At 36.7% G+C, this 230,686-nt stretch carries 213 protein-coding genes, 22 tRNA genes, 3 rRNA genes, 6 pseudogenes, 3 riboswitches and 1 other annotated feature (2 of these 248 running past the window's edge); of the genes and pseudogenes, 42 read left to right on the top strand and 202 right to left on the bottom strand.

The window, feature by feature from the left end; all coding sequences use genetic code 11:
* From LB888_RS08640 to LB888_RS08590, 10 genes and pseudogenes are all read right to left on the bottom strand, one after another.
* Positions 1 to 277, bottom strand: partial view of a DUF3644 domain-containing protein gene (locus LB888_RS08640; protein WP_293557477.1) — the beginning only. It extends 674 nt beyond the left edge of the window; the window shows 277 of its 951 coding nt (coding positions 1-277); its start codon is at positions 275 to 277; its stop codon lies off the left edge, out of view.
* A gap of 47 nt (positions 278 to 324) precedes the next feature.
* A complete protein-coding gene (locus LB888_RS08635) occupies positions 325 to 1,926 on the bottom strand; it encodes a restriction endonuclease subunit S (RefSeq protein ID WP_318752619.1) in 1,602 nt (533 codons plus the stop codon).
* A complete protein-coding gene (locus tag LB888_RS08630; protein WP_318752618.1) occupies positions 1,913 to 3,895 on the bottom strand; it encodes a class I SAM-dependent DNA methyltransferase in 1,983 nt (660 codons plus the stop codon). Before LB888_RS08630 ends, LB888_RS08635 begins: the two co-directional genes overlap by 14 nt.
* Positions 3,892 to 4,107, bottom strand: a complete 216-nt coding sequence (locus LB888_RS08625; RefSeq protein WP_318752617.1) for a helix-turn-helix transcriptional regulator — start codon at positions 4,105 to 4,107, stop codon at positions 3,892 to 3,894. The genes LB888_RS08630 and LB888_RS08625 overlap by 4 nt, the downstream gene beginning before the upstream one ends.
* A gap of 118 nt (positions 4,108 to 4,225) precedes the next feature.
* Positions 4,226 to 4,561: a plasmid mobilization protein gene (locus LB888_RS08620; protein WP_318752616.1), complete on the bottom strand. Its 336-nt coding sequence runs from the start codon at positions 4,559 to 4,561 to the stop codon at positions 4,226 to 4,228.
* A 344-nt stretch (positions 4,562 to 4,905) separates the two neighbouring features.
* Entirely contained in the window at positions 4,906 to 6,351 is a 1,446-nt protein-coding gene (locus LB888_RS08615) for a VapE domain-containing protein (RefSeq protein ID WP_318752615.1), read from the bottom strand.
* The gene (locus LB888_RS08610; protein WP_318752614.1) at positions 6,338 to 7,279 is read right to left on the bottom strand and encodes a hypothetical protein; all 942 of its coding nucleotides are present in this window, start codon (positions 7,277 to 7,279) and stop codon (positions 6,338 to 6,340) included. The genes LB888_RS08615 and LB888_RS08610 overlap by 14 nt, the downstream gene beginning before the upstream one ends.
* An 81-nt stretch (positions 7,280 to 7,360) precedes the next feature.
* On the bottom strand, positions 7,361 to 7,729 hold the full coding sequence (locus tag LB888_RS08605; protein WP_318752613.1) for a plasmid mobilization protein: 369 nt from the start codon (positions 7,727 to 7,729) through the stop codon (positions 7,361 to 7,363).
* A pseudogene (locus LB888_RS12210) lies at positions 7,722 to 8,845 on the bottom strand (tyrosine-type recombinase/integrase). The gene LB888_RS08605 and the pseudogene LB888_RS12210 overlap by 8 nt, the downstream one beginning before the upstream one ends.
* Position 8,846: 1 nt before the next feature.
* A complete protein-coding gene (locus LB888_RS08590) occupies positions 8,847 to 9,041 on the bottom strand; it encodes a DNA-binding protein (RefSeq protein ID WP_318752611.1) in 195 nt (64 codons plus the stop codon).
* 266 nt (positions 9,042 to 9,307) lie between these two features.
* On the opposite strand from LB888_RS08590, the gene LB888_RS08585 reads away from it, so the two are divergent.
* Positions 9,308 to 9,739 carry a helix-turn-helix transcriptional regulator gene (locus LB888_RS08585; protein ID WP_318752610.1) on the top strand — a complete coding sequence of 144 codons (432 nt, stop codon included), beginning with the start codon at positions 9,308 to 9,310 and terminating at the stop codon, positions 9,737 to 9,739.
* 180 nt (positions 9,740 to 9,919) lie between these two features.
* Here LB888_RS08585 and guaA read toward each other — a convergent pair whose 3' ends face one another.
* Both guaA and coaA read right to left on the bottom strand, forming a co-directional pair.
* Positions 9,920 to 11,461: a glutamine-hydrolyzing GMP synthase gene (gene guaA, locus LB888_RS08580; protein ID WP_318753971.1), complete on the bottom strand. Its 1,542-nt coding sequence runs from the start codon at positions 11,459 to 11,461 to the stop codon at positions 9,920 to 9,922.
* Positions 11,462 to 11,492: 31 nt separating this feature from the next.
* The gene (gene coaA, locus LB888_RS08575) at positions 11,493 to 12,425 is read right to left on the bottom strand and encodes a type I pantothenate kinase (protein ID WP_318752609.1); all 933 of its coding nucleotides are present in this window, start codon (positions 12,423 to 12,425) and stop codon (positions 11,493 to 11,495) included.
* 351 nt (positions 12,426 to 12,776) lie between these two features.
* Between coaA and mvk the strand changes: the two genes are divergently transcribed.
* The 4 genes and pseudogenes from mvk (at position 12,777) to fni (ending at position 17,145) form a co-directional block, all read left to right on the top strand.
* Positions 12,777 to 13,781 carry a mevalonate kinase gene (gene mvk / locus LB888_RS08570; protein ID WP_318752608.1) on the top strand — a complete coding sequence of 335 codons (1,005 nt, stop codon included), beginning with the start codon at positions 12,777 to 12,779 and terminating at the stop codon, positions 13,779 to 13,781.
* An 83-nt stretch (positions 13,782 to 13,864) separates the two neighbouring features.
* Positions 13,865 to 14,856: pseudogene (mvaD, locus tag LB888_RS08565) on the top strand (diphosphomevalonate decarboxylase).
* An 11-nt stretch (positions 14,857 to 14,867) separates the two neighbouring features.
* On the top strand, positions 14,868 to 16,031 hold the full coding sequence (locus LB888_RS08555; RefSeq protein ID WP_318752605.1) for a phosphomevalonate kinase: 1,164 nt from the start codon (positions 14,868 to 14,870) through the stop codon (positions 16,029 to 16,031).
* Positions 16,032 to 16,065: 34 nt separating this feature from the next.
* Positions 16,066 to 17,145, top strand: a complete 1,080-nt coding sequence (gene fni / locus LB888_RS08550) for a type 2 isopentenyl-diphosphate Delta-isomerase (protein ID WP_318752604.1) — start codon at positions 16,066 to 16,068, stop codon at positions 17,143 to 17,145.
* A gap of 382 nt (positions 17,146 to 17,527) precedes the next feature.
* On the opposite strand, the pseudogene LB888_RS08545 reads toward fni, so the two are convergent.
* From LB888_RS08545 to LB888_RS08535, 3 genes and pseudogenes are all read right to left on the bottom strand, one after another.
* Positions 17,528 to 18,831: pseudogene (locus tag LB888_RS08545) on the bottom strand (pyrimidine-nucleoside phosphorylase).
* An 85-nt stretch (positions 18,832 to 18,916) separates the two neighbouring features.
* On the bottom strand, positions 18,917 to 19,600 hold the full coding sequence (gene rpiA, locus LB888_RS08540) for a ribose-5-phosphate isomerase RpiA (protein ID WP_276646739.1): 684 nt from the start codon (positions 19,598 to 19,600) through the stop codon (positions 18,917 to 18,919).
* Positions 19,597 to 20,154, bottom strand: a complete 558-nt coding sequence (locus tag LB888_RS08535) for a flavodoxin domain-containing protein (protein WP_318752603.1) — start codon at positions 20,152 to 20,154, stop codon at positions 19,597 to 19,599. Before LB888_RS08535 ends, rpiA begins: the two co-directional genes overlap by 4 nt.
* 159 nt (positions 20,155 to 20,313) lie before the next feature.
* Between LB888_RS08535 and LB888_RS08530 the strand changes: the two genes are divergently transcribed.
* Positions 20,314 to 20,991, top strand: coding sequence for a CpXC domain-containing protein (locus LB888_RS08530; protein WP_311920966.1), 678 nt, complete (start codon positions 20,314 to 20,316; stop codon positions 20,989 to 20,991).
* Positions 20,992 to 21,456: 465 nt separating this feature from the next.
* Here LB888_RS08530 and upp read toward each other — a convergent pair whose 3' ends face one another.
* The 8 genes from upp to tenA form a co-directional block, all read right to left on the bottom strand.
* The gene (gene upp, locus LB888_RS08525; RefSeq protein ID WP_078755686.1) at positions 21,457 to 22,095 is read right to left on the bottom strand and encodes a uracil phosphoribosyltransferase; all 639 of its coding nucleotides are present in this window, start codon (positions 22,093 to 22,095) and stop codon (positions 21,457 to 21,459) included.
* 34 nt (positions 22,096 to 22,129) lie between these two features.
* On the bottom strand, positions 22,130 to 23,356 hold the full coding sequence (gene glyA, locus LB888_RS08520; protein WP_318752602.1) for a serine hydroxymethyltransferase: 1,227 nt from the start codon (positions 23,354 to 23,356) through the stop codon (positions 22,130 to 22,132).
* Positions 23,357 to 23,420: 64 nt separating this feature from the next.
* Entirely contained in the window at positions 23,421 to 24,449 is a 1,029-nt protein-coding gene (locus LB888_RS08515) for an L-threonylcarbamoyladenylate synthase (RefSeq protein ID WP_311920964.1), read from the bottom strand.
* A gap of 4 nt (positions 24,450 to 24,453) precedes the next feature.
* On the bottom strand, positions 24,454 to 25,314 hold the full coding sequence (gene prmC, locus LB888_RS08510) for a peptide chain release factor N(5)-glutamine methyltransferase (protein ID WP_318752601.1): 861 nt from the start codon (positions 25,312 to 25,314) through the stop codon (positions 24,454 to 24,456).
* On the bottom strand, positions 25,298 to 26,377 hold the full coding sequence (prfA, locus tag LB888_RS08505) for a peptide chain release factor 1 (RefSeq protein ID WP_078755682.1): 1,080 nt from the start codon (positions 26,375 to 26,377) through the stop codon (positions 25,298 to 25,300). Before prfA ends, prmC begins: the two co-directional genes overlap by 17 nt.
* A gap of 12 nt (positions 26,378 to 26,389) precedes the next feature.
* The gene (locus LB888_RS08500; RefSeq protein WP_078755681.1) at positions 26,390 to 26,962 is read right to left on the bottom strand and encodes a thymidine kinase; all 573 of its coding nucleotides are present in this window, start codon (positions 26,960 to 26,962) and stop codon (positions 26,390 to 26,392) included.
* A gap of 627 nt (positions 26,963 to 27,589) precedes the next feature.
* Positions 27,590 to 28,144, bottom strand: a complete 555-nt coding sequence (gene thiW / locus LB888_RS08495; RefSeq protein WP_318752600.1) for an energy coupling factor transporter S component ThiW — start codon at positions 28,142 to 28,144, stop codon at positions 27,590 to 27,592.
* Between the two features lie 25 nt (positions 28,145 to 28,169).
* Positions 28,170 to 28,847, bottom strand: coding sequence for a thiaminase II (gene tenA, locus LB888_RS08490; RefSeq protein WP_318752599.1), 678 nt, complete (start codon positions 28,845 to 28,847; stop codon positions 28,170 to 28,172).
* A 102-nt stretch (positions 28,848 to 28,949) separates the two neighbouring features.
* Positions 28,950 to 29,046, bottom strand: a riboswitch (TPP riboswitch).
* Positions 29,047 to 29,668: 622 nt separating this feature from the next.
* Positions 29,669 to 29,775: riboswitch (TPP riboswitch) on the top strand.
* Positions 29,776 to 29,882: 107 nt separating this feature from the next.
* Here tenA and LB888_RS08485 point away from each other — a divergent pair.
* The 6 genes from LB888_RS08485 (at position 29,883) to thiE (ending at position 34,858) form a co-directional block, all read left to right on the top strand.
* Positions 29,883 to 30,626: an ABC transporter ATP-binding protein gene (locus LB888_RS08485; RefSeq protein WP_318752598.1), complete on the top strand. Its 744-nt coding sequence runs from the start codon at positions 29,883 to 29,885 to the stop codon at positions 30,624 to 30,626.
* Positions 30,619 to 31,392 (top strand): ABC transporter permease, encoded by a 774-nt coding sequence (locus tag LB888_RS08480; RefSeq protein WP_318752597.1) that lies wholly within the window; start codon positions 30,619 to 30,621, stop codon positions 31,390 to 31,392. The genes LB888_RS08485 and LB888_RS08480 overlap by 8 nt, the downstream gene beginning before the upstream one ends.
* A gap of 2 nt (positions 31,393 to 31,394) precedes the next feature.
* A complete protein-coding gene (locus LB888_RS08475) occupies positions 31,395 to 32,381 on the top strand; it encodes an ABC transporter substrate-binding protein (protein WP_318752596.1) in 987 nt (328 codons plus the stop codon).
* Positions 32,382 to 32,474: 93 nt separating this feature from the next.
* On the top strand, positions 32,475 to 33,326 hold the full coding sequence (gene thiM, locus LB888_RS08470) for a hydroxyethylthiazole kinase (RefSeq protein ID WP_318752595.1): 852 nt from the start codon (positions 32,475 to 32,477) through the stop codon (positions 33,324 to 33,326).
* Entirely contained in the window at positions 33,319 to 34,170 is an 852-nt protein-coding gene (thiD, locus tag LB888_RS08465) for a bifunctional hydroxymethylpyrimidine kinase/phosphomethylpyrimidine kinase (protein ID WP_276931640.1), read from the top strand. The genes thiM and thiD overlap by 8 nt, the downstream gene beginning before the upstream one ends.
* On the top strand, positions 34,163 to 34,858 hold the full coding sequence (gene thiE / locus LB888_RS08460; protein WP_318752594.1) for a thiamine phosphate synthase: 696 nt from the start codon (positions 34,163 to 34,165) through the stop codon (positions 34,856 to 34,858). The genes thiD and thiE overlap by 8 nt, the downstream gene beginning before the upstream one ends.
* A 209-nt stretch (positions 34,859 to 35,067) precedes the next feature.
* Here the strand turns inward: thiE and LB888_RS08455 are convergent, their stop codons facing one another.
* The 12 genes from LB888_RS08455 to secG all read right to left on the bottom strand — a co-directional run bounded on the left by LB888_RS08455 (position 35,068) and on the right by secG (position 50,143).
* Positions 35,068 to 36,543, bottom strand: a complete 1,476-nt coding sequence (locus LB888_RS08455) for a carboxylesterase family protein (RefSeq protein ID WP_318752592.1) — start codon at positions 36,541 to 36,543, stop codon at positions 35,068 to 35,070.
* 324 nt (positions 36,544 to 36,867) lie between these two features.
* A complete protein-coding gene (locus LB888_RS08450) occupies positions 36,868 to 38,631 on the bottom strand; it encodes an ABC transporter ATP-binding protein (RefSeq protein WP_318752591.1) in 1,764 nt (587 codons plus the stop codon).
* A gap of 15 nt (positions 38,632 to 38,646) precedes the next feature.
* Positions 38,647 to 40,383: an ABC transporter ATP-binding protein gene (locus LB888_RS08445; RefSeq protein WP_318752590.1), complete on the bottom strand. Its 1,737-nt coding sequence runs from the start codon at positions 40,381 to 40,383 to the stop codon at positions 38,647 to 38,649.
* A gap of 591 nt (positions 40,384 to 40,974) precedes the next feature.
* Positions 40,975 to 42,153, bottom strand: coding sequence for an acetyl-CoA C-acetyltransferase (locus LB888_RS08440; RefSeq protein ID WP_318752589.1), 1,179 nt, complete (start codon positions 42,151 to 42,153; stop codon positions 40,975 to 40,977).
* Positions 42,154 to 42,255: 102 nt separating this feature from the next.
* Complete coding sequence (locus tag LB888_RS08435) at positions 42,256 to 43,467, bottom strand: acyl-CoA dehydrogenase family protein (protein ID WP_412927907.1); 1,212 nt, start codon at positions 43,465 to 43,467, stop codon at positions 42,256 to 42,258.
* 438 nt (positions 43,468 to 43,905) lie between these two features.
* Positions 43,906 to 44,778, bottom strand: coding sequence for a YtnP family quorum-quenching lactonase (locus tag LB888_RS08430; protein ID WP_318752587.1), 873 nt, complete (start codon positions 44,776 to 44,778; stop codon positions 43,906 to 43,908).
* 409 nt (positions 44,779 to 45,187) lie between these two features.
* On the bottom strand, positions 45,188 to 46,090 hold the full coding sequence (locus tag LB888_RS08425) for a DMT family transporter (protein ID WP_318752586.1): 903 nt from the start codon (positions 46,088 to 46,090) through the stop codon (positions 45,188 to 45,190).
* A 97-nt stretch (positions 46,091 to 46,187) separates the two neighbouring features.
* Positions 46,188 to 46,649 carry an SsrA-binding protein SmpB gene (gene smpB / locus LB888_RS08420; RefSeq protein WP_078755665.1) on the bottom strand — a complete coding sequence of 154 codons (462 nt, stop codon included), beginning with the start codon at positions 46,647 to 46,649 and terminating at the stop codon, positions 46,188 to 46,190.
* A gap of 14 nt (positions 46,650 to 46,663) precedes the next feature.
* Positions 46,664 to 47,545 carry an RNB domain-containing ribonuclease gene (locus LB888_RS08415; RefSeq protein ID WP_318752585.1) on the bottom strand — a complete coding sequence of 294 codons (882 nt, stop codon included), beginning with the start codon at positions 47,543 to 47,545 and terminating at the stop codon, positions 46,664 to 46,666.
* Positions 47,521 to 49,026, bottom strand: coding sequence for a VacB/RNase II family 3'-5' exoribonuclease (locus LB888_RS08410; protein WP_318752584.1), 1,506 nt, complete (start codon positions 49,024 to 49,026; stop codon positions 47,521 to 47,523). Before LB888_RS08410 ends, LB888_RS08415 begins: the two co-directional genes overlap by 25 nt.
* A gap of 27 nt (positions 49,027 to 49,053) precedes the next feature.
* Positions 49,054 to 49,803, bottom strand: coding sequence for an alpha/beta hydrolase (locus LB888_RS08405; RefSeq protein ID WP_318752583.1), 750 nt, complete (start codon positions 49,801 to 49,803; stop codon positions 49,054 to 49,056).
* Between the two features lie 106 nt (positions 49,804 to 49,909).
* A complete protein-coding gene (gene secG / locus LB888_RS08400; protein ID WP_066124205.1) occupies positions 49,910 to 50,143 on the bottom strand; it encodes a preprotein translocase subunit SecG in 234 nt (77 codons plus the stop codon).
* 445 nt (positions 50,144 to 50,588) lie between these two features.
* Here secG and proB point away from each other — a divergent pair, with 445 nt between their 5' ends.
* Complete coding sequence (proB, locus tag LB888_RS08395; protein WP_318752582.1) at positions 50,589 to 51,668, top strand: glutamate 5-kinase; 1,080 nt, start codon at positions 50,589 to 50,591, stop codon at positions 51,666 to 51,668.
* An 11-nt stretch (positions 51,669 to 51,679) separates the two neighbouring features.
* Positions 51,680 to 52,918, top strand: a complete 1,239-nt coding sequence (locus LB888_RS08390; protein WP_318752581.1) for a glutamate-5-semialdehyde dehydrogenase — start codon at positions 51,680 to 51,682, stop codon at positions 52,916 to 52,918.
* Positions 52,919 to 53,314: 396 nt separating this feature from the next.
* Here LB888_RS08390 and LB888_RS08385 read toward each other — a convergent pair whose 3' ends face one another.
* From LB888_RS08385 to LB888_RS08355, 8 genes are all read right to left on the bottom strand, one after another.
* Positions 53,315 to 54,055 (bottom strand): NAD-dependent protein deacylase, encoded by a 741-nt coding sequence (locus tag LB888_RS08385; RefSeq protein WP_318752580.1) that lies wholly within the window; start codon positions 54,053 to 54,055, stop codon positions 53,315 to 53,317.
* A 256-nt stretch (positions 54,056 to 54,311) separates the two neighbouring features.
* Positions 54,312 to 54,812: a redoxin family protein gene (locus tag LB888_RS08380; protein WP_318752579.1), complete on the bottom strand. Its 501-nt coding sequence runs from the start codon at positions 54,810 to 54,812 to the stop codon at positions 54,312 to 54,314.
* A 203-nt stretch (positions 54,813 to 55,015) separates the two neighbouring features.
* Entirely contained in the window at positions 55,016 to 56,227 is a 1,212-nt protein-coding gene (thiI, locus tag LB888_RS08375) for a tRNA uracil 4-sulfurtransferase ThiI (RefSeq protein ID WP_318752578.1), read from the bottom strand.
* Positions 56,228 to 56,435: 208 nt separating this feature from the next.
* Positions 56,436 to 57,569 carry a cysteine desulfurase family protein gene (locus tag LB888_RS08370; protein WP_318752577.1) on the bottom strand — a complete coding sequence of 378 codons (1,134 nt, stop codon included), beginning with the start codon at positions 57,567 to 57,569 and terminating at the stop codon, positions 56,436 to 56,438.
* Positions 57,570 to 57,655: 86 nt separating this feature from the next.
* On the bottom strand, positions 57,656 to 59,374 hold the full coding sequence (locus tag LB888_RS08365) for a septation ring formation regulator EzrA (RefSeq protein ID WP_318752576.1): 1,719 nt from the start codon (positions 59,372 to 59,374) through the stop codon (positions 57,656 to 57,658).
* Between the two features lie 471 nt (positions 59,375 to 59,845).
* A complete protein-coding gene (locus LB888_RS08360; RefSeq protein ID WP_318752575.1) occupies positions 59,846 to 62,068 on the bottom strand; it encodes a ComEC/Rec2 family competence protein in 2,223 nt (740 codons plus the stop codon).
* 20 nt (positions 62,069 to 62,088) lie between these two features.
* A complete protein-coding gene (locus LB888_RS12205; RefSeq protein ID WP_412928330.1) occupies positions 62,089 to 62,166 on the bottom strand; it encodes a hypothetical protein in 78 nt (25 codons plus the stop codon).
* Complete coding sequence (locus LB888_RS08355) at positions 62,154 to 62,732, bottom strand: SLBB domain-containing protein (RefSeq protein ID WP_318752574.1); 579 nt, start codon at positions 62,730 to 62,732, stop codon at positions 62,154 to 62,156. The genes LB888_RS12205 and LB888_RS08355 overlap by 13 nt, the downstream gene beginning before the upstream one ends.
* Before the next feature lie 233 nt (positions 62,733 to 62,965).
* On the opposite strand from LB888_RS08355, the gene LB888_RS08350 reads away from it, so the two are divergent.
* Positions 62,966 to 64,021 (top strand): peptidoglycan-binding protein, encoded by a 1,056-nt coding sequence (locus LB888_RS08350; RefSeq protein ID WP_311921124.1) that lies wholly within the window; start codon positions 62,966 to 62,968, stop codon positions 64,019 to 64,021.
* A gap of 312 nt (positions 64,022 to 64,333) precedes the next feature.
* A complete protein-coding gene (locus LB888_RS08345; protein ID WP_318752573.1) occupies positions 64,334 to 65,569 on the top strand; it encodes a transposase in 1,236 nt (411 codons plus the stop codon).
* A 334-nt stretch (positions 65,570 to 65,903) separates the two neighbouring features.
* Here the strand turns inward: LB888_RS08345 and LB888_RS08340 are convergent, their stop codons facing one another.
* Positions 65,904 to 66,674, bottom strand: a complete 771-nt coding sequence (locus tag LB888_RS08340; protein WP_318752572.1) for a hypothetical protein — start codon at positions 66,672 to 66,674, stop codon at positions 65,904 to 65,906.
* Positions 66,675 to 67,116: 442 nt separating this feature from the next.
* Positions 67,117 to 67,752, bottom strand: a complete 636-nt coding sequence (locus tag LB888_RS08335; RefSeq protein WP_078756571.1) for a sugar O-acetyltransferase — start codon at positions 67,750 to 67,752, stop codon at positions 67,117 to 67,119.
* A gap of 145 nt (positions 67,753 to 67,897) precedes the next feature.
* Between LB888_RS08335 and brnQ the strand changes: the two genes are divergently transcribed.
* Complete coding sequence (gene brnQ, locus LB888_RS08330) at positions 67,898 to 69,202, top strand: branched-chain amino acid transport system II carrier protein (RefSeq protein WP_318752571.1); 1,305 nt, start codon at positions 67,898 to 67,900, stop codon at positions 69,200 to 69,202.
* A gap of 382 nt (positions 69,203 to 69,584) precedes the next feature.
* Here brnQ and ccpA read toward each other — a convergent pair whose 3' ends face one another.
* The 3 genes from ccpA to LB888_RS08315 all read right to left on the bottom strand — a co-directional run bounded on the left by ccpA (position 69,585) and on the right by LB888_RS08315 (position 71,861).
* Positions 69,585 to 70,586: a catabolite control protein A gene (gene ccpA / locus LB888_RS08325; protein ID WP_318752570.1), complete on the bottom strand. Its 1,002-nt coding sequence runs from the start codon at positions 70,584 to 70,586 to the stop codon at positions 69,585 to 69,587.
* 188 nt (positions 70,587 to 70,774) lie between these two features.
* Positions 70,775 to 71,293 carry a YtxH domain-containing protein gene (locus tag LB888_RS08320; protein WP_318752569.1) on the bottom strand — a complete coding sequence of 173 codons (519 nt, stop codon included), beginning with the start codon at positions 71,291 to 71,293 and terminating at the stop codon, positions 70,775 to 70,777.
* Between the two features lies 1 nt (position 71,294).
* Positions 71,295 to 71,861, bottom strand: a complete 567-nt coding sequence (locus LB888_RS08315) for a DUF948 domain-containing protein (RefSeq protein ID WP_318752568.1) — start codon at positions 71,859 to 71,861, stop codon at positions 71,295 to 71,297.
* A 152-nt stretch (positions 71,862 to 72,013) separates the two neighbouring features.
* On the opposite strand from LB888_RS08315, the gene LB888_RS08310 reads away from it, so the two are divergent.
* On the top strand, positions 72,014 to 72,904 hold the full coding sequence (locus LB888_RS08310; RefSeq protein ID WP_318752567.1) for a mechanosensitive ion channel family protein: 891 nt from the start codon (positions 72,014 to 72,016) through the stop codon (positions 72,902 to 72,904).
* Between the two features lie 272 nt (positions 72,905 to 73,176).
* Here LB888_RS08310 and LB888_RS08305 read toward each other — a convergent pair whose 3' ends face one another.
* The 56 genes from LB888_RS08305 to LB888_RS08030 all read right to left on the bottom strand — a co-directional run bounded on the left by LB888_RS08305 (position 73,177) and on the right by LB888_RS08030 (position 118,975).
* A complete protein-coding gene (locus tag LB888_RS08305; protein WP_318752566.1) occupies positions 73,177 to 73,953 on the bottom strand; it encodes an RNA methyltransferase in 777 nt (258 codons plus the stop codon).
* A 3-nt stretch (positions 73,954 to 73,956) separates the two neighbouring features.
* Positions 73,957 to 75,354 (bottom strand): dipeptidase PepV, encoded by a 1,398-nt coding sequence (pepV, locus tag LB888_RS08300; RefSeq protein ID WP_318752565.1) that lies wholly within the window; start codon positions 75,352 to 75,354, stop codon positions 73,957 to 73,959.
* 14 nt (positions 75,355 to 75,368) lie between these two features.
* The gene (locus tag LB888_RS08295; protein WP_318752564.1) at positions 75,369 to 76,094 is read right to left on the bottom strand and encodes a pseudouridine synthase; all 726 of its coding nucleotides are present in this window, start codon (positions 76,092 to 76,094) and stop codon (positions 75,369 to 75,371) included.
* Complete coding sequence (locus LB888_RS08290) at positions 76,094 to 79,297, bottom strand: oligosaccharide flippase family protein (RefSeq protein WP_318752563.1); 3,204 nt, start codon at positions 79,295 to 79,297, stop codon at positions 76,094 to 76,096. Before LB888_RS08290 ends, LB888_RS08295 begins: the two co-directional genes overlap by 1 nt.
* A gap of 14 nt (positions 79,298 to 79,311) precedes the next feature.
* Positions 79,312 to 81,720, bottom strand: a complete 2,409-nt coding sequence (gene leuS / locus LB888_RS08285) for a leucine--tRNA ligase (protein WP_318752562.1) — start codon at positions 81,718 to 81,720, stop codon at positions 79,312 to 79,314.
* A gap of 68 nt (positions 81,721 to 81,788) precedes the next feature.
* Positions 81,789 to 82,009, bottom strand: a binding site (T-box leader).
* 89 nt (positions 82,010 to 82,098) lie between these two features.
* A tRNA-Gly gene (locus tag LB888_RS08280) sits at positions 82,099 to 82,169 on the bottom strand.
* A gap of 5 nt (positions 82,170 to 82,174) precedes the next feature.
* Positions 82,175 to 82,247: transfer RNA gene (locus LB888_RS08275), tRNA-Asp, on the bottom strand.
* Positions 82,248 to 82,249: 2 nt separating this feature from the next.
* Positions 82,250 to 82,322: transfer RNA gene (locus LB888_RS08270), tRNA-Met, on the bottom strand.
* 265 nt (positions 82,323 to 82,587) lie between these two features.
* Positions 82,588 to 84,015: a glucosaminidase domain-containing protein gene (locus LB888_RS08265; RefSeq protein ID WP_318752561.1), complete on the bottom strand. Its 1,428-nt coding sequence runs from the start codon at positions 84,013 to 84,015 to the stop codon at positions 82,588 to 82,590.
* A complete protein-coding gene (locus tag LB888_RS08260; protein ID WP_318752560.1) occupies positions 84,008 to 84,298 on the bottom strand; it encodes a hypothetical protein in 291 nt (96 codons plus the stop codon). The genes LB888_RS08265 and LB888_RS08260 overlap by 8 nt, the downstream gene beginning before the upstream one ends.
* A gap of 1 nt (position 84,299) precedes the next feature.
* A complete protein-coding gene (locus LB888_RS08255; RefSeq protein WP_318752559.1) occupies positions 84,300 to 84,593 on the bottom strand; it encodes a hypothetical protein in 294 nt (97 codons plus the stop codon).
* Positions 84,594 to 84,633: 40 nt separating this feature from the next.
* Positions 84,634 to 84,780 carry a hypothetical protein gene (locus LB888_RS08250; protein ID WP_318752558.1) on the bottom strand — a complete coding sequence of 49 codons (147 nt, stop codon included), beginning with the start codon at positions 84,778 to 84,780 and terminating at the stop codon, positions 84,634 to 84,636.
* 4 nt (positions 84,781 to 84,784) lie between these two features.
* Positions 84,785 to 85,210 carry a hypothetical protein gene (locus tag LB888_RS08245; RefSeq protein WP_318752557.1) on the bottom strand — a complete coding sequence of 142 codons (426 nt, stop codon included), beginning with the start codon at positions 85,208 to 85,210 and terminating at the stop codon, positions 84,785 to 84,787.
* The gene (locus tag LB888_RS08240; protein WP_318752556.1) at positions 85,191 to 85,361 is read right to left on the bottom strand and encodes a hypothetical protein; all 171 of its coding nucleotides are present in this window, start codon (positions 85,359 to 85,361) and stop codon (positions 85,191 to 85,193) included. The genes LB888_RS08245 and LB888_RS08240 overlap by 20 nt, the downstream gene beginning before the upstream one ends.
* Positions 85,358 to 91,420: a glucosaminidase domain-containing protein gene (locus LB888_RS08235; RefSeq protein ID WP_318752555.1), complete on the bottom strand. Its 6,063-nt coding sequence runs from the start codon at positions 91,418 to 91,420 to the stop codon at positions 85,358 to 85,360. The genes LB888_RS08240 and LB888_RS08235 overlap by 4 nt, the downstream gene beginning before the upstream one ends.
* 14 nt (positions 91,421 to 91,434) lie before the next feature.
* Positions 91,435 to 93,000, bottom strand: a complete 1,566-nt coding sequence (locus LB888_RS08230) for a phage tail spike protein (protein ID WP_318752554.1) — start codon at positions 92,998 to 93,000, stop codon at positions 91,435 to 91,437.
* A 1-nt stretch (position 93,001) separates the two neighbouring features.
* Positions 93,002 to 94,723, bottom strand: a complete 1,722-nt coding sequence (locus LB888_RS08225) for a distal tail protein Dit (protein WP_318752553.1) — start codon at positions 94,721 to 94,723, stop codon at positions 93,002 to 93,004.
* Complete coding sequence (locus tag LB888_RS08220) at positions 94,716 to 96,749, bottom strand: phage tail tape measure protein (RefSeq protein ID WP_318752552.1); 2,034 nt, start codon at positions 96,747 to 96,749, stop codon at positions 94,716 to 94,718. The genes LB888_RS08225 and LB888_RS08220 overlap by 8 nt, the downstream gene beginning before the upstream one ends.
* Complete coding sequence (locus LB888_RS08215; RefSeq protein WP_318752551.1) at positions 96,736 to 97,041, bottom strand: hypothetical protein; 306 nt, start codon at positions 97,039 to 97,041, stop codon at positions 96,736 to 96,738. The genes LB888_RS08220 and LB888_RS08215 overlap by 14 nt, the downstream gene beginning before the upstream one ends.
* A gap of 14 nt (positions 97,042 to 97,055) precedes the next feature.
* On the bottom strand, positions 97,056 to 97,457 hold the full coding sequence (locus LB888_RS08210; RefSeq protein ID WP_318752550.1) for a hypothetical protein: 402 nt from the start codon (positions 97,455 to 97,457) through the stop codon (positions 97,056 to 97,058).
* A gap of 16 nt (positions 97,458 to 97,473) precedes the next feature.
* Positions 97,474 to 98,064, bottom strand: coding sequence for a hypothetical protein (locus tag LB888_RS08205; protein WP_318752549.1), 591 nt, complete (start codon positions 98,062 to 98,064; stop codon positions 97,474 to 97,476).
* A gap of 15 nt (positions 98,065 to 98,079) precedes the next feature.
* Positions 98,080 to 98,484 (bottom strand): HK97-gp10 family putative phage morphogenesis protein, encoded by a 405-nt coding sequence (locus LB888_RS08200; RefSeq protein ID WP_318752548.1) that lies wholly within the window; start codon positions 98,482 to 98,484, stop codon positions 98,080 to 98,082.
* The gene (locus LB888_RS08195; protein ID WP_318752547.1) at positions 98,477 to 98,869 is read right to left on the bottom strand and encodes a hypothetical protein; all 393 of its coding nucleotides are present in this window, start codon (positions 98,867 to 98,869) and stop codon (positions 98,477 to 98,479) included. Before LB888_RS08195 ends, LB888_RS08200 begins: the two co-directional genes overlap by 8 nt.
* Positions 98,870 to 98,871: 2 nt before the next feature.
* Positions 98,872 to 99,192: a phage head closure protein gene (locus LB888_RS08190; protein WP_318753970.1), complete on the bottom strand. Its 321-nt coding sequence runs from the start codon at positions 99,190 to 99,192 to the stop codon at positions 98,872 to 98,874.
* Positions 99,189 to 99,725, bottom strand: a complete 537-nt coding sequence (locus LB888_RS08185; protein WP_318752546.1) for a hypothetical protein — start codon at positions 99,723 to 99,725, stop codon at positions 99,189 to 99,191. The genes LB888_RS08190 and LB888_RS08185 overlap by 4 nt, the downstream gene beginning before the upstream one ends.
* Positions 99,726 to 99,736: 11 nt before the next feature.
* Entirely contained in the window at positions 99,737 to 99,901 is a 165-nt protein-coding gene (locus LB888_RS08180; protein ID WP_318752545.1) for a hypothetical protein, read from the bottom strand.
* A 65-nt stretch (positions 99,902 to 99,966) separates the two neighbouring features.
* Positions 99,967 to 100,878, bottom strand: coding sequence for a phage capsid protein (locus LB888_RS08175; RefSeq protein ID WP_318752544.1), 912 nt, complete (start codon positions 100,876 to 100,878; stop codon positions 99,967 to 99,969).
* A 24-nt stretch (positions 100,879 to 100,902) separates the two neighbouring features.
* Positions 100,903 to 101,469 (bottom strand): hypothetical protein, encoded by a 567-nt coding sequence (locus LB888_RS08170; protein WP_318752543.1) that lies wholly within the window; start codon positions 101,467 to 101,469, stop codon positions 100,903 to 100,905.
* 337 nt (positions 101,470 to 101,806) lie between these two features.
* Positions 101,807 to 101,992: a hypothetical protein gene (locus LB888_RS08165; protein WP_318752542.1), complete on the bottom strand. Its 186-nt coding sequence runs from the start codon at positions 101,990 to 101,992 to the stop codon at positions 101,807 to 101,809.
* Positions 101,992 to 103,482 carry a phage minor head protein gene (locus LB888_RS08160; protein WP_318752541.1) on the bottom strand — a complete coding sequence of 497 codons (1,491 nt, stop codon included), beginning with the start codon at positions 103,480 to 103,482 and terminating at the stop codon, positions 101,992 to 101,994. The genes LB888_RS08165 and LB888_RS08160 overlap by 1 nt, the downstream gene beginning before the upstream one ends.
* Entirely contained in the window at positions 103,451 to 104,965 is a 1,515-nt protein-coding gene (locus LB888_RS08155) for a phage portal protein (RefSeq protein ID WP_318752540.1), read from the bottom strand. Before LB888_RS08155 ends, LB888_RS08160 begins: the two co-directional genes overlap by 32 nt.
* Before the next feature lie 14 nt (positions 104,966 to 104,979).
* Entirely contained in the window at positions 104,980 to 106,197 is a 1,218-nt protein-coding gene (locus LB888_RS08150; RefSeq protein WP_318752539.1) for a PBSX family phage terminase large subunit, read from the bottom strand.
* The gene (locus LB888_RS08145; RefSeq protein WP_318752538.1) at positions 106,197 to 106,670 is read right to left on the bottom strand and encodes a terminase small subunit; all 474 of its coding nucleotides are present in this window, start codon (positions 106,668 to 106,670) and stop codon (positions 106,197 to 106,199) included. The genes LB888_RS08150 and LB888_RS08145 overlap by 1 nt, the downstream gene beginning before the upstream one ends.
* Before the next feature lie 53 nt (positions 106,671 to 106,723).
* Positions 106,724 to 106,794: transfer RNA gene (locus tag LB888_RS08140), tRNA-Trp, on the bottom strand.
* A 544-nt stretch (positions 106,795 to 107,338) separates the two neighbouring features.
* Positions 107,339 to 107,650 carry an RNA polymerase sigma factor gene (locus tag LB888_RS08135; RefSeq protein ID WP_318753969.1) on the bottom strand — a complete coding sequence of 104 codons (312 nt, stop codon included), beginning with the start codon at positions 107,648 to 107,650 and terminating at the stop codon, positions 107,339 to 107,341.
* 125 nt (positions 107,651 to 107,775) lie between these two features.
* Complete coding sequence (locus LB888_RS08130; protein WP_318752537.1) at positions 107,776 to 107,940, bottom strand: hypothetical protein; 165 nt, start codon at positions 107,938 to 107,940, stop codon at positions 107,776 to 107,778.
* Positions 107,940 to 108,101 (bottom strand): hypothetical protein, encoded by a 162-nt coding sequence (locus tag LB888_RS08125; RefSeq protein WP_318752536.1) that lies wholly within the window; start codon positions 108,099 to 108,101, stop codon positions 107,940 to 107,942. The genes LB888_RS08130 and LB888_RS08125 overlap by 1 nt, the downstream gene beginning before the upstream one ends.
* Positions 108,102 to 108,362, bottom strand: coding sequence for a hypothetical protein (locus tag LB888_RS08120; RefSeq protein ID WP_318752535.1), 261 nt, complete (start codon positions 108,360 to 108,362; stop codon positions 108,102 to 108,104).
* The gene (locus tag LB888_RS08115; RefSeq protein WP_318752534.1) at positions 108,363 to 108,836 is read right to left on the bottom strand and encodes an SAM-dependent methyltransferase; all 474 of its coding nucleotides are present in this window, start codon (positions 108,834 to 108,836) and stop codon (positions 108,363 to 108,365) included.
* Positions 108,837 to 109,034, bottom strand: coding sequence for a hypothetical protein (locus LB888_RS08110; RefSeq protein WP_318752533.1), 198 nt, complete (start codon positions 109,032 to 109,034; stop codon positions 108,837 to 108,839).
* A gap of 3 nt (positions 109,035 to 109,037) precedes the next feature.
* Positions 109,038 to 109,331 (bottom strand): MazG-like family protein, encoded by a 294-nt coding sequence (locus LB888_RS08105; protein ID WP_318752532.1) that lies wholly within the window; start codon positions 109,329 to 109,331, stop codon positions 109,038 to 109,040.
* 11 nt (positions 109,332 to 109,342) lie between these two features.
* Positions 109,343 to 109,756, bottom strand: a complete 414-nt coding sequence (ssb, locus tag LB888_RS08100) for a single-stranded DNA-binding protein (protein WP_318753968.1) — start codon at positions 109,754 to 109,756, stop codon at positions 109,343 to 109,345.
* A gap of 10 nt (positions 109,757 to 109,766) precedes the next feature.
* Positions 109,767 to 110,390, bottom strand: a complete 624-nt coding sequence (locus LB888_RS08095) for a hypothetical protein (protein ID WP_318752531.1) — start codon at positions 110,388 to 110,390, stop codon at positions 109,767 to 109,769.
* Positions 110,380 to 111,057, bottom strand: a complete 678-nt coding sequence (locus LB888_RS08090; RefSeq protein WP_318752530.1) for a DUF3310 domain-containing protein — start codon at positions 111,055 to 111,057, stop codon at positions 110,380 to 110,382. The genes LB888_RS08095 and LB888_RS08090 overlap by 11 nt, the downstream gene beginning before the upstream one ends.
* Positions 111,050 to 111,289 (bottom strand): glutaredoxin domain-containing protein, encoded by a 240-nt coding sequence (locus LB888_RS08085; RefSeq protein WP_318752529.1) that lies wholly within the window; start codon positions 111,287 to 111,289, stop codon positions 111,050 to 111,052. Before LB888_RS08085 ends, LB888_RS08090 begins: the two co-directional genes overlap by 8 nt.
* Positions 111,290 to 111,292: 3 nt before the next feature.
* On the bottom strand, positions 111,293 to 111,688 hold the full coding sequence (locus LB888_RS08080; protein WP_318752528.1) for a RusA family crossover junction endodeoxyribonuclease: 396 nt from the start codon (positions 111,686 to 111,688) through the stop codon (positions 111,293 to 111,295).
* The gene (locus LB888_RS08075) at positions 111,688 to 112,359 is read right to left on the bottom strand and encodes a hypothetical protein (RefSeq protein ID WP_318752527.1); all 672 of its coding nucleotides are present in this window, start codon (positions 112,357 to 112,359) and stop codon (positions 111,688 to 111,690) included. The genes LB888_RS08080 and LB888_RS08075 overlap by 1 nt, the downstream gene beginning before the upstream one ends.
* Positions 112,349 to 113,320, bottom strand: a complete 972-nt coding sequence (locus LB888_RS08070; protein ID WP_318752526.1) for a DUF4373 domain-containing protein — start codon at positions 113,318 to 113,320, stop codon at positions 112,349 to 112,351. The genes LB888_RS08075 and LB888_RS08070 overlap by 11 nt, the downstream gene beginning before the upstream one ends.
* Before the next feature lie 10 nt (positions 113,321 to 113,330).
* Entirely contained in the window at positions 113,331 to 114,020 is a 690-nt protein-coding gene (locus LB888_RS08065) for an MBL fold metallo-hydrolase (RefSeq protein WP_318752525.1), read from the bottom strand.
* Positions 114,021 to 114,022: 2 nt separating this feature from the next.
* A complete protein-coding gene (locus LB888_RS08060; RefSeq protein WP_318752524.1) occupies positions 114,023 to 115,099 on the bottom strand; it encodes a hypothetical protein in 1,077 nt (358 codons plus the stop codon).
* A gap of 3 nt (positions 115,100 to 115,102) precedes the next feature.
* Positions 115,103 to 117,115, bottom strand: coding sequence for an AAA family ATPase (locus LB888_RS08055; protein WP_318752523.1), 2,013 nt, complete (start codon positions 117,113 to 117,115; stop codon positions 115,103 to 115,105).
* A 39-nt stretch (positions 117,116 to 117,154) separates the two neighbouring features.
* Entirely contained in the window at positions 117,155 to 117,469 is a 315-nt protein-coding gene (locus tag LB888_RS08050) for a helix-turn-helix transcriptional regulator (RefSeq protein WP_318752522.1), read from the bottom strand.
* A 77-nt stretch (positions 117,470 to 117,546) separates the two neighbouring features.
* Entirely contained in the window at positions 117,547 to 117,714 is a 168-nt protein-coding gene (locus tag LB888_RS08045; RefSeq protein ID WP_318752521.1) for a hypothetical protein, read from the bottom strand.
* Position 117,715: 1 nt separating this feature from the next.
* Positions 117,716 to 117,910 (bottom strand): hypothetical protein, encoded by a 195-nt coding sequence (locus tag LB888_RS08040; RefSeq protein WP_318752520.1) that lies wholly within the window; start codon positions 117,908 to 117,910, stop codon positions 117,716 to 117,718.
* On the bottom strand, positions 117,911 to 118,216 hold the full coding sequence (locus tag LB888_RS08035; RefSeq protein ID WP_318752519.1) for a DUF771 domain-containing protein: 306 nt from the start codon (positions 118,214 to 118,216) through the stop codon (positions 117,911 to 117,913).
* Positions 118,217 to 118,228: 12 nt separating this feature from the next.
* Positions 118,229 to 118,975 (bottom strand): phage antirepressor, encoded by a 747-nt coding sequence (locus tag LB888_RS08030; RefSeq protein WP_412927893.1) that lies wholly within the window; start codon positions 118,973 to 118,975, stop codon positions 118,229 to 118,231.
* Positions 118,976 to 119,057: 82 nt separating this feature from the next.
* Between LB888_RS08030 and LB888_RS08025 the strand changes: the two genes are divergently transcribed.
* Positions 119,058 to 119,336, top strand: a complete 279-nt coding sequence (locus LB888_RS08025; protein WP_318752517.1) for a hypothetical protein — start codon at positions 119,058 to 119,060, stop codon at positions 119,334 to 119,336.
* Here the strand turns inward: LB888_RS08025 and LB888_RS08020 are convergent.
* Positions 119,322 to 119,519 (bottom strand): hypothetical protein, encoded by a 198-nt coding sequence (locus LB888_RS08020; RefSeq protein WP_318752516.1) that lies wholly within the window; start codon positions 119,517 to 119,519, stop codon positions 119,322 to 119,324. The two genes, LB888_RS08025 and LB888_RS08020, sit on opposite strands and share 15 nt — an antisense overlap.
* Positions 119,520 to 119,599: 80 nt before the next feature.
* Positions 119,600 to 119,830, bottom strand: a complete 231-nt coding sequence (locus LB888_RS08015; protein WP_318752515.1) for a DUF739 family protein — start codon at positions 119,828 to 119,830, stop codon at positions 119,600 to 119,602.
* 174 nt (positions 119,831 to 120,004) lie between these two features.
* Between LB888_RS08015 and LB888_RS08010 the strand changes: the two genes are divergently transcribed.
* The 3 genes from LB888_RS08010 to LB888_RS08000 all read left to right on the top strand — a co-directional run bounded on the left by LB888_RS08010 (position 120,005) and on the right by LB888_RS08000 (position 122,422).
* A complete protein-coding gene (locus LB888_RS08010) occupies positions 120,005 to 120,697 on the top strand; it encodes a LexA family protein (RefSeq protein WP_318752514.1) in 693 nt (230 codons plus the stop codon).
* A gap of 14 nt (positions 120,698 to 120,711) precedes the next feature.
* Positions 120,712 to 121,206 (top strand): hypothetical protein, encoded by a 495-nt coding sequence (locus LB888_RS08005; RefSeq protein ID WP_318752513.1) that lies wholly within the window; start codon positions 120,712 to 120,714, stop codon positions 121,204 to 121,206.
* A 118-nt stretch (positions 121,207 to 121,324) separates the two neighbouring features.
* Positions 121,325 to 122,422, top strand: a complete 1,098-nt coding sequence (locus tag LB888_RS08000; RefSeq protein ID WP_318752512.1) for a tyrosine-type recombinase/integrase — start codon at positions 121,325 to 121,327, stop codon at positions 122,420 to 122,422.
* Positions 122,423 to 122,530: 108 nt separating this feature from the next.
* Here the strand turns inward: LB888_RS08000 and LB888_RS07995 are convergent.
* The 24 genes from LB888_RS07995 to LB888_RS07880 all read right to left on the bottom strand — a co-directional run bounded on the left by LB888_RS07995 (position 122,531) and on the right by LB888_RS07880 (position 131,983).
* Positions 122,531 to 122,620, bottom strand: a tRNA-Ser gene (locus LB888_RS07995).
* 24 nt (positions 122,621 to 122,644) lie between these two features.
* A tRNA-Glu gene (locus LB888_RS07990) sits at positions 122,645 to 122,716 on the bottom strand.
* 6 nt (positions 122,717 to 122,722) lie between these two features.
* Positions 122,723 to 122,811 (bottom strand) — tRNA-Ser (locus LB888_RS07985).
* A 37-nt stretch (positions 122,812 to 122,848) separates the two neighbouring features.
* Positions 122,849 to 122,922 (bottom strand) — tRNA-Ile (locus tag LB888_RS07980).
* A 12-nt stretch (positions 122,923 to 122,934) separates the two neighbouring features.
* Positions 122,935 to 123,005: transfer RNA gene (locus tag LB888_RS07975), tRNA-Gly, on the bottom strand.
* Positions 123,006 to 123,017: 12 nt separating this feature from the next.
* Positions 123,018 to 123,090, bottom strand: a tRNA-Met gene (locus LB888_RS07970).
* A 15-nt stretch (positions 123,091 to 123,105) separates the two neighbouring features.
* Positions 123,106 to 123,195, bottom strand: a tRNA-Ser gene (locus LB888_RS07965).
* Between the two features lie 48 nt (positions 123,196 to 123,243).
* Positions 123,244 to 123,317: transfer RNA gene (locus tag LB888_RS07960), tRNA-Ile, on the bottom strand.
* Positions 123,318 to 123,326: 9 nt separating this feature from the next.
* Positions 123,327 to 123,400, bottom strand: a tRNA-Met gene (locus LB888_RS07955).
* A gap of 5 nt (positions 123,401 to 123,405) precedes the next feature.
* A tRNA-Ala gene (locus LB888_RS07950) sits at positions 123,406 to 123,478 on the bottom strand.
* A gap of 53 nt (positions 123,479 to 123,531) precedes the next feature.
* Positions 123,532 to 123,605, bottom strand: a tRNA-Pro gene (locus LB888_RS07945).
* A 6-nt stretch (positions 123,606 to 123,611) separates the two neighbouring features.
* Positions 123,612 to 123,685, bottom strand: a tRNA-Arg gene (locus tag LB888_RS07940).
* Positions 123,686 to 123,694: 9 nt separating this feature from the next.
* A tRNA-Leu gene (locus tag LB888_RS07935) sits at positions 123,695 to 123,780 on the bottom strand.
* 22 nt (positions 123,781 to 123,802) lie between these two features.
* Positions 123,803 to 123,874, bottom strand: a tRNA-Gly gene (locus LB888_RS07930).
* Between the two features lie 17 nt (positions 123,875 to 123,891).
* A tRNA-Thr gene (locus LB888_RS07925) sits at positions 123,892 to 123,964 on the bottom strand.
* Positions 123,965 to 123,996: 32 nt separating this feature from the next.
* Positions 123,997 to 124,078 (bottom strand) — tRNA-Leu (locus tag LB888_RS07920).
* A 7-nt stretch (positions 124,079 to 124,085) separates the two neighbouring features.
* Positions 124,086 to 124,158, bottom strand: a tRNA-Lys gene (locus LB888_RS07915).
* A 1-nt stretch (position 124,159) separates the two neighbouring features.
* Positions 124,160 to 124,235 (bottom strand) — tRNA-Val (locus tag LB888_RS07910).
* Between the two features lie 21 nt (positions 124,236 to 124,256).
* A 5S ribosomal RNA gene (gene rrf, locus LB888_RS07905) occupies positions 124,257 to 124,372 on the bottom strand.
* An 83-nt stretch (positions 124,373 to 124,455) separates the two neighbouring features.
* A 23S ribosomal RNA gene (locus LB888_RS07900) occupies positions 124,456 to 127,337 on the bottom strand.
* 256 nt (positions 127,338 to 127,593) lie between these two features.
* Positions 127,594 to 129,142 (bottom strand): 16S ribosomal RNA (locus LB888_RS07895).
* Together the 16S, 23S and 5S rRNA genes with 18 tRNA genes alongside form the textbook arrangement of a ribosomal RNA operon.
* Positions 129,143 to 129,592: 450 nt before the next feature.
* Positions 129,593 to 130,936, bottom strand: a complete 1,344-nt coding sequence (locus LB888_RS07890; RefSeq protein WP_276646917.1) for a glucose-6-phosphate isomerase — start codon at positions 130,934 to 130,936, stop codon at positions 129,593 to 129,595.
* A 105-nt stretch (positions 130,937 to 131,041) separates the two neighbouring features.
* The gene (locus LB888_RS07885; RefSeq protein WP_412927891.1) at positions 131,042 to 131,344 is read right to left on the bottom strand and encodes a CvfD/Ygs/GSP13 family RNA-binding post-transcriptional regulator; all 303 of its coding nucleotides are present in this window, start codon (positions 131,342 to 131,344) and stop codon (positions 131,042 to 131,044) included.
* A 60-nt stretch (positions 131,345 to 131,404) separates the two neighbouring features.
* Positions 131,405 to 131,983 carry a peptidylprolyl isomerase gene (locus tag LB888_RS07880; RefSeq protein WP_066126910.1) on the bottom strand — a complete coding sequence of 193 codons (579 nt, stop codon included), beginning with the start codon at positions 131,981 to 131,983 and terminating at the stop codon, positions 131,405 to 131,407.
* A 136-nt stretch (positions 131,984 to 132,119) separates the two neighbouring features.
* Here LB888_RS07880 and LB888_RS07875 point away from each other — a divergent pair, with 136 nt between their 5' ends.
* Genes LB888_RS07875 through LB888_RS07865 form a run of 3 tightly spaced genes read left to right on the top strand, consistent with a single transcriptional unit; the run spans position 132,120 to position 134,135 of the window.
* The gene (locus tag LB888_RS07875; RefSeq protein WP_318752511.1) at positions 132,120 to 132,602 is read left to right on the top strand and encodes a divergent PAP2 family protein; all 483 of its coding nucleotides are present in this window, start codon (positions 132,120 to 132,122) and stop codon (positions 132,600 to 132,602) included.
* A gap of 23 nt (positions 132,603 to 132,625) precedes the next feature.
* Entirely contained in the window at positions 132,626 to 133,612 is a 987-nt protein-coding gene (locus LB888_RS07870; protein ID WP_318752510.1) for an NAD(P)/FAD-dependent oxidoreductase, read from the top strand.
* Positions 133,613 to 133,637: 25 nt separating this feature from the next.
* A complete protein-coding gene (locus LB888_RS07865) occupies positions 133,638 to 134,135 on the top strand; it encodes a phosphatidylglycerophosphatase A (protein ID WP_078756554.1) in 498 nt (165 codons plus the stop codon).
* 219 nt (positions 134,136 to 134,354) lie between these two features.
* On the opposite strand, the gene LB888_RS07860 is transcribed toward LB888_RS07865, so the two are convergent.
* Both LB888_RS07860 and LB888_RS07855 read right to left on the bottom strand, forming a co-directional pair.
* The gene (locus tag LB888_RS07860; protein ID WP_318752509.1) at positions 134,355 to 135,074 is read right to left on the bottom strand and encodes a metallophosphoesterase family protein; all 720 of its coding nucleotides are present in this window, start codon (positions 135,072 to 135,074) and stop codon (positions 134,355 to 134,357) included.
* A 13-nt stretch (positions 135,075 to 135,087) separates the two neighbouring features.
* A pseudogene (locus tag LB888_RS07855) lies at positions 135,088 to 137,273 on the bottom strand (Tex family protein).
* A 240-nt stretch (positions 137,274 to 137,513) separates the two neighbouring features.
* On the opposite strand from LB888_RS07855, the gene LB888_RS07850 reads away from it, so the two are divergent.
* Positions 137,514 to 138,971, top strand: coding sequence for an NCS2 family permease (locus LB888_RS07850; protein ID WP_318752508.1), 1,458 nt, complete (start codon positions 137,514 to 137,516; stop codon positions 138,969 to 138,971).
* A gap of 623 nt (positions 138,972 to 139,594) precedes the next feature.
* On the opposite strand, the gene LB888_RS07845 is transcribed toward LB888_RS07850, so the two are convergent.
* The 8 genes from LB888_RS07845 to LB888_RS07810 form a co-directional block, all read right to left on the bottom strand.
* The gene (locus LB888_RS07845) at positions 139,595 to 140,947 is read right to left on the bottom strand and encodes a D-serine ammonia-lyase (RefSeq protein WP_318752507.1); all 1,353 of its coding nucleotides are present in this window, start codon (positions 140,945 to 140,947) and stop codon (positions 139,595 to 139,597) included.
* 162 nt (positions 140,948 to 141,109) lie between these two features.
* Positions 141,110 to 141,622, bottom strand: coding sequence for an HD domain-containing protein (locus tag LB888_RS07840; RefSeq protein ID WP_276647286.1), 513 nt, complete (start codon positions 141,620 to 141,622; stop codon positions 141,110 to 141,112).
* 601 nt (positions 141,623 to 142,223) lie between these two features.
* Positions 142,224 to 143,618: a L,D-transpeptidase family protein gene (locus LB888_RS07835; RefSeq protein ID WP_318752506.1), complete on the bottom strand. Its 1,395-nt coding sequence runs from the start codon at positions 143,616 to 143,618 to the stop codon at positions 142,224 to 142,226.
* Between the two features lie 172 nt (positions 143,619 to 143,790).
* On the bottom strand, positions 143,791 to 144,342 hold the full coding sequence (locus tag LB888_RS07830; RefSeq protein WP_066125266.1) for a DUF402 domain-containing protein: 552 nt from the start codon (positions 144,340 to 144,342) through the stop codon (positions 143,791 to 143,793).
* Between the two features lie 310 nt (positions 144,343 to 144,652).
* On the bottom strand, positions 144,653 to 144,913 hold the full coding sequence (locus LB888_RS07825) for a metal-sensitive transcriptional regulator (RefSeq protein ID WP_200803023.1): 261 nt from the start codon (positions 144,911 to 144,913) through the stop codon (positions 144,653 to 144,655).
* Positions 144,906 to 145,208: a rhodanese-like domain-containing protein gene (locus LB888_RS07820; RefSeq protein ID WP_318752505.1), complete on the bottom strand. Its 303-nt coding sequence runs from the start codon at positions 145,206 to 145,208 to the stop codon at positions 144,906 to 144,908. The genes LB888_RS07825 and LB888_RS07820 overlap by 8 nt, the downstream gene beginning before the upstream one ends.
* Positions 145,201 to 146,859, bottom strand: a complete 1,659-nt coding sequence (locus LB888_RS07815) for an FAD-dependent oxidoreductase (RefSeq protein ID WP_318752504.1) — start codon at positions 146,857 to 146,859, stop codon at positions 145,201 to 145,203. Before LB888_RS07815 ends, LB888_RS07820 begins: the two co-directional genes overlap by 8 nt.
* Positions 146,860 to 147,174, bottom strand: coding sequence for a rhodanese-like domain-containing protein (locus LB888_RS07810; protein WP_318752503.1), 315 nt, complete (start codon positions 147,172 to 147,174; stop codon positions 146,860 to 146,862). It abuts the gene before it with no gap.
* Positions 147,175 to 147,743: 569 nt separating this feature from the next.
* Here LB888_RS07810 and LB888_RS07805 point away from each other — a divergent pair.
* The gene (locus tag LB888_RS07805; RefSeq protein ID WP_318752502.1) at positions 147,744 to 149,261 is read left to right on the top strand and encodes a pyruvate kinase; all 1,518 of its coding nucleotides are present in this window, start codon (positions 147,744 to 147,746) and stop codon (positions 149,259 to 149,261) included.
* Between the two features lie 138 nt (positions 149,262 to 149,399).
* Here LB888_RS07805 and LB888_RS07800 read toward each other — a convergent pair whose 3' ends face one another.
* From LB888_RS07800 to mutY, 3 genes are read right to left on the bottom strand one after another with little or no spacing between them, the layout of a single operon-like run.
* Positions 149,400 to 151,148: an ABC transporter ATP-binding protein gene (locus LB888_RS07800; RefSeq protein WP_318752501.1), complete on the bottom strand. Its 1,749-nt coding sequence runs from the start codon at positions 151,146 to 151,148 to the stop codon at positions 149,400 to 149,402.
* Positions 151,141 to 152,868: an ABC transporter ATP-binding protein gene (locus LB888_RS07795; RefSeq protein WP_318752500.1), complete on the bottom strand. Its 1,728-nt coding sequence runs from the start codon at positions 152,866 to 152,868 to the stop codon at positions 151,141 to 151,143. The genes LB888_RS07800 and LB888_RS07795 overlap by 8 nt, the downstream gene beginning before the upstream one ends.
* Positions 152,865 to 154,016: an A/G-specific adenine glycosylase gene (gene mutY / locus LB888_RS07790; RefSeq protein WP_318752499.1), complete on the bottom strand. Its 1,152-nt coding sequence runs from the start codon at positions 154,014 to 154,016 to the stop codon at positions 152,865 to 152,867. The genes LB888_RS07795 and mutY overlap by 4 nt, the downstream gene beginning before the upstream one ends.
* A gap of 603 nt (positions 154,017 to 154,619) precedes the next feature.
* On the opposite strand from mutY, the gene LB888_RS07785 reads away from it, so the two are divergent.
* Positions 154,620 to 155,873, top strand: coding sequence for an IS110 family transposase (locus LB888_RS07785; RefSeq protein ID WP_318752279.1), 1,254 nt, complete (start codon positions 154,620 to 154,622; stop codon positions 155,871 to 155,873).
* 155 nt (positions 155,874 to 156,028) lie between these two features.
* Here the strand turns inward: LB888_RS07785 and recX are convergent, their stop codons facing one another.
* The 8 genes from recX to folD form a co-directional block, all read right to left on the bottom strand.
* On the bottom strand, positions 156,029 to 156,877 hold the full coding sequence (recX, locus tag LB888_RS07780) for a recombination regulator RecX (protein ID WP_318752498.1): 849 nt from the start codon (positions 156,875 to 156,877) through the stop codon (positions 156,029 to 156,031).
* Positions 156,878 to 157,366: 489 nt separating this feature from the next.
* Complete coding sequence (locus LB888_RS07775) at positions 157,367 to 158,509, bottom strand: hypothetical protein (protein WP_318752497.1); 1,143 nt, start codon at positions 158,507 to 158,509, stop codon at positions 157,367 to 157,369.
* An 8-nt stretch (positions 158,510 to 158,517) separates the two neighbouring features.
* Entirely contained in the window at positions 158,518 to 159,108 is a 591-nt protein-coding gene (locus LB888_RS07770; RefSeq protein ID WP_318752496.1) for an AAA family ATPase, read from the bottom strand.
* Positions 159,109 to 159,120: 12 nt separating this feature from the next.
* A complete protein-coding gene (locus LB888_RS07765; RefSeq protein WP_071407645.1) occupies positions 159,121 to 159,933 on the bottom strand; it encodes a TlyA family RNA methyltransferase in 813 nt (270 codons plus the stop codon).
* A 1-nt stretch (position 159,934) separates the two neighbouring features.
* On the bottom strand, positions 159,935 to 160,822 hold the full coding sequence (locus tag LB888_RS07760; RefSeq protein ID WP_318752495.1) for a farnesyl diphosphate synthase: 888 nt from the start codon (positions 160,820 to 160,822) through the stop codon (positions 159,935 to 159,937).
* Positions 160,823 to 161,487: 665 nt separating this feature from the next.
* The gene (gene xseB, locus LB888_RS07755) at positions 161,488 to 161,727 is read right to left on the bottom strand and encodes an exodeoxyribonuclease VII small subunit (RefSeq protein ID WP_066124527.1); all 240 of its coding nucleotides are present in this window, start codon (positions 161,725 to 161,727) and stop codon (positions 161,488 to 161,490) included.
* Positions 161,728 to 163,077, bottom strand: a complete 1,350-nt coding sequence (gene xseA / locus LB888_RS07750) for an exodeoxyribonuclease VII large subunit (protein WP_318752494.1) — start codon at positions 163,075 to 163,077, stop codon at positions 161,728 to 161,730.
* A 15-nt stretch (positions 163,078 to 163,092) separates the two neighbouring features.
* On the bottom strand, positions 163,093 to 163,962 hold the full coding sequence (folD, locus tag LB888_RS07745) for a bifunctional methylenetetrahydrofolate dehydrogenase/methenyltetrahydrofolate cyclohydrolase FolD (protein ID WP_078754905.1): 870 nt from the start codon (positions 163,960 to 163,962) through the stop codon (positions 163,093 to 163,095).
* 154 nt (positions 163,963 to 164,116) lie between these two features.
* Here folD and LB888_RS07740 point away from each other — a divergent pair, with 154 nt between their 5' ends.
* A complete protein-coding gene (locus LB888_RS07740; RefSeq protein WP_318752493.1) occupies positions 164,117 to 164,392 on the top strand; it encodes a hypothetical protein in 276 nt (91 codons plus the stop codon).
* A 241-nt stretch (positions 164,393 to 164,633) separates the two neighbouring features.
* On the opposite strand, the gene LB888_RS07735 is transcribed toward LB888_RS07740, so the two are convergent.
* Together LB888_RS07735 and LB888_RS07730 are read right to left on the bottom strand one after the other, a co-directional pair.
* Entirely contained in the window at positions 164,634 to 164,915 is a 282-nt protein-coding gene (locus tag LB888_RS07735; RefSeq protein WP_318752492.1) for a hypothetical protein, read from the bottom strand.
* Positions 164,916 to 165,105: 190 nt separating this feature from the next.
* On the bottom strand, positions 165,106 to 166,494 hold the full coding sequence (locus tag LB888_RS07730; protein ID WP_318752491.1) for a PLP-dependent aminotransferase family protein: 1,389 nt from the start codon (positions 166,492 to 166,494) through the stop codon (positions 165,106 to 165,108).
* A 134-nt stretch (positions 166,495 to 166,628) separates the two neighbouring features.
* On the opposite strand from LB888_RS07730, the gene pdxS reads away from it, so the two are divergent.
* A complete protein-coding gene (gene pdxS, locus LB888_RS07725; protein WP_276934449.1) occupies positions 166,629 to 167,486 on the top strand; it encodes a pyridoxal 5'-phosphate synthase lyase subunit PdxS in 858 nt (285 codons plus the stop codon).
* Positions 167,487 to 169,004: 1,518 nt separating this feature from the next.
* On the opposite strand, the gene LB888_RS07720 is transcribed toward pdxS, so the two are convergent.
* Entirely contained in the window at positions 169,005 to 169,808 is an 804-nt protein-coding gene (locus tag LB888_RS07720; protein WP_318752490.1) for an alpha/beta hydrolase, read from the bottom strand.
* 85 nt (positions 169,809 to 169,893) lie between these two features.
* Between LB888_RS07720 and LB888_RS07715 the strand changes: the two genes are divergently transcribed.
* On the top strand, positions 169,894 to 170,250 hold the full coding sequence (locus LB888_RS07715; RefSeq protein ID WP_318752489.1) for a thioesterase family protein: 357 nt from the start codon (positions 169,894 to 169,896) through the stop codon (positions 170,248 to 170,250).
* Between the two features lie 494 nt (positions 170,251 to 170,744).
* Here the strand turns inward: LB888_RS07715 and LB888_RS07710 are convergent, their stop codons facing one another.
* From LB888_RS07710 to LB888_RS07700, 3 genes are all read right to left on the bottom strand, one after another.
* Positions 170,745 to 171,419 carry an amino acid ABC transporter ATP-binding protein gene (locus LB888_RS07710; protein WP_276934479.1) on the bottom strand — a complete coding sequence of 225 codons (675 nt, stop codon included), beginning with the start codon at positions 171,417 to 171,419 and terminating at the stop codon, positions 170,745 to 170,747.
* A gap of 3 nt (positions 171,420 to 171,422) precedes the next feature.
* Positions 171,423 to 172,052, bottom strand: coding sequence for an amino acid ABC transporter permease (locus LB888_RS07705; protein ID WP_318752488.1), 630 nt, complete (start codon positions 172,050 to 172,052; stop codon positions 171,423 to 171,425).
* A gap of 353 nt (positions 172,053 to 172,405) precedes the next feature.
* The gene (locus tag LB888_RS07700) at positions 172,406 to 173,194 is read right to left on the bottom strand and encodes an amino acid ABC transporter substrate-binding protein (protein ID WP_318752487.1); all 789 of its coding nucleotides are present in this window, start codon (positions 173,192 to 173,194) and stop codon (positions 172,406 to 172,408) included.
* Positions 173,195 to 173,613: 419 nt separating this feature from the next.
* Here LB888_RS07700 and serC point away from each other — a divergent pair, with 419 nt between their 5' ends.
* Genes serC through LB888_RS07685 form a run of 3 tightly spaced genes read left to right on the top strand, consistent with a single transcriptional unit; the run spans position 173,614 to position 177,032 of the window.
* On the top strand, positions 173,614 to 174,696 hold the full coding sequence (serC, locus tag LB888_RS07695; RefSeq protein WP_318752486.1) for a 3-phosphoserine/phosphohydroxythreonine transaminase: 1,083 nt from the start codon (positions 173,614 to 173,616) through the stop codon (positions 174,694 to 174,696).
* Complete coding sequence (locus tag LB888_RS07690) at positions 174,659 to 175,876, top strand: 3-phosphoglycerate dehydrogenase family protein (RefSeq protein ID WP_318752485.1); 1,218 nt, start codon at positions 174,659 to 174,661, stop codon at positions 175,874 to 175,876. Before serC ends, LB888_RS07690 begins: the two co-directional genes overlap by 38 nt.
* On the top strand, positions 175,869 to 177,032 hold the full coding sequence (locus LB888_RS07685) for a DUF1015 domain-containing protein (protein ID WP_318752484.1): 1,164 nt from the start codon (positions 175,869 to 175,871) through the stop codon (positions 177,030 to 177,032). The genes LB888_RS07690 and LB888_RS07685 overlap by 8 nt, the downstream gene beginning before the upstream one ends.
* 356 nt (positions 177,033 to 177,388) lie before the next feature.
* Here the strand turns inward: LB888_RS07685 and LB888_RS07680 are convergent, their stop codons facing one another.
* The 10 genes and pseudogenes from LB888_RS07680 to LB888_RS07635 all read right to left on the bottom strand — a co-directional run bounded on the left by LB888_RS07680 (position 177,389) and on the right by LB888_RS07635 (position 190,804).
* Positions 177,389 to 178,324, bottom strand: coding sequence for a 2-keto-3-deoxygluconate permease (locus tag LB888_RS07680; protein WP_318752483.1), 936 nt, complete (start codon positions 178,322 to 178,324; stop codon positions 177,389 to 177,391).
* Between the two features lie 13 nt (positions 178,325 to 178,337).
* Positions 178,338 to 179,519 carry an amidohydrolase gene (locus LB888_RS07675; protein WP_318752482.1) on the bottom strand — a complete coding sequence of 394 codons (1,182 nt, stop codon included), beginning with the start codon at positions 179,517 to 179,519 and terminating at the stop codon, positions 178,338 to 178,340.
* A gap of 175 nt (positions 179,520 to 179,694) precedes the next feature.
* Positions 179,695 to 180,970 (bottom strand): annotated as a pseudogene (gene dcm, locus LB888_RS07670) (DNA (cytosine-5-)-methyltransferase).
* 141 nt (positions 180,971 to 181,111) lie between these two features.
* The gene (locus LB888_RS07665) at positions 181,112 to 182,638 is read right to left on the bottom strand and encodes a MutH/Sau3AI family endonuclease (protein WP_318752481.1); all 1,527 of its coding nucleotides are present in this window, start codon (positions 182,636 to 182,638) and stop codon (positions 181,112 to 181,114) included.
* A gap of 20 nt (positions 182,639 to 182,658) precedes the next feature.
* Positions 182,659 to 182,940: a hypothetical protein gene (locus LB888_RS07660; RefSeq protein WP_078754921.1), complete on the bottom strand. Its 282-nt coding sequence runs from the start codon at positions 182,938 to 182,940 to the stop codon at positions 182,659 to 182,661.
* 2 nt (positions 182,941 to 182,942) lie between these two features.
* Entirely contained in the window at positions 182,943 to 183,707 is a 765-nt protein-coding gene (locus LB888_RS07655; RefSeq protein WP_318753967.1) for an exodeoxyribonuclease III, read from the bottom strand.
* Between the two features lie 24 nt (positions 183,708 to 183,731).
* Entirely contained in the window at positions 183,732 to 184,052 is a 321-nt protein-coding gene (locus tag LB888_RS07650) for a hypothetical protein (protein WP_318752480.1), read from the bottom strand.
* A gap of 557 nt (positions 184,053 to 184,609) precedes the next feature.
* Positions 184,610 to 188,881, bottom strand: coding sequence for an ABC transporter permease (locus LB888_RS07645; protein ID WP_318752479.1), 4,272 nt, complete (start codon positions 188,879 to 188,881; stop codon positions 184,610 to 184,612).
* Positions 188,882 to 188,890: 9 nt separating this feature from the next.
* On the bottom strand, positions 188,891 to 189,592 hold the full coding sequence (locus LB888_RS07640) for an ABC transporter ATP-binding protein (RefSeq protein WP_311919967.1): 702 nt from the start codon (positions 189,590 to 189,592) through the stop codon (positions 188,891 to 188,893).
* An 18-nt stretch (positions 189,593 to 189,610) separates the two neighbouring features.
* Positions 189,611 to 190,804 carry a class I SAM-dependent rRNA methyltransferase gene (locus LB888_RS07635; RefSeq protein ID WP_318752478.1) on the bottom strand — a complete coding sequence of 398 codons (1,194 nt, stop codon included), beginning with the start codon at positions 190,802 to 190,804 and terminating at the stop codon, positions 189,611 to 189,613.
* A 137-nt stretch (positions 190,805 to 190,941) separates the two neighbouring features.
* On the opposite strand from LB888_RS07635, the gene LB888_RS07630 reads away from it, so the two are divergent.
* A complete protein-coding gene (locus LB888_RS07630) occupies positions 190,942 to 191,502 on the top strand; it encodes a TetR/AcrR family transcriptional regulator (protein ID WP_318752477.1) in 561 nt (186 codons plus the stop codon).
* Positions 191,503 to 191,788: 286 nt separating this feature from the next.
* Here LB888_RS07630 and LB888_RS07625 read toward each other — a convergent pair whose 3' ends face one another.
* On the bottom strand, positions 191,789 to 193,783 hold the full coding sequence (locus LB888_RS07625) for a LysM peptidoglycan-binding domain-containing protein (protein WP_318752476.1): 1,995 nt from the start codon (positions 193,781 to 193,783) through the stop codon (positions 191,789 to 191,791).
* 128 nt (positions 193,784 to 193,911) lie between these two features.
* Between LB888_RS07625 and LB888_RS07620 the strand changes: the two genes are divergently transcribed.
* Complete coding sequence (locus LB888_RS07620; protein WP_318752475.1) at positions 193,912 to 194,478, top strand: class I SAM-dependent methyltransferase; 567 nt, start codon at positions 193,912 to 193,914, stop codon at positions 194,476 to 194,478.
* 57 nt (positions 194,479 to 194,535) lie between these two features.
* Here the strand turns inward: LB888_RS07620 and metK are convergent, their stop codons facing one another.
* Complete coding sequence (gene metK, locus LB888_RS07615; RefSeq protein WP_318752474.1) at positions 194,536 to 195,720, bottom strand: methionine adenosyltransferase; 1,185 nt, start codon at positions 195,718 to 195,720, stop codon at positions 194,536 to 194,538.
* A riboswitch (SMK box riboswitch) is annotated at positions 195,718 to 195,810 on the bottom strand. Its footprint overlaps the gene before it by 3 nt.
* Positions 195,811 to 195,887: 77 nt before the next feature.
* Here metK and LB888_RS07610 point away from each other — a divergent pair.
* Positions 195,888 to 196,682, top strand: coding sequence for a hypothetical protein (locus LB888_RS07610; protein ID WP_318752473.1), 795 nt, complete (start codon positions 195,888 to 195,890; stop codon positions 196,680 to 196,682).
* A gap of 254 nt (positions 196,683 to 196,936) precedes the next feature.
* On the opposite strand, the gene LB888_RS07605 is transcribed toward LB888_RS07610, so the two are convergent.
* The 9 genes from LB888_RS07605 to LB888_RS07565 form a co-directional block, all read right to left on the bottom strand.
* Positions 196,937 to 197,467 carry a hypothetical protein gene (locus LB888_RS07605; protein ID WP_318752472.1) on the bottom strand — a complete coding sequence of 177 codons (531 nt, stop codon included), beginning with the start codon at positions 197,465 to 197,467 and terminating at the stop codon, positions 196,937 to 196,939.
* Between the two features lie 217 nt (positions 197,468 to 197,684).
* On the bottom strand, positions 197,685 to 199,043 hold the full coding sequence (locus tag LB888_RS07600; RefSeq protein ID WP_318752471.1) for an FAD-dependent oxidoreductase: 1,359 nt from the start codon (positions 199,041 to 199,043) through the stop codon (positions 197,685 to 197,687).
* Positions 199,044 to 199,565: 522 nt separating this feature from the next.
* Positions 199,566 to 200,603 (bottom strand): M42 family metallopeptidase, encoded by a 1,038-nt coding sequence (locus tag LB888_RS07595; RefSeq protein ID WP_318752470.1) that lies wholly within the window; start codon positions 200,601 to 200,603, stop codon positions 199,566 to 199,568.
* A 24-nt stretch (positions 200,604 to 200,627) separates the two neighbouring features.
* Positions 200,628 to 201,638, bottom strand: coding sequence for an alpha/beta hydrolase (locus LB888_RS07590; protein WP_318752469.1), 1,011 nt, complete (start codon positions 201,636 to 201,638; stop codon positions 200,628 to 200,630).
* A 123-nt stretch (positions 201,639 to 201,761) separates the two neighbouring features.
* Positions 201,762 to 203,123 carry a magnesium transporter gene (gene mgtE / locus LB888_RS07585; protein ID WP_318752468.1) on the bottom strand — a complete coding sequence of 454 codons (1,362 nt, stop codon included), beginning with the start codon at positions 203,121 to 203,123 and terminating at the stop codon, positions 201,762 to 201,764.
* A gap of 24 nt (positions 203,124 to 203,147) precedes the next feature.
* Entirely contained in the window at positions 203,148 to 204,056 is a 909-nt protein-coding gene (locus LB888_RS07580; protein ID WP_318752467.1) for an RluA family pseudouridine synthase, read from the bottom strand.
* A gap of 1 nt (position 204,057) precedes the next feature.
* The gene (locus LB888_RS07575; RefSeq protein WP_318752466.1) at positions 204,058 to 204,813 is read right to left on the bottom strand and encodes a thioredoxin family protein; all 756 of its coding nucleotides are present in this window, start codon (positions 204,811 to 204,813) and stop codon (positions 204,058 to 204,060) included.
* A gap of 13 nt (positions 204,814 to 204,826) precedes the next feature.
* A complete protein-coding gene (locus tag LB888_RS07570; RefSeq protein WP_318752465.1) occupies positions 204,827 to 205,687 on the bottom strand; it encodes an NAD kinase in 861 nt (286 codons plus the stop codon).
* Positions 205,688 to 205,699: 12 nt separating this feature from the next.
* Entirely contained in the window at positions 205,700 to 206,332 is a 633-nt protein-coding gene (locus LB888_RS07565; protein WP_318752464.1) for a GTP pyrophosphokinase family protein, read from the bottom strand.
* Positions 206,333 to 206,459: 127 nt separating this feature from the next.
* Between LB888_RS07565 and LB888_RS07560 the strand changes: the two genes are divergently transcribed.
* The 3 genes from LB888_RS07560 to LB888_RS07550 all read left to right on the top strand — a co-directional run bounded on the left by LB888_RS07560 (position 206,460) and on the right by LB888_RS07550 (position 208,256).
* Positions 206,460 to 207,056: a CYTH domain-containing protein gene (locus LB888_RS07560; RefSeq protein ID WP_311919996.1), complete on the top strand. Its 597-nt coding sequence runs from the start codon at positions 206,460 to 206,462 to the stop codon at positions 207,054 to 207,056.
* 73 nt (positions 207,057 to 207,129) lie between these two features.
* Positions 207,130 to 207,807 carry a DsbA family protein gene (locus tag LB888_RS07555; protein ID WP_318752463.1) on the top strand — a complete coding sequence of 226 codons (678 nt, stop codon included), beginning with the start codon at positions 207,130 to 207,132 and terminating at the stop codon, positions 207,805 to 207,807.
* 224 nt (positions 207,808 to 208,031) lie between these two features.
* A complete protein-coding gene (locus LB888_RS07550; protein WP_318752462.1) occupies positions 208,032 to 208,256 on the top strand; it encodes a hypothetical protein in 225 nt (74 codons plus the stop codon).
* 234 nt (positions 208,257 to 208,490) lie between these two features.
* Here the strand turns inward: LB888_RS07550 and LB888_RS07545 are convergent, their stop codons facing one another.
* From LB888_RS07545 to LB888_RS07480, 14 genes are all read right to left on the bottom strand, one after another.
* Positions 208,491 to 209,387: a DMT family transporter gene (locus tag LB888_RS07545; RefSeq protein ID WP_318752461.1), complete on the bottom strand. Its 897-nt coding sequence runs from the start codon at positions 209,385 to 209,387 to the stop codon at positions 208,491 to 208,493.
* A gap of 190 nt (positions 209,388 to 209,577) precedes the next feature.
* The gene (gene rpmF, locus LB888_RS07540) at positions 209,578 to 209,757 is read right to left on the bottom strand and encodes a 50S ribosomal protein L32 (RefSeq protein WP_078754940.1); all 180 of its coding nucleotides are present in this window, start codon (positions 209,755 to 209,757) and stop codon (positions 209,578 to 209,580) included.
* 28 nt (positions 209,758 to 209,785) lie between these two features.
* Positions 209,786 to 210,334, bottom strand: coding sequence for a DUF177 domain-containing protein (locus LB888_RS07535; RefSeq protein WP_311920003.1), 549 nt, complete (start codon positions 210,332 to 210,334; stop codon positions 209,786 to 209,788).
* A gap of 134 nt (positions 210,335 to 210,468) precedes the next feature.
* On the bottom strand, positions 210,469 to 211,563 hold the full coding sequence (locus LB888_RS07530) for a nucleotidyltransferase family protein (RefSeq protein ID WP_318752460.1): 1,095 nt from the start codon (positions 211,561 to 211,563) through the stop codon (positions 210,469 to 210,471).
* The gene (locus tag LB888_RS07525; protein ID WP_318752459.1) at positions 211,560 to 212,306 is read right to left on the bottom strand and encodes a class I SAM-dependent methyltransferase; all 747 of its coding nucleotides are present in this window, start codon (positions 212,304 to 212,306) and stop codon (positions 211,560 to 211,562) included. The genes LB888_RS07530 and LB888_RS07525 overlap by 4 nt, the downstream gene beginning before the upstream one ends.
* Positions 212,296 to 212,670 (bottom strand): ribosome silencing factor, encoded by a 375-nt coding sequence (gene rsfS, locus LB888_RS07520; protein ID WP_318752458.1) that lies wholly within the window; start codon positions 212,668 to 212,670, stop codon positions 212,296 to 212,298. The genes LB888_RS07525 and rsfS overlap by 11 nt, the downstream gene beginning before the upstream one ends.
* Positions 212,667 to 213,260 (bottom strand): bis(5'-nucleosyl)-tetraphosphatase (symmetrical) YqeK, encoded by a 594-nt coding sequence (gene yqeK, locus LB888_RS07515; RefSeq protein WP_318752457.1) that lies wholly within the window; start codon positions 213,258 to 213,260, stop codon positions 212,667 to 212,669. The genes rsfS and yqeK overlap by 4 nt, the downstream gene beginning before the upstream one ends.
* Before the next feature lie 10 nt (positions 213,261 to 213,270).
* Positions 213,271 to 213,951, bottom strand: a complete 681-nt coding sequence (locus LB888_RS07510; protein ID WP_078754946.1) for a nicotinate-nucleotide adenylyltransferase — start codon at positions 213,949 to 213,951, stop codon at positions 213,271 to 213,273.
* 20 nt (positions 213,952 to 213,971) lie between these two features.
* Complete coding sequence (yhbY, locus tag LB888_RS07505) at positions 213,972 to 214,286, bottom strand: ribosome assembly RNA-binding protein YhbY (RefSeq protein ID WP_078754947.1); 315 nt, start codon at positions 214,284 to 214,286, stop codon at positions 213,972 to 213,974.
* Between the two features lie 12 nt (positions 214,287 to 214,298).
* Positions 214,299 to 215,411: a ribosome biogenesis GTPase YqeH gene (gene yqeH, locus LB888_RS07500; RefSeq protein WP_311920007.1), complete on the bottom strand. Its 1,113-nt coding sequence runs from the start codon at positions 215,409 to 215,411 to the stop codon at positions 214,299 to 214,301.
* 135 nt (positions 215,412 to 215,546) lie between these two features.
* The gene (locus LB888_RS07495; RefSeq protein WP_071409024.1) at positions 215,547 to 215,774 is read right to left on the bottom strand and encodes a YkuJ family protein; all 228 of its coding nucleotides are present in this window, start codon (positions 215,772 to 215,774) and stop codon (positions 215,547 to 215,549) included.
* Between the two features lie 140 nt (positions 215,775 to 215,914).
* Positions 215,915 to 217,159, bottom strand: coding sequence for a glycosyltransferase family 4 protein (locus LB888_RS07490; protein ID WP_318752456.1), 1,245 nt, complete (start codon positions 217,157 to 217,159; stop codon positions 215,915 to 215,917).
* A 935-nt stretch (positions 217,160 to 218,094) separates the two neighbouring features.
* Complete coding sequence (gene ptsP, locus LB888_RS07485; RefSeq protein WP_318752455.1) at positions 218,095 to 219,834, bottom strand: phosphoenolpyruvate--protein phosphotransferase; 1,740 nt, start codon at positions 219,832 to 219,834, stop codon at positions 218,095 to 218,097.
* 1 nt (position 219,835) lies between these two features.
* Positions 219,836 to 220,102 carry a phosphocarrier protein HPr gene (locus LB888_RS07480; protein ID WP_066126871.1) on the bottom strand — a complete coding sequence of 89 codons (267 nt, stop codon included), beginning with the start codon at positions 220,100 to 220,102 and terminating at the stop codon, positions 219,836 to 219,838.
* 349 nt (positions 220,103 to 220,451) lie between these two features.
* Here LB888_RS07480 and LB888_RS07475 point away from each other — a divergent pair, with 349 nt between their 5' ends.
* Positions 220,452 to 220,730 carry a DUF1827 family protein gene (locus LB888_RS07475; protein ID WP_311920014.1) on the top strand — a complete coding sequence of 93 codons (279 nt, stop codon included), beginning with the start codon at positions 220,452 to 220,454 and terminating at the stop codon, positions 220,728 to 220,730.
* 101 nt (positions 220,731 to 220,831) lie between these two features.
* Here LB888_RS07475 and LB888_RS07470 read toward each other — a convergent pair whose 3' ends face one another.
* The 7 genes and pseudogenes from LB888_RS07470 to LB888_RS07440 all read right to left on the bottom strand — a co-directional run bounded on the left by LB888_RS07470 (position 220,832) and on the right by LB888_RS07440 (position 228,620).
* On the bottom strand, positions 220,832 to 222,415 hold the full coding sequence (locus LB888_RS07470; RefSeq protein WP_318752454.1) for a peptide chain release factor 3: 1,584 nt from the start codon (positions 222,413 to 222,415) through the stop codon (positions 220,832 to 220,834).
* Between the two features lie 378 nt (positions 222,416 to 222,793).
* Positions 222,794 to 223,420, bottom strand: coding sequence for a DivIVA domain-containing protein (locus tag LB888_RS07465; RefSeq protein ID WP_066126708.1), 627 nt, complete (start codon positions 223,418 to 223,420; stop codon positions 222,794 to 222,796).
* A 147-nt stretch (positions 223,421 to 223,567) separates the two neighbouring features.
* Entirely contained in the window at positions 223,568 to 224,803 is a 1,236-nt protein-coding gene (locus LB888_RS07460; RefSeq protein ID WP_318752453.1) for an ABC transporter permease, read from the bottom strand.
* The gene (locus LB888_RS07455; protein WP_276650048.1) at positions 224,800 to 225,531 is read right to left on the bottom strand and encodes an ABC transporter ATP-binding protein; all 732 of its coding nucleotides are present in this window, start codon (positions 225,529 to 225,531) and stop codon (positions 224,800 to 224,802) included. Before LB888_RS07455 ends, LB888_RS07460 begins: the two co-directional genes overlap by 4 nt.
* Positions 225,528 to 226,034, bottom strand: coding sequence for an N-acetyltransferase (locus tag LB888_RS07450; RefSeq protein ID WP_318752452.1), 507 nt, complete (start codon positions 226,032 to 226,034; stop codon positions 225,528 to 225,530). Before LB888_RS07450 ends, LB888_RS07455 begins: the two co-directional genes overlap by 4 nt.
* Positions 226,035 to 226,042: 8 nt before the next feature.
* Positions 226,043 to 227,245, bottom strand: a complete 1,203-nt coding sequence (gene coaBC / locus LB888_RS07445) for a bifunctional phosphopantothenoylcysteine decarboxylase/phosphopantothenate--cysteine ligase CoaBC (RefSeq protein WP_318752451.1) — start codon at positions 227,243 to 227,245, stop codon at positions 226,043 to 226,045.
* Positions 227,246 to 227,257: 12 nt separating this feature from the next.
* Positions 227,258 to 228,620: pseudogene (locus LB888_RS07440) on the bottom strand (TrkH family potassium uptake protein).
* A gap of 149 nt (positions 228,621 to 228,769) precedes the next feature.
* On the opposite strand from LB888_RS07440, the gene LB888_RS07435 reads away from it, so the two are divergent.
* A complete protein-coding gene (locus LB888_RS07435) occupies positions 228,770 to 229,318 on the top strand; it encodes an isochorismatase family cysteine hydrolase (RefSeq protein WP_318752450.1) in 549 nt (182 codons plus the stop codon).
* A 589-nt stretch (positions 229,319 to 229,907) separates the two neighbouring features.
* On the opposite strand, the gene LB888_RS07430 is transcribed toward LB888_RS07435, so the two are convergent.
* The 3 genes in view from LB888_RS07430 to LB888_RS07420 are tightly spaced (at most 60 nt apart) and all read right to left on the bottom strand, a layout consistent with a single transcriptional unit that may run on beyond the window.
* Positions 229,908 to 230,102 (bottom strand): CsbD family protein, encoded by a 195-nt coding sequence (locus LB888_RS07430; RefSeq protein ID WP_318752449.1) that lies wholly within the window; start codon positions 230,100 to 230,102, stop codon positions 229,908 to 229,910.
* Positions 230,103 to 230,162: 60 nt separating this feature from the next.
* A complete protein-coding gene (locus LB888_RS07425; protein ID WP_318752448.1) occupies positions 230,163 to 230,489 on the bottom strand; it encodes a hypothetical protein in 327 nt (108 codons plus the stop codon).
* Positions 230,490 to 230,503: 14 nt separating this feature from the next.
* On the bottom strand, positions 230,504 to 230,686 hold the 3' portion of the coding sequence (locus LB888_RS07420) for an HAD family hydrolase (RefSeq protein ID WP_318752447.1). Its footprint extends 663 nt past the window's final position; the window shows 183 of its 846 coding nt (coding positions 664-846); its start codon lies beyond the right edge, outside the window; it ends in the stop codon at positions 230,504 to 230,506.

Genomic DNA, 230,686 nt, shown 5'->3' with positions numbered 1-230,686 from the left:
ACTTTTTGTCATCAATACACCTTTCAAGTTCCCAATGTTTGTAAGCTCCATTTTTTGTTCTATCATATCTTTTTTGCTTACCATTCATCTTATAGTATCTGTAATCTATCCCACGCTTTCTATAATAAGCATGCATAAGATAAGTCCATGAAATAATAGCAGTTATGATAAACATTTCTGACTTAAACTTAATTGAAGGATTATTATAAATTTGTACAGCTGAAACCATCGCTTCTTTTGACTTGTCTAATAATTCATTTGAAATTGACCTACCCATATAACCTCCTTCTATCTGATTATATTATCGATCAATTATATACTTACTTATTTATTTGATTGATAATAGTTTAGAATTTTGTATTGCTCTTTTATCTCCTTTACTTGCATATATTTTTTCATATAATCAAAGTCAATATGTCCTAATCCATCTATAGGTAACAGTATTTTTTGTCTTCTAAGTCTTCCAGTTCCCATTTTATAGCCATACCCATATTTTTCTTTCTGTTTAGTAATAACTGATGTTAAAAATAAAGAAACATATTTATTTCTATATTTAGGAATTAACTTTCTTGTATCATTTCCATATAATGCTTTGTATTCATGATAAAAAGCATAACCAACAGATCCATTACGATTTACACTAATTGCTTTTTCTTCTATAGTTTTATTTTTATTTTCAACAAAATAACCTATGCCATTATTTTGAGCGGTTGCTGTTACATAAGGGGTATTTCCATCTATTCTTTCTCTTTCGTAAATATCTTTACCAGATTTAATAGTAACAATATCTTCAAGCCAAAATTCTTTCCATTCTTTTTTATTAAGTGGTAGCAATTTTTTCTCATAAGAAATGGCTAACCTATATATATATATATATATATATTCAAGCACTTTTTCGAGCTTTTCAGTTTCTATTTTTTGCATAAATTGACTCATATACTCCCAGTGAGGTTCTCCATTTTTATCTGTTGGGAGAATAAATTTTTCGTTTTTTATTCTTTTATCATTTATTTCTCGATTGAAAGAATATTTTTCTTCGAGTCTTTTTACTATTGTAGCCATAAATAGATAAATATATTTATCAGCCTTATCTAAGGTTAAGGAGGTAACATGATCGCTTGCTATATATTCATATTCATGATAAAAACAAGAACCAACACTTCCACTATTTGCAAGGGTTAAATTGTTTTTAAATTTTCTTACCTTTTCATCATTTCCAATAAATCCATCTAATCCATTATTTAAAGATGTTGAAGAAATATAAGGCGTATTTCCATCTATATGGTCATCTTTTTTAAGTCTTTTTCCTCTTTGTATTTTTCTAAATACATCATTGAAATTAAATTCTTTCCACTCAACATCTTCAAGTCCCACTAAATCGAAAGAAGTTTCAAGCATTTTTTGTTCATAATAATTTATAACTTTTTGTGCAATTTCTTTTTGCTCTTGCTTGATATAGTCTTCCATAAATTGCCAATTAGGATTTTTATCTCTATCAATAGGTAATAAAACTATTCTATCTTTAAATCTGGTTCCCGTTAATCCCTTCCCATAGCCAAAGCCACAATTTTTAATGCTTGTCCTAAATGTTTGAACTAAAAACAAGCCTATTGATTTATTAATATTCTTATTGTAGATGCTATACATCTTATTTCCTGTAATATATTTAAATTCCTGATAAAAAAAATCTGCATTTTCGGCTCCTAAACTAATAGAATTGCTTCTATTAATTTTATAATTCTTATTATTTTTAATTATATCATCAAGTCCATTGTTTAATGAGGTTCTTGTTATATAAGGAGTTCCACATATTGCACATTCTAAATTTTCTTTATGATATGCTTTACAATTTTCAACTGTAAATATATCTTTTATCTTAAATTCTCCCCACTCAACATCATTAAGTGATAATCTATTTTGTTTCATAATCTTCACCATCTTCAGCAGCTAATAAAGATTTATCAATAAAAAATTCATCTTCTTTATCGTCTTCATCTTCTATTCCAAAAAGATACTCTCTGCCATGAGTAATCATATTAACCTCAAAGGTAATATAGTCAGCTATTGTGTTTCTAAAATCTTCATCCGTTGGTATCTCATCATTAAAATAATAAAAAGAATGTAGCCACTCATCATCAGCTTCTATAGTTGTACTTACACAAAACTTTGTTTCAGCTTCAACTCTATCAAACCATACATCAAGTAAATGTTGCTTTTTATCTTTTGCTGATGGAGTTTCAACAAGTCCAATGTGTTTTGCAACTTCAAAACCATCATCTTCAAAATTAATAAATTTACAAATTTTATCCTTATGATGAGGGATACCAGCAGTAAATATAGCAATACATGGATTTGTTCCTACACCATAAAAAGTATTTTTATTTAAAGTTATAACACCTTCTAAAGTATGTTTTTTTAAAATATTAGCTTTTGTTTCTTTTTCATATTTAGTTTTTCCTGTCATTGTAGATTGAGGTACAATAACTGCTACTCTTGCTCCTTCCACAAGTGATTTTAATAGATGCTCAGTGAATGATATTTCATAAAGATTAGGATTATCTTTAGAGCCTTGAGAGTATGGTGGATTCATCATTCCCACTGTGCAACCTTTTAATTGTAATTTTGCTGGATTTTGTTTTAAGAAATCTCGGTTTTCTAAATTACTTTTTCCATCTCCTCTTAGAATCATATTAGTAGTGGCAATAGTAAACATATAGGATTGGTCTTCTATTCCAAAAAGTTGATTTTTTCTAATATTATTTTTTTCAAAATCATCATCTGTTTTTTGTAACATATCATGCATAGCAGCAATTAAAAATCCAGCTGTTCCACAACAAGGATCCATTATTTTATCAGTTGGTTTTAAATCTAATAAATCACAAAAAAGTTCTGTAATGTGTCTTGGAGTCAATATTATTCCAAGAGATTGTCCATCTCCACCAGAATAAGACATAAATTCTCCATAGAATCGTCCTAAATAATCTTCTCCGCTTTGATGAAATCTGATGGATTGAAATATACTTTTATATAGAAACTCTGTGTAATGTCTATTGGGTGTCTTGCCTAAATTAGCATCTATTTGATTTATTTTTGTTGTGTCTTTAATAACTGAAAATTGATTTAATAACTTATCTCTTTTTACATCAGGAGACACATTTGCTCTATTTAAGTTATCTTTTATAGCATCGTAAATCTTTTGTCCATCTGTTTTTTTAGAATCACCAGTTAACATGTCAATAGAAAAATTCCCATATTCTATTTCTCTAAGGGCAAGTAAAATTCCGGAAACGATTAACGGTTTATCTTTATCTTGAATTGAACCATAATTTCTTAAATCTTCATGAAGTAGTGCTGCATCTCTTAAAATTTCTTTTGTTTCTTTTTCAAAATCTGTATTTTCTTTTAAAATTTCTTTTGTATAATATTCGTAAATGTTGTCTTCACTAAAAGAAATAAAAGTTTCTATTTCAGATAGTTCATAATAATCCATTCTATCATTTACAAATATTGGACTTATTCTGTGTTTTTTCTCATTACCAGAAACGCCAATTGCTATTACTTTTGTATAGGAAGTGTTTTTTATTAAGTGTTTACCATAGAATAATGCACCATTAACCGCATAATCACATATAGAATTTATATCTTCTGCTAATATATCTTCATCAGTTCTTTTTTCGTGATAAGATAGCGAACTCTTATCTTCGATAACAATAATAAAATCTTTAACTATTCCTACATATTCTGGAAATCCAACTTTTCCAGTTCCTCTTTTAGACGCAGTTTTAAGGGCATCATCTATTTCTTTTATCGTAGAACCTTGTGGATCTAAATTTAATTCAGCTTCTTTTAATAAGTCATAGACCCACAAATCCGTGCTTTTTTCTTTTAACTTCATCTTACATACTCCATAATATCTTCTAACTTACAATCAAGAACACAACATATCTTTGATAATGTTTCTAAGTCAATTCTCTTTACCTTGTTATTGCAATAGGAATTAAGCTGCGTTCTTTGTAAGTTTGCTTCTTTTTCTAATTTGTTTTTGCTTATGTTTTTATCTTCTAAAACTTTGTCTATCTTAAATATAATTTTTCCAAAGTCCGACATTTCTTTTCTCCTTGTGCCAAGCACCATTAAAAATCCGATTAACTTTATTGATTTATATTATATCACAAATTTACAACTTCTTACAGGTCTAAGATTTTTTATGGCTAAGTTTTAAAATTTATTTTCTTAATAAAAGTGAATGCACATCCCACAATTCCTTTGATAATTTTTCAATTTTTTCTCTCATATAATCAATATCTTTTTTATAAATAACACCAGTTGTATTAGTTGCTGTAGCAATCTGATTTATATTATTTGTTGCATTTGATAGTAGCCATTGCAGGTCTCGAAATGGTTCAAGGTCTACAATATAAATTTCTTTTTCTAATACACATTTTCTTAGAAAGTGGGACATGGTTTTGCAATTTGCGAGTTTCATTTTATTTTCAAAGATTTCTTTTTCTTCATCTGTTAAATATATTTTTAGTTGATTTTTTCTTGTTCTATTATCCATATATTTCTCCTTTGCACTTATCTTTTGGGGTCTTAGGGTTCTCCCTAACAAAGTAAAAATTAAAAAATTATATAGCATTAAAAACTATTAATTTTTCGATTTTTTCGTAAGTGAGTACTCACTTACTGTGCTTGCTATTAATAATGAAGTATCAATTTTTATTTTTCTTAATTTTATAAATAGACACAGGAGAGTGTAACTGTAACTTAAAAAATAAAAACTTCTAAAATTAGGCAAGCTTGTTTAAAAAGACTTTGAAACTCCCTTATTATCAAGCCATCAATTTATATAATCCTAATTCAAGAAGATTTAAAATAATAGTTACAGGTTACAAGGTTACATTTCTATTTATCAACCTTATTTTCTGTGTCAATTTTTATTTGTTCTACTTTTTGCCATTCTTCTGGCAATAATTTTTTATCAACTTCTATAAAATCTACATTGACTTCTTTTTTCTTTTCATAATATAGTTTTACTGGAATGGATATTCCACTTGGTGATATTCTTGTAGTCTTAGATGAACGAATGGGTGTCCAATCTTGGAAGTAATTGTCCATAATTTCCGAAAATGCTTTTGATTTTATTTGATAACCTTGCATTGTTAATTCTTTAAAACAAGTAATATTTGGCTCATTTGATTTGGGTTTATATTCTCCTAAAAAGTATCTTATATCTTCAACATCTGGATTTAGGTATTTGAACTTTTCTTGCTCCTTATATAAGTCTTTTAAAAGATTATTAGGTATTGCCCATGAGTGAGATTTATTTTTAAATATTTTATATCCTAGTGCTAAAGCCTGATTAAAATCTTCTCTTATGCGTGACATATATTCTTTATCCGAGAGTTTTTCCTTATTATTTTTATCTGGATATATAGTCCTTTCTCTTTTATTAATATTACATTCAACGGGTAAATATCTTCTTTCTCCCGTGTGGTCATTTAAAAAAGTTCTTTCATTTAACGTTCCTATAAAGATACAAGTTCTTGGTACATCTGTGGCGTATTTTTCGTAGGGTATTCTTATCCTGTCGCTTAATTTTGATAGAAAAGACTTTGCTTCATTAGCTGATTTTGCATTTCTAAGTGCAACAAATTCTTCAATTTCTACAATAGTTTTTCCCATAAGATTCATAACTGCGTCTTTACCTTGAATATTTTCAATTGTGCAGAACCAATCATCTTTTATAGATAAAAATCTTGCAAAAGTTGATTTACCTATTCCTTGTCCACCAACCAAAACCATCATCTCATCAAATTTAGAACCTGGATTAAAAATTCTTTGTATCATTCCCAAAATCATATGTTCCATTATCCAGTTATTTAAGTCTGTATCCTCAGCTCCAAGATAGGTTGGAAGTAGTTTTCTTATAGCATTTTTACATCCATTCCATTTTAAATTTTGAAGATATTGCTTAGGTGGACTTATTTCATACTGATGAGCCACGAAACGAACTGCTTCCAACATTTTATTAGAGTTATAATTAATTCCAAAATGTTTTTCTATCTCTAAGCCTAGTCTATTATTTAAAGAATCATCCCAAAGCCTAATTTGATTTTCATTTATATTTCTTTCTCCAATAATTTTTCCCTGAAATTTAATCTCTTTTGTAAATTCATCAAAAAATATTTGTCCATCAATTATTTTTTGATTTTTACAATACTTAGGATTTAAAATTGCAGTTACAATATTACCAGTAATTTGTCTAACCGTCCCTTTATCTGTCGTTTGTAAATCTATATAAGAGTATGTCTGATCAATTTCAGGAAATTTTAATTTAAAACCTTTCATAGGGCTTACTCCTTTTCTTAAACTCTAAATGCTTAGACCAATCAAAAGGGATAAAAGATGAAAATTTTAATGTGTTTTCTATGGTCTTTTCTAAATAGTCAATATATTTTCTATCATCTTTTCTTTTTTCATTACTTCCTAAACGGCTTAATGGACTTAAAAGAAATAATTCTTTCATTAAATGAGGATTCCCGTTAGTATAGTTTCTTGCTAAAGATAAAAATATAAAGTCATCTCTACTATGGTCGCCTGTAATACTTATTCCACTTAATAAAGCCTTAGCTTTTGTATTAGTCCTTTTCATCACTTCTATAATTTCACTTGCTGATAGATCATAAAAGCTATAGTCCTTATGAATTTCTAAATCTTTATATTTTTCTATCTGCTTTTTTATAGAAACCCTCTCCTGTGTCCATTTCTTATATAAGCTATTTATTTCACTTTGTTTATCTACAAGCTTATTAGAAATAGGGAAATATCTTCCATCACCTACATTACCGGTTAAAGCAATATATCTATTTTCTTTATAAATTTCTAAGCCTTCACTAGGTTTTATCATGTTACTAGGAATATTACCTTTACCAAATATATGAAGTCCTTGTCCTGATTGAGAAATTTCTATATAAGTTCCTTTAAAATCATCAATAATATTTTTAGCCATATCTGTCAATTTGCCATACTTTATTGAATGGTCTAAATCGACACAGAATATATAGTCATTATCCAAAACAAAACCTAGATTTTCATTTTTACTTTTTATTTCATTAAAACTAAGCCATTTTTCTTTATCATTCCAACCAGTAGATCTATTATTTATTAAAGAAAATGGTATTTTGGTAGTTTTTCCATTTAAAATTTCTATTCTAAAGCCTATAAATCTTTTTAAGTTTTTCATCTCATCTGGTAGATATTTATATTTATTTTCCATTTTTACCTCCTCTGGTATAAATAAGACTCCTGTGGTAAAATGGACTTGTCTAGAGAACACTTCTCACAGGAGTGCTTGCCTTTACTCATTGTAGTAAGGGCTTTTTTCTTTTTTGATTTTTTCATAAATTTCTAAAATATAGATTAGAATTTCAGCTTCTTCATCTTCTAATTTTCCAAATTTCTTTATAACCCTTGCTAATTGAAAAATTTCTTTTGATATATTATCAAAAAGTCTATAATCACTTACAAGAGTAATTTCATGCTGAGTTAGCATTTGTATAAAGTAATCTTGTTTTTTTAGTCCACTTATTTCAATCTTTTTATTAATAAGGGCATATTCATCTTCTGACACTCTAAAATTTAAAATTCGATTTCTTTTTCGATTTTTCTTTTTATTTTTATCTTTTACCTTTTTTGAAATCTCATCTAATGATTTTCTTCTAAACATCTATATCATCCTCTTTTAACAATTCATCCCAATTATTTTGAGATTTTTCTCTTATTTGATTAAGTGATATTGCCATTTCTTTTTGTTTACTAGGAAAAAGGTGGGCGTACCTGTATGTTATATCGATTGATTCATGACCAACCCTATTTGCAATTGCTGTTGCCGAAAAACCTAATTCTATAAGAAGTGATACGTGAGAATGTCTTAAATCATGGACTCTTATTCTTTTTACACCAGCTTTTTTAGCTCCTCTAGTCATTTCACGATGCAAAGAACTTTTAGTAAGACTAAAAATCAAGTCTTTATCCTTTAACTTATAAAATCCTCTAAAATAATCTTTCATTTCTTCTGCCAAAAATTCTGGTATTTTAACAACTCTAACACTCTTTTTTGTTTTAGGATCTGTAATCACATTTTTGCCATCAATTCTTTGCAAGGACTTATCAATTTTCAAATTATTATTTGTAAAATCAAATTTATCCTTAGTTAATGCAAGTAATTCTCCAAGTCTTAGACCACACCAATATAAAATTTCAAAAGCAGAAAATGATTCAGGGTTATCTTTGATTGCTTCTGAAAATTTTTCGTATTCTTCTTGTGTCCAAAAAGCATTTCTCCCGCTTCTTTTTCTCCCATAGAACCCACATCACGAGCAACATTGGTTTTAAGATTATAATATCTGCAAGCATGATTTAATATACTTGATAATTGAGCGTGAATTGTCCTTAGGTAAGTAGGAGAGTAGGTCTGACCCTTTTTATCCTTTATCTTCATAAGTTCATTTTGCCATTGGATTATAGTTACATTTGTTATTTCATTTAGCATTAAATCTCCTATATATGGCATTATTTTATGATTTACAATAGCTTCTTTAGTTTTCCATGTATTTTCCCTTATCCTTGGTTTCTTATCTCTTTTATATAGGGTAAAAAATTCTCTAAAGGTCATATCAATAGATTCAGAATGTTGATTTAGAAATTCTTGCTCCCAATTTAAAGCTTCCTTTTTAGTTGAAAACCCTCTCTTTTTCTTTGTGAGTTTTTCACCTTTCCAGTTAGTGTAATAAAACCTACAATACCAAGTTTTATTTCCACTTTCATCTCTATATGCTGGCATACTACACCCCTTCTACATTTTTTGGTCTATAACAATATTTTTCTATAAAATACTGTCTATTTACTTTTCCTCTTTGTACACGATAGCCTTGTTTTATAAGTTCTTTATTCATATCATTTATTATTTGATATGCTGTTGTTCTACTAACTTCAAGGAAATCTTGTACATCTTTTGCATTCATAAAAATACCTTTCATAATGTCCTCCTTTAAAATTTTGTAAGTTTCTACATCCAGATTAAAAGGATGAGCATTAATTTTTATATCTTACATTATCCGTTCATTTTCGAACGGTATAGTTATATAATAACAGTTCATATATGTTCTGTCAAGTCCTTATAATTTATTTTTTTGGATTTTTTATCTAATTATTACGTTCTTTCTCAACAGAACACTTTTGTTGTGCTTTTATCCATTTTATGATAAAATATTAGTAATTATTATGATATAAAGGGGGTAGTGTTTTGATTTCTGGAGAAAAATTAAAAAAGTTAAGGCTTATGAGAAACTTAACCCAAAAAGAGCTTGCCATTAAATCAGGCTTAACTGATGCTGCAATTAGAAATTATGAACTTGGGAATAGATCTCCAAGTAAAGACCAATTACAAAAAATAGCAGAAGCACTTGAATGCGATATATCTGCTTTGATAAATCACGATCCAAATTCCATTTTTGAAATTATGCATATAATCTTTGATTATGAAAAAGATACTAAGTTTAGACCTTTAGTAGGAGAGGGAGAAACAACTAGTCTATTATCTAATGATCAAGACTTCAATAACTTTCTTATCGAATGGGATGAAATGAGAAAAAAACATTATAACGAAGAAATAAGTGATGAAGAATTTGAAGATTGGAAATTATCTTTTCCTAAAAAATCAAGATTTTTAAAATAAATATAGACACACAAAAAGACCGTGAAGTTTAACTCACGGTCTTCATCATTTTCAAAATGTAAGCCACTTTGAACTATTATTTCAATTATTCTTTTTTATAAATGTTCCCATTTTAATCCCAGTTAGGAAGTTTTATCTTCTGTAACTATTGAAATTACAGCATTTCTATATTTTTTGGAACTATTCCCATTCAATTGTTGCGGGTGGTTTACTTGTAATATCGTAAACTACGCGGTTGACGTGGCCTACTTCATTGACGATACGAGCACTGATCACTTGTAATACTTCCCATGGGATGCGCGCAAAGTCACTGGTCATACCGTCAATTGAGGTGACAGCACGGATACCAATTGTGTAATCATAAGTTCTGCCGTCACCCATTACGCCAACACTGCGGATGCCTGGTAAGACAGTAAAGTATTGCCATACATCGCGTTCTAAGCCCGCTTTGGCGATTTCTTCACGTAAGATGGCATCTGATTCGCGCACGATTTCTAATTTATCTTCTGTAATTTCACCTAAGACACGGATTCCTAATCCTGGTCCTGGGAATGGTTGACGCCATACAATGGAGTCTGGCATCCCTAAGGCTGTCCCTAAGGCACGAACTTCATCTTTAAATAAGGTATTCAATGGTTCGATTAATTCAAATTGCATATCTTCTGGTAATCCACCGACATTATGATGTGATTTAATTGTTTGGGCGGTTTTAGTACCTGATTCAATAATATCGGTATATAATGTCCCTTGTGCTAAGAAGTCCACGCCTTGTAATTTAGACGCTTCGTCATCAAAGACATAGACAAATTCATTACCGATAATTTTACGTTTTTGTTCTGGGTCGCTAACGCCTGCTAATTTATTTAAGAAGCGCTCTTTAGCATTAACACGAATAATATTTAAGCCAAATTTTCCACCTAAAGCTTCCATTACTTGGTCGCCTTCGCCTTTACGTAATAAACCATGGTCAACAAAGATACAGGTTAATTGATCGCCAATGGCTTTTTGTAATAAGACACCTACAACTGAGGAATCTACGCCTCCGGATAAGCCTAATAAGACTTTGCGGTCACCCACACGTTCTCTAATTTTGGCAATTTCAATCTCAATGAAGTTTTCCATTGACCAATCGCCTTTAGCTTTACAAATATTGAAGGCAAAATTACGCAACATTTCATTTCCATGGATACTGTGACGTACTTCTGGGTGGAACTGTACACCATAAATTTGGCGTTCTTCATTTTCAAAGGCAGCAAATGGGGTATGGCTATTACTTGCGGTAACTGTAAATCCATCAGGTATTTGGGTAATTAAATCACCATGGCTCATTAAGACATTTTCAGATTCACTTAATCCAGCAAATAAGCCTGTTTCGGTATTTTTTACCTCAATGGCAGCTGTTCCGTATTCCTTTTTAGTACCCGGTTCAACTTTTCCACCAAATAAATGGGTCGTCAGTTGCATACCATAACAAATTCCTAATACTGGAATGCCTAAATCAAAAATTGCTTTATCAACGGTAAAAGCATCTTCTGCATATACGCTATGCGGTCCACCTGAAAAGATTACTCCGATAACATTACCTTCTGCTTTAATTTCTTCAGCAGAGGTGTCATTAGGTAATAATTCACTAAATACGCCAAATTCACGTAAGCGGCGTGTGATTAATTGATTGTATTGGCTCCCAAAGTCCAAAACGACAATCTTTTCCATTTCTGTCATTGTTTGTGTCACAATTTTCCCTCCAAATTAATTAATATTTTCGTACAGCAATTTTATCAACATAGTGATTAGTAGTCTTATGGATGACTACATCGGCACGGTCTCTTGTTGGTAAAATGTGTTCGTTAAGATTGACTAAGTTTACCTCACGCCATACTTTTCTAGCGTATTCGTGAGCTTGATTGCGTGGCCATTTACTCATCTCATGATAGTAATTGTCCGGTTCTTGTTGTGCCAAATCCATTAACATATCAAATCTTTCAATATACCATTGACGAATTAACTCTTGTTTGGCATCAACATAAATTGATAAATCAAAAAAATCACTGACATAAATTTCTTGATTTTGTGGTAATTGTAGAACATTAATTCCTTCAATAATCAAAATATCAGGACTTTGAATCAGTTCGTATTCGTCTTCCACGATATCATAAATATAGTGTGAATAGATGGGATATTGGACGGGTTCATCACTAACTTTTACCTGTTTAATAAAGTCTAATAATAATTGCATATTATAGCTTTCAGGGAATCCTTTACGCGACATCAGATTGCGGCGTTCCAATTCAGCGTTAGGATACAAAAAACCGTCTGTTGTCATATAGTTAATCGTTAAATCGGGATAGAACTGTTCTAATAATTGGGTTAAAACACGTGCTGTGGTACTTTTTCCCACGGCGACACTCCCACAAATACCAATAATGAAAGGTGGCAAGGTTTTGCGAACAGGTTCTTTTGAGACTAAAAAGGCCCGTTTTTCCTTCAAAAGACGAACTTGATTTTGGTAGACCATATCAATATAATCTACTAATGGACCGTAAACTTCTTTCACATCTTTTTGTGATAAGCGGTCGTTCAATGATACCAAGTCAGACAATCGTTCAATAGTATAAACGGATGGCCCATTTTGATGTAATTGTTGCCATTCTGCCCGAGTAAAGTTTTGAAATAATGGTGACTTCATTCGATTTTCCTTTTTCTACATATTTTGTTATAATCTTAATGTTATCAATGTCAAATACAATTGATAAGCACTTGCTTTTCCATTGTAACATAAAATATTTATTCTTTCGCAAAAAAGTGGTTATTTTTTATCGCTTTTTTAGAAAATTATCGTTATTATATTGAGAGTAGGTCAGCACTCGAAAATGAGCTTGTTTTTTCAATGTCTGTCCGTACCATCAATCAATCGATATCAAACCATTCCATCGGATACTATTTGATATCATTCAAGTACTATACTTAAAATAAATACTATAAGCTTTGGAAAGTTTATTTAATTCTGACCAGACGCTTAAATTTAGGAGGTTTTTCGGTGTCAATCGAGCAATTCGAATCGTCTGAGTCGATAAAGGAAAGTCAAGTCCCCCTTCATGATCAAGACTCACGCGAAATCGGAGTTGGTACCGCCCATAGTAAAATTATATTAATGGGTGAACATGCGGTAGTGTATGATTATCCTGCTATTGCGTTGCCTTTTCCTGCCGTAAAAGTGAAAACAACTGCACGTCATTTTAATCGTGATTATATAGAACTAGATTGCCAATATTTTGTTGGAGATATTTCAATGGCTCCTAGCATTTTATTAAATATTGTCAAAGCGATTGAATTAACATTAGAAACTTTTGAATTGGGACAACCCTCTTTATCGATTAAAATCATCAGTGATATCCCACAAGAACGTGGGATGGGCTCGTCCGCTGCAGTGTCGGTTTCAGTAGTTAGAGCGATTGCTGATTTATTCAAGGTTGAATTATCAGATTACCAATTACAATTTATCGTTAACCAAGCAGAAGTGATTGCCCATCAGTCAACCAGTGGGATTGATACTTTAATGACCAGTAGCGCTCAACCGATTATTTATCGCAAGAGTTTAGCTCCCCACCATTTCGAATTAAACATTCCTGCCTATTTAATCGTGGCCGATAGTGGTCAAGCAGGACAAACACGTTCAGCAGTCCAACATGTGGCAGAGTTACGTAAACGTAAACCAGTTTTTGTTGATAATTCAATGAAAACGATTGAACAATTTGTTCATCAGGCTTATCAAATGATTGCTCAGAAAAATGTTATCGAATTAGGACGTTTAATGACTTATAATCATTATTATCTTAACCAATTAGGGGTCTCGAATACCCATATCGATAAAATCGTCAATGCCGCTTGGATGGCTGGTGCTTTAGGTGCAAAACTAACCGGTAGTGGACGCGGAGGCTGTTTAATTGCCTTAGCAGAGTCGAAACAAATGGCCCGTAAAATTGCCCGCGCCATGCGTGAAGCCGGGGCTGTTCAAACGTGGTATTTAAATTTAGAAAGTTAATAAGAATAGATTTGTAGACTTTTGGTTAGTGTGTTCGTGCGTACAATTAAAGGTCTGCATTTTTTTATAAAGGAGGAATTCATTTGTCTAAGAAAATAGGTTATTATCGTGCCAATACCAATATTGCCTTAATCAAATATTGGGGAAAACGCAATAAAGAATTATTTTTACCGATGACTAGTAGTTTATCATTAACCTTAGATGCTTTTTATACCGATACGAAGGTCACGGTCGATTCAAATTTATCTCAAGATTATTTTACTTTGGATGGCATCGCCCAAAGTTATTCTGATACTCAAAAGGTATCAAAATTTGTCGATTTATTCCGTCACCTAGCAGGAAGCCAAGAGCATGTTTATATCGAAAGTGTCAACCACGTCCCTACTGCTGCGGGCTTAGCTTCTTCTGCCAGTGCTTTTAGTGCCTTAGCTTGTGCACTGAATCAAGCTTTTAATCTTAATTTAGACCAACGGACCCTTTCCACTTTAGCCCGTCAAGGTTCTGGTAGTGCGAGTCGTAGTTTATTCGGTGGGTTTGTTGAATGGCATAAAGGTGAAGGCGATAACTCCGATTCAAGTTATGCAGAACAAATTGCGGATGCTGACTGGGATATCGCGATGTTAGTCATTGTGATTAATGATCAAAAGAAAAAATTAGTAGTCGTGTCGGTATGGAACATACCATTCAAACTTCACCCTTTTTTGCTTTATGGCCACACGAAGTTGAAAAAGACTTAGCTCTCATTAAACAAGCTATCAAAAATAAAGATTTTAAAACTTTAGGTGAAGTCACTGAACATAATGCGATGAAAATGCATGCTACAACGATTGCCGCCAATCCATCGCTTACATATTGGGCCCCAGCTTCCATTACTGCTTTACAAGCTGTACAAACGTTACGTGAGGACTTAGGTTTTGAATGTTACGCAACCATGGATGCCGGTCCAAATGTGAAAGTCTTATGTCGTAAAAGTGAAATCGACGCCTTATCTAAACAATTATTAACACATTTTAAACCCGAACAGCTAATCAAAGCTTTTCCAGGTGAGGCACCGCGACCATTACCAATCGATTAGGAGATTTTAAAATGCCTTATAAAGACTTGTTATTAGAAACATTAGAAATAGAGAGTGAACAGGCTTTTGTCACGCAAACCGTCTCCACCCCAGGAAAATTATATATCGCTGGGGAATATGCGATTTTAGAACCGGGACAAGCCGCTATACTAGTGGCATTAGACGCTTACTTGTCTTGCACGATCCGTTTAGCTACTGATAATTTGTCTGGAACTTTACAATCCACAACCATTCAAAATGAGCCTTTCAACTATACGCGCTCTTCCCATAATCAACCGGGTCTAATGCCTGGTGCTATGTGGCCGAAACGTTGGGCTTATGTTTTAAGTGCCATTGAAACTGTTGAACGCCTACTCGTTGAATTAAATCGTCCTTTACAAAATTATCATATTCAATATGAAACCGATTTGGAAGCTGAAAATGGTCGTAAATATGGTTTAGGCTCCAGTGGTGCCGTCACTGTCAGTACAATTAGGGCATTATTACGTTTCTATGGTTACTCAGCTCATCCATTGGTTATTTATAAATTAGCAGCGATTGCTTCATTAAAGGTTTCGACAAAGGGAAGTTTTGGTGATCTGGCCGCCAGTGCTTATGGTGGTTGGATATATTATCAATCCCCTGATCGTCAATGGCTAGCCGAACAAATTGCAGCGATACCTTCTTTAACCCAATTACTAACTAAAGATTGGCCGCAGTTGGAAATTCGTCATTTAGCTGTCCCTCATTCTGTTGACTTGGTGATTGGTTGGACGGACGCACCGGCTTCCACGGATGAATTAGTCCATCATTACCAACAAAATCGTGAAACCGAAAGTGACATCTATCAACAATTCCTAGTCAATAGTCAGGCGACTGTGCAACAATTAGCCCAAGATTTAGAAAGAGGCGATGTGGCACTCATTCAAAAAGGAATTGCTAAAGCCCGTCAATTATTAAGAAAGATAACCCAGTATTGGCAACTGCCACTTGAAACCCATCAATTAACTCAATTAATTGAAATCGCCCAATCGTATCAATATGAAGCAAAATCATCTGGTGCCGGTGGTGGCGATTGTGGCATTGCGATTGGTTCTTCTCATTTAAATCGTCAAGAATTATTGAACAGTTGGAAAGTTGCTAATATCATTCCGCTCCCTTATCAGGTTACTCAACCTTTCCAGGAGAGTGAATAAATCAACGAATTTTATCCATATGAAAGGAGCTATCATGTTTCAATCTCAATTACCATCATTTTCACAAAAACGTAAAGATGACCATGTAAAATATGCGTTAGAACAACAATCCCAAAAGAAAATTTCGGCCTTTGAAGGCATCCGCTTTGTTCATCAGTCTTTTGCCCCCTTAACATTAGAGCAAATCCAACTGACGACTCATTGGGCTGATACCATTCATCAAGCACCCTTTTATATTAATGGCATGACCGGTGGCTCGGCTAAAACCAAACAATACAATGAATCACTTGGTCGCGTAGCTGCCGCAACCGGTTTAGCGATGGCGACCGGTTCTGTCAGTGGGGCTTTAAGTGACGACTCCGTCCGCGATAGTTTTACCATCGTGCGCAAAGTCAATCCCAACGGTTTTGTGATGGCTAATCTCGGAGCTCATCATGATCTTGAAAATGCTAAACGAGCGGTCGATTTATTAGAAGCCAATGCCTTACAAATTCACCTGAATGTCCCACAAGAAATTGTGATGCCAGAAGGTGATCGTAACTTTACGAGTTGGTCTAAAAACATTGAAACCATCGTACGCGAGTTGCCCGTTCCGGTTATCGTTAAAGAAGTTGGCTTTGGAATGAGTCGCGAAACGATTCAACATTTAATTCAATTAGGTGTTAAAAATATTGATGTCAGTGGACGTGGTGGGACAAACTTTATCCAAATTGAAAATGAACGCCGCGAAAAATTAAATTATCAAGCCATTGCCGGCTGGGGACAAACCACCCCTGAATCTTTATTAGAAGCACAACCTTTCTTAAATCAAACCACTATCTTAGCTAGTGGCGGGATTACTGATTACTTAGACATCGTCAAAGCCTTAGCCTTAGGAGCCAATGCCGTTGGCTTATCTGGTCGTTTCTTGCAGATGGTTCATGAACAAGGCGTTGAGCAGTCCGTTGAAATGATTGAAAATTGGAAAGAAGCCATTCAACATTTAATGTTAATGTTAAACGCCAAATCTGTTAAAGAATTACACCAGGTTAATTTAATATTACCTTCTGAACTACGGGACTGGGCCGAAGCACGCCAAATTGAATGGCGACATTTTGGGTATCGTCAACAATAATCATCAAGACAATATCCTATGTTAGCAACATTGTTGTTTAACAAGGGATAGTGTTTTTTATTTTATTCTGTCCGCACTTTACTACTTCTGATTCAAACAAACTTTGATTTGCACAAGATCTCGAAAAACCTCTGTAGTTCACTTCGTCTGTCCAGATCCGCAAAGTTGGAAGTGGTCCAGAATGGACAGGTCTAACAAAAATTATTGGTTTAAGACCAAAAAATACAGTCCATTTTTTAATCGAACTCCAATCATCTCTGAAGCGAATCCTATTCCCTATTCATTAAAGAATCAATTTCTATCCAAACATCCTGAACCTCATGTTTGTCAACACAAAAAAAGCTGAAAGACTTCACTCTCGTCTTTCAGCACTGATTATTTATTAAGCTTCGGTTATAACTTCGTAGATAAGCGGTTCTTTTTTAGCAGAATCACTAATTGTTACCGCATCATACAAGCGTTGTTTAACTTCTTCAACGTCTTCTCTATTACTATAAATAGTTAATAAGGCATCGCCTTTTTGTACTTTGTCGCCTACTTTTTTATGTAATATTAAACCAACAGCTGGATCAATCGTATCTTCTTTCGTTTCACGACCAGCACCTAAAACCATTGCCGCTTCACCCACTTTATTCGCGACCCAATTACTTACCACACCGTCTGTTAAAGCTGGTAACTCAATCCTATATTGAGCTTGTGGTAATAAGGTAACATCGTCAGCAATCTTTTCATTGCCACCTTGATGTTTGATAAATTGTTTAAAGGTTGCTAAAGCTTGTCCATTCTCAATTTGAGTTTGTAACATTGCCTTACCTTCTTCTAATGTTGATACTTTATTAGCGGCCATCAGCATTTGCGCCCCTAAAACTAAACACAATTCTACTAAATCAGCCGGTCCTTGTCCTTTTAAGGTTTGAATCGCTTCTTCCACTTCTAAGGCATTACCAATCGCATAACCTAAAGGTTCATTCATATTCGAAATCACCGCTAAGGTTTTACGTCCGACTTGATTCCCGATTTTCACCATGGTGCGTGCTAATTTTTCTGCTTCTTCCACAGTCTTCATAAAGGCCCCTTCACCGACTTTAACATCTAGGACAATCGCATCTGCACCAGCCGCAATCTTTTTACTCATGATGGAGCTGGCAATTAAGGGAATAGATTGTACGGTTCCAGTCACATCACGTAAAGCATATAATTTTTTATCTGCAGGCGTTAAATTACCTGATTGTCCGACAACGGCTACTTTATGTTGATTGACCAAGTCAATAAATTCTTCGATTGGAATTTCATAACGGAAGCCTTCAATGGCTTCGAATTTATCGACGGTTCCACCTGTATGGCCTAATCCGCGTCCACTCATTTTTGCCACAGGCACTCCACAAGAAGCGACTAATGGTGCTAAAACCAAGGTCGTGGTATCACCGACACCCCCGGTAGAATGTTTATCAACTTTGACCCCTTCAATGGCTGACAAATCAATTTGGTCGCCACTTTCAGCCATGGCCATTGTTAAGTAACTGGCTTCTTCCTCGGTCATCCCTTTAAAATAAATGGCCATCGCAAAGGCACTCATTTGGTAATCGGGTATACGTCCATCAGTAAAGCCTTCGATAATAAAGCGAATTTCAGCTTCAGTTAAAGCTTGTCCTGCTTGTTTTTTTCAATTAATTCAACCATTCTCATTTTATTCACGTCCTTATCTTCAACTTATCTAGTTGTATTAGGTCTCATTGATGCTACTAATACATTTTAAATCTGCCATTAACTCTTATTGTTGACCTTCAATCACTTCAACCGTACCATCATTTTTTGCTACTAAAATACGATTAGGATAGTTAATGAATAATCCATGTTCAACAACCCCTACCATCGTTTTTAATTCGTGGGCAACTTGTTGCGGTTGATCGATTCTGCCTAAGTGTAAATCAATGATATAGTTACCAGAGTCGGTCACAAATAATGAATCTTTACCCTTTTTACGGAAAGATGGGTTCATGCCAGCATTTTCAAAAGCTCTAAAGATATTCCAACTACCTGTTTGAATCACTTCTACTGGTAAAGGAAAGGCACCTAAATAATCGACGACCTTTTCTTCTGTTACTATCCAGATAATCTCATGACTATTTTCAGCGACAATTTTCTCAATTAAGTGGGCACCACCACCACCTTTAATACCTGACATCGAACGTAAACATTCGTCTGCGCCGTCCACTAATAAATCAATGGAATTAACTTCATCCAATTGTGCTAGCGGAATACCTAATTCTCGTGCTTGTATTTCTGTTTGTTTGGAAGTAGGAACGCCCACAATGTTTGGCAATTCACCGTTTTTAACTCTTTGTCCCACTTCATCAACAAACCAGTAGGCCGTTGATCCTGTTCCTAAGCCTACTACCATCCCATCTTGAACATATTCCGCTGCTTTGCGTCCGACTAATTCCTTTGGATTCATTCCTCAAGCTCCTTTTCATTTCTTAAGATTTTATTTACCCAATCAATTAATAAAATAGTATTTTCTTTGTCTGTAAAATCATAAGTCGTACCATATTTACGCAGTAATCGTTCATTATCATCATCTAATGGCACATAATCAATCGATGCTAAACGCTTTTGTTTTACTTTGGATACCAAACTCTCCATTAACAGTAAGCGTTTGTATTGAATCGCTCCACGATAATGGAATAATTCGACTTTCTCAATAGTTGCATCTTCAAAGTTATTGTCTAATATGTCTTTAAAGTCAGTTAACTTAGGATTGGATAATCCCACTGTAAATAAAGCCCAATGTTTATCGGGATATTGTTTAACCCATTGTTCATACATCGCTGCGTCAGATAATTGACCTTCCAATAAGCAAGTACCTAAAATAATAATGTCATAACTAGCCAAGTCTTCTACTGAAACTTGAACACTATCCACCACCGGGCAGCGTAATTTTTTTGAAATTTCAATTGCATATTTTTCAGTCGACCCGTAACGAGAACTATGAATCACGATTATCTCCATCCATTATCACCTCTGTTTTGAAAATACTTTCACATTTACCATTATATCATATAGCAGATTGTTTCTAAAAGCCAGTATTGTATAGATTTTTTAAAAATCATTTAGGTATTAACTGATTTCTGTTATAATGATATTAACTTACAAAAAAGGAGAGAGTTTATGGCACCAAAAATGAAATTTAAATGTCCCGTTTGTCATCATGAAATAGAAAGACAATTCGATATCGCCATTAACACCCGTTTAAACCCTGATTTAAAAGAAAAATTATTAGACGGTACTTTATTATTATTTGAATGCGAGCATTGTGGCGCTAAACGTCATATTTCATCGCAATTTTTATATCATGACCCAGACAAAAAATTACTGTTCCATGTTGCGCCGCAATATAATGAACAACGTGAAGCGATTCAAGCACAATTAAACGATTTAATTAATAGTTTCCCGGTTTCAGTCGATGATTATGAAATGCGTATTATGTTAAACATGGCCGATTTAATGGAAAAAGTGCAAATTTATGATTCAGGCTTTAAAGATACTGAAATTGAGATGGTTAAAATGTTAACCGATGGGTTATTCGCCAAGGAAAATCCTACTGCTCAAGTGAAAAATCGTTACTTCTTCCTCAATAAAGAAGGGCAACCGAAGTTTTTATATGTAACGGATACTAACCAAATGATGGTTGACTGCCACCAACGATTACTAACCTTCATTCGCGATAAATTCAAACGCGCTTTGAAACAAAATACTAAAGGTCATTTCCGCATTATTAATCATGCATGGGCAGAAAATATTTTACAAAATAAAGAAACGGAAGGTTTTATCTTACCAGAAGATTAATCCCTTTCCTCATCCGAATTTATTAAAAAGTGAGGCTCAGGAAAACTATTGAAACTTCCATTTGGTCTCTTCTTATTGATAGTGCAGTGATTGAAAGGTCTCAAATTATGTGGGAGTAGGCAAATGAAGCGAAAATCATTTGATTTTCGACTTCTTGCCTACTCCCACTTTTTTATTTTCTTCACTAATCATCATGATTCAGTTTGATGCCCTGTCGCTTCTCTAATGTGCGTCATCATGTGGCGTAACCTTAAAATGCAATTAGCTATGGCTACTTTGGTACAGTATTCATCAATGCGAACATAGATGCAACAATCCTTACAGATTGGCCAATCCGTTTTAAACATTATTTTCAAAAAGAAAAACCTTGTTCAGTGCAACTTCTAAAATGAACACCCAAAATTTTAGTTAAACAAAGCTAACTGTGGGTTTTCACATTGCACCTGGCAAGGTTTTTATTATTTACTATTTAGTACCAAAGATTCTATCCCCAGCATCACCTAAACCAGGTAAGATATAACCGTGCTCGTTTAAGCGTTCATCTAGGGCAGCCGTGTATAAATCTACATCTGGATAAGTTTCTTGGAAGGCTTTAACACCTTCTGGAGCAGAAACTAGACAGACAAAGGTAATATTTTCTGGTTGCACATTGTATTTGCTCGTTAATAAATCTAAGGCCGCAATCGCTGAACTACCGGTTGCTAACATTGGGTCAACAACAAATAGACGACGTTCACTAATATCTTGAGGGAATTTAGCAAAATATTCGACTGCTTCTAAAGTATCTTCATCACGGTATAAACCAATATGACCAATTCTAGCGGCTGGAATTAAGTCTACCATGCCGTCCACCATTCCTAAACCAGCACGTAAGATCGGGATAATTGCTAATTTTTTACCAGCAATTTGTTTTTGAACTGATTTTACTAATGGGGTTTCGATTTCTACGTCTTCTAATGGTAAATCACGGGTAATTTCATACGCCATTAACATCGCGATTTCATTGGTCACCTCACGAAATTGTTTCGTTGAAGTATTTTTATCACGAATAATTGTTAATTTATGTTGAATGAGTGGATGATCTACTACTTGAAATTTTGCCAAAATAATTCCTCCTTATTTTTCGCTAATATAATTTTTATGCCCAAGCAAACATCGGCCAATCTTTAACAAACTCGATGACCTGCTCATGTAATGTTGGTAATTCTGATTCATCGGCTTTTAGTGCGGCAAGTATCATTTCTGCAATCTGAATCGCGTCTGCTTCTTTTGCGCCACGGGTCGTAATAGCTGCGGCACCAATACGTATACCACTTGTTTGAACAAATGATTTAGTGTCATTTGGAATTGAGTTTTTATTAACGGTGATGCCCACTTTATCTAAACGTTCTTGGGCCCATTTGCCGGTAATTCCCAATGGCGTCACATCGACTAAGAAGAGATGATTATCCGTGCCACCTGAGATGACATTCAATTCGCTTTGACTGAATACTTTTGCCATTGCTTGCGTGTTTTTAATCACTTGTGCGGCATATTCTTTAAATGACGGATCTAATGCTTCACCGAAAGCGACTGCCTTAGCTGCAATCACATGTTCTAATGGTCCACCTTGAATTCCTGGGAAAATAGCGGAGTTAATCACTTTTTCATGTTCTGCTTTTCCTAAAATAATTCCACCACGTGGTCCACGTAATGTTTTATGAGTGGTACTGGTGACTACATCCGCATATGGTACTGGATTTTGATGTAAGCCTGCGGCTACCAGTCCAGCAATATGCGCCATGTCTACAAAATAAATCGCGCCTACTTTCTTAGCAATTTGACCGATACGTTCAAAATCAATTGCTCTTGAGTATGCACTGGCACCTGCAATAATCATTTTTGGTTGGCATTCTTCAGCTTTATTTTCTAAAGCATCATAGTCAATATAACCTGTTTCGTCGACACCATAGCTATACATTTCGTAAGATTGTCCACTAAAGTTAACCGGTGAGCCATGGGTTAAGTGCCCACCTTGTGCTAAGTCCATTCCTAATACGCGGTCACCCGGTTCTAAGAAAGCACGATACACCGCTAAATTAGCTGATGAACCTGAATGTGGTTGCACATTCGCAAAGTCAGCGCCAAATAATTTTTTCACACGATCGATTGCCAATTGTTCTAGTTGGTCAATATATTCACAACCACCGTAATAACGACGTCCTGGATAACCTTCTGCATACTTATTGGTTAAAATACTGCCTTGTGCTTTTAAAACTTCATCGGAAACAAAATTTTCTGATGCTATCAACTCAATGCCATTTTTTTGGCGATTGGCTTCTTTATTAATTAAGTCAAAAACGATACTATCTTTCATCATTTGCATACCCCCGTTTCTTCAACATATTATATCATAGATTAAAGTCGATGCCACTTATCATTTCATCATTTTATAAAAAAGTTTGAGTCAAATCGGCTGCTTTTCTCAAACGATTCATCATCGCATGACTGGCTGGTGAATCTGAAAAGCCTTGTGCGATAATAACCTGTGCGGTTGTTTGTTCTAAAGCTCTTAAACCGGCATATAATTGTTGAGTAGCCGAGACTAAATCCCCTTTTGCGCCATAAGAATGAGTGGCCACTATCTGTGAGTCATTACTAAGCGCTTGAAGGACGGATTCATCTGCTAAGATGGCCACTGGTTGTTCTAAAGCTTGAATATATTGTAAGAATTGCTGTGAATCTTCTGTTATTAAGACATGAACCGGTTGTTTAGGGCTATAATGCGTGTATTTAACTCCGGGTGACAAAACGCTCGTATCTTTTAATTGTTCTTCAGCTGTTTTTTCTTCGACTTGATAACCTAGCGCTCTTAAATCTTCTTTCGTAATCGCACCTGGACGTAAAATATTGATAACCCCCGCCCGTGGCAATACGACCGTCGATTCAACACCCACGGCTAATAGCTTTTCGCTCGGTTCGACTATGCCCGCAATTTTCCCTTGAAAGTCATGATAAACATGTTCCACTGCTGTTGGACTCGGTTTACCTGATTTATTGGCACTTGGTCCGACTAATGGAATGCCCGTAGCCTCAATCAACGCTAAAGTTTCTGGATTATCAGGCATTCTGATAGCGACAGTTTCTTGTCCAGGGGTCACACTTGGTGCTAACACCCCGGGTTTTTGTGGGAAAATAATCGTCAATGGTCCTGGCCAAAATTGCTTCATTAATTGTGCCGCAATTTCAGGCACTTCTGCCACATATTCTGCCACTTGTTCAATGCTGCTAACATGCACAATTAAGGGATTGTCTTGCGGACGACCTTTAGTTGCAAAAACACTGCTAACAGCGGCTTCGTTGGTCGCGATGGCTCCTAAACCAAAGACTGTTTCCGTTGGGAAAGCCACTAATTGCCCGGCTTTTAATTGGGCGGCTGCTTCATTTATTTGTTCTTTTTTATAAATTTTGGTATCCATTGCTTCACCCCTTCTGAGTATCGATTTTAATATAACGATCTAAACCGTTTAAATCTTGATGAACACTTATGATGGCATTAGGAAATGTTTTTTGAAAAATTGCTTGGACAGCACTGGCTTGTTTAAAGCCTATTTCTAACAAGATTTGGCCATTGTCTGATAAAAACGATGGCAATGTTTCGGCTAGGCGCTGATAAATAGCGAGACCTTGTTGCTCGGCAAAAAGTGCTGTAGCGGGTTCAAAACGTTTAACAGATTCATCCATTAAAGCTAACTCATCTTCAGCAATATAGGGTGGATTGGAGACAATTAAATCAAATTGACGTCCTGTTAAAGCAGACATTAAATCACTTTCAAGCCACTCCACTTGCACTTGATGATGCTGACCATTTTTCTGGGCTACTGCTAAAGCTGCTGGCGAAATATCAACCGCTGTAACTTGGTTTGGCGCCAATTGTTTGGCTAATTCAATCGCAATGATGCCACTTCCCGTTCCAATATCAAGCACTTTGGCTTGTGGATGTTCCTTTAAAAACGCACATCCCATTTCAATTAGGCCGTAAGTGTCCTCACGTGGAATTAAGGTGTCTGGCGTGACATAGTAAGTTTCCCCAACAAAATCAGCTTTTCCTAAAATATACTGAATCGGCTCGTGTTGGGCTAATCGCTTTAACACTTCGTTAAAGCGCATCGCTTGTTCATCATTAAGCGGCATGTTTAAGTTTAAAATCAATTGAGTATAATTCCAATCAAATGTCCGTTGCCAATAATCTTTAATCGGACTGTCTTGAATGCCGTTTTCTTGCAAAAAAACTGAAGCTCTTTGGAGAGCTTCAGCTAAAGTCATTTTAGAGCTTAGGACCATTGAGTTCCTCCAGTTTTTGAGTTTGGTCATACATGACTAAGCTATCAATAATTTCGTCTAATTTCCCATTTAAGATTGAATCTAATTGTTGGATGGTTAAACCAATACGATGATCGGTCACCCGGTTTTGTGGGAAATTATAAGTACGAATACGTTCAGAACGGTCCCCTGTTCCGACTGCTAATTTACGAGAAGCATCAATTTCAGATTGGGCTTCTGATTGCATTTGGTCGAAGACGCGGGCACGCAATACTTTCATCGCTTTTTCACGGTTTTTCAATTGTGAACGTTCATCTTGCATCGCTACCACTGTATTAGTGGGGATATGCGTTAAACGTACAGCTGAAGCTGTTTTGTTAACGTGCTGTCCACCCGCACCTGAGGCATGATAAATGTCCACTCGAATATCATTTTCATTTAATTCGAAATCGATATCTTCTACTTCTGGCATAACTACGACTGTAGCAGTAGAGGTATGGACCCGTCCTTGAGATTCCGTTTCTGGGACACGTTGGACACGGTGAGCACCGTTTTCGAATTTTAATTTACTATATACTTTATGACCAGAAATCATAATGGATACTTCTTTATAACCACCGATACCGGTAATATTTGCATCCAAGACTTCCACATTCCATCCTTGGCTATCGGCATATTTAGTGTACATATTCAATAAATCACCAGCGAATAATTGCGCCTCGTCACCACCAGCGGCCCCACGAATTTCCATAATGATGTTTTTGCCATCATTTGGATCTTCTGGTAACATCATAATTTTAATTTCTTCTTGTAAGGTTTCACGTTCTTCTTTTAATTCCGCTAATTCCATTTTTGCCATTTCGGCCATTTCTGCGTCAAGGCCTTCATTTAACATTTCTTCCGTATCCGCTAATTCTTGTTCTACTTGCTTATAGCGACGGATTTTTTCAACTTTTGGACGTAAATCACTTTCTTCGATTGTTAATTCACGTAAACGATTGGTATCGGCAATAACCGATGGGTCACTTAATAATTCTAATATTTCTTCAAAACGAAAAATTAGTGTATCTAATTGTTCAAACATAAAATTCCCCTTCTATCTTAACTCTCCTGGTTGGAAATAACATTTTCGGCAGACAGGTAAATATGATTCATTACCGCCAATTTGAATTTGTTCTCCTTCGTAAACCGGTTTGCCGTCAACAAAGCGTAAGTTCATCATGGCTTTTTTATGACAGAACCAACAAATGGTTTTAATCTCTTCAATTTTATCGGCATATAACAATAAATACTTAGAACCTTCGAAAAGTTCATTCGTAAAATCATTTTTTAACCCAAATGCCATCACTGGAATATCTAATTCATCTACGACTCGAGCTAATTGTAACACATGTTCCTTTGTTAAAAATTGTGCTTCATCGACTAAAATACAATAGCGGTGTCCTAATGCTTTAATACTTTCAAATAAATCCATGTCGTCCGTAATCGGAATCGCTTGACGCTGATAGCCGGTCCGACTAGCAACTGTTCCTACAGAAGTTCTAGTATCTAGAGCGCTCGTAAAAATTTCCACCTGTTTATTTTGTTCTTCATAATTATGTGCTACTTTAATAATTTCAAGTGATTTCCCACTATTCATTGCACCATATTTGAAAAAGAATTGTGCCATTAATAAGCCCTCCTCGTTACTACTTTCAACTATTCATAATAAAAGAAAAAAGCATTCTAGTCAATTGCTAAGATAGTAATTTAATTAGTTTTATCCGATGAAGGCGGTTCATAAGAATTCAATCTAATATTTTAGAGCGCACCCTCTCGCCGAAAGTGTATGTTACGATGAAATTATGTTTATTTCTCTAAAACAGCTTCGATAAAAATTTGTTCAATAAAAAGGTCTTTAACACTCCTTGGCAAATGAGGTCATCTGGTTATTCCATTAAACAAACCTTATTTCCTAATATAGGATAATCCCCCAGCCTAACTCCCGCAAACTAGCTTTTTTCCCACAAAAAAGTAGAGCTCAACATGAGGACGGAAACAATTTAATTCAACAGGCTTTCTTTTCCCTTCACAAAAAAGTAGGCCTCAATTACTTGGATGGTGTTCCATCATAATGTGCCTTGCTTCTCTCAAAAATAGTTGGCCTCAATCACTTGAATGGTGGTCGCATCATAATGTGCTCTTGCTTCTCACAAAAAAGAGCAGGCATCAATAGTAAAAATCAGATTATTTTCACTATTTGCCTACTCTCGCAAATTTATATAATGTTATATAAGATTGGTTCCTACTGGACAAATTAGCGACCATTTTGACTGCCTAAAACACGCTCATTATCTGTTAAGAACAATTGTTGCATACGATGAAAAGCTGATAATTTGTTAAGTCTTTCGTACAAGACAAAAGCCGCTATCGCTCCCATTACACAAGCACCCATAAAACGTGGTGTGTAAATTAACCAGTGTAAATCTGTTTTGACTCCGGTAAACCAAACCATAACTGGATAGCTTAATAATGACCCTACGACACCCGTTCCAATAAATTCACCTAGCGCTGCTGCCCAGAAGTTTCGTGTCTTCCAATAACCTAATCCCGCAAATAATGCTCCAAAAACAGCACCTGTTAAGGCTAATGGTGGAATGCCCATCATTAACATGCGGATAATACCACAGATTAAAGCCATTAAAAAGGTATATAAAGGACTCATAAAACTGGCCGCAATAATATTAATGACACTCGACATTGGTGCCATCCCTTCAATTCTTAAAATCGGTGATAACACCACGTCTAAGGCAATCATCAGTGATAAAATCATTAGTTTTTGAGTTTGTTTATGTGTATTTATTTTAACCATTCCCTCTCATCATTAATTGTTAATTTTAGTTTTCGTATCGAGTTTCCCAATCTTCACCGTCATAGCACATGGTCCAGAACTGATACTCATAGTAAGAGGTTTTAATAATGATTTCTTCTAGACGTTCTAAGGTTGCTTCTGGTAAATCTTTAGCCATCTTGTCCATTAAATTTTTCATATCAGTAGCTAAAGTTTGGAATTCTTCGCCCGCATACATATCGATCCATTGTTGGTAAGGATTATTTTCAGGACTTTGCTTCGCTACTGCTTCGCCGACATAAGCGTATGACCAAGCACAAGTTAATAAGGCTGTCACCGCATATTCTGCGCCACCCGCTTGGGCATGATTTAACATATAAGAAGTATAGGCTGTATTGGTTGGCCACATTTTCGTTTGTAATAATTCTGCTTCACTAATCCCAAATTGAGCTGAAAATTGACGGTGTAATTCCATTTCCATCTCTAAGGTCCCAAATAATGCTTTTGAAAAACTGCGCATCATCGATAAATCAGTCGACTTCGCTACGCCTAAAGCCATTAATTTTGAATACTCCACTAAATAAACATAATCTTGCGTTAACCAACGTTGAAATTTTTCTTTAGCCAGCGTACCTTCTCCTAATCCTTTTACAAATGGATGTTCTAAATACGATGCCCAAATCGCTTCAACTTTTGGAAACACACGTTCAGTAAATTTTGTCATGACGATATTCCTCCTTATATTTTAGGAACAAAAAAACACCCACCTTTAAAGATAAAGTGTGCGCATTAAATCGGGTGCAGTCCAACAAAATCAAACTGGCTGATTAAATTAAGCACACTTCCCTACGTCAGTATTAACTGAATCAGGTTCAAAGGGTCAATTTCTCTCTCAGCATTTTCATGCTCCCCCAGTGTCACTAATAGACTAGCAAATTAATTTTGGATTGTAAAGAGGGTGCTTTTTTAATAAATAAGGCCTGGGCGTAATCTTAATAATTTAGTGCAGTGATTGCGCGGTAATTAAAAGCGCAGGGTGTGAGAGGTCTCAAACTGCGTCTTAAATAGACTGGAGATAAACTAGCGAATTTCAGTCAAGTAATTGTGCGGCAATTAAAAGCACAGAGGATGATAGGGTAGGCAGATGAAGAGAATATCACTTGGTTTTCTGCTTCTGGTCTAGTTTCAACTGTGCAGGAATAGGCAGACGTAGCGAAAATCATTCATTTTTCTACTGTTGGCCTACTCCCTTACAACCATGTCATTAATCAAAGATGAACACAATCGATATTCTATTTCCATCGCCTGTCTGGTCAATAGGCATCGTCATGAACCTTCTTAATTTGGTTCATTGTGAACAGCATCGTTCACTTTTTAGTACCACTAGTAATCATGACCTCACTTATATTACTTTTTTATAGGTCATGATTTCAATCCTTTGTTCAACTTATCTGCTTGACATTAACTATCACTTGATTTATTCTAATAGTCAGTTAGAGTTTCTTTGTGAAATCAAAGGGTCTCTTTTAACAATTGAATCCATTTATTTTAAACTAGGGGAGCCAATGCGCTGAGAGTAGGTTTCTGAAATGTTCCTTGACCCTTGACCTGATGTAGTTAGTACTACCGTAGGGATGTTTACAATTTTGTTTTACTGTACACATTTTGATCAGTTTGATCAGTCAAGACTCAGTATGCTTTGGGCCGGTTTCCTAGAAACGGGTCTTTTTTTGGGCAAATGGATAGAAAGGAGTTTCAGATGATTGAAATAAAAAACGTCTCATTTACCTACCCTGACTTTAAAGGCGAGAAGACGTTACAAAATGTCAACCTCAACTTTCCTAAAGGTGAGTTTATTTCATTAATTGGTAAAAGCGGCAGTGGTAAGAGTACGCTATTTAAATTACTGACCACGCAATTTCAACCAGATGCGGGCCAGATTCTCTTTGATGGACGACCGATTCAATTAGGTGATGTCGGTTATATGCCACAAAAAGATTTACTACTTCCTTGGGCGACAATTTTGGAAAATGTTAGATTAAGTGGCAAACTTGATAAGCAGCATCCAGTTTCAAAAGAAAAAGCGTTAGAGTGGCTAGATAAGGCGGGTTTAAAAGATTATGCCTATTCCCTACCAAAAGATCTATCGGGTGGAATGCGTCAGCGCGCCGCTTTCGTACGAACGATTTTGGCCAATAAACCAGTACTACTACTAGATGAACCTTTTGGAGCATTAGACAGTTTTACACAATATGAAATGCAACAATGGTTACTATCACTGTGGCAAGAATTAAATAAAACAATTGTTTTTATTACGCATAATATTGATGAAGCAGTGCTTTTAAGTAATCGGGTCTTTTTATTACAAAACTGGCATAATGGCGACGATACTCAAATCAAAGAGTGGCACATTGATCTGCCACGTCCACGACCGAAAGACATCCGTTATCATGCTCAATTTATTGAGTATAAACAAGCTTTGGAGGTGGCCATCCATGAATAAACTACGACAGTTAATTCAACGTTACTGGCCTTTCTTATCTGTTTCAGCTGTGTTATTAGTCATTATTGAATGGGCCGTGGCGCGTGAATGGGTACCAAAGTTTATAATTCCGAGACCAAGTGATGTTATTAAGACCATCTTTACCCAAGCGCCGCAACTATGGACACACACTCAAGCGACTTTATTAGAAGTCATCGTTGGCGTGGCCATTTCAATCGGACTGGGTTTATTGATTGGAATTCTATTATATTATTCTGATTTTATCGAGCGGGCATTTTATCCTTTTGTCCTAATTTCGCAAACAATTCCGACTATCGCCTTGTCCCCAATCTTTGTGTTATGGTTTGGCTATAGCTTATGGACCAAAGTGGCGATTATCTTTTTGATTACCTTTTTCCCCGTCGTAGTAAGTGTCTTCGATGGCTTAAAACGAACGGATGAAGAGTATCTCGAATTATTCAGAGTGATGGGTGCGTCAAAATGGCAAATGTTTAGCCAATTACAATGGAAGTTCGCCCTACCGTCTATCTACTCTGGTTTAAAAATGTCAGTTGTCTATTCTTTAATCGGTGCAGTCATTGGTGAATGGCTTGGTGGCTCGGAAGGTTTAGGTTATTATATTCGTCGGATGTCCAGTAGTATTAAATCCGAAGGCGTGTTTGCCGGTATTTTGGTGCTATCCTTAATTGGTATTCTATTATTTAACCTCGTCGGATTTTTAGAAAATCGTTCATTAAAATATTTAAATACAGAAAAGAGGAAATAAAAATGAAAAAATTAGTTGTTAGTATTTTAAGTTTATTAATGGCCTTAACAGTGTTACCATGGATGCCGCAATCAGTACAAGCAGAAGAAATGATGGATTTATCACTCATGTTAGACTGGTATCCAAATGCGAACCATGTACCAATCTATGTGGCGATTAAAGAAGGTTATTTTGAAGAAGAAGGATTAAACTTAACAATTAATATGCCTGCTGAAGCAGATGATCCAATTAAATTAGCGGGTGCGGGTCAAACTGATATTGCGGTAAGTTATCCAGCGGTATTAATGCAAGCGGTAGCTGAAGGTATTCCTGCTAAAGCCATCGGTTCATTAGTACAACAACGTTTAGATGCTGTGATGTACAAAAAAGAGTCTGGTATTACGACACCAAAAGATTTAGAAGGTAAAAAAGTAGGTTACTCAGCGACTACTATTTCTGAAAATATTATTGAAGCCATGATGGAACATGACGGTGCAAATTATGACAAAGCGGAAATGGTGAACGTAGGATGGGACTTAATCCCTGCTTTAGCAACCGATAAAGTAGATGCTTTAATTGGGGCTTACACTAACCACGAATTGTTAATGTTACAAAAAGAAGGATATGACGTGGATTACTTTGACTTCACAGAGTTCGGTGTACCAGATTCTGATGAATTAATCTTCGTTGCGGGAAATGACACCATCGAAGCCAAAAAACCAGAACTACAAGCATTTATGCGTGCATTGAAAAAAGGATTTGATAAAGCATTAGCAGATCCTGAAGCAGCGATTGAAACAATTTTTGAAAATGAAGATAATGCCTATGTATTAGACAAAGAAATTGAAATTCAATCTTGGGATTTATTACAAGATTACATGGTAAGTAAAGGTGACTTTGGTAACCTGGTTGTTGATGACTATGTAGCTTTTGCTAAGTTCTTAGCTGATAAAGGTTCAATTGCCAAAGAATTAACTGCTGAAGAGTTAATAGAAGATTTAAGTAAATAATCAAATGAATGGAGGGTCAGTAGCAAATAGAAAATCAGTGGTTTTCAAATTAGCTACCCCTCCTATCTTTTATAATAGAAAGTTGGATAAGTTATGCATGAGCAAATGACGTTTTATCTTAATCAAATCGTCGAACAAAACCCTTTAATCAATTGTTTAACTAATAAAGTGACCACCAATTTCCAGGCCAATGCCCTATTAGCCATTGGTGCTTCACCGATTATGACCGATGAACCTGATGCTAGTCCTTTAGTATCGGCTCAATCTCAAGCGATTGTCATTAATATCGGCTCCCCATTTAATCAAGATAAAATGGAGGCGATTGAGCTTTCCATAAAAGCGGCTAATGACAAACAAATTCCGGTCATCATCGATCCGGTCGGGGTAGCGGCACTTTCCAATCGTCTTACTTATATTGAACATCTATTAAGTGAATACGAGATTGCCGCTGTTTGCGGTAATTATTCCGAAATTGCTGCCTTAGCTGGAGCGAAAAGTAATGGTAAAGGTGTGGACGGTGGTCATCCTGAAGGAGAAATGACCGATCATTTACTAAAAGTAGCCAACCTTTATCAAACAGTGGTGGTGGCCACTGGCAAAACTGATTATGTTGCTAATCAAACTGCTGTCTATGCCCATCAATATGGCGACGCTTTACTCGGTTATGTGACCGGCACCGGCTGTGTTGCAACGACCATCGTCGCTGCTTTTATCAGTCAAGCGCCTACGCCAGCTGACTATTTAACGGCTGCCACTTTAGCAACCGCATTTTATGCTTGGTGTGGAGGCCGGGCAGTTCAATTGACTACCGGACCTGGTGATTTACCAATTCATTTATTAAACCAATTATATGAACACTCAGTCAAAGCAAATAATAAAAAAACATCTGATAAAGAATTAACAAACTTAAAAATTACACAAGAAAGGATGTCCAGCAATGACTAATACACATTATCCAGTGGTCATGACCATTGCCGGTTCAGACAGTGGCGGTGGCGCTGGAATTCAAGCGGATTTAAAAACTTTTATGTCTTTAGCAACCTTTGGTACTTCTGCTTTAACGGCCGTAACGGTGCAAAATACTTTAGGGGTTCACGGCATTCAACCAATGGATTTAGAGATTATTAGTGGGCAAATTAATCATGTCGCGAGTGATTTCGAAATTCAAGCCGTCAAAACTGGGATGTTACATGATAGTCAAGTGATTCAAACAGTGGCTGAAGCCATTAAACAAAACAATCTGCAAACGCGCTTAGTCATCGATCCGGTGATGATTGCTAAAGGTGGTGCCTCTTTATTATTAGAAGAAGCTCAAAACACTTTACGCACACAGTTATTACCATTAGGAAAAGTGATTACACCTAATATTCCAGAGGCGGAAGTTTTATCGGGCATCGCGATTACTAATGATCAAGAACGCCAACAAGCAGCTGAAAAATTATTAGCCTTCGGTGTCGAAGCAGTCGTCATTAAAGGCGGTCATCGTTATTCAAAAGATAACTTAGCTGAAGATTATTTCCTCAATCAACAAGGTAAGACCTTCACCTTAACCAGTCCTCGTATTGAGACACCGCATACCCATGGTACCGGCTGTACGTTCTCAGCGGCTATTACGGCATTTTTAGCAAAAGGATTATCAGTTGAAGAAGCAGTCTATCATGCAAAAGCCTATATTCACGCTGCCATTAGTCACACGCTCGGTATCGGACACGGCCATGGTCCAACCAACCATTGGGCTTATGCAAAAGATCCACAAGCCGCATTGAAAGAGGTCACGATTCATGAATAGATGTCAATGGAGTACATTAAAAAAAGCGCCACAACAAGACGCTTTCCCTATTTATTTTATTTTGGGTACGCAACAATTTCCGCAATTAGAAAAAGCCGCACAAATTGAAAATTTCCTAGCCGTGCTAACAGAAGCTTGCCAACATGGCATTCGTTATTTTCAATTTCGTGATAAAGATGGGTCCATTCTCACGGATAAGGAGCGATTGGACCTAGCACAAAAAGCACAAGCCATCTGCCAACAATACAATGTCATTTTTTTCATTAATGATGATGTTGAAATGGCGATGCAACTGCAAGCTGATGGCTTACATATCGGTCAAACAGACCCACAAGCACAAAAAGTACGCGACTTAATTGGTGATAATATGCTATTAGGCGTGTCTGCTCACACTGTTGAACAAGTGCAACAAGCGATTGAAGATGGTGCCGATTATGTTGGCTGTGGCCCAATTTTTACCACTCAATCAAAAGTAAATGTCCGCCCGGCTATAGGACCTGAATTATTCAGTCAATTACAAGCCGTCAGTCCTGATTTTCCGGTCTTTGCGATTGGGGGCATTCACTTAGACAATGTTGCACAAGTTCAACAAATGAATCCTGATGCGATTTGTGTTATTTCTGAAATAAGCGCATCCGACGACATTGAGCTGGCCATTCAACAATTAAGCCACTCTCAAACCTTTTAATTATACTTATTCCCTTTATGAACCTTGGCATTTTTATAACCAGTGAATACTTTCCACACAGCTTTTATTTGCCATTCATTGTTCCCGAATAAAATGCCAACAAATTTAACCTAGCAGACAACTGATAGTCAAGGCTAAACTTCTCATTGAAGTCAGGTCCGAATTATCCTTCACTGCTAGGTTTTTTGTTACGCACTGGAACGCATTAATTATTTACCTAAATGTTCAATCGTCATTACTTCGGGGATTTCATCAACATCTATTGCACCAGTTTTAATAAAACCAGCTAATACCGCACGAAATTGACGTCCATAATAATCAACATCTTCTTTGGTCATCCCTAAAAGAATTGGCGATTGCGGGTGGTTATTGCCAAAAGCTAAACTCAAATCAATCGTATGGCTAGCACCTAAGAGGTGCCCTTCTCCCCAATGCATTAAATAATAATACATCGCTCTTTGCGAATTGGCATAACGTTGCGCAAAAGATTCCGCACCGTCTATAAAAATATCATGTGACAATGTTTTTAATTTCTGTTCGATCAAGCGTTTAATGCCAGGTAAACTGCCCGCTAATTTTAAATAACTATCTTCACCAATAAAAGCCGCTGCTTCACGCGTCGTGGCTCCAATTAAGACATCTAAGCGTTGCGTAGCTTCTGTCCAAGCTGCTTCAGCCTCTTCCTTCGTTGGTAATGGATACACGCCATAATGTGGTGCAAAGAACATATTTTTGGCATAACCTTCTTCGTCTATATTGGCTATAATTTGATCTTGTTTCGCTAGTATTTCTTCAAGCGTCGCGTCGATAGGCAATTGGTTATAAGCCGTTAACATTTGACGATTCATTTCATTACGGTCATCCATCGTCGCAAAAGGTGAACTGGCAATGATTACTTTTTGAAACAATTCTTCAGTACTTTGTGCAATCATTAAATATTGGACTGCATTGGCACCAGCTGATTCGCCGTAAAGCGTCACTTGTTGGTTATCGCCACCAAAATAGCCGATGTTGCGATGAATCCATTTTAAAGCTTCTATTTGGTCTAATAATCCTAAATTAGCGAAATTTCCGTCACGGTCTCTTAAATAACCTAAAACGCCCAGACGATAACTAATACTCACCACAATTATGCGATGTTCCGATACTAGTAATTGCGGGTCATAAGATTTTATATCGATACCTCCATTTCCATAACCACCACCATGAATCCATACTAACACTGGAAGTTTCTCATTTGGTTGAATATCTTTTGGCAATGTAATGGATAAATACTGTCCAAACTCATCTTGAGGGATCGTGTCGTATTGAACCCCGCCATAAAATTCTTCAAATCCCGATCGGTTTTGTACACTTAAAGGAGCGGGTGTCATCATATCGAAGACTCCTTCAGGATAGGTATACTTTTCAGGAACGCCGTAACGTTCTGAAATGGCATAACGAATTCCTTGAACGCGCAGAACCGTTTCATCTTCCCATCCTCTAAACGTGCCATTATCAGTCTGCCACATTAGTTTTTGACGGCTATTTTGACTGTTAATTAAATCTCTCATAGTCGGTTGAATCCGGTAACTTCCTAGTGGTAACCGCTGTGCTAAATCCACCTTTTTATAAGTCCAAGCTGCTAATCCAAGTGCTCCTAAACTACCTAATCCACCTAAAATAAATTTTTGGTATGTTTTCATATAATAGTCTCCCTCGGTAATAATTAATTGACTCAATGTAAATTTATCATATCAAAATCCAGTTCGACTGACTAGCCTTAGGTATTCATAAAATCGGTCATATTCCCACATCAACCATAAAGAAATCACGCTTCGCCCCAAGTAATCGGTATATATCATGAAAAAAGGAGAAAATCCCCCCAACTAACCAGCATCAAATTTAAAAGCTATCAAAATCCTCGCAATCAAAATTAGGATTGCAATTCATTTGATAGCTTTGTCACTACCTGCTACTGAGGCTGGACCTAAACTTTTTAATTCTGTTCAGTCATACCTCGACGGTGCTTATTTCGCAAATTGACTTTGATACAATTCGTAATAAAAGCCTTTTTGATCTAATAAGCTTTGATGGTTCCCTTGTTCAATAATTTGACCATCCTTCATCACTAAAATACGGTCAGCTTCTTGAATCGTTGAAAGTCGATGGGCAATCACAAAACTTGTCCGCCCTTTCATTAAACGAGCCATTGCTTTTTGAATCAATTGCTCTAAACGTGTATCAACTGAACTGGTTGCCTCATCTAAAATTAAGATTTTTGGATTCGATAATAACGCACGGGCAATGGTTAATAATTGTTTTTGTCCTAATGAAATATTACTTGATTCTTGATTCATTAGCATTTGATAACCACCTGGTAAAGTACGGATAAAATGATCGACATTGGCTGCTTTAGCTGCTGCTACAATTTCTTCATCGGTCGCATCGAGATTACCGAATCGTAGGTTTTCATTAATGGTTGCTTCATATAACCAAGCATCTTGTAAAACCATACCGAATTGTTGACGATATTCTTGTCTTGGTAAATCGCGAATATCAATGCCATCCACTTTAATAGAACCCTTAGTGACATCATAGAATCGCATTAACAAGTTAATCATCGTTGTTTTACCGGCACCGGTTGGCCCGACAATCGCCACCATTTCTCCGGGTTGCACTTCCACATTGAAGTTTTGAATTAAGGGTTGCTCTGGATTATATGCAAAGGAGACATTATCGAATTGCACATGCCCTGTTAAAGGTTTGGTTAAATGTTGAGTAACTTCTGACACTTCTTCCTCTTCATCTAACACTTCAAAAATACGATCAAGGGCCGCTTTAGCACTTTGTAATGGACCCGATAATTGGGTAATTGTTTGAATCGGTTGGTTAACTTGCCATACATATTGTACAAAAGCTTGTAAGTTACCAATCGTTAATTTACCCGCCATCACCATTTGCCCACCAAAGAAGGCTAATAATAAATAAGTAATATGAGAGACGACGCTGACAAAAGGCACCATTAAAGAAGAAATAAAACTTGCTTTAAAACCAGTTTGTTCTAAGTCATCTGTAATTCGTTGAAACTCTTCACGTGCATTATCTTCACGACCATATAATTTAATGACATTAAAGCCAGAGAAATTCTCTTGAATATAACCATTCATTTCTCCTAAGATTTTAGCTTGTCGTTTGAAATAAGGTTGTGATTTTTTCAGAATTGCTTGCGCTACAAAATAGGAAATAGGCATACTAATAAAAATGATGGTACCTAATAAAGGATTTAAAATTAACATCATCACGATAACAAGCACAATACTTAAAATCGCATTAATGATTTGTAAAACACCTTGTTGTAAGGCATTGGATACAGACTCAACATCATTCGTTAAACGTCCTAATAAATCACCAAATGAATGACCATCAATATACGAAACAGGTAGTTTATTTAATTTCGAATTTAAATCGCGACGAATATCATGCATCGCTCCTTGTACAGCTTCCGTAATATAGTAGTTAGAACCATAAGTGGTTGTTTGCCATAATAACCCTCTAAAGAAGTAAATGACTAACCAGATTAGAATAAAACGATAGTTAATCCCTGCACCTGGAACGCCTTGCATCATTTCTGTGACATTTTGAGTAATCTCCGTCATAATCAAACCTAACACATAAGGTTCTAGCACATTCATAATGGCTGCAAATACTGTATAAAATAAAGATAAAAATACCGCAGAGCGATAGTGTTTCAAATAATCCCATGCTCTTAAAAAGACATTACGTTGTTTCATTTATATCGCTCCTTTCTATTCTCCTGCCATTGACTGTTGATTTAATTGCGAATTAGCAATTTCTCGATAAATTTGATTTGTTTTTAATAATTCTTCGTGAGTGCCTCGTCCGACAATTTCCCCTTCATCTAAGACAATGATTTGATCGGCATTCATAATCGTCCCTACTCTTTGGGCAACGATTAATACTGTTGATTCTTTCGTAACTTCTTTTAAGCGACGTCTTAATTCCGCATCAGTACGGTAATCCAAAGCTGAAAAACTATCATCAAAGATAAAGATTTCCGGTTGTTTCACTACTGCTCTTGCAATCGAAAGGCGTTGTTTTTGCCCTCCTGAAAGGTTAACACCACCTTCAGAAAGATGTGTTTGGAATCGCTCTTGAGTTCGTTTAATAAAATCACTTGCTTGCGATACATCACTGGCTTTTTCTAATTCTTTATCAGTTGCATTATATTTACCATAGCGTAAGTTCTCGCCAATTGTTCCCGTAAATAATAAAGCCTTTTGTGGGATAAAACCAATCTTTTGACGCAATGCTTTCAAATTATAATCGCGAACATCAACGCCATCTACTAGAATTCTTCCTAAACTGACATCAAAGAAACGTGGAATTAACTGAACGAGAGTCGATTTCCCGCTACCGGTGCTCCCAATAAAAGCAATGGTTTCACCCGGTTTGGTTTTAAAACTAATATTATGTAAGACTGGACTTTCGGTTTCACCAGGATATGCAAAGGTGACATTATCAAATTCTAAGTAGCCTTTTTGTTCAGTTTCGGTGATACCATTAGGATTTGGATCAATCGAAATGGGTAAGTCTAATATTTCTTGTAGACGACTAGCCGAAACAGCTGTACGTGGGTACATCATAAATAAGTTTGCGAATAGCATAAAGGAGAATAAGGCATGAAAGGCATATTCAATGAAAGCTACTAAATTCCCCACTTGTAAACTACCTTGTTCAATCGGTTTTAAAGCAAACCACATAATTAAGACAATAATCCAAATTAAAACATGGGTAAATAAACTTGGAGCTAAGCCTAATAATTTAAAAAGTTTTTTAGATGTATCAGCATAAGTTGTATTTTGAGTTTCAAAACGCTCTTCTTGATATTCTTCACGAGCGAAAGCACGAATGACTCGTAGTCCCGTTAAGTTTTCTCTGGCATATTGATTAACACGATCTAACGTAGCTTGTTGTTTTTCCGATAAAGGCCGCGATTTAACTGCAATCCAATAGATAGAATAACCAATGATTGGAACCGCAATTAATAATAACCAAGCTAATGAAGGACTGGTAATTAAAATCATCACCATACTAAAGAACATCATTAAGGGGGCAACGACACCCACTCTTAAGGACATATCGGCAAATTGCATTAATACAAAGGCATCACTTGAAACACGTGTGACTAGGGATGAAACACCGATTTGTTCATATTCATGGTGAGAATATTGTTGGATTTTATCAAATAAGTCATTACGCATCTCTTTAATCATTAAGGTCGTTAATTTACTAGAAGCATAAGATAAGATGATGCGGCCGAACAGTCCGGCAATGATTAAAATAAACATCATCAAAGCCCAAAAATAAAGTCTTTCTTGGTTCTTAGGCAAAATGCCCTCATCAATCATACGTGCAAGAATGGTTGGTAAACCTAGGTTTATCGCCACAAAAAAAACAGCCCCAAGGCCATCCAATGCAAGCAGTTTTGGGTATTTTTTCAAATAACTAAAAATATATTTCATCTTGTTTTTCTTCCCCCTTCTTTTCTTTACTTTTTCATATTAAACATTTTTTTATATAAAATCAAATAGAATGTTTAGGTTTACGTTTTCAAATTATGACTTTGGGATGATGCTGTTTGAGGATGCTGTTTGAAAATGACATTTCGTGCATAAGTCATTATTTAAGAGCACTGAATGGTTTATATTTTGTAGTGGTCATCGGTGTGTAAAAGACATCTGCTAGCTATCTTTTAAATTCATCACTATAAGTAGGAATGTAAAGCAGTTGGTATTTTTTTCCAGAAAAACAGCTAATGCCAGTTCATACGGGAAAGCTAGAACTAAAGCAATGCATTAATCTATATAATACAAAAAACTCTAGCAAAACCGGGTTAAGGCGTTGCTAGAGTCATTTATATTAGCATCACAATTGCTACAAGGTATTGGGCGCTCAACGATAGCTAGTGGGAAGTAACATCTTCCACCAACTATTGCAGATTGAATGGACTATTCTTAAATACTCTCCTCAACTGCCAAAGTTCTAAGGTAATTCCATTCACTTGGAGAATCCCAACGTTTTAGCCTTGTTACAATGTAATCTCTATTCTGATTTTATCGACTGACAATCAACGAGATGCCTTGGCCGCCACCGATACATAGGGTAGCCAAACCATTTTTAGCGTCACGTTTCATCATTTCATGGATTAAGGTTACTAAAACACGCGTTCCGCTCGCACCGATTGGGTGTCCTAATGCGATAGCACCACCGTTAACATTCACGATTTCTGGATTTAATTGTAATTGATCGGTTACCGCAATGGCTTGAGTTGCAAAGGCTTCATTGGCTTCAACTAATTCCAAATCCTCTACTGATAAATTCGCTTTACGCAAAGCTTTTTCGGTTGCGGGGATTGGACCAAGTCCCATATAGTCTGGATCCACTCCAGCCGTAGCATACGATTTAATGGTTGCCAATGGTGTCAGGTTTAAGCGCTCAGCTTTTTCCTTCGACATCATCACGACTATCGCTGCACCGTCATTCAATCCAGAAGCATTACCAGCTGTGACACTGCCCTCTTTTTTAAAAGCGGGACGTAATTTTGCTAAGTCCGCTTTGGTAGTATCTGGGCGTACCCCTTCATCTGTTGTAATAACAATTGGGTCGCCTTTTCTTTGTGGAATTGAAATAGGGACAATTTCTTCTTTAAAACGACCTGCCTCAATAGCCTTAGCTGCTTTTTGTTGACTTGAGGCTGCAAATTCGTCTTGTTGTTCTCGACTAATTTGATATTTTTCCGCAATATTTTCAGCGGTAATCCCCATGTGTTCTTGGCTAAAAGCATCGGTTAAACCATCACTGAGCATCATATCGATGGATTGGCGATGTCCGAGTCTTCCTCCCCATCTCGCTGATAAATCTAGATAAGGGGCTTGTGACATATTTTCAGTTCCCCCTGCAATCACGATTTCACTGTCTCCTAACAAAATGGACTGCGCACCTAAAATAACTGATTTTAATCCCGATCCACAAACTTTATTCACCACATAGGCATTGGTTGTTTCTGATAACCCTGATTTAATGGCAATTTGACGTGCAATGTTTTGTCCTAAGCCAGCACCTAGTACATTTCCCATAATCACTTCATCTACTGCATCCACCGGTAAATTTAATTGGTCAATAGCCGTTTGGACTATTTTCGTCCCTAATTGAACGGCGTCTATATTTTTAAAAACCCCACCAAACTTGCCGATTGGGGTTCTGATGGCAGAAACGATCACGACTTCTGTCATTGAATACCTCCTTACTTCACTTTCTTCTTATTTAACTATCATAATCTTTTCGAGCTGTTTTGTAAAATTTTATAGAACAATCATTTAAATTAATGAATGATGTTAGACAAAGGCACCGATACCGGTCAATTCTCGTGCTACAATCATCGCATTAATTTCATGAGTGCCTTCATAGGTATAGATTGCTTCCGCATCGGTAAAGAATCTGGCCACTTCGGTTTCATAAGTAATGCCATTACCTCCACATACTTCTCTAGCAAGTGCAACCGTCTCACGCATTACTAGGGCATTATGCATCTTAGCCAATGATGAATTTTTCATCTCGTGGATACCTTTTTCTTGTAGGTTCGCTACACGTGTTGAATAACTAATCGCTGCCACGACATTTGCTTGCATACGTGCTAATTTTTCTTGGACTAATTGGAAACTTGCTAACTTACGTCCGAATTGTTCACGGTTCATGGTTAACTTAAGGGCTGCATTAAAGGCACCAGCCGCTGTCCCCATTGCGATATGAGCGACATCGGTCCGCGTATGGATAAAGATTTTCGCCACATCACCATAGCCATTAATATGCTCTAAGCGATCTGCATCAGGTACTTTAACATCTTTTAAGGTAATATGGCCATTATTCACCAATCTCAAACCGATTTTATGTTGAATATCTTCAACACTTAAACCGGGGGCATCTCCTGGTACGATGAAACATTTTATTTTTTTCGTTTCGGTATCACGGGCAAAAATCGGGATAAAATCAGCGGTTTTGGCTCCGCCAATCCAACGTTTCTCACCATTTAAAATCCATTCATCCCCAACTTTTTCAGCTGTTGCGGCTAATCCCCCTGCAATATCAGAACCATGATCCGGTTCAGTTAAACCAAAACAAGTTTGAGCTGTAAATTCACGAACGGCTGTTCCATATCTTTCGCGTTGAGCTTTATTAGCACCAATTAATATTGTATTATACCCTAAACCTCCATGAACGGTAAAAAAGGTCGCCACCGAGGGATCAAAACGGGCCATTTCTAAATATAGAAAGGCATTATAAATTTCCCGTACACGCCATTTTTCATCCCGTCCCTCAAAAAGACTTGGGTGATCCATAATGCGAGCATTGCGAAAAGCCGTCAAGATTTCCTGACGTGGTAATTGCGCTTTTTCATAGCATTTAATTAAAATTGGCCGTACGCGTTCTTCTAACTCCATTCTTAAATGTTGTAGCACTTTTAATTCACCTAAAGTTAAAGCAGCTGCCTCATTATAGACATCTTCAGGATACAATAATTTTGCTAGTTCTTCCACTGATTGGGTCATCATCAACACTCCTTGTTTTAAACGCTTTCATTATCTAATTTAATATTAAACCATTAAGGAATGTCCGTCTAATAGCTTTTAATCATAAAAACAATAAGTTGAGCTTATTGTTTAAGAAGAAGCGTTTATAATTACGTAGACTCTTTTTGCTTATGATTGTGTCAACTTCATTTCCAATATTTGCATATACCTTATTTTTCCGTGTTTGTTTAAACTAAATTTTCTGTGTTTTCGTAAAATTTATTGTCCATATTTACGTAAACCTTATTCCCCATATTTGCGTAAACTTCATTTCTAATACTTGCGTAAACCTTATTGCTCATCTTTGTGTCAACTTATTAGCACCAACAAAACGAGTAGGCAGTTAATGAAAATCATCTCAATGACTCTCTTTGCCTACTCTATTGATGCTTAATTTTTGGTCCGTTACTCCTTCGTCTATTTAAACCATGGGATGTAATTTGGCATATTTCGTCTTGCCGATTTGATAATGTTCTTGCCTTGAGTATCCCATTGTACCCAACGGTAATAGGCATCGTGATAAAAAGTAAAGATCGTTTGCTTTTGATAAGCCTCTTTCAAAATGGCCTCTTTTTCAAAAATAGAAGTCATTGGATAATCATCGTATGCTAAAACCCATAGCGGATTTTGATGAGCATGAGTTGGCATCAAATCTGCCATATGAATGATTTGTTGTTGGCCATCAGTTAAAATAACCACTGCATGGCCATTACTATGTCCACCCGTATGCTTCATTTTAATCGCATCATTGATGACCAATTCTTGATTAAATGTCTCCACTTGTGAGACGATTGCATGCCAATCTTGTTCAAAATAAGTGCTCTTTGATCGGATATTTGGATGTTGTGCTTCATCCCATTCGATGGCCGATACATATATTTTTGCATTGGGAAAGCGTGAAACCAGTTCGCCTTTATTATTCGGTATGGTTAAACCCCCAATATGATCAAAATGTAAATGCGTCATTAATAGAGCATCAATATCCTCTACTGTTAAATTTAGCTCAGCTAAACTTTTTTCTAGTTGTGGCTCTGACCAAATGCCATAATTGCGTTTTTGCTTATCGGTTAATTTTCCATTCCCAACACTCGCATCAATTAAATAGTTTTGCCCTTCATGTTGTATTAAGATAGGATCCGTTGCTAATTCAATTTGGTTCTTGTCATTACAGGGATATTTTTTTGACCATAAAGGTTTCGGGACAACCCCAAACATGGCACCCCCATCTAAAGCCGTTTGACCCCCATCTAACCAACTTAAGGTCATATTGCTAAGTCTTAATTGATCCATAATTTCACCTTTTTCTTTTTACACTAACACTTATTGTAAGCATTTGCAAGTGGATACTATTAGATGAACAAAAATTCAAACGATCCTCACTCATCTTCAAAAAGAAAAACTCACAAAGCTGGCTACTTGCTTGGGAGTGGGCAAGAAGTAGAAAATTAAATAATTTTCGCTTCGTTTGCCCACCCCCGCACAGTTGGGAGTAGACCAGAAGTAGAAAATTGAATAATTTTCGCTTCGTTGGCCTACCCCCGCACAGTTGAGTAGGCCTCAGACAAGTCGTTAAGACGCAGTTTGAGGCCACTCAACCACTGCGCTTTTAAATATCGAGCAATAACTAGATTGAATTTTTTATGCTTATACCTAACTCATTAAGACGCAGTTTGAGACCACTCAACCACTGCGCTATTAATTAACGAACAATAATTTTGACTAAATTTATCAAGTTTATGCCCAGCCTCTTTACTTTAAGTAACTCATTGACAGCGGTCGAACCTAAGATGAGTAACATCCCGACGATTTGTAAATGAGTCATCGGTTGATTTAAGAAGAGATATGACAAAATAATTGCCGTTACAGGGTCAACATAAGTTAAAAGCGAAGCTGTTTGTGATGGCAAGCGATCGAAAGAGTCAAATAACCATACATACACAAAGCCAGTATGTAACGCGCCGATAATTAAAACCAAAGTGATAGTTGTTAAATCCATTTTGATATTCATCAGTCCGCTCGTCTGGCTGACATATCCAACCATTACAACTGCTGCGATAGCCAGTTGCACAAAAGTTTTAACCATTACATCTAAGTTTTTTACTAATTTGTTACAGATCATAATTGTGGCATATAAAACAGCGGCCACTAAACCATAAAAGATACCTTTTAGATGATTAGGGCTAGCCCCATTTAATCCACCAGAAATAAACACAACGCCCACTACTGCTAACAAGGTTAAGCCAATTTGCCCCTTTGTCAAATGTTCTTTAAATACTAATGGTGATAATAATATAATCATTACTGGCGCCATATAATAGCATAAAGTAGCAATCGAAACGGTGGTCCATTTATAGGCTTCAAAAAGAAATATCCAATTAAATCCCATCGCAAAACCAGTAATTAATAGCCAGAGCCAATTTTGACGGATTGCCTGCCAATCAAAAACGATACCTTTATAATGAATCCATCCTAAAATAAACAGTGAGCCAATAATCGCCCTAAACATCGCGATAGTAGCTGACGGTAAGGCAATGTAATGAACAAATAAACCAATACTCCCTACCACCATCATAGCAAAAATCAATTTCAAACGTTGTGACATCTACCTTACCTCCTTGTAAAAAAAGAACTGAGATAATTCCATTTGATTAATTTCAAATGAGAATAAGATTAACTCAGTTCTAATAATATAGTCTATTTTATCTGTTTTTTAACGCGCGGTCAATATCTCGTTTGGCTTGTTGTTCTTTTAAAGCATGACGTTTATCATATTTGTTCTTACCACGAGCTAAGCCAAACAATAATTTAGCTCGTCCTCTGACAAGATATACTTTCAATGGGATTAACGTCATTCCCATTAGTTTTACTTGTTGAGACATCTTAATAATTTCTGCTTTATGTAATAATAATTTACGGTCTCGTAATGGATCGTGATTAAAAATATTTCCATGATCATACTCACTTATATGGGCATTTTTTAACCAAGCTTCACCTTGATGAATCGAGACATAAGCATCTTGAATATTCATCTTGCCTTTACGGATGGACTTAATTTCCGTCCCTTTTAATACTAGACCTGCTTCGTAAGTCTCAATGATTTCATAATCATGACGCGCCTTACGATTTTGCGCTAATGGCTTATCCTTTCCAGGTTGTGCCATCGACTCCACCTACCTTATCTACCTCGCTTACGAATCTTAAAAGATTTTTTCGTTGAGGATTTACTCGCTTTGTTTTTGGAGTTTTTACTCTTTGAATAAGCTTTCTCTCTTCCAGTTGCTCGTTGAAAATCTTTTTTCGATTTTGGGCGATTATTTTTATCTTTTTTGCTTTTTTGTTTAGGTAAACTAATGGGCTTCATACCTTCCATGGGCTCAGCTTTAATTAATTTAAAATCAATATTACGTTCATCTATATCGACAGCCGTTACTTCAATGGTCACTTTTTGGCCAATACGATAAATATTGCCTCGATTACGTCCGATTAATACCATATGTTGGGGATTAAATTCATAATAATCATCGTCTAAATCTTTTAAAGAAATCAAGCCTTCAACAGTATTCGGTAATTGTACAAAAATTCCAAATGACGTAATCGAGCTAATCATCCCTTCATACTGTTCTCCGACTTTATCCATCATATATTCGGTTTTCTTCAATGCATCGGTTTCGCGTTCAGCATCTACTGCACGTCGTTCCATTTTTGAAGCATGTTCTGCAATGCCAGGTAATTTTTCTTCTAATTTTTCAATTTCTTTGGCACTTGGTTGATTGACTAAATAGCGATGGATTAAGCGATGAACCATTAAATCCGGATAACGACGGATTGGTGAAGTAAAGTGGGTATAGTCTTCAGCCGCTAATCCATAATGTCCCGCCGGTAAATCACTATATTTAGCTTGTTGCATACTTCGTAACATCATCGTTGACACCACTTGTTCAAAGGGCTCCCCTTCGACAGCTTTAAGCGCCTGTTGTAATTGACGCGGTTCTATTTGCGCTACGTTCCCTCTTAATACCATCCCAAAACTGGTCACAAATTCCGCAAAGCGTAACATTTTTCTTCTTTGGGTTGTTCATGAATACGATAAACAAAAGGTAATTGACGCTTCGTATATTCGTAAGCCACCGTTTCATTAGCACATAACATAAACGATTCAATTAATCTTTCGCCTGTATAACGGGCTCTTAATTGAATATCCAGTGGGTGACCTTCTTCATCGACAATAATTTTAGCTTCTGGCGCATCAAAATTCAATGCCCCACGATTGGTTCTTTTTGTTTCTAAAATCTGATGCAACTCCGCCATCTCTTGTACCATTTCACTGATTTCGCTAAACTCACGATTGGTTACATCATCACCATCAATCATTTTGTTGACCGCATCATAGGTCATTCGATAGGATGAATTAATGACACTAGGATAAATCTCATAGTCGATGACTTCTCCTCGGGTATCGATTTTCATGTCACAAGTCAAAGTTAGACGGTCCTCATTGGCATGTAAAGAACAGATACCATTAGAGAGACGTTGCGGTAACATTGGCACCACACGGTCTGTTAAATAGACACTGGTTCCACGCTCAAAGGCTTCACGGTCAATGGCCGATCCCTCTTTCACATAATGCGAAACATCAGCGATATGAACACCTAATTGGAAGGTACCATCGTCATTTTTTTCTAATGAAATCGCATCATCTAAGTCTTTAGCGTCCGCACCGTCGATCGTGATAATTAATTCATTTCTTAAATCACGACGTCCTTCTAAATCTTTAGGGTCAATTTCTTGTGGAACTGCTTCTGCTTCTGCTATTACATTTTCCGGAAATTCATGCGGAATCCCAAACTGAAACAGAATTGCTAAAATATCGACACCTGGTGCGTCACGGTGACCAATCTCTTTCGATACTAAACCTGTTAAAAGATTAGGGTTGTCGGTTGCGGGATATTCTTTAATCTTAATAATACAAATAGTATGATCTGCCGGATGAATCCCTTCAGGCAAGACCATTATTTTGACCTCTTCACCATATTCTCCTTGAGGAACAATATAGCCTAAATAACCGGTCTGTTCACGCTCATCTTGATTATAACTGAAAAATTCACCAACCATTTGTTTAGTTACTCTTTCAATGACTTTCGTAACCATCGCTTCCGAGCCTTTGCCTGTTTCAGGATCAACTTGTTTTATAATTTGTGCTTCGACGATATCGCCATTCATCGCTGCCCCCGTATTGGTTGGTGGGACAAATAAATCTGGTTCTCCTTCTTCATAAGTAATAAAACCAAATCCTTTGCTATTGGCGCGGAATGTTCCTGTTACTAAATTATGAGACGTTTGTACGGATCTAAATTTATTGCCATTAACCATTTCCACTTCTTGAATGTGCTGTAAAAAAGTAATGGCTTTCACGAGCTTTTTATATTTTTTAACTCCTTGCATCTTAAATTCAGTTGCAAGTTGATTAATTGTAAATCCTGTTTCTTGATTGGCTCTAAAAAATGCTAAAAGTTCTTGTTCAAAACTTGTTAATGACATCGTGAGCCTCCTCTCTCATTTTAAATTTTATCTTTGGATAAAGGCTAATAGGGATTTCTCAAACGCAGAGCGTTCTCGATTGGTAGTGATGACATGAGTGTTATGTTCAAACCATTGGAAATCGACTTCTTTCGCACCCGTTAACGCATCTCTAACTAAATACGCATCTTCTGGATCAATCATTTCATCTTCACCTGATTGGGCTAAATAAAAGCGACTGGTAATCTGTGATAATTCCATATAAAAGGACATCGCAAAGTAAGAAATCGACTCGATTTGTTCACGATAAAGACTCATTATACGGTCCTTTTCCACTTGATACTCATCTAAGCGATTTTGCTTTTCATATAAATGATGTGCATATTGTTCGAAGAAATAACCAACATCAATTTGTTGAGCAGTAAAAACGGGAGAATTAAACACGCCCCCCGCTAAATTAGCTTGATGGTTTTCCGCTAATAAACGTGTCGCAAAGATCCCTCCTAGCGACAAACCAAATACGAATAATCGTTCATATTGACGCCCTTGCATATAATGTAATGCTGCTTGTGCTTGTTCCCACCATTGATCGGGATGAGCTTCTAAAATATCGTAAATATCATCCGTACCATGGCCTTTAAAAGTAGGACATAGTACTTCAATGCCCGCTCTTTGTAAGAATCGTCCCGTGGATAAAAAATCATTCGGCGATCCTGTATAGGCATGAAATAAAATAACGCCTGTAGTCGCTCCTTCAACTTGATAAAACCGACTGTTTTCTAAGATTGTTTCACTCATCTTTCACACTCCTACTCCTTTTTATTGTACATTATTTACTATTTCACTGCAAAAAAAGAAACTATGACAAACGCATAAAATAAGGGTTTATCATAGTTCAAAAATCTTATTTAGCTGATAAATAGGCCAACGCTAGGGCTAAAGCAAAGAACACAAAACCTAGAACAGATGTCGCTTTAATTAAGAAAGCTTCAAAGCCGCGCGCTTTTTGTCTTCCTTGTTGATCAGCGCCACCACCGGTTAATGTACTGGCAGCGTTACTTTTCGCTGGTTGTAAAACTACTAATAAAATCAGTAAAACAGCTACCACCATCAATGCGATTAATAATGCATTATACAAAGGTATTACCTCCTCTTGAAGATTCCATAAATAATCTTACCACACAATGATTTAAATTGCTATGATTCTAAATCAAATCTAATAGAAAAAATTAAAGAGCATAGATAATTCTAAATCAAATCCAATAGAAAAATATTAAAGAGCATAGATGATTCTAAATCAAATCCAATAGAAAAATATTAAAGAACATAGATGATTTTAAATCAAATCCAATAGAAAAATATTAAAGAACATAGATGATTCTAAATCAAATCCAATAGAAAAATATTAAAGATTGTATGGTTGGTTATAGCGGTATCTTGTTTATCGTCCATTAATCTTTATCATTGGTCTAGCGATTGACAAGATCTCGCTACTACACTCATTTTATTAAAAACACAGGAAAATATTGTAATTATCTTGAAAATGGGTTAAGTTATGGTTAATAAGAAAAGGAGCCTTTGATATGAAACAACCTTTAATCGTTTATAAAGTAGGTACTTCCTCATTAACACAATCAGATGGCAGTATCGATATTCAAAAAATAATTAATATAACAGACCAATTAGCTATCTTACACCAACAAGGTTATCAATTAGTATTAGTGACATCCGGCTCCATCGCGGCTGGTTTTAGAAGATTAGGTTTTTCAAAACGCCCTACTCGCATTGCGGAAAAACAAGCCAGTGCCGCCGTAGGACAAGGTTTATTAATTGAAGAATATACTAAGTATTTATTAAAGCATCAAATTGTCAGCGCACAAGTTTTACTGACTCAAGATGACTTTGCTGATCAAAGACGTTATCGTAATGCCGCTAATGCTTTGCAAGTTTTAATCTCTAACCAAGTCATTCCCATCATCAATGAAAATGACACCATCGCTGTCGAAGAAATTAAAGTAGGTGACAATGACACCCTTTCAGCTCAAGTCGCTTCTTTACTAAAAGCCGATTTATTAGTGCTCTTAACCGATGTCGATGGCCTTTATTCCGATAATCCAGTGAAAAATCCACAGGCAACATTTTTCGATTGTATTAACGAGATTACCCCTGAATTATTTGAAATGGCCGGCGATGCAGGAACAAAAAATGGTACTGGCGGTATGACGACGAAACTGATTGCTGCTAGCTTAGCAACCAAAGCTGGTACACCGGTTTTTATCTGTTCATCTGCCAATCCGAATGCCATCGTAGAAGCAGCCACGCAATCCAATAAAGGAACGCTTTTTATTGCCAATGAAGACATTATGGCTCAAAAGAAACAATGGTTATCCTTTTATGCACGTACCACTGGCAGTATTAACATTGACGCTGGTGCTGAATATGCGATGCTCCATACGGGAAGTAGCTTATTATTAACCGGTATTACCAAAGTCCAGGAATCTTTTCAAGCGGGTGATATCATTTCCGTTTACAGCTTGGACGGTCAACATCTAATCGGCAAAGGTCGTACACGTTTTTCTCATCGTGCAATTAAAGATAAATTATCTACCAAACAAAATAATGACATTGTGATTCATCGCGATGATTGGGTCACCATTAATTAGGAGGTCTTAAAGTGAAAACTACTCAAACCATTTTACAAACCGCAAAAGAAGTGAAAGCTTCGATTAATTTTGCCACTACGGTGCAAAAAAATGAAGTCTTAACCGCAATGGCAGCAGAATTATTAAAAGCTATTCCCACCATTTTAGCAGCGAATGCAGCAGACTTAGCACAAGCCAAAGGTCAAATTGCTGACATTATGCTTGACCGCTTAATGCTAAACGAAGCGCGTATTGAAGACATGGCTACCGGTATTTTAGCAGTGAAAGCATTAAATGATCCTATCGGAAGAGTTTTAGAGGAAAGAACCTTAGAAAACGGCCTAGAACTAACCAAACGCTCAGTTCCCTTTGGTGTTTTAGGAATGATTTATGAAAGTCGTCCCAACGTAACAGCTGACGTTGCTGCCTTAGCGGTTAAAAGTGGTAATGCTGTTGTCCTTCGTGGCGGTAAAGAAGCTTATCGTAGTTCAAAAGCAATATGCGATGCCTTAAGACAAGGAATTAAACAAGCAGGATTAAATCCAGATATTGTCCAATTAATTGAGGATACTACAAGAGCCAGTTCAAAGGAAATGATGAAAACCAAAGGCTACATTGATTTACTTATCCCACGTGGTGGCGCAGGGTTAATTCAAACTGTGATGCAAGAAGCAACTGTTCCGGTCATCGAAACAGGTACCGGAATTTGCCATATTTATGTCGATCAAACTACCAATATTACCCAAGCTATAAAAGTGGTTAATAACGCCAAAACCAGTCGCCCTTCTGTTTGTAACTCTGCTGAGGTGTTGTTAGTACACCAAGCTATTGCTAAAGAATTGTTGACTCAATTAGCGACTACTTTCCAAGACCGTGTTGAATTACGTGCAGATGAGCGTGCGCTTAATTATTTACCTCAGGCAACATTGGCTAAAGACGATGATTTTGCGACTGAATTTTTAGATTATATTATGGCTATTAAGGTTGTCGATTCTGTTGATGAAGCCATTGAGCACATCAATCAACACTCAACAGGACATAGCGAAAGTATTTTGAGTGATGATCCCATTGCCATTATGAAGTTCACCGAACAAGTTGATAGTTCATCGATCTATGTCAATGCTTCTACTCGCTTTACCGATGGTGGCGAGTTTGGGCTAGGTTGTGAAATTGGTATTTCTACTCAAAAAATGCACGCGCGTGGACCAATGGGCTTAAGAGAATTGACCAGTTACAAATATATACTAAAAGGTAATCATACTATTCGTTAATCAATCGCAAACAAAACCCCTAACACAAACCGTTCGTCACTCTGTCTTGCTTAAATCAAAAGGTAGATTTAGGACATCAATCGTGACTTGGTTAATGTTGGGGTTTTAGTTTTTATGCTGTTGATTGCTTTAATTTAGTGCATTTTGTCATATCCTGTTGGATTTTGAATTAGTTATCATAAAACATCGTGGGTTGGACTTTGAATAAGTATCATAAAACATTGCCGATTGGAATTTTTATCCTTACGCGTTGGAATTTTAATCAATAATAATAACAAAATACTAGTTGGACTTTTTATCATAACGCTTTACCAAGTGGCGCTTATTTTGACAACGTCATGCTTGAAGCAATATTATCCTTATGGAATCAAAAAGCAGCCCGGCCATCATTTGCTATTAAACATCCATCTCCATCACTTCGCTAAAAATAGCTCCCATCTCTTCTTGAATGGTTAACACATCCGAACGATATAATGGGACGGCTGTTTGATTAATAACTACAATTTTACGTCCATTGAAGTAGTTTACCAATCCAGCTGCCGGATAGACCACCAATGAAGTGCCGGCAATAATCATTAAATCAGCTTGATGAATTTTATGAACTGCATCATTCATTACTTGTTGATCTAATGGTTCTTCATATAATACAACATCTGGCTTAACGATTCCCTGGCAGCTCTCACATCTAGGAATCGCCTCTTTATCAAAGACTAACTCATCTAAATGATAGTAGCGATGGCACTCCATACAATAATTACGTGTCACACTGCCATGTAATTCATATACCTCTGTACTGCCAGCTTTTTGATGCAGCCCATCGATATTTTGAGTGACGACCGCCACTTCCTTCCCTTTTGTTTCTAACCATCTTGCAAAATGATGGGCAACATTAGGTTTTGCTTCACGATAGACTAATTTATCAAAATAAAATTCAAAAAATATTTTTGGATATTGATTAAAGAAAGAACGAGAAATGATTTGTTCAGGAGAAAATTGATATCCTTGATCTTCTACATAAAGGCCTTGTGCTGAACGAAAATCGGGAATACCGCTATTGGTTGATACTCCTGCTCCACTAAAAAATACAATCCGCTGACTCTCTTCTATTAACTGTTTAAACTCGGTTAAATCTGCCAACCTACCCACCCTTTCATGATTATTAAAAAGAACTGGGCAGAAATGCGATCACCGTCATTTCTTTCCAGTCACTTATCTTGATAGATAAAACACAGCGTTCAAATAGCATCAAACAGTCAATACTCAATCATGTTTAAGCGCTATTCAAACGGTGTAAAGTGGTCATAAGAATAAAAAATCAGCTTATTTTCTACTTCTTAACCACGCTATTGTCTATCTACATTCAATTATACCAAAAATAGTTAATGATTATGGCTTATTTTAAAGCATTTTTTGCAACTTGTAATGGTTGCTTATAAGTAGGTTCTTCCGTTAATTCTTCAACAATTTCACGATATTGAATAACACCATTTTGATCGATAACATATACTGTACGTGCTAATAAATCATTGCCATCTAAGTTAATGTCTAATCCATACGCACGACCGAATTCACCTGATTCATCAGTTAAGGTATCAACATCTAACTCATTTTCTTGATTCCAAGTATTAAATTCTTGTGGTGTATTGCGTGAAACCGTTAAATATTGAATATCACCTGATTTTGTTTCATCAGATAAACGTTTGGTTTGTAACTCACAAGTACGAGTTAAAATATTAGGAACCACACTTAAAATGGTCACTTTGTCCGCTAATAAATCTTTCAGTTGGACTGTTTCACCTTTTCGATTAACCAAAGTCGCATTAGGTGCTAAATCACCCACTTCAACTTGTTTACCTTCAATGACTAGTGGTTCTCCGTTCACTTTAATTTCCATGTTATATACCTTCTTTCTTTGTTGTTAATTTAATTATACAAAAAACAACCGCCATTACACAAAGGAAGTGCTTGCAGTTGTTATATTAATTTTGTGAACAATATCGAAATGTAATCTGTCTCTAGCCGAAGGGATGTTTATAATAAACCTTTTGATTTGATATCCAATAACGAAGTGCAGGCTGTCACCGGCCAAATTTATGTTTATAATAAATCGTCAAATTCAGCTTGTTGACTCGTAATATATTGCGCATCAATCACTTCAATTTCTATGTTTTGCACGGCATCTTGAACTAAAGCTTCAATGTCTAAGGATTCTTCTAAAAACTCAATTTTCCCTTGACGTGGCTTTGTCTTTGGCGAAGATGGTGCAAAAACCGTACAGCAATCTTCATAAGGTTCATTACTGATATCATAAGTTCCTACTTTTTCAGCTAACTCAATGATTTCATTTTTATCAACTGCAATTAACGGTCTTAAAACCGGAGAATGTGTCACCGAATTAATGACATTCATACTCGTCAATGTTTGACTCGCTACTTGCCCTAAAGATTCTCCCGTTACAATGGCTTCTGCCTGACGTTCAATTAACAATTGATCCATAATACGAATCATCATCCGACGCATCACGGTCATTGAATATTCATCGGGAACCGTTTCTTTAATTGCTTCTTGGATTTTAGTAAAAGGGACATTGATAAAATGAATAGGTTTAGCATACTTCGCTAAAACTGACGTTAAACGTTTAGTCTTATCCAGTGCCTGTGGACTTGTATAAGGCGGACTACTAAAATGAACAGCTTCAATTTCCAATCCACGTTTAATCATTTGATAACCCGCAATTGGTGAATCAAAACCACCTGACAACATCAATAACCCTTTACCACTCGAACCATAGGGTAAACCACCCAATCCTTGATATGAAACTAAGCTCAAGTTAGCACCGGTATTTTGATGGATACTAATCGATAATGTATGGGTTGGACGACGTAGATCAACGCCCATTTCCGGATAACGTTCACCAATTACATGCCCTACTTCACGTTGTAAACTAATTGTGTCATATTTGAATGACTTATCAGAGCGTTTCGCTACGACACGGAACGTATCCCCTTCCTTAATCGTTAATTCTTCGAATAATTCCAGTGCTTTGTTTTTAATTTGTTCGAGGTCTTTTTCCACCCGATGAACCGGCTCAAATCTAGAAATCCCCGGTATTGTCTTTAATATTTCAACAATTTCTGCAACGGGAGTGTGTTCCCATAATAAATGCATAAAATCATGATTGACAGTAATTTTAATGTTTTCTAAATGTTTGGTTTGAAGACGAATATGTTCAGCTAATCGTTGTTGAAAAGACTTACGATTACGACCTTTCGTGGATAATTCGCCATAATGAATAACTAATTGATGCATACTAACTCCTTATTATTAATTATTTAGTTTCTAAAGCGACTAAGCTATCTATTTTCGATTGGATTCGACAATATTAATATTGTTTTACTTTTTTATCGCCTCAGCTGATATTCTTTAGCAATGAATCGCCTATACTGATATTAGTTTCCTTTTTGAATTGACTCAGCAGCTATTTTTTTACTTTTTGCAGCGACTCATTTGATCTTTTTTAAGCAAATTTAGCAGTGACTTTTTCAATAATTTTAATGAGTTCATTAACTTGCGTGCTGGTAGTCAAACTCGACATACTCAGGCGTACTGCCGATTCTGAAATATTATCAGGAACCCCCATTGCTTTTAGTGTCGAATGCACTTGATGCTTGCGACTTGAACAGGCACTCGTAGTCGAAATCATGACACCTTCCGTTTCAAATGCATGCACTAACACCTCGCCAGGAATTGACGGATAGGCCACACATAAAATATGTTCACTAGCCGATGCTTCGGCAAACACTTGCCAATTTTGTGATTTAAATGCTTCGATTAATGATCGACGGAATTTAGCCAGATTTTGCTTCACTGCTTCTTGTTTGGTACTTGCAAGACGTAATGCTTTGGCAGTTGCTACAATACTAGCTAAATTTTCAGTACTACTGCGTAATCCTTTTTCTTGACCCCCGCCATAAATAAAGGGCTGTGTGTTAACTTTCTGTTTTAAGGTTAAAATCCCAGTACCTCGTCCAGCATGAAATTTATGTCCAGATAAAGTCATGGCATCGATGCGCGAATTATGTAACAGGGATAATTGGGTAGTAACAGCTTGCACAGCATCAACATGCCAAATAATTTGCGGGTGTTTTGCCAACAGTTCAGCAATTTGCTCCAACGGTTGAACCGCACCTACTTCATTATTGACTGCCATCGTTGAGATTAATAGGACATCGGAGTCCAACTGGTCTTTTAATGCTGGAAGATCAATTTCTCCTTGTGGGTTCACACTGATTCGTTCAATCCTATAATTTTCAGACAAAAGTAAATTGATTTGCTCATATACCGAGGGATGTTCAATCGCTGAAATCAAAATCCGTTTTGCATTGGGACGATGCTTACTCAACTCACGCACTACTGCTTGTAATACCCAGTTATTGGCTTCAGTTCCACTAGAAGTAAAATAAACTTCGTTCGTTTTGACTTGTAAGATTTCAGCAACTTGTGCGCGAGCTTGTTCTAATAATTTTTTTGATTTAACACCTAATTCATGTAAACTTGATGGATTCGCAAAATATTCCTTTGATACTTGTAAATAGGTGTCTAATACCGATTGATCAGGCATTGTGGTAGCACTATTATCAAAATATAACATTTTTAACCTTCCTTCATTTGATGTCTGTGCGATTTAAAAACGATTAGACGGTACTTGAGCAGTACTTATCTAATCGTTTCAAATCATTAATAAATCCGACTTTGCTTTTCTTTATGATACATACGACGAACTTGCGTTGGAGCTTCTTGATCGATGCGGCGTAAGGCTTTTTCAATCACGGCTAAGCTATCACCATACCGGAAATCTTGGTGGAATAAATATTGTGCTTCTTTAATGGCATCATCCACTTCAGGATAATCGTATCGGAATCGATTACTATGTTGAATCATGTATTCCGTTAACATAGCATTATCAATCGTTTGTTCCGTTAACTCTTCTAATTTATTTAAATTTTCGACTAATCTTGCTTCTAATGTTTCAATTTCAAACATGTCGATTCGTACTTTATTAAGTAGTTTCGCTAGCTCCTCAATTTGATCGGTTACTTTAAAGAATAAGGTATAGTAATTATCATTTAAGCCAGGTAAATGATGTTTTTCAATTCTACGTTTATAATTACGTAAATCCATTTCATAAAGATCTAAGTTTTGTTTCGTTTCTTTTTCTTTATGATTCATATCCGATAAACCTTGGACTAACTTATTTTGTTTTTCATCAATTTCTTCAACGCGTTTCTTGATTTTCTTAATGTCAGATTCAACCTTAGTAAAAATCACTGTATTATCATTAATTTGTCCAACAATATCATTAAATCGTTGATACTCATTACGAATTTGTTCCGTTAATTCTGATACTTGATCTAATTCATTATTATGTAAAATATAACTTTGAGAAATGCGATCGACTTCAATGCTAGCATAGCGGTTATTTTCAGAAACCTGGTCTAGTTGTGCGCCTAATTGGTTAATATTCTTATTAACAAATTCTTTTGAAGCAATTTCACTTTCCATCAATTCGTATAACGAGTTAATTTCACGTTCTGCTTTATCCATTTGCGTTTTGGCTTCAACTAAGTCTGCATTTTTAATTTTAATTTTAGCTTCATCAAGTAATTCTTGAACAGCATCAATTTCTTCAGGAATATTAATATCACCAAATTTAAAGTGACTTTCAACCATCTTTTGATAACCATCGCGTAAATCTTCAATTGAATCTTCATATTTATTCTTGATCTGGTTATACATTGCGGGAATTTTTTCTAAAATTTCTTCCAAACTTGATAAATCTGATTCAATAACAGCTAGCATTTCTTTCGCTTCTAAATGGTCACCCGATGCGGTTAATTCATTATATTTAGTAAAATTTAATTCTAAATACTGTAAATTTTTCTCTAAAGTTTCAATGGCAGGACCATAATCGAAACTATGATTCATCACACTTTTACGTGCTGTATTGTAGCGTTCTAATAACGCTTCAATTTCTTCACGGTTTTGTTCATCAACGCTTAATAGCTCTTTTAATGCTTCGCTTAAATCGTCCACTTGCGCTTCGGTTTCGTCTAACATTTCGCGAGCATCTTCTAAAACCTTTTTAGATTTTACAATGTTCATTTGATCTGCAAATTGTTCAGCTCCAACGAGTGCAGCTTCAATCTCAGTAAATTGGTAATTGGTAATCGTTTGCCAATTTGCGACTAAATTTTCGTATTGGCGTTTTGTTTGACCCGATAATTCCATATTTTTTAACGTAAATAATTGGTCAGGTATTGAAACTTCCATTACGCGATCTTTTCTTTTTTCTAATTCATTAATATCCTTTGCTAGTTGGCTCTTCATATAAAAGAAAACCCCATACCCAACTAACACCAGAATGACGATTATAAATAATATATCCGTAAATCTCAATGTCGTTCGCTCCTCTAATCCTTCAAAAATACATTTCTATCATTACTTTTCTACAAATGTACAGTCTATCTATTAGATTATATCATTTACGCCATTGAATTAAAAGCATTCCTTTCTATAATTTTACTAGTTTATTAACGGTAAATGATACTGTCTTATTAAAACGCATTCAAAATGTCGCCAATCCAGTATTCCCCTTAATGACTAGTGAGTATCTCTGCCACCATTAATCAAGATAAAGTTCCATATATTCCCTACCATTCATTCAATTCTCATAATAAAAATTAGACTTTCCTTTACTTTCACTTCAATCGTTCTATTAAAATTCTTGTTTACGTAATTTTTCACTGCAAACATTCTAAGTTTATCGGATTTTAAATTACCTCGCTTGCACAGTTCATAACAATGCGTATATTAGCTACTTTTTTATTAATGACTAATAACTGAACAACACATGATTTTAGTTTGACCTTATGGTGATAATGCATGTCGAATGTTAATGCCTTTAAAGGGAATAACCATTATTTCAATGGCTCCATTGTCTGCAGTCGTTAGATAAGGGATTTGTTCTTGTTGTAAATACTTCTTGACTTCTTGATGAGGATGTCCATAACGATTGTTTTTCCCCACAGAAATAAGCGCCATTTCTGGTGTTGTTTGCTCAATTAATTGTTTACTAGTACTGGTATTGCTACCGTGATGGCCAACTTTTAACAGATTGATGTCCAAATTAGGTATTGTCGTTAATAATTTTTGCTCACCAGTTTTTCCTAAGTCTCCCATATTTAAGAATGATCGATTCGATAATTTTAACAGGGTGACAATTGAACTTTCATTTAAATCTTCCCTTGGCGCATTAGTGTCAAACCATCCCCATAATGTATCAGGGATAATTGTGTGCCAACCAGGCGCTTCTAAAATTGTTAAAGGCAACTGATTCTGATAAGGTCCCATTACTTGTTGCCAGTTTTGATGATGGAATCCTATATTGGAAATGACGATTTCTTTCACAGGGATAGTTTTGATAATTGCCGGTAAATTAGCAAAGTGGTCAGCATCAGGATGGGTAATGACAATCCCTTCTAATTGCCGAATGCCTAAAGCAGCTAAAGCAGGCAAAATAGTTTTCTTGGCAAAATTTTCTTCTGGCTGATCTTGAGAACTATTTGCATCACGATCCCAAGAAACTTTACCTCCGACATCTATCAACCAGCCTTGATTAGAAAAGGCAGCTTGGTATAAAACAGCATCGCCTTGTCCAACATCTAATACTATTATCCGTTCAAAATGACATCTACCACTTATTAAGATCAAGCCTATATAGCTGATAATGGTGAATTTCCACGCTTGTTGCCAATCTACCAACCATCTACCTGCAACTGCCATCAATACGACGACTAAAAACCAAGAATAATGACCGACTACTATTTTCGGTTGGAATAATTCAATCGGTTCAAGTAGAAAATCAAAACGCTGAACGAGTAGCTGTCCTTTTGGCGAAAAAGATAGGAGCGTTAATAATACAGCTAATGGAAAAATGCCCCAATCAAACACTTTGCCAATAATCAGACCCCAAATTAATTGGAGAGGATACCAATAATAATTTTGTCGCATCGTGATGGGCCAAGTAAATAGCGTACAGATGATGGCTAATTGGATGGATTGCGAAAAAGGTAAAGGTTTCGGAATTTTTTCAATAAAAATCAAAATATACGAGATTAAGAAACTTAATTGAAAGCCCGTGGATAAGATAATTCTAGGATTGAACCAGAGAAAAGCTAAAACCAGCAGACTTAAATTATCCATTCGCGAGAGTGACCCATATTTTTTCAGAAAGTGACTGCCAACGCTTCTTACTACCCCAACTGGAAAACAGGTTAAAAAAGTATAGCCAATTAACAATCCATCTATTATCAGACTCCCTACCTCATTGATGATGCCAAATCGTCTTAATAAATAATCGATATTGTTTTTTATTAAAGTGACATGAAAACCTGAAATAGCAAAAAAATGGATGATGCCAAATTCTATTAAGCGTTCACGGTGCGTCTTATATTGAGTTGATGATAAATTCCAAATTAAGCGATTATAAAGACTGAACAAACGAATATGATCCAATTTTTGAAAATGATTTAACAATTGCCATCGCCAATTTAAAAAGTAACAAAAAAAGTTGTTAACCGATTGAGCTCTTTCAATTGTTTTAATTTCAATTTGATAATCAATGTTTTGTGATTGTAAATATTTTTGATAATTGAAGCCACCAAAATTTCTAGCACCTTCTGGTATCGTTACACGCCCTTTTACTTGCAATAAGGTCACTTGATCCAATTGATGAAGTGTTGATAATTGACTCCCTTTAACATTGATAGTTAACCATTCTCCTTGTGACCATAGTTTGGCTCGTCCCGTTATATATTCTTCATCGCCATTTAAGTATATCGGGTCGATTTGCAATAAATAAGTATTTTCCTCTTGTGATATTAGAGGTTGCGTGCGGGTTCTAAAGGTGACCACACTACTGATTACAATGACGATGAAAACAAATTGTTTCACTATTTTAGTTAAAAACAGACAGCGGATAAAAAAAGCAACCCCTAGTAATCCCCATCCCCAATGTAGCGTTAACCAAAAATTTTGAACAATATAGGCCATAATAGCCAGGAAAATCCATTGATTGTTTAAATATTTCATCTTGATTATCCTTTATATCATTATTGTATCGAAATCATACTTGATAACTTATCAAAAGTTTTTTGACCAATGCCACTCACATTCATTAAGTCTTCAATTGTTTGATAAGAACCATATTCCTCACGATAGTCGATAATTGCCTGCGCCTTTTTTCACCAATACCAGGCAGTAAAGTCAATTCGGCTACATCCGCAACATTAATATTAATTTTTAATTCATTATGAGGATCTTCATCTGTTTCATTAGCAAAATAATTGACCATCGAAAACTCTTCTTCCAAGGTTTGATTGATGTTTGGCACCACTATCACCATTTGATCACTGAGTAATAAAGCTAAATTTAATTGGTCTTCATCGGCTTCATTGGTTAACCCTCCGGCAGACTCAATCGCATCCATGACCCTCGCACCATTTGATAATTGGTAAACACCCGGATCTCTAACCTCACCTTTAATATCTACATAAATAATCATTTCTTGGGTTGTTATTTCCGTTGAGTCAGTAGTCGACATGGTTAAGAGGTCCTCATCTATTATCATCTCTCCGCTTTCTGATAAAATTGATACAGGTCTTGGTCGGTTTTGAAACAGAAAATAAACGATACCTAAAATAAATATCACAAGCACCACTTTGTTTTCTTTGAAAATATCGCTAATTTTATTCACAATCTCTCCCCCTTAGCTAATAGATTATTTCTTAACATGATCCTTCACGGCAAGTTATGATTAAGTTATGATTAACTCATTATTATCTATAAATACGTAAACTTTCGCGAATACACTATTTATTAAATTTTGTGAAACATTTTTCGTTTTATTATAAAAATTATCTATGAAAGGCTTCACAATAAATTAATCCTATGCTATAATTTAGCTATCAAGTTTAGGAGGAATTTCACATGAAATTATCAAAAATCGTTTTATCTAGTTTGCTAGTGTTATCAGCTGCTACTGTAGCTGTTCCAGTAGCGACACAATTTACTGGTGATATTGCTATTGTGCAAGCTCAAGAAGAAGCTGTCACAATGCGTCGTTACTATACAGCAGCTCACGGAGACAAAGCATTCACTGCTGTAACTGTTTTATTACAAGGTGACAAATTAGTCGATGCTGTAATCGATGAATTCCAATTCGTAGCCAAAGATGGTGGCTTTACAGGTGTTCCAAACTCAGATAGTGATTTTGGTGCTGGCTATGCGGAAGGCCAAGTATTAGTAGGTAAATTAGACAACGATGAAGGTTACTCTAAATTAATGGCTGATAAAGCAGGTTCTACTGTCACCATCGGGGAAAACTTTAAAGCGATCATTGAAGCTACCAAAGGAAAAACTGCTGATGAAATTTTAGCATTAGTAGAAGAAGTTGACGGATTAGGTGAAGATGGGAATGTATCTGATGTTGTTTCAGGTGCTACCTTAGCTGATACATCAGGCTACTTAAAAGCAATTGCGGAAGCTATAACTGAAGGTTATGAATTTACTGGAGTTGAAGCAAACGCTGATAATCTAGTATTAAAACAAGAAATTGCGGCACCTCACGGTACTAAATCATTTGCTTTAGTAAGTGCTGCAGTTGATGGCGATAAAGTAGTTGCTTCTGCTATTGACGAATTCCAAATTGTTGAAGCAGGTGGCGACTTTACAGGTGTACCAAACTCAGATGCTGATTTTGGTAAAGGGATTGCAGAAGGATCACTCTTAATTTCTAAGATTGCTAATAACGAAGGATATTCTAAATTGATGACTGATAAAGCAGGTTCTACTGTAAGCTACTTAGATAACTTAAACGCGGTTGCAGCTTATGCTAATGGAAAAACAATCGAAGAATTAAAAGCTGGCATTGAAGAAGTTGCTGGTTTAGGTGAAGATGGAAATGTATCTGATGTTGTTTCAGGTGCTACATTAGCCGATACTGCTAACTACTTACAAGCCATTGCAGAAGTTGCTGAAAAATAATGGATTAATCAAATAATCTTTGCTAGGAGATAAGAGCGTGACTAAGATATCGTAATGAAATAATTTTCATTATGTCACCCTACTCTTTATCAAACAGCATAATTGAGTGATAAAATTCGGTATTTAACCGGAAATTATCACTCAATTTTTTTATACCTTCATATACAAGCTGTCAGCTAAGTAAACCTCGGTATTAATACCTAGGAGGAATTAGCGAAATAGGCAGCTCTTTTTGTTGGTTTTACTAGGTTATCGTTAATGTTTTCACTAATATAGTTGGTATAATGTATTTAAGAGGAAAGAGGTGACAAGATGCAGTTAACGAAAACGATTAAAGTGCAATTATACCCAAGTGCTAGTGATATTGAAAAATTCGAAGAAACCCAACAACAGTTTTTAAACGCTTGTAATTTTGTTTCGACATATATCTTTGACCATGACTTTGAATTAGGTCAAACGACTTTGCATAACGCCTTGTATCATCAGATACGTCAGGATTTTGGGCTGCAATCGCAAATGGCCCAGTCCGTGATGCGTACGGTAATCGCGAGATATAAGACCGTGAAAACACAGTTTAAACAAAAACCTAAGCGTTATAAAGATATCCATACAGGTAACTATCATACGCTATATAAAGACCTTTACCATTTAACGAAACCCCTAGGGTTTAAGCGACCAGTCGCTGTATTCGTACGTAATCGTAACTACGCTTATCATCAAGACGACACCTATTCACTGACGACCAATCAAGGACGAATTAAAGTGTCTTGTGATAAGCAACATATCGCTTATCTTCAACAATTTAGCCAGAATGCTTACAAGTTCGGTCAAGCTGAATTACTCTGTCGTAAGGGTAAGTGGTTCTTACACGTGTCCGCAAGTAAAGAGATAGACAACCTAGATGAAGCTAATATTCAACGGATTGTAGGCATTGACCGTGGTTTAAGACAGATACTAACAATTGCGGATGATACAGCTCATACTACCTTCTATTCGGGTAAAAGCTTGATAAAGAAAAGACGGCATTTTAAGAAATTGCGCCAGTCCTTACAAGCGAAGAACACCAAATCAAGTCGTAGACGCCTTAAAACAATTGAAAGACGAGAGAACCGCTGGATGAATGATGTGAACCATCAATTATCAAAGACACTCGTTGACCGATACGGGGCCAATACCTTGTTTGTGGTGGAAGATCTTACGAACGTTACTTTTAACACGACTCACCACCGTAAGCAAGATGCACGGTATGAACACCATTCTTGGCGATTCTTCGATTTTGAAGAAAAGTTAATGTACAAAGCTTTAGAAAGTGGTTCGCAAGTTTTAAAAGTATCCGCACAATTTACGTCCCAACGTTGTCCAAAATGCGAATCAATTGATAAAGCGAATAGACAACAAGATAAGCACTTGTTTACTTGTCAGAATTGTGGGTATCAATCAAATGATGACCGTGTGGCAGCTATCAATATTAAAGAATTGGGTCACCGATATCTGTCGAGTGAGAAAAACCTACGGTTTGAAAAAGTTGTGCCAATACAAAATTATTAAACATAAAACAATATTCAGTAAGTGTCTACAGACCGCTTATTGATGGGGTGCCAGTCAACCATCCCTTAGTGTCTTTAAACGGTTGGAGATATGACATCGTTCGTACAACCACCATGTTTAGGACAAACTCTCTGTTTTAACAGAGAGTAGTTGATATAGGACGCATCTCATAGATTGAATAATTTTCAACGACCACTGCACACAAAAAATAAAGAGTGGGCAAGCGGGAGTGAACCAGAAGTAGAAAATCAAATGATTTTCGCTTCGTCTGTTCAGCATCGCTTGTCTACTCCCTATTCTCATAACATCCAAAAGATAATAATTAATTCGCCTTTTATTCTACTTGTGTATCCATCACTAAGACCACTACTAAACGAACATAGGCGGTATCATCAACTCTAAAATCCGTTGGCGAAGCAACGACTTTAATGTATTGACTATTAAAATTTTGATATAGATCAGCATGTGTTGACGTTTCAAAAGCTCTATACAAATAATCAGCTAAGATTTCTGGTTTTAGCCAGGTTGAAAGATGGATATCATCAGCAGCAATATATAATTCATAAAGATTCTCGCCTAATCGACTACTTGCATGCTCTATTTCAAATAGGCTACGAAAATCTTGATAATCAATTGTTTGAGCACCTAAATAATGATAGTCTGATAATTCGTTAATTCTTTGGTCAACACCGGTTGCTAAATGATAACCTACTGATAATATCGACCAGTTATTGGCAGCACGCGTTTGATTAATTAAAGTTGTAAAATGCTCATTAAGGCTCTCGATATTCAGTTGTTGATTAAATTGTTGAGCTGCTTCCTGTGCGGATAAATAATTTACGGATGTTAACACCGCTTCATCAAGTGTTCTAGGTGATTTTGAAGTAGCATTTTCAGTACCAATTTTTTTACCGGTTGATTGATTGGAAATTTCTTGCTGGTTAGCCCCTAAAATTTGTCGAGTAATTTGAAGTCCCTTATCAACCGCAGAACGGTCTGTCTGACTCACAATCTCATGAATTGGTTGTCGATTGTTCCAAAATAGGAAGCCCCAAACGAATATAATAAATAAAAGTTTTATTAAATTAGAAATTATTTTATTCATTCAAATGCCTCCTTGATGTTTTCTTAAATTGTATCAAAGTGTTATTGAAAGTCTATTACCATTCGATTACAAATTAAACAATCCATCGCTGCTACTCGATTTAATCAAAAAAGGGAGTAGACCAAAAGTAGAAAATTGAATAATTTTCGCTTCGTCGGCCTGCCCCCGCACAGTTGGGAGTAGATGAGAAGTAGAAAATTCAATAGTCTCCGCTTCGTCGGCCAACCCCCGCACAATCAAATTGGTATTTCTTTAATTGTTAGGTAAAAACTTCTCACCGATGATTTTATAATTACGGAGCCATCACTTGACAGAAGTTCTCCATTATACGTCTCTTCTCTAGTTTAGCACAATTTACAAAATTTACTATTTGCTCATTTTTTATTCGTCATTTTATATCATCAATTAAAATTAATTATGGTTGATAGTTCTACTAAGGCATTTATTTGCCAGCTTCCTCTTCTAATTGACGTTTTATTTCATCCCAATCAATCTCACGACCTTTGGCATAATATTGACGGTCATACTCACCGATTTCTCGCACTACGCGACAAGGATTGCCATAAGCAAGAGAATTAGCGGGAACATCTTTTGTCACAATACTACCTGCGCCGATAACACTATTATCACCTATTTTAACCCCAGGCATTACCATTACGCCCGTACCTAACCAACAGTTTTTGCCAATATGAATCGGTAAATTATATTGATAAGCATGGGATCTTAAACCGGAATCGATGGGATGAGTGGCAGTCGATAAAACCACATTAGGTGCTAGCTTTGTATTGTCACCAACATAGATATGGGTATCGTCCACGCACGTTAAATTAAAATTAGCATAAACATTTTTTCCAAAATGAACATTACGTCCACCCCAATTGGAATGAAATGGCGGTTCAATATAACAACCTTCACCAATTTCAGCAAACATTTCTTTTAGTAAAGCGGATCGTTTCTCACCCTCAGTAGGACGCGTGTGATTATAATCGTATAATAATTCTAAACATTGAAGTTGTTGGTCCATAATACTTGAAACATTCGGTAAATATAATTCTCCTGTATGTAATTTTTCTTTCATTTTAAATCACCTCTACTTATTGTTACTTTTCCATCATATCACGCTTTGGAATTGCTTTCAATTATTCTATGGGTTATCTATTGCATCACTAATTTTTTGATGTTATATTGTAAAGTAATAAAATAATTAGAATTTGGAGAGATTTATGTTAAAAAGAAAGAACTTTTTTGCTCTATCCCTGATGTCCTTTGGGATATTCTTTGGAGCAGGTAATTTAATATTCCCACCTTCAGTAGCACAATTAGCAGGAAGCAATATTTGGTCAGCTTATTTTGGATTTTTAATAACAGCCGTTATTCTACCGATTTTAGGTATTATTACGGTTGCCAAAACCGATGGACTGTTAAACTTAGGTCGTAAAGTAGATCCGTTCTTCGCTTATATTATCACCATTGGTATTTTATTAGCGATTGGTCCAGGACTTGCTATTCCAAGAACTGGCAGTACCTCCTTTGAAATGGCCATTAAACCTTGGTTAAATAGTGAGATGTCTACCACAATGCCACTCATTTTATATTCAGCTGTTTATTTTGGTCTAGTAGCTCTTCTTTGCTGGACGCCCAATAAAATTATCGATCGGATTGGACGGTTTTCTACCCCCGCATTATTAGTCTTAATCTTATTATTGACCATTTTAGCTTTTACTCATCAACAACCGACACTTTTAGAGCCTTCTAATGGTTATGAAACAGCCGCTTTTACCACTGGTTTCTTATCAGGTTATAATACTTTAGATACTTTAGCGGGATTAAATTACGGATTACTCATCGTGACAGCAGTACGTAATCTTAAAGTAGATGAATCAAAAGTCGTGAAGGTAGCAACTAAAGCAGGTATCGTTGCCGGTGTGGTATTAGCACTTGTTTATTGGTGTTTAACGATTATTGGTCAATACGGTGCAGACAAGGTAGAAGTTGGAGCCAATGGAGCCAATATTTTAGTGGCGTCCAGTACTTTACTTTTAGGTAAATTTGGCACGCTTGTTTTAGGTATCATCTTTGTATTGGCTTGTTTTAATACTTGCGTAGGTTTAATTACGTCCATTTCACAATTTTTCCATCGTATTTTACCACAATTGAGCTATCATACTTATGTGGTGATTTTAACTCTATGGAGTTTTGCTTTAGCTAATATTGGTTTAGATGGCATTTTAACTTATTCAGTCCCTATCTTAGTATTGCTTTATCCGATTGCGATTACGCTAATTATTTTAACCTTAACGGATAATTGGCTTCATCACAGTCAACTAACCTATCGTATCATTGCCTATGTTGTTAGCTTTATTAGTATCATAAATTCTTTAGTTAGTATGGGGATTAAAATACCAATCTTAACCGCATTAACTGAGGCTTTACCGCTGGCTGATCAAGGTCTCAACTGGATGTTGCCAGTCATTATTCTAATGATCATGGCTTATTTTACGACTAATCGTCAAGCTGTTCCTAACTAATTTGGCAAAGGTCAACCCTTAACAAAACGAATGAACTGCCCCCTTTCAAATAGACCGGGAGCAGTTCATTTATTTTTTATATTAACACACCATTGAGCAGCATAAAAAGTATCGTATTAGACCTATTTTATGCATACTCAACACTGTGTGAGGAGCGGGACTATGAAGTGAGAATCAACCGATTTTATCTTCTCCCCGACTCCCTTTTAAGAGTGAGACAAAGTAAAATAATTATGCTCTATTAGCGCGCTTAGCAAGCTTTTCTTCTTTGCGACGTTCAAGTACTGATGATAATAATCGACTGAATTGCACTACCAATAGAAACATGGTAACGTATGTTTGGAGTTTCTCGAATTTTACTTTCATTTATATCACCTTTCTTTTATTTGCGTGTTGAGCCTCTTTCAATAATCTTATGTGGTAATAATACATTGCGTTCTTCAATTTCTTCTTTAGCCATGATTTTGGTTAATAGACGCATTGCGACAGCCCCTAAATCATATAATGGTAATTGAATAGAAGTTAATTTAGGACGGACAATTTGGCAATAAGTTGAGTTATGGCTCGTGATAATTTCAAAATCTTCAGGTACTTTCATCCCGTGATCTTGCAATGCGTTTAATAATGCTACTGCTACAACGTCATCGCCTACAACAGCAGCTGTTGCGCCAGTTGCATTGATTTGACCATATAAATCATCTCCTGAATCAATATCAAAATCTCCTTGAATGACTAAGTCTGGATCAAATTTTACATTATGTTTTTTCAATGCTTCTTTATAGCCAACTAAATAATGGTTTTTGTTGATTTCATATTCAGACGGTCCAGTAATAAGCGCTATTTTTTTGTTGCGTTCTAATAACATTTCAGTTGATTCTCTCACTGCATCTAAGTAACGTATATTGATTGTGGAGAATACATCACCTTCAGCTACAGTTCCGGCTAAAACGACTGGTGTTGAAGTACGTTCGATTTCTGCACGTAATTTGGGTGCGATTGAATTCCCTAAGTAAACTATTCCATCTACTTGTTTGGCTAATAAAGTATTAAACACCGAAACTTCTTTATCAGGATTTTCATCAGAGTTTGCTAAAATAATATTATATTTATACATGACTGCGATATCATCAATCCCACGTGCTAGTGAGGAGAAGAAGACATTAGATACACTTGGAATAATAACGCCAACTGTAGTTGTTCTTTTACTTGCTAACCCTCTAGCCACCGCATTTGGACGATAGTCTAAACGTTCAATGACTTCGTTAACTTTTTTACGAGTTGCTGGTTTTACATTCGGATTCCCATTGACAACTCGAGATACTGTAGCCATTGAAACTCCTGCTTCACGTGCAACATCATAAATTGTAATTGTTTGTTTTTCCATCAGAGTTTCACTCCCGTTATTATTATTTTGAAACTAATGTACCATAAATTTTCATGAATTGCAAGCGTTTCATTTACAACTTTTCATTATCTTAATACTCTCTCTATGAAAGCTGCTTTTTCGTTAATTTTTTCTTGAAAATAGAATAAAGGGACTGAAAATATTTTCAATCCCTTAAACTGCAAATGTTATTCTTGAATTTCTTCCACTTTTTCAGAAACTTCGTGCTCAATTTCTTCTGCTTTATCAGCAACTTCGTGTTTAAATTCTCCTGCTTTATCAGCAACATCCTCCGATAATTCTTCAGCAAATTCTTGAGCTTTTTCTTCCGCTTGATTAACTTCAATTTCGATATCTTCGGTTAATTCATCTAGTTGCTCTTCTTTTTTAGCAACAAATTTTTTACCATCTTCTTTTAATTCATTAAATTGATTTTTTAAATTTTCTGCTGTTAATTGAACATTTAGCATAATATCTTCAGATTTTTCACTTGCTACTTCTGCTGCAGAATCATACATTTCTACACCACGTTCAACTACTGTATCTTTATAATCACGTGCACGGTCGATTAATTTATCCACATCTTTGCTAACAGATTTTCGTAATTCATCCCCTGATTTTGGGGCATACAATAAAGCTGTTAACCCGGCAACTGCTGCACCCAATAAAGCACCTAAAACAAATCCACCATTATCTTTTTTAGCCATGTTATTTCACTCCTTCATTAATTGTAATTTCGCCTGCTGTAGAAGAAGGCTTACGGTTTCTAATTGATTCTAATTCTTCTTCAATTGCTGATTTTGGGGGCGTCACTGGCACTGTTTCATCCACAACTGCTTTTTCTTGTTTACTTGGTGAAACAAAGTCTTTAACTTTTGACAATGACTTAATATTTTTTTGTAATCTTTGTGTCTTTGATGGTTTTTTTCTACCAATGCCGCTTAATAAATTATTCGCCGTGTCTTTGGCAGAGACATTAATTTCTGATACTGTTAAGCCTAAATCACCAACTGCTGTAAATAAAGGATCAATCTTGCTAACTTTACCATTTACATCATCCATTAGTGAATTGGTTTTATTTAATAATCCTTCTACTTCGATTGAAAGACCATCAACATCCTTTGTAACGACATCAATCGTCGTATTCACTTTTTGGATGGTATTTTGTAATTCTGCAATTAATTTTGGTATTTTAAGCAGACTGATGATAAGAACAATTACAAGTGCAGCAAACGCCAAGGCCGCAATAATTGCAGCGATTCCTGCTAAATCCATAGGATAATCATCTCCAGTTCTTCAAATTTGATATATACTAAATATAGCACGATTCCGCTTCCAACTCAACTGATAACACTTCGTTTTCATCTCACTTTCAAAAACACTAACTTGATAAAATATGCTATGATAATATACGAGGAGTGTGAGTTATGTTAAATCAAACCGATCAGTGGTTCCAAACGTTTATTAAAACACAGTGGGAAGAAAGAGCAACCGACATCTTAATCATTATGTTTCAACTTATCTTAACCTATGTGCTCTTTTTACTCATTAGGGCGTTTATTAACCGGATTTTTAATTATAAAATTCAAGAAATGCTCATTGCTAAAAATAAAAACACCTCACGACAAAGGGTGAATACATTAGCAAAAGTAACTAAAAATGCCTTGACCTATTTATTATACTTTTTCTTATTTTACACTATATTATCAATTTTAGGTTTTCCGGTTGCTACTTTAGTGGCCAGTGCCGGCATTGCCAGCTTCGCTTTTGGGATGGGGGCCAAAGAATTTGTTACGGATGTGATCAATGGTTTCTTTATTATCTCAGAAGGTCAATTCGATGTAGATGAAGTGATTGAAATTCCTAATAAAGGTATTAAAGGAACAGTACAATCCGTTGGTATCCGTTCAACCACTCTTTTAACACCTAGTGGTCAAGTTTACTATATTCCTAATCGTGAAATTAATATTGTGTCTAATTTAAGTCGAGAGAACGTTGGCATGTCCATTGAATTACCAATTTCTACGACTACTAATCTTGCATTATGGATGCAAATCGTTGAACGTGAGACGGATCGTATTAAAGAACAATATGCTGAATTTTTACATGATGAACCGAATATTATCGGTCTGACCAAAAATGATAACCAAACCTTTAGTTACCAAATATTTTTCAAAGTAACCAATGGTCAACAATTTAAATTAACCAGTAAATTTTATGAACTGTATTTGACAGCGCTCAATGAAGAAATGACCAATGGCGTCAGTTTAAATAGTGGTGAAATTAGAGTATACCAACAAAATGTCACCCCATCATAGTATAAAGGCTCTATACTTTTTGATGTGAATGAACAGGGTCGTTTCTATTCACCTACACCATTTGACAAAGAGCCCTAAAAATAAACCTCAAGTTTAATTAGGAGTCACTCCATCAATTGGATGAAGACTGCCTTCGAAACTTGAGGTTTTTATCTTGATAATCGATTGAGCTCTTTTTTAGAGAATCGTCGTGCAACCTATACCTGCTCCATTTTAATATTGATAATCGATTGAACTGTTTTTAGTCAAATCTCAGATCATAATTTTTAAGGTCATTCATTAACAAACTTGAACATCAAAATGGCACCTGCTACACCAACATTTAACGACTCGGCTTGTCCAGGCATCGGAATATAGATTGATTGGTCAGCTAATTCAATTAGACTCTGGTTAACGCCCTGTCCTTCATTTCCAACAAGAATAGCTACTGCGGTCGCTTCCTTCACCTCAACTTGACGATAGTCAATAGCGGATTGATGTAAAGCTGTCGCTAATACTGTGGTGCCTTGTTGTTGTGCTTGGGGAATCCATTCGTTTAAGTCTGCTTGAATAATCGGTAAATGCCATAACGACCCTTGAGTCGAACGAATCACTTTATCGTTATAGACATCAACCGTTCCGGTGCCTAATATAATCGCATCGTAATTTGCCGCATCAGCCGTCCGAATTAAGGTGCCAAGGTTACCTGGATCTTGAACCGCGTCAACCAACAAAATACGCTTAAATTCTTTGGTTATTGCGGTCGGCTTACTTCTCATTTCGATAATCGCAAAGATGCCTTGCGTCGTCTCCGTTTGACTTAATTCCGCCAAACAATTATCAGCTAATAAAACTTCTTCAGCTGAGTGCTTCATTTTAAAAGGCTCATTCTTTGCTAAATAGTGCTCTGAGTAAATCAAATACTTTATTTTCACACCTGATTGCAATGCTTCTTCAATTAAATGAATGCCTTCAATCATATATTGTCCACTTTGTTTTCTACCTTTAGTGGTTGCTAATTTACGCCATTGTTTTAATTGGGCATTTTGCTTTGAAGTAATTTTTAACATAGCTTATCTCGTTAAGCGATAGATGGCTTCAGCATAAATCGCTGTAGCACGTAATAAATCATCAATCGCTAAAAACTCATTTGCTTGATGCATTGTATCAATTGAATCTGGGAATAAGGCTCCATAAGCGACCCCACGTGGCATTAAACGACCATAAGTACCGCCACCAATCGACATTTCATGACCTTCTAAACCAGTTTGGTTAGTATAAACATCGAGTAATGTTGCGACTAATGGATCATCCGCTGGCACATAATGAGGTTCTTTGCTTTCTCCGACTGTTAAGTTAAATTGATATTTTGTTAAAGCATTGGTAAATTTCTCAGACATCATCGCTGGTTCTGTCCCTTCAGGGAAGCGGAAGTTTAATACAATGCGACCGCCATCTGCTTCATTAAATGACACAATCCCCACATTCATACTAACATCGCCCATTACCTCATGATGGTGACTAACCCCTACTTTTTCTGCTTTGAAATCTTGATGTAATTCTGTTGCTAAAGCAGTGATAAAATCTTGTGCTGCTTTATTATTAAAAGCAAATTCATTTAAGAATACAGCTAAATAAGTCGCCGCATTATGCCCTTTTTCAGGAGTAGAACCATGAGCCGCTTTTCCTACTAATTTAAATTCAGCAACGCCATCATGCCATTCTGCATTTCCAGACAATTGATGCTCATTGACAAATGTTGCAAATTGTTCGGTAACAGTATTATCTAAACCTTTAACCGTCGCGGTCACATCTTGGATGACCATATTTTCACGTAAGCCACCTTCAAAATTCACTAAAGTAACATCGCCTTCAGTGGGTTCAGATTTAAAATCTAAATAAAAACTAACATTACCTTTTTCGCCGTTGATAATCGGGAATACCGCATCTGGTGAGAAACCAAAATCAGGCATCTCCGCATTTTGGAAATAATAATCCATACATTGCCAGCCACTTTCTTCATCTGTTCCGACAATTAAGTGAACACGCTTATTGAAGTCATAACCTAATTCACGCAATAATTTAATTGCAAAATAAGCTGCAACCGTTGGCCCTTTGTCATCACTTGAGCCACGAGCATATATACGATTGTCTTTAATGACCGGTTCAAAGGGATCTGTTTCCCAACCCGTACCGACAGGAACCACATCCACATGACCTAAAATCCCCATTAGTTCATCGCCTGAACCGACTTCGATACGACCAGCCCATGGTCCAAATTGTTTGGTTTCAAAACCATCTTCTTGAGCCATTTTCATAAATTCTTCTAAAGCTGCTTTAGGGCCAGGACCTACTGGTGCTTCGTCCGTTGCTTTATCATCTTCTCTAACAGAAGGGATCCGTAATAATCTAAATAAATCTTCAAATAATGTTTCTTTTCGGTTTTCAACTTCTTGTAACCAATTTACCATTTTTTCTTCAACTCCTATTCAATACCAAAATCTTCTAAAAGTGTCCATTCGTCTTCATTTAAGGGCCTAAATTCTCCAATAGGTAAATCATCTGGTAAGATTAGTGGTCCCATTGAAAGACGTTGTAATTGAATCACTTCACAATTAATTTTTTCACACATTCGTTTTACTTGGTGGAATTTTCCTTCATGAATCACGACTTCAATTCGGGATTGATTTTTTGCTTCATCAACATTAAGAATCATTAATTGACTTGGTTGTGTCACGAAATCCCCTAAATCTAAACCTTTAGCGAATTTATCGATGTCTTTTTCTTCGACAATCCCATTTACCACTGCAAAATAACGTTTGGGTACTTCACGCTTAGGTGACAGTAATTGATGAGCTAATTGTCCATTGTTCGTTAATAACAATAAACCTGTTGTATCAATATCCAAACGCCCCACAGGAAATAAATCCAAGTGGGCGTAATCTGGACCTAACCAATCGATAACTGTTTCATGATAGTGATCTTCGGTGGCACTAATAATTCCTTCTGGTTTGTTCATAATGTAATAGTGGTATTTCTGATACTGGACTACTTGCCCATCAACTGTCACCACATCATTTTCGATATCAACCTGAAAGCCAACTTTCTTAACAGTTTGACCATTGATATCAACCCAGCCATTGGTAATTATTTGCTTTACTTCTTTACGTGTACCATAACCTGTATGGGCTAATAATTTATCTAATCTCATTAGAACATTCTCAACTTATCTTGTAATGCTCGATGACGGTCACCGATTAATAATGAGAGTTTACCAAATAGTGCGAGAACCCCGAAGTAAACAAAGGCCGCAAAGATGACCACTATTAAGATTTTAACAAATGTAAGAATACGTCCTACTGGACCAAATAATAAGTCAAGTGAACTATTCCATAACCAAGCTGAAACGGTCATTAATAAAGTGGCTGAATAAATAATGATAATAGTTGGTAACATGTTCTTAAAGTCTAAGTGAACCAGTTCATTTAGTTTCCAAACAGTTAAAATGCAAGTGACTAAGAAACCTAGTAAGGTTGCGATCAAGGCACCATGAGCATTTAACCAAGCAACTAATGGAAATTGTAAAGTCAATTTCACAGCCAAACCGACTAATAAGTAGCGAATAGCTGCTCGACGATAATTCATCGATTGAATAATAGTAGAAAGGATCGTATAAGCACCTAAAATAATACTTAAAACTGAGGCTGTTACTAATAATGATGGACCCGCTTCGTGACCATAAGGATAGAATAATTGGTACATATTATTAGCAATACTTGCCATTCCAAATGCTGCTGGTGACATCACTAATAAGAATAGTATCGAAATTTTTTCAATCAATTCTGCAGTTTTACCTTCTTCATGGTTGGCATAAAGCTTCGTAATTAATGGAATCGATGATAGTGACATACCCACTGCAATCGAAATAATAATCATAATTAATTTATCGACATCTAAGTTCATGACACCAAACAACTCACTAATATCACTTAATAACATGGTTGACGTTCTTTCTAAAATGAACTTAAAGGTGATTTGGTCAATGAATTTCGCGATAATAATACCTGATCCTAAAAGGATAAATGGAATACTATCTTTTAATAAAATCATTAAACTCGCTTTGAAGTCTAAGGTGTTGACGTCATCTTCTTCAGCTGTTTCAATTAATAAGTTAATCGCTCCACGACGTTGGAAGTATAAGAATACGAGATAAACTAATGATAAGATGGCCCCTACAAAAGCTGCAAAGGTAGAGTGTGCTACTGCTTTGGTAACATCGCCATCAAGCATCTTCATAATCGCATACGTCGCTGCTAGCATATAAACCACGCGGGCAATTTGTTCTAGAATTTGAGAAACAGCTGTTGGTACCATATCACCAAATCCTTGGAAATAGCCACGCAATAAACTCATCACGGGTAGTATTAGTAACGCCGGAGCTAATGAACGGATCACCACAACCGCTGCTTGCGGATTATCAGTTGAGGAAATGCCCGCTATAAATGGTGCTAAAATAAATAATAGACCACCCGATACTAAACCAGATACTAACATCACTAATAAACTGTTTTTGAAAATTTTATCAGCTGATTTATATTTTTTCTGTGAATGATAGTAGGCCATTTGTTTCGCAATCGCACTCGGGAAACCTGCCGTCGAGATGGCTAAGAATAGCGCGTATGGATTATAACCAATCCCATAGAGCACATTGGCAGTTGTATAACTTGTACCAAACCAGGTCCCCCAAGGAATCACATATAAAGCACCTAAAATTCTAGAAATAATATTGCCTGCTGTTAACCAAGCAGTCCCCTTAACGAAAGATGCTTCTTCTTCCTGAACATCATTTTCAACTAAATCATCATTTACGATGGTTTCATCTAATACCGAATCGGTTAAGATAGGTCCCTCGAATGATTGTGTTTGTTGAACGATTTGCTCACTTACTGCTTCAATATTTACAGCGGAAGTATCTGCTAATACTTTACCTACCGAATCGTTTTTCGTTTTAGCAGACGCTTCTCCATTTGCTGTTGCAGAATCCTGTTCCTCAACACCACTGGCTTCAACGGTCGTCGCTTCATGATCAAGTTGAATATGCTCTGCTTTTTGGCTACTTTCGTCTTGAGCTGTTCTGTCTTCGCTAGTTATTACTTGTTCATTTGTCTGCGCTGATGTATCGTCTGTGTAGGTTGATGATTCATCTATGTACGATGCTTCAACGTCTTCAGTGTCATTTGTTCTATTGTCATTGAATGAATCATTAGATGGATTACTTGCTACACTTGCAGTTACTTGGCTATCGCTTTCAAATAGACCTCCTTTTTCAGAGGAATGGTTTATTTTAGTCTGCTGAGTAATGCGTTGATTCTGCGATTGCAATGCTCTTCTTTCATTTTCTTCGGTTGCCTCGTTAAGCTGAGACACCTCTTCATCATTTTGACTGAATTTATGGGCAATAGAATCTTTAATGTGACCGAGGAAACCGGTAAACGAAAGTTCTGAAATCGGAGATTGTTCCATATTTACTTGATTATTCGCTGATTGAACTACCTGTTGCTCTTTATTCGTCTTGATTGATGACGTTGGCATTGCTTCCTCAGTGGCTTTTGCTCTATCTTGTTCAAACTGATTGTATTGATCAAAGGTCGAAAGATTATTTTCATCGTAAACCGGTTCGTAGGTGTCTTCAAACTTTTTGATTAATTTTTCACGACGTTCACGAATCGCTTGCTGTTCCCTTTCTTTTTCTGCTTCATATTGTTCACGTAGTTTTTGGGTTCTTGATTTATAAACAAATGGATTCTCTTCTGGTTCCTCAGAAGAATCATGATGATTAGCCTTTTTAGCTGCTTCAAACTGATCATCGGTAGTAGTTGGTTCTTTGAAATCTATATCTGAATCGATTACCACCTCATCAGGTTCAATAGGATAAGAATCATCGATTTGAGGTTGCTGATAATTCACTTCATTAAAATTAAACTGTTCATTTGAAGAAGCTTCAGTATTATCCTCCGTATTGCCAGTATTCGAATGATGATAATCTTGTGTAGTAAAGTCAGGATAATCTTCGATTACTGTTTCATTAGGATAAGATTGAAATTCTTTTGGTCGTTCAGCATTAGAACTCATTTGACGATTGGGCTTTGAATAAACATCATGATCAGCTGCTTGCTGTTCACTTCCTTCATCAGCTTGTGACTCATTAGAAACTGCGTTAAAACCATTGCTTTGTTGTGACTCATTTGCCTCAACTGGACGCTCATTACCGCTTATTTGTTCAGTAAAATAATCACCATCAATTGGTTGACGATTCGGGCGTCTCAGCCTACTTAAGTCTTCCTGTGTAAACTGAATCGTCTCTTCTAAATCAATATTAGAATAAGAACGATTTTGACGATTATTGTCTGTCATATCATTGGCTCCTTTTAATTTGCTACGATATTTACTAATCGATTAGGTACTGCAATCACTTTACGTACTGTTTTTCCTTCAATGGCCAACTTAATCTGTTCATCTGCTAAGGCAACTGCTTCTAATTCTGATGGAGATAAATCAACCTCTACCATCATTTTTTGTTTCAATTTACCATTAATTTGAATGACAATTTCAACTTGCGATTCAACGGTTAAAGCTTCATCAAAGGTAGGCCATTCAGCATGTTGAATACTTTCTGTTCCACCTAATTTTTCCCAAATCTCTTCCATTAAATGAGGTGCTAAAGGTGCTAATAATTGAATGAATCCTTTCGCATAGGCTAAAGGTAATACTTGCTGGTCTTTAGCTGCATTTAAGAAAATCATCATTTGTGAAATTGCAGTATTAAAATGTAAGTTTTCAAAGTCTTCGGTTACCTTTTTAACCGTTTGGTGATAAACACGTACTAAGTCTTCATTTGCTTCATCTTTGACAGTTGATTTTACTTCACCGGTTGCTTCATCGATTATTAAACGATAGACACGATCTAAGAAACGTCGACTACCTTCTAAGCCTTTTTCGCTCCAAGCAATCGAAGCATCTAATGGTCCCATAAACATTTCATATACACGTAAAGTATCAGCACCAAATTCATTGACAACATCATCTGGGTTAACAACATTCCCTTTTGATTTAGACATTTTTTCATTGTTTGCCCCTAAAATCATACCTTGATTAAATAATTTTTGGAAAGGTTCTTTAGTTTGAACAATACCTAAATCGTATAGGAATTTGTGCCAGAAGCGTGCATATAATAAGTGTAACACGGCATGCTCTGCACCACCAATATATAAGTCCACTGGCATCCATTTTGCTAATTTTTCTGGGGAAGCAATCGCTTCTTCATTTGTTGGATCAATGTAACGTAAGAAATACCAAGAGCTACCAGCCCATTGTGGCATGGTATGTGTTTCACGTTTACCTTTCATCCCTGTTTCAGGATCGACCACATTGACCCATTCTTCAATTTTAGCTAGCGGCGATTCGCCAGTACCTGAAGGCTTAATTTCATCAGTCTTCGGTAACATCACTGGTAATTCTTCTTCAGGAACTAAAGTGGTCGTACCATCTTCCCAATGAATAACCGGAATCGGTTCACCCCAATAGCGTTGACGAGAGAATAACCAATCACGTAGGCGATAATTGACTTGGTGTTCGCCAACCCCTTCAGCTTCTAACCACTCAATCATTTTCTTAATAGCTGCTTCATTTTCAAGTCCATTAATAAAGTCAGACTCAATATGCACACCATTCTCGACAAATGGTAAATCGCCACCTTCAACTACTCGTGTAATAGGTAATTGATGTTTCGTTGCAAATTCAAAGTCACGTTCATCATGAGCCGGCACCGCCATTACAGCTCCCGTCCCATAACTTGATAAAACATAATCTGCTACCCAAATAGGAATCTCTTGTCCATTTACAGGATTGATGGCGTAAGCTCCAGTAAAGACTCCTGTTTTGTCTTTATTTAATGATGTACGATCTAATTCGCTCTTAGTTTCAACTTCTTTAACATAGGCTTCAACTGCTTCTTGTTGTTCGGGAGTAGTAATTAATTTAACCAATTCATGTTCAGGTGCTAAAACAGTATAACTTGCCCCAAATAATGTATCTGGACGTGTGGTATAAATTTTGAACTCATGATCAGAATCTTTAATCTTAAAGGTAACCATTGCCCCTTCCGATTTTCCAATCCAATTACGTTGCATCGCCTTAATACTTTCTGGCCAATCAACTAACTCTAAATCCTCTAACAATCTTTCAGCATAAGCCGTAATTTTCAATACCCATTGACGCATTGGACGACGATAAACAGGATGACCACCTCGTTCGCTGACACCATCTATAACTTCTTCATTAGCTAAAACTGTTCCTAAAGCTGGACACCAATTCACCGCCACTTCTTGTTCATAAGCAAGACCACGTTTATATAATTCAGAAAAAATCCATTGGGTCCATTTATAATAATGTGGATCTGTTGTATTAATTTCACGATTCCAATCATAACTGAATCCTAAAGATTTAATTTGACGCTTAAAATTTGAAATGTTTTTTTCAGTAAATTCAGCTGGATCATTTCCTGTATCTAATGCATATTGTTCGGCAGGTAAACCAAAGGCATCCCACCCCATAGGATGTAACACATCAAATCCTTGTGCACGTTTCATACGACTAATCGCGTCAGTAGCTGTGTAACCTTCAGGATGTCCTACATGTAATCCTTGTCCTGACGGATATGGAAACATATCTAAGGCATAGAATTTAGGATGTCCTTCACGTTCGGTCGTTTTAAATGTTTCGTGTTTATCCCAATAATCTTGCCATTTCTTTTCAATAATACGATGTTGATAAACCATAATTTCCTCCTAAAAACAAAATAATCTAAATAAAAATAAAAGCCCTATAACAAGACAAAAAGACCTTGCTATAGGGCGCCAAATAGCGCGGTACCACCTATTTTTGCATAATGAAAAGTTTAATAAATACATTATGCCTCAAATCTTTAACGCAGATTATACGGCTTATCTTACTTTATTCAGATAAACATCGATTGAGATGAGTTCGATAAACTTAATCACTTGTTCACACCGACCACAAGCTCTCTGATGATTTTACTTATCTACTAATTCTAATCATTGATTCAATATTAATATTATTATGCCACAAATACCTTGTTTATTCAACGCTAAACAATGACAAAGACATAAAAAAAGACTCACCGAAGTGAGTCGTGAAGCGGGTGACGAGAATCGAACTCGCGACAACAGCTTGGAAGGCTGTAGTTTTACCACTAAACTACACCCGCATCGACGGTCCCGACGGGATTTGAACCCGCGATCTCCTGCGTGACAGGCAGGCATGTTAACCCCTACACCACGGAACCAATTGCGGGGGTAGGATTCGAACCTACGACCTTCGGGTTATGAGCCCGACGAGATGCCAGCTTCTCCACCCCGCGATAATATTATATATAAGGAGGATGTGGGATTATACTTTGTTGATTTATCAAGTATCTCACAACCTCATTGCAAAATTACTGCAAAATTAATTACAAAAGCTAGTATACATCATAAGTGTATACTTTGTAAACCCCTAATTTAAAATTAATTTATTTCACACCTAACTAGATTGTTTTTTGCACAAAAAATAAGCCTACCCCATATCGGAGTAGGCTCTTTAGGATATATACCACTACATATAGTATCCCTTTCTTTTTTATTTTTTTACTTTCTTAAACTCACATCATAATATTTTCCATCAATAAATGCATAATCTTTACCTTTAGGAATGGTTGGCTGTACTTCATCATCAACCTTCACAGATTCCCATGATTTACGTGCCTCAACCAAGTCTTGCTCAAGAATCCATGAATACTTACCTTTTAGAAGATAAGCTCTTCTTGAATAACCTACTTCAACGTTCATTACACGTTCAATGATATCGGTATCTCCAGTAAAGTCTCCACTTGGTTTAATTCCTTTACCAGTTTGAGGATCATACCAGAACGTCTGTCCTTTACGAATTGTAACCTTTTGGCCAACTTCTAACTTATCAAAAGCCTTAGCGTTGCTAGAATAAGGTCTTAACTCGATATATCGACTATCGCTAACTACTTTTGCCCCACCATTTAACTTATCAATCATTTCCTTCATAGTTTTACCCAGCGACATGTAATATTTCGTACGTGCGATAAAATGTTCTTGCACTTTATCATAACCACCGTGCAATTGAGCTGATCGCTTAGGACATTCTGTTCCTCTATTTGACACTTGTCTATGAAGTTTAATTGTAGCTTTATCTGGTTTAATACCGTACTTATGACACAATTCAGCTCCTCGCATAAAAGCTTGTTCCTCATTTTGTTTAAACTTTTCATCATTAACTGATAGCTGTTGACAGATTTCAATGTGCATAAAATTGTTATTATAGTAGCTGTTAGCTGCTGCCCAAGCTGGCGCATTTAATGGTTGTACTTGTAAAATTTCCCCTTCTGAAGTGTACTCATGAGCAAAACCTATCGCTGCATTTGCTTCTGAATTTGCTCTTGAGTTTCTAAGCCAATTTTCATACCCCAAACCTGTCGGAGAGCCGGCATCATTATGATAAATCAGTCCAACTGGATTACCATTAATACCAGTGTATTTACTAAACAAATCTAATACTTTAATTTTTGGATATTTCCACATTACTTCTTCCTCCTGATCATATTGTGTTAAATTATTTTGTTCAATCGTCTCAATTAGCTTTGCTCCATAACTACTATCTGTTGCGTATGTTTTAGTTAACGCTGCACATTGACCTTGATAAGTTGTAGCATTTATCACATCAGCATAGTGCTTTTTCCGCCATGGTGTTGAAGTGATAAAATTACTGTGGTCTTTTACAAAATCTTCAATAGTATCGTATTTTCTAAATTTTGTTCCTGGAACATCAACTAATACCCCATTGATTTCTTCTTTGGTTGTTTTGGTATAATAATCACCTTTCCAAGGTTCACTATACTTTATCCCAGCAAAGTTTAATGCATTAACTGCTAAATCGCTTTGACCCCAACCTGACTCAACAATCGCTTGAGCAAGCCTAACCGATACAAGTAAAGCAGAAGGCACCGCTTTGTAGAGAGGTGCCATTTTTTCGATAAAGTTATTCATCTCGCTTAACCCCAAATATATTTTTTATAATCTCATAGATACCACTTGATGCAACACCGGCACCTAAACCGATAAAAGTAAACTCATCTAGTTGACCGTCTAATAATTTCATGGCAACCATAGCTAGAGACCACCCTAACAATAACGATAAAAGATTGATAAGGTTTGACGTCAAAATGGCTTTTTTATCTACAAGTTTTACCAGCTCTACAAATAAAGCCACAAAAATAGCGATGATTAATGCTACCGCTAAGCTATTACCTTCTAAATTTAATATATTCAACTTACTTACCCCTTTCTGAAAGTGTTGCAATGCGTTCATTGTTAACGATAATCGCATCCTCGGCTTTACCAATTCGCATTTCGTGACGGTCTAGCACCTTGTGGATATTTTCTCGGTCACGCTGAGAGTCTTTTAAGTCAAAAGATAAGGAATCAATTGATTTTTCAAGTGACTTCATTGCAGTTTGATTTTGTTTCATTGCTCGATTAAAAGGCTCTACAACCAACTTAGCTAAACTAATAATTGTCATCAATCCTCCAGCTATAATGACAATTTGTTCTAATGTTACACCCATCAATTCTCTCCTTTCAAATAAAAGGAGCAGGCGATTAGGCCTACTCCTCTACTGGTACTAATTCACCATCTACCATCTTGTACCCCATGACTAATAACTGTTCGTCTACTTGATCTTTTAATAAGAAAGGTACACGTTCATAGGTATATCGACCTTCAACGATATTTAAAGCCATTAACATTGCCATCAACTTACTCACCTCCTTCAATCTCTGTATTAGTTTCTTCATGCGTATCACCTTCAAGTGTCGTTAACCTCATCTCATGGTCGAATAGCATTTCTGTTGCTTCAATCACGCTTCCTTGTGTGACTTCAGAGTCTTGTTTAATCTTGTTGACCGTTGACTCACCATCTGCCACCATAGCTTTATATTTCTCAACCAATGATAGCATTTCTTTTTTGACTTGCTCTACCGTATCGACAGCTTCTGACATGAATTTACCTTCATATCTTTCACGATAGAACTGTTCCATGACTTGGTCAATTAGTTCTACTTCTGACAATGCCGATAAATCAGTGTCAAAACGTACAGATATAATATTTAAGTCAGGTTCGTTATCTTGAATACTTACTCGATATTGAATACCGTCCCAATATCTACTTGTTACTTTCATCATGTTGTTGTTCCTCCAATTCTTTAATACGTGCTTTCAATTGTTCATTTTCTTGTTGCAGTTCTTGTGCTACCACCAAAATGTTATTTTTATCCACCATTGCCTGTGCCAGCTTAATTGCTAGCTCTTCAACCGTCATTTCTAAATGTTTCATTTTAATTGTTCCTCCAGTTTTTGTACTTTTTGTGATAATTCTTGTATACCTTTTAATGCCAGCATCATGGCTCTTTGTAGGTCAATACCTTCCATTTCTTCATCAGGCACTCTTAAAATCCCACTTTCTTGTGCGATTAAACCTAATGGCTCTAATTTATCATTTCGATTCCACTTGAATTGCTTGAATGATAAATCAGCAATATGGTCAAGTGCTTTAATGTCAGTTGGTTTAATATCATGTTTTAATCTTGCATCAGATACTCCAGTCGTACCACCTTCAAACACATGATGGACGTGTGAGTAGGTTCGTGTGCTACCATTTGATGAGTTGCCCATAGTCCATATACGCTCGATACCTGATGAGTTTCCAGCCACTGCTGCTTGATACATGACCATGTCACCCGGTTGTAAGACCGGGAATGAGTTGCCCCAACCGTTCAATCCACGAATTAACGCTGATGCCTGACTGAAATTATTAACGATTTTTCCGGTACGCATAAGTTCCTCTATGACTTGTACTGCACCCCAACCAGCAGGCGTTTTAAAGTATTGAGCCGGAGTACCACCAAACGCATCAGATTGGCGATAAATACCCCACGTTTGACCTTTCGAGATATGCACACCATGTACGACACTTCCGTTATATTCATCCCCGTTTAAACTACTTCCAATGTAGAATCGAGATTGGTTGTTGCTATAATATTGCGAACGACCTTTACCCATGATAGCGGCAGTTCCTAAACTATCTTGCGAACGGAATTCGGGAATAGCGTTCATGGTGGCAAAATCGCCAGCTGTATTTTGAATACGGATAGCACCACCGTCAATATGCATATTACTGTTCATACCTTGAAATCCTGCAGAAACTAATTGAGCGTGGTTAGCTGTAATATATTGAGCATCAATGTTAACGATTTTACCAGTTCCTGCATCTATCTGCCCAATTTGAGCAGTACCGATTTGAGCGTCCCCAATCATGGAAGATTTAATCCATGCTTGTTTGGTTGCAAGTTTTTCAGTGGCTAAATCATCAGTGAATAACTTAGTGAATAAGGCTTCATTCGCTAAAATGTGTTCCGATTTAACGACATTTGAGGTTAAGCCTTTCGTGACAATATCAGCGGAGTTTAGCCTTGCGGTGTCGATAGTTCCTGATGTTATCTTCTTTGCTGATAGATTGCCGATATTACCTTCTGGAACGATGAAACCTGAAGTCATATTTACTTTTCCGTCAAGCGTGATTAAGTTACCTTTAATTCTCACACCATCTTTTACGATACCTACTTCAGAGATTGCGTCTTTAACTCCGTACAGTCCTAGACTAATCGCTTCTCGAGTTTGAGTGAACCGACTGTTCACTTGGTCAACTGAAGGATTCCTGCTTATACGTACATTATTAAACCATACCATGTCAAAATCGGATGATTTTTGAATGCTTACCCATGGTATACCTTTAACAGCTTTATCTGGCACTTTGAATGTACCTCGGTAGACAGTTGGGGTTGTTGTCAAGTTAACTGACGGCATACCTGCCCATACTACATGCTCCCCATACTGATCATAAAATCTAAATCCGACCGTAAATGGCTGAGAACTAGGACTCCACGCTCTAAATTCAACATTCAACGTTTCGTTTGGAACGACATCGACTTCATAAGTGGCGTAGGTATCCCTTACTTTTGTTGTAGCATACCAACCATTAGCCCTTACGTCTGAGTTATTTAATCGATTACGATCAATATCCCAACCGTACGTTGAGCCATCTCTAAAGTTTCCGTTTTTTACTAGATTCCCGATATCGCCCACTGCAACTTGAAACAGGTCACTTGTCATAGCCATACGGGACACGTTGGTTAAAATATTATTCTCTGTTTTACCAAATAATCGTTCGTACAGACTGGTTGTTTCTTTTACGGTTTGGAATTCGACAGAAGATACCCTATCGTCATACGCTTCTTGATATTCAGATTTTTCGCTACCAAGTTCAATCATAGGTTTTGCATTGCTAGGATATGAAACCCACATGAAACGAGAACGTTCGGGTATTGTGATAGTTTGTTTATCTAAAGACGAAGTTATTCTGTTGACATAATTTTTGTTTTCATCTAAGAATGAAATTCTAAAATATTGAGTGTTACCAGTAATTTTCGACAATGTGTATTTTTCCCCAGCTTGAACGGGTATTAATACAATCGAAGTATCCGTACCATATCCGGAATTATCAGGTGAAGGGTTAGGGTATGTTTCTGACCCTCCTAAATATGATTTTGATATAGCACCTCTAGTGACAAGTAAATTTCTACCTTTTAAACCGTTGCTCGCCAACGTTTCAACCTTTGAAAGATTAGTGGTGATTTCACCAGCTTTTTCTGTGATTTTTGTATCGACATAAGTAGTTTGAGCATAATCAGACAAACTTCTCTGAATACTGTCTGCTTTTTGCTCAACCTTACTTATACGACCCCCATCTTCTGTAAGTGCAGTCAATCTACGTGTATGTTCATCTGTCGTGGATTTGACTTGGTTTTGATAGACGGTAAAGTCACTATTATTAACCATATCCTCTGCAGATGGCGACCAGTCAGTTGGTTTATTCCCTTTTTCCAACTTAATGTAAGCAATATTAACGGTTCCAGAAGGGATAGAACCCTCACCATATATATAAGGTTTAAATGAATTTGCATCGCCTATTAGTTTAAATGTTACCCATAACTTTTTAAATTTTCCAAGGTCACTATTTGTGTAGGATGTGTCCCCACCAAGAAAGGTTATTTTTCCTTGGTTAACCTCATTAAATCCAGACCAATAGTGCAACGGGACTGAATATGAATGTGGAAATGCGACGTCTGATTTAATCACTGCCGAATAAGTATATACCACATTATTCTCTAATCTATACCATTTATTAGATCTTATACCAAGGCTGAATTCTGTTTTGATGGTGTTATACCCTCTATACTTGTTACTGCTGTCAATAGATATACCGCCACCATTGCTTTCCCAACCATCATAATTATCGATGAAATTTCCACTATTATATAATAGGTTCATTCCCCCAATTTCTAAATTATCAAACTTCCCCTCAACTCTTGTTAAAGATTGACTATATCCATCAACCGTCTCCTCGTAGCTATTGACCCTAGCTGTCAAGGTTTCGTTGGTGAGACTATAATTAGCAACTTCCGACTTGTAACCATCAACGGTTTCCTCGTACGACTGTACTTGCGTACTTAACGTTCCAGTTGCGTCCAATGCTTCTTGTGCTTTAATCAAACTGTCACTGGCTTGTGTTTTAACTTCACTAAGTTCGGTACTTACCGTTCCTATGTTCGCTAACGCATTCTCACTAACTTCTTTCGCTGTCTTAGCCAAGCTCTCACTTGCCCCAGCTTTCTGCAATGCCGATTGTGCATTCTGTTCCGCGGTTGCGATTGATTGTTCAAGTGTGGATTGTTTCTTATTCACTTCTTGCATTTTAGTATCAATCGCTTGTTGTCGTTCTTCGTCTAATCGTTCAGCTTCTGCCTTCGCACTTTCCAAAGCTTCATTGATTGCTTGCTCGGTTTCGGTGCGTTCGGTGTCGAAACGGTCTAAAACGGTGTCGATTTCTTTTTTGATTTCGGCATCCATTCGTTCTGCTTCAGCTTTAGCAGCTGCTATAGCAGGTGAAATTTGATTCTTAATAGTGACACCATTCGATGCAATTAATTCTTCAATTTGTTTATCAAAAGCTTTCACGTTAAAACGAGATTCAAAGTCTTTTAGATCACTTGCTTTTATCGTGATTTTATTGGTTTGATTGAATTTATTTAAATCTTTCCAACCTTCATCTTCTCGTCCGTCACTACTTACTTTAGTCCAGCTAAAGTGGTCGATTTCATCAGTGATTTCAACCCCGTTTTTAAACACACGAGCCGTTAATTCAGTGGTTTCATCTTCTTCTACTGATAGATACTCTTCGAATACTAAAATATAATCAAATGTTATATCCACATCCGATGTAATCTTCATAGTGTGTGGAGCTCGTTCGAATTTTACAGGTAAATTAAAGTTCCCATCTAAGTAGATCGGTACTTTATAAGTGCTAATCACTCCGCCGGATTCATCGTAAAATGTAGCGGTAAAATCAGACACTTCTAATTCGTGACTATCAAAAGGCTTTAATGGATAGGCAGTATCGGAACCTTGTGGGTTCTCATAATCAGGATTAAAGTCAATTGGATTCGTTAAACTATCAGCTACTAATCCGTCATGACGATTGATTAAATGTTTGTCGTCGATTTTACCTTTAATTTTAAATCCGTTTGATAAGCTTTTAGGTTTTCTTATGTAGAAAGTATTACCTTCAACTTTCTCAATTAAATCCTTACCAAATCCTTCCGCACCACCTGCTAATGCCAGACCGTTTGAAGATTCAATTTTAACTTCATACACATCATCTAAGTATGCTTGTGTCAGAAGTTCTTCTCGAGTTGCCTGTAACTGTTGTTGCAACGCTAAAATATCTTCTTTTGATTGTGGGAATAATTCCTTCACGTTACCAATTGTGACGGTATTGGCATTCTTGTTAGTTTCGGATGTCGTAATATTTAAGATTCTAGCTTCGATTGCTAACGGTGGGTTAAATTCATGGTCAATGAAGATTCCTGTATCACCAATTGATACAGTATCTGGTAGTTCCTTTAATTTAACGGTGTAATGTACTGCGGGATGTGCGTGTTCTTTCATGTAAGCCACACCTTCAGCTATTGCTTCTTGTGGGTCTTCTTTATCTGTTTGAAGCACTTTTTCAATCCACAACACAGACCCCTTTTTTGATTTAAAAGAAAATTGGTCATTTAACTTCTTATTGTAAATAATTGTTTCACCAATCGGTGAGGTAAAGATACCGTCATCATACTCAATATCAGCTACCGAACGCATATTCTTTGGAGTGCCACTTGTATTCCCATAGTTGTACATTTGATATAAGGCGTGCATGATAAAGTTAGCATGTCTTTCATATCCAATCGGTGTCATGTGGATGCGTTCGCCATTCGGACCGTCTTTATAATAATTGTCGTCCATTCTAAGTTTTGAATAACGTGACCAATCACCATAGAACACATTGGAATATTGCTCTGATGCTTGCTTATAGGCTTGAGTCACTGCTTCTCTATGAGCCACTTCCGATAATGTATCGACTAATAAAATCTTGCGACCTGCACCACATAGGTCAACAGCTTGCTTAATTTCATCAGCTGTAACCCCTCTATTGGTACCTAGAACAAACACAACATAGTTATGGACTTGACCATTGGCCAACATGGTTTTAAGTTGCTCGATTGCATTTAATTCGACATCTGTATGTGTCCATTGTCTTGAACCTTTAGCATTGTAATTAGCTTTCTTCCATTTGAACCGTTTTAACTTAGGTTCTGTTCCTACTAATAAGGAATCTCCGATGAAAGTCACATCAATATGTTTAGCGGTCGCTTCTGAACCTGATGAAAGTGAATCCCCTACTGTTTTCCGCAAATAATAATCAGGACTCATTGTATTCGTTGGTGGTGTTGTTGTATTCGTAATACCACCTTCAAATGCAATACGGTCATACTGTGTTAAGTTGTATTGGTCTATAATTCTGATTAGCTTATTAGGGTATTCAATATCTGTAGCATATCCACACTCTCTTAGCATTTTAGCGGCCACTTTATAATCTTTTTCGCCAATTACTCGTGCATAGTTTTGTTTTCGCCAAGGCGTGTTAGTGAAGAAAGCACTATGATCTTCAATCGACTCATCCCACGAATTGTACTTTCTGAAATTTGCTCTAATCCAATAGTACCCTTTGCTTTGTGACCATTCTTGCGTAGGCATGTTAACGACTTCGCCTGCCCAATCGTCACTTGCTTTAATTCCAAACAAGTTGTAATTTGGCGCTTTTGATAAGTCAGAACCACCCCAACCACTTTCTAAAATGGCTTGGGCGATAGAAATGGACGGCAATATCTTATGTTTATGCCAACCGCTAATAGCACCGTTCTTTACGGCATTAATAAATTGTGTTTTACTCATTTATTGCCTCCTTTCTACATTACTCGATAATAGCCATTGACATTCGTGATAGCTGTTTGTGTAATAGTTCCTAATTGCGGTGTTGCTGCATGTACTATTCCTTTTCCACTTGTTGGAGTGCCTAATAGAATAGCCACATGCCCACCATTATGTTGAATTACCAAATCGCCACGTCTAGCTTCACTTGCACTAATCTTTCTAAATGGCGATTGTTGCGCTTGAATAGTGGCCGTCGTGCATCTGTGGTTAATATTAAATCCGGCATGACGGTATACCTCATACACGATACCTGAACAGTCCCAACCATTTGTCGTCACACCACCCCATACATATGGAGTTTTTCCAACGAAAGATAAGGCACGTTGAACAGCCTGTTCAGTTTTGCTATCGATATCCGTCACTGGTTGACTTGCTTTGTTGTTTAAACGGAATACATAGAGCGGCTCACCACTTCGACCTGAAACTGGTGTTGTCGTAATACCGTTATCATGCGCATTACAGTGGATAATTTGATTGTTGCTTACAAAAACACCAGTATGGCCGTATCGTCCACCTGATGCAGCTCCTTTTGGACCAGATAGGAATAAGTCTCCACGTTGAGCCTGTGAACGGTCAATTTGAACCATTAACTTATCTTGGCCAATGTCAGTCCATAAATTTACAGTTGACCCCAAATGGTTAATGTTTGGTTTAAATCCTGCATAGAATAGAGCAGAATAAACAGCGGATGAGCAGTCATAAGACCGTGGACCACTTCTAGCGCCCATGTCGTAATAGACTTTCCCCTCGCGATCTTTAAACCACTTAATCATCTTTTCAATCATTTCTTGATGTATTGAGGACGGTGTGGCCTTACCAGGACTGACAGATGGCGCCGGTGTTGTTTCCGGTGCTGTTGCCGTTGCTTCCTTCGGTTTCATCTCCATGATGACTTTTGTCACGATATTATCAATATTGGTTTTCCGTTGAATGCCTTCTAAGAAATCATCAGAACTTAACCTAAAGCCGGCATCACCTTCAACACGTTGCTTGACGATATGCACTTTAAAATCAGGTTCGCCCGGTGTGTCTAAAATCGTTTCAAAGTAGAATTCCACTTTGAATTCCTTACACACTTTCTTAATTCTCGATAGTAAAGTTTCTGAACTGCTAAATTCTAATGCGATTTTATCGGTTGATTCATTCTTTCCTAATTCCCAACCGGTTCCCTTCAGCATTATGTCAAAATACCACGATATAGGTTGCGGTGTGTTTGGTTTTTCAACTTTCCCCACAACTTTATTAATCAAGTTCAACGATGTATCTTCTGCATACACACGTTTTAAACGTGCGTTATCATCCACTTGCATGATAGTGGCAAGTATGCGCACACCTTGACGATTAAGGAATGTGATATAGTTTCCTTCTTTCACATGAATATGCTGTGGTGTGTTTTTCTCAAAAATAATATCGAGAGTGTAGATACCACCCTCGATAGAAGTTGACAATTTATCATCTGTAAAATGCAGACCGTTCTCGGTATTGTTATCGACAAAAGCCAATCGATGAAAGTCTTTATCTAAAATTTCAATACTTTTCATATTATCTAAACCTTTCAATGAATGTCATTTTAGCTTTTGGCACGGTCGCCCAATCGCTTGTTTTAAGTTGAATATCATTCAGTCCATATTCAACATCAAAGAAACGAGAATCTACATCATGCAAGCCTTGGAAAGTCAATCCATTTAATAAGATTTCGCCGGTGTTATTATCCACGATTAGCTTATCGCCAGGTTGAAATGTGTTCGTCACTTCTTTGAATTTTGAACCCGAATTTAATCTGTGAACTACACATGACGTTAAGTTAGCGCCTGTGAATGGATTGGTGGCATCCCACGTTCCGCCTACAATCAATACTTTAGTTGGTGTCAAAGCGGCTAATTTGCCATCTTCTACACTAAACTTACTAGATTGTTGATTGCGTTGAACTGATTGTTTAACAGTTGACCCAACACCACTTGCATTAGCGGTTAAATCCTCTTCATTCATCCAGTAGATAGGTACACCACTATATGAAATAAGGTATTGTTTCTTGCCTTTGTGTGTTCTGGTATTAGTGACCTTATTAGCTCTACCTCTTGTAAAACCTTGAATACTGTGTTGAGAGCCATCATGACCATATCCAAATCTTGCTGAGTTCTTGATGTATACAGTAGAACCGACGATAAATTTCTCGATTTGTGAACCAGTTTTATAGACTATTTGATCACGACCGCTATCAAATACCCATGTAAATACGCTATATTCACGTATCATCTGAATACTTCCGTTAAAACCATTTGGAAATGTAGCAGTGTGGATAATTTCAGAACTATTGTTCGCTCCACCACTAAAATTATTTCGTTTAGCAGTGACAGTAACAGCGTTTGAGTTGGCATCAACGTTGTAAATGGAGGTAGTAACGATAGGTTTGTTATCACTGTCCATTAATACGATTAAATACATGCCAGTATTCTTCGTAGTACCTGATTGGTCAACCATAGAAACTCTTGATTGTAATTTAAAGTTAGTTAACTGATGCACTTCTGGCAGTTTCGCTAAATCTTTAGTATAGGCATAGCAATTCCAGTAATAACCTGATTTAGGACTAGCTGATTTCGTTAAGCGTATGCCCCACTGGTCAAATGCAGGTTTACCTGTGGTTAAACTTAACTTATTGTAATCAGGCACCCATAGACCATTTGCATGACTATCACTTGTTAATTTAGTCCAGTCACTCATGTCTGCTTCGTGCATTTCTTCGTTCAATGCTACTTGCATCTGTGGTAGTTCAATGCGGTCTTGTTGTTCCTTGTCGCCTAAAGCTATAAAACCGTTTGGTGCTACAATGCTTAAGAATCCTGATTCTGATTCAAAGTCTATTTCAAATTTAGGAATTGCAGGAGCAGTACCCCGATTGTTTATTTCGAACTTACCGTTACTGTCAGCATCAACCACGATTTCACCTAATGACGAACTCCAATAGTTGTGTTCTGATACGAATGTTAAGGTCATTTGTGCCATAAAGAAACGACTGGACGGTTTAATACCACCAGATAATTTACACATTAAATAACGATCGGGATAGTCACTAATGACTAATTTCTTAGGCTCTTTCGTATGCAAAATACGATTTAACATATCTAAGTTCTGCATGACGTTATCGACCATAGCAATTTCAATTTTCATTTCTATATGTCCGTCAATATCAGACACAACCGGGAAAGCACTGATAATCTCACAGTATCGACTGATTTCGAAATCATCAAAATAAACTTTAAGCATAGCCTTCCCCTCCTCTGATACGTGTTTGACGATTGTTATATAGTTCATTTAGTTCATTCAATGGTTGGCGGACTTCTTCAGCGACGATACGACCGTTCATCTCTACGACTGTCGTTTTATTGGATATTTTCTCTAATAAACGAATTATGATATCCATGGCCTCCATTAAGAAATAATTGGTATCATCTCGAGATTGTAACATTCGCGTATCCACACCAATATGACCATTGATCATCGGGCGAATATCCGTTAATTTGTTTAAGTTATCTTCAACCGACCGTTCTAACGCTGGAAATTCTTCTTCAGCACCTACTTGAATCCCTCTAGGAATCATACGTCCAACTAAATCACGCATTTTACGTGATGGTGAAAAAATAGATAAAGCACTTTGCGCTTTATCGACTAATCCGCCTACTTTTTCCCCGAACCAATTCATTAACCCGTCCCACATATTAGCAATACCGTCCCACAATCCTTGAACAATATTTTGACCAATCTCAAACAAGTTAATGCCTTCGAGAAACTTAACGGCTTCGTTCCATTTTTCTTTTATTTTACCTGGAATTTTACCAAACCATTCAGCCACACTATTATAAATATCTGTCGCTTTTTGGTTCGCCTTATTCCACATATCGGTAAACCATTTCGTTACATCACTTGCTAAATCAGAAACGTATTTACTTCCATCTGTCCAAAGCTTGATAAACCAGTCAATTATTCCTTGGATAGCATTAGATATCCACTGCTTTGCATCATTCCACACTTTAGTTAGTTGCGGACCCAATGTTTCCCAGTTTTGCCATAGCCACACTCCGGCGGCTATTAAGGCACCAATCGCTAGGACGACTAAACCAATTGGGCTTGTTAAGAATGCAATAGCCAATGATAATCCACTAATCACCCCTTGGACGATTGCAATTACACTCATAATCACTTGGAAAGCAATAATAGCACCAAATATACCGGCAATTAATGGCCCCCATTTTTCAATAAATTGTTGTAATTTATCTAATAAATCGGTTAAATCGATATCTAAAATAGTATCTTTAAAACTAACCAATAAGTCATTAAAGTTTGAAAATCCTTCAGATTGTAAAAAATTATCTAATAAGTCTTTTACAGCATCTTTAAATAAATTAAAGACATCTATAGCCGACTGAACCAGTGTCGAATTAGTAAATTCATCCCAAAAATCAGATAAAGCTTTTTGCGCAGTTGGTACCCATTCTGCAAATTTTTGCATTTTATCGGTTAATCCTTGCATAATAGGGATGAGCATACTTAATAATGGTGCACCCACTACAGCGAGGAAGTTTTCCCATGCTGATTTTAAGTTACCCATAACATTTTCCCATCCGTCCGCTTCACGCGCTGCTTGACCCATCGCCCCAGAAACTCTGTTGGCATCTTCGTACATCTTTAATAAGACTTCTTGTTGTTGCAATCCGGATAAATCTTTGAACTTTTGTCCAAATAATTCCGTTGCAGCTGCATTACGTGTTGTTTCTGTTGACAAGATACCTAGGTTATCTGCTACTTGATAGTTACCTTTCAAGTATGACTTTAGGGTTTCGGTCGTTTGTTCGATGGATTGGTCATACCATGCTGCTGAATCCGCAGCTGCTCTTGTCGCTCTTTCAGCAAATGATAAAGATTCGCTCGCATCCATTCCGGTTACTTTTGCGAAAGCTGCGATTTGATTGAATGCGGGTTTTATTCTGTTTGGCAATGATCCAACATCTTTAGCTACTTTGTTTAATCCTTTTTGTGCTTCTTTTTCGATACCAGAGAATACTTGTTGAAACTGCGCTTCTGTCGCTTGAGCAGTTGCGGCGGCTTCAACAGCCATCTTGCCAAAATTAATAGCTTTATCCACAGCAAACACGGCCCCAACCACTGCTGCTGTCTTTTTGAAAATACTCACTAATTTAGAACTGGAGTCTTGTGCTTTGCCTACAACACCATCCAACCCTTTAGTTGCTTCATCCTTAAGACCAATCGTCCCAAATATCTCAAATACGTTCACTTCGATTACCGCCCCCTCTCTCTTTAAACCAATTATCTAAGTTCATTGCATTCAATTCTGCTTGAGCATTTCTTAATTCCTTCGGCAGTGATTGATTTTTTATGTCCCTCATCACTCGTTCTTTAAATTCTTTATAAGACTCCTGTTGCAATGGATTTGATAGATACACATTTTTAATCTCATCTTCATTTACTTCTTCCATTACAAATATTAAGAAATCAGAAATTTCATCCCATGAAACATAAAAAAATAGACTTTGAATATTTCCGTAGCGTTTTCCTAAAATATCCAAAAGTCTAAATTTTCCTATTTTTTGAACTGAGCGTATAATTTTCCAAGTTTCTTGAAGTCTTCCGATGTAAAAAAATCATTTATTAACGAAAAAGCATCTACCATTGGTAATGTTTCAATATCTGATAATTCTGAATTAGTAATCTGTGCTAAATAACCATAAATAGCTTCTTTATGTGTCGGAATTTTAGTGATAAATAACTTTGCGATTTCAGTAATAATCGAAAAACCCACTTGTTCTACTTCGCTGGTCTCTGACTCAGAGTTGTTTTGTTGATTTTTCACCATTTGAATAATATTATCTCGGTATTTACCAGACAAAATATCTTCAATTGGTTCAATAATATTAATCTTATTAGCTAAGTCTAATAACCCCATAAAATCATCAAACGTCAATGTTCTAATTCTTAATGTCATCTATTTTAACCACCTTTTATAAACTAGGATTTGGTTGATAATCTTTAGGAAGATTATAGACCGTCACTGGTAATGAAGCATCATCAATCGAATCCGCATTTGCGCGCGCACTAAATTTCACAATTAAAGCATTCGTTTCGCCATCTTTAGGTTCTAATGATAAACCTTCGGTAGGAATAGCATTATCAAATACAATGACTAATTTATCCCCATTTTGCAAAGTGGAAATATGAGCCAAACCTTTAATATAATCAGCTACTTCCACGCGTCCCTTAGGACGAATGGCTTTTACTCCCGTTACTCCTTCAATCGTTAAATCTGCACCAATTAAGGCCATTTTAATATTCTCTAGGGTTCCCTCTAAAAGATTAACTTCCATGGTACCTTCAGCAGATTCTATAATGTCTCCCCCAACTGGGGTTGATAAAATACCATCAATTTCTAATTGTGTTAAGTTTGTTTTCAATTCAACTTTCGCACCATTCGTCGCACCAAATGTGTTAAATGTTAATTTTTTAATATCAAAATCATAAACAATAATACCAGCCCCTGTAATAAAGCTTTGTGGTGAGTCAGCGGTATAAGTTGTTTGTGGTAATTTTGCCATCTATTTTCCTCTTTTCTATTTAATATTTTTAAAGATATTTTTTGCAAGCGATTGAATATTTGTTTTATTTTGTTTAAATGATTGTTCTATAAACGGTTGTGGCTTCTGTCCTTTAGTAAAATGCCATTGACCTTGTTGATCTTGATAAGACCAACCGCCTTTACGTCCCATACCGTTTTCAGCAAACTCTCCTGTTCCTTTATTAACGAAGATTGCATATTCAGAGTTTGAACCGATTTGAGCTGTTAAAGAACGTTCATCTATATTATTACCAACGCTGTCTCTTAACGCTCCTAAATCAACCGGTGATAAAGCCTTTTGCGATGCTTCAACTAATTCTGCCCCTTCCATTAAGAACTGAATGGCAGCATCTTTCAATTTACCTTTGAAATATTTTTGATTGTTGATAAATTTACTCATTATCATCAATCCTTGGTGGTTCGATTTCAAAGCGGTTAGCGTAAACATAAAACTGAATATCTAACCGTTTAATCGTTTCATCGCCCGTCTTAACAGAATTCGAACGAATAAATTTAAAGGTTAAGAATCCGGCCGGCGTTTGTTTTGTCGTGTTATTTAATACATTTTTTAAGCGTTTCTCTACTTCATAAAGCTTTACTAAAGAAGTTGAATGATCAAAAATTTGCAAATCAATGTAAATACCTTCGGTATATAAATCAATCCGCTCAAACGTTAATAAATAAGTTGTGTAAGGATAAACCACATGAAGCGCTTTGTTTACCTCATAATGACAATTAGGTTCAATACCACTTAAAATTTGATGAATCACTGCTTTAATATCCATCTCTAAACCTCCTTATCATAAGTTAAATAAACTTCTAAATGATGACCAACACCAACAGGGTCATCGACATATTCAATTAAATAAGCACGACCGTTCGAATCCACAATTCGCATTTTGTCGTTTAAGTCATTTCTCATTTCCGGAATAATTAACACATGGGTTGACCGTTCAGTTACTGCGTTTTCACTTTGATTTCTGTCTGAACCAGTCAACATATCTAAATATCCTTTAATATTATAAATAGCATCATTCCAGACCGTTATTTGTCCGCCAAAGCCATCAGGCGTTACTGTTCCGGCTTGTGCTTTAAAGGTTTGTATCATGTCCAATTAAACTTTCTGTATGGATCTAAAAAGCTAAAATAAGCTGCATCAATCCCATAAATGCTGTCTTGAAATTCTGATACATTCGCATAAGTAATACTCATTCTGCCTATTGATTCACTTTTTATTCCCGTTTTGTTCATGGCTTTTATTTTATTTTTTAACACATCTACTGCACCGAGTTTGACATCTAAAGGAAATTTGATTAAATATACCTTAGCCTTTGTGTTGATATCGATTGGAAAGTCACCACGACCCGATAAATCAATTTTAAGGTGAGTGCCTGAAACTTCTCTAACGATAGCCACCCCATCTTCAAAAGTCGTTCCCTCAATTTCTACAATATCGTCAGCTAAGAATTGATTTGTATGCTCAATCATCAATCCTCCATCATCAATTTGTTGAATTTCTTCATAAATGTTTGTTCTAAAATGGTTGTTGGTGTAGTCGATAATCACTTGTTGTAAAGCTAAAATATCTTGTTCTTTAATATCAAGGCTAATTGCTTGTGCTTCTTCTAAACTGATAATCATGATTAGTCTCCTTATTTTTTTGGTTTAGGTTCAACCACTCTCTCTACATAGTCTTTCCCCCATGTTTTTTCAAAGACTTCAACTTCGGCTACTGTACGTTCGATAATGTCGCCTACTTTTAATTTCCCTTTGCCTTTAGCATTGTTTAATTCTTTTAACACTTTAAATTTAGCCATTTCATTCATCCTTTCTTTTATCTCGTTTAGGGGCTAGAATGCCCCTATTCAAGATGTTTAATTAATTATAATGAAGGTTCAGCTGTCGCTGTACCGATTGCCACTTTCACGATACCATCTAATCGTTCTGGGAACATTAAGATACCAGAATAAGCGGTTGTTTCAACCGTAGCATTATCACGTTTGATTTCATGACCAATCATGATGAAACCAGTATCATCTGGTGTCATTTGGAATGAACGTTGAATTTCTGAATTTCGAGCGTTGATATAAGCAATTTGTAAGTTTTCAGGAGCCGTAGCATAAATCGTACCCGCTTCAATTTGAGTTGTAGCGAAAACCACAGTTCCCGTCGCATCAGTGTAGTAATTTAATCCAAAACGGTTTTCTAAAGTTAACTCTTTATTCGCAATTTGAGTAGCAATATCCATTGGGTTAGCAAATACGACCACGCCCACTGCATCATCTTCGAATAAGACGGTTAATTGCCCCCATGCGGTTGCTAAAGCCCCTTGTAACGTTCCGGCTTTTAAATTAGTTGCTTCTGTAGATCCTTCTGATTTTACTAAGCCAAATAAATCTTTACGGATGTTGGATTGAATTTCTTTAACCATGGCTTCATCCGTCAAGTTAACCGCATTAGCTCGCCCATATTTTTGAATAGCTTCCGCTGTGGTAGCTTTTCGCCATTTTTTAAGCGTGATCTCTTTTGTATCAGCCACTTGGGGCTCTACTTTCGATAAAGGAATCAACTCGCCTTCTGCGACAGTTCCGTCAGCTAATGTTACCTTTGGTGCTTTATACATTTTTAATGTAACGCCTTCTGCAACCGGAATTAAGCGTGTGATACCTAATACGCGAGCGAAATCTTTTAAGTTCTTTTCAAATCGTTGCACATAATCAATTTCAATGGCTTTGAAATTTTTTAATACTTCGGTTGTCTGTAAGTTTTGTTCTGGATAAGTTGGTGTTGTCATTTATTATTTTCCTTCTTTCTTTTTTTAATTAAATGCATCCAAGTTTTCTTGAATGGCTTTTTGTCGTTGAGTTACATCTTCAATGGCCATAATTTCTTTTTTGGTCATCTTCGGTTTTGAATCACCTTTATCTAACTTATTATCAATCACATGATACCCCGATGGTTTTTCATCTTTAACTTCTTTAGCTATCGATTCATCTGTTTTAAAAAATGATGGATGATCTTGTTTTAATGTGGCCAACTTTTCTGAAAAATCGTCCGAATCAATGTCAACTTCTCCTAGTTTAAACTTCAAATAATCTAATTCAGTTGCTCCAGCTTCAATCAGCGCGCGTTCAATTTTCTGCTGTTTCAACTCATTAGATAATGTTTCAAGTTGTGATTGAGATTCATTGTATTGATTCTCCATTTTTTCAGCCTCTGCTGCCTTTGTTTTATAACTTTCAGCTTCTTCCTTAGCTGCCGATAAATCAGCTTCTAACTGGCTAATTCGGACATCTTTCGAAGATAAATCTTTACCGTTCTCATCTAGTATCTGGTTGATTTGTTCTTTTGATAATTCAAATTGTTCTAAAAAACTACGTTTCATTGTTTTTACTCCCTTTCTACGCTTTTATAACATGGGTCGCATCCACTTTTGGTCGGTTGAGTTTTACGTCATCCCAGGACATAAAAAATAGCCCTTTAAGGGCTGAAAATATTGATGTCTATTCCATCAGTCAAGATATTTGGATCACCTCCGCTAGCCTAAAGTGACATTCCGGTGCTTAAGATTATCTGGCGGCTTTTTCTGAAATAAGTTGGTTAAAAATACCAACAAAGCAATGGCCAATTTCATCATTTTAATTGCTAACCTTCTTCTCAAAAAACACCACTCCTATTAATTTTAATTAAAACAAAAACACCACACTATAAAAGCACGGTGCTTAATCTTCAATTATTTCAATGGATTTTATTTGGTTTTCAAAATAAAAATAATGCCCTATTGAAATTGAATCGTAATCATCTCCAGAATCATAGGCTGTATCATAACCTCTTACTACTCCTTCAATGACTGTTCCATCTTCTAAAATCATTCTCACTTTTTTATGTAAATAGTTTACTAAGTCCATTATTTATCAACCTCCGATGGCATCATAGGAACAATGTGCGAACCAGTTCCTCTAAAATGTATTTTAAATCTATTGGTAGGGTATTCTTCCCCATCTAATTGACTGATTGCAACTCCGTAATCATATTTATCAATGGCAACTTCTACTTTGAACTGGTTTGATTTCCAATTTCTTTCCACATAACCATTTAAAAACTCATTATTAATAATTTTTTGTAAAATTTTATTGTCAACTGTAGTATAGCTTGGTTTGGGCTTTCCTTTTTTAAAATTATTTTCACAATATAATTCATATTGTTTTGTACCGAATCTATGTCTAGACTGTAAATCTTTATTAATTTCTAACTTTAATAAACCAGAACCAATATTTTGTTTTAAATTCGCTTTATTGACAACTTGTCGATATCTTTCAACATCATTATACTTCATTTCTTGAAAATTTACGAGACTTGTAGGCACTCTCTTACTGCCTAATTGTTTTAAATATCTTCTATGTTGGTCCTTGTCGTAATTTAGGTTCTTCCCCTTCTTCTCTTCGACACTCCACCAATCTTTGCCACGTTCAGTTATCAAATCATCTTTCCATTCCTCATAATTTTTATAAGGAATTACTCGCCCATATCCATCTCGACGATAACCCGGTTTCATACCATTTACAACAGTAACAGAGGAACAACGACAATTAATATCCTCACTGGCAATTCCAAAATTACCAGGCGATAACGTTCTATGCCCGCTTGGACTTATAAATTCTTCATCAACCTTAACCACTTGTCCATCCATGGATCTATGAGATGAACGTACTCTAGTGTCTAGTGCTGACATCCACATCTTTTCTAATCTAGCACCCATATCAACGGCATCTTCCTGAGCTTTTTGTTTCGCTTGGCCACGCGTTCGATGCCCTTCTGTGATTGCTATTCTTAACGCTTGCTTATAGTTCGATTCCGTCCAGCGAGTGATTTCAACAGCGATATCACGATAGCCTTTACCTTGAATCAATCCATTCCTCAATGCTTCTCCTGCTTTACCAGCTAATTTTTCACGATGATCATATAATTTTTTTGATAATAACGACGGATTAATGGGACTTGCTACACTATGACGAATATAATCCACATCGACTCGATTTTGTATTGGCAATTCTTGTCCTGTTTCCATTTCAACTTGATACATTGTTGAAAAATAACCATCGTCCCGCTCTTCGTCAGCGAATCCTTTTATGATTTCTTTTATTTTAAGCAATTCATCATCATTATAAGTATCGCGAACGAATTCTGAAATTTGATTCTCTAGGGATAATAACCGCATAGCGTTAACTTTCTGATATTCCGGTAACTCGTCATATTTGTTGATAAGTTCTTTTAAGTTTTTACGAATCTCTTTGTTGATACGATTGTAAACTTTCCATAGGTCTTTGTTGACATTAGTTACAGATAGCTCCTCAAGTTTTGCTATCTCATTCTGAATCTTGTTCAGTTTCTTGGTCATTATCTACCAACTCCGATTCATCTTCAAACGGTTGAGACGCTTGTTCTAACACCAGTTTTTTGACTTCGTCATAATCAATTTCTAGTGTCGTACAGATTTGCTTCAACAAGGTATCATCATCAATGTAAGGAGCAGACATCACTAGTGTATTGATTAACGTTTGTTTAGCTTGTGCTTCAATTAATTCAGTATCCGCTAAATCTTTCTCGTTGACGATGGTATTACGTTCTAAAATAATATCAATGTCATTAATATCAAAGGTCTTACCGTGAAGTCGTTTAATATCCTCTAAAATGAGCTCTAAGCACCATTTAATCAATGACCGGACTCTTGGTTCAATCTTATTACATTTAAGGTTTAGGAGGCTATATCTCGATTGAATCGCCACATTCGTAAGATTGCTCCCGTCATTATGACTTGAGTCAAAAGCTAGCCCAAATTTATATATCGCTTCACGGTCCACATCCAACTTCGTACGCCGTGCTTCTACAGGAATTTCATGACTTAAAATGTCTACCCCTTGACCACCTTTATCATTCGGCGCTTTACTTGTTTTTAGCATTTTACGCGAACGTAAATTTGTCCGGATATTCTCAATCGAATCGGCTTGCGCACCATGCACAATGAATATCGGACTACCAAAATCTTGTAAGTCGTTTGATAAGAAACTGGCTTGACGATCATAATCATCGATAAGGGCTTTAATAGGTACTAAGTCCGATTGCTCCTTACGGTTATTCGATAATCGGTAAAATGGAATTCGTCCATAACTTCTGCTTAAAATCACGCCATCGTCATTTAGAGCTACGATATGTCCTCTTGGATTGGGTTCCTTCGTAACATCAAGAATATATTTATTTTCTTTTGAATCATAAACAAAATACTTAGTCTCATCCGCTGTATAAACCTCAGCATATTCTGTATCTTGTGGTTTCCCATCTTCGTCATCCACAATTCTGATGTAGGTTCTAACGACCGCTACTTCGTTTTTATAATTATCTACAATTGAGTCTGTGGTTAAATAATCAGACACTTCAAATTTTAATTGGTCATCGTTGGTTGTTCTTGCGTATGCAAACTCCACACCTTTCACCGAAGCCCCTTCAACAATTTCATTCATGAATAGGTTGAAATCGTCGTCAAAATAGTCATATAGATATTGTTCTAATTCATTATTTTCTGTTTTGAATTGAACACCATTGGATAATAAATGTTGCACCTTTTGATCAATTTGTTCCATGAAAAACGGATGAGGAATTTGAATATTAGATGCGGTTGTATCTTCAACCACTTTCCCGCTTCCGTCCAAGTAAAAAATACGACTGTCTAAAATATCATGCTTACTTTCATAATATCGTTCTGCCACTTGTGCAAACTTCTTATGATTATTCAATTCACGAACTCGACGATATTCTTCTAATCCCTTGGCAACCTCATTCATATCTTTATCCATTATCAGTTGCCACATTTTCTTTTTAGCCATTCCACCGCTCCATTCTATTCATAATAATTTGTTGGCATGGTTATATGTGTGTAAATAGCGTATCGACACGCATCCATCACATCATCAAATTCTTTCACAGGTTCATCCCCTTGACTACTCCAAACGTATTGATTGATTTCAAGTAGAAATTCTTTACATTGATCTGATACAAAAAAATGCTTTGTTTTAATCAATTTTGCCATTTCTGAAATACCTGGTATCTTTGATTTATTAGCATTATGAGCATTGAGTCCTGCATAGAAAAATGCATCGACATATTCAGGTCGAGCAGAATCGCAATAAAATGGAATGCGGTCTCCATACTCTTCAGTGATTTCTTTAGCTATCTTAATCCAGTCATCAATGTGTTTGTGCTGGTATACATATTCTTTAACTAAATACCAGTTATCTTTATCGTCAATACCAAAAACCACAATCACGCCCTTATGCTCATACCCCCAGTCAACACCACAAACGTAATATTCTATATTTTCATGAGGAATATCATCATATGAAATCACATTGACTTTAGAATCAAAATCAGCATAAACAGCCCCTTCGCCAATCGTCCAACGCCCATACAGCCCTCTTTCTGTAAATACGCCCGAAGGTGTCGTTAAAATGAGGTTGTCAATGTATCTTTGGCTTAAATAAGGGTTATCAAAAATTGTAAAGTTAAAATGTAATAACGTCTTGCCATCAGCTTTATCAATATAATCTTTCTTGATGTAGTGTTCGGGATGGTCCGGGTTAGTATCAAAAATAAGCCTTGCTCCATCTCCGGAACAACGCTTCTTGATTTCGTCAAAAACACGTTTATCTGCTAGTGTAGCCTCATTAATGTATGCACCATAAGCTGTCATACCACGAATGGCCTTTAGGCCCATTTTATTTCCTGTAAAGGTTGTTACGACTTTTACACCAAATAAATTAAAATTTCCATTCTTATCAAACTTGAACTCCAAACCATAATCATTTTCTAGTTCATCTAAAATATTTGTTTGTAGTGTACTTGATGAAGCGGCTGCAAGAATATACTTCGGTGTTGCTACACCTTGCCTATCGGCTATTTCTCGAACCCTCAATAACTCATCTAAAAAAATATCATTATTAATTTTCGTCTTACCTGCACGAACAGCGCCGTCCAACATCAACATGTACCAATCTTTGTCGCTATTGACTGCTGAATATACTTCATTCTGTTTCTTTGAGTAAATTGGTATATTTGCCATTATTCTTGCACCCGCTTCATAATCATTTTTCGAAGATTAGCAACTTGATTTTGAGTATCATCATTAGGTTCAATTTCTTTTTCAAGCTTTTTAGCATGCAGTTGATCAAGTGGATATATTTTCTCAAGTTTGTTCAATTCTTGCAATGCACCAATTAAAGCATTAGCTGTACCTTGTCTAACATACCCCTTATCATGTCTTTCAATCGAATCTCTAGCTTTATCAACTAGCCATTTAAGATTTTGAATTGACTCTTCTCTTGTCCACAGAGCTTTCTGCTTGTGTTCTTCCATAAGTTCGTCATACCTTGTTAAAACCTTGCTATTTTTAAATAGTCGCGACGCGTTGGCATCTATCGTTGTATTGGATTTCCCTTTAGTCGCATAACCAGCCTCAATATACGCTTGTCTTTGAGAAAGTCCACTGATAAGCCCTTGGACAAATTTCTCTTGCTTTGCTGTAAGTTTTACCAATGAACCACCCCTTTCTAGGCATATAAAAAAGCACTCCGTAAGGAATGCTAATACAAAGGCTAAAGGATTCGAACCCTTACCGACTGGTTTGGAATCAGTCATGCTACCATTACACCAAGCCTTTATTTTGACAGTATCGAACCCACCCTTGCCGTTAAAAAGCTTATGTCGTAAAAGGATACTGTCTCACACCGAACATTGGGAAATTGTGTGATTCTTTTGGTTTCGATAGTCCTCTTACCAATGTTTCATCTTGGACTATCTGAGAGTGGGAAATAAAAAGCCACCCATCAGTTCGTGACTGCCTTAAAGGCGGGTGGCCGTTGATATTAAATTAAATAGATGCCCCGTACTTGCCTTAGGGGGATGGCATACCCTAGTATATTGTTTTACTGATTTACAGCCCCTAGGTGGGAACGAATGTCTATTCTCATCCGTTATATGCAATCGGCACCTTCGACAGTGCTAAACCCCATCAGGCGATTGCTAGTATATACCACTCTTACGAGTGCCTAGTCGGATGCCTCCATTCGCATATGGACCAGGATTTTAAAGGAAATAATTGAATCTCACGCGTACCTGAATTGGTACACTAATAATGTATCACATACATATCAAGCTTTCGATACTATTAAGGTACTATCTTAAATTGCACCTTTTCCACACAGCTAAAGCGTATCTGCTCTGTACTCTGTGATGTCGTCTTGATAATACTGAATGAACTTTAGCGACTGTCTAACGATTGCATGTCTATGCTTAATATGACTTTCAGAATATCCTAGACTTCTAGCTACTGCTTCTAAAGTCATACCTTCAACATATTTCAGTTTAACTATCTTCTGGTCCAATTCATCAAGACGATTGATTATCTGCATCAACTCTTCCATTTGCTTACGCTTAATTAATAGCTCTTCTTCCAACTTAGCAATAACCTTTTCCAACTTACTCGCTAATGACTCGTTAGTTAATTTAACATCCATCAAGTCTCCCTCAACCCAACGAGTAAGCTCTAACTTAGACTTAGACAGTTTCCATTCAAGTAATGCTATCTCATGCTCCAGTTGCTTATATTCTTTTAACCATTCGAATTTTATAGTAATCACCCCTAACGTTTATTACGGTCATATTCACCAACATACTTCACATCAGGAGGTTTCCGCATTGGTGTTTCTTTCTTCTTTGGTTTACCATCAAGCACTGGCCACTGACTATGGTCGTCTGGTAAAGTAAACCAAATGGCTAACATTGCGATTGTAATTATCCAAAACATTAGGACACCTCTTTTAAAATCATAAGCAACAGCACAATGATTATAAACATCATTATTCCCTTAAAAACTTCACTATAATTCCGTTCACAACCATTATCAGCGATATAGGCTCCCAATGAGCTACCGATAACAGCAAAAAATATGATTTTCAGTATTTGCATCTACTCCACCTCTTTTATCGGTGGTTTAGGTATTGATACCCAATAAAATTCTTTTAGGTCTAAATCGCTATCAAAATTACAATCATCATTCCCGTGACATACCCACATATCTACCCATGTTGTTTTTCCATCAGACACAATAACCATCTCATCTTCTTCTGGTGTTACTCCATCCCATATATATTCATGACCGTAAATTTCAAGTTCATCTGCTGTTGGCGGTCTTGATACGACATAATTCCACTTGATTGATTCTTCCATCTACTCCACCTCTTTCTTACAAAGAACTATCCAATGTGTTTTGCCTCTCTGGTTTCCAAACAACATATTTAATCCAGTCTTAGAAATTATCTTCTTAATTTCCCCAATGGAAACTTGTTCTTCATTCCATTTGAAAATCAAGGTAGCGTTTTGCTTCATTACTCGACAACATTCATTAAAACCTTGCAATAAATCATCTTGCCATGTTTCTCTATTTAGCTTCCCGTATTTTTTGGCCAACCACGATGTTTCGCCGGCTTTAATCAAATGCGGTGGGTCAAATACAACTAAATCATAAGTTTGTTCTTCAAAAGGTAAATCTCTAAAATCTGCAATGTAATCGGGTTTTACATCAATTTTATGCCCGCTTTCCAATTCGTCGTATCTTGGCCACAAGTCGCAAAATGTAGTGTCTTTGTTGTCTTTGTCAAACCAAAACATTTTAGAACCACAACAGACATCAAGTATTTTCATTTACTCCACCACTTTCACACGTTCTAAAACCAACTCATAAAACCTACCGTCGTATTTTACGACTGCAACTGGAAATGCAATTTGACCTGCGTTATGCCCACCAACTAATGGACTTTCTCCATGAGTCCATGCTGTTTGAAATACTCCCATAAATTCCGCTTCAACCCATTCGTCATTAATAAGTGCTTTGCATTTCATAATCTACTCCACCTCCTTGATAAACACACCATCAACCAACTTACCTTTTCTGTCTTTGATTTCGTTATAGGCTGCATGCACGCACTCATTAAAATCAATATCCATTGTTTCGCATAACGACACCAAAGTAACGACGATATCGCCTATCGAATCTTTTATTAACTCCATGTTGGCTCTAGCTAATGCTGCTGCTAACTCTCCTACTTCTTCCACCACTTTTAAATACTGATCTCGTGGATGTGCTGTGTGGATGTTACGATTCCTAACCCATACTCTAATTGATTTGATAATATCCATGTTGTTACCTCCTAGAATGGTAAATCATCTTCACTAATGTCTACTTGTGTTCCAAAATTACTAAACGGACTGTCTTGCTGTACTGGTGTTTGCTCTTGCTGTTGCTGTCTTGATTCAACAAAATAAAAGTTATTAACTACTACTTCTGTTGTGTAAACCTTTTGCCCTTGTTGATTCTCATAACTACCTGTACGGATATTACCGTCAACAGCAATCTTAGTTCCTTTGTGTGCGTATCTCGCTAAAGTATCTGCTGCTTGTCTCCAAATCTGACAATTAATAAAATCTGCATCATACTCACCTTGTTTATTTTTATAGTTACGATCGACAGCAAGTGTAAAACGGCCTACTGAATCGCCTTGTGGTGTCTTTCTTAAGTCGATATCACGAGTTAATCGACCAATCAATTGTACATTATTAATAATAATCACTCCTTTAGTCCATTCCGTCGTATAAAGCTTTAGATACATCTTTTAACTGTTCTTCTGTCAAATCATTAATACATTTTAGTAATTTGTTTTTGCTTTCCCTACACAACTTATAGCCTTTATCTCGATAACGATATGACCGTTCAAAGCTTGAAATCGGAAAATTTAATACATCATCAATTACTAATCGCTTTCTATGTAAATGCTCGAAAAAATCATCATGGTGCAATATTCTGAATTGTAATAAGTAATTATCTTCATCCACATATTCTTCATCTTTATAAAAAGCGAACTTCGTTATTGTAAAGTCGAATTGCTCAATGATTTGTTGCGGCTCTCCAAATATTGTTTTGACAAATTCTAATCTCAAATTATTTTCTTTATCTCGATAAGACTTAACCTTGTCGTTTTGATACACAAATTCATAAGTTCCTTGTTTTTTTAATCGTTCCGCTCTTTCGATAGCTTCGTTGTAGTCATCTTCATTTCTAAAAAATAAGTCGACATCTTTTATTTTTTTGTTGTTGAAAATATTTTTAAAGCATCCACCAGCGATAATCGCGTTATCGTATAGTGCGTATTTCTGTAAAAAAGACAGTTGCATGAAGTTGAAAATATCTCTACTCTGCATCTTCTGCCCCCTCAATTAACCATTCAATATTCATCTTAGCTTTCTCTAAATCTTCTTTACCGTTCTTTTCGTATGCTCGTAATAAGTACTCCACAGCACTACACCATCTATGTGCCACAATGCCTGATTTATCTTTAACAAACTCCTCTAGTACTTGCTTCACTTCAAGTCCATTAGTACCCACATAGTGGCTTGGTTTAACGACTGCATTATTTTCCACTGGCTCTTTCAAATTCTTCTCCACCCATTCTTCAATACTCTTGATTGGTTTAATCGGTTCTACTACAGGTTTTTGTTCTGGTTTAGCCACTTGCTTGCTTTCTTTTAAAGCTTTAGCACGCTCTCTGATCGCTTTCTTGTCCCTATGTCCATCTGATATCATGCGACCAAAGCATTCCTTGCATTGATTTCTTAGTTTGTTTCCTCGCATTTTACTAAATTCAAATTGCGGTTTAGTAATGCCGCATTCTGTACATTTCTTGGTTTCATACATCTTGTAAGTTCGAATATCTGCATTTTCTGTCGCATCCAATATTTCAATCGATTCCATGCGCACAACTTTTCGTCTGTCGCTAAACTGCACGACACATGTATTTTCGTTAACTCTAAATATTTTACCGATTTCCTCGTCAACTTTGACGATATATCCCTCTTTAAATTTAGCCATGAAGTAATCCCCCTAGTCTGTCTGGTCGAAAGCCAAAGAATGGTACCTCTCCCTCGATAACAACTACTGGTAAACTATTAAAACCTAACTCATCTTTAACGTATTTCAACGCTTCATCATCTAAATCAGCTCTGATTTCGGTATATGCTTTACCTTCATCTTCTAGCCACTTTTTCGTAAAATTACATTGCATACAATCTGCTTTTGAATAAATGGTTACTTTCTTTGTCATTTTCTACAACTCCTCGATTCTTATTTCTACTCTAGGTTCTTCTGCGTATAATTTTCTAGCTACCAATTCCACTATTTGATTGTCATCATGGTAAAGCATGCCATTTGATGCGTCTAAAACCGACTTAACATAGTTATCAATGTCTGGCTTGGTTGTTGGTAGTAATTCTCCACTGATAGCCTTGTTACGTTTAACCTTGCTGAATGACTTAGGTATTTTACGATAGACAGTCAATTCAACTTTAAGCGGTCCATCCACTGGTTTTAGTTTAGCTTTGTGAATCGTCACTTTTACATATCGTTCATATACTTTTGTTTTTTCAGGAGTATATGTACCGTACCGCCCTAATCTAGGACGGGCTTTTGGTACACACTCTCCGGGTATTGTTAGGTTAAGCACTAATCTTCCACCCCAAAATAGTATTTTTTAATCCGGTCTGCTCCGACTGTGTCGATTGCTCGTTGGGCGATTTCTTCGCTAGGGAAATATATATTCCCACATTGTACGGCTTCAAAGAAGGTTATGTCGATTTTATCGCCCTTTCCCCAATGTTGAAGCGTATAATTTTTACCACCGATTTTAAACGGTCTTGCAAATCGTCGTAACTCTGCTTCGACTTTCAACTGCCCTACCCGAAACTCGGCTTCTTCTTCTGTTTTAAATACGTTGCCGATTAAATATCTTCGTCTATGTATGCCAAAGGTATTCCATTCAGTTTTATGAATAACTCCATCACTATCTACAAACCAATAATAATCTCCATGTTTAGGTTTCCACTCTTTACTTTCTTCTTCCGCTTTCAACTTCTCAATTTCATCGGATAGTTCTTTTATTTTAGTTTCTAATTCTTCAAGTTTATCCATTTTCTTTTCCTCCACTAATTCAAACTTTCCTTTAGGCAATGCAGCCCAATATACTTTACCTACTTGTGATCTATCGGAGTGTTCAATGATTTTTATTTCAATTTCAAACGGCGTCACATTTACGACCTCGCCCAATGACATATTTTTATCTGTATAAAAATAACTATCCGACGTACCCCTAACTTTATCTCCGACTTTAAACTTCATTTTTTTCCTCCTGTGAATCTGTTTTAAACCCATCTATCAAGCTTCTAAATTCTGATAGTAAATCTTCACCGCTATCATCTAATGATGGTTGATTAACTTGTTCTGGTTCTTTATTTTCTTGCGCCCAATATGGCTGTATCTCTTGTTTCTTACTTTTACCTTTACCTGGTAATATCAGTGTTTGATGATTCTTAAAAGTTCTGTCTTTAAAGAAATTCACATCAGTTTTAATATATTGATTAGGTCGCTCTTCATGGATGACTAACGTTTTATAATTCTCTACACCTAGCTTAATTTCATCAACCGTACATCCATCTTTAAGTGCTAGTTCAAAATTTAATAGTGAAGCATTAAAATCCATCCGTTTTGGGTAGTTATTCCAGATTGGAATAAATAACTCTTTTACGGCATCCTCTTTCTGATTATTTACTTTCCTTTCCTCTCCTTTCCTTTCCTTTACTTTACTTTGTGTACTTCTTCCGTCATTAATTGAGTTATTGACGGAATTAACTTCATTAATTCTACTTTTTGAGTAATTAATTGAGTTATTGACCACTTTAACGTTAGTATTGTCAAAGTTGGTCAGTAAATATTCATTGTCTAGTTCGACGATTTTTCTTTTTTCACACGCTTTAACATACCGCTTTTGGATACCAGCTGATGTTAAAATTTGATGATTTTCAAACATATTTGCCTCGAAAAAGTCTACATCAACTAATTTATTGACCACTTTTTCTACTATTAATTCAGTAGTGTTAACTTCCTCTGCTATTAAGAAAGAAAAGTCATCATCAACATGGATAAAGTACCCATTATCTCGATAAATGTTGGAAAGAATACTGATAATTACTCCGATTGCTTCCGTTCCAACACTTCTAACCACTTTTCTGATTTTGATGTCGTTTAGAAAGTCGATATCTAAAGGAAAGTAATCTATACCTGTCTTAATCGGTCTTGCCATTTCACCACCCCTACGCTATTGTTACTGGTGTACCAGTAACTTGTTCTATTGCTTGTTTAAACTGATCTGCATTGCTGTTACTATCTGATAAATGCAGTAAGTATATTTCTTCTAATTTCGTTATGTCGTTTGCTTTAATAAACTCGATTACGTTTCCTAACTCAAAATGACTGGTTAATAATCGGTTTCGACGTCCCTTATCAATTCGGCCTGCATCATAGTTTTGATTAAGAATCTCTAGTGAGTAGTTACACTCCACCATCATGTGTGTTACGTTATTAAACCTATATCGTATATAGTATGTATCAGTAGCGAATAAGATACGTTTGCCACTTGGACTGTCGATTAGATAGCCTACTGGCTCATTGACATCATGCTCTACATCAAATGGTAGTATGTTCCAACCCTTGACCGTGAACGGTTCTGTTGCTTTAACGGTCATAGTGCGATACTTCGGAACATCAATCGCTTGTGCAGTACCTTGCGTACAATACACACTTGATGCACACCGTTTAATTACTTGATTGATATATTTAGCATGATCGCCATGTTCGTGAGTAAGTAAGATTGCATCCACCTTAGGCCAATCGACTTGTAAATACTTAGGATTAATACCAGCCTCTATTAAGAGGTGGGAATCACCATCTTCAATGAGATAGCAATTCCCCTTAGAACTTGACCCAAACACTCTAATTTCCATGATTAAAACCCTGGGTCAAGTAAGTTCACTTGTTCTGCTTCATCATTTGATTCAGATTCAGTTACTTCTTGAAACTCTACATATTCTTTAATGATTTCGCCCGTTTCGGTATCTACATCTGTTCTAGTTGGAGTGGATTCAGGAAAGTCCAGTAACTCTTGATTGGCATTTTCAGTTACGTCTTTTCGCATTGATTTTAAATTCTCATCAGTTGATTCGTTGTATACTCTCTCTAGGAACGCATTTTCAAAGTTCTTAGGATATTTCTTCGTGATATTATTACGCATTTTTCTGATGATCATTGCTTCGCTGGATTGTTCATCTTTCCAAGCAGGACTGATGTAGTTTGCTAATGCTGCATCATCTAAAATTTCTTCAATGCTTTTATTTTTAAGTTGCTCAATAATTTCATTTTTCTTTTCGTCAATCTGTTTTCTTTGAGCTTCGGTCGCATTATATCTATCTTTAGCAATACCAAACGTTTCATTCATTAAATTATTTTTGATATGCGCAATTAAATTACGCACCACATCAGAACGTTCAGCAATTAAATACTCCACTTCACCATTAGTTTTCGTGATTGGATAAACAATACGTACTACTTTTCCTGTTCCTTTTGGTTTCCATTTAGGTGGAGTTAACTCCAATCCGACAAATTCAGGGTATTCAAACTCATCATTCTCACGAACTTCCCAATACTTATGTACCGTCTTAACATCACGGCCAAAACGTGCTAATAGTGAATCATTACCGTCACCCTCGATACCAGTCTCAACGACCGACACCCATTCATTGCCGACTTTCTTGTTTCTGATAATGTAATAAATCTCTCTAGGTGATGCCGACGGATTTAATTGCAAAGTAGCAGTTAAGGTTAATGCTTCGGTTAGTGATCTGGTGTCCACATCAGCAAATGTTTTCTGTTTTGCTTCTAATGCGTTTGAAATGTGGCCAATTGCTGCCATCACACATTGCTTTTGGTAGCTAGTCATCTCGATTTGGTTACGCTCTAGCGTTGATGTAATCATTGGTAGATAAGTGTTAGTTGCTTTAACTAAAGTTGTTTCATAATTTGACATGTTTTATTGCTCCTTTATTGTTAATTTTTCGTCTTTTGAAACTGATAAAGTGATGATTTGTGTGTCGATATCTAAAATATCGTTAATGCCCTCTGCGTTATCGATAAAGACTGGTACATAGGTATCGTGATGTTTCATCAACACATTGATGATGTCTAACCCAGCATTGATACGGTTTGCGGTGTTTAATCCAGTCGAGTAGTTAACACCCTCAACCGTTGGTTCGCAACATTCTGTGATACCCCCATTGTTTTGTGTATCGAATAATTTAAACTTCACTAAATTGAATTTGTTATTGATTGTATCAGTCAACAAGTTGACTTTTGTTTTTATAAATTCTTCCAGCAAGAATAATTGTTGTTCTAGCTTTCCAAATTCAAGCGATAGTGTCTGCTCTGAATTGATTAGCTCCTCACGTCTTAAAGATTGCTTGGCATGTAATTCAAATTTGTATAGATCATCATTTACTTCGCTTATTTTGCTGTTAAACTCTAGAATTTCGAGGTTTATCTGCTTAATTAACGACTGATTATCACTATTGATTGCATCTAACTGGTTTTTTAGCGCGTTTATCTGCATATCAATTTCGACCGCCTCTTCTGTATCATTGAACGGATTGATACCTGCTTTAGCTTTTTCGATTTCGTCATCAATCGCTTTTAAGTTGTCTTGCGTTTTCTTAACCGCTGCATCACTTGCTGGTAGGTCAAGATTTTCCAGTTGTTCTTTAAGGCTATCAACAGCGCCTTGATGTTCTGCTATTAAACCGTTATTAGCGATACCTTTCTCTTTGATTTGGGTTAGTCTTGCAGCCTTATCCGCATTGAATTGTTTCTCTTGTTCTTCGTGATTATGCTTGATGTCAAACACCTTATGTTCGTTAAAAGGAACACCGCATGTCGGACAGATTAGCTTGCTATCGTCAAATTTAGGGAATTGTTCATCACGAATTTGAGTGAATCTTTGACGATTCTTGTCATTTTCTGTTTTAATCACTTCGATTTCTTTAAGATGACTGTCAATTTTAGCCATCAATTCATTGCGTTTCATGGTTAATTCTGTGTTCTTCTGTCTAGCTTCAAACACGAGGTCATTCGCTTCGTTACGCTTTTCTTTTAATTCGTCCAAACCTGCTTCTTCTCGTTGGTAATATTGAATTTCAAGTTCTCGCTTATGCACTTCAAATTCTTTAATCTGGCTTGAAATTTTAACGCTAGAAGCTCCGTTTACAACTTCTGATAGTTCTATACGTTTTCGTTCTAAATCGGCTTGTAGCGCCAATTTTTGAGTTTCTAGGTCTGCTTTGTTTAAATTGGTTAGATCCGGCAAACTTCTATCCACTTCATCTATACGACCAGGCAAAGCGTTGATGTCTTTGTTGATTTGTTTCATTTGCTGCTTAACTAATGCAGTACGTTCATCTACTGACTTTCCGTCTAAAATGTCGTTAAGTGGTGCTAATTCTTTGTTTGATTCGATGACTTCCTCATCTGTTAAATCACCTACCATCTCAAGTAGTGCTTCTCGACGTTTCTTCCAGTCCAAAACTTCAGGAAAGTAATTCAATTTGGTTAACATCTTGAACGTTTCTTCATCAATCAATTCAGATAGTGCTTCTTTGAAGTCTTTCTGTTTAACATTCAGACCATCAATCGAATAGGTGGTTGTATGACCGTCAAATGTTTCAGCGATAGACCCACGTTTCTTAGTCCATTTTTCTTGAATATTACGTCCAAATTCTTTAATGGTACCATCAATATCTAAAGTGACAATAACCTCTGTTTCTAGATGATGAATCGGTTCATTTTCTGAATTAAGTGGTTTCCAATCAAACTTAGTATCTGATTGATCAGCACTATTCTTTCCAAATAGACACCATAGAAATGCATCATATAGTGATGTCTTCCCAGTACCGTTATCGCCATATACTGCTAAATTTTCGCCATTTGGCACGAGTTCGAACTGCTTAAATCCTTTAAAATTGCGGATAAGCATTTTATTTAATTTAATTTTCATAGTATAATCTCCTTATGAAGTAATTTCATGGTTATTTCGTTAAGTCGAGTTGCCGCTCGGCTTTTTTCTGCGATTTATTTCTGCTTGTAATTCTTCTGTTGAGTAATTATGTAATGGATTTTCGTTAAGCAACTCATCAATAGTTGTATTCCCTATATCTGCAATAGCTTTTAAAGTTAATTCATTCGGTATATTTTCACCACGTTCCCATCTTGAAACGTTGCTTTTTCCGGGAGATAAACTTTCATTATGTTGGTGTATTAGGTTTGCAAATTCTTCCATTGTTTCGCCACGATTTAATCTAATGAACCTAATTCTTCGCCCAACAGATTTCCGATATAATTCTTTTGACATGCCACAATACACCCCCTGATTCATATACTCTAATCACATCCATCAAATGTTCGATATCACCTGTCTTTCTATAGTTATCAATCGACTTTCTGATGCTCTGTTTCTTCCAATTCTGCACGCTCCCACTCCTCAATATAATTTGTATAATGCGTATGCACTCTTGCTTGAAATAATAATGGTTGCATGTTCAATTCCTTATCCGTCATCTCATAGTTAAATATCAACCAATCTTTAAAATTCATCATTTTATTTCCCATCATTACAATTCACCAATCCACTTTCAATCAACCTTGCATCAATGACTTTACACATTTGTTCTCGTCTTTCACGTTCCTCATTAAATCCACCCATGCGGATAATTCCGACAATCAAATATGTAAATACTAAACCAGCAATCAGTACTAACCCTAAAACTTCTTTAAATGTTTTGAACTCTTTCATTTATTTCCCCCAATCTATCCTTCCGAAGTTATCGGTTAACCACTTATTAAACTTTGTTTTATTTACTCGCCAAGGAACTCGTTTTTGAGATGGATAGTAAATAATGTTTGGTTCCAACTCATTCCTGAATGGATAAAGTAATTTGTTCTTCAAAGTATCAATCGACTTGATATTAAGTCTTGCTTTTAGCCAATCAATATCACCAATAGAGCCATCTTCAATTTGCTGTTCCAGTTCTTGTATTTTTAACTCATACTCTTTTCGGATGACCTCCTTTTCTAATTCAAGGATTTCTGCAATGCTCATTTAGATCACCTCTTATTCCATCTCGACTGTCGGTACATAACCGTGGTTAGTTAATAAATTATGTAAGAATAATCGTCCCTTCTGCGTCCATTTCGTGTGTAAGCGAGAACCTTCTCCACCGTTATATTCCACCGTTTGGCTTTGTGTATACCCCATTGGTGCATACTTTTGATACAACAACCATGTTCCTCCTTGTTTGTATTGAATGCCCCACTCGTTTAGTAATTGGTTTAACTTCGTAGCACTCAACCCATAGTCTTTAGCAATTTGAGATACAGAAACTAACGATTTGCTTTGCAAAATAACATCATAATAGCTGGCTTTAGGTTGAAGCTCTAATACACGTTGTTCTGCAATTAAACGCTGTTCACGCTCCGCCTTAAGCTTTTGAAGTGCATCAATTAAGAAGTCCGGATTATCTAGCAACTCATCAGTCGCATAAACACCATGTTTTCTAATTGTTGGTAACACTTCACTTGTTACCCAGCGTTTGAATTGTTTTGCTGTTGGTAATTTGGATTTTAGGATTAGACTATATAGACCTGATTCGTTGATGAAGATTACTTCACGATTTTGACCTGCCAGAACGATTCGTTCGGTCAGCTTATCTTCTTCATCCACGTGGTCACGGATAGCCTTTGCCGTGTTGCTATATCCCAATACTTCAGCTACATCTTTTCCAACAAAATAAGGTTCACCATTAATCAATAAAGTTCTAACTTCGCCAAATTCATTGTTTTTAAAAATTTGTAATTCCATTTGTTTCATCCTTTCTAAAAATGTTATAAGTTTTGTTTGCGTTTTAGTGCTATAATATTCCTCAATGAGAGGAGGTGAAAAAATGTTTGAACACATAAAACTTGAATATTATTACTCTGTATCTGCACCTGCAACTGGTGGTGAAACAACAATGACATTTAAAACCGGATATGATGATTCCGTTAAAGTAAAAGACTATATAATAAACGACGATATCAAACGAGGTCCAATTGAAAGATTTGAAGTATTTTCAACAGGATTGGTTATGTTTCATAGAGACACCGCTAGTTTAGGTGAAACTTATTCAAATATGCCTTTTGAACTACATGATGATGGAATTTTTTATTTAGTCTCTGATTAAAAAATACTTCTTAATTTCATTGACATTTTGCATGGATAATAATGCGGATTTTCTTCCTGAAATTAATTGAATATTATTTTCATCATTTTTTAAGCTGTACGTTCTCATGTCATTTCGCGCTACCACCACTCCGACTACCAATCCTGTGGTGATTAGTGCGATTGTTTTGATTTGTTTTTTCATTTTTCTCACCCCCTAAATATTTTGATATGCGTAAATTTCTTTTACTTTGATTCCTTCCTGTTTCATTGTGTGCCTCCTTTTTATTGTTCACGAACGTGAACTTGTGGTTTAAAAAAATATTTCGGTATTTCTTCTTCTTGTATGTTTAATAACTGACATGCTTTGTAAATTTCAGCATCTTTCCAAGATACTTTGTTATTTAATTTCAGTGATAAACTGCGTTCCGACAAACCAATCGCTACAGCGAAATTATATTGAGTACCAAACATTTCTACGATTTTTCCGTTTAAACTTCTATAATCAAAGCTCATTTTGATGCCCCCTTTTTAAACTTATTTAGTTCACGAAAATGAACTATGGCTATATATTATCACGGTAATTGAACTAAGTCAACACTAAAGTTCATAATTTTTAAACTTTTCTATTGAACTTAAGTTCAATAATGATATAATATAGACATAAAGTATTAATATAAAGAAGGTGTGATGATGTCAAAAGTAGCTACCACTGGACAAAGATTAAAAGAGATAATGAATGAAACTGGTATGAAACAAGTCGATATTTTGAATAAAAGTTTACCGTTTCAAAAATCACTTGAAATCTCTATGGGAAAAAGCGCCTTATCTCAATATGTCAATGATGTGCAAGAACCCGATCAGCAAAGAATTTACCTACTAGCTCAAACGCTCGATGTTAACGAAGCTTGGTTAATGGGTTACAACGTAAATAAAATAAAAATAGATGCCGAAACATATATTGCAACTCCATCACCAACAACTGAATTACCATATTATGGGACAGTCAGCGCTGGTGGATTTGAATACGCATCTGTAGACCCTGATTTAATGCAAGTGCCTACGCATTTAATAAAAGATAACAATAGTTACTTTATCTTAAAGACCAACGGCGATTCCATGAATAAAGTAATTGCTAATGGTCATTATGTAATCGTACAAGATATTAGGGACGGTAATTATACTTTGAAAAATAACGACATACTTATTTTCAAAAGTGGTTCTGAATATACTATGAAACGAGTTCGTAAGACGGACACTATGCTACACTTAGAACCTGACTCATACATAAACGAATTTGAAACTCAATCATTCGAAATTAATGATTGTTTAGATGTTGAGATTATCGGAAAAGTTATCTATAGTTTCAGAGAATTTAATTGATAGGAGGTGAAATAATGAAGAAGATAAGCAAAATTTTAAATCGTCTACTAATAATTCTAATAGGTTTAATAGCGATTGTATTCATTGGCGGTTCTATGGCTGGAAGTTCTAAATCTTCTAACAACGATTTATCATCAATGACTTTCGAAGAGATAGCAGAAGATCATTATTCAAAATATTTTAGAAATATAGTCACTGATTCAAGTGATACAGGTTATATTATTAACGTCGATATGCCCACAAATGTTTCGAATAAATTGAGATTAACTAAATTTAGAAACGATTTTTCTGAATTTTTAGAAAAAGTAAAAGATAAAGAATTTGATAAAATTCATCTAAATAGCTATATAGAAGTTCAAGACAAACTAGGAAACATAGAAGAAATTGTAGGAGCTACAATAGTTATTACTCATGAAACTATCAATGAAATAAATTTTGAAAATTTCAATCCTGATAATTTAGAACAGATATCAGAAGAATACCGTGTGTATTACGGATTAAGAAAATAAAAAAATCCCACTCCCTCTAACTTGGCGGTCTGAGGAGTGAGATTACGAAAACAAAAAACCTATAATAAGGCTATTTGTCATGCCTTATTATACCATAATTGAAAGGTGGTATAAAGCTATGGCAGTTAAAAAAGATAAGAAAACAGGCAAGTGGTATGTGAGAGTATCATATAAAGATGCCGACGGCAAATATAAGACAAAAAACAAATACGGTTTTGCAACCAAAAAAGAAGCGCAGATAGTTGAAGCAAAATATGAAATGATGAAACAAGAAGGTATCGATCTAAACGAAGAAAAAGATATGACAATCTTTGCTAACTACTTTGAAGATTGGTGTAATACATTCAGAATAGGAAAATTTTCTACCGGTACCGATAAGAAGTATCAGCATGAAATCAAATTGGTAAAAGAGTTTTTTGGTAATACACGTTTAAAAGATTTAACACGCACTAAGTACCAACAATACATTAATGAACGTGGCAAGAATCGAAGTAAGAATACCGTTGAGAAAACTCACGGCTATTTAAAGAAGTGCTTATCCTATGCCCTAGCGGACGGTTTAATCACACAAGACCCCACATTTGGAGTGGAGCTAGCATACGATATTGAAGAACAAGACCGAGTGAAATACTTAGACCTTGAAGGGTTTAATAAACTATACCGTCATTTGCTATTTAAAGACACCATGAATGACTTAATGTTATTTATAGCCCTATCAACTGGGTTGAGGATTGGCGAAGTATACGGCCTAGCGTATGACGATATAAAAGAAGATAGCTTAACCGTCAACCGTGGTTATGATTATCAAATTGATTTTGACTTTACAAGCGGAAAGACTAAATCGGCAAAGAGAACGATTGTCATTCCAAAGGAATTGTACGTAAAGGTTCAGAAGTACAGACTTCAAAATAGCAAGATTAATAATAAATATCTTTTCTTAGATCCACGCAACAAGCCAAGGATAACTCACAATGGACTAAGCAAGCATTTGTATAAAACGTTAACTCAATTGAAACTACCTAGAGTGACAATCCATGTTCTAAGACATACTCACGCATCAGTGTTATTTTATAATAAAATCAATATCGGTTACATCAGCAAGCGTTTAGGCCACTCCAATATATCGGAAACTTTGAACACCTACACCCATATCATATCGGAGTTAGAACAGACAGCTAATGAAGAAGTGCAGGCGATTTTTGAAGTCGCAAAATAATCGCAAAACGTTTTAGCTTTATATAGTTTTAAAATCAAAAAGAAAAAGGCTAAAACATTGATTTAACAACATTTCAGCCTTTAATAGCTTTAAATAGCTTTATATATAAGGAGGATGTGGGATTCGAACCCACGCACGCTTTTACACGCCTGACGGTTTTCAAGACCGTTCCCTTCAGCCGGACTTGGGTAATCCTCCATCAGCTTCTTTACTTTCATTCAATGATCCGTACGGGATTCGAACCCGTGTTACCGCCGTGAAAGGGCGGTGTCTTAACCACTTGACCAACGGACCGTCTGACGGGGAAGAAGGGATTTGAACCCTCGCGCCGGTTTACCCGACCTACACCCTTAGCAGGGGCGCCTCTTCAGCCTCTTGAGTACTTCCCCATTAACCAAGTTTGATACTTTTTTTATTCAAAAAAGATGGGCCTAAATGGATTCGAACCATCGACCTCACCCTTATCAGGGGTGCGCTCTAACCAACTGAGCTATAGGCCCGTTGTCGCTTTAAGCGGGTGACGAGAATCGAACTCGCGACAACAGCTTGGAAGGCTGTAGTTTTACCACTAAACTACACCCGCATCTTCTCTTAATTGCGGGGGTAGGATTCGAACCTACGACCTTCGGGTTATGAGCCCGACGAGATGCCAGCTTCTCCACCCCGCGATAATATTATATATAAGGAGGATGTGGGATTCGAACCCACGCACGCTTTTACACGCCTGACGGTTTTCAAGACCGTTCCCTTCAGCCGGACTTGGGTAATCCTCCATATGATAGCTTCTATTCTTTGATACTTTTCTCTTGTCCTACAAGACATGGACCTTGCAGGACTCGAACCTGCGACCGGACGGTTATGAGCCGTCTGCTCTAACCAACTGAGCTAAAGGTCCCAGTGCTTATAGCGGCGAAGGGGATCGAACCCATGACCTCCCGGGTATGAACCGGACGCTCTAGCCAGCTGAGCTACACCGCCATCAATGGAGAATAGCGGGATTGAACCGCTGACCTCCTGCGTGCAAAGCAGGCGCTCTCCCAGCTGAGCTAATCCCCCATTTTGGTATTACTTTAATATTTAAGATTTTTTTGATTTTTGGTTCAAAAAAATCGGGAAGACAGGATTCGAACCTGCGACCCCTTGGTCCCAAACCAAGTGCTCTACCAAGCTGAGCTACTTCCCGTTTCTATACACCCAGTAGGAGTCGAACCTACAACCGCTTGATTCGTAGTCAAGTACTCTATCCAATTGAGCTATGGGTGCATGCTTTAATGCCGAGGACCGGAATCGAACCGGTACGGGTATCACTACCCGCAGGATTTTAAGTCCTGTGCGTCTGCCAGTTCCGCCACCCCGGCATTTGCCTAAGTTTGCTGGCAAAGCGGAAAACGGGATTCGAACCCGCGACCCCCACCTTGGCAAGGTGGTGTTCTACCACTGAACTATTTCCGCGTTCTTTTATTCACTCATGCCGGCTAAAGGACTTGAACCCTCGACCCTCTGATTACAAATCAGATGCTCTACCAACTGAGCTAAGCCGGCTTGTTACCTCGACAAACATCTGTTCGTCTTCATGCGGGTGAAGGGACTTGAACCCCCACGCCCGAAGGCGCCAGATCCTAAATCTGGTGCGTCTGCCAATTCCGCCACACCCGCATTCTGATGACCCGTACAGGATTCGAACCTGTGACCCACTGATTAAAAGTCAGTTGCTCTACCAACTGAGCTAACGAGTCATGGTGGAGGTTAACGGGATCGAACCGCTGACCCTCTGCTTGTAAGGCAGATGCTCTCCCAGCTGAGCTAAACCTCCAATTTGAAAATAATTTACCCTGCGCGGCAACGTCCTACTCTCACAGGACCAAAGGTCCAACTACCATCGGCGCTAAGAAGCTTAACTGCTGTGTTCGGCATGGGAACAGGTGTATCCTTCTTGCCATCATCACCACACAGGTACATTATTTTCTTTAAGTAAACTTATTATAGTTCACTCAAAACTGAATAACTCACAAACTCTTTAACCTTAAATCTTCGTGGTTAAGTCCTCGACCGATTAGTACTAGTCCGCTCCATATATCACTATACTTCCACTTCTAGCCTATCTACCTGATCGTCTCTCAGGGGTCTTACTTCTTTCGAATGGGAAATCTCATCTTGAAGCTGGCTTCGCGCTTAGATGCTTTCAGCGCTTATCCTTCCCACACATAGCTACCCAGCGATGCTCCTGGCGGAACAACTGGTACACCAGCGGTGCGTCCATCCCGGTCCTCTCGTACTAAGGATAGCTCTTCTCAAATTTCCTACGCCCGCGACGGATAGGGACCGAACTGTCTCACGACGTTCTGAACCCAGCTCGCGTACCGCTTTAATGGGCGAACAGCCCAACCCTTGGGACCGACTTCAGCCCCAGGATGCGATGAGCCGACATCGAGGTGCCAAACCTCCCCGTCGATGTGAACTCTTGGGGGAGATAAGCCTGTTATCCCCAGGGTAGCTTTTATCCGTTGAGCGATGGCCCTTCCATACGGTACCACCGGATCACTAAGCCCGACTTTCGTCCCTGCTCGACTTGTTGGTCTCGCAGTCAAGCTCCCTTCTGCCTTTGCACTCTACGAATGATTTCCAACCATTCTGAGGGAACCTTTGGGCGCCTCCGTTACTCTTTAGGAGGCGACCGCCCCAGTCAAACTGTCCACCTGACACTGTCTCCCGTTGCCTTACAACGCGGGTTAGAGGGTTCATATCACAAGGGTAGTATCCCACCAACGCCTCCTCGTAAACTGGCGTTCACGATTCCTAAGCTCCTACCTATCCTGTACATGTCACACAAACACTCAATATCAAGTTACAGTAAAGCTCCATGGGGTCTTTCCGTCCTGTCGCGGGTAACCTGCATCTTCACAGGTACTATAATTTCACCGAGTCTCTCGTTGAGACAGTGCCCAGATCGTTACGCCTTTCGTGCGGGTCGGAACTTACCCGACAAGGAATTTCGCTACCTTAGGACCGTTATAGTTACGGCCGCCGTTTACTGGGGCTTCAATTCGAAGCGTCGCTTGCGCTAACCTCTCCTCTTAACCTTCCAGCACCGGGCAGGCGTCAGCCCCTATACGTCATCTTTCGATTTGGCAGAGACCTGTGTTTTTGATAAACAGTCGCCTGGGCCTATTCACTGCGGCTGGTATTGCTACCAGCACCCCTTCTCCCGAAGTTACGGGGTCATTTTGCCGAGTTCCTTAACGAGAGTTCTCTCGATCACCTTAGTGTTCTCCACTTGACTACCTGTGTCGGTTTGCGGTACGGGTTCATGTTATCTCGCTAGAAGCTTTTCTCGACAGTTTGATTATCCACCTTCGCTACTTTAATTCGCTACGCTTCACAGCTCATTCTCTTAAGTAAAAGCATTTAACTCTTACTAAAACTTACTGCTTGCACATCCTCTTCCATCCGGATGCGTGGAGTCACCTCCTGTGTCCCTCCTTCACTCAATCGATAACATCAAGTACAGGAATCTCTACCTGTTGTCCATCGCTTACGCCTGTCGGCTTGGGCTTAGGTCCCGACTAACCCAGGGCGGACGAGCCTTCCCCTGGAAACCTTAGTCTATCGGTGGACGGGATTCTCACCCGTCTTGCGCTACTCATACCGGCATTCTCACTTCTATACGCTCCAACACTCCTCACGGTATGCCTTCCCCGCATATAGAACGCTCTCCTACCACTCTAGTCTTAAACTAGAATCCACAGCTTCGGTGTATTGTTTAGCCCCGGTACATTTTCGGCGCAGAATCACTCGACTAGTGAGCTATTACGCACTCTTTAAATGATGGCTGCTTCTAAGCCAACATCCTAGCTGTCTGTGCAACTCCACATCCTTTTCCACTTAACAATTACTTGGGGACCTTAGCTGGTGGGCTGGGCTGTTTCCCTTTCGACTACGGATCTTATCACTCGCAGTCTGACTCCCAGAGATGAGTACTTGGCATTCGGAGTTTATCTGAATTCGGTAAAACTTGCGTCCCCCTCGTCCAAACAGTGCTCTACCTCCATCACTCTTACTCTGAGGCTATACCTAAATATATTTCGGAGAGAACCAGCTATCTCCAAGTTCGATTGGAATTTCTCCGCTACCCACAAGTCATCCAAACACTTTTCAACGTGTCCTGGTTCGGTCCTCCAGTGTGTCTTACCACACCTTCAACCTGCTCATGGGTAGGTCACTTGGTTTCGGGTCGACAACAACATACTTTCGCCCTATTCAGACTCGCTTTCGCTACGGCTCCGTTTCTTCAACTTAACCTCGCATGTTATCGTCACTCGCCGGTCCATTCTACAAAAGGTACACCATCACCCCTTAACGGGCTCTGATTACTTGTAGGCACACGGTTTCAGGTACTCTTTCACTCCCCTCCAGGGGTGCTTTTCACCTTTCCCTCACGGTACTGGTTCACTATCGGTCACTAGGGAGTATTTAGCCTTGCCAGATGGTCCTGGCGGATTCCAACGGGATTCCTCGTGTCCCGCCGTACTCAGGATACTCCTAAAGCTTCAGTCAGTTTCGTATACAGGGCTCTCACCTTGTCTCGCTCTGCTTCCCATCAGATTCTACTACTCACTTCAGTCTTATATCGGAGTCCTACAACCCCATTGTGCATGCACAATGGTTTGGGCTCTTCCCTTTTCGCTCGCCGCTACTTAGGGAATCGATTTTTCTTTCTCTTCCTGCAGGTACTTAGATGTTTCAGTTCTCTGCGTCTTCCTCGCTTACGCGTACTGCATTTAGCAGTGGGTTCCCCCATTCGGATATCTCTGGATCATAGCTTACTTACAGCTCCCCAAAGCATTTCGTCGTTCGTCACGTCCTTCATCGGCTCCTAGTGCCAAGGCATTCACCGTGCGCCCTTTGTTTCTTAACCACATTTTTGCGCTCGTAAAGGCTCTTCCCCTTTACTCTTATTTTCTCTATATTATTATATAGACTCGGTCAATTCTCGGTTTATTATATCTTTCTCTTGAAATTATATAATCTATATTGATTACTCCTGTTAAAATAATCAATATCGTTTGTTTTGTTATTCAGTTTTCAATGAACTAGGTGTTTTGAGTAAGTGAACCTCACTCAAAACTGAACAATGACAAATCCTAACTCTGTGTAGTTCCAGTACTCCTTAGAAAGGAGGTGATCCAGCCGCACCTTCCGATACGGCTACCTTGTTACGACTTCACCCCAATCATCCATCCCACCTTCGACGGCTCCCTCCTATTGGTTAGGCCACCGGCTTCGGGTGTTACAAACTCTCGTGGTGTGACGGGCGGTGTGTACAAGACCCGGGAACGTATTCACCGCGGCGTGCTGATCCGCGATTACTAGCGATTCCGGCTTCATGTAGTCGAGTTGCAGACTACAATCCGAACTGAGAATGGCTTTTAGAGATTGGCATGCTCTTGCGAGTTAGCGACTCGTTGTACCATCCATTGTAGCACGTGTGTAGCCCAGGTCATAAGGGGCATGATGATTTGACGTCATCCCCACCTTCCTCCGGTTTGTCACCGGCAGTCTAACTAGAGTCCCCATCTGAATGCTGGCAACTAGTTATAAGGGTTGCGCTCGTTGCGGGACTTAACCCAACATCTCACGACACGAGCTGACGACAACCATGCACCACCTGTCTTCTTGCCCCGAAGGGTTTCTCTTATCTCTAAGATATGCAAGAGATGTCAAGACCTGGTAAGGTTCTTCGCGTTGCTTCGAATTAAACCACATGCTCCACCGCTTGTGCGGGTCCCCGTCAATTCCTTTGAGTTTCAACCTTGCGGTCGTACTCCCCAGGCGGAGTGCTTATTGCGTTAACGCCAGCACTGAAGGGTGGAAACCCTCCAACACTTAGCACTCATCGTTTACGGCGTGGACTACCAGGGTATCTAATCCTGTTCGCTCCCCACGCTTTCGAGCCTCAGTGTCAGTTACAGACCAGAAAGCCGCTTTCGCCACTGGTGTTCCTCCATATATCTACGCATTTCACCGCTACACATGGAATTCCGCTTTCCTCTTCTGCACTCAAGTTCCCCAGTTTCCAATGACCCTCCACGGTTAAGCCGTGGGCTTTCACATCAGACTTAAGAAACCACCTGCGCTCCCTTTACGCCCAATAAATCCGGACAACGCTTGCCACCTACGTATTACCGCGGCTGCTGGCACGTAGTTAGCCGTGGCTTTCTGGTTAGATACCGTCAATCTACTAACATTTCCTCTAGTAGCCGTTCTTCTCTAACAACAGTGCTTTACGATCCGAAAACCTTCTTCACACACGCGGCGTTGCTCCGTCAGACTTGCGTCCATTGCGGAAGATTCCCTACTGCTGCCTCCCGTAGGAGTTTGGGCCGTGTCTCAGTCCCAATGTGGCCGATCACCCTCTCAGGTCGGCTATGCATCATCGCCTTGGTAAGCCGTTACCTTACCAACTAGCTAATGCACCGCGGGGCCATCCTTTAATGATGCCGTAGCACCTTTCCCAACTTAACCAGGCGGTTAAATTGTCTATGCGGTATTAGCAGTCGTTTCCGACTGTTATCCCCCACTAAAGGGCAGGTTCCCCACGTGTTACTCACCCGTGCGCCACTAACCTTGACCAGAACAAGTTCTCGTCGCGGTTCGTTCGACTTGCATGTATTAGGCACGCCGCCAGCGTTCGTCCTGAGCCAGGATCAAACTCTCATGAAAGTTTCATGAGTCGTTTTAGACTCTTACTATTTACTAGCTTGTATATTTATAGAGTTACCACTCTGTCTCGAATTTATATTCGGGTATGTTGTGATAATTCAAATGAATTATCCCCTACACATTTTTGGTGTTTGTCTTTGTTCAGTTTTCAATGAGCTTCGTTGTTGCTTGGTTAAGCAACTTCTATATAATATCACGTTTGATTGAAACTGTCAACAAGTTTTTTCAACTTTTTTTACTTCTTTTTCAATCTTTCGTCTTGTTCGCTTGGAACTCCCTTATAGTATCATGATATCCAACACTCGTCAACACCTTTTTTACATTATTTTTACATTTTTTACATTTTTCCTGTAAAAAGCTGTTTTTTCTATAAAAAAAGTGAAACGGAGCGTTTTTTAGCTCCGTTTCTTATTGGATTTTGAATATTTTCATCTCATATTGATGGAAATATTATAAGCGTTCATTTAATTCTTTTGCTAAATCTTCGAATCCTTCTTTACCTAATAAAGCAAACATGTTTTTCTTGTATGCTTCGACACCTGGTTGATCAAATGGATTTACCCCATTTAAGTAACCTGAAATAGCGACTGCAATTTCGAAGAAGTAAATTAAATGACCTAATGAATATTCATCCATCGCTGGAATCGTCACTAATAAGTTTGGTACTTGACCGTCTGTATGAGCTAATAATGTTCCTTGGTAAGCTTTAGTGTTAACAAAGTCAACTGTTTCCCCTTCTAGGTAACGTAAGCCATCTAAATTCTCTTCCATTTTTGGAATCTCAACATCATGACGAGGTTTTTCTACTTTAATAACTGTTTCGAAAATATTACGTTTACCTTCTTGGATAGTTTGACCAACAGAGTGTAAGTCAGTAGAAAAGTTTGCACTTGATGGATAGATACCTTTCAAGTCTTTACCTTCTGATTCACCATATAATTGTTTCCACCACTCAGAGAAGTATTGCATTCCTGGTTCGTAGTTCACTAAAATTTCAATATCTTTACCTTTACGGTGTAAGATATTACGGATGGTTGCATATTGATAAGCTTCATTAGTTGTTAAATCTGGATTGCTGTATTCTTTCATTGCATCAGCAGCACCTTGCATTAATTGATCAATGTTAGCTCCAGATACGGCTATTGGTAATAACCCTACTGCTGTTAAGACAGTGAAACGGCCACCGATACCGTCCGGAATAACAAATGATTCGTATCCTGCAGCGTTGGCTTCATCTTTTAATGCACCGCGTGCTTTATCTGTCGTTGCATAAATACGTTTTTTTGCTTCTTCGACACCATATTTTTCGATTAATTTCTCTTTGAATACACGAAACGCAATTGCTGGTTCAGTAGTCGTACCAGATTTAGAAATAATGTTAACAGAAAAATCACGGTCACCAATAATATCTAATAAGTCATGTAAGTAAGTAGATGAAATACTATTACCAGCAAAGAAAATTTGTGGCATACCTTTTTTACCTGCTTTTACATTATAGAAAGAATGGTTTAAAAAGTCGATAGCAGCACGAGCACCTAAGTAAGATCCACCAATACCAATTACAACTAATACTTCAGAATCATTTTTAATTTTTTCAGCTGCTTCTTTAATACGTGCAAATTCTTCTTTATCATAAGCTTCTGGCCAATCTACCCAATCTGTAAAGTCTGCACCAGCACCTGTTTTTTCTCTTAACATTTTATCTACTGCTGTGATTTGAGTTTGTAATTGAGCTAATTCGTTTTCTCCTACGTAATTGCTTACTTTTGAATAATCAAATTTAATATGTGCCATTATTACTATGCTCCTTTTGAATTTTTTTGTTATAGCGATCTGTTTCTATATTTTCAATGCCTTCAGCAATCCATTCCGGCATCTTTTTATCTAAGGTTGCAAAACCTATCGAAGGTGTAAACCTTTTGCGTCTTTTCTTAGGTCGGGCTGGAAAAGGGGGGTATTGACCTTAATTAACGCCCGAATTGATAAACTAATTTTTTCAGTATATTCATCAATATCAACAACGATAACCTTTACCTTGTCCCCTACCTTAAAAAATTCATCAAAATTAGATACAAAACCATGTCGACATTCAGATATATGGATTAGTCCTTGCTCTTCTTCTGATAGACTTACAAAGACACCGTAGTTTTGAATTCCAGTGATTTCACCTTCGACAATATCACCAATTTTAAATTTTGTCACAATATCGTCTCCTTCTAAAACCACCTTTAATTATACTTCAGTTTTGTCTTTTTGCCAATGTTACTTTACAGTAATTGATTCAATAACAACTGGTTTTTGTGGCTTGTCTTGAGCGCCAGTTTCGACAGCTTCAATGGCTAAAACATTATCAAAGCCATTTTTAACATGTCCAAAAACCGTATGACGTTGGTCTAACCATGGTGTTCCACCTTCTTTAGCATAAGCTTCAACGATTTCTTCTGGGAATCCTAAGTCTTTCATTTGAGCTAACATTTGAGTTGGAACATTACTTGCCGTTACAATGAAGAATTGACTTCCATTGGTATTGGGACCAGCATTCGCCATTGATAAAGCGCCTCTCAAATTAAATAGATCACGGGTGAATTCATCTTCAAATGACTGACCATAAATACTTTCTCCACCCATTCCGGTACCGGTTGGGTCGCCACCTTGGATCATAAAGTCTTTAATCACTCGATGGAAAATAACGCCATCATAATAACCTTTTTTCGCTAATTCAATGAAATTTTCTACAGTTTTAGGTGCTTGTTCTTTGAATAATACCAATTCAATATCACCATAATTTGTATGTAAAATTACATTTGATTCTAAATTCTCTACATTTAGTTGTGGGAACATCAATTGTCCGCCTCCTTCAATTTTACTTCCACTCTATCTTACCTTAATTATATTCAAGTTTCAAAATTTTTTGGTGCTATATTGAGGTTTTTTTGTTATGATATAAGAGAACATAAAAATGGAGGAACTATCTAGGATGAACTTTCCACTTATAAGCTCGCTGTTTGCGATTATTTTTACTCAATTTATTAAATATCCCATTGCTAAATATTTTAGAAATTCAAATACCAATATTGACATCGTCACCTCCACCGGTGGTATGCCGAGTTCTCACTCCGCTGCTACTAGTTCACTCATTACAGCTTTAATCTTGCAATACGGTTTTAGCTCGCCCTATGTAGCGATTGCGACCGTGTTCGGCATTATTGTAATGTTTGATTCGATGGGTGTTCGTCGTCAAAGTGGTGAACAAGGTTTAGTTTTAAATCAAATTGCCAAGCAACATTTAGAAGAAAATCCTAACGACTCGATTGGTGATTATGATTACGATAAATATAAGGCGATGGTTATCAAGAAATATTTAGGCCATAAACCCAGTGAAGTCATTGTTGGCATTATGACAGGAATTATGGTAGCATTCTTTTTAAACCGAATCTTTAGATTCTTTGTAGAAATGTAATAATTTGAAAGGAACATCGACATTTGGAATTATTTGATATAACAATTATAGGTGGTGGGCCCGTCGGGTTATACACCGCCTTTTATGCGGAAATGAGACAAGTAAAAGTTAAAATTATTGAAAGTTTAGAAAACTTAGGTGGGCAACCGGCACATCTTTATCCTGAAAAAACGATTTACGATATCCCGGCTTATCCAGCTACTTCAGGAATTGAATTAACAAACAACTTGGTTAAACAATTGGAATTATTTGAAACCAATATTGTACTAGGTCAAAAAGTGATAAACATCATCAAAGATGACCAAGAGCACTTTTTAATCGAAACGGATAAGGAAACACATTATTCTAAAACGGTGATTATCGCCATTGGTAATGGTGCTTTTAGTCCTCGTAAATTAAATTTACCTGAAGCCGCTCAATATGAAGAGCAAAATTTACACTATTATGTTAATCAATTATCACAATTTGCCGATAAAGAGGTCGTGATTTGTGGTGGTGGTGATTCAGCCGTCGACTGGGCATTAATGTTAGAACCCATCGCTAAATCTGTTACATTATTACATCGCCGTCCACAATTTAGAGCGCTTGAACACAGCGTGAATCAATTGATGCAATCTTCAGTTAAAGTCATGACCCCTTACATTCCAAGTCGGATTATAGGGCATGGTCATACGTTAAATGCGATTGAAATCGCTCAACCTAGAGGTGACGAGAAACTAACGCTAAAAGCGGATCATTTTATTATTAGTTACGGTTTTTCGTCAAGTATTGGCAATGTGAAAAATTGGGGCATCAATGTTGAACGGAATCTAATTCCCGTGAATTCTGCTTATGAAACGAATGTTAAAGGCATTTTTGCGGTAGGAGATATTGCCAATTACCCTGGTAAAATTCGCATCATAGCTACTGGTTTTGGCGAAGGTCCGACTGCTGTAGGTAATGCAATTGAACAATTCACCCCTGGAGCTGGTCGTCAACATATTCACAGTACCAGTTTATTTGAACAGTAATATTTAAATTAGAAAGGAAATTTGTATGTCTAAGAAATTAATAGAACAAGAGATTTTAGAACAACACGCTTATAATCTATTAGCTGAACGTGGTGTTTCAATCGAAGAAATCGCAACTATCGTTTATGAATTACAAGCACCTTATGTCAAAGACTTAACGATGGAAGAATGTATTCATAATTTAAAAATGGTCATGAAAAAACGTGAGGTACAAAATGCGGTCATTACCGGTATTGAAATTGATATCGCTGCAGAAAAAGGGGTGTTCTCACCTACTTTAAGTGACTTATTAATGCGCGATGAAGGTTTATACGGCATCGATGAAATCCTGGTGCTATCCATCGTCAATGTCTATGGTTCGATTGGGATGACCAATTTTGGTTATGTCGACAAAATTAAACCTGGGATTATTGGAGAATTAAACAGTCAAAAAGGCGAAAAATGTAACACCTTCATCGATGATGTTGTTGGAGCACTGGCTGCAGCAGCGGCTAGTCGTATCGCCCATTCTCAAACTAAATAAATAAAAGATAAAACAGGCAAAAGAGAAGTAACTAAAACTTCACTTTTGCCTGATTTTTTGTTTGTTATCTATTCTACTCTACTGAATTGTAGCCACATTTTGAACCTCATTAACCAATGATTGTTACACTAAAACTTTACAAAACTTCCTTAACTGTAGTCACCACACACTGAACATCATGATTCAATGGTTTTGTACGCTCTCATTAAGTATGCTATTTTAAGGATGTGTGACATGCTCTTCTTTTAATAGTTCCCCGGATTGTGTAATATGAATCCCAATTAAGTCACCGCCATAAACGGCGCCACCATCGATACCAAACTTTCCTTGATGATGCCAAATTGATAAATCTCCTGGTGTGGCATTTAAAAACTTAACAGGTGTATGACCAAAAATAATTTTTTTACCGGTTCGATTATCGCCCAGATGAAAAGGGTCACGAATCCAATAAAAATCACTTGGTTTGGATTGCTGCCAATTGGTTAATTGTAAATCTACCCCCGCGTGAACAATAATCCATTCACCGTATTCAAGATACAAAGGTAAATTTTTTAACCAAGCCATCAAATGAGGATAATTTTCGGTTGTTAAATTAACCAACTCATCCAATGGATAATCATTTATCTCATTTAGTGCTAAATGATTAAGTGAAGCTAAAGTCGTAGCTCCTCCATTTCTTTGATACAAATCCCATGCCTGATTAGGATGTTGTAAAAAATCAAGAAAAAGCGCCTCATGATTCCCCCTAATTACTTTTGCATCGTACTCTTTTTGTAATGACCAAACTAACTCAAGTGTTTTAAATATTTGTGGTCCACGATCAATTAAGTCGCCCACAAAGATTAATTCCTCTTCTTCAGGAGACCAATAGGTTAAAAGCTGTTTTAACATTTGGTATTCCCCATGTATATCACCTATTACAAAAGCACGCTCTTTCATGTGGTACCTCCAATTAATGAATTTTAACTAATTTCAATCCTATTCTTTGTTTATCTAGGTCTAATTGAATCACTTCAACATCGACAATTTGACCAACTGCTACAATCTCATTCGGATGATTCACACGACGTTTATTGGTTAATTTAGAAATATGAATTAAGCCATCTTGTTTTACACCAATGTCAACAAAGGCACCAAAGTCAACGACATTGCGTACCACTCCTTCTAAGTCCATTCCAACTTTTAAATCTTCCATTTTTAAGACATCACTTCTTAATTGTGGTGTCGGTTGTCCATCACGAATATCCGCCGTTGGATTTTTTAACCCTTCAATAATATCGATTAAGGTTTCTTTCCCGACGTTTAATTCTTTAACTAATTGATTTAAATCTAATTTTTCTAATTGTTCATTCGCTTCTTTTGAACCTAACACTTTTTGGTCAATCGCTAATTTCGCTAAAATTTGCTCAGCAATCGGATAGCTTTCCGGGTGAATATTCGTTTGGTCAAGTGGATTACCTCCCCTAAGACACGTAAGAAGCCAATGGCTTGTTCATAAGTCTTAGGTCCCATCCGTTTGACATCTTTCACTTGTTCACGATTTGAAAAATGGCCTAACTCTTCACGCAAATCTACAATGTTTTTGGCTGTAGTCTTAGTTAAACCTGAAACGCGTTGTAATAATGGTATACTAGCGGTATTAATGTCGACACCTACTTGGTTGACAGTCATATTCACCACGAAATCTAATTGTTCATTCAATGATTTTTGTGCCACATCATGTTGATATTGACCCACACCAATTGATTTGGGATCAATCTTAATCAATTCTGCCAATGGATCTTGCACTCGACGAGCAATACTTACCGCACTACGTTCAGAAGCTTCCCAATCCGGAAATTCTTGACGCGCAATCTCACTGGCACTATAGACAGAAGCTCCGGCTTCACTTACCACCAAATATTGAACTTTTCGATCCAGAGAATGAATCACTTCACTAACAAATAATTCAGATTCACGACTAGCCGTTCCATTGCCAATCGCAATTAATTCCACCTGATGACGATTAATAATATCAGTTAATTGTTGGCCAGCTTTAGCCCATTTCGCGTCATGTTGTGCTTTGGTATCAGCTCCAACCGCTTTTTCATGAGGGTAGATAACGGCTTTTTCTAATACCGCACCCGTTTCATTGATGACAGCTAATTTGCATCCTGTTCGATAAGCCGGGTCAAAACCTAACACTACTTTGCCTTTTAATGGTGCAGTTAATAATAAGTTACGTAAGTTTTCACCAAACACTTCAATCGCTTGTAAATCTGCTTTTTCCGTTGTTTCTGCACGTAATTCTCGTTCGATAGCTGGTCCAATAAATCGTTTGTAACTATCTTGAATGGCATTTTGGATAAAAGCTACTTGTGCTGTAGGTAAATCTGCTTCAATAAAACGTTTTTCAATATAACGATAAACCGGCTCTTCATCAATGTTGATTTTTACCGTAATAACATCTTCTCTTTCTGCACGATTAATGGCTAAAGTATTATGTTCTTTGACTTTATCCAATTTTTCAGAGAAATCATAATACATATGATAAACTTGTTGCGGGTCTTTTTCTTGATTCTTTAAACTTGTTTTAACGATTGCATTATAGCGACTGTATTTACGGATAAATTCGCGATATTCTGCATTATCGGATACTTTTTGAGCAATAATTTCATGAGCACCAGCTAATGCTTCTTCAGCGGTTGTCACCTCATCTTGAATAAATTCACTCGCTTTATCGTTGAGATTAATCGGTTCTTTATTTGACAATATCCAGTCTGCTAACGGTTCTAAACCTTGTTCAATCGCCACCATTGCTTTAGTACGACGTTTTTGTTTATAAGGACGATACAAGTCTTCTACTTGTTGTAATGTTTGGGCTTGTTCAATCGCCACTCTTAATTCCTCGGTTAATTTATCTTGTTCTTCAATTAATCTCGTCACTTCTTCTTTACGAGTTGACAAGTTAATTAAATATTGATGACGTTGCTCAATAGTGTATATTTGAACTTCATCTAATGATCCAGTCATCTCTTTACGGTAACGGGCAATAAAAGGGATGGTACTGCCCTCCGCTAATAATTTTAATGTTGCTTCAACCTGTTTGATTGAAATTCCGGTTTCTTTACTAATCTGTTGATTAAATAATTCTGACATAATATCCTCTTTCTGATTTGTATACTAAACACAAATTTTAAATCATTTCATAATGATGATTATAACATATTTCTACTGCTTTGAAGCCATTAAACACTCATCTTGAGTAATTTTATGCACTCTACTTCTAAAAACACGAACATTCAATTCGAAACGAATGATATATTTAATTTTCTTGTTGAACGTTCTGATTCTTTTGCTATACTCATTCTGTATTCAAAAATTTAGGAGGTCTTTTTTGTGGATAAATTTTTCAAATTAAAAGAAAATGGCACCACTGTTTCAACTGAAATTTCTGCGGGGATTACGACATTCTTAGCAATGTCTTATATCATGTTTGTTAACCCGTCAATCCTTGCGTTAACGGGTATGCCAAATCAAGCGGTCTTTTTAGCAACGGTCTTTGCTGCTGCTGTATCAACTTTAGCGATGGGCTTATTAGCGAATGTCCCTTATGCTTTGGCACCTGGTATGGGGTTAAATGCATTCTTCACTTTTACGGTTGTATTTGGTTTAGGTTTTACTTGGCAAGAAGCGTTGTCAATGGTATTTATTTGTGGGGTTTTTAATGTTTTAATTACGGTTACTAAAGTACGTAAATCTTTAATTAAAGCTATCCCAGAAAGTTTACAACATGCGATTTCAGCTGGGATTGGTGTTTTCATTGCATATATCGGAATTAAAAATGGTAACTTATTACAATTTACCATCGATGGGATTAATTTAATTTCAGTCAATGGTGGCGATCCTACCGCTGAATCATTCCCTGGTGGTATTTCATCAGTCCTTGCGAATAGTGGAGCAGTGCCTGAATTAGTTAACTTTACCAATCCTAGTTCTTTACTAACGCTTATCGGTTTAGCTATTACGACTGCTTTAATGATCCGTGGTGTAAAATCAGCTATTTTATTAGGTATTATTTTAACAACATTAATTGGAATTCCTTTAGGCGTAGTAGATTTAGGTTCAATTGATTGGGCAGGGAATTCTGTTGCGAGTGCTTTCGCAGCTTTAGATGAAACGTTCTTAGTTATTTTCTCACCAGCAGGTTTACCTTCGCTATTTGGTGATATCTCTCGTTTACCAATTGTTTTAATCACTATTTTTGCTTTTAGCTTATCAGATGTTTTTGACACAATCGGTACTTTCATTGGGACTGGTCGTCGTACCGGTATTTTCTCAGATGAGGATATCAAAGCTTTAGAAACCAGCTCTGGCTTTAATTCAAAAATGGACCGTGCTTTATTTGGCGATTCAATCGGTACTTTAATTGGCGCTTTATTCGGAACATCGAATACAACAACCTATGTAGAATCGGCAGCAGGAATCGGTGAAGGAGGACGTACAGGTTTAACTTCTGTTGCAACTGCTTTAATGTTTATCCTTTCAATTTTTATCGCACCAATTATCGGCATTGTGCCAGCATCAGCAACGGCACCAGCTTTAATTTTAGTCGGGGTGTTAATGTTATCATCATTAGCTGATATTAATTGGACTGACTTTGCTGATGCTGTACCGGCATTCTTTGCTTCCATCTTCATGGGCTTAGCTTACTCTATCTCATACGGAATTGCAGCAGGATTCTTTGCTTATTGTTTAGTAAAAATGGTTCAAGGTAAAACCAAAGAAATCCACCCTATCTTATGGATCTCAGTCGTTTTATTCGCAATTAACTTTATTGCTTTAGCTATCATCTAAAAATTTCATATCAAAGGGAACGGGCGCGAACTTTTTAAATTCTGTTCAGGCATGTCTATTTAATTCAAAGCGCAGTGGTTGAGTGGTCTCAATCTTCGTCTTAATGTAACTGAGATTAATTTTAAAAAATTCTGTCAAATTAATGGTCGTTAATTTATATCGCAGTGGTTGAGTGGTCTCAACCTTCGTCTTAACGACTTGTTTGAGTCCTACTCAACTGTGCGGGGGTAGGCCAACGAAGCGAAAATCATTCAATTTTCTACTTCTGGTCTACTCCCAACTGTGCGAGGGTGGGCAGACGAAGAGAAAATCAACTGATTTTCTACTTCTTGCCCACTCCCCTTTTTGTTTCTATATACCCAACTAAAAAACCATAGGATCGACGTCTGAAAAGCGCCTTCCTATGGTTTCAATGGTTTATAAACTAGGTACATCTTACGGATGTCATCTCAATCTCAAAATCACCCTTACTGATGAACTTTATGATTTTAAACAATCACTAAAGGATTTATTTAATAGCTACCCAACTAAAAAAACAAAACCACAAAGCATAAACAATCCTCTTTTGCACTGCTTAAATCTGATCGATATCGAAAATTCTTAAGATATTCTACCTTAATGACTTATTTATTGATGACAGCTAAACCTTCTTGATAAAAAACTTTCATATCAGCAGCAGGAACCATGCTACCACCTGTCGCCCAAGCAATATGAGTGGCATTTTGCATTTTATCTTGTAAGTTCTTCATATTAATATAGTCTTGTCCTTCAGCTGTAGTAAATAGACGTACTGGTCCAGGTACACCGGCTAGAGCGGCTGGTTCTAAATTAATCGCTTCTAAGTCAACCGTTTTAGATAATAAAAGGTGCACTTCCTCTTCTTCTACTGAGTAACCACCATCGAAGAAATTACTCATTAATTCCGCAACAAATCCTGACGTTCTAGGAACAGCTAAACCATCCATACATGTTTTTCCATCGATTTTAAAATCATCGACAGATACTTTATCAAATTGTTCCGTGATTTGCCCTAGTAACATTGACGGCATGTGAGTCGGTTGAGCAAAGAAGCAATGAACATTATCACCATACACTTGTTTTAAACCAAAGGCCGTACCACCCGGACTACCTCCAATACCACATGGTGAGTAGACAAACAATGGGTGATCAGCGTCTACCTTAATCCCCATTTCTTCTAATTGTTTTTCTAAGCGTAGCGCAGCCACTGTATAACCTAAAAATAATTCAACAGAATGTTCATCATCGACAAAATATGATTTTGGATCTGCATCTGACTGAGCACGACCTTGCCATACTGCTTCAGTGAAATTGGTCTCATGTTCGATAACGGTCACACCTTTAGAACGCAATAAGTCTTTCTTCCATTGTTTTGCTTCAATCGACATATGAACTGTCACTTCAAAACCTAATTTAGCACTCATCACACCAACGCTGATTCCCAAGTTTCCCGTCGTCCCAACAACAATCTTATATTGGCGGAAAAATGATTGGAATTCCTCACTTGAAAATTTGGTATAGTCATCTTCAATGCCATTTAACAAACCATGTTCTAGCGCTAATGTTTCAGCATATTTTAACACTTCGTAAATAGCACCACGTGCTTTAATCGTTCCAGCAATTGGCAAAGTGTCATCACGTTTTAAATAAAAATCGCCTAGTATGGTCGTATTATACTTATCTTCTAAATATTCTTTTAATGGTGCCAGTTTTGTTAAGCCTGATTCAATTAAACCATTCATTGGCGCCGTCTCAGGAAATTCTTGCATAATAAATGGTGCAAAACGCTCTAAACGAGCTTCGGCATCTTGAACATCTGCCATTGAATAAGCTACCTTTTTAGATGCTTCTTCAAAATTATCTTTATGCTTATTGACCCAGAAAACTGGTTTTAAATTCATAATATCATTAAGGTACTGAACTTTTTCAGACCATTCAATATTGTTTATCTTTGTCATATTAATCCCCCTGATAAGTTTTACTTCGTCATTGTATCAAATTTCACACTGTCAGAGTGCTATTTTGTTGATTTTTATTTAAATTCTCATTTAACTGAAAAAAAGAGCACTTTTCAGTACTCTTCAGTCTTTTTATATATATAATTTGGTAGAATCCGTTGATTATAATAGAAAACTCACTAATTTTTTACTCTGTCTAGCCGATTGATCTAAACAGAAATGATAAAAGCCTGCACCCAACTCAAAGATGGCGGCTTGTTTGTCCATGAGTGTGACAATATAACTTTCTGGGTATTTAGGCAACTCTCTAGTTGCACCAAACATATGTTTAACGATAATATCTTGTTCAAGATCTGATATCTCAGTAATTTTTAAAGCGTTTTGTAAGGCAATTCGTGGGTGTTCCCAATTGTGCCCCTTACCCCCTACTTGATGTTTATCTGCACTATCATAGTAGAACAAATCATGGAGTAAACCTGCACGCGCAATGGCACGTGCATTAAGATTAAAACGTTTTGCCCAACGATAACTACGATACGATACCGATAAAGAATGCGATAAACGGTCTGTCACTAAATGATGAACGTAATTCTTTAGGCATTGTACCTCTTCTAATTCAATTAAATCTTCAATCAACGCCATATATTCTACATCATTTTGCCAATCCAAAGCCATTTAAACACTCCTTGTTGATTAATTCATAATCATTATAACAAAAACATTTGCATTTTTGTTGAAAATAAGATGTAAATTTAGTTAAATATGTAAATTTTATATGAATTTTATTACCATTATAACAGTTGGTTTCATAAGTTTTTTATGAAAACGCAAACATCTATTGGAAATAATCTTGAAAAATGAAAACAATCATTTCCGCTGATCTTGCAGAAAAACCGGAAGGCTATCTTGAAAAATAAAAAAGAATATTCGCGTTGCCTTTGACTACGACAACAGCCTTACGTATTCGCTTTGCAAAATAACAATGAGTAAGCGAATACGTAAGGCTGTGCAAAACTTTTTAAATTCTTTTCAGGCATATCTATTTAATTCAAAGCGCAGTGGTTGAGTGGTCTCAACTGCGTCTTTCGACTTGTTTGAGGCCTACTCAACTGTGCGGGGGTAGGCCGACGAAGCGAAAATCATTCGATTTTCTACTTCTGGTCTACTCCCAACTGTGCGGGGGTGGACAGACAAAGCGAAAATCATTTGATTTTCTACTTCTTGCCCACTCCCCTTCCCGCTCACTCCATCAGTGATATAAATAGACCGATTTTCTCTAATAAAAAATAATGACTGGCATGCCGTAGTATACTAATTCAAAGACTTGTCCCATCACACTTGGTGGTGTGTTAACACATCCTAGAGATCCCGAATTTAAATAGGCTTGTCCACCAAAAGTTTCTTGCCAACTAGCATCGTGAATTCCTTGGGCTTGATCGTCAAAGGCAATCCAATATTGAACCGGTTGTTCATAATCAACATCTGTATGTGGATTATAGCCTCGCAATACCGAAGGTGACTCCATATTCCATACCCGATAGGCTCCCGGTATAGTATTGGTCCCTGTTTTTCCAGTTACCACTGGTGTTTGCAATACCAGAACACCGTCTAAGTAAATAAACATGGTTTGATTTAAAATATCGACTTCAACATAAGAATTACCGACACTATCCCCCATACCATAGCCATCGCCACCGATAACAGGTTCACGAGTAATGGTCGCTCCCTCATGAATATCAGCAATGATATTGTCAGGCTCGGTATGACGGTCAATATACCACCCATAGGTTCCTGGTTGGATTGTAACCTCTCCTTGATAAGTACTCATAAATTGACGAGGCTGAAAAAGACCGGCATATTGATAATTTAATTCACGTACATAGTCTTCAACTAACGCTCGATCGACTTGCGGTGCACCTTCTTCATCAATATAAATCCAACTCGCAATATTCTCTTTTGGTATGGTAACTTCATTACCATCGAAAGTTAAGGTTATTTGACTTGATTCCATTAAAGCAATTTTCTTCAGATTATCATTCAATGTTGGGTCTTCTTTTTTAATTTTAGGTTGGATATAGGCATCTTTCAAATCGACTTCTAATTGATTATGATTAAGAGCTAAGAACAATGTTTGAGTCATACTTTCGTTATTAATTTGATTACCGTACACTTCTGGATTAATTGAAAAGACATTGTCATCATCTAAAATATAGGCATCTTCAGCAGGTGTTCTTTCTTCATTATTGACCCCTAAGCTATAAATTAAATCCGTAATGATCGCCTCATCAAATCGAACGGTTTCTGGAGTCACTTGAAGTTCTGACCGCTTCAGTTTAAGTAATGCTAATGGCCAATCAGTAGCATTTTGTTCGGCCATTAATTGGGTTAATTGTTCATCGAAATGACTGGTTACGCCTAAATCTTTCAAGGCCACAGTCCCAATGGGTTGTTCTTTTTCACTAAATAATATGGTTTTATTTTCTAGTTCACTCTGAATTTTAGTCTTTGCTGATTCAATTGATTGATTACTAATCGATTGTCCAGCTACTGTAGTACTTGGTAAATAATGCCCTTGATAATATAAGACACCGATTCCATAAATCAATAATAATAAAAGAATTACTCCGCCAGCAATCCCAAAACCTAATTGCTTGCGATTAAACTTTGACAACTGCATACTCCCTCACCTCTGTCTATTCTCTCTCATTAATTATAGGTAACTCTAATAAAATGAGCAATTAGAATGCCTATGTTCTAGCTTATATTCCTATATTTTAACATACTTTTGAATATAAAAAAACACCGCTATTCGCGGTGATAACAAACAGTGAATTCATACTATTTTAGTTAAATTTCCCTCTCTTACGATGGGTTAATTGGATATAACGTTCATACCAGATTTCAATGAATTCCGGTGAGAACGGTCCTTTCTCTTCTTCAATCCATCGTACTAGCTCTTGGATATTATATTTTAAAATACGATCAATTTCATCTGGATAATGATATTTTCGTCCATGAATTTCGTATTCATCAAGATCTAATAATCGCTTTTCGCCATCTGGAAACACTTTGATATCTAAATCGTAATCGATGTATTTCAAGGCTTCTTGATCTATTAAATAAGGAGAAGCCAAATTACAATAATAAGTAACACCGCGTTTGCGAATCATCGCTACAATATTAAACCAAAAATGTTTGTGATAATAAAGTAACGCTGCTTCACGAGTTACCCATCTGCGACCATCAGATTCAGTTACCAACGTATGGTCATTACAACCGATAATCGACTGATCACTAGTTTTTAAAACCATTGTATCACGCCAAGTACGATGTAATGAGCCATCATGTTTATAACTCTTAATAGTGATGAATTCACCCTCCTTTGGTTGCTTCATCACTCATCCTACCTTCTGTTTGTAATCAAGATGACCAAGGTCATCTTCCATCTTTAATATTGTAACACACTTGTCATTAAATAGGTACATAAATACAAATCATTTTCACAAATCAAGCGAAATATTCGTTAAATTATATTTCCAATCAGAAAGCAAAAAATGAGCTGTATAAATAGAATGGGCCAGAAGTAGAAATTTGATTGATTTTCGCTATGGGCTCCCACCCTCACACAGTTGGAGTGGTTCAGAAGTTGAAAATTGAAAACTTTAACTTCGTCTACCCCCTGGATTATTGCCCAGCATATTTTGTTTATTTTTTAATAATCATTTGAATTGCTTGATTAATTTTGGCATTTTGTACTTCCGGTTCAGCTTCAGGATTTTCTAAGCAATCACGTAAATTTTGTGCCACAATAATGCCCATTATGCGATCAACACTTGAACGAACTGCACTTAATTGGGTAATGACATCTATACAATCCTGTTCTTCTTCAATCATTTTTTGAATTCCTCTTAATTGACCTTCAGTTCTTTTTAAACGATTTAAGATCGATTTATCGCAACTAGTCATACGCAACCTCACCTTTCCATGCCGACATTCCACCCATCACATTGGTCACATCAAACCCTTGTGCACTTAAAAATTCACACGCCATAGCTGAGCGTCCACCAGAATGACAAATAACATGATAATGTTTCGATGAATCTAAGTCCTTGACCAACTCACTTATTTCACTCAAAGGTAGGTGGAGGGCATTGTTAATATGTCCATTATTATACTCATCCAATTCCCGAACATCAAGTACGGTCAAATCATCATTTTTTAAATCTTGTTCAAACTCAGCTATCATTTTGCTATTATACATGTACAATATCCTCCGGTTTCATTAAATGATACAGTGAGAATGCTCCGTCTAGGTTCTCTACCGTAAATCCATGTTGTTTTAAAATACGCTCACCAATATAGCTACGTAAGCCACTATGACAAGTGATAACATACGGTTGGTTCTTATCCAATTCTTCTAATCGCTCGCGTAATTGATCAAGTGGAATATGAATCGCATCTTTAAAACGACCATTGCTTTGTAATTCCCCATCATTACGTACATCTAACAATACTTTGCCTTTAGCCAATTCATCGTTTAATTCATACCATTGAATTGAGTCCGTCACACCCGTTGCTAAGTTAGAAGCCGCATAACCTGCCATATTAACGGGGTCTTTCGCTGAACCAAATGGTGGTGCGTAAGTAAATTCTAATTCTGGCAAATCAAAAATCGTTAAGCCACCTTTAATGGCCGTTGCTATAATATCAATTCGCTTGTCAACACCATCTTTACCGACAGCTTGTGCGCCATAAATTTCACCGGTTTGGCGATTAAAGACTAATTTTAAATGAATATCTTCAGCACCAGGGAAATAACTAGCATGACTCTTACCACTAATATGGACCACTGATGGGTTTAAACCAGCTAATTTAGCTGTACGTTCATTTAATCCAGTTGAAGCAGCGGCCATTTCAAATACGCGCACAATCGCTGTTCCAATACTGCCTTTATTGCTACTTTCTAAACCAGCAATAATATCAGCCACTTGACGTCCTTGACGGTTAGCTGGGGATGCTAACGAAATCAAAGCATCTTGACCGGTAATTTGTTGTTTCACCACAATGGCATCTCCGACTGCATAGATATCGGGTACATTCGTACGGTATTGGTCATCGACAACAATCCCTCCACGCAAACCTAATTCAATTCCCGCTTCTTTGGCTAAGCTATTTTCCGGTTGCACACCGACCGATAAAATATTTAAATCGGAATTTAAGGTAGTGCCATCTTCCAATACTAAGGTATGACCTTGCTCTTTAAATTCAACTACTGATTGATTAGTAATAACTTTAATATTATTTTTTTCTAGTTCTAACAAGATATGTTGAGCCATTTCTTCATCTAATGGCGGTAAAACATGCGGGGCTTTTTCAACTATTGTAACTGCTAAACCTAATTTTGCTAAGTTTTCTGCCATTTCAATGCCAATAAAACCAGCACCAATTACCGTTGCTTGTTTAACTCCATCATCATTCAAGTTCGCCATGATGCCATCTAAGTCAGGAATACTTCGTAAAACATGGGTGTTATTAGCTGCCTCCAATCCAATTATCGGCGGGACAAATGGCTTGGCTCCTGGTGATAAGATCAGCACATCATATTGTTCAGTTGATTCTTGCCCTTCACTTTGGACTGTCACCGTTTTCGTTTGCGGGTCAATCGATAGTACTTCCGTATTCGGTCTAACATCTAAATCAAAGCGAGCGCGTAAAGCTTCTGGTGATTGAACGATTAATCTTTGTCGCTCAGCAATTTCGCCAGATACGTGGTAGGGTAATCCACAGTTAGCAAATGACACATAAGGTCCCTTATCAAACACAATAATTTCTGCATCTTCCATTAATCGACGTAATCGAGTCGCCGCTGACATTCCACCTGCGACACCACCAACAATCAAAATCTTTTTCATTTATTTTCCTCCTTTTATTGGCCCATTCCAGGCATTCATTCCACCACTAACATTTTTCACTTGATATCCTTTTTTCAATAAAGCTTTGGCTGCTTGACGACTTCTCATACCACTTTGGCAAATCACTAAAATAGGCTTGTCTTTACTGCCTTGAAATAATTGTATTTGCGCTAAAGGATGATTGAGTGCACCTCTTATATGTCCACTTTTAAATTCTGCTGGTGTCCGCACATCCAATAATTGATACTTTTTTAATAGCTGATTGTTGATTTCATCAGCTTTAATTGCTTCTACTCTGGGTCCAAAAAACCACATAAGCTACCTCCTTGTAATCTGATTCTTAATTTTATATACCCCTATGGGTATAATTAAACTATATTATTTTACTTCTGTCAATTATAAAAATTCATTTGATAGTTATTATTTAGAGGCTGGGCATAAACTTGATAAATTTAATTAAGATTATTGTTAGTTAATTAAAAGCGCAGTGGTTGAGTGGTCTCAAACTGCGTCTTAACGACTTGTTTGAGACCTACTCAACTGTGCGGGGGTGGGCAGACGAAGCGAAAATTATTTAATTTTCTACTTCTTGCCCACTCCCTTAAAGACGAAGTTTGAGGCCACTAAACCACAGCGCTTTTCATGAAATAGGTATGGCTTAACAGAATTTTAAAAATTACGACCAGCCTCTTCCCCTTTTAGATTAGCTAAGCTCTGATTGTCTGCCGCCCCTAACTTTGATACAATCCTTCATCCCGATTAATCGTATAATCCAAAAACATTGTAAGTGCTTACCATGACTATTGTTGTCACATTCTGATATGATTAGAGAGAGACAAGGATCAATAAATTATTAAATCAATCAATGAGAAAAGAGGGATATTATGGTAAAAAATTCAAGAGAAATGCTACAACAGATTTATCACGATGTAGACAAATTATATCAATATGTTTTAACGAATGGTCGACATTTTTATGACCGTTGGCAAGATAAAATTGAACGTCAAGAATTTATCGAACCTGCTAAAAACTTAGCCGCCTATCTTGCTTTACGACAAAAAGATTTAAGGCCTTTACAACAAAAATTAATTCCCTTAGGTTTATCGTCCATTGGTCGTTCGGAAGCTAAAACGATTGTAACGTTGCAAGCTTTAAGAGCTAGTCTAGCTAATTTATCTGGCCTTGAGACCAGTCATGACTATCCAACAGTCGAGCAATTCAATCAAGGTATCCAACTACTCGATCAAGAAGCCGACAAAATTTTCGGACCTGCCCCGGATGACTATCGAACCCGTATTATGGTTACTTTACCGACTGAAGCGGCTACTGATGTTAAGCTAATCGATGAAATGCTACTGGCTGGGATGAATGTGGCCCGCATTAACTGTTCTCATGATAACCCAGAAATCTGGCAACAAATGATTGAATTAGTTCGTGAACGCAGCAAAAAGCTCAATAAAACAGTTAAGATTCAAATGGATATTGCGGGTCCCAAATTAAGGGTCGATTGGGTATTTTCTTATTTTAAAAAGAATAAAGTCAAAGTAGGAGACCATGTTAAGTTACTGTCAGATATTAAACATATTGAAGCCAATTCAGACTTTGTCGTATATTTAGGTTGTCCCTTCCCTTGTGTTTACGAACAGGTAAAAGAGGGCGAACGGGTATTTTTTGATGACGGAGCTTTTAGAGCTCATGTCATTGAAGTTCAAGAACATGGGGCTGTATTAAAAATTGACCAAGTAAAAGGTGGTTCTGGTCGTATTAAAGCTCAAAAAGGCATTAACTTCCCAGATACATTACTAAATATCGATATTATCGATCAAAAAGATGAGCAAGATATAGCCTTTGCAGCGAAATGGGCCGATATTATTAATCTTTCTTTTATTCGCAGTAAAAAAGATGTTGAAGAGATTCAAGCTAAATTAAAAGAACTACTTGGCGATAAAGCGAATCAAATGCAATTAATGGTTAAAATTGAAAACAGCCAAGCCGTTGAAAATATTGTCGAAATTATTATGACGGCTGCCAGTAAAAACCCTACGGCGATCATGATTGCTCGTGGCGATTTGGCTGTCGAAGCAGGATATGTGCGCTTAGCAGAATTACAGCAAGAAATCATGTGGATTTGTGAAGCTGCTTCTGTTCCGGTGGTTTGGGCAACTGAAGTACTCGCTAACCTCGTTGACAATGGTATTCCAGCTCGTGCAGAATTGACTGACGTGGTGGAAGGTGCTCGTAGTGAATGTGTGATGTTAAATAAAGGTGATTATATTGTTCCTGCTATTAAATTATTAGCGAAGATATTGAAAAAAGTAGAGATTAATCAATTTAAGAAAACGCCTCAATTAAGAGCCTTGAACATTGCTAAACAAGCAGGCCAATATACGTTAGATGAATAACCGCAAAAAAACTCTCCCAGTGAAAACTTTCAGTTCATTGGGGGAGTTTTATTTAGAATATGTCTATGTTATGTATCTAAAGGCAATGATATCAAATTAACTAAACTTACCAAGCGTTTTGCTTAGAATCTATTTATGTTATGCCTCTTCCACATTTCTTGTTTGTTGCATTTCATAGTATAATCCTTGTTGCTTCATAAGACTTTGATGATTACCTTGTTCCACTATTTGGCCATTTTGCATCACTAAGATTAAGTCCGCTGTTTGAATGGTCGATAATCGGTGGGCAATGATAAAGCTAGTACGTCCTTGCATTAATTGTTCAAAGGCACTTTGAATAAGAATTTCCGTTCGCGTATCAATTGACGATGTCGCTTCATCCAAGATTAACAATTGCGGAACTCTAACAAATAAGCGAGCAATCGATAATAATTGTTGTTGTCCGATTGATAAAGCATCGCCACCATTATCCAAATAGGTGTCATACCCCTGTGGTAATTGTTGAATAAAATGATCCGCATGGGCTGCTTTTGCTGCTTCTACTACTAACTCACGCGTGGCATTCGGATAACCAAAGGCGATATTATCATGAACAGTGGCCGATTTAAGCCAAGTTTCTTGTAACACCATCCCAAAGTTTTCACGATAAGATTGACGACTATAATCCATGATAGGCGTTCCATCTAATAAAATGTGCCCTTGATTCACGCCGTAAAATCGCATTAATAAATTAATCAAGGTCGATTTACCTGCTCCGGTTGGTCCGACGATTGCTACTCTTTGACCAGCTTTTACTGCTAAATTCAAATCTTCAATTAACGGACGATCTGGCACATAACTAAAGTCGACTTGTTGAAAGTCCACATGTCCTTCAACTGAATCGGCATTTAATTGTTGAGTACCCGTTTCTACTTCACTAGATTGGTCTAAAATTTCAAATAAGCGTTCAGCACAAGCAAAAGCACCTTGAATTTCAGCTAAGACACTCGAAATATCATTAAACGGTTTAGTGTATTGATTAACATAATTTAAAAAGGTCGTTAACTCACCGACGGTAAAATTACCTTTAATAATACGAGTGGCTCCTACAAGGGTTAACAATGCATAGATCGTTGCATTGATAAAGCGTGTCGCCGGGTTGGTAATCGATGAATAAAAAATTGCTGATTGTGAGTGATCGGCATATTGTTGATTGAGCTGTTTAAAGCGTTCATTGGTTTCGGGTTGTGCATTAAATACACGTAAAATTTCAATTTGTTGAATACTTTCTTCGATCATCTGTGTTTGTTCACCACGAGATTCCGTTTGCTTTCTGAACAAGCGATAACTTTTTCCCGCAATAAACCGCGCTAAAATCAATGACAATGGGGTTAAGGCAACCACCATTAACATCATTCGCCAATCAAGACTGCCCATGGTAATAATAGTGACGACAATCGTTAGAACCCCTACAAAAAACTGATTAAAGACCATTAAAATACCGTCATTCAATTGTTCTACATCGGTTACGACACGACTCACTAAGTCTCCTGTCGACAATCGATCCACATAAGCTAAAGGAAGATGGTGCAATTTTTCTAACACTTGTTGTCGTAATGCTGTTGTCGTAGTATAAACTAGTCGATTATACAACAATGGAGCTAGCCACTGGATGATGGTATTCCCAATAATCACGGTAGCCATTTGGAATAATATTACTTTTAATGGTTCAAATTGTACTTGTCCTGGACCTACAATCATATTAACCGCACGTCCTAATAATATCGGGATTAAAATTGAAAAAGCAACTTGTAAGACGGTCATTAATAACACCATCATTAATTCCCAACGATAGACGGTAAATAAACCTAGTAATCGTTTAAAGGTTGAAGTATTATTTTTATTCATCTTCCTTCACCTCCGCTACTTTTTGCGATTGATCAATTTCTCGATAAATCGGACACCCCACTAATAATTGAGCATGCGTTCCGAGTCCAATTTGTTTCCCCTCATTCAACACCAGAATTTGATTGGCTTTTAAAACACTATGGGTCCGTTGTGAAATCATAATAATCGTCTTATCGGCAAAATGTTCTTGTACTGCTTTTTGGAAATTAGCTTCTGTTAAATAATCCAACGCAGAAGTTGAATCATCAAAAATATAGATTTCTGCTTCTTTAACTAAAGCCCGTGCTAATGTCAGACGTTGACGTTGACCACCAGAAAAATTACGTCCGAAGGCTTCTACTTTTGTATCGAGACCATTTTTCTCTTTAATAAAGCCATCTGCCTGGGCAACTTTTAATGCCTGCCACATCGCTTCTTCGCTTGCATCCGGATTAGCTAATAATAAATTACTGCGTACGGTACCCTTAAACAATGTCGCCAATTGAGGAACTAAAGCAATCGATTCCCGTAATTCACTGCGGGTATCGGTCTTTAATAGCTGTGAATTGACGCTAATTTGTCCAGCGGTTGGGTCATAATTTTTAGTCAATAATTCAATTAAGGTTGATTTTCCTGAACCGGTACTCCCAATAATACCAAAAAAGTCGCCTTTATTAATTGTAAAATTCAACTGTTCTAAAGCTGGGGCTTGGGTATTGGGATAATAAAATTGCACTTGATTAAATTCGTACAATGATTGCGGATTTGTAACGGCATTTTGTTCAAATGTTTTGGCTTCATCTTCTAAATTAAAGACTTCCACGACTCGTTTGGCACTGGTCATTGCTTTATTCATGGTGCTAATAACCATGGTTAATTTGATTAATTCTACTAAAATTTGTAATAGATAATTCACGAGTGCCACTAAGCCACCTTGCGTTAAGCTACCGACATTCACCCACTGACTGCCTTGCCAAATAATCAGTACCAAGCAAATATTGACAATCACATAGGTCAAAGGATTGGTTAGAACACTCCAATTCGTCGCTTTTAATTGTTCATGATTTAAGTGTTGGTTAGTACTCTTAAATTCTTCGATTTCTCTTGCTTCTTGTCTAAATGCACGAATGACGCGCATCCCTTTTACTTGTTGTCGAGTCAATTGTACTAGATGATCCAGGCGTTTTCTCACATTGGTAAACATCGGACTCGTTAATTTTAAGATACCTCCGACCACTACAAATAATAGGATAATCATTGTAGTAAAAATTAAAGCCACGCGGCTTTCAATTTGCATCGCCATTACTAAAGACCCAATAACAATAAAGGGAGAACGTAAAAATAGCCTAAAAAAGATGTTGACGCCCGTTTGCATTTGGAAAGTATCGGAAGTCATGCGGTTAACTAAACTTGCCGGTGAATTTTTATCCACTTCCGCTTGCGGTAATGCCATAATTTTCTTAAAAAGCTCATTGTTAAGCTGGCGAGTAAATCCAACCGCCGCTTTTGCTGAATAGTATTGAGCGGTGATAGCTAAAATAAACCCTACTAAGCCTACCACAATCATTAAGAATATGTATCTTAATACTTGCGAGGTCTCTCCTGAAGGAATCGCCTCATCAATAACGCGAGCGACAATCATCGGGACGGTTAATTCTAATAATGCTTCACATAGTTTAAATACAGGACCTAAAATACTTTCTTTTTGATAGCCGTTAAAATATTGTAATAGTTGTTTCATTGATTCACCCCTTCCCATCTTGCTTGAAGTTTCTGCTGTAAAGTTGAAATAGGATGTTCTTGATCACTAGCAGTCGTTGTGAGTCCCTGACTACCTGCTATTAGAGCCTGTAAATCATCTTCTAATTGAACCGGCACCACTTGTAAGTTCCAGGTCCGATGTGAGAAAACATGCTTCACTTTCGGCAAAGCAACAATCATTTGGATCGGGTTCATCATCAGCTTTAACTTGAGCGCCCCTAATCCTAATTGTTCAAAATAATCCTCTAAGGGCGTTAACAATTCATCTTCAGTCGCACTATCTAAGACAATATCATACTCAAAAATTGGATAATGCCATAACCCTGTTAAGAGTTCATCAGCTGTATGTTGACGGTACAACACTGAGCCTTTTAGGTCTTGAATACGATACGCCAACATTTGATGTTTAGTATTTTTGATTTTCTTTTTCTTGACCGGATATAGCGCAGCTGTTTCGTTAATATACGATTGATCATAAGCCTTAATAGGACTGTCCTTTGGATAATAATTGGTCGGTGTCATCACCGTTGCCCCTAAATCCATCATCGCTTGATTAAAATCTCCGGGACGCTCTGGATCAATTAATTCATATAAAATTTCCGCAAAAATCTTTCTTGAACTTGGTTTTGAAATATCAGCATCCAATTCAAACATCCGCGCGGTAACACGTAATAAATTGCCATCGATCGCTGGTTCAACTAAGTCAAATGCCATACTCCCAATTGCTGCTGCGGTATAGGGGCCTATTCCTTTTAATTTTAATAATTCCGGCAACGTTTGAGGCATCTGACCTTGATGATGTTCCATTATTTGTTGGGCGGCCACTTTTAAATTACGCGCACGAGAATAATACCCTAGACCTTGCCATAATAACAATAATTCCTGCTCATCAACATTAGCTAATGCCTCAATTGTTGGTAATGCCTTAATAAATCGCTCAAAATAAGGAATAACAGTTGTTACTTGTGTCTGCTGTAACATAATTTCACTAATCCAAATATAATAAGGATTACGAGTGCGTCTCCATGGTAAATCACGTTTGTTTTGATCATACCAATCTAAGAGCGCTGCCCGAAATCCTTTAACTTTTTGATCATCCCATCCATATTTTGCTAAAACTTGAGTCACAAAACGCTCCTTTCTCTTGTTCAAAAAATCAAAGTGAGTGTCTGTCGAGTTATCATATCCTCTTTTTAAAGTAGCTTAGCTTCTCATTTTAAACACTCACTCGTAATATATATTTAGAAGGTCATTTCACACCCTTCTGATCGTCTCTGTTTCTCTTGATTTACCGAACATTCTGTCATAAATAAGGGGCTATCCGTTGTTAGACTGGACGATTTCGAAGAAATCGAACAGGATGACAATGGCAAGCAAGCGAAGCGCGCTAGCTCAGCCTCATTTCAATTCATAAAATGTTCAATTGTCCCTTTATATTGCTTGGTTACTGTGAGATATTGTAGGATAATAAGTCTTGGAAAGGGACTTACGGGAATATGCTGTTCACTCCTGTGGCTTTGTCTACTTCTTAAGTCTGTAACCCAGACCATTGATGTCACAACCAACACACTAGCTGTTTCCACCCTGGTTCACACCCGCTAGTAGGCGAGTGGCAGCTTGAATCAGCGTGATAAGTATTCTATTAAGCGAGGCTGTTATAGGCAATGGTATCCTGGGATATCCCACAGTAACCAAGCAATTTCCAAATATTATCGAAAGGAGGTCCCTCACATGAACTTATATGTCGGTTTAGATGTTAGTCTAGCTAAGCTAGATGTCTGTTGTTTAACGGATGATGAACAATTTTCTGTTTTGTTAGAACGTTCTTTTAAAAATGATCACGACGGTGCCACTGAACTGAAAGAATGGATTCTTCAAGCTTATCAGGACTATCACTTTGATCGAATCGTCATCGGCATGGAATCCACATCAGCTTATAGCTTTCATCCCGGTTACTTCTTCAAAGAAGACCCGGAGCTGAGTGAGCTGAATGTGGTAGTCACAATTGAAGAACCAAGCAAAATCAAGAAATATCGTGAAGTTTTCTCCGAAAATAAAAACGATGCTTTAGATGCGTTCTATATTGCTGATTACTTGCGAATCCAAAGGTTTAATCTCTCTTTCTTAAAGGAAGACCAATACATCGCCTTACAGCACCTTACACGGTCTCGCTATCAATTAATCAAGCAACTCACCACAGTCAAGCAACACTTCCTAGAAAATCTTTACTATAAATGTAATACGCTTTCGATGAATCTTAAGGAAGATGGGCATTCCACGACTGCCCTCAGTGCTACCGTCATCTCACTCATGACCGAAGACTATTCACTGGATGACCTGGCTAATATGCCTTTAGAAGAACTTGGGCAATTAATTCAAAAACTAGGACGGGGACGCTTCAAAGCACCCGAAGACTTAGCTAAAACAATCCAAAAAGCCATTCGTTCTAGTTATCGTCTCTCTAAGGTCCATGCCCAATCCATTGATATCGTGCTGGCTGTCTTAGTCCGTGAGATTCGATCACTTGAAAAAGCAATCAAAGAGCTCGACAAAGGGATTGAAGATATTGTTCAAACCCTACCAGAATATCAGTGCTTAACTTCTATTCCTGGTATTGGTCCGGTCTATGCTGCTGGAATCATCGCTGAAATCGGACAGATTGAACGCTTTGATTCTCAAGCAAAAATCGCCAAGTATGCCGGGTTATCCTGGAAGGAAAATCAGTCGGGAAAACGTTCGTCCCAAAACACACCGATGATTCATCGGGGCAATCGGTTCTTGCGTTATTACCTAGTTGAAGCTGCCAACTCTGTTAAACGTTATTTACCTGAATATGCCCAGTTCTATCATAAGAAATTCCAAGAAGTACCTAAACATCAGCACAAACGTGCCCTCGTCTTAACCGCAAGAAAATTAGTGCGTCTGGTGGATGTGCTACTACGCAATCACCAACTCTATACGCCACCGGAGGTGTTGCATAGATAAAAGACGAACAAAATAGAGCTAATTATTAATAAAGTTCGTGAAAAAAACGCGATTTCACGAGTGTTTATTTAGTGCGCCCTTAAACATCTAAATGATCAAAAGCCGAGTCTAAAATAATTTATTTTTCTCTTGACTTATTACCACTAGACTTAACTTTATTCTTCAATAAATGCTTCTTCATTTTCAGCCATCCACGTTTTAATTAAGTCATAATCAAAGCCCTTGCGCATCATACTTTCAGTCATTTTTTGCTTTAATTGAAACCCTGAATGTTTGCGGCGCCATTTACGTAATTGCTTTTCAGCCTCTTTGGCTAATAAATCATCTTGCCGTTCTGCGCTAGCTGATAAATCCACTTCATGCATCACTTGTTGAATCAAATCATGATCATAGCCTTTATTATTCAACATTTGTCGCGTCTTTTCAATCAGTTTTTTGGGTGGATATTGCTTTTTAATCCGCGCATATTTGTCAGCGAGTGCTTGAGCATTTTCCACTGCTAACTCAGCAGGATATTCTTGCATCGCCTCATCAATTAAATGCACTGCGACCCCTTTTTGCTGCAATTCACGCCTTAATAATGCTGGCCCTTTTTGATTTAAATTAGCATGCGTGCGCACATATGATTGACTATAAAATAAGTCATTTAAGTATTTTTGTTCCGTCAATTTCTCAATCGCTTGTTCAATATATAATGCTTCATTAGGATGCGGTTGCTCCTCTTGTTCCTTATGGCGATCGGCTAAATATTTTGTTAAATAATCACGCGTTTCTTTTACCGTCTTCAAGCCATGGGCTAAATATTTAATCGCTTGATTATAAATCGAATGTTGATATTCGGCTTCAGCAATTTCATTTAAATCTTTGGCAGTGACCGTTTGTGCTTTAAACAAAGCAAATTTCACTAGGACGGCTTCATTGACTCCCATCCAAAATTCATCATCCACATAAAGTGAGTAGCGTTCGCTATTTTTCTTTTGCTTTTCAATTCTCGTGATTTTCATTGAAGCCACCTCCTTTAATTGTTTTTCTAGTAAAATTTAATTAATCTTGATTAACAATGACTATTAGACTGAGCAGCCACATTAGATGTGGTTTTGGGGCAAGAAGCAGAAATTAGCTATTTTACTTTGTCTTCCACTATAAAAGCAGTTTTTAAGGAAATGGAATAAAACGAATGATTTTCGCTTCGTCTGCCTATCCTCGCACAGTTGGGAGTGTACCAGAAGTAGAAGATGAAATAATTTTCGCTTTGTCTGTTCACTTTCAAACCTGTCTTTAAGACGTAGTTTGATGCCAATCAACCACTACACTTTTAATTATCTAACAATTACTTGACTGAAGTTAGCCTGTTTTTGCCCAGTCTCACTCAACACTACGCACTAAAATAAATAGATGGAACCCAAATGATTTTTTTAATTTTTACCTGACAATACTCAACACTACGCTTGTCTTTAACAAGCACTTACTAACTGTAGTTTATCAATTTTTACTTATTTATTTTTAAAACGAGCCATTTCAGTTAATAAATCATCCGCCATTTGTAATGATGAGTCCGTAATGGTCTTTCCGGACATCATTTGTGCTAAGATTTCGCGGCGCTCATTAATCGTTAAAGTATTGACGACCGTTGAGGTCCGATTATTGGCGACTTGTTTTTGAATATATAATTGTTCATGGGCAATGGCCGCTACCTGTGCCAAGTGGGTAATACAAAGCACTTGATTATGAAAGGCAATTTGGGCAATTTTTTCAGCAATCGCTTGTGCTACCCGTCCCGATACACCGGTATCAATCTCATCAAAGACCATCGTATGTTCACTTAATTGGCGACTAAATACAGCTTTTAAAGCTAGCATAAAACGTGAGAGTTCGCCACCACTGGCTACTTTAACGAGTGGTTTGCTTGCTTCACCGACGTTGGTCATCGCATAAAACTCTGCCTCGTCTTGCCCTTCAATTGATAAATTAATCCACTCTACCGTTCCTAACTCATCTAATTCAATTTGTTCGGTTGCTAAAGTATTAAATCTTACTTCAAAGCGACTATGAGGCATATACAAATCTGCCAGTTCATGTTCAATCGCCGTAACTAACCCTTTGGCCAATTTTTGACGTTCGGCAGTTAATTGTTGTGCTAGTGTTAAGGCCTCTTGATAAGCTGTATTAAATTTTAAAGCTAAATCTTTTAAGTAAGCTTCGCGATTTCGAACTTGGTAAATTTCTTCAGAAATTTGATCATAATAATCCAAAATCTCGTCAATTTCCATGCCATACTTACGTTTCAATTGGCCTAACTCATTTAAACGGGCTTCGACCTCATCAATCGATTGATCCCCCGTATCAAAACCGTCATTACTCATCGCCACTTGATGCGCTATTTCTTGTAAATCAATTCGAATGGATTTGACTTGGTCTAAAATCGCCGGGTATTGATCATCAAAATCTTTAATTTGATTCAATTCATCAATCACTTCACTTAAATTTCCCAAAATACTACTGTCACTATCTGACATTAAATAATTAATCGATTCCATCGCGTGGGTTATCTTTGTCGCATTTTGCAATTTGGCACTAATGGCCTCTAATTGTTCATATTCTTCTTTGACTAAATGCGCTGCCTCAATCTCATTCACTTGGAACTCTAAAAACTCAAGCGTTGCATTTGCTCTTGTTCATTTTTTTGACTCTTAAACCATTGGCGACGAATCGCAGCATACTGTTCGTACGCGGTTTGATATTTTTCTTTTAATTGAATAAATCGTTGATCGCCTAATTGATCGACTAAACTTAAATGTTGCGTATTATCTAATAAGGCTTGGTGTTCATTTTGACCGTGTATGTCAACTAAATGACTACCGATTCTTTTAAGGGCAGTGACATTTAATAATTGACCATTCACCCGTATTAAATTTTTACCTTGATTGTTAATTTCACGGCGAATAATTAATCCATCTTCAAGTAAATGTTCCGTATCAATTGAAAGCTCTTCTAATAAATGAATAAGCGCAGTTGGTTGCTCATTAAAAGAGAATAACCCTTCGACCACCAACTTTTCACTATCTTGTCGAATGAATTCATTTGATCCACGTCCACCACATAAGATGCCTAAAGCATCAATAATAATGGATTTTCCGGCACCAGTTTCTCCTGATAAAACGGTCATTCCTTGTGAAAAATCAATCGTTACTTGATCAATTATCGCAAAAGACTCAATGGTTAAACTTTGTAGCATAGTACACCTCAATTAAAATGTTTCATGTGCTTGTTTGACTACTTCTTCAATCTTAATCTGTTGCCAACTTTGATTATTTAATTGTTTGGCATTTTTTAATTTAGCTAAAAACTCAATATTTCCTTCACCACCGGTAATCGGTGAAAAAGTTAAATCTTCAACTGTATATCCAATTGAACTAGCAAATTGTAATACTTCGGTGACCACATCAATATGCGTTTGTTGGTCTTTAACAATACCATTTTTTCCAACTCTCTCACGTCCAGCTTCAAACTGAGGTTTAATTAAGGTTAATACATAACCATCTTGCGCTAGAATATCAATCAGTGGTGGCAAAATTAGTCTTAAGGAAATAAACGAAACATCAATGCTGGCGATAGTAGGCTCTCCCCTAGTAAAATCGGCTGGTGTAGAATAGCGAAAGTTTTGACGTTCCATGACTTCCACTCGTGGATCGACTCTCAATGAATAAGCGAGTTGATTGTAGCCAACATCGAGAGCATAACTCATTTCAGCGCCGAATTGTAACGCAGCATCAGTGAAACCACCAGTAGAAGCACCAATATCTAATAGCCGGTGACCGGCCATATCGATGTCAAATACCTTAATGGCCTTTTCTAATTTTAAGCCGCCTCGACTGACATAAGGCATAATTTTCCCTTTAATATGAAGTTCTGAGTCTACCGGTATTTTTTCACCGGGCTTGTCGTAGCGTTGATTATTTTGGTCGTAAATTTGTCCCGCCATAATTAAACGACGCGCTTGTTCTCTAGACTCGGTTAGACCTGCTTGGACAACTAGTTTATCTATTCTTTCTTTTTTCATTTTATTGCTCCAATGTCACAAATTGTAAGAAAACCTCAAGACTGTCGTATGGTTTTCCAGTAGTTTCAGTTAGCTCGTTCAATGCTGAGCGAGCCTTTTCTAAATCAGAATTCAAAGCCTCTTTTGCTCCCTCTAAAGTCAGTAAAGCCGGATAAGTAGCTTTATGTAATTCACTATCAGCTTGGGTTTTTTTACCCGTTTCAGTTGGCGTGCCAATTTCATCCATAATATCATTATGAATTTGGAAAGCTCGTCCAAAATGAGTGGCAAATGTTTCTAATAATTGACGTTCTGAAGCAGTTAGATTGGCAATAATAGCTGCCGCTTGCACTGCAAATAAAAAAAGTTTACCCGTTTTTAAAAAATGAATATTCGCTAGTTGTTCATGAGTGATCGTTTTATTTTCTGCTTGAATGTCAAACACTTGTCCTGCCACCATACCAACAGAACCAGCCGCTTGACTTAATAAACTGATTAATTTTACTTTTTGCTCAGGCTTCAATTGGTCATCATCAGCAATCATGCCAAAGGCATCGGTTAATAAAGCGTCCCCAGCTAAAATAGCGGTCGCTTCATCAAATTTTTTGTGATTAGTCAACATACCACGGCGATAGTCATCATTATCCATCGCTGGTAAATCATCATGGATGAGCGAATAGGTATGAATGGCTTCTAAAGCATTGGCAGTGTTGAGACCTGCCTTTACCGCATCCATTGATTGAATCGCTAAGACCCATAATAACATGACGGGACGTACTCTTTTGCCGCCATTTAATAATGAATAGGTCATTGGTTCCATTAACTCTATCGGTGTCGTTTTATAACGTATATGTTGTTCTAATCCTTTTTCAAAAAACTCTGTAATGGTCTTTAATTTTAATATTTCCATTGTATTCTTTATCTTTAGCCTTATACATTAGGTACGTTAATAAAGCTAAAATCCTCCTTGTTAAAAATCGATTGTTATCTTTTACAAACTTACAAACATGATGCTTTCGGTTATCCTGCTAAATTTGACTGTAAATATCTGTCAAAGCTAGTGATATTATAACATAATCCACTAGTGTTCTCACACAATCAGTATATAAAAATCGAAGGCATTAAAAATGTTTTTGTTTTAATATTGGAAGTTACTCCTTGATTAAAATTTATATCTTACAAAACCTAACTAGTCTCTTTTTTCGATACCATAATATTCAACAGCCATTATCGAAAATTGTTACTAAAATGATGCTTTGTTATTTAATAACGTTCTTTGAAATGAGTGGACAAGAAGTAGAAAATGGTTTTTTTCACTTTGTTTGCCACCCTCGCACAGTCGGAGTGGGCCAAATGTAGATAATCAAAAGACTTTCGCTTCGTTTGCCCTCCCCGCACAGTTGGGCTTGAAGCAGAGTAGAAATACGAATCATTTTCGCTTCGTCTTGATCACCTCTCCAATGTATAAGAAAACTAACCCTATTTATAATTAATCTTTCCCTGGTCTTATGCTATTTCTTTATAAAAAATAGCTAAGCAAAAAAACGATGTGCTTTTTGCCTAGCTTCTGGGAAATTATATTTCTTCTGCGTCTAAATTCACTTCACCTTGTGGTGTCATCATTTTAGCGACGGTTTGTTCTGCTTCAGTCAATGTTTTTTGACAATATTGACTCAATTCAATTCCTTCTTTAAAAGATGCCAAAGCTTCTTCTAAGGGTAATTCACCACGTTCTAATTGTTGCACAATTTGTTCTAATTGTGTTAATGCGGCTTCAAAATTTTCTGGTTGCTTTGCTGTTTTTTTAGTTGCCATTTATTTATCTCCTTTAAGTTTTTCAATAGAATTAACGGTTGCATTAATCTTGCCATCCAATAGTCGTATTTCAACATCATCTTGCTGCTCAAGACTCGCGACTGATTTAACGACATTTCCATCTTTAGACACAACCGAATAGCCTCTAGCTAAAATATTTAAGGGACTATAGGCTTCGAGTTGAACGACTCCTTGCTTAAACTGATGTTCTTTTTTATTTAATAAGAGTTGCATCGAATAAGCCATACGTTCAGTCATCCGCTCTACCAATTGACTTTGCTGATTGATGCGATTGGCTGGCGAAGCCGATCCTAATTTTTGACTCGCTAACTCTACTTGATGTCGTTGCTTTTGCAAATATTTTTGTTGATGTTGCCATAAAGCCGTTGTTAAATTATCCAGTTGTTGAGTGTAAGCTTGATATAACCTTTCTGGTTGGGTCAAAATATAAGATTGCTGGACATTTGATAAACGCTTTTGCTTTTGCTTAAATTGGGCATTAATGGCATAGATTAATCGTTCGGATTGACCATTTAAATAGGCTAAGATATCAGTCATAACGGGCACTGACATTTCCGCAGCTGCTGTTGGAGTGGGTGCTCTTAAATCAGCTACTAAATCAGCAATCGTCGTATCTGTTTCATGACCGATAGATGAAATGACCGGTATCGGACAGTCTAATATGGCTTTTGCTACAACTTCTTCGTTAAACGGCCATAAATCTTCAATTGAGCCTCCACCACGCGCAAGAATCACCGTATCAAACTCACTGGCTAAGTTTTTGACTTTATCAAAGGCTGACGCGATTTCACCGGCTGCTTCTTGTCCTTGTACCCTGGTTGGAAAGACCGTTACTTGAACAATCGGATAGCGCCGTTTGATCGTTGTTAAAATATCGCGAATGACCGCTCCGCTTGGACTCGTAATGACCGCAATTTTCTTAGGAAATTTTTCAATGGGTCGATTTAAAACATCAAATAAACCTTCTTTTCTAAATTTCTCTTTCAGCTGTTCTAGAGCTTGGTAAAGTGCTCCTACCCCATCAGGCTGCAAGTTTTCAATAGTGATTTGATATTGGCCACTTTTTTCATATAAACCGACTCGCCCGACCGCAAGGACTTTCATTCCTTCTTCTAGTTTGAACGGAAGTTTATTAAAGGCATGTTTGAACATGACTGCATTAATAACGGCACCATCGTCCTTTAAACTAAAATATTGATGGGCATTCGGTCGCATCCTAAAATTTGATACTTCTCCCACAACAAAAACTTTTTGTAAGTGAGGATCAACATCAAACTTTCGTTTTAAATATTGAGTGAGGGCTTTGACCGTTAAATATTTTTCGTTCAAAAGAACACCTACTTTCTAAAGCGTTTGATAATCAATATCATGTTGACGACAAGCACACTCCAATGTTTGTTCCATTAACATCGCAACCGTCATCGGTCCCACACCACCTGGAACGGGCGTAATGGCACTGACCATATCTTCAACTTCTTCAAAAGCAACATCTCCCGCTAAACGGCCATCTGGTAAACGATTAATCCCGACGTCAATGACAACAGCACCTGGTTGAATATGTTCCTTCGTTAAGAGACCCGGTTTACCGGCTGCCACGACGATAATATCTGCTTGCTTAGTATGTGCTTTTAAATCTCTCGTTTTAGTATGACAAACAGTAACGGTAGCATTCTCATGTGTTAGAAGCATTTGTAATGGTAAACCAACGATTAAGCTGCGGCCAATGATAACAACATTTTTCCCTGACAAAGTAATATCATGGGCTTTTAATAAATTCAAAATTCCTTTAGGCGTGCACGGAATCACTGTCGCTTGATTGGCGATTAATTTTCCTAAATTATAGGGATGGAAACCATCGACATCTTTGTCTGGGCTAATGCGCTCAATCATCTTACGTTCATCTAAATGTTGAGGCAAAGGTAATTGAACAATCATCCCATTCACTTTTGAGTCGGCATTTAATTCATCAATCTTAGCGATTAATTCGGTTTCTGGTACCGTCTCAGGGAATTTTACCCATTCAAAATCAAAGCCGATTTGATGAGCTTTCTTTTCCTTTTGGCCGACGTAAACTTGGCTAGCTGGGTCTTCACCAACCGTTATTACTACCAATTTTGGCGTCACTTGATGATGATCTTTTAATTTTTGCGTTTTTTCTTGGAAGATGGTTAACAATTCTTTTGAACGTTTAGTTCCGCTTAGTAATTTGGTCAAATAAAGCACCTCTTTTTTTATAATCATTAAGTCATATTATACACGATATAGGGTAATTTTTCATTTTTCTAAGTGGTCATTTTTAATAAAGCGCTTAATCTACTGGTTAGTTTGTGATATAATATACATACTAATAGTGAAAGGAAGTTTTTTTATGAAGCAGTCAATCATTTCAATCCTTAAATATGAAACATTTGTCTCACCGGGTGCTTTTTTCCATTTGAAAACCGATTGGTTCCACACCGATCAAGAAATCAAAACCATCATTATTGACCAAGATAATCTCTATTCTAAATTACTATCAATTTATCCTAAAGATTTTGTGATGTATTTAGAACAAGATAAAAATGGTTCACTTTATCGCACCAATATGCCTTTAACCCTATGTGAAGAAGAAGGTTATTATACGGTTGAATGGCCGAACGATTAAATAACAATCATTATTTCATCGCCTACCAAAAGTCTGACTCTATTTCAAAAAACTCGTACCTTATGCCTGCTTTTATTGCAAAACAAAGTACGAGTTTTTAATGATTGTTCATTAACTATTAAAAAGTATTAGCTTTATTAATTACGATTCAATGAAGGTATAAAGCTGAAGTTGAATTATTAATTCACACATCTTCTGGAAAAATAAATAAAACTAGGTTATGTAGAAATGTTATATTTTTCTAAAACCATTTAATTTCATAATTTTCTATTCCAGCCTCTGAAAAAATAAAGCGTAATGCATTTAATGTTCTGTTTTTAAAATTATTTTCTTGTTCTTCTGAAACTTTATTTCCCCAAAACATCTCCATGATTATTTTATCATCTTCAAAAATAGCGGGATTTTCTACCATGTCCGAATCAGTATCAATGGCGTTTCTTAAAGCAGTAATAATAGTAATCATTGGAACTACAATTCTTTTCAGTTCGTCTGATTCTTTCTTAAATGTTAATATCAGTTTCATTTTTCCTCCTATACAAGATAACTTTTATTTAATTATATTCTACATGATAATAAAATTAAAAACAACCGTAAAATTTAATGGGAATGCAATATTTTTCAACAATTTTTAATAATACTTTTTATTTAAAAATATTATACAGTAAAAAACTTTAAATGACGTTTTGCTTTTTCACAATTATAAGGACTTTATCTTATTTAAAAATAGTGACTAAAGCTTGAATAGCTTGTTCAATTTCATCAAGCTCTAGCCCACCATAACCTAAAATATAACTTTTGTCGAACTGGTTCTTTAATTTAGCGTAGTGGTTGACTGGTTGTAAGCGAATCTTATTTTCAGCTAGCCTAGCTTGAATCACGTCAGTCTGTGGAATCTCACCCTCAAAGTTAATAATAAAGAAAAGTCCAGCCCCTGCTTCCTTAATGGTTAGGGGTAATTGGGTTTGGGTAAGTGCTGCTAGCACTGCTTTTTCCTTACGACGGTAATTAGTTCGCAGGCTATTAATATATTTAGGAAAATAAGCAGAATTAAGAAAATCAGTCATTAAATATTGCTCAAAGCTGGAAATATCATTGGTTTTTAATTTAACTTGATGGAATTTTTTCATTAATTGATCGGGTAAAACTAAATAAGACATCTTAAAAATTGACCCCATACTTTGACGAAAAGCCCCTAATAAAATGACTCGCTCTTGGTCGTCCAGACTGGTCAAAGCAGGAACAGGACGCCCCTTAAGTCGGAACTCATTATAGTAATCATTTTCAATAATATAACGATTTTCTGCCTGATAGGCCCATTTTAATAAACGCTGACGTCGACGCATTCCCATGATAATGCCAGTGGGAAACTGGTGGTTGGGAGTAGTAATCACGATGTTAGCGGAGGTAGTCTCCAAATCTTTAACGGAGAAACCATATTTATCAATCGGAATTCGAATAGTCTTTTGGTGATAATCTGTAAAGAGATCTAAATTTTTATAATAGCCAGGATCTTCTAAGGCATAAATTCCATCTTCTAATAAGGCAAATAGAGTCCGTAAGCTAGCCGTATGACCCCCTGTAATGATGATATTGTCAGGTGACGTCAACACTCCCCGGTATTTACGTAAATAATTAGCAATAGCCAAGCGTAAAGAGAGAGCACCTAAGTCATCTTTTAAATTACAATTAACCACGCTTTTGGCTAGCGCTTCGGGTGCATACTGCAATAATTTTTTTGAATTTAAAGTAGCCATATCACGATTGGCAAAGTGAAAATCATAAGTATATTGGCTGGCTTTACTTATGATAGAATCCTCATGTTTTAGGGGCTTTGTCTCAATTTCCTCAGAGGGCAACATATCAATTTCTAGTAAATCCACATAATAACCAGATCTTTCCCTCGGCACAATATAGCCTTCATCCGTCAGTTGGTCATAAGCGTTTATGACCGTATTGAGGCTGACTTTTAAATGATCTGCCAAGGCTCGCCGTGAAGGAAGTTGGTCACCACTTTTTAAATGTCCTTGGGCAATTTGCCGGATGACTTCATCGACTATTTGTAAATACAGGTGTTGGTCTTCATTAAAGTTCACGGTAAACATGCTTTTCCTCCTCTCGTCTTATCCATTATACACCAAAAAACTATTTGGACCCATAAAAATATTCAATTTTGCATCTTAAGAAACATCCAAAAGAATGTTAAAGTGGAGACATTATTTATAAAGGAGCAATCAAGATGAAATTATCAATTGAAGAAGTACATAAACAATTAGCTGGTGGCGTCATCATGGACGTGGTAAATGTGGAACAAGCTAAAATTGCTGAAGCAGCGGGTGCCGTAGCGGTCATGGCTTTAGAAAGAGTTCCTGCAGACATTCGAGCTGCTGGTGGTATTAGTCGGATGAGTGATCCTCGAATGATAAAAGAAATTCAAGCAGCAGTTTCAATACCAGTCATGGCGAAAGTAAGAATTGGTCACTTTGTCGAAGCTCAAATTTTAGAAAGTTTACAAATTGACTATATTGATGAGTCAGAAGTCTTATCAGTAGCTGATCATGTTTATCATATTAATAAACAACTATTTGAGACACCTTTCGTTTGTGGAGCTAGAGATTTAGGTGAAGCTTTACGCCGTATTCAAGAAGGGGCTAAAATGATTCGTACTAAAGGTGAAGCAGGAACAGGGGATGTCAGTCAAGCGGTTAGTCACTTAAGAAAAATCCATGAACAAATCCGCTATGTGGTGTCGTTACAAGATGATGAGCTCTTTAATCAAGCTAAGGAATTAGGCGTCTCTTATGATTTATTAAAGCAAGTCCATGATACTGGTAAATTACCTGTATTGAACTTTTCAGCTGGCGGGGTTGCAACACCTGCGGATGCGGCTTTAATGATGCAATTAGGTGCTGAAGGAGTTTTCGTTGGTTCAGGTATTTTCAAATCAGGTAATCCAGAAAAACGTGCCAAAGCCATAGTTGAAGCAGTAGCCAATTATAAAGATGCTGCTAAATTAGTCGAAGTCTCAACTGATTTAGGCGAAGCGATGGTAGGTATTAATGAAGACGAAATTAAAGTCATCATGTCTAACCGTTAATCATTAAAAACAAGTGTTTTAAAAGTCAGTGGTGATGTGCCCCCGAGGGAGTGGGCAAGAAGTAGAAAATTAAATGATTTTCGCTTCGTCTGCCCACCCCCGCATAGTTGGAAGTGAACCAGAAGTAGAAAATTGAATTATTTTCGCTTCGTTTGTTCACCCCCGCACAGTTGGGAGTAGACCAGAAGTAGAAAATCGAATGATTTTCGCTTGGTCGGCCTACCCCCGCACAGTTGAGTAGGCCTCAAAACAAGTCAAAAGACGCAGTTTGAGACCACTCAACCCCTGCGCTTTTAATAATGACCAATAACTCGATGGATTTTATCGACTTTATGCCTAAACTATTTAAGACGAAGATTGAGACCACTCAACCACTGCGCTTTTAATTATCGATCACTAATCTGAATGAATTAGTCAAGATTATTCTCAGCCTCATAAAGACGCAGTTTGAGGCCACTCAACCACTGCGCTTATAAATATCGAGCAATAACTTGATTGAATTTTTTATGTTTATAACTAACTCATTAAGACGCAGTTTGAGACCACTCAACCACTGCGCTTTTAATTATCGATCACTAATCTGAGTGAATTGGTCAAGATTATTCTCAGCCTCATAAAGACGTCATTTGAGACCACTCAACCACTGCGCTTTAAATTAAATAGATATACCTGAACAGAATTTAAAAAGTTTTTGCCCAGCCTCTATGGGGGTTATTTTATGTCTAAAAAATATAGTTACGAATTTAAACTGCATGTTGTGGAAGACTATTGTGACGGAACATTAAGTTATACAGTAATGGCGAATAGGTATAGGATTTGTACTAAAAGACTGATAGAGAAATGGATTAATATCGATAAGATTTATGGGAAGAATAGCTTAAAACTTAAAGGAGAAAAATCAAAGATCGCTCATTTCACAAAGTTTCATTTTCAAAATGGGTTCAGGTATTTTCAGTTGAAACATAATTGAACAATGTAAGCATTCCAAACGCACTATAACAACCTAAAAGAGGCAAATTATCCAATTTTTTGTTTTCATCAATTTTCACGGTGTCTTATTTTGAGACACGAAAACAGCTCTTTTTGAGAGTTATTTTCATTTTCATAAAATTTCGAAGAATAATTCGCTAAACTTGATAAAATCTTAATAATTAAGCAAAATATGTCTCAAAATGAGACACGAGCTTGTGAATGAAAATAATCTTAGCAAAATTCTCGGATGAAGGGAGTTTTCAAATTGATTTCACAAGCAATCACCGTTATCAATCAAAAAAAGCATCCGAAAATAAATTCGCATGCTAGTTGATTAATTCCTTGTTTTCTTAAGAGTATCACTTGCTTAGTTAAGTCTATTGGCTCGATAGTCAAATTTAAAATGCTATTAGTGGCTAACATCAACTATTCAATGACTCATTATAAAACAGTTTTTAGTTTTATTGCATGAACTTAAACATCGTAGTGGTTAAAACTTTTTCCGTCAATGCCAATACGCCTTCAATTACTAAACCAACATTTTTATTAATCGGCTGACATAAAATCGATAAATTCACCAAAATGTTGGGCCCAATATTGTTCATGATGTTTTTCTCCAACCATAATCCGTAACCAAGTATTTTCAATCGGTACGCCTTGAGCCAATAAAGTCGCATAATAATTTAAAGAACAATCTACATATTGTTGATTCCGCCTTTGTTCTAATTCAGGGTCAGCTAAACCATCGGTCTCCTCTGTTCCTACTTGAACATAAACTTTAGTATTTTTAGCTAAGGGATGGGCCTTGATAAACTCTAAAAATGCTCCTTCATTAAACCATGAAGCTAAAGAAAAAACACCTATTTTTCCAAAGACAGTTGGATATTTAGCTGCCAGATAAGCCGTAATGAAACCGCCCATTGAACTGCCCGCTAACCAGGTATGTTCTGCCGCTACTAAAGTGCGATATTCTTGGTCAATAAAAGGCTTCACCACTTTCACAAGCCATTCGCCATAATGGCTACCGTCGCCTCCTGCTGTTGTCATTTGACTATGATGTGTTGGATCCAGCTGCCAAGGCGAATATTCATCCAGTCTTTTTTCAGGATGATTATCAATGCCGACAATGATCATTGGAGGGCGATGATGATGCTCGTTGTACGCTTCTATCACTCGCCAAGAATGACCAACGTATGATTCCTCGTCAATAAAGACATTTTGCCCATCATGTAAGTACAGGACTCCGAAACGTTCGGTGACACTCGCTTGATATTCTTCTGGTAACCAGACACGAATGCGTCTATTTTCTTGATAGTAATCTTGGTATAAATAATGTTCTTGTAAATTCATGATTCACTCCCCTTTTCTATTATTTTTAGTATACAATGATTATAATGAAACTGCATACAAATTGATTAGATTGGAGAGAATAAAAATGACACTTGAAAAACATTATTCGGTACTCGAGGAACATTCTGCTCATAATATGGGATCAGGTGGCATGAATGTTTTAAGTACCCCGATGTTAGTAGCCTATTTAGAAAATACCAGTTATTTACATTGCCAACAATTATTATCTGAAGGTATGACCACCGTTGGTTCACAAATTAACGTTGACCACCTAGCCCCTACCCTGATTGGTGATGAGGTTAGAATCAAGATTATAGCTGTCAAACAAATTAATCGTCGCTTTGAATTTGAATTGGAAGCTTTTGATTCAAAGAAGCAAATTGCTCGGGCAACGCATACGCGTGTCATTGTAAATGAAACAAAATTTATGGAGCGTCTGTAAGTTAGTCCGATCGAGGCTGGGTATAAACTTGATAAAGTTAGTTAAGATTATTGTTCGTTAATTAAAAGCGCAGTGGTTGAGTGGTCTCAATCTACGTCTTAATGAGTTAGGTATAAGCATAAAAAATTCAATCTAGTTATTGCTCGATATTTAAAAGCGCAGTGGTTGAGTGGCCTCAAACTGCGTCTTAACGACTTGTCTGAGGCCTACTCAACTGTGCGGGGGTAGGCCAACGAAGCGAAAATTATTCAATTTTCTACTTCTGGTCTACTCAACTGTGCGGGGGTGGGCAGACAAAGCGAAAATTATTTAATTTTCTACTTCTTGCCCACTCCCCATTTTAACTGTTAAATAAATAAGTATTCACGTTAAAATGACCAGTAGCTAAATCATGATATTCACATAGTTTTACAGCTTTTCCAGTAAACAAAATAAATAACAAGGCAAGGCAAACAAAGCAAAAATCATTTAATTTGCTACTGCTTGCCCTCCCCTTAATTCGATTGGATAAATTCTTTATTAGTAATAATTTGCGCATTTTCTTTCACTAACTCTACGAGCGTCATATCATGGGTCACGATTAACACCATAACACCTTCTCGTCGCAGTTCTTCAATTAGTTTCGAAAATTCTAGAGTATTCGCTGGATCTAAAGCTGAAGTCGGTTCATCAAAACATAATAATTGGGGGCGCATCATCATCGCGCGAATAATTGCCACTCGTTGTTTTTGCCCTCCCGATAAAGTTGAGGGATAAACATCGCACTTATCCGCTAAACCAAAGCGCTCTAGCCAGCTAATCGCTGCTGCTGTTAACTCTTTTTGGGGTGCTAACTTATTCACTTTGGGTGCAAATAATAAGTTTTCTAAGACGGTCATTTGTGGAAACAATTGGTAATCTTGAAATACTAACCCTATCGCCCGTTGATAATTTTTTTGTTCGGTTTTACTAGGTTCACCATTTTCAGAAATTAAATCATAACCTGCTAACTCTATCGTGCCCTGATCCGCTGTTTCCAAAGCATTTAACATACGTAAGATGGTCGTTTTCCCACTCCCCGACTCTCCAACTAATAAAGTGAGGTCTCCCGGTTGCATCATTAAATTAAAATTTCGACAGATCAATTGGGTGCCAAAACTTTTACTTAAATTTTTTACAATTAGTGTCATAGCTTACACCCCCATTTTCTTTTCGATTTGTTTTAAAATAACAGTCGTCACGCCGGTAAAGATTAAATAGATAATCCCCACATAAACATATGGTAATAAGGATGCTTGTTGATTGGACAAAGCTTTACCGACTTTTAATAATTCTTCTAAACCTAAAACATAGATTAAAGAAGTATCTTTAATTAAAGTGATAACCTCATTTCCAATTGATGGCATCACGATGCGCCATACTTGCGGCAAAATGATTTTACGCCATCCAGCTAGTGGCGAAATCGAAAGAACTTTAATCGACTCAAATTGACCGATAGGCACTGTTTGAATGCCTCCTCGGAAAATTTCAATAAAATAAGCAGTATAATTTAAGACTAGTGTTAAAACCGCTGATTCAAAACGATCCAACACCAAACCTATTAAGGGAAGTCCAAAAAAGACAAACATCATTTGCAGTAATAAAGGTGTCCCTCTAAAAACATAAATATAGACTTGCATGAGTGCTTGTAACCACTTTGGTAAATAACGATTCAAAACCGCTAATAATAATCCTAAAGGTAAACTTAATACTAAAGTAATTACAAAAAATTGTAACGTCACACTAAAGCCTCGTCCTAGTGGCTCTAACCATTCTATCCCCATCTTAATTTCTCCTAGCCTTAAATTTTATATACTATTGACAATCATTGAAAACTGCAATCTAGTCTCCCTTGGGAAAGTAACTCTTCTCTTTTAATAATGAACGCTGCAATCCAGCTAGCCGTGCGAAGTTTCTTCCCCCGCGCTTCTCATTGACTATCATTGAACGTTACAGTTCAGCTAACCTTACTAGAAATCATACATTCGGCACCAACGAAACACCGAAATAATGCTAGTTTTATCAACCTGTCATTATCAAACCTATCTTGCCACTTTTACTAAGCTAATCGTAATGTTCAAGATCGTGATTATATTGATACCGTTTTGGATAATGACTATTTGTTCAATGAACCTGATTATTCTTTAATCTCAACAAACCATTTAGCTTTAATTTCATCAAATGTTCCATCTTCGGTTACTGCTTTTAAAGCGGCATTGAATTCTTCTACAAATTCACTATCCGATTTTCTGAAACCAACGGCGTATTCTTCTTCACCGAAATTATCTTCTAAAATACGGTAGCTATCGGCATTGTCTTTTTGGCTTAAATAATAAGTAGCGAGTGTTTCGTCAACGACAATTGCATCTGCTCGGCCATTGTCTAAATCAGCGAAAACTTCTACAAAGGTCGCATAGGTAATCGGTGTTGCACCATCGATGGTTTTGGTAAAGGCTTCATCTGCTAAAATTGCTTCTAAGGCAGAAGATTCTGCTTGAGTTGCGACCACTTTATCAGCTAAATCAGCTTTCGATTCAATACCATTATCAGCTTTAACAATAATGACTTGACGATTATCTATATAAGCATCAGAGAATGCAACTACTTTTTCACGTTCATCAGTAATTGTATAGCCATTCCAAATCATATCGATATTGCCGGTATTCAATTCGGTTTCTTTGGTACTCCAGTCAATCGGTTGAAATTCAAATTCCACACCCATTTTGTCAAAAACGGCGCTTGCTAAATCAACATCAAAACCAACGATATTGCCTTTTTCATCTTTAAAGCCAAAGGGCGCAAAGGTATCATCAAAACCGACAACTACTTTATCTTCTTTATTAATCATGGGTTCTGCCGCCATTACAACGGGAGATGCAACCATTAAACCTAAAACCGCCACTAACATTTTTTTGATCTTTTTCATAATATATGCTCCTTTTTTAAATTGATTGCGAAAGTCGACTATCCTAAAAAAATACGCCCTCTACCCGAATATGGGTAAAGGACGTCTTAACGTGGTTCCACCTTTATTTATAATAAGCTCACACTTATTACCTCAATGAGAATATTTCTCGCGCTATAATGTTGCGACCATACATTTTATTACTGGCTGTGTCTTCATTCGTTCATCTATTTGCTCGCACCAACCGCAAACTCTCTTGAAAATATCCCGAATCTCTTCGTCCAAAAAATGTTTTTATTAATTAATATGAGTTTATAATAAATTAAACATTCCGTTTTGTCAACTATTTTAATCAATTTCTCATTTAAATAATAATTTCCATTGAATTAACTGCTAGTTTACGTTATGATTATACAAAACATTATAAAGGAGTCGTCAGAATGAGAAAAACATATAACTTTTCTGCTGGACCAGCGATGTTACCTGAAGAGGTATTGCAACAAGCGTCCCAAGAATTATTAGATTATCGAGGCAGTGGCCAATCGGTAATGGAGATGAGTCATCGCTCTTCCGTTTATAATGATATTTTTCAAGAAACAAAAACTAGCTTAAAAAAATTAGTCAATATTCCAGATAACTATGAAATTATTTTTACACCTGGAGGAGCCAGTGCATTGTTTGGCATGATTGCTCAAAATTTAATGCCCAAAAAATCAGCCGACTATATCATAACCGGCAATTTTTCAAAGAAAGCTGCACAAGAAGCGAGAAAATTTGGTTATATCAATATCGTTGCTAGTTCTGAAGATAAAAATTTCACTTACATACCAGACGTTTCAAAAATTCAATTTAATGAAACAGCTGATTATGTCCACATTTGTGAAAACAATACCATTTTCGGTACTAAATTTAAACAATTACCTAACACTAACGGCATTCCATTAATTGCTGATATGTCTTCTTGTTATTTATCAGAACCGATTGATGTCACTCAATACGGCATGATATACGGTGGCGTACAAAAGAATATTGGACCTGCTGGCGTTGGATTATCCATTATTAATAAAGATATCATTCCAATTGAAATCAATGACAATGTACCGACCATGAACCGGTTCGATACTTATATTGACAATGATTCAATGTATAATACGCCACCAACTTATACGATTTATATGTGCGGACTCGTTTTTAAATGGTTGTTAGATCAAGGTGGTTTAAGCGCAATTCAACAGAAAAATATTAAAAAGGCACAATTATTATATGATTATATTGACCAGAGTGCATTATTTAGTAATCCAGTTAATAAGAACGATCGTTCATTAATGAATGTTCCGTTTGTGACTGGTAATCCACAGCTGGACAAAAAATTTATTAAAGAAGCGAGCGATCATCATTTAGTAAACCTAGCCGGTCACCGTTTAGTGGGTGGAATGCGCGCTAGTATTTATAATGCGATGCCTTTCGCAGGTGTTCAAGCATTAGTTGATTTTATGGAAAAATTTGAAAGAGAGAACCGATAATATGTTTGATTATTATTTATTTAATCCCATTGGACAAAAAGGTCTAACCTTATTCGAAGAAGAATATCAAGAAACCAAAGACTTAAGTGAAGCAAAAGTAGCACTTATTCGTAGTGCTAATATTCATAATTTAGACTTTCCTGAAAAATTAGTGGCCATTGCGAGAGCCGGTGCTGGGGTCAATAATATCCCTTTAGATGAATGTACTAAAAAAGGGATTGTCGTCTTTAATACGCCCGGAGCGAATGCGAATAGTGTGAAAGAATTAGTACTCGGAGGAATGATTATCGCCTCTCGTAATGTATTGTCAAGTGTTGATTGGGTAAAAGCCTCAAAAGATGACGCCGACATTGCCAAACTTGCTGAACAAGCCAAAAAAGCTTTTAATGGCAATGAACTAGCCGGCAAAACACTTGGCGTCATCGGTTTAGGTTCTATCGGGGTTTTAGTAGCAAATGCTGCCTTAGCATTAGGGATGAGAGTCTTAGGCTACGATCCCTTTCTTTCAGTAAAATCCGCTTGGAAACTTTCCCACGAAGTTGAACACATTTCGAATATTGAGGATATTTATATTCAATCGGACTATATTACCTTGCATTTACCTTTAGTCGATGCCACAGAAAAAATGATTGATGCAAGAGTGGTACAATTATTTAAAAAGGGTGTCGTATTATTAAATTATGCCCGCGATACCTTAATTGATGAAGAAGCCTTACGTCCTGCTTTAGAATCAGGGCATATTGCTAAATACGTTACTGATTTTCCTAATCCGACTTCTGCTAGTTTACCTAACACCATCATTACGCCACATATCGGGGCTACGACGACCGAATCGGAAGATAATTGTGCGAAAATGGCCGTTAGCCAATTAAGACAGTATGTTGAACATGGTAATATCGTTAATTCAGTGAATTTTCCTAATTGCTCAATCGGTCCGATTGGCGCTTATACGCGTTTATGTATTCTCCATGAGAATAAGCCTAATATGATTGGTCGTTTAACGACTTGGCTAGGCAATCGTGACATTAATATTGTGAATTTTATGAATCAAAGTAAAGATGGCTATGCCTATTCGATAATGGATATCGATGGTAATTCGATTGAACATTTTAAAGAAGACTTAGCCAATGGCGATGGTGTTTGTCGCATTCGTATTATTAAAGGAGGAGAACATGGTTAATATTTCACCCTTAAGTTTACATTTAGCACAACCTGAATTTGCTCAGCAATTAGCTTCCCTACCCTATGATGTCTTTAATGAACAAGAAGCGCGGGCCTATGTCCAACAGCATCCTTTAGCCTTTATTGGTATTGATCGACCGGAAACCTTCTTTGCTGAAGGGACTTCGCCTTATGATGCGAAAGTGTATCAAAAAGCTCATGATGAATTACAACAACGTGAATTGGCGTATTATCCTCTGCAACCTGCGCAATATTATTTATACCAATTAAAAACTAATACGCACCAACAAACCGGTATCATCGCAGGCTTTACGGCTGAAGATTATCAACATAATTTGATCAAAAAACACGAGTTAACACGTAAAGAAAAAGAAGACGATCGCGTACGCCATATCGAAAAACTAGGCGCCCAAACCGGTCCCATCTTTTTAGTTCATAAACGCAATCCCGGATTGAAAGCCGTCGTTGAAGAAATTCAAAAAAACACTCAGCCGATCATCGAGTTTAAAAGTGAAGAAGACGTCTATCAAACCATCACCATTGTTCCGCACGAATTTGAAGAGGCAATTAGCCAACATTTTGCTGAGATGCCCGCCATCTATATTGCTGACGGACATCATCGAACAGCTGCTGCCGTGAGAGCCAGCGCAACAGTCGGCAATGGCAAAGTAATGAGCGTTATTTTCCCTGAAGAAGAAATGGCGATTCTGCCTTATCACCGTGTCATTAGTGATATATCGCCTTATAATCCAGAAACACTCGTTGAAAAATTGAACCAAGAATTTAATTTAATAACTGTTGAGGCGCCGGTCCAACCGACTGAAAAAGGTACGGTTGGTTTATGGTTAAATCAACAATGGTATCAACTAAGATTAAAAACACATGACCCTCAAGCTTTAGACGCTACTTTATTGAGCCAACAAATATTAGAACCTATTCTTAACATTCAAGATATTAGGACCGATGAACGGATTGATTTTGTCGGTGGGAATCGTGCATTGCAAGAGTTAGAACAATACCCGCTTGCCTTTGCAATGCATCCTACTTCTATACAAGAACTCTTTAAGGTCGCTGATGAAGCAGGTATTATGCCACCAAAAAGTACCTGGTTTGAACCTAAGTTATATAGTGGCCTCTTTTACTTTAGAGGATAAAGGATTCCTCAACAAGACGTAAAAAGGACACCGCCTGACAATGATTCAGACGGTGTCTTTGTTTTTTATTCTAAGAAAAATTGGGATTTCATTACTAATTTAGCCGGTTTTTCATTCACTAACTCTGTCTCAAATTAAACAAAATTAAAGCAGATTATAATAATTATGACGATTAGTCGAAAAATTGCTGAAAACAACAGTCAAAACTCTTCTAAAAAGTGTCTATAATTGAGAGGACCCCAATAAATTATTCAAGCTCATTTTTTCCATGTTTTGCTAAAATCGGATCAGTTTGTTCCATTTTGCTAAGCATGAAAATAATTGAGTTTTATAAATTGAGTTGGACAATGTCTTATTTAAATACCTGTTGTTGTTCGCTTATCTAACCAATTAATTAACATCGGTGAAATAATAGCCGTCCCAATCACGCCTAATGTCACCACCGCTGCCGCTTCCCCGCTATAGGGAATTAATTCAGGATTATTTTCAATCATCATCAGTGGCACACTCGCTGATAATCCCGCCATTGTTGAAATGGCGATACTCGAAATTCCTTTGCGCTTCAATACGGTTCTTTCAACTACCAACACTGGCAATACCGCTAACAGATAATATAAAACAACCATCAAGATACCAGGTAGTCCTGCTTTAGTAGCATCCAACAGATTGATTTTAGCAACAACAGACCACCCTAATAAAATAATAATGAGTCCCATGCCACTGGTTAAGAAAGCCCCCAACTCTTTATCTAAATTACCGATGACAATGCCGATAATTAAAGGTATAACAATCGAAACCAACGACATAAAATCTAATGGCGTAGGACTGATTAAACCATAAATAAACATAGGAACAATCGGGGTTGAAACAGCTGCTAAAAGTCCAAAGGCATTTTGATCAACTTCATCACCATAATCTTGAGACAACGCCAAGAAAAGTGAAGGGTTCATCGACGTAATGGCCACAATAAAGGCAATCGCACTTAAACCTAAGACACCATCAAGACCAAATAATTTAACAAACAAAATACCAGCGATTGTATTAAACAGAAGCCTTGTACTTAAAATAATGCCGTATCGCTTAAACACTTGGACGATAGAAGATAAATTCAAACTACAGCCCGATAACATCACAATCGACCCTAAAATAAAGTTTAAACCTTGACCTGAGAATAACGCTTCAGTCGGTCCGCCGATTAAAAATAATTTAGGAAAGAAAGTCCCAATTATTGATGAAATCAGCATTGGAATCAACAAGGTGCCTCCAGGAAATTTCTTCATTAACTTTAACATATGGTACCTCTTACTATTCTAAACCAAAATAATTTAAAGTCGCAGCTCCCATTGCTTTGGCAGCAATTAACATCGAGCCTTCTTCAATATCAAATTTAGGATGATGATGTGGGTAAGCCTCACCTTTAGGACTCGCTCCAATATAAAAGAAACAACTTGGTCGCTCTATTGAATAATAAGCAAAGTCTTCTGAGGGGTTTTGTTGACCACCATCTAAAATTTCATTAACCTCTTGAATCTCAGCATTTTGAATCGCTGCTACAACTTGTTGAGTTAACTGCGGATCATTCATTAAGACGGGATAATCATTTTGATAGTCAAGCTCGATTTCACAATCATAAACGTTTGCTAGACCCTCACATAAGCGTTGGATTTCTTGTTCAATCAGTTGACGATTCTCATCAGACATACAACGCACATCGCCTTCAAGTGTCACTGAATCTTTAATAATATTAAATTGACCTTTCCCATCAAAAGAACCAATTGAAATGGATGCCGCATCGAAAGGATTAATACGACGTGACACGATCGATTGTAAAGTCACTACTAATTGACTGGCAATTAAAATCGCATCATTGGCTTCATGTGGTGAAGAACCATGGCCACCTGTTCCTTGAACTTTAATAATAAATTTTGCGCGAGCTTGTTGAGTTGGCCCTTCATGATAATAAATATTACCAAACTGCATTTTACTCATCACATGACAACCCAATACATTATCCACACCTTCTAAAATACCGTCCTTAATCATTTGAATCGCACCACCAGGGGGCATTTCTTCAGCGGGTTGGTGAATAATAATGATTTTTCCGGTCAGTTCCGATTTCATTTCTATTAAAGTATCAGCCAAACTTAACATATAAGCGGTATGAGCATCATGACCGCAAGCATGCATCACCCCAGGATTTTTAGAAGCAAACGGTAAACGAGTCGCTTCTTCAATCGGCAAGGCATCAAAATCCGCTCTTAAAGCTAATGTTTTGCCAGGTTTACCTGAATCAATCGTTACCTTAACCCCATAGCCACCAATATTGCGCTCAACTTGGCAATCTTTTCCTTCATAGAACTTCGCAATATACTCGCTAGTTTCTTTCTCTTCAAAAGATAATTCTGGATGTTCATGTAACCAGCGACGATCTTGAATCATCTGTTCTTCTTTTTCTTCTAATAGTGTAAATAATTTATCTTTTAACATATCGCACCGCCTTCTTAATGTTTCTATATCCTTATATTATCACAGTATTTTAAGCGATTGTTGTAAGACCCCTTGGCGAGAATATGGTATAAAAAAAGCGGGATTTTGTAGTGACCCCAAAAGGTTAGACCAAAACTAACTTTTGTAGTCGGTACATTTCGCCCGCTTTTTTATATTATTGATATTCTTTTTCTATTTTTTCAATACCCTTACCAATTTTCTCAACGACCATCGTAACCAGTGCATTTCCCATAAAGAACATTCGCATTTTATCCGATACTTCTTCAATTTTACCATTTACCAATTTCTTGGCGGTCCAATTATCAGGAAAATGTTGCAGTCTTTCAGCTTCTACTGGAGTTAATAATCGATATTTACCATTTTGTTCAATAAAATGTGTTGATCGATTAACTGAGCCTTCTGAAGTCAACATCGTTCTTCCTGGTAGATTTAAATCATCTGTTGGAGACATACCACCTTCTGAGTAATAATATTGGTGTCCATCACCAGAAGTTCTTAATATTTTTTTGCACCTCGTAAGTATTGAAACTTTTCCAATTTTTCTTTATCTGTAATGAAATACTTGGCTGCCACCTCTTCTTCGGCTTGAATAATATCTTTTAAAGGAATTGGTCTTTCTTTATCGTATGGTATTGTATCTATTGAATAGAATTTACCATGTCGCATGATACCCGTATTCCATACAGTTCCTGAAAAGTCTTCTGAGACTTCTACAATATCTTCTGCTAATTCATAATATACTTTTCGTTCTTTATTTGGCATTGGTAAAACTGGAAATTCTTTAGCAAAAAGTCCTTCATTGAAGATATAGTCATTGTATCTATTTTCATTAAAAATTATATCAGGATTATTTTCATATTTTTCATCCAAATTCAGTGCATATGGCAAATCATTTCTAAAGACAAAGAAAAATACTCTTCTTCTTCTTTGTGCCCCACTATAATCTGCAGCGTTTATTACTCGCCATTCTACTGAATAACCTAAATTATTAAAAGCTGCTAACATAATAGCAAAATCTCTTCCACGTTGCTTTGAAGGAGCTTTTAATAGACGGTCTACATTTTCTAAAATTAGGTATTTTGGTCTAATTGCTTCTGTTGCACGAATTATTTCCCAAAATAATACACCTTTTTTCCTTCGATTCCTTTTTCATTCTTCTTGCTTCTAGCTACTGAATAATCTTGACATGGGAATCCACCAACTATCATATCAGCATCCATAGCTGCAAATCGTTCATCTGAAATCGTTGAAATATCTTCATTTATATTTTCACTTTCAGGAAAATGATATTGATATACTTCAAACGCATCTTGAGACTTTCTTGAAGGTTCCCATTGATTACTCCATTTGGTTATATATAATTGATCATTTGCTTTTTCGAGCCCGACTCTAAAACCACCTACTCCAGCAAATAATTCTAAAACGTTTATTTGTTTCACTTTATCACCTCTTCTTACACCTTATCAATTATACATGAATAATAATAAAAGATCAACTCTGAATCTTAATCTATTATAACTACGTAAAAATAAGTATGTTTGCTTGAAAAAAGAAGCTAAAAAAATAGCTTCTTAATCAATTAATTCTGAAATTTGTTCCTCAACATAATTGTTATTCAACCAAAAACATTGTTTAGTCATCCATTGATCGCTAAAATTATCCGGTTTATTAGTCCATTTTGCTGGAACTGGTAGTCGATCGGCATTTGGATTATTCTCCAAATAACTTGCTTTAGATGCATGTGGTCTAACAGACAATATTTTATCATCACTTATCTTTGTGAAATTATTATGCACTCTTTTACTAGTGGGATTGTATCGCAATTCGACCCCTTTATTTAATATATCCACGGTATCTTGCCAAACTTCTTGAACTTGATTATCTAAATCAGAAATAGGCATGTTCCAAAATTTTGCACCTTTAAAAATGTATTCTTCATTTTCATTTTCTTGAAATACAATGAATAAAAATCGGCTTATTTCAAAAAACTCTCTTAAATCAGAACCTTCCCAATTTTGTTGTGATAGCTCTTCGAAATTAAATGCTGGGAACGACATGCTTTCTTTAATTCGTTTATTTTTTTGGACACGTACAGTTTTGATTTGAATATTGGCTTTTTTAATTTCTTCTAAATCTTCAATTTTATTTTGAATATTTAACATTCTACTGACAACCATTGGAATGATTGATTTAGAAAAATTACCAGATGAACTTTCTCGTAAGTCAAATTTAAAAATTAATTGACTTAAACTCATCCCTATATATTTATTAAATGTACCAAGCAATACCTCAGAAAAAGATTCTTTTCCTTTTACAAATTTTTCACTTGGTTGCTTCACTTTTTTATCGTGCTGATATTCGACAACTTCATCAATTAGGTCTGGGCGTAAAGGAAAATCAAATGGTTCTAATCTGATCGCCTCATCAACTTTTGTTCCTAAAATATAGTTTCTTAAAAGCTCTGTCATATAACTAGCTTTAAGTGAATATGCTCTTTGTTTCGCAGGTATATCGCTACATGGCTGTCTACGAATAGAATTTCTATTTGCTCCCTTAGTACATGCCGCTAAATAATTAGTCAGCCCTTCAGAAATCTCATGAGCTTTTCCTTGAGCAATATAATCTTGAATAATTTGCCAGTCATTTTTAATTTCCTCTATATCACTTTCTGGAAATGTAAAGAGAGCGCAATGAGAAAAGAACCATTCGTCTCGAGGCATATCAGGATTATATTCATAAAATCCCAATTCAATTAATTTATTTTTTATCCAGAAAGAAGAAGTTTCAAACGTTTTACCAAACTCTTCCTCATAATTAATAATATTAAAAACTAATCGTTCTTTAGCTGAATAGGTACTATTTTTATTCTTTTTATAGGGGGTAGCCTTTAATTCAACCCCTGCTTCAGCCAAATCAGCACCAGCAATCGAGTTTTTTGGGACTTTAAACCAAGCTTCCCATGCATCTCCTGCAGTAGCTTTATTAGATTTTACTTCTTCAATATTATTTGAAAGCATCATTTCTTTAAAAGGAATACCTAATCCTTCAATTGCACGATTATGTATCTCTTCAACTGTTTGATATGGAGAATACTCCATAAAACTCCCTCCTACTTCCCTCAATCTCTTGGGGTTAATGAACAAGAGGTGCCGTTTAAGTCAATTAACTCAAAAATAATGCGATTATTGGGTAATAAGACTGCTGGCAATCCAGATTGTCCCCATTGTCTAAAGGGTTCAAATTCCATACGACGCGCTTTAAAGGCTTCAAACTCTTGGCGATTAGCTTCTGACTCACTGACATCTATTTTTTCATATTCAACGCCTTGTGCTTCTAATTCATCAATGAATTTTTGTGAAACGGCATCTTTTGAATCATAATATAATTTATAAACTGACATAATTATTCTCCTATCTCTATTTCGATTGGGCAATGGTCACTGCCCATTACTTCAGGTCTTATTTTGACATCATGAATACGGTCAATAATGTTTGGTGAGACGACAAAATAATCAATTCTCCATCCAACATTACGTTGACGGGCTTTATTCATATAACTCCACCATGTATAAGCACCGGTCACTTCTGGGTTACGATAACGGAACACATCAACATATCCTGCTTCAATAACTTGAGAGAATTTAGTGCGTTCTTCAATCGTGAATCCAGCATTTTTAGTATTCGTTTTAGGATTTGCCAGGTCAATCTCTTGGTGAGCAACATTTAAATCCCCACAAAATATAATCGGTTTAACGGCGTTTAACGTATTTAAATAAGCAAGGAAATCATCTTCCCAAACTTGGCGATACTCTAACCGAGTCAAGTCCCGTTTCGCATTCGGTGTATAAACCGTTACTAAATAATAATCGGCAAACTCTAAGGTTATCACACGCCCTTCTTGGTCATGATCTTCAATGCCAATGCCATATGTCACAGATAATGGTTTTATCTTAGTAAAAATAGCGGTGCCTGAATATCCTTTGCGCACAGCTGAATTCCAATACTCATAATATCCTAACTCACTAAAGTCAAAATCCACTTGGTCTTCTTGGGCTTTGGTCTCTTGTAAGCAAATAATATCTGGGTTGGACTCATTCAGATAACTTTGTAAGGCGCCTTTATTTAATACTGAACGAATGCCATTGACATTCCATGATGCTAATTTGATTGACATAACTTCACTCCTTACTCTTTAGTATAATTCGCTTTGGCTTTTTTTGCCAATATTTTTGACTTTCTGTTTTATTAACAGGGAGTGGGCAAGAAGTAGAAAGTCAGTTGATTTTCGCTTCGTTGGACCACCCCCGCACAGTTGGGAGTGGACCAGAAGTAGAAAATTGAATAATTTTCGCTTCGTCGGCCTACCCCCGCACAGTTGAGTAGGCCTCAAACAAGTCGAAAGACGAAGGTTGAGGCCACTCAACCACTGCGCTTTTAAATACCGAGCAATCACTTGATTGAATTCATCAGCTTTATCCTCAACCTCATTAAGACGCAGTTTGATACCACTCAACCACTGCGCTTTGAATTAAATAGATATGCCTAAACAAAATTTATAAAGTTTATGCCCAGCATCACGCAAAATTTTAAGTTGCTTTTAACTACCCGTCCTATAATATAGACAAGCTTGTGATAGGAGCAAACTTCTCTCTCTCCTAAATTAAATTAAACTTTATTATCCTATCACAGACTTAATAAATAATATATTGCACAACGTTTAATTTTAAGACTCCCTAGTCAAGTAAAGAAGATTATTTTGTGCAGGATGAGAAAGTTAATTGAAGAACAGTACTTTCACTTAACTTTCTATCCAATCCCTATCTATTGGGAGTGGGCAAGAAGAAGAAAATCCGTTGATTTTCGCTTCGTCTGCCCACCCCCGCACAGTTGAGTAGGTGTCAAACTATTCATTAAGACGCAGTTTGATACCACTCAACCACTGCGCTCTGAATTAAATAGATGTGACTGAACAGAATTTAAAAAGTTTTTGCCCAGCCTCTTTTTTCATAAAAAATCAGTTAGGTCACTGAATCATCTTCAGCTTTCCTAACTGTTTTTTATTTTCTGCGACTATTCTACTGCTTTTAAGGCTTCTACCATATCGATTTTCTTCAATTTTTGATGCATTACGAGCATGACGATCGAAGAGAATAAGAAGGTCATTGCGGCCGAAATCAAATGACTTGGCCAATTAATGATAGGATAGAAGAATAAATTAGGCATTTGAATTGTTTTTAAAATATATTGATTGAGGATCACACCAAGGCCCAATCCAATAATAGAACCAATTGCGGTTAAAATCAATACTTCATCATAAATATACATACTAACTTCACGATTATAAAATCCTAATACTTTAATCGTCGATAATTCTCTTAATCGCTCTGAAACATTAATATTCGTTAAATTATACAAGACGACAAAGGCTAAAGCGGCAGCCGAAATAATCAATACTAATGTAATGACATTTAAACTTCCCATTGTTTCTTGAACATTGTTTTCTATCGAATCTAAACTTAAATATGTTAACACAGCTTCTTTATCTGAAAAATCTTGTTCTAATTGATGACTATTCGCATTCGCGCCATATTGCATCAATAAGGCATTAAAGGTTGGTTCTTCTTCAAAGATTGTTTGATAATTTTCCGGTGAAAGGTAAACATAGTGTTCAATATAATTTTCTACAATTTTGCTGACGGGAATATCTACTTCATTACCGTCATTATCGACTAAATGAAGCATATCACCGACACCGACATTGACATATTCAGATAATCTTTCGGAAATAACAGCACCCTGTTCTTGACTCAAATCAATCAATTGCTCTGGTGTTTGTCTTTCATGAATATCTAAGAACCCTTGGTAATCATCTAAAGGCACGATGACCGAAACGCTTTGCACCGCTTGATTAGTGTCGGTTTGCCAATTAGCTGAATGGATTTCTAACGTTTTATCTAGTTCAGAATGGTGTGATACTTCATCTATGACTTGATCTTTTTTCGCTTCTTCAGCATCCTCATCTAAATATAATACCGCATCATAACGTTGTAATTGCTTAAATTGTGTTTCTACTAATCCATCAATCGTGTCACTAATACCAAATCCTGTGACGATTAACATCGTACAGCCCGCGACGCCTACCAATGTCATGGCATTTCGTCCTTTATAACGTAAAAGATTCCGAATGGTCATTTTACGATTAAAGGAAAGTCGATTCCAGATGAAACCGATGCGTTCAATCATCGTTTTCTTACCTGCTTTAGGTGGTTCTGGTCGTAATAATCGAGCCGGCTGTTCTCTTAAATATTGTAATGGCGTCCAAATCGCTGGAATCAAGGCACAGGATAAGGCAATTAAGGCAACTAACCCATTCAATTCATGCGAACGCACAATTACCGCACTATCGAAGTGGAATAAACTATTATAAGCATTCATAATCACCGGTGGGAAAATGCGATACCCTAATTCAATCCCAATAACTGTTCCAATGACCGTGGCTAATAAGGCGTACATAACAAATTTACCTAGGATGACATGGTTAGGATAACCCATTTGTTTCATCGTTCCCATGTAATTGCGTTGTTCACTAACCATTCGTTTAATCGTTGTAAAGGTCACTAACACCGCAATCGCAAAGAAGAAGAGTGGAAAGACGGTACTAATCTGCTTAATTTGATTCGCATTATCATACAAACTATCATAAGAGTCAAAGCTATCACGTTGATTTAAATAATAAGTCGGTTCTTTTAAGTCATCAACTTCTTTTTGCCCATCTGCCAAATCGGCTTCGGCTTTTTTCAATTCTTTTAAAGCATCTTTTTTCTCTGACTTAAATTTTGCGAGATTTTCTTCATACTCTTTTTGGCCATCTTCTAATTCTTTTTTAGCGTCTGCTAGTTCTTTTTGACTATCTTCAAGTTCAGTTAAGCCATCAGCTAATTCAGTCTCACCGTTTTCAATTTCCTGTAGGGCAGTGGCTAATTTTTCGCGTCCAGTAGCTAACTCATTGAAGGATGAAGCTAATTGTTCTTTACCCGCATTCAGTTGACTCCAACCATTGTCGAGTTTTTCTCTGGCTGTTGCTAACTCCGATTTGGCATTGTCAAGTTCGGTCTGACCTGCTTGCTTTTCTTCATCAAATTGAGCTTTACCTTCTTGATAGGCTTTAAGACCTGCTACGTACTCACTCCAACCTTGTTCATAAGCTTTTTGCCCTTCATTTAAAGTCGCTTCGTTCGTTCTGATTTCTGCTTGAGCAGTTGCAAATTCTTGAAGTCCTGCTTGTAAACTTTCTATTTGAGTTTGTAATGATGCTATGGCTCCGGCTAATTGTTCAACTTGTTTAGCTGTTTCTGGACTAATTAATTGATTAAGTCCCGCCAATTGTTCTTCTAAAGTTGCTTTTTGACTTTCCAGTTCTGCAACCTGGTTAGTTAACGCTGTTTTTTGCTCTGAAATGGTGTTTAGTTGAGCTGACAGTTCATCTCGTGTAGCAATAAGAGGTGCTAATGTTGCTTGTTCAGCCGTCAGCGTATTATGAGTCTGCGTCACCAATGCTTCAGCTTCTTGTAATTGTGCTTCAAACGTCGCATACTCTGTTGATTCTGGCTCTAAATTTTCTAATTGAGTCGCCTGTTCATCGCGCGCTTGCACTGCTTCGTTATAAGCCAGTTGGGCCTGATCAACGATCGCTTGTTGTTCGGTGACCGTTGCTTCCCCTGTTAATAACTCTTCGGTTAAGCTACTTTCAGATTCGGCTAATGGTGTTAAATGCTCATTAAGCTCTGCTAATCCTGCTTCCACTTCAGCTATACCGGCATTGACTTGCTTAATTTGTTCGGGAGCAGCTTTAATTTGCGATTCTAGAGTGGTCTTTTGTTTAGTCAACTGTGTCAGTTGTTGTTGTAAATAAATAACAGTTAAATCCGCTTGGGACGTCGATTCAGCTAATATTTTTTGATTTGTTTGCTCATCAAATTGTCCTTGTTGGGCTTGTGTTTTTAAGTTGGTTAAATTCTCTGCTAAATTCGGAATCTTTTGCTGTAATTCGTTAGCCATTTGTTCTTGGCCTTTCGTTAATTCAGCTTTACCACTTTCTAACGCTGCCCAACCTTCATCTAATTGTGCTTTTGAAGCATCTAGTTGCTCTTTGGCTTCATCTAATTTTGCTTTATTAAATGACAATTCACTTTGAGCACTACTGATTTTTTCATTAAAGGTTTTTACTCCTGATTGATATTCTGCCAAACCTGCTTGATAATCGGCTTCACCATTATTTAGTGTTTCTTCTTGTGTTTTAATTTCTTCCAATCCTGATTGATAAGCCGCTTCACCACTTTCAAGTTCTGCTAAGCCATCATGGTATTCATTGCGTCCATCGGCTAATTTTATCGAGGCCGATGTCCATTCGTCATAGCCTTTGGCCAGTTCTTCGCTCCCGGATTCATATTGAGATTGACCTTCTGAAAGTTCTTCTTTGGCTGATTCTAACTCTTTTTCAGCACTCGCTAATTCAGCATAGCCTTCATCAATTTCTTTCGCTCCATCTGATAAGGTTAAATTCAAGTCATCTTTTAATTGTTGTAGACGAATTTCTGGACGTTGAGCAAATGCTGCTTCTAAATCACTTTGGACCTCATCCATCACTTGATTATATTGGTCAGAATAGGCGCGATAGCGACCGGCTTCTGTTGACCAATAAAGGACTTCAGTATAAATATCGCCAGCCACCGCTTCTGGCATCACTAAAACATAGCCATTAATATTACTGACACCACGACTAATTTTTGAAAAATACAATGGCGTATCAACAAAACCAGTCACCTTAAATTTGGTACGGGTTAAATAGGGTGCTTGTAACCCCTCCAAATTAGCATCTTCATCTTCTTCAGGAGCGGCACTGACTTGTTCTAATTCAACGACATCCCCAATGTTTATGTCTGATTGACGGTATTTAATATCCAAGGCTATCTCATCTGCTTTTTGCGGCAATGCGCCTTCAACTGCAAAGAAATAATTTTTATTACTATTAGGATAGACTTTGACTCGTTCAGATAATGGGTTTAAGGTGGTCTCTAAGGCTTTTAAAGGGTCTACCGTAAGTCCTTTTTCTTCAATTAATTGAATATCATCCTCATTTAAACCTAAAGTCGATAAAATTTGGCCATCAGGCAAATGATACTGCTCATAAAATTGACGTGCCGTTTCTACCATAGCAGGACTCGTAGCCCGAATACCGACAAAAAAAGCGACTCCTAATAACATAATGAGTAGAATGGATAGAAATCTCGGCCAAGATTTTTTTATCTCTGTTAAGTTATCTTTCCATATAACTTTATTCATCATTCTCACCTACCATGTAATATCCGCTACTAATTTAGGTTGTTCATTGGCCCGTTCTGATTTTACTTTACCGTTACGAATCTCAATGACGCGATCGGCCATTTGCGCAATTGCTGTGTTATGGGTAATGACAATCACGGTTGTATCGGAGTTACGCGATGTATCTTGCAATAATTGTAAGATTTGTTTTCCCGTCTCATAATCCAAGGCACCAGTTGGTTCATCACATAATAATAATTTGGGTTGTCCCGCAATCGCCCGAGCAATCGAAACTCTCTGTTGTTCTCCACCTGATAATTGTGCCGGAAAATTGTCTAAACGATGCCCGAGTCCGCAATCTTCTAATACTTTTTGGGCATTCATACCTGATTTCGCAATTTGGATCATTAACTCGACATTTTCCTTAGCGGTCAAGTTAGGAACTAAGTTGTAATTTTGGAAAACAAAACCAACAGAATTACGTCTATAAGTGGTTAATTTGCGTTCGCTATATTGCGCAATATCCTCACCGTCAATCAAAACTTGGCCACTGGTCGCTTGATCCATTCCACCTAAAATATTCAGTGTAGTCGATTTGCCGGCACCTGATGGTCCTAAAATGACAACAAATTCACCACGTTCAATCGTAAAGTCAATGCCATCATTAGCTCGAGTCACTACTTCTCCAGTGTGATATTCTTTAACCACATCTTTAAATTCAATATAACTCACTTTTTCACCTCATTTGTGCTACTGCGCTCGGTAATAAACCAAGACTTTTAAATATTGACTCGCTTCATCAGCAGAGGTTGGATAGTCATCCGGTAAACCAAATGATTGAATTAAATAATATTCTCCTGCTGCTGCTTGAGCCACTTGGTTCATATCATCCATAAATAGTTCTTTAGGGTAACCACTATGATTGGTACTTAATACACAAAAACCACCGGGAGCCGTTAATTCAAACAAATCTGCAGCTAATTGACGATAATCGGTTTCTGCTCTAAATAAGTAATCTTTCGTGCGAGCAAAACTAGGTGGATCACAAACAATCCAATCAAAAGTTCGTTGATGACGTTTTGCATATTGAATATAGTCAAAGACGTCCATTACCCGAATCTCATGATTTTCCGTTGGCGCTTCGATCTGATTCAAGGCAAACTGTTCAGTCGTTTTTTCTAAACTGCGATTCGCTACATCCACACTGATTGTATGCTTAGCGCCTCCCACAGCGGCCGCGACCGAAAAGCCACCGGTATAGCTAAATAGATTTAATAAACTCGCTCCAGCTACTTGACTTTGAATAAATTGACGTACTTCACGTTGGTCCAAAAATAATCCGGTCATCCATTCTGAGCCTAAATAAATCGCATAACGAATATTATTTTCTAAAATTTCAATGGGTTGTGGCGCTACCTCGCCATAAGTATGTTCAATCGGTTTTTCTGATTCAATCAGTTTGAACCGTTTGGTTTCATATACGCCTTTAATTTGCGGTAAAAAGTATAATAAGACTTTTATAAAGGTTGCTCGTTCGGCAAAGATTGCGCGATTATACCAGTTAATTTGAATAAAACCATCATACCAATCGATGGTGAGGCCACCTAAACCATCGCCTTCACCATTAAACAGACGAAAAGCCGTCGTTTCTTCACTATCAAAAAATGATTGGCGTTTTTCAATCGCATCTTCAATGACATTTTCAATAAAATCTTGATTAAAATAAATGCGCTCATGATCAGTAAAGACCCACGCAATACCCTTATTTTGATGACCGACTATAGCTTTCGCAATAAATTTTTTATCATTATCTACTAGTTGTAAAATAGTGCCATCACTTTGACCAGCAGCTGCTTCTTGATTGACGAAATCTTCAGCTTGTAATAAGCATTCGCCCCGCTCAATCCTTTCAATCGCTTGCTGGGTTAATTTATGTAATCTCATATAGTTCTCCTCTATACATTTATTCATCTTGATGTTACAATAGTAACACCTAGTCGGTTTTTGTGCAATAAATTTTAATTGTGTTGTGACAGATTATGAAAAAATGATACATCTTTACCTAAAGGGAGGTAAACTTTATGAAAAACAACAATCAAGAATTAAATCAATTAACAAAAGATTCTTTAAAGACAGCCTTAATGCAACTTTTAGCTGAAAATTCTGTCGAAGAAATTAAAGTCACTTCCTTAACTAAAAGAGCCGGTGTCTCACGCATGGCTTATTATCGTAACTATCCATCCATCACTGCCTTGTACCATGAACTCTATGATGATTATTTCAGACAATTCTTCCAGTCAAATCTCAAATACTTAATCGATAATCAACAACAAACATTTTGGGTGGCACTCTTTGAATTTATCTTTGAACATCAAGAGGCCGCTAAAGTATTATTGTCAACTAAAGAAAATCCACATTTTTTAGACTATTTAAATCAAGTTTTTTGTAATCCAATTGAACGTATCACCGATCGCTATCTAATACGGGGCGTGGTCGGTAGTGTGTTTAATGTGTTAACTGAATGGGTTCAAAATGAATTTGATTTAACACCGGCTGAAATTGCCCCCTTATGTGTTAATTTAACTGAAAATATAAACATTGAGTCCCAACCTTTTACGACTATAAAAAAATATGGGGAATAAGCGACGTACTCATTTTAAAGAAATAAAAAAATACGGAGAATAAGCGCCGTACTCGTTTATAAAAGACTCTATACTTTTTGGTGTAGGTAAACAGAAATGGCTCTGTTTATTCGCATCGATATTCTTGACGTGACAGGCAGAAATGACTCTGTTATTTGTATTAGTTCTCTTGTGCTAATACACAAAGATGACTCTGTCATTCACACATTTTTATCAATAAAGAAAAGACAATATCTTTAGCGTTAATGCTTAAAGGATATTGTCTTTTAAATTGCCTAAAATTTTATTAATAGTTAATAACTTGTCCGACAGAAATAATCGTTGAGCCACCATTAGCTGCAATTAATGTATTCACATCGATGCCTAGTCGTCTTGCGACGCTATAAAGAGTATCACCGGCTATTACGGTATAACTACCACTGGTTTGCGTTGCAGTTGTGGTTGGTGCTGGAGTTTCTGTTACGGTCGTCGTTGCGCTTGTTGTATTTGTTGTGCTTGTTGACGTCGTTGGTTCATTGCTAGTGTTATTGTTAACTACTATTGAACCACTAACTACTAAACTTTGACCCGGATGCAATGCCGTTCCTTCAGCTAGTCCATTGGCACTTAAAATTTGGCCAACAGTTGTTTGGTGACGTCTAGCGATTGACCATAAGGTATCTCCTGCTACAACGGTATAATTACCATTGGAAGTTGATACTGGTGTAGTCGTTGCTTCTTCTTTTTCTGTGACTGGCGTCGAAGCTGTTTGAGTAGTTGCTACACTTGGTATTGTAATGACTTTACCAGCTATTAAATTTTGTCCATTTTGAGCCATTAAACTTTCAACTGATACATTGTATCGACGAGCTAATGACCAATAAGTATCGCCCGCTTTTACTGTATAGTTACCTTTAGTATTGGTTGGCGTTGAGTTAGTAGTCTCTTCTTTAGGACTGTTATTTTCAGTTGATGCTTGAGTCGTTTGACCCGGAACAACTAATTTTTGTCCGACATATAAACTAGAAGAACTAGTATTATTTAAACGTTGTAACTCACCCGCGCTAACACCCAGTCGACGTGCTAATGACCAATAGGTGTCCCCCGCTTGAACGGTATATTGACCTTGTTGAGTAGGGGTTGTTGGCGTTTCTGGTTTAGACGTTTCTGGTTTTTCAGCAGGTTTTTCAGCTGACTTTTGTCCAGGAACAACTAATGATTGGCCTACAGATAAATGGGCTGAGGTAGTGTTATTTAATTTTTGTAATTCCGCTACACTCACACCAAACTTTTTAGCTAACTGCCAATATGAATCACCAGCCACTACTTTATAACTTCCATTAGCTGTTGATTCTGGACTAGATGGTGTTGGCGTTTCAACGGTGGTTTCTTTTTCAGTTTCATTTTTTTCTGTATTCGCTACTCCAGGAATACGAATCGCTTGACCTACAAATAAATTGCCATTCGTCGCATTATTCGCATTTTGTAATGATTTAACATCCAATCCGAATTTACGCGCTAATGACCAGTAGGTGTCCCCCGCTTCGACCACATAATTAGTCGTACCATTAGTAGTGGTTTCTTCTTCAGTACCACCTTGGTTGTTATTATTATTTTGATTATTATTTGACTGATTACCTACTGTATCATAGGCAGTCAAATTGTTTTGTTGAATAATCGCGTTTAACTTCGATGCGTAAGAAGTATCCGTCGCATAACGACCAGTTAAATGGCGAGTCGCATCTTGATAGCTATTTGTTTGGCTAACACGTGCTCCTAAATAATAATTATAGCGCCAACTATTGGCACCATTATCCCCTGTTAAAATATTAGCATAGTCTTGTAATGATCCGGCATAATCATCATAACGTTTGAAAGCTTCATTGGCTACATAATAATTGCCAGTGCCATCATCTTCTAAAGTGTCCATATTAACTGTATTATCAGATGAACTTCCTTTAATTCCAAATAAATTATGATATGGCGCTCTTGCTAAGGTAGAATTTCCCCACCCAGATTCTAATACAGCCTGAGCAATCATAACAGATGCATATAAATCATTAGAAGCAGCAATTTTCTTAGCACTATCTGTGACAAGGTTTAAAAATTCACTCTTACTTAATCGTGTATTAGATGTCGTTTGAGCCATAACATTAGATGGCTTTGTTGTGGATTCAATAAATGCTGCGGTTGAAAACATAATTAATCCAGTATTAAAAGCTTTACGGATTTTTTTCATTCGTTCAACTTGCTTATTTCTCTGTTGTTTCTTTACTGTAACGCGTCTAGATTGAACTGGCACTCGATTCGCCTCCTAAAATATATTCATGTTTTATTCTAACCCAAATTAAGTTATAATTATAGAGATTCTGATGATTTATCGTTAAAGCTTAATGTTTGTAATATAATCGAAACACGAGGAGGGTTATTATGAAAAACGCTTTACACTTTAGCCATCAACTGTTAGCAGATTTAATTCAACGTTTTCCTAATGGAACTTTTATTGATGCAACCTTAGGTAATGGCAATGATACTCATTTTATAATCAATCAACCTCATTTTAAAGGACATGTTTATGGCTTTGATATTCAAAAAGAGGCCATTCTCAATTCCAGTGCAAAACTTGAGTCGCATCCAAAATATCAATTAGTCAGTTTAATTGAAAAGAGTCATGATCAGATAGAAAAGATAATCAGCGAACCAACAATCGCGGGAGCTATCTTTAATTTAGGGTACTTACCGGGTGGTGACCATGATATTACCACTCATTTTAATAGTACGTTGGCGGCTATTGAACAAATTGCTGAAAAATTAGTTAAAAGAGGCCAAATTTTATTAGTGATCTATTCTGGTCATCCAGCCGGTATGATTGAAAAGCAAAAATTATTCGACGCCTTATCGACATGGTCTCAAAAAGAATACCAAGTCCTGCAATATGAGTTTATTAATCAGCAAAATCAGCCACCTATGTTATTAATAATCGAAAAGATTAAATAAAAAAATAAACGTAGACTATAATAAAGGACTGTTCCCTTATCAAGTCTACGTTTTATGTTATGCGTTAATAGCTGCTTTTAAAGCCTCGACTTTATCTGTTTGTTCCCAAGGTAATTCAATATCACGACGACCAAAATGTCCATAGGCTGCGGTTTGAGCATAAATTGGTCGTAATAAGTCTAACATTTCGATGATGCCTTTCGGCGTTAAGCGGAACGTTGAGCGAACAGCGGCAATTAATTTACTTTCTGTTATCTCACTGGTATTAAAGGTATCAATTGAAATCGAAACCGGTTCGGCCACTCCAATCGCATAAGCCAGTTGGACTTCACAACGCTTAGCTAAACCAGCTGCTACAATATTTTTCGCAATATAGCGAGCGGCATAACTGGCTGAGCGGTCGACCTTCGTAGCATCTTTCCCTGAGAAAGCTCCCCCACCATGTCGAGCATAACCACCATAAGTATCGACGATAATTTTACGTCCCGTTAAGCCTGAGTCGCCTACTGGGCCTCCTATAATAAATTTACCAGTTGGATTGATAAAATATTTCGTTTCATCATCTAATAACTCAGCTGGAATAATTGGTTTGACTACATGTTCAATCACATCATCATGGATTTGTTGTAAAGTCACGTCTTCTGTATGTTGCGTTGAAATGACAATAGTATCGACTCTTTGCGCTACTCCTGCTTCATCATACTCGATGGTGACTTGTGTTTTGCCATCTGGTCCTAAATAATCTAACTCGCCTGACTTACGAACTTCAGCTAATTTTAATGCTAATTGGTGACTAAGTGAAATCGGAAGTGGCATTAATTCTGGTGTTTCATCCGTAGCATAACCAAACATCAATCCTTGGTCACCCGCTCCGATTTCGATTTCTGAATCTTGATCACGGGTTTCAATCGCATTGTTGACTCCTTGAGCAATATCGGGTGATTGCTCGTCTAGTGAGACCAATACCGCTACGGTCTTCGCATCGAAACCATATTGTTGTTTATTATATCCTATCTCATCAATTTTTTGACGAACGATTTGTTGGATATCAACATACGCAGAAGTAGTAATTTCTCCAAACACTAATACTAAACCGGTATTAACCGCAGTTTCACACGCAACCCGGGCATTTGGATCTTGCTCTAAAATGGCATCCAAAATCGCATCACTAATTTGATCGGCAATTTTATCTGGATGTCCCTCGGTTACTGATTCTGACGTAAATAATCTTTTTTCTGTCATTTTTCTTTCCCCCATTATTTCATTTTGGTTACAAGGCATTTTCACTTTGAAGAAAGTGAACCCTATCGGGAATTTTGAGTTGTAACATTATCGATTATAACTTAAAATAGAGATAATGAATAGCTTTTTATAAAATTATGTCGATATTCAGAAGGGATTTGTTACTTATGACTACTTTTATTAAGTTGTTACAAAACCCCCTTGTCAAGATTTTTTTAGCACCATTTGCTTTGATTGGTGTTGGGACAATCGTGGGGTTAAGTTCAGCTGCATCACCAAACTGGATAAATGCTCTTTTACTATTTGTGATAGTTGTCAGTTCACAATTAATTGATCACTATTTTCACCAACGAAATGTACAACGGAATCACAAAAGTACACCTGAATTTATCTTATATGTTTGTGAAGGTATTTTAATCATCACATCGGTTATTTTTATTTTAAGAAATAACTGGATTATTAATTTACTGTTACTTTTATATATTGCCTATATTCATTTTCAATATATACCTTTTCCAATTGTGAATACATTTTATCAATATATTTTGACCATCTTTTTTAATGCTATTATTTTAAATACGGTAGCATACTATAGTCAAACGACGAGTGTCACTACCAATTTTTTACTGTTATTGATTCCTCTTGCTTTAATTACAGCAGGCATCACGATTGAAATCAATCACTTACGCTATTTATTAATTACTAGAAAGAAACAAGCGACACTGTATCATTGGACCGGCATTGGATTAGCGATTGTAGCCATATTTGCTGGCGTATATTTCACTTTACCAAGCCAATCTTATTTTTTAGCTCAAATTGCTTATGTTTTCATTACATTATTCAGTATTATTCCTGCTATTGTGCAAGTAGATAATGAAAAACAACGTCAAAATAAAATTAATTATTTAAGCACAGCATTATTAATTTTTAGTATTTTTTATAGTCTAGCGATTGTTTTCTAAATCGATTTTAGGAATGGGCAAGAAGTTGATATTCAAATGAACTTTGCTTCGTCTGCCCACCCCGCACAGTTGGGAGTAGACCAACCTCATTAAGACGTAGGTTGAGACCACTCAATCATTGCGCCATCACTTATCGAGCAATAACTTAATTGATTTTATCAAGTTAAGGCCTAATCTCTAACGACAATCGCTATGCCGATTAAACTACACTCTTTTTTAAAAAACAGGCAACCGTTATTTTTTCGGTTGCCTGTTTACTTGCTATAGAAAACTAACTTAGGAGTGGGCAAGAAGTAGAAAATTAAATAATTCTCGCTTTGTCTACCCACCCCCCGCACAGTTGGGAGTGAACCAGAAGTAGAAAATGAATGATTTTCGCTTCGTCTGTTCACCCCCGCACAGTTGGGAGTAGACCAGAAGTAGAAAATTGAATAATTTTCGCTTCGTCGGCCTACCCCCGCACAGTTGGGAGTAGGCCTCAAACAAGTCGAAAGACGCAGATTGAGGCCACTCAACCACTGCGCTTTTAATTTAATAACAATAACTTGATTGAGTTTACCAAATTTATCTTTAACCTCATTAAGACGAAGATTGAGGCCACTCAACCACTGCGCTTTTAATTTAATAACAATAACTTGATTGAGTTTACCAAATTTATCTTTAACCTCGTTAAGACGAAGATTGAGGCCACTCAACCACTGCGCTTTTAATTTAATAACAATAACTTGATTGAGTTTACCAAATTTATCTTTAACCTCGTTAAGACGAAGATTGAGGCCACTCAACCACTGCGCTTATGATTAACGAAAAATAATTTTGACTAGATTTATCAAATTTAAGTCCAGCCTCTCACTCCGCTAGTTCCGCCAGAATGAGTAGAAACTATATAAACTATTTAAACTTGGTTGTCTCCCTTCACAATACTTATTTTCAGTCAGTATAAAAAGACTAGGTAGACACCAATCATTCTACCTAGTCTAATAATTATATTAATGTGTTAGATTAGTTTTCTTCTGCTAATTTACGTTCTTGTTCTACTGCTGCTTGAGCTAAGATGTTTAAGTAGTTCCAAGGACGGTCGAATACTGGTTGGAAGAAGAAGTCAACGTATGCTAAGTCTTCAATAGTCATTTTGTTTTGGATTGCTAATGACAATGTGTTAGCTGATGCTGTACAGTCGTATTTAGACATGATTTGTCCACCAACGATACGGCCAGTTCCTACTTCATACACTAATTTCATGTATAATTTTTCATTAGTTGGCATAAATTCTGGACGGTAGTTATCTTCAACATATACTGAACGTGTTTCTAAACCAAAATGTTTTGCTGAACCTTCGTTTACCCCGGTTGAACCAATGTTCCATCCGAATAAATGTAATCCTGAAGTAGATTGAGTTCCACGGTAAGCTACTTTATCACCGTTAATGTTTTTACCTACTAATGTTCCCATACGTACAGCATTAGTTGCTAATGGAATGTATGCATGTCCACCATTTGGGTTGTAGTTAACAGCTGTAGAGTCACCTGCAGCAAATACATCAGGATGAGAAGTTTTCATGTAGTTATCTACAATAATAGCACCATTTGGTAATGTTTCTACTTGGTCTTTTACTAAATCTGTATTTGGACGGAAACCAACACACACAATTACCATGTCTGCATCGTATTCAGCGCTGTCGGTAATAACTTTAGTAACTTTACCGTTTTCGCCTTCGAATCCTTTAACCATTTGGTTTAATTGAACATTTACATTACGATCACGTAAGTCTTGTTCTAACACATCAGTAAATTCAGCATCTAAATATTTATTTAAGATACGATCTAAACCGTCGATTAAAGTAACTTCTTTACCTTCTAAAGCAAATGCTTCTACTAATTCGATACCAATATAACCACCACCGATAACGACTACTTTTTTAGCATCTGTTTTACGAGTAAAGATTTCTTGTGCTTGACGATAGTTTTTACATAATTGAACATTTTCTAAATCGAAGCCTGTGAATGGAGGTAAAATTGGCCATGAACCCGTTGTTAACACTAATTTATCGAATGTTGTTTCAAATTCTTCTCCAGATTTTAAATTTTTAACATTTAATTTTTTAGCCTCTAAGTCAACATTTGTTACATCATGTTCCATGTTTACATCCGCACCTAAAGATTTTAATTCTTCAGGGTTTGAGTAGAATAATCCTTGAGGGTCTTTAACAACGCCACCAATGTATAATGCAATTCCACAAGATAAGAATGATACATTATCATTACGTTCATAAACAACAACCTCAGCACCTGGATTTTCATTTAAAATTGTCTTTACTGCTGCTGTACCTGCGTGAGTACATCCAATAACAACTACTTTCATCATATACCTCCTACTTTTTACACACAATGATATGATTACGTTTTTTATCATAACACATATTTCACAAAAAAAGCTTATTAGTTATTAAATTTTTTTATTAATAAAACACTGGAAATATTGCTATATCAATATTTGAAATCCTTTTCTTACAATTTCACTAATGTTTATTATTTTAAATTTAAAATTTAATAGTCGTAGTTTTCACAAACTTTTCGTTTGGATTGCGTTATTCCTTACTTCCTTTTGTGCAATAATTGCTAAAAAAACAGTTAAAAATTGCATATTAGAATGATTATCAATAATCAAGATTATTGCATTTCACAAACTAAAGCATTTTTAACTGTTCATTATCTATTATAATATTGGCTGATTGCAATTCGTCATTTTTTATTAAAATTCACTGCTTAAGTTAATTAGCTATTTTTAACTAGCATACTTTTAATAAGCAAAGTCTCTAATTGACTAGTTCACTTCTAAAGTCCACGACCTCTAGTGACCAACTCACTTTAATAGCAACCGCTCTTATTTAACTAACTCACTTCTCAAATACGCATCCACTAATTTTTCGGTTGCTTCAATCGAATCGATATGTGTTCTTTCATATGAATGACTCGATTCAATTCCCGCACCTAATAAGGCATGTTTAATATCCGTTCCTGCACGCATGGCTGCTGAAGCATCACTACCATAATAAGGATAAATATCTAATTTGTATGGGATATCTTGGGCTTTGGCTAAGGCTACTAAATGTTGACGGAAATTATAATGATAAGGGCCAGAAGCATCTTTAACACAGATTGAAACAGTATATTCATCTGTTTGTTGATCGTCTCCCATCGCTCCCATATCAACCGCTAAAAATTCAACAGTCTTAGGATCAATGCTACTATTAGCCCCATGTCCAACTTCTTCAAAAACACTGAACATAAAATGGGTCGTATGAGGTAAAACAATTTTATCTTCTGCATATACTTTTAACAGTTTTAATAAAATAGCAGCAGAGACTTTATCATCTAAGAAGCGTGATTTAACAAAGCCCTCATCGGTAATAATAGTCCGCGGAGCAAATGAAACAAAGTCGCCAACTTCAATTCCTAAGGCTCGTGTTTCTGCTTCATTCGTCACTTTTGCATCGAGACGCACTTCCATATTATCTTGGGTACGTTCGGCTGTTCCGGCATCACGGTAAACATGGGTACTTGTTTGATGAATTAAAATAGTCCCACTGACTGTTTGTTGGTTACTGGCCATATGAACGAAGCAATTTTCCCCTTCAATCATATTCCAAGGGAAGCCACCTATTTTATCTAGTTTCAAACGACCGTCTGGTTTAACCGCACGTACAATGGCTCCTAAAGTATCTACGTGTGCCGTTATTGTACGATGCTCTTGGTTATTTTGTCCCTCAACCGTCACGATTAAGTTCCCTTTTGGTGTTCGTCGATAGTCATAGCCTAATTCTGTCACTGTCTTGGCTAGATAATCCACTACTTCATTGGTATAACCTGTTGGTGAAGGGATTGCTAATAAGTCTTCTAAATAATTTATTGTTTGTTTCATCCGTTATCTTACTCCTTACATCAATCAATTCGTTTTTCGGTAAAACGAAAGTATATCTTCAAACACAGTATCGGCATCTTTTTCATGAATGATTTCATGCTTCATATTCGGATATTGTTTTAATACTAAATGACGGTATCCTGCTTTGGTTAGACGGCGAGCTGAATCATCAATCCCGTCTGAGCCGCCGGTAATGAGCGTATCATCGGCTCCATTTAATACTAGAATTGGCAAATCTGAGTGTTTCGCTTTAAACTTCTTCGGATAATTTAAGAGACGATTCAACTCAAACATCGTTAAATTACCCCCATTGGTAAATTGTTCCATTCCTAAAGGATCATCGGCAATCTTTTGTAAATGTTGCTGATTATAAGCAATCCAATCGAGTTCCTTAGGCAATACATTCAAGATTGAACTTGAGGCTTTTTCATCACGGTAAAAGGCAATTAGTTTTGCTAGCGTAATACCAGCACTGACCATTGGATTATAAGGCGGTACACCTGTCAAAATTAACTTGTCAATCCGCTGATCATTTTCCAATAAATAAGCTCTAGCTAGCATTGATCCCATCGAATGCCCAAACATATAGACTGGTACTTCTGGATACAATTGATTAATAAAATCGGTCACTAGTACTAAATCATTTAAGAGTTCTTGAGTACCATTCATAAATCCTTTAGGATATTTATCCGTTACCGAACGCCCATGGCCACGATGGTCATTAGCCACCACAGCATAACCTTGTTGATTTAATTTTTTGATTAAATTAAAATAGCGTCCTTGATGTTCCATCGCACCGTGGACCAATTGAACGACAGCTTTAGGTTTTTCAACATGATACACTTTAGTAAATAAAGGAAAATTACCGTTCGCTAATAAAAAATATTCCGTCTGATTCGTCGCTACTTGATTACTGGTAATAATTTGAACCCCTTTGGTCGCCTTTTTGTTATGATGTTTACCTAAGAAATATAAATGTGGTAACACACCGGCCATCAAGGTACTAGCTCCTAATACTTTTGCGGTTTTCTTCATGGATTACCCTCCTTTAATTTAAAAAATAAGAGTTAGCAAGAAAATGAGCGAGAAGTTGACAATCGACTGATTGTTGTTTCATTTGCCATACCTCATTGCCTACTCTTAATAAAAATCTTGCATTTAACGTAAATAGTTCATAAAAGCTGATGCAATTGTAAAATAAATAAACACGGAAGTTAAGTCACTAAGCGTTGAGATAAACGGTCCACTGGCAACCGCTGGATCAAAGCCAATTTTATTCATTAGTTTCGGAATTAACGCACCGGCTAAATTCGCAACAAAGATTGCACAAGCCATCGATATACCAATAATACCACCTAAAATAATATTTTGCTTCCATATTCCTGCTACAACCGCAATGGTAACACCAACAATGATACCTTTAATTAAACCAGTTAAAATTTCAAACATTAAATTATTTTTGGTATCTTCTTCTGTTTTATTCGTCAACTTACGCACAGCGACCGCTAATGATTGAGTGCCGGCATTCCCCGCAGTACCGGTAATTAAAGTCACGAACGCTGATAATACACTAGCAGACTCAATTAAGCCTTCATACTGACTAATTAACGTAGCGGTCCCCATTCCTAAGAATAATAACGTAATCAACCACGGCAAACGGCTTTTAGCAGCAGACCAAGGTGTTTCGTGGTCAACATTAACATCAACCGCAGCTAGACCAGAGTAATCACTGTCCGCTTCATCTTGAATAATATCCAAAATATCATCGACTGTAATAATCCCTAAAAGTTCGTGGTCAAAGCCCACAACAGGTAAAGCTAGTAAGTCATAGTCTTGAACCATTTTAGCGACTTCGACTTGGTCATCACTCACTTGCACCGAAATCACGCGGGTATTCATGACGTCTTTAACTAAACGACTATCTTCATTAATGATTAAATCACGAAGTGAAATAACACCAGTCAAGCGTTCATGCTCATCCAACACATAAACATAATAAATTGTTTCGGCTTGTACCGCTACCGTTTTTAAATACTCGTAAGCTTCTCTTAATGTCAGATTTTCATCAATCCAAACAAACTCGGTGGTCATAATGGAACCCGCTGTTTCTGGTAAATAATTGATCAATTGACTAATTTCACGAGCACTTTCTGGTTTCATTAATTGCATGTATACTTTGACTTTTGTTAAGTCTTTTAAATGGTTTAAGAAGTCAACGGCGTTATCGGCATACATTTCAGCTAATACACTGGCCGCATAGCTGTCATTCATTTCATTGAAATAATCATCAATCGGGACTTCATCAACTTCAAAAGCATCAAAGATGCTTGCTAATTCTGATGGTGAAAGGTATTGATAAACTTTATTACGTTCTTCTGGTGATATTTGCTCAAATATTTTAGCTTGATCGTATTGATGCATTGCCAAAAATTCTGCACGAAAACGCGTCATACGATTATTATTTAGTAATTGTTTAATGACTTCTACGTTTTCTTCGAAGTTTCTTTCAAACACTTCCATATTATCCCTCCATAATGATTTTTATTAATTTTCTATCTTAAACGTTGTTTCTTTAATAATCCATTGTCGCATATCGTCCGGCAATGGTTGTTGAATTTTAAGTGGTTCTCCTGTAAAAGGTTGGAAAAATTGCAATTCTGCACAATGTAACGCTTGACGGTCCAGTATTTTAGTTAAAGGACCGCCATATAAGTCGTCTCCAATTAAGGGACCACCTACATGGGTTAAATGAACACGAATTTGATGAGTCCGTCCGGTATGTAATTGTAATTTTAATAAAGAACTGTGTGGAAATTGTTCTTGAACCCAGTACTCCGTTTGAGCACTCTTACCGCTAGAATCAACGACCCGCGTTATTAACGATTGATCATTTCTGGCGATTGGCGCATCAATGATTCCATGCACATTCTGCCAGTTGGTCTTTGTCGTTAATGCCTGGTAAAATTTCTTTATTTGACCATTTTGTATTTGTCGATCCATCAAGGCGTGAGCTAATCGATGCTTAGCGATTAACATCAGTCCCGTCGTGTCACGGTCTAATCGCGTCACGATATGAATGACTTGATCATGATAATCTTGAGCGACATAATAACCTTTGATACGATTGGCCATCGCCGAATCAGGAGCCTTAATCGATGGAATAGAGACCACATCAGCTGGTTTATTGACAACTAATAAATCTCGATCTTCATAAACAATCTCGATTGGCTCGAATGATGGAATGACCGTATCATGTCCTTTTTCATCAGGTGCGACCAGCATTAGCTCATCACCAGGATTAATCATCGCCCTAACTGAAACTGGTTGATCATTTAGTAATATTTCCCCATTAAATTTTACTGCGGTCGTAAAGCCACGTGGTAATTCTAAATGATGCAAAAAATATTTAATCTGCATGGGTTCCGTTAATTCACTAATAAATTTAAATTCCATCTTATTTATTTAACTCAACTACTTCTCTTAAGAAGTTTTCCATCTCCTGCATAGTATTTTGGTGATTGATACGCGCTTTAATTTCGCCCTGTTGTAAAATAAAAGCATGCGGGACTGTTTCGATATTTAAAAACTGAATGACACCATTAAAATTACGATCATCTGCTCGACGTTTGGTATTGTAATAATGTAAAGTCACATCCAATTCTTTTGCTAAATGGTTTAACTTCGGTATAAAAGCACGACAATAAGGACATTCATCGAAACCTAAATATAACACGACTGCTTCATCCATGCTTTTTTCCATAAATTCATTATACTCTTCTTCGCTAGCAACCTCTTCGACCTGTGAAAAATCAAGTGCCGCCACTTCAGTTAAAGTATTTTTATTGATATGATCGTATTCAGCATATCGCGCCGCTTTTTCTGCTGGTTCCATTGCTAAAAATTGGAGATTATCATCAATAATGACTTCACCATCTATTAAATCTTCCTCTGCAATGCCATTACTTTCATTGTCATTAATAGCGGTCGTGGACGCTTCACTTGAATTCTCAGCTCGTTCTTCACTTGATTGAACTGACGTGTCGGACACGCCCACTACGGATGTTTCAACGGTTGTTTCTTGGATGGTAGTCTCCTCAGCAGTCGTTGATGCTTCAGTCGTTGTCGTGACTTCCTTTTCTGTGGTGGAACAACCTGCTAAGGTTAATATTGCAACCATACTGGTCAAAAATAGAGAATAAAATTGTTTCATATCATTGCTCCTGTTATTTTAATAGATTATTGATTTGATTGATATTGTTTTGTTGTTGTTTTAAGCCAATAAAAGATGCTTCCACTCGATTCCAAAAATGAGTATGACGGATATTGGCAAAGCGTATCCGGCTATCGGAAATTTTTAAAACTAATGATTGAATCTCAATATCGCTAATATACTTATTATCAAACATTAGCATAAAGGTCGTTCCTTTGCCATGAATGGTAGGATAAATCTTTAACCATTCATCTTTGGCGATAATCATCGGTGAACCTAATGAACGGTAAACACGATTATTTAATGACGCAATCTCTGTTAATTGTAACGCATCTAAACGCGGATGAATCACGGCCCCACCTAATGATTTATTAAGACCAGTGGATCCGGTCGGTGTCGCGATACACAAGCCATCCCCGCGAAGTGTTTCAAAAAATTCTTCTTTAACATAAATATCACTGACCATCGTGCCAAAATTTGAACGAATCGAACATTCATTTAATGCTAAGAATTTACTATTATTGCCTATGGTATCTTCCATAGTAATCTCTAATAATGGATAGGTCACCGGTGGTTTATCCACACAATCTAACAAACCTTCGACTAGCGCTTCAATTTCATATGATTGCCAATCAGCATAAAAACCTAAATGGCCGGTATGAATCCCGATAAACTGAATCGAATCCACACGATTTTGTAAACGTTGAAAGGCGGATAATAAGGTGCCATCGCCTCCGATTGTAATAATATAATCGAATGCTTGTTCTTCATCGACTACTGCAATATTCGCTTTTGCTAATAGTTTTAATAATTTTGCTTTAATCGACTGTGATTCTTCTTTTTGACTTGCATAAATATAAACACGAATTGACATCTTGTCGGCCTCCTATTTGCGATCAAAGATACGAATAGCTTCTCTAATTTCATCTCTAATCTCAGACATTTCTTCATCTAACATAAAAGCAGCTTCCGATGCTCTTTCCAATCTTCTAAGGATTTCTTCTGGGTATTCTCCTCGGTATTTATAATTTAGTGAATGTTCAATTGTTGCCCAAAAATTCATCGCCAGTGTACGGATTTGAATTTCAACAATGACATTAATAGTTTCATTTGCTCGTTGAACTGGGTACTCGACTACCATATGATAAGAACGATAACCACTCGCTTTCCGATTTTTGATATAATCACGGACTAATAACACTTTAAAATCCTGCCGATTTTTCAACAGATGAGCGACCTCATAGATATCTTCAACAAATTGGCACATAATCCGAATCCCTGCAATATCTTGAACCCCAATTAATAAGTCTTCTGGTTCAATATTACGGATAGTCATTTTTTCTAAAATACTTTCTTTTGACTTTACCCGTCCAGTTACAAATTCTATAGGTGTATGGCGATGATTATCTATATATTCACCGCGAATATTTTTTAATTTTAGCTTCAATTCTTCTACCGCTTGATTATAAGGCGCTAAAAATTGTTTCCAATCTTCAATAAAATTATCTTCTATTTGCATCGTCAATCACCTCATTTGGAATTGGTCACACTAACATTTCCATTTTACCACAACTTGAGTAAAATTTATTGGGATATGCGAGAAAAATTTGATATAATCAAAAACGGATTAATGAAAGAGGGATATCATGAGTTATTCAATTGAACAAGAAATAAAAGCAATGTTAACCGCTAATGAATTCACAAAACTATTAAGTCATTTTGAACTGGCTTTTGATCAATATCAAACCCAACAAAATAATTACTATGATTCAGCTGATCAAAAACTCAAAAAAGCGCAGGCCGCCTTAAGATTACGGAATTTTAATACCCATAGCGAATGGACCTTTAAACAAAAACAAGACCAACATCGTTCACTTGAGTTAACTGAAAGTCATAGCTATCCTATCCTGCCCGTCCCTCAAACAATAACCCTTGACCAACTTCATGACCCCGTCATAAAGGATCAATTGCGTTATTTATTTAAGGACGATGACACTTTGGAGCTTTTTTTACAAATAAAAACAGACCGTTATCTTTACCATAACGAATACGGCGAATGGGCTATTGACCGAACTTATTATGGTGATACCGTCGACTATGAAATAGAATTAGAAACCCATGACTTAGAACCAGCAAAAGTAGCATTTGAAAACTTACTCACCGCCTTAGCAATCGACTTTCGGCCAGCTGATAAGAAGATTGCTCGAGCTTTGCATTATCTAAAACAATCAAATGATCATTAAAGCTTATGATTGGTATTAGATATTTAATTTTGGTAAGATAACATTACTAGGGAGATTAGAGGGAGGAATTACTGTGAAATCTGAATATCAAATTGAATACAGAACGAATGGGATTCCTAAAGTTTTTGAATTTTACTTATTTGTCAATCCATTAGGACGCCAATGTTTTAACTGTGAACGAGAATTAACCAAAACAATAGACTTAATTTCTGCTAAAACTGACGTCCACATTTTATGTTTCCACAATCAAAGTATTGTAACAGAATTTATGAATCGTTTAGGAATACTGTCTACCGATTTGACTTCACGCAACCATATTTATCGTAGTGTTTATCTAGCCTCATTAGCTTATAAAGCCGCTTCAATGCAAGGCAAAAAGAAGGGCCGCCGTTTCCTAATGGAAATGCAGTCACGAATTGTCGGGCAGTTAGAAAGATTTTCAGATGAATTTATTTTAGATTTGGCTGAAGAGATTGGTCTAGACATGCAAACCTTTGTTGATGATTTGGAATCTGATTATGTCAAACATTTATTGCAAAAAGATCAACAAATCGCTCGTGATATGAATGTCGAGAGCACACCTGCTTTAGTGTTGTTTGAACACAGACTTGGTGAACGTGGTGTGTTATTAGAAGGGTCGTTTAAAGCGCAAAATATTTTGTCACATCTAGATTTCTTAATTGAGTTAGATTACTTAAATGATTTAAATAAACCAAAGCTATCACTTATTGCTAAAAGAAAGACTGATTAAAACTATTCGGCCTTGCATAACTGTCATCCCAATGGTTGGGATGGCAGTTCTTTTTTTAAAAGGCTGACTCACATAGACTGAACAATCGCCACCGATTTGACAAACGATGCTCTAACTAATAAGTATGCTTTAAATGATACTACTTTAAATATCGGACGCGATAGCTTCCACTTAACTGTCAAAACAGCATAAAAAATAAAAGAGCCTTGAGGCTGGGCATAAACTTGATAAATTTAGTTAAGGTTATTGTTCGTAAATTAATAGCACAGTGGTTGAGTGGTCTCAAACTGCGTCTTAACGTAGCTGAGAACAAGCTTGAAAAATCCAGTCAAATTAGTGCTTATTCATTAAAAGCGCAGTGGTTGAGTGGTCTCAACCTGCGTCTTAATGACTTGCTTGAGACCTACTCAACTGTGCGGGGGTGGACAGACAAAGCGAAAATCATTTGATTTTCTACTTTTGGTCCACTCCCAACTGTGCGGGGGTGGGCAGACGAAGCGAAAATTTATTTAATTTTCTACTTCTTGCCCACTCCCAGTCTCTTTTTAAATGTTAATTGTAGTTGACAAACACTTAAAAAACCGTTTGGTTCCAACTGTTTATTTATAGCGTAGGGGGTGAATGGTCCCAAACCGTGCGGGGTAACAGACGAAGCGAAAATCATTCGATTTTCTACTTCTTGCCTACCCCTCTTTTTTCATTTGATTTAACAAGTAACGATTATATTGGAATGATAAGATACCCGCCAACATAATCATGGCATAACCTAATAAACTATAACGATCAGGCACTTGCTTTAAAAATATAAAGCCCCATAAACCAGTGAAAATAATATTAGTGTAATCAAAAACCGATATTTCAGATGCCGGAGCAAATTTATAGGCAAATGTAATACCAAATTGACCCACGGTTGCCATTAAACCAACAGTTAACAAAATTAAAATTTGTTGTCCACTCATCGGTGCATAATTAAAAATGAGCTGTGGTAAACTGATAATCGTAGAAAAAGCCGAGAAAAAAGCAATAATAAATGCTGGGGTGACACCCATGGAATTCAGTTTTCTAACACAAGTATAAGCCGCACCGGCACTAACCCCACCTAAAATACCGACTAGATAAGGGAACATCGTTGTTGACGCTAATGTTGGTTTTACGACAAATAATACACCCGTAAAAGCAAAAGCCAGTACTACTAAATGGAATTTCTTCATCGGTTCTTTTAAAAACAAAAACGAGAAGATTAAGGTTGCGAATGGCGATAATTTATTTAATACCGAGGCATCAGAAATCATAAGATGGTCCATCGCATAAAAATTACACCATAAACCAACAGTCCCAATAAATGATCTCATAATTAGCATTGCCCATGGAATTGATTTTGGTTTTTCAAGTTCTTTAACCGGCACCTTCTTATGTTCATTGAATAAAACAATGATTGCTACAATCATTGCTATTAAATTTCTAAAAAAACTTTTTTGAATGGTCGGAATATCACCTGCCAATGGAATAAATAAGTTCATTAATGAAAATCCTAATGCTGAAAATAAAATGGCGATAATTCCTTTACTTCGTAATGACATACTTCACTTCCTTTTCAAATTAATCCACTTTCTAGTGTAACATATTTCCCATAAGTAAAAGCATCAAATGATCACTAACTGATGCTAGTCAGAATAGTTTCCACAAATAGATGCAATTGTTTATGAACTTAACTTAATATTCAATAAAAAAAAGAGCTAGGAAATTATTATCCTAACTCCATATTTTTAATTATTCAGCATCTTTTGCTGTGTTTTTGCCATCGTAGAAACCACATGATGGACATACACGGTGACTTAATTTTAATTCACCACATTCCGGACATGTGTTCATTCCTGGAACTTCTAATTTAAAGTGTGTACGACGTTTTCTTTTTGATGCTTTTGATGTTTTACGTTTTGGTACTGCCATGTTTTACACCTCCTGATAGTGACTGAGTTTACTCAGTTTCATTGTCTTCGTTTAATAGGGATTGCAACTTCGCTAGGCGTGGATCAATTTCCGGCTTAGCTTCATCTTGTTGCTGGTGGTATTCATCTTCGGTCAAGACTGCCCAGTGATTACCTTTCGGTAAATCCTCTTCAACTTCATCAGGTCCTACCACTCGTTGCGGTAAACTTAATAATAGAGTCTCCAGTACAGCCTGTTCGAGGTCGATATAATCGTGTTCAAGAACGATAGTTGTCTCCTCATAATCGTCTGCATTTACATCATCCTCAGGATAGACGTAACGTTCCTTAATTGGGAAGGTTAAATCCACTTCCACAGGTTTTAAACTGCGCGTTGATGGTAATGTAATAACTACATCCGCATTACAGTGTAATATAATATCTGGTTCTCGAACAACAAAATAACCTGATACGTGAACGGGTTCTAAATGAATAATTGAATCATCTCGTGAAATTGCTTGTTCTTTGATATCCACATCGACTTCGATTGGTACCAATTCATCTCTACTATCACGTAACTTTCGAATTGTCCATTTCATATTATCACCTCTAAAACGACAGTATGTATTATACCCTATTTTTGGCTATACTGTCAATTCTCTCTTATATTTTTTAATTTATCTTTTTATCGGATATAGCGTTAAATTCTGTTCTTGAAGGCTTTTTATCGGATTTAGCTGATATACTTGATCGATACGCCATTGTAAATGATAACGATCAGCGTAATTTTTTTCCAATTAGCTATAATCTCCACGCTTTGATGACGCAAATCTTTTAAATAGTGACTATGACCCTCGCGATAAGCTAATAACCTGATAACGGGTTGTTTGGCATAATTCGTTTTATAATCTTGCCATTGTTGGTCAGTAATATTGCCTAACACTGCAATTAAGATTCGATTCACTGAAGCAGCTGTCCATCTCTTCGACGTCAAGCGATTAACGAAGTCATCCCAGCTCATAGCCCAACGTAATTGATTTAAAATCGCTACTTCAAATCCTTCTTTAATGCCAAAAATATGCTTTAAACTTTCAGCATTATGAGTCGTTAATTGATATTTCAATAATGGCCAATAATCATTCATCAACACCGGAGCATTAGCTTGGATTGCTTGCCACGTAAATAATGGTACTTCCGCTGACTGCAATTGTCCTTGAGTGATTTTCTCACGAACACTAGTAGCACTGTATAAACCATCTTCATTTTTTATACGCTTAATCGTTTGTAATATCATCGGGTGTTTCAGCTGTCGATTGGCTTTAATATATTGAATACCCAGTTGATGATTGGGTAAACTACTATCGAAATCGAATTCACCGAGAACCGATACGATGGCTTGTTGATAGCTTGCTGCATAAGATAGCCCCGTTTTCAAGGCCGCTTTTACTTCGATGTCTAAAGCCGATCGGTGAGCTTCTACCGTTTCGACAAATTGCGTCAATGTCTGAATATCTGCTTGTTCACTGCCAAAATAAACTTCACTGCAATTTAACAATGCTAATAATTCAATGCCTACTTTAGCAAAATAATCTGCCGATTGTAAACTGGCTAGCAAAGGTAACTCAAAGACAAAATCAGCACCACTGTCGATTGCGATTTGCGCGCGTTGCCATTTATCTAGAACAGCAAATTGGCCTCTTTGAACGACATTCCCACTCATCACGACCACTAATACATCGCATTGACTGCTTCGTCTAATCTGCTTCAATTGATATTGATGGCCTTTGTGTAAAGGATTATATTCTGCAATTAGCCCGACTATTTTCATTTTTTTACCACTCTAAAGAACCAACGTTCCGTTGTTGAATGGCGTTTTGGTCGATATTCATCCACGCCAAAATCAACTAATACTTCTATCGATTGAGTGGGTAATTTCGCTAAAATACTTTGATAAAAATCAAGTGGATAAGTCTTTTCGGTCAAGACAGTATCGAACCGTTGATAAAGCCCATCTGAGGACATTTGATCAAACACCGTTAAGTAATGTTCCACTTGTAAGTGCTGTTCATCGACCTCACTATCCCACATAATAGCCCCTTTTTCATCGCTATCAAAATAACTGAAATCTTTAAATCCGCTGGTTACTTGATAAGGGGTCCAGACATCAAAAAGCAAAGTTCCCCCAGATTTAAGCGCATTGAACATTTGTTGAATTGCTGTTGTTACTTGAGTCTCATTGTCCAAAAAACAAAGTGAGTCAGCAAAACAAGTGACTAAATCATACTGATTAGCATAATCTTCTAAGGCCAACATATCCGCTTGTCGATATATAATTTGCGAATTAGGGTCTTCTTTTTTGGCAATTTTTAACATCTCTTCATCAATATCAATTGCGGTCATTTCGCCAACAAAAGCTTGTAACATGACAGGAAACCAACCGGTCCCACAGGCAACGTCTAACGCTTTTTGAGGTTGTTCACTTAATGAGTTTAAAGTAAAGTCAAGCCAATCTTCATAGCTGGAAATATCATTGAACCGGTCGTAAACGCGGGCAATCTTACTAAAGCTCATTATTCTCACTCACCCAAGCTGAGATGTCAACTAAAGGTGCATCTTGCCAAATTTTTTCTAAATTATAATGACTTCTTTCAGAATAATAGAATACATGGACAATAATATCGATTAAATCGATTAACACCCAACGTCCTCCATCTTTACCTTCAACTTGTTTTACTTCAATCTCATTTTTTGCCGCAGCTTCTAACACGGAATCGACTACCGCATCCATTTGACGTTCATTTCTAGCGTGCATAATCACAAAATAATCAGCTAAGGGGGTCACTTCTCTGACATCCAATGCCATAATATCTTGTGCCATACGATCATCGGCAGCACGCACAATTACTTCTAGTTTTTCTAAATTTGTTTTTGTCATACATTTCTCCTTAAAATCCATTGATTATAAAATTCGATGGTTGGTAAAAAAATTGCAACTTCCTCACTAGCTAAATGCTTGATTGTTTCAACCATTTTATAAGTGACCGCTGCATCTATATCTTTATACGCCAATTTTCTAGCTTTTTTTACACCAGGAAAATCCCTACCTGGCTCCATGTAATCGGCAATAAATACCACTTTTACTAATGGAGACATTTCAGTCCAACCGATGGTATGTGCTGAAATGGCAGTTAAGATATCTTCATCTTCAATGTGGTACCAATCTTTGGCGATTGTAGCGGCTGCAAAGCCATGCCAAACATTATCATTTGCTTCTTTTAATGTTGGTTCATCCCAACGTTTTTGTGCTAATGCTAACATTTCCTCTTCTGGATAATCCTTCGCGTAATCATGCATTAGAGCAGCTATACTGGCTTTTTCAGGGTCTACACCGTATTGCTTGGCTAATTCGATTGCCGTCGCTTCTACGCGTAATACATGCTGATAACGTTTGGGTTTGATTTTGGTTGCTAAATCACTTAGTAATTGCTCACGGGTAACATTTATTAATTCATTTGAAAATTCCATATTTTCACCTTTAATCTTCCAGATATAAGCGATGCTTTTTAATGTATTCTTCAACTGCTGGCGGTACTTGATATTTGATAGATTGTTCTAAGAAAACTCTTAATCGAATTTCGGTTGAACTTAAATCTACTAAAGGCGAATCAACCCATAAAATCGGATACGGTCCCATATAAGGTTTTTCTCCTGGACGACGTACTGCCACGAATTGTACGAGTTGAACCAATTCATCGATTTCACGCCATGTTGATAAATCATTCGCGCTGTCACCGCCGATAATAAAGTAAAAATCAGCTTCAGGATATTCTTCTACAAAGTGGCGCATCGTATCAATGGTGTAATTTTTCCCACCACGATTTACCTCATACGGTTGCAATTTGAACATCGGATTACCCGCAATGGCTTTTTGTACCATTTGCAGACGATGTTGTGAGGCAATCGTTTTTTTACCTGGTGCATGTGGTGGCTTAGCCGTTGGCATAAACCATACTTCATCCAAATCTAATTGATGACCCACTTGTTCAGCCATTAATAAATGTCCCAAGTGAGGTGGATTAAAAGTTCCACCCATAATCCCTATACGGTAACGTCCTTGGCGATTCGGTTGCAAGGCTTCTTGTGAATTTGCTAAAAAATCAATTGCTTCTGCCAGTGCACGTTCAAAATCCGTTTCTGTCTCTGTTTGTAACGTCATCCACTTCACCTCAATTCAAATTAATCTAGTTCTAAAATTTGTAAGGAATAATCACGATATTTTTCTGTTTCTGATTCACGGTAAAGTGTCGCTGTATGACCAACAGTCTGAACGACTTCGGCATTAATTGCATCCGCTACTTTAGCCGCAGCCTCTTTAATTGTTTCATCAGAATTTTGTAAAATATTAAATTTCACTAGTTCGTGACGCTCAATCGCTAAATCGATTTGTTCAATAAAATTATCGGTTAAACCTAGTTTACCTACTTGATAAATTGATTTGATGGCATGAGATTCTTTCTTTAAATATTTTTTCTGTGCTTTATTCAGTGACATCTTTTTCTCCTTTTAAATAATTGACTCGCGAACGGTTAAAGCAACGGCTTTCGGTGCCCAAATTGTTAAATCAACTGGCTGATTGACTGTTAACCATCCTAACCCCGATAAGGCAATGTCTTGATTTTTTTCTAGATGTATTTTTTTGGCTACTAATGGCGGATAGCTTTCGATACTATTAGGGCCTGGTGGACTTAATAATTCACCACGATGCTTCTGATAAAGGGTGTCAGCTTCTGATAGTTTGGTACGGTGAATATAGATATCATTTGATACGTAAAAAGTAAAAGCCGCTCTTGGTCCCGCATTAAAGTCCATGCGCATTAAGCCACCTAAGAAAATGGTTTGCTCTGGATTTAGTTGATACGTTTTGGGTTTTAATGGTTTAGTCGGTAACACTTGTTTGATTTCTGTACGTGATAAATAGTGGGCCAGTTGAGAGCGCCGTACAATTCCTGGTGTATCAATAATCGAGTGATCATCTGTTAAGGGAATTTCAATCATATCGAGTGTCGTCCCAGGATGATTAGAAGTCGTGACGATTGATTTAGCGCCACCATAATGATTAATCAACTGATTAATTAAGGTAGATTTGCCGACATTGGTTACTCCTACAATATAAACATTTTTATGATCAATATTCGCTTCAATCACATTAATAACTTCCGCTAAAGTATGTTGCTTCGTTGCACTGGCTAACAATACTTCTTCAGGAAACAGTTTATTTTGATTCATTACCACTTTAACCCAATGTTTTAATTTTCTAAGATTGGTTACTTTGGGTAATAAATCGACTTTGTTCGCTAATACGACAAATGGTTGGCGACCAATAAAGCGTGATAAGCCATGAATGATACTCCCTTCAATATCGAAAATATCAACGACATAAATAACAAAAGCATCATCTTCCGCGATTTGATTTAATTTATCCAAAAAGACATCATCATCGATGGCGACATCTTGTAATTCATTATAATTGCGCAAACGAAAACATCTTTGACAGTAAAATTCACCTTTTTCAATTCCTTTTTGTAAGGCACTATTAGGTAAATAACCGATTGCTTCTTCTTGTTCAGTTTGAATCGTAGCGCCACACCCGATACATTGGTATGTTTGTTCAGCCAAATGCTTTCCTCCTTGGTTCTTCTAATAATTGACTTGGTTATTTCTTATTATAGCACAACCGCGCCCTAAGAAAGTAGTAAATGGTAATAAAAAAAGGAACTAGAATATCTTCCAGTCCCGAAAAATGCTCTTTAATTAAGCCAATAATTCAAAAATTTCAATTGCTACTAAATCAATATCATCAAATTGATAAGTTGTATCATTTTCACGATCGGTCATTTCAAAAGAATCATTTTCTTTTGTATATTTTACGATGCACTTTTCAACGCCTTCAACTTCAAATCGACGAACTTCTTCATTATTTTCTGATGCCATCATCGAATTTAATCGTTGAATAATTCCTATTAATACCGAAGGTTTCATGGAAACATTCCTTTCTTCGTTTAAGATGTGTAAACAGCTTATTGGCTAAATAACTTCAGCCCAAAACTCCACATACACTATGTTAACAAAATATGTTCAAATTGCAAGAAAAAGCAAAGCGAATTTTCAATTATTTTTCGCTAGTTATTTGTAAATTCTTGACCATTTTCCTTATCTGGGCCTAATACAACATCACGGATTAAGTTTTTAATTCGTGGAATCACAATATCCGGAATATTAAAGCGCGAGCGACATTTATGTTGGATCGCATATTCGTAAAACGCTTCTGCCGATTGACCAAAAGTTTCTACCGAAATAGCCGATAAGGCTTTCGTATCAATTGTTTGAATTTCACCACGTTCCATTTGTTTTAAAAAGTTAATGGCCGTTTGCGATAAACTCACTTGATCATCAAACAATTGACCAAAACACGCTTGTGGCATTAAAGATTCTAAATAAGGATTGCGTTTGGCGATAATCGGTAAACAATTGGCAAAGGCTTCTAAATAAGTCAATCCTTGCGTTTCAGATTCAGAAGCATTTAAATACAAATCACATAACTGATAATAATGGGGTACTTCGTCATAGCTAACCTCTCCAATAAAATCAATTCTAGCTGTTTTTTTGGCAGCTTGATTTTCTAATTCCTCTCGTGCTGGTCCGTCGCCTACAATTAATAGTCGCGAATTAGGATATTCTTTAGCAATTAACTCATATTCATCGATTACTTTATCAATACTTTTTTCTTTGGATAAACGTGATAAAGATAAAAATACTTTTTCATCTGAAACGATTGCTAACTTTGATTTTAACTCCGCTACTTTTTCTTTATTTGGTTCAGGAATTTTAACCCCCGTTGGGATAACGCGAATCTCATTTTGGATACCATATTCTCTCAATTTTTCAAAAGTCATCTTACTTGGAGCGATAATCCCTTCTACTTGTTCACAAAACAATCGGGTTAATGTGCCAACATGTTTGGCTTGAATCAAGTCGCCATCTAAAATATAATGCGTATATTTCTCGTACAAAGTATGATAAGTATGAATGACTGGAATTTTTAATCTTCCCGCCACATATAAACCAGTTAAACCTAAAGAAAATTCTGTATGCGTATGAATCACATCCAATTTAAACCGACGAGCTATTCTCAATGCTTTATCAAAACCACTATATGCAATACGCCGCTCTTCAAAACTTACAAATGGAATACTAGGCAACCTCACGATAGTCCCATCTTCATCATCATCGGCATGAGGGTCCGTTGTTGTAAAGATAATAACGAAATGTCCTCTTTTAACCAATTCGTCCCTTAATGATTTGATAGAAGTCGAAACCCCACTGACCTGAGGAAAATAAGTATCTGTAAATAGCCCGATATTCATATTGTCACCACTCTCTCGCCATAATATTTACACTTTGGTAATTCTATTATAGAAAATTTTGACTAAAAATGAAAGAACAACTCATCAATCTAGTATAAATTCAGACTTTTGGTCCAGATGGAAGTAGACCAGAAGTAGAAAATTGAATAATTTTCGCTTCGTCGGCCTACCCCCGCACAGTTGGGAGTGGACCAAAAGTAGAAAATCAAATGATTTTCGCTTCGTCTGTCCACCCCCGCACAGATGGGAGTGGACCAAAAGTAGAAAATCAAATGATTTTCGCTTTGTCTGTCCACCCCCGCACAGTTGAGTAGGTCTCAAGCAAGTCATTAAGACGCAGGTTGAGACCACTCAACCACTGCGCTTTTAATGAATAAGCACTAATTTGACTGGGTTTTTCAAGCTTGTTCTCAGCTACGTTAAGACGCAGGTTGAGACACTCAACCACTGCGCTTTTAATGAATAAGCACTAATTTGACTGGATTTTTCAAGCTTGTTCTCAGCTACGTTAAGACGCAGATTGAGGCCACTCAACCACTGTGCTTTGAATTAAATTGACATGCCTGAACAGAATTTAAAAAGTTTTGCCCTCTCCCTTTTTATATGGTGAAAGTGAACATGATAGCAATCTCGCTTATGCACTCATACGCTCCAGTAGCTTGTAGAAGCCAATTCAGGTAAATCAACATGGTTTTTGTTATGGCAAAATTAGATAACGATACGTACTAAAAAATTCTTCTATACTTTTAGCTATAGATGAATAGAGAAATTTTCATACCCCACAACATTTGACAAAGAGACGCAAAACATTCATTCACTGTCGCTAAATCACCCCGATATTACGTCCGGATTTTTCGTACTTTAAAATGCAAAAAAAGAGGTCAAGATGAAATCCAGTGAATTTCTCCTAACCTCTTTAGCTATTTAATTAAAAATTAGTTGTTTTGAGCAGCTTCAACCGCAGCATTAACTAACTCTACTACTTCTTCGGCAGTTGAACATTCGTTAATCGCTTTGTCAGCAAGTGCTTGCATATCCGTTAAGTTTAATTTACTAATTAAACTACGAGTTTTTAATACGCTGGTAGCACTCATAGAGAATTCATCTAAGCCCATACCTAATAATAATGGAACAGCAATTTGATCGCCGGCCATTTCCCCACACATACCAGTCCATTTACCTTCTTTATGTGAAGATTCGATAACGTGTTTAATTAACGTCAAGATTGATGGATTATATGGTTGGTATAAGTATGAAACTTGTTCATTCATACGGTCTGCAGCCATTGTATATTGAATTAAGTCATTCGTACCAATACTGAAGAAGTCTACTTCTTTAGCAAATTGGTGCGCTAAAACAGCAGCTGCTGGAATTTCAATCATAATCCCTACTTGGATTGAATCTGAAACTTCTACTCCTTCTGCTACTAACTCAGCTTTAGTTTCATCTAAAATCGCTTTAGCGGCACGGAATTCTTGTAACGTTGCAATCATTGGGAACATAATTCGTAAATCACCATGAACAGATGCTCTTAATAAAGCACGTAATTGTGTTTTGAACATTTCTTTGCGGTCTAATGAGATACGAATTGCACGGTAACCTAAGAATGGGTTCATTTCTTCTGGTAAAGTTAAATAAGGTAATTCTTTATCTCCACCAATATCCATTGTACGAACCACAACACCCTTACCGTCCATTGACTCTAATACTGTTTTATATGCTTCGTATTGATCATCTTCGGTTGGGAAGTCTGGTGAATCCATATATAAGAATTCAGTACGGTATAAACCAACACCTTCTGCTCCATTTTCTAAGACACCTTTAACGTCTTTTGGTGTTCCGATGTTAGCCGCTAATTCAACATGATGACCATCTTTAGTTACAGATGGTGCTGCAACTAATTTTTCCCATTCTGCTTTTTGGGCAGCATAAGCATCTGCTTTAGCTTGGTACTCTTTAATTTCTTCTTCTGTTGGATTTAACAATACCACGCCTTCTAACGCATCAACAATTAATAAATCGCCATCTTTTACTGTTTCAGTAATTGATTTCGTTCCAACGATAGCTGGAATTTCTAAAGAACGCGCCATAATTGCTGAGTGAGAAGTACGTCCACCAATGTTGGTTACGAACGCTTTTACAAAATCTTTGTTTAATTGCGCTGTATCACTTGGTGTTAAGTCGTGTGCAATCACAACGACTTCCTCATCAATAGTTGCAGGACTTGGTAATTTAACGCCTAATAATGCAGCTAAGACACGTTCGCTAACATCTTTAATATCAGCTGCACGTTCTTGCATATAAGGATTATCTTCCATTCCAGCAAACATGTTAATAAAGAATGTTGAAACTTCATGTAACGCAGCTTCAGCATTCACATTTTCATCTTTAATTTTCATTTTTACTTGATCCGTAAATTCAGGATCTTGTAAGACCATCAAGTGCGCTTCAAAGACTTGTGCCTCTTCCGCACCTAAAGATTCTTTGGCAATATCTCTAATTTTTGAAACTTCTGCAATAGCTTGCTCATAAGCAGCATCTAAACGAGCAACCTCTGCATCCGCATCTTCAACACGTTTTGTTTCAAAAGAAAGGTTTGGTTCTGTTAAAAGATAAACAGGAGCGATAGCAATGCCATCGCTCGCTGCAATCCCAGTTAATTTAACTGTTGTCATATTAGTTAGCTAAACCTTCGTTTTTCATGGTTTCAGCAACTGCTGCGATTGCTTCAACTTCATCGGCACCTTCAGCTGTAATCACGACATCAGCTCCTTGGCCAACACCTAGTGACATTACACCCATGATAGATTTAAGGTTAACTGATTTACCTTTATATTCTAAGTTTAAATCTGAAGAAAATTTGCTCGCAGTTTGAACTAATAAAGTTGCTGGACGAGCGTGGATTCCTGTTTCAGCTACTACATGAAATTCTTTCTTTTCCATAATACAATACCCCTTTAAGATAATTTATTAAGAGCCGTTTTGAGATTTATCAAAACTGAACCCTATCATAGTAAGAATACCATTTTTTTAAGGTTCTAACAACTATTTATGCTGATTTTCTTTAATAAAACCCTTTTTAGCTCTCTTTGCCGCTAATATTTTGAAGCGCCAACACTATTGTACTACTTTTCACAAGTTTTGAAAACCCTTTTACATATTTTATTTAATATAGGCTTGAGTTACTCTTTTCATAGATATTGTATTAATTATTTTTATTTTATCAGCTTTTTTACTGTTATTTTCATTAAAATAAGATTATAATAGTAAACAAAAGCAGAGGAGGTTCTACATGAAATTAATCGATGTTACCAATAGCCATTCAGATTTAGTAACTCGCCAACTAGAAAACACCGACTCTCACTCAGTTCGTGTCTATTCTGTTGGTCCTTGTACAGTTATTTATACTATCGCCAATACACATCAAAATATTATTATCATTAATAAAACTAGACCGGTTCGTCAAAGAGAAATCGACTTTGTTTTAGGTAAATTACTCCCTGACACAGATGTAGATGAATTGGAGACGATAAAAGGTGATAACTTCATTCAATTTGAGTTAAAAAATTAAATAATTACCACTAAGTTTTACCAGTAATCATCAAGGCTTATCTTAATCAGCCAGCAAAGATGAATTAGGTTTAACTTAGTGGTTTTTTATCGATTCTTTTATTAAAGTAACTGCAATAATGTCACATCAGGATATTTATCTTTAAACCAATTTTCTGCGAATTGATTTTCAAATAAAAATACTGGATTTCCGAAACGGTCACGCGTTAATAAATTACGGCTACTTGACATGTTCGGGTTTAAATCTTTCTCGTCGATCCAACGAGCAATTTTGTTCCCCATTGGGGTCATTACAACTTCCGCATTATACTCATGTAATAAACGGTATTGGAAAACTTCAAATTGTAATTGCCCCACAGCTCCAATAATATATTCTTCAGTATGATAAGTCTTAAATAATTGAATCGCCCCTTCTTGAACTAATTGTTCAATTCCTTTATGAAAAGATTTTTGTTTCATCACATTTTTAGGTGTCACTTTCATAAATAATTCAGGGGTAAATTGTGGTAATGGTTTAAACTCAACATTGCTTTTTCCTGAAAAAATCGTATCGCCGATTTGTAAATTACCAGTATCATACAAACCAATAATATCGCCTGCTACGGCTTCTTGCGTTTCTTCACGTGAATCAGCCATAAACTGCGTTGTATGGGCTAAACGCAATACCTTACCGGTTCTCTTTAAGGTGACATTCATCCCTTTTTCAAACGATCCGGAACAAATACGGATAAAAGCAATACGATCGCGGTGAGCCGGGTTCATATTGGCTTGGATTTTGAAAATAAAGCCTGTAAATTGTTCATCCGTCGGATCGACGACTATCGACTCATCTTTGGTCTCTACTTTAGATGGGGCCGGTGCTAAGTCAACAAAGGCATCAAAGAAAGTTTGAACACCAAATCCGGTTAAGGCCGATCCAAAGAAGACTGGGGTTAATTTACCTGTATTGATTAACTCGCGGTCAAATTCATTACCTGCTTCCGCTAACAATTGTGCATCTTCTAGTGCTTGAGTATAGATGGAAGATTCTTTAAATGGATGTTCTCCTACGGCTTCGCCCTCTTCGTCTAGTGGGATATACGTTTCTTCACCTTCTTGGGAACCTTTTAATTCAACTCGTTTATTATATAAATCATATAAACCTAATAAACCTTTTCCCATCCCCATTGGCCAATTCATTGGATAGGCATCAATGCCTAAGACTTCTTCTAATTCCGCAACTAATTCTAATGGTTCACGTCCATCACGGTCTAATTTATTCATAAAGGTAAAAATGGGAATGCCACGCATGCTACAGACTTCAAATAATTTTTTCGTTTGTGGCTCAATCCCTTTACCTGAATCCACCACCATCACGGCTGCGTCAACGGCCATTAATGTTCGATACGTATCTTCTGAGAAGTCCTCGTGCCCTGGTGTATCGACAATATTCACTTGGAACCCATCATAATCCACTTGCATCACTGAACTCGTTACCGAAATCCCTCTTTGTTTTTCGATTTCCATCCAGTCAGATTTTGCAAATTTGTTTGATTTTTTACCTTTTGCTTTTACCGTTCCCGCTTCACGGATTGCACCACTAAACAACAAGAATTGTTCTGTAATCGTCGTTTTCCCTGCATCTGGATGGGAAATAATCGCAAAAGTTCGGCGTTTATTTACTTCTTTTTTTAAGTTGATTGCCATTAGAAACTCCTATCTTTATTAATTTATTATTTAAAAAAATCAAGGGAGTGAACAAGATGTAGAAAATCGTTTGATTTTCGCTACGTCTGCCCACCCCCGCACTGTTGAATCACAATAAAACAATCTCTCACTAGACACGTTTTATGCCATTCAACTGCTGCGACATTATAGAACGCCACAAAACAAGGGAGTGGGCAAGAAGTAGAAAATTAAATAATTTTCGCTACGTCTGCCCACCCCCGCACAGTTGAGTAGGTCTCAAACAAGTTGTTAAGACGTAGATTGAGACCACTCAACCACTGCGCTTTTAATTAACGAACAATAATCTTAACTAACTTTATCAAGTTTATGCCCAGCCTCTCGTCTGTTCATCTTTTACTACATCTTAGCAAATTTAACTAACTTTGATTCTGAAGCTGAAGCCGGTTCTTGCTTTTCATTGGCAATCACTTCATGAATTAATTTTTCTAATTCTTTCTTTTCTTCTTCAGTAATACTCGTATTGTCCCATAATTTTTTCTTCTGTTGACGTGGTGTTGAAATCTCCATATTTTCATAGGCTTCAATTTGTCCACTGAATCGACTAATTTGATCTTCTGGATATAACGAATCAAAATCTGTATTTTCTAACATCTCTTGATAAGTTGCTACCACATCTTGCATTTCTTTTTGCATTTTCTTCATCATCTCACGCATTCCCATCCCTGAATTGACGAGTTCATGACTATGATGTGCAAATTCTTCTTTATATTGCGTCACTTGTTCATTGGTACGCTTTAAAATCTTCTCTGCTTCATCATTAGATTCCGCTACGATTTTATTTCCAGTCATTCGAGCATCTACAATCCCATCTTTTAAAGCTTGTTCCATTTCAATATACTCATTTAATTGTGTTTGAATTTCTGAAATTTGTTTATTTAACGCTTCTATTTGGGCATCTTTTTCTTGTAATGCACGATCCACTTCGGTTTTATTGTAGCCAAATAAACTGCTCGATAATTGCATTATTGCCACCTCTATCCTCTCCATTTCGCACTGATTGCGAAGAATCATCTTATATTTTAGCAAATAATTTTGTAACTTTCACTAACAAAAATCGTTTAATACCGTTTTTATCATTTCAATTTGATTACAATATCCTAAACATTGGCTCTATTCTTGTTTATGCAACCAAAATGGAATATATAAATAAACCATTAACATAATCAGTACTAGCCATAAAATACTAATCATTAAAGAAGTTTGTCCAAAACCAATTGTTATAACGGTGGCGATATTAAAAGCCAACCATTGAATGATCAATATAATCACGGAAACTTTTTGTAACGCACCGATTAAGTGACTTTGATTCTTTGGATAAATGCGTTGAAAGGGATTCGCATCATAATAATGAACCATTGGCAAAATCTGCACTAAAGTTAAATAGAAGCCAATTAACCCCAATCCTACGATTAAATAAATATTTTCTGTTAATAATAACATCACAAAAATAAAAATTAGCAATCTCAACCAAATACCACTAAATGTATTATTTCTAAATAATAGCCTTAAAAATAAGTAATAATCTCGATTTGGGTTTTTTCCAGTTAATAAATCGACTAATTTATCTAAATAAGCACGTCTTTTAACTACTACTTGCGTTTGTGGTACATCAGCAAAGAAGCTAATCCATTTATAAAAAACATTCGTTCTTTCTGCATCTACTTCGATAGTATAATCAAAGTCCAACCATGCTTGTCGATTTTGATAACAAACAAAGAGATAATAAACAATTGCGAGAGCTAATAAGGCAATCATAACTAATATTCCCCATTGCCCTAATAGCACTAAAGAAACCACCAAGAGGCCACCATATAAAATGGCTTGATAATTTTTACCTATTGTGCGAATAGCAAAAATACGACTAAACATTTGCATATGATATAAAACAACTGCTAATAATTGCATTAATACCCACAGATAGATAAACTGACGATCCCAATTGAGCCCAGTCGCAGCAAACGGAAAGATTAAACTCGCTAACAAGCCATTTAAGACTAGAGGTATTATCAAGCCTAATAATGTCCCCTTGAGCCAATAACGACGCCATTCTGCCCCTCTTGGATAGACATAACTGCGATCGGCTGCTTTCATCAACCATATGGGACGCCCATAAGTACTCAGTACCCCTAGCATTATCCCCATAAACAAGATGAGTGGTGTTTTTAATACCGTAGTGTAATCACCTTGAAGTACGACTAATTGTTCACGATAGAAAAACATGAAAAATCCGAGGATAACAAATAAGATGACAGAAAAATGATCATTAAAAATCAAGCGACCATATTTGCCCATTTCTTTGATTAATGATTGTAATCTCTTTTGCCTTAATTCTGTTAAATTTTTCATTGAGCGGCCTCCGTCATCTGAACATATAGTTCATCAAGCGTTGCCTCCGGTTGTCCAAATTGTTCTTGTATAGTCTTTAGGTCACCTTTTGCGATAATTTCTCCTGCTTGTAACATTAAATACTGGTCACATAATTGTTCTGCAATCATTAAAACATGCGTGGTAAAAATAATGGCGGTACCTTGTTGCGCTCTTTGTTGTAATAATTCGGTAAAATGTTTAATGGCTAATGGGTCTAAACCTAAAAATGGTTCGTCAATAATCATCACTTTCGCATCGGTTACCATTGCACAAATAATCATCACTTTTTGTTTCATTCCTTTTGAGAAATGAATCGGAAACCAGTTTAAATGATTTTCTAAACGGAATAATTTTAATAATGGCTTTGCTCGTTCCATGACTGTTTCGATTGGTAACCCATAGCCTAACGCCGTCATTTCCAGATGTTCCTTTAAGGTCAATTCTTCATACAAAACAGGTGTTTCTGGAATATAGGCTAATTGTTGAGAGAATTGCGATTGGTGTTCATTGATCGTTTGATTACCAATCGTAATATGCCCTTCAATAGGTTTGATTAAGCCTAAAATTGTTTTAAGTAAGGTTGACTTACCAGCACCATTTAGCCCTATTAAACCCACTATTTCTCCATAAGGGATGGTAAAATTAATCTTTTTTAATACGGGAATCCCTCGATAACCGCTACTCATATTTTTTACTACTAAACTCATATTGTCATCCTATCTTCCTGATAATATTGATATGCGACGCGTGTGCGTCCATCTGGTAAATAAATAATACCACAATATTGAAACCCCAATTTAGTTAATAATTGTCGCATCGGTCGATTCAATTCATGGGTATCGATTTTTATATTTGGATATTGGTTCATGACCCACTGGATACATTGTTGACCGATACCTTGTTTGTCATATTTTGAAACGATTCGATGAATCGTGACATAAGGTAAATCATTTAACCATTGACCTTCTTCGATGACCTGATAGGTCGGATCCTCCCCCAATAATAGGTAAAAAGTCCCTACCATTTCTTCTGTGTCATTCAAACATACATAGGACGTACCACTATTGATATCGGCTGTCAATTGTTCGGAACTCGGATACCCTGGTAGCCATTGATTAGGATTGCCCGTTGCTATTTGTTTTTGGCGTCCAATCTCAAATATCTCTTTCATCGCTGGTATATCAGCTAAAGTTGCTGGTCGTATTTTCATCTATTAATCTACCCCATTATTGCTTGCCAAATTTGGTAAGCTAATTCTTTTTTAGTTCCGTATTCTAAAGCTATCACACGGTTATCGTTACCAATTAATGTTACTTGATTATGATCTGAACTAAAGCCGGCATCTTTTCTAGAGACATCATTCGCCACAATCCAATCCGCTTTTTTACGTTCTAGTTTACCTTTGGCGAATTCTAGTACATTATGTGTTTCAGCTGCAAAGCCAACTACAATCTGTCCAGGCTGCTTATGCTGTCCTAAATAAGCCAAAATATCAGGGTTTTCAACTAGATCCAAGGTTAACCCTTCTTGATTGGCTTGTTTTTTAATCTTTTGGGACACTTGATTTTTAACCCGATAATCGCTCACTGCAGCGGTCATAATGGCAATGTCATTCTCCTTTAACGCTTGTTGCATTACTTCAAACAATGATTGAGCACTCTCAACGTATTGGATGTCAACGCCTGTTGGCACTGTTAAATTGCGAACGGTCGAAACGAGTGTTACCTTTGCGCCAAGATGTACGGCTGCTTCTGCCAATGCATACCCCATCTTACCGCTTGAATCATTCGTTATATAACGTACCGGATCAATGCGCTCACGCGTTCCTCCAGCAGAAATCACCACTTTCTTATCTTTTAAAAGTTGAGTTAATTCGTTTTGAGCAACTAATTTTTCTAATTCAGAGACGATAGCAGTTAATTCTGGTAAGCGACCGACTCCTTCATATCCTTCTGCTAAGAATCCTTTATCTGGAAACATCACTTGGTGACCATCTTGTTTTAATTGATTGATATTACGTTGGGTTGCTGGATTATAAAACATATTGGTATTCATCGCTGGCACTATTAGACGCGGACAATGCACTGCTAATAAAGTAGTTGAAACAATTTCGTCTGCTAAACCATGCGCCATTTTCGCTAAAACATTGGCTGTAGCTGGTGCTACCACAACATAATCACACCAATCAGCCATGTGGATATGTTGAACAATCGACGGATCTTTTTCATCAAAAGTATCAAGTAAAACTGGATTTTTAGTTAAAGTTTGCATCGTTAAAGGCGTAATAAACTCCGTTGCTGACTGGCTCATCACCACGCGTACTTTGGCACCCTTTTTGATTAATTGACGACTTAGTTCTGCCATCTTATAACTCGCGATGCCACCAGTAATAAACAATCCAATTTTCTTGTTTGTTAACATGCTAATCCCTTCCTATCCGATATAAATATCTGCATTTGCATAATGAATGTTGCGTTTTGGTTTAGACATTATACTTAATAAAATCGTTGCTGGCCCGACGCGACCAATAAACATTAAACACATGATAATAATACGTCCGAACGTATCTAATTCTGACGTTAAATTCATCGTGACTCCCACCGTTGCAAGCGCACTGGCTACTTCAAACAAAAGACTAAAAGGATCTAAATGTGTTTGTGTTGTAAGTAATAATGCCCAACCTAACATAAAGGCTGTAAAGAAAAAGTTAGGACGACAATCGTTTGTTTGATTACTTCATTGCGAATCGTACGACGTCTAAATTGAATCTCTCTTTGGCCATTTAATTCGGCTTTAAATAATAAAACTAAAATTGCGGCAGTGGTAATTTTAAAACCGCCAGCCGTACCACCAGGTGCGCCCCCAATCACCATTTGCATAATATAAAGCAGATTGGTAATCGGACGAGTTTGCGTATAATCCAAAGTAGAAAAACCAGCCGTTCTCATCGTTACTGTTTGAAAAAACTAATCAATAGTTGCTGTGGTAAACTATATTTAGCCAATGTATTCGTATTGCCATATTCCGTTAACCATGTTAGAAATGTCCCTAAGGTTAGTAAAATACCCGTTGATAAAAAAACTAAGCGTGCATGTGTACTTAATTTTTTAAAAGCGATGCGAAACACTTTTGTACTAGATTTAAAATATTCCTTAACGATATTGATGACTTCAAACCAAACAATAAAGCCAATACCACCGGTAATAATTAAACTCGCAATAGTTAAATTTAAAACAACATTGGTCACTTCTCCTTGTAAACTAATACTGCCTAAGTTATCAAAACCCGCATTGCAAAAAGCTGAAACCGCAATAAAAACTGAGTTAAAAATACCTTTAAACCAACCATAACGTGGCACAAATATAAACGTTAAAATAAAAGCGGCTATTGCCTCTAAAGAGAAAGTAAACAAATAGATAGATTTTAGTAATGGTTTTAATTCTAGATTGTGCTCATTACTAAAACTCGCCTGTAATGTATATTGTTCTTTTAACGTCAATTTTTTCTTCAAATACAAGGCACTCGCAGATAACATGGTAATCAGGCCCAAACCACCAATTTGCATCAGAATGATACAAATGATTTGCCCATAGGTATTATAGACATCACCGACAGTCAAAACCGTCAACCCCGTTACACAGACCATCGATACGGTGGTAAACAAATGATCTAAATAGACCGTTTGTACTCCTGACTGATGCATTATAGGTAATGATAATAAAATACTTCCTACAACTACCACTAATGCAAAACTCAAAGTTAATCTTTGAGGGGTGGTCAACTTCTCAATAAACATTCAATTTCCCTACTCTTTCTCATTCAAATAATATTGTTTTTGATAAGGTATATGATACAAGAAATAATATGAATTATCAAACTGGATCCTTGCCAATAAATTCGCTTTCAGTTATAGTTGAATTAAAAACATTAAGGAGTTAATCGACGATGAAAAAAGCTTTATTAAACATTGATTATACCTATGATTTTGTTGCTACCGAAGGAAAATTAACTTGTGGAGAACCTGGTCAAGTTCTCCATGATTATATTCTAAATCTAACAAAAGAATTTGTTGAGCAAGATGATTATGTTGTTTTCCCGATTGATTTACACTATGAAAATGATCCTTATCACCCAGAAACTCAATTATTCCCACCCCATAATATTGATGGAACAGAGGGGCGTTTATTATACGGCGATTTAGAAGCTTATTATCAATCTGTTAAGAATCGAGAAAACGTCTATTATATTGATAAAACACGCTATTCTGCTTTTGCAGGAACTGATTTAGAGTTACGCCTTCGTGAAAGAAACATTGAAGAAATCCATTTAGTGGGGGTTTGTACTGATATTTGCATCTTGCATACAGCAGTCGACGCTTATAATAAAGGTTTCAAAATTGTCATTCATGAACAAGGGGTCGCAAGCTTCAATCACGCAGGACATCAATGGGCCTTAGGCCATTTTAAGGATTCATTAGGCGCTACCATCGTTTAAGATGTTTAACTTTACTTTACGTTGAAAAAATTTTCCTCCAAAAAGAGCCTAGCTTGAAACTTTGATTGATAGGGATATTGGGCATGAAGTAGAAAATCGAATGAGTTTCGCTTCGTTTGTCCACTCCAGGACAGTTGAGTAGGTCTCAAACAAGTCGTTAAGACACAGTATGAGGCCATTCAACCACTGCGCTATAAAGCAATTTGATGGAAACAAACAGAACTTTTAAAGTTTTTCTCAATATTAAGCAAAAAACAAAAAATTGATTATTCTCCATTTCAATCGCTCCTGTGCGTTATAGAATAGCAATTATCAAAACATAAAATGTCCGTTAATACTACCACCTATTGTTCAATTTAATAAAAAAGACTGGAAAGAAATCACGGATATACTCCCCATAAAGTAGACTTACTATTGATAGTAGCTACTGAACGGGGTCATTCACATTGACTTTCTAACCAGTCTTATCTTTTATTTAATTATTTTTTGTCTAAGATGTTTTTGACTCCGTCTACAGCACCTTTAACAACATCCTTTACTTCTTCTGCAGCATGCGTTACGGATTCAACTGCTTCTGCCGCTTCATGTTTTAAGTCAGTAGAAGTAGCCTCCGCTTTAGCTTCAACGTCTTCTTTTTCGCTTCTGCTTTATCCATCGCATCATGGACTTTATTTTTTAAATTAGCTCCAGTTGCTTCAACTTTACCTTCAACTTCTGTTTTTTTGTCGCCTGTCACTCGTCCAAATAATTCTTTTGCTTTTCCTGCTAATTCTTCTAATGACATAAAAAACACTCCTTATATTATGATTAACTCTATTATAACGGATTTTAAATAAAAAACCTACTAATTAAAATAGTGTTCGATAAATTTATCCATCTGATCTTTATCACGGGCTTTTTGTGCAGCCGAAATATTCGTTGGATTAAGGTATATACGCAAAGCCTCTTGTGACGTTTCCGTAAAAGCTACAATCGCCTCACCTTCATCTTGGTCTGTCATGCGTTTAACTTCCGGATATTGTTTAGACAGTTCTTCAATCAAATCTTCTGCTACTGCCTCTCTTAAAACACGATACATTTCCGCTTGCGGAGCCGGTATCATATAGGCATCTACCTTCACAAAATCCTCGGCATCCTTATTCTTTTGTTTTTTTACTTTTTTATTCGCCATTAATTTATTTCCACCTAACGATTCATTTCATATTGATCCATAAATTGAGCATCGGGTTCATTGACTAATCGCTCCAAAATATCGATAACTGCTTGTTCTTCATTCGATCCGATTTTATATTGACAGTGTAAAGCTAAGTCAGTATCTGCATTACTCATAGCGACGCTATATTTGACTTCCTTCATCATTGATTCATC

The organism is Globicatella sp. PHS-GS-PNBC-21-1553 (assembly GCF_033564055.1).
Lineage (GTDB): Bacteria > Bacillota > Bacilli > Lactobacillales > Aerococcaceae > Globicatella > Globicatella sulfidifaciens.
The sequence above is the reverse complement of the archived record's forward strand: the minus strand, read 5'-3'. Positions and strand labels throughout refer to the sequence as shown.

What these genes read in the sequence shown, in the direction of transcription:
- LB888_RS08635 (WP_318752619.1), bottom strand. Translation starts at nt 1,926, where the DNA reads ATGAAACAAAATAGATTATCACTTAATGATGTTGAGTGGGGAGAATTT.
- LB888_RS08630 (WP_318752618.1), bottom strand. Translation starts at nt 3,895, where the DNA reads ATGAAGTTAAAAGAAAAAAGCACGGATTTGTGGGTCTATGACTTATTA.
- LB888_RS08625 (WP_318752617.1), bottom strand. Translation starts at nt 4,107, where the DNA reads ATGTCGGACTTTGGAAAAATTATATTTAAGATAGACAAAGTTTTAGAA.
- LB888_RS08620 (WP_318752616.1), bottom strand. Translation starts at nt 4,561, where the DNA reads ATGGATAATAGAACAAGAAAAAATCAACTAAAAATATATTTAACAGAT.
- LB888_RS08615 (WP_318752615.1), bottom strand. Translation starts at nt 6,351, where the DNA reads ATGAAAGGTTTTAAATTAAAATTTCCTGAAATTGATCAGACATACTCT.
- LB888_RS08610 (WP_318752614.1), bottom strand. Translation starts at nt 7,279, where the DNA reads ATGGAAAATAAATATAAATATCTACCAGATGAGATGAAAAACTTAAAA.
- LB888_RS08605 (WP_318752613.1), bottom strand. Translation starts at nt 7,729, where the DNA reads ATGTTTAGAAGAAAATCATTAGATGAGATTTCAAAAAAGGTAAAAGAT.
- LB888_RS08590 (WP_318752611.1), bottom strand. Translation starts at nt 9,041, where the DNA reads ATGAAAGGTATTTTTATGAATGCAAAAGATGTACAAGATTTCCTTGAA.
- guaA (WP_318753971.1), bottom strand. Translation starts at nt 11,461, where the DNA reads ATGACAGAAATGGAAAAGATTGTCGTTTTGGACTTTGGGAGCCAATAC.
- coaA (WP_318752609.1), bottom strand. Translation starts at nt 12,425, where the DNA reads ATGAAGTCACCATTATTTCAAAACTTTACTCGGGCAGAATGGCAACAA.
- LB888_RS08555 (WP_318752605.1), top strand. Translation starts at nt 14,868, where the DNA reads ATGCCTTATAAAGACTTGTTATTAGAAACATTAGAAATAGAGAGTGAA.
- fni (WP_318752604.1), top strand. Translation starts at nt 16,066, where the DNA reads ATGTTTCAATCTCAATTACCATCATTTTCACAAAAACGTAAAGATGAC.
- rpiA (WP_276646739.1), bottom strand. Translation starts at nt 19,600, where the DNA reads ATGAATCCAAAGGAATTAGTCGGACGCAAAGCAGCGGAATATGTTCAA.
- LB888_RS08535 (WP_318752603.1), bottom strand. Translation starts at nt 20,154, where the DNA reads ATGGAGATAATCGTGATTCATAGTTCTCGTTACGGGTCGACTGAAAAA.
- LB888_RS08530 (WP_311920966.1), top strand. Translation starts at nt 20,314, where the DNA reads ATGGCACCAAAAATGAAATTTAAATGTCCCGTTTGTCATCATGAAATA.
- glyA (WP_318752602.1), bottom strand. Translation starts at nt 23,356, where the DNA reads ATGCAAATGATGAAAGATAGTATCGTTTTTGACTTAATTAATAAAGAA.
- LB888_RS08515 (WP_311920964.1), bottom strand. Translation starts at nt 24,449, where the DNA reads ATGGATACCAAAATTTATAAAAAAGAACAAATAAATGAAGCAGCCGCC.
- prmC (WP_318752601.1), bottom strand. Translation starts at nt 25,314, where the DNA reads ATGGTCCTAAGCTCTAAAATGACTTTAGCTGAAGCTCTCCAAAGAGCT.
- prfA (WP_078755682.1), bottom strand. Translation starts at nt 26,377, where the DNA reads ATGTTTGAACAATTAGATACACTAATTTTTCGTTTTGAAGAAATATTA.
- LB888_RS08500 (WP_078755681.1), bottom strand. Translation starts at nt 26,962, where the DNA reads ATGGCACAATTCTTTTTCAAATATGGTGCAATGAATAGTGGGAAATCA.
- thiW (WP_318752600.1), bottom strand. Translation starts at nt 28,144, where the DNA reads ATGGTTAAAATAAATACACATAAACAAACTCAAAAACTAATGATTTTA.
- tenA (WP_318752599.1), bottom strand. Translation starts at nt 28,847, where the DNA reads ATGACAAAATTTACTGAACGTGTGTTTCCAAAAGTTGAAGCGATTTGG.
- LB888_RS08485 (WP_318752598.1), top strand. Translation starts at nt 29,883, where the DNA reads ATGATTGAAATAAAAAACGTCTCATTTACCTACCCTGACTTTAAAGGC.
- LB888_RS08480 (WP_318752597.1), top strand. Translation starts at nt 30,619, where the DNA reads ATGAATAAACTACGACAGTTAATTCAACGTTACTGGCCTTTCTTATCT.
- LB888_RS08475 (WP_318752596.1), top strand. Translation starts at nt 31,395, where the DNA reads ATGAAAAAATTAGTTGTTAGTATTTTAAGTTTATTAATGGCCTTAACA.
- thiM (WP_318752595.1), top strand. Translation starts at nt 32,475, where the DNA reads ATGCATGAGCAAATGACGTTTTATCTTAATCAAATCGTCGAACAAAAC.
- thiD (WP_276931640.1), top strand. Translation starts at nt 33,319, where the DNA reads ATGACTAATACACATTATCCAGTGGTCATGACCATTGCCGGTTCAGAC.
- thiE (WP_318752594.1), top strand. Translation starts at nt 34,163, where the DNA reads ATGAATAGATGTCAATGGAGTACATTAAAAAAAGCGCCACAACAAGAC.
- LB888_RS08455 (WP_318752592.1), bottom strand. Translation starts at nt 36,543, where the DNA reads ATGAAAACATACCAAAAATTTATTTTAGGTGGATTAGGTAGTTTAGGA.
- LB888_RS08450 (WP_318752591.1), bottom strand. Translation starts at nt 38,631, where the DNA reads ATGAAACAACGTAATGTCTTTTTAAGAGCATGGGATTATTTGAAACAC.
- LB888_RS08445 (WP_318752590.1), bottom strand. Translation starts at nt 40,383, where the DNA reads ATGAAATATATTTTTAGTTATTTGAAAAAATACCCAAAACTGCTTGCA.
- LB888_RS08440 (WP_318752589.1), bottom strand. Translation starts at nt 42,153, where the DNA reads ATGACAGAAGTCGTGATCGTTTCTGCCATCAGAACCCCAATCGGCAAG.
- LB888_RS08435 (WP_412927907.1), bottom strand. Translation starts at nt 43,467, where the DNA reads ATGACCCAATCAGTGGAAGAACTAGCAAAATTATTGTATCCTGAAGAT.
- LB888_RS08430 (WP_318752587.1), bottom strand. Translation starts at nt 44,778, where the DNA reads ATGGATCAATTAAGACTTAGCAATATGACCTTAAGTTGGTTAGATGGG.
- LB888_RS08425 (WP_318752586.1), bottom strand. Translation starts at nt 46,090, where the DNA reads ATGTCACAACGTTTGAAATTGATTTTTGCTATGATGGTGGTAGGGAGT.
- smpB (WP_078755665.1), bottom strand. Translation starts at nt 46,649, where the DNA reads ATGGCACAACCTGGAAAGGATAAGCCATTAGCGCAAAATCGTAAGGCG.
- LB888_RS08415 (WP_318752585.1), bottom strand. Translation starts at nt 47,545, where the DNA reads ATGTTACGCTTTGCGGAATTTGTGACCAGTTTTGGGATGGTATTAAGA.
- LB888_RS08410 (WP_318752584.1), bottom strand. Translation starts at nt 49,026, where the DNA reads ATGTCATTAACAAGTTTTGAACAAGAACTTTTAGCATTTTTTAGAGCC.
- LB888_RS08405 (WP_318752583.1), bottom strand. Translation starts at nt 49,803, where the DNA reads ATGAGTGAAACAATCTTAGAAAACAGTCGGTTTTATCAAGTTGAAGGA.
- proB (WP_318752582.1), top strand. Translation starts at nt 50,589, where the DNA reads ATGAAACAACCTTTAATCGTTTATAAAGTAGGTACTTCCTCATTAACA.
- LB888_RS08380 (WP_318752579.1), bottom strand. Translation starts at nt 54,812, where the DNA reads ATGGAAATTAAAGTGAACGGAGAACCACTAGTCATTGAAGGTAAACAA.
- thiI (WP_318752578.1), bottom strand. Translation starts at nt 56,227, where the DNA reads ATGCATCAATTAGTTATTCATTATGGCGAATTATCCACGAAAGGTCGT.
- LB888_RS08370 (WP_318752577.1), bottom strand. Translation starts at nt 57,569, where the DNA reads ATGTTATATTTTGATAATAGTGCTACCACAATGCCTGATCAATCGGTA.
- LB888_RS08360 (WP_318752575.1), bottom strand. Translation starts at nt 62,068, where the DNA reads ATGAAATATTTAAACAATCAATGGATTTTCCTGGCTATTATGGCCTAT.
- LB888_RS08350 (WP_311921124.1), top strand. Translation starts at nt 62,966, where the DNA reads ATGAAATTATCAAAAATCGTTTTATCTAGTTTGCTAGTGTTATCAGCT.
- LB888_RS08345 (WP_318752573.1), top strand. Translation starts at nt 64,334, where the DNA reads ATGCAGTTAACGAAAACGATTAAAGTGCAATTATACCCAAGTGCTAGT.
- LB888_RS08340 (WP_318752572.1), bottom strand. Translation starts at nt 66,674, where the DNA reads ATGAATAAAATAATTTCTAATTTAATAAAACTTTTATTTATTATATTC.
- LB888_RS08335 (WP_078756571.1), bottom strand. Translation starts at nt 67,752, where the DNA reads ATGAAAGAAAAATTACATACAGGAGAATTATATTTACCGAATGTTTCA.
- brnQ (WP_318752571.1), top strand. Translation starts at nt 67,898, where the DNA reads ATGTTAAAAAGAAAGAACTTTTTTGCTCTATCCCTGATGTCCTTTGGG.
- ccpA (WP_318752570.1), bottom strand. Translation starts at nt 70,586, where the DNA reads ATGGAAAAACAAACAATTACAATTTATGATGTTGCACGTGAAGCAGGA.
- LB888_RS08320 (WP_318752569.1), bottom strand. Translation starts at nt 71,293, where the DNA reads ATGGCTAAAAAAGATAATGGTGGATTTGTTTTAGGTGCTTTATTGGGT.
- LB888_RS08315 (WP_318752568.1), bottom strand. Translation starts at nt 71,861, where the DNA reads ATGGATTTAGCAGGAATCGCTGCAATTATTGCGGCCTTGGCGTTTGCT.
- LB888_RS08310 (WP_318752567.1), top strand. Translation starts at nt 72,014, where the DNA reads ATGTTAAATCAAACCGATCAGTGGTTCCAAACGTTTATTAAAACACAG.
- LB888_RS08305 (WP_318752566.1), bottom strand. Translation starts at nt 73,953, where the DNA reads ATGTTAAAAATTACTTCAAAGCAAAATGCCCAATTAAAACAATGGCGT.
- pepV (WP_318752565.1), bottom strand. Translation starts at nt 75,354, where the DNA reads ATGGTAAATTGGTTACAAGAAGTTGAAAACCGAAAAGAAACATTATTT.
- LB888_RS08295 (WP_318752564.1), bottom strand. Translation starts at nt 76,094, where the DNA reads ATGAGATTAGATAAATTATTAGCCCATACAGGTTATGGTACACGTAAA.
- LB888_RS08290 (WP_318752563.1), bottom strand. Translation starts at nt 79,297, where the DNA reads ATGACAGACAATAATCGTCAAAATCGTTCTTATTCTAATATTGATTTA.
- leuS (WP_318752562.1), bottom strand. Translation starts at nt 81,720, where the DNA reads ATGGTTTATCAACATCGTATTATTGAAAAGAAATGGCAAGATTATTGG.
- LB888_RS08265 (WP_318752561.1), bottom strand. Translation starts at nt 84,015, where the DNA reads ATGAATAACTTTATCGAAAAAATGGCACCTCTCTACAAAGCGGTGCCT.
- LB888_RS08255 (WP_318752559.1), bottom strand. Translation starts at nt 84,593, where the DNA reads ATGGGTGTAACATTAGAACAAATTGTCATTATAGCTGGAGGATTGATG.
- LB888_RS08250 (WP_318752558.1), bottom strand. Translation starts at nt 84,780, where the DNA reads ATGGCAATGTTAATGGCTTTAAATATCGTTGAAGGTCGATATACCTAT.
- LB888_RS08245 (WP_318752557.1), bottom strand. Translation starts at nt 85,210, where the DNA reads ATGATGAAAGTAACAAGTAGATATTGGGACGGTATTCAATATCGAGTA.
- LB888_RS08240 (WP_318752556.1), bottom strand. Translation starts at nt 85,361, where the DNA reads ATGAAACATTTAGAAATGACGGTTGAAGAGCTAGCAATTAAGCTGGCA.
- LB888_RS08235 (WP_318752555.1), bottom strand. Translation starts at nt 91,420, where the DNA reads ATGAGTAAAACACAATTTATTAATGCCGTAAAGAACGGTGCTATTAGC.
- LB888_RS08230 (WP_318752554.1), bottom strand. Translation starts at nt 93,000, where the DNA reads ATGAAAAGTATTGAAATTTTAGATAAAGACTTTCATCGATTGGCTTTT.
- LB888_RS08225 (WP_318752553.1), bottom strand. Translation starts at nt 94,723, where the DNA reads ATGCTTAAAGTTTATTTTGATGATTTCGAAATCAGTCGATACTGTGAG.
- LB888_RS08210 (WP_318752550.1), bottom strand. Translation starts at nt 97,457, where the DNA reads ATGACATTAAGAATTAGAACATTGACGTTTGATGATTTTATGGGGTTA.
- LB888_RS08205 (WP_318752549.1), bottom strand. Translation starts at nt 98,064, where the DNA reads ATGGCAAAATTACCACAAACAACTTATACCGCTGACTCACCACAAAGC.
- LB888_RS08200 (WP_318752548.1), bottom strand. Translation starts at nt 98,484, where the DNA reads ATGAGTAAATTTATCAACAATCAAAAATATTTCAAAGGTAAATTGAAA.
- LB888_RS08195 (WP_318752547.1), bottom strand. Translation starts at nt 98,869, where the DNA reads ATGGATATTAAAGCAGTGATTCATCAAATTTTAAGTGGTATTGAACCT.
- LB888_RS08190 (WP_318753970.1), bottom strand. Translation starts at nt 99,192, where the DNA reads ATGATACAAACCTTTAAAGCACAAGCCGGAACAGTAACGCCTGATGGC.
- LB888_RS08185 (WP_318752546.1), bottom strand. Translation starts at nt 99,725, where the DNA reads ATGATTATCAGTTTAGAAGAAGCACAAGCAATTAGCCTTGATATTAAA.
- LB888_RS08180 (WP_318752545.1), bottom strand. Translation starts at nt 99,901, where the DNA reads ATGGCTAAATTTAAAGTGTTAAAAGAATTAAACAATGCTAAAGGCAAA.
- LB888_RS08175 (WP_318752544.1), bottom strand. Translation starts at nt 100,878, where the DNA reads ATGACAACACCAACTTATCCAGAACAAAACTTACAGACAACCGAAGTA.
- LB888_RS08170 (WP_318752543.1), bottom strand. Translation starts at nt 101,469, where the DNA reads ATGAAACGTAGTTTTTTAGAACAATTTGAATTATCAAAAGAACAAATC.
- LB888_RS08165 (WP_318752542.1), bottom strand. Translation starts at nt 101,992, where the DNA reads ATGGACTTAGTAAACTATTTACATAAAAAAGTGAGAATGATTTTAGAA.
- LB888_RS08160 (WP_318752541.1), bottom strand. Translation starts at nt 103,482, where the DNA reads ATGACCAAGAAACTGAACAAGATTCAGAATGAGATAGCAAAACTTGAG.
- LB888_RS08155 (WP_318752540.1), bottom strand. Translation starts at nt 104,965, where the DNA reads ATGGCTAAAAAGAAAATGTGGCAACTGATAATGGATAAAGATATGAAT.
- LB888_RS08150 (WP_318752539.1), bottom strand. Translation starts at nt 106,197, where the DNA reads ATGGCAAATATACCAATTTACTCAAAGAAACAGAATGAAGTATATTCA.
- LB888_RS08135 (WP_318753969.1), bottom strand. Translation starts at nt 107,650, where the DNA reads ATGGATGTTAAATTAACTAACGAGTCATTAGCGAGTAAGTTGGAAAAG.
- LB888_RS08130 (WP_318752537.1), bottom strand. Translation starts at nt 107,940, where the DNA reads ATGTTTTGGATAATTACAATCGCAATGTTAGCCATTTGGTTTACTTTA.
- LB888_RS08125 (WP_318752536.1), bottom strand. Translation starts at nt 108,101, where the DNA reads ATGCAAATACTGAAAATCATATTTTTTGCTGTTATCGGTAGCTCATTG.
- LB888_RS08120 (WP_318752535.1), bottom strand. Translation starts at nt 108,362, where the DNA reads ATGGAAGAATCAATCAAGTGGAATTATGTCGTATCAAGACCGCCAACA.
- LB888_RS08115 (WP_318752534.1), bottom strand. Translation starts at nt 108,836, where the DNA reads ATGAAAATACTTGATGTCTGTTGTGGTTCTAAAATGTTTTGGTTTGAC.
- LB888_RS08110 (WP_318752533.1), bottom strand. Translation starts at nt 109,034, where the DNA reads ATGAAATGCAAAGCACTTATTAATGACGAATGGGTTGAAGCGGAATTT.
- LB888_RS08105 (WP_318752532.1), bottom strand. Translation starts at nt 109,331, where the DNA reads ATGGATATTATCAAATCAATTAGAGTATGGGTTAGGAATCGTAACATC.
- LB888_RS08095 (WP_318752531.1), bottom strand. Translation starts at nt 110,390, where the DNA reads ATGCAGAGTAGAGATATTTTCAACTTCATGCAACTGTCTTTTTTACAG.
- LB888_RS08090 (WP_318752530.1), bottom strand. Translation starts at nt 111,057, where the DNA reads ATGGCTAAATTTAAAGAGGGATATATCGTCAAAGTTGACGAGGAAATC.
- LB888_RS08085 (WP_318752529.1), bottom strand. Translation starts at nt 111,289, where the DNA reads ATGACAAAGAAAGTAACCATTTATTCAAAAGCAGATTGTATGCAATGT.
- LB888_RS08075 (WP_318752527.1), bottom strand. Translation starts at nt 112,359, where the DNA reads ATGAAGTTTAAAGTCGGAGATAAAGTTAGGGGTACGTCGGATAGTTAT.
- LB888_RS08070 (WP_318752526.1), bottom strand. Translation starts at nt 113,320, where the DNA reads ATGGCAAGACCGATTAAGACAGGTATAGATTACTTTCCTTTAGATATC.
- LB888_RS08065 (WP_318752525.1), bottom strand. Translation starts at nt 114,020, where the DNA reads ATGGAAATTAGAGTGTTTGGGTCAAGTTCTAAGGGGAATTGCTATCTC.
- LB888_RS08060 (WP_318752524.1), bottom strand. Translation starts at nt 115,099, where the DNA reads ATGTCAAATTATGAAACAACTTTAGTTAAAGCAACTAACACTTATCTA.
- LB888_RS08055 (WP_318752523.1), bottom strand. Translation starts at nt 117,115, where the DNA reads ATGAAAATTAAATTAAATAAAATGCTTATCCGCAATTTTAAAGGATTT.
- LB888_RS08050 (WP_318752522.1), bottom strand. Translation starts at nt 117,469, where the DNA reads ATGTCAAAAGAATTATATCGGAAATCTGTTGGGCGAAGAATTAGGTTC.
- LB888_RS08045 (WP_318752521.1), bottom strand. Translation starts at nt 117,714, where the DNA reads ATGATGAATTTTAAAGATTGGTTGATATTTAACTATGAGATGACGGAT.
- LB888_RS08040 (WP_318752520.1), bottom strand. Translation starts at nt 117,910, where the DNA reads ATGAAAGAGTTCAAAACATTTAAAGAAGTTTTAGGGTTAGTACTGATT.
- LB888_RS08035 (WP_318752519.1), bottom strand. Translation starts at nt 118,216, where the DNA reads ATGAGCATTGCAGAAATCCTTGAATTAGAAAAGGAGGTCATCCGAAAA.
- LB888_RS08030 (WP_412927893.1), bottom strand. Translation starts at nt 118,975, where the DNA reads ATGGAATTACAAATTTTTAAAAACAATGAATTTGGCGAAGTTAGAACT.
- LB888_RS08025 (WP_318752517.1), top strand. Translation starts at nt 119,058, where the DNA reads ATGTTTGAACACATAAAACTTGAATATTATTACTCTGTATCTGCACCT.
- LB888_RS08020 (WP_318752516.1), bottom strand. Translation starts at nt 119,519, where the DNA reads ATGAAAAAACAAATCAAAACAATCGCACTAATCACCACAGGATTGGTA.
- LB888_RS08015 (WP_318752515.1), bottom strand. Translation starts at nt 119,830, where the DNA reads ATGAGCTTTGATTATAGAAGTTTAAACGGAAAAATCGTAGAAATGTTT.
- LB888_RS08010 (WP_318752514.1), top strand. Translation starts at nt 120,005, where the DNA reads ATGATGTCAAAAGTAGCTACCACTGGACAAAGATTAAAAGAGATAATG.
- LB888_RS08005 (WP_318752513.1), top strand. Translation starts at nt 120,712, where the DNA reads ATGAAGAAGATAAGCAAAATTTTAAATCGTCTACTAATAATTCTAATA.
- LB888_RS08000 (WP_318752512.1), top strand. Translation starts at nt 121,325, where the DNA reads ATGGCAGTTAAAAAAGATAAGAAAACAGGCAAGTGGTATGTGAGAGTA.
- LB888_RS07890 (WP_276646917.1), bottom strand. Translation starts at nt 130,936, where the DNA reads ATGGCACATATTAAATTTGATTATTCAAAAGTAAGCAATTACGTAGGA.
- LB888_RS07880 (WP_066126910.1), bottom strand. Translation starts at nt 131,983, where the DNA reads ATGTTCCCACAACTAAATGTAGAGAATTTAGAATCAAATGTAATTTTA.
- LB888_RS07875 (WP_318752511.1), top strand. Translation starts at nt 132,120, where the DNA reads ATGAACTTTCCACTTATAAGCTCGCTGTTTGCGATTATTTTTACTCAA.
- LB888_RS07865 (WP_078756554.1), top strand. Translation starts at nt 133,638, where the DNA reads ATGTCTAAGAAATTAATAGAACAAGAGATTTTAGAACAACACGCTTAT.
- LB888_RS07860 (WP_318752509.1), bottom strand. Translation starts at nt 135,074, where the DNA reads ATGAAAGAGCGTGCTTTTGTAATAGGTGATATACATGGGGAATACCAA.
- LB888_RS07845 (WP_318752507.1), bottom strand. Translation starts at nt 140,947, where the DNA reads ATGACAAAGATAAACAATATTGAATGGTCTGAAAAAGTTCAGTACCTT.
- LB888_RS07840 (WP_276647286.1), bottom strand. Translation starts at nt 141,622, where the DNA reads ATGGCTTTGGATTGGCAAAATGATGTAGAATATATGGCGTTGATTGAA.
- LB888_RS07830 (WP_066125266.1), bottom strand. Translation starts at nt 144,342, where the DNA reads ATGAAGCAACCAAAGGAGGGTGAATTCATCACTATTAAGAGTTATAAA.
- LB888_RS07825 (WP_200803023.1), bottom strand. Translation starts at nt 144,913, where the DNA reads ATGACTAGTTGCGATAAATCGATCTTAAATCGTTTAAAAAGAACTGAA.
- LB888_RS07820 (WP_318752505.1), bottom strand. Translation starts at nt 145,208, where the DNA reads ATGTATAATAGCAAAATGATAGCTGAGTTTGAACAAGATTTAAAAAAT.
- LB888_RS07815 (WP_318752504.1), bottom strand. Translation starts at nt 146,859, where the DNA reads ATGAAAAAGATTTTGATTGTTGGTGGTGTCGCAGGTGGAATGTCAGCG.
- LB888_RS07810 (WP_318752503.1), bottom strand. Translation starts at nt 147,174, where the DNA reads ATGTGGTTTTTTGGACCCAGAGTAGAAGCAATTAAAGCTGATGAAATC.
- LB888_RS07805 (WP_318752502.1), top strand. Translation starts at nt 147,744, where the DNA reads ATGGTAAAAAATTCAAGAGAAATGCTACAACAGATTTATCACGATGTA.
- LB888_RS07800 (WP_318752501.1), bottom strand. Translation starts at nt 151,148, where the DNA reads ATGAATAAAAATAATACTTCAACCTTTAAACGATTACTAGGTTTATTT.
- LB888_RS07795 (WP_318752500.1), bottom strand. Translation starts at nt 152,868, where the DNA reads ATGAAACAACTATTACAATATTTTAACGGCTATCAAAAAGAAAGTATT.
- LB888_RS07785 (WP_318752279.1), top strand. Translation starts at nt 154,620, where the DNA reads ATGAACTTATATGTCGGTTTAGATGTTAGTCTAGCTAAGCTAGATGTC.
- recX (WP_318752498.1), bottom strand. Translation starts at nt 156,877, where the DNA reads ATGAAAATCACGAGAATTGAAAAGCAAAAGAAAAATAGCGAACGCTAC.
- LB888_RS07770 (WP_318752496.1), bottom strand. Translation starts at nt 159,108, where the DNA reads ATGCTACAAAGTTTAACCATTGAGTCTTTTGCGATAATTGATCAAGTA.
- LB888_RS07765 (WP_071407645.1), bottom strand. Translation starts at nt 159,933, where the DNA reads ATGAAAAAAGAAAGAATAGATAAACTAGTTGTCCAAGCAGGTCTAACC.
- LB888_RS07760 (WP_318752495.1), bottom strand. Translation starts at nt 160,822, where the DNA reads ATGGAAATATTAAAATTAAAGACCATTACAGAGTTTTTTGAAAAAGGA.
- xseB (WP_066124527.1), bottom strand. Translation starts at nt 161,727, where the DNA reads ATGGCAACTAAAAAAACAGCAAAGCAACCAGAAAATTTTGAAGCCGCA.
- LB888_RS07740 (WP_318752493.1), top strand. Translation starts at nt 164,117, where the DNA reads ATGAAGCAGTCAATCATTTCAATCCTTAAATATGAAACATTTGTCTCA.
- LB888_RS07735 (WP_318752492.1), bottom strand. Translation starts at nt 164,915, where the DNA reads ATGAAACTGATATTAACATTTAAGAAAGAATCAGACGAACTGAAAAGA.
- LB888_RS07730 (WP_318752491.1), bottom strand. Translation starts at nt 166,494, where the DNA reads ATGTTTACCGTGAACTTTAATGAAGACCAACACCTGTATTTACAAATA.
- pdxS (WP_276934449.1), top strand. Translation starts at nt 166,629, where the DNA reads ATGAAATTATCAATTGAAGAAGTACATAAACAATTAGCTGGTGGCGTC.
- LB888_RS07720 (WP_318752490.1), bottom strand. Translation starts at nt 169,808, where the DNA reads ATGAATTTACAAGAACATTATTTATACCAAGATTACTATCAAGAAAAT.
- LB888_RS07715 (WP_318752489.1), top strand. Translation starts at nt 169,894, where the DNA reads ATGACACTTGAAAAACATTATTCGGTACTCGAGGAACATTCTGCTCAT.
- LB888_RS07710 (WP_276934479.1), bottom strand. Translation starts at nt 171,419, where the DNA reads ATGACACTAATTGTAAAAAATTTAAGTAAAAGTTTTGGCACCCAATTG.
- LB888_RS07705 (WP_318752488.1), bottom strand. Translation starts at nt 172,052, where the DNA reads ATGGGGATAGAATGGTTAGAGCCACTAGGACGAGGCTTTAGTGTGACG.
- LB888_RS07700 (WP_318752487.1), bottom strand. Translation starts at nt 173,194, where the DNA reads ATGAAAAAGATCAAAAAAATGTTAGTGGCGGTTTTAGGTTTAATGGTT.
- serC (WP_318752486.1), top strand. Translation starts at nt 173,614, where the DNA reads ATGAGAAAAACATATAACTTTTCTGCTGGACCAGCGATGTTACCTGAA.
- LB888_RS07685 (WP_318752484.1), top strand. Translation starts at nt 175,869, where the DNA reads ATGGTTAATATTTCACCCTTAAGTTTACATTTAGCACAACCTGAATTT.
- LB888_RS07680 (WP_318752483.1), bottom strand. Translation starts at nt 178,324, where the DNA reads ATGTTAAAGTTAATGAAGAAATTTCCTGGAGGCACCTTGTTGATTCCA.
- LB888_RS07675 (WP_318752482.1), bottom strand. Translation starts at nt 179,519, where the DNA reads ATGTTAAAAGATAAATTATTTACACTATTAGAAGAAAAAGAAGAACAG.
- LB888_RS07665 (WP_318752481.1), bottom strand. Translation starts at nt 182,638, where the DNA reads ATGGAGTATTCTCCATATCAAACAGTTGAAGAGATACATAATCGTGCA.
- LB888_RS07660 (WP_078754921.1), bottom strand. Translation starts at nt 182,940, where the DNA reads ATGTCAGTTTATAAATTATATTATGATTCAAAAGATGCCGTTTCACAA.
- LB888_RS07645 (WP_318752479.1), bottom strand. Translation starts at nt 188,881, where the DNA reads ATGAATAAAGTTATATGGAAAGATAACTTAACAGAGATAAAAAAATCT.
- LB888_RS07635 (WP_318752478.1), bottom strand. Translation starts at nt 190,804, where the DNA reads ATGAGATTACATAAATTAACCCAGCAAGCGATTGAAAGGATTGAGCGG.
- LB888_RS07630 (WP_318752477.1), top strand. Translation starts at nt 190,942, where the DNA reads ATGAAAAACAACAATCAAGAATTAAATCAATTAACAAAAGATTCTTTA.
- LB888_RS07620 (WP_318752475.1), top strand. Translation starts at nt 193,912, where the DNA reads ATGAAAAACGCTTTACACTTTAGCCATCAACTGTTAGCAGATTTAATT.
- metK (WP_318752474.1), bottom strand. Translation starts at nt 195,720, where the DNA reads ATGACAGAAAAAAGATTATTTACGTCAGAATCAGTAACCGAGGGACAT.
- LB888_RS07610 (WP_318752473.1), top strand. Translation starts at nt 195,888, where the DNA reads ATGACTACTTTTATTAAGTTGTTACAAAACCCCCTTGTCAAGATTTTT.
- LB888_RS07600 (WP_318752471.1), bottom strand. Translation starts at nt 199,043, where the DNA reads ATGAAAGTAGTTGTTATTGGATGTACTCACGCAGGTACAGCAGCAGTA.
- LB888_RS07595 (WP_318752470.1), bottom strand. Translation starts at nt 200,603, where the DNA reads ATGAAACAAACAATAAATTATTTAGAAGACTTATTAGCAATCCCTTCA.
- LB888_RS07590 (WP_318752469.1), bottom strand. Translation starts at nt 201,638, where the DNA reads ATGAAGAAAACCGCAAAAGTATTAGGAGCTAGTACCTTGATGGCCGGT.
- mgtE (WP_318752468.1), bottom strand. Translation starts at nt 203,123, where the DNA reads ATGGAAGTGTTTGAAAGAAACTTCGAAGAAAACGTAGAAGTCATTAAA.
- LB888_RS07580 (WP_318752467.1), bottom strand. Translation starts at nt 204,056, where the DNA reads ATGGAATTTAAATTTATTAGTGAATTAACGGAACCCATGCAGATTAAA.
- LB888_RS07575 (WP_318752466.1), bottom strand. Translation starts at nt 204,813, where the DNA reads ATGAAACAATTTTATTCTCTATTTTTGACCAGTATGGTTGCAATATTA.
- LB888_RS07570 (WP_318752465.1), bottom strand. Translation starts at nt 205,687, where the DNA reads ATGTCAATTCGTGTTTATATTTATGCAAGTCAAAAAGAAGAATCACAG.
- LB888_RS07565 (WP_318752464.1), bottom strand. Translation starts at nt 206,332, where the DNA reads ATGCAAATAGAAGATAATTTTATTGAAGATTGGAAACAATTTTTAGCG.
- LB888_RS07560 (WP_311919996.1), top strand. Translation starts at nt 206,460, where the DNA reads ATGAGTTATTCAATTGAACAAGAAATAAAAGCAATGTTAACCGCTAAT.
- LB888_RS07545 (WP_318752461.1), bottom strand. Translation starts at nt 209,387, where the DNA reads ATGTCATTACGAAGTAAAGGAATTATCGCCATTTTATTTTCAGCATTA.
- rpmF (WP_078754940.1), bottom strand. Translation starts at nt 209,757, where the DNA reads ATGGCAGTACCAAAACGTAAAACATCAAAAGCATCAAAAAGAAAACGT.
- LB888_RS07535 (WP_311920003.1), bottom strand. Translation starts at nt 210,334, where the DNA reads ATGAAATGGACAATTCGAAAGTTACGTGATAGTAGAGATGAATTGGTA.
- LB888_RS07530 (WP_318752460.1), bottom strand. Translation starts at nt 211,563, where the DNA reads ATGAAAATAGTCGGGCTAATTGCAGAATATAATCCTTTACACAAAGGC.
- LB888_RS07525 (WP_318752459.1), bottom strand. Translation starts at nt 212,306, where the DNA reads ATGAGCTTTAGTAAGATTGCCCGCGTTTACGACCGGTTCAATGATATT.
- rsfS (WP_318752458.1), bottom strand. Translation starts at nt 212,670, where the DNA reads ATGACAAAAACAAATTTAGAAAAACTAGAAGTAATTGTGCGTGCTGCC.
- yqeK (WP_318752457.1), bottom strand. Translation starts at nt 213,260, where the DNA reads ATGGAATTTTCAAATGAATTAATAAATGTTACCCGTGAGCAATTACTA.
- LB888_RS07510 (WP_078754946.1), bottom strand. Translation starts at nt 213,951, where the DNA reads ATGACGTTACAAACAGAGACAGAAACGGATTTTGAACGTGCACTGGCA.
- yhbY (WP_078754947.1), bottom strand. Translation starts at nt 214,286, where the DNA reads ATGTCACTGAATAAAGCACAGAAAAAATATTTAAAGAAAGAATCTCAT.
- LB888_RS07495 (WP_071409024.1), bottom strand. Translation starts at nt 215,774, where the DNA reads ATGAAACCTTCGGTATTAATAGGAATTATTCAACGATTAAATTCGATG.
- LB888_RS07490 (WP_318752456.1), bottom strand. Translation starts at nt 217,159, where the DNA reads ATGAATATCGGGCTATTTACAGATACTTATTTTCCTCAGGTCAGTGGG.
- ptsP (WP_318752455.1), bottom strand. Translation starts at nt 219,834, where the DNA reads ATGACAACAGTTAAATTAACTGGGATTGCAGCGAGCGATGGCATTGCT.
- LB888_RS07480 (WP_066126871.1), bottom strand. Translation starts at nt 220,102, where the DNA reads ATGGAAAAGAAAGAATTTCATGTAGTAGCTGAAACAGGAATCCACGCT.
- LB888_RS07475 (WP_311920014.1), top strand. Translation starts at nt 220,452, where the DNA reads ATGAAATTAATCGATGTTACCAATAGCCATTCAGATTTAGTAACTCGC.
- LB888_RS07470 (WP_318752454.1), bottom strand. Translation starts at nt 222,415, where the DNA reads ATGGCAATCAACTTAAAAAAAGAAGTAAATAAACGCCGAACTTTTGCG.
- LB888_RS07465 (WP_066126708.1), bottom strand. Translation starts at nt 223,420, where the DNA reads ATGCAATTATCGAGCAGTTTATTTGGCTACAATAAAACCGAAGTGGAT.
- LB888_RS07460 (WP_318752453.1), bottom strand. Translation starts at nt 224,803, where the DNA reads ATGAAAAATTTAACAGAATTAAGGCAAAAGAGATTACAATCATTAATC.
- LB888_RS07455 (WP_276650048.1), bottom strand. Translation starts at nt 225,531, where the DNA reads ATGAGTTTAGTAGTAAAAAATATGAGTAGCGGTTATCGAGGGATTCCC.
- LB888_RS07450 (WP_318752452.1), bottom strand. Translation starts at nt 226,034, where the DNA reads ATGAAAATACGACCAGCAACTTTAGCTGATATACCAGCGATGAAAGAG.
- coaBC (WP_318752451.1), bottom strand. Translation starts at nt 227,245, where the DNA reads ATGTTAACAAACAAGAAAATTGGATTGTTTATTACTGGTGGCATCGCG.
- LB888_RS07435 (WP_318752450.1), top strand. Translation starts at nt 228,770, where the DNA reads ATGAAAAAAGCTTTATTAAACATTGATTATACCTATGATTTTGTTGCT.
- LB888_RS07430 (WP_318752449.1), bottom strand. Translation starts at nt 230,102, where the DNA reads ATGTCATTAGAAGAATTAGCAGGAAAAGCAAAAGAATTATTTGGACGA.
- LB888_RS07425 (WP_318752448.1), bottom strand. Translation starts at nt 230,489, where the DNA reads ATGGCGAATAAAAAAGTAAAAAAACAAAAGAATAAGGATGCCGAGGAT.